Below are 230,686 nucleotides of genomic sequence, written 5' to 3'. Positions count from 1 at the left end.
TGGGTGCAGATGTTATAAAAGTTGAACGCCCATCTGGAGATTCGACTCGATATATAGGCCCTTCGCGAAACAAGGGTATGGGAAGTATGTTCCTAAATTTAAATAGAAATAAAAGAAGCATTACGCTAGATTTGAAAAGCGAAAAGGGGAAGAATGTACTTTTAAAGTTACTAAAAGAAAGTGATGTTTTTGTTCATTCACTTAGACCGCATACCATGAAAAAATTAGGATTGGCATACGATGACATATTAGAGGTTAATTCGAAGATTATTTATTGCGGACTCTACGGATTCAGTAAAGATGGACCGTATCGGGCTAGACCTGCTTATGATGATATTATCCAAGCAGGATCAGGTATAGCAGCCGTACAAGGAGAGATGGCAGGAGAACCACAATATTTAACGTCCTTGATGGCGGATAAAACAACTGGATTAATTGGATCCAACGCCATTATTGCTGCACTACTGCATAGAGAACGATCAGGAGAAGGACAGGAAATAGAAGTGCCAATGTTTGAGTCAATGGTCTCATTTTCTATGATTGAGCATATGTACGGGGAAACTTTTTCTCCTCCTATAGGTAACTCGATTTACCCGAGAGCGGCTTCACCGTACAGAAAACCATACCGAACATCTGATGGTTATATAAGTGCGATGATGTACAATGATAAACAATGGCTTTCTTTTTTTGAAGTGTCGGGGAAAGAACACCTAAAAGATGATGCTAGATTTAAGGATATTCATGCGAGAACCCAGCATATAGATTTTGTGTACAAAACAGTGGAAGATATCATGGAGACCAGAACAACAGAGGAATGGCTTACTTTGTTGGAACAGGGTGATATTCCCTGTGTAAGGGTGAATAGACCTGAAGATTTATTTCATGACCCTCACCTAGATGCAATTAATTATTTTGAAGAAGTGGAACATCCGACAGAAGGGAAGATAAAAAATATTAGATTCCCTGCAAGTTTTTCCGCTACTGCTACTGATACAAGGCGATTAGCTCCTCGTTTGGGTGAACACAGTGAAGCGATACTGAGGGAAATGGGATATGACGAGAAAGAAATTGAGGGAATTTTAGAGCAGGGACCACAATATATATAGGTGCGTTAAATGAAAAATATAATTTGATACTTCTACCATTATATGAATAAATTAGAATCTGCCTTTAACTCTTTTGAAAGGCAGATTCCTTTTTTTAAATTGTATTCTCTTTGTAACAAAAGCATTATACGATTTTAATTATTGAGATTTTATTCCTTCTCTTTCAATATAAACCCTATCAAATCCAGTATTAGTCTTGCAGCGAGTTGGCTGGCTTGGCAGGTGTTGATTTGGGTGACCTGGAGAAAAAGGCTATTCCTAGCCAAATAGTAGGTTATGAGGAAGATAATAATCGATATGGTGCGGATCATGAATTTGTCCATCTTCGGTCAACTCATCTCGAGCTCCTAATCCATTTTCTGCAAGGAACAATGATAATTGATAGCGATACATATAATCTGTTTAATGAAATTTGCAGACCAATTGGGTCAATAGGCGAGTCCCATTTATTCAAATGAAAGAAGCAATCAAGGATGGCGTTGAACTAATGGGGTACACCTCATGGGTATTGATTTAATTAGCTGCGGTACATCACAAGTGTCAAAACGCTACGGATTTATTTATGTCAATCAAGATGACAAAGGAAATGGAAGCCTGGAACGATACAAAAAAGATTCGTTCTACTGGTATAAAGATGTTATTGCGTCCAATGGCGAAAATTTAGGTGAATAAGCTGTAAGGATAAACCACCCGGGAAGAAACATGTTCTCGGGTGGTTTGTATTTGGAGAGGATTGATAATTCAGGGAAAGGTCATTTTCAAAGACATTGAGAAGCGTGGGGATGGTTCTTGTGTTTACTGATCTTATTGTAAAATTTTTGGAATACACAAGAACCGTCGCCATCCTTTTATATATTTGCAATACAATATCTATCCTTCCATAAAATCCAATCCCCATAGAAAGGAGTAACACCATCAAATTAAGCTAAGCATTTACCTGTGAAGAAGGAGTCCTTTGTATAGTATCTGAATCATCGTTGAATCGCTTTTGTATAGCCCAAATGACTCCCATTAGAGTGATTCCGATTAAACTGCTAATAATATTTGGCGTAATCATCATTAGACCTGCCACAAACATGATCAAACGTTGCCACATTGTTGATTTTTTAACAAAATAGCCGATCATGGCACTGCTGAGACCTACCATTCCAATTATCGCTGTGGTGATAGCTAATACAAATTTTAATGGCGTAACATCTTCTAATACCAGAATAGGATTGTAGATGATGATGTAGGGTATAATAAAAGCCGCAATCGCCAATTTGACAGCCGTTACCCCTGATTTAAAAGGATTTGCTCTTGCAATCCCTGCACCCGCGTATGCTGCTAAGCAAACTGGAGGTGTAATATCAGCAACAATTCCAAAATAAAACACAAACATGTGCACTGCGATTGGGACTAATCCGAATTCATTAATTAATGCCGGTGCAGCTACGGTTGCCGTAACTACATAGTTTGCAGTTGTTGGCAGCCCCATCCCAAGAATGATACAGGCAATCATGGTGAATATTAAGGCTAAGATTAAGTATCCGTTCGATAGTGCCAAAATTCCCGCAGCAAATTTTGAACCCAGCCCTGTAATACTTATAACACCAGCAATAATACCTGCGGTGGCAACTGCTGCAATAACCGGTAATGCTACTCTTGCGCCCTCTTCAAGCACAGTGACTATCTTTCGTAAGGACATGCGTGTTTCTTTACGTGCAAAACTTACGAGGAATGCTGAAACAATACCTAATAAAGCAGCACGTTGTGGGCTAAACCCTACTAAAATGGTTCCAATAATCATAAAAAGCGGGATTAGCAAATATCCGTATCGTAGGATCAGTTTACGAAAAACTGGTAATTCCGATTTTGGTAATCCCAGAATGTTTAATTTCTTTGCTTCAAAGTGGGTTCCAATAAAAACTCCGGTAAAATATAATAATGCCGGAACTGCTGCTGCCAGCATAATGGTGGAATATGGGACACCAAGGTATTCCATCATAATAAAAGCTGCCGCTCCCATTAATGGTGGCATAATTTGGCCACCCGTAGATGCTGATGCTTCAGTTGCAGCTGCAAATTCAGGTTTAAATCCAGCTTTTTTCATCATGGGAATAGTGAAGGATCCGGACGCAACGGTGTTTCCAACCGAGCTCCCGGAAACCATTCCCTGCATGGCACTGGCAGCAACCGCTGCTTTTGCAGTTCCTCCCGTAAGTCGTCCAGTTAAAGCAAAGGCCATATCATTAAAAATTTTACCTATATTGGTGTGTATAAGCAGTACTCCAAAGAATAGGAATAAATAGATATATTTAGCTGAAATTTGAATTGGTGTTCCAAATACGCCACTTTCTTGAAACCATAAATCTGTACTTACCCGGCTAATAGAAAATCCGGGGTGGGATAATATTTGCGTAGGGATATAATTTCCGAAGACCGCATATAGAAGCATAGCGGTTCCGACAATGACAATCGGTAGCCCTACTGTTCTTCGTGTTGCTTCTAACACTAAAACCATACCTAAGATGGCAATGATAATGTCAATGGTACTATAACCAGATATTCGGCTTTGTAAAATAGGACCAAAGAAAATTACTTTATGATAAGTTACATACATAGCAGTAAAAGCCAAAATAACATCATACCAGGGGACGGTAGCTTGTTTCTTTTGTAATCCTTTTTTGGCCGGAAACAAAAGAAATATTATCCCCAATGCAGTGCCGAGGTGTATGGCACCCTGCTTTTGGGAAGGCAGAGTACCAAAGTACCCGGTATATAAGTGAAAAAGTGTTAACGATACACCAAGCAAAGTAACTACCCACGCCCATTTACCAATCTTTACGCGAAAGTGACTTTCCTTATCATATTTCTCCAATATTTCCTCAGCATTTACTGTGTTTATTTTTTCACTCATCGATTCACCTCTATTCATTAATGGGAGATAATCACTAGTTAATGACTATACTCCCAATGGTGTTTACTCAGGTTTCAAATCATCGAAGCTCTCAATACCTGTACTTTCCAACGTGACGATTTGAACGATTTCAGGGTAAATATGACCGATGAAAGCCGCATTATCCACGTTATTATCTTTAAAGTCTCCTGTTCCATTTATCGCTTCCAACGTTGGAACGTGAACAGCCATTCCCAGATCCATATTGCCATCTCGAATACTTGCCAAATTCTCTACAGAAGCGCCTGTTTCGGTGTTGGTAATACTTACATTTTCCAGATGTTTATTCCATACATTGGCCATTTCACCACCCAATGGGTAGTAAGTTCCCCCTTGACTACCGGTTCCTAGGATAAGTTCGCCTTTTGTCTCTTCAACGTTCAATTCGGCCACCGGATTATTTACGGTCAATCCTTGCTCCTCATAATATTTCTTGGCACCTGGGTGGATTGGTATCCCCTCAGATCCTTTTAAAGCATTTTTAATAATCATGTGTTTGGATTGTGCATGTGTATTTTCATCAGCATTTTCAATCATGATTTTTGCCAGATTGTAGCCTAATTCTTCACTGATTGTATTTGTATTTCCAACCAGGATCGCATAAGCAGCCACTGTGTTCACATCCGATTCCAAAAACTCATATGTATCTTTCGGAATGGTGTATTTACTATAACCGCTGTTTTCCTCAATATGTTTGATGGCTTTATCAGAAAGTCCCAGCATCTTCACTTCTCCAGTTGTTGCTTCCAAGTTTTGAATGCTGGCAGCAGGAGAACCAAGAATTCCAATTGAGACATCGATATTACCATCCTGCACACCGTCAGCCGCATCACCAAAACCTTCCTGATATGGATTGTAGTCGCCTTCACCAATGCCATATGCTTCAAGTATTAACGAGGATGCTGAATTTGTCTCACTTGCAGGGGGACCAATCGCAATGTTCTTTGCTCCTCCACCGCATGCACTAAGGAACAATACCAGACCGGCTAAAACTGAAAAAGTGCTAATAATCCGTTTCTTTTTCATTCTAATTCCATCTCCCTTGTATTTGTTTGATAACGCTTACAAATGTATCGGAGAAGTAAACTCAGAGAGGTATGGCAAACCAGCGCTACCTTAAAATTAAATATGTGCTAAAAGTTGTGAAAAGTCAAACAAAAGAATATTAACTTATCTTATTTCAAAAAAGATAAAATTATAAGCTGTTTAGTACGTTTTTAAAAGCTGCAATTGTTTTCTCTATTTCCTTATCTCTGTGGCTTATGGACATGGAATATCGATTCATCGGTTTAGAGTATATTCCTTCATCTAATAAATGCTTATCGATTTTTCTTCGGGTATCAAAGTCCGATTCCTGGTAGTCCCGGTAGTTTGAAATTTCATTTTCAGATAAAACCATGTTAAATACGGATCCCAATCCCACAGTTTGCATAGGAATACCTTTCGTATAAAATAAGGCCTCTAATTGTGTCTTCAATTTTTCAGTTCGGTTTAGTACTGTTTCAAGCTCTTCTTCCAATATTTCAATTGTTTTTAACCCGACAGCTAATATCATGGGATGGCCATTATAAGTGCCACTGTGAAACAATACATCTTTTGAGTTTAATGGTTCAGACGTTATATTATCAATAGGTGAACTTTCCATCAGGATTTCCTTTTTACCGCCAACAACCCCCATTGGAAATCCACCGCCAATGACTTTGCCCAGTGCAGTTAAATCAGGTTCTACATTATAGTAGGACTGTGCGCCGCCTAAGGTTATCCGATACCCAGTCTTTACTTCATCAAAGATCAATACAATATTTAATTCTTCCGTTATTTTTCGAAGCTTAGTCATGAATCCATGTTCTGCAGGTATGAACCCACCTTGTATGGGCTCTATCAATACAGCGCCAATTTCATTTGCATGTTCTTTTAAGATATCAAAGGCTGCTTCATCATTGAACGGCAGTATAATAGTTTGCTCAGTCTGTGAAGGGGAGATCCCTTTAGATGACGGGACCGCGTTCGGTTTCTCTTTTTGTCCGGCATCAGACGTCTCAGGGTCGACACTTAACAGAACTTCATTATAGCCACCGTGATAGTGCCCTTCGAATTTTGCTATTTTGTGTTTACCGGTGTATGTAGCTGCAAACCGTAATGCTAATAAAGTAGCCTCTGTCCCTGAATTCGTATATCGAAGCAGTTCGATACTAGGGAAATGCTCTTTGATTTTCTCGGCAAAGGTTATTTCTAATTCATGGGGGGTGCCGTACAACCAGGTCCCATGGTTGTTAATGTGAGACTGCATGGTGTCGGCAATTTCAGGATGACCATGACCAAGCATGAGGGATCCATAAGACAACAAGTAATCGATATATTCATTTCCATCCACATCTGTTAGATATGCCCCGGCGCCATTAGACATAAAAAGTGGATATGGTGGAAAATACTTAATATTTGCTGTCACTCCACCTGGCATAACTCGTTTTGCGCTTTCATATAAATGTGCAGATTTTTCAGTTGTTAATTTAACGTGAGACACTATAACCGATACCTCCTCATGTCTGTAATAATCAAAATATTTATTGTACTCAAAATGATACTACCTCTTTATTGACAAATCCAATTCGGTTCTTTTATAGTGTCATTAAAATTCTTTATAGAATGGAAGCGATTACATGAATCTGGGCCAACTTGAGGCTTTTGTTTATATTTCCTTAACCGGTAGCTTCAGTAAAGCTGGTGAATTGATGTATGCATCACAACCATCGATTAGTTCCAAGGTTAAAGCACTGGAAAGAGAATTGGATGTTTCGTTATTTGAAAGAGTGAATAATAATGTGTTTTTAACCGAAGAAGGAAAAGTGTTCCTTCCTTATGCCCAAGACATTATAAAAAATATGCAGGACGGAAGAATGGCTATTAAAAAATGCAATACTGAAGTACTGGAAGGGGAAGTGCATATCTCAGTCGTGTTTTCAGGCACTGAATATTTCCTCCCAAAACTTGTCCATGATTTCAACAAAAAACACCCGAATATAAAACTAGTGATTCATAGTGGCCATTCAGATCAAGTCATGAATATGGTGTTAGAAAATGAGGTTTCTCTTGGAATTGTTCGGTCCATTTCACATCCGAAAATTGAATCAATACAACTGGAGGAAGACGAAATTATTTTAGTTTATCATCCTGATTCACTGAAAGGTTACGAAAAAATAGAGATGACTGAACTCGTAAAACATCCACTGATTTTATTTAAAAGGGAAACAATAGATTGGATTCTTATCAACAATGCCGTTAAAAAAACAAACCTGGAACCGAATATCATCATGGAAATAGATAGCATCGAAGGCGTAAAACAAATGGTGAAAAAGAACGTTGGCTTTTCTTTCCTGCCCCGCTTTTCTGTTGAACGGGAATTAAACACCGGAGAATTAAAAACAATGGATGTTAAGGGTATTCCAAGCATTCACCGGAATTTTGAGCTTATTTACAAGAAAGGTTTTGAGTTGGACAAGATAACTGCAGTTTTTAAGGATTTTTTGTTGGGGAGTTTGGAGGAAAGGTGATGTGGTAAGGCATGTGGATGGTTCTGTTACTTTCTGGGCAGTTAGTTTTATCTATAATTAAATGATTATAAAAAAATAAGCCTAAGCGATTATGGCTAAAGGTTAATTTAGTAATCGTCCTGATTCTTGGACATGGAGCAGGATCAGGTTGCGGCCACAGTTGGGGATATCTCAACTTGGATTATAGCTTCCAAATGTAGTAGAGAGCATACAATTAGCTTCAGGAAAGCAACCCAAAAAGGAGCATTCCTCGGAGAAAACGCTCTGTTAAAAATTGTTATAATTACGCAAAAGAACTTGAACAAGGTGGGATCGGTCATATCCAAAACTGGTCCATTGTTATGAATGAACCAACTCCTTCTCCAAGAAAATCTAAAAGAAAGGGCTTTTTAATGAACTTCCACACTTTATTTAACAAGCCCTCTATTTCCCACTTATATATCCTATAACCAACCTTTTATCTCTATCCACCTGATTAATTATATAATTAAAAATTATGTTAAAATTATCTGAATTGGTATTCTCTCAGTGAATTGCTTTATATCCTATTTTCCGCCTCTTCCGCTTAATTAAATGAAACACTTTTACTCATAATTTTAATCAGAAAATCTAGCTTATATTTCTAGTAATTAAAGAGAGAGGATTTATATATCGGCAGTAGCTGAAGATGCAGAGTTATTGGTAGGTTATTTGCTAATCCTGAATATTTTAAAGGAGGGTCTACTTATGGAGAAAATATTTAAGACAGTTACAGACACACTTAAAGAAGGTGTGATGATTGTTGACTCTAATTTAGAATTCATTTATGCAAACAAGGCTGTTAATTCAATTGGTTTGAACAATGATAAAGTCATAGGAAAATCAGTTTTCGAAGTGTTTCCAGATCTAAAAAGAGAAAACAGTACTTTTATAAATGTCTTTCAATCAAAAAGACCCGTGCTTGACGAACAACGAACTTTTATTACCTACAGAGGAGAGAAGAAGACAACCATTACTTCTACCTATCCTATAATAGACGAAGGGACGTTTGTTGGTGCTTTTGAAACATTTCGAGATGTGTCTACCATGCAAAACTTGGCGGATGATTTAAAAAACTTACATATACAATATAGGCAGGATATTAACCCAAAACCCACAGGAGTGACACCAGTTATAGATACTAATGATTTTATTGGAGAAAGTCCTGAAATATTGAAAATAAAATCAGAATTAGATATCTATGCAAAAAGTCCTTCGCCTATTCTTATTTATGGAGAAACGGGGACTGGAAAAGAAGTACTTGTAAAAGCTATCCATGAGTCATTCATGAACGGAACAAAATTACCATTAATAACACAAAACTGTGCTGCCATTCCAGAAAACTTACTGGAATCCTATTTATTCGGTACCACAAAAGGGGGGTTCACAGACGCAACTGATAGAGAGGGGTTATTTGAATTAGCAAATGGTGGCATTCTATTTCTGGATGAAATCAATTCTTTTCCTATGAACTTACAGGCCAAACTTTTACGGGTCATACAAGACCAAAAGATTAAAAGAGTAGGAGACACAAAAGAAATCCCTATAAACGTTAAATTAATTGCTGCTACAAATGTTGCCCCTGAAGAATTACTAATCAACAATGAACTTCGTGAAGACCTTTATTATCGATTAAGTGTGTTGAATATAGAACTGCCTCCTTTACGTAACAGAAGAAAGGACATCCCTATTTTAATAAATCACTTTATAGAAAAGTTTAATGAACAGTTTGGAAAGAGTGTAACTGGACTGACAGATGAAGCAATTGATAAATTAATCGGTTATACTTGGCCAGGTAATGTAAGAGAACTTAGAAATGTTATCGAACGTCTTATGAATAAAAAAGATACAGGGGTAATAGGTGGACAGGATATCCAATTTAATAATATTTCTAGAGGATCCTATGTGATTGAGAAGAAATATGCTTTCACTCCTTCAGTAGAATTAGATACCACTCAAACGTTTAAGGAAAAGATACAGGATGTTGAAAAAATTATTATAAAAAATGAATTGCAGAATACTTGGGGAAATATCTCAAAAGCTGCAAGAAATTTAGATATGCCTCAACAAACTTTAAGTAATAAAATAAAAAAATATGGTTTAGAGAATTATATATTAAAAATTAAGTTACTCAAAAATGAGTGACTACTAAATTTAACTATATTACTTTAGGTAAATTTATTTCTCTATAGTGTTAAAACCCTGATAATTCAGGGTTTTAAATTTTGGCATGTTTTTTGCAACATAGTTATTAAATAACAAAAAAGGAGGAAGTTGAAAATGAAACGATACGAATATACAATTTTACCGGAATATTCACCTTTATATCCTAGCTTGCCTTACAGGTACAAGGATTATCAAAAAGTAAGTGTTTATTGTCGAGGTGATCGAAAGGGATTACAACAATTTTTACCAAAAGAATTTGAGTTAACGTCAGATATTTTTGAGGTGTTTGTATTACAAAATAATGAAATAGAGGGGTTGGATTTGTATAGTGAAGGCGGAGTTGTGATTCCTTGCTCCTATAAAGGAATAAATGGTGCTTGCGTTGCTTTCGAATATGTTGACCAAGATGATGCCTTGTGTGCAGGTAGGGAAATATGGGGATATCCCAAAAAATTAGCAGAAGTCACCTTTGATGTAAACGAAGGGAATATTACAGGTAGTATTACCAGAAGAGGAAAGAAAATTATCGATATTAATTTTGAAAAGGATTCAAAGGAAGTAAAACAACCTGTTCTAAGTCCGCGACTTCAAGTTAAAAGAATGCCGCATCCTGAATTTAAAGGAACGGATTTAAATACCATCATTAAAAATGAGTTACAAGATACAGAAATTAAGAGAAAAGTATTCGGTAATGCTACCTTAAATATTGAGGAGTCGGCAGAAGACCCATTAAGTGAACTAGGTGTTAAGGAAGTTATAGGTGCTGTTTATATTGAAGGAGCTTTTACACTTACTTATGGTGAAATTGTTGAAAATCTTAAGTAGTAAAGTATGTGTAGGAGATTATAAGCTATATTTTGAAAGCGATTTCTGATTGGGGCAAAAATATAAAAGAATCATGGATATCTAGTTTTTCTAAAGTTCATAAAATGGAGGGATATATAGTATGGATAACTTTTTTTTGATCTGGTTCCTATATATTATTGTGCCGATTTTAGGTTTTCTAGCAACGTTCATTTTGGCTAGGAGAACAAATAAGAGGAGGGAAGAATAGTGTTAACAGTATTTGTTATATATTTAGTCATTGTCTTCTTAATTGGTGTCCTGGCAGAAAAATTTATATCAAAAAGTGAAGAAGGCTTTTATTTAGGGGATAGAAACTTTGGCCCTTGGGCGACAGCTATAAGTGCAGGCGCTACCGATACTAGTGGGTGGATATTTATTGGAGCTGCTGGCGCATCCTATATTTCCGGAATAAGTACGATGTGGATGTTGCCAGGCTTTATTATCGGTTATCTTTTAAATTGGTTTGTTGTAGGGCCAAGGTTAAGAAAAGAGGGAAAAGAGTTAGGTGCCTTGAGTATACCTGATTACTTTAGTCTAAAATTAGATGACGGCAAAAATATTTTAAAAATAGTTTCAAGCTTAGTAATTATTATTTTCTTTGTGGCTTCGATGGCTTCCCAACTAACAGCAGCGGGAAAGACTCTTGATGCGACAATATCTTTTGACTACAATATAGGTTTAATTCTTTCAGCAGCGTTTGTTATTGGTTATGCAATTTTTGGCGGTTATAGAGCTGTTGTCCTAACAGACCTTACGCAGGGTTTAATCATGTTAACAGTCCTGCTTATATTTCCTTTATATATGATTTTCTTTGAGCTTGGAGGGCCTGCAAACTTTTTTAATACACTTCAGTCAATTGATCCATTACTAGTATCTTCAATTGGAGGAGCAACAGGAGCAGCAGGTTTTGGTATATTCATCGGGCTGTTTGCTTTTGGATTAGGAGAACCAGGTCAGCCACATATAATGCAAAGGTTTCTATCAGCAAGAGATGATAAAACAATTTCTCAAGGATCTTTTATAGCTATGTTCTGGGTAATTGTAGTTATGACTGGATCGAATTTATTAGGTCTGATTGGGAGAGTTCTAATCCCAGCCATAGATGATCCAGAATATATCTTTCCGAGATTGACTATTGAGACAATGAATCCATTGCTTGCAGGTGTTGTATTAGCTGCTATATTTGCAGCAATCCAGTCTACATTTTCTTCTCAAATTATGGTCTCAACCCAATCTTTTGCAAGTGATTTTCTTAAAGGAATATCAAAAAAGACATATACTAATAAACAATTAATGTTCATCTCAAGAATAACAATGGTTACACTTGGTATCATTGCAACTTTCATAGCACTTTTGAATATCCAATCTGTTTTCGCACTGGTTCTTTATGCTTGGGCAGGCTTAGCAGCAAGTTTTGGGCCATTGCTAATTTTCCTTTTGTATACAAATGTTGTTACAAAGGCAGGGGCTCTTTCCTCTATTTTTACAGGTACTTTTGTGACAATAATTTGGATTAACACTCCATGGGTAGCATATCTATATGAATTAATCCCTGCAACCATTGCATCAATAACTGTATTACTTTTAGTTAGTAAATTAACAAAAAGGACAGATTCCATAAATGATGAATTGAAATCCACCAAGGAGGCTAAATATTATGAACAGTAACACCGGTTATAATGTTCCAGTCCATGCTCCCCTATTTCCAGACCCATTCGTGCCTTACACATGCAAAAATTATGTATCCCTTTTCGTTATTGCAGAAGTTCGCAAAGATGAGTTAAAGCGAATCCTCTCTTTTACACCATTTGAATACGTTGATAATCAAATGGTTATTTCCGTTTCAGACTTTAGTAATACCGATAAGGTTTCCTATATGGATTGCGCAATGGTGATTCCAGTAAAATATAAAGATAAGTATGGTGGTTACTATATTTATGAGTATGAGAACAAGGATGCGGCAATAGCTGCAGGAAGGGATTTATGGGGATACCCAAAGAAATATGCTGAGATAACTCTGAATCAGAGTAATGGGGAGTACCGTGGGATTGCAAGAAAGGATGGAAAGGTAATAGTAGATATAAAAACGAATATAAGAGATAAAACGGATAGTATTAATGAGCCTGTAACTACTCCGCATTTAAATATACGTACTACTCCTAGGCCTAGCGGTGGAATACAGATGCAAGAAGTTATCGAACGTGACACATCACCGGATTTTGTATTACATGATAAATTTTACACACATAACGCGGAGCTTCAAATTAATGCATCCAGTACAGATCCATTAAATCTATTAAAGCCTTTAAATATTATAGGGGGCGGAGTCGTAAAAGGAGACTTTTACGCAACTGAAGAAAATGGTTGGGGAAGATTGTTAGAAACCATTGAACCTGACGGATAAATCTATATTTATTACCATTTATAAAGTCAATATAACAGTATAAAGCGATATTTCACTGAGGCGTGATGCCCAATAAATATCGAGGAATATACAGCGTTATACCTCCGCTGCTGCTGGACAGTTGATTACTCATTTCCTAAAAGAAATTGATTCTGCTTCAACGAATCTTCATTTTTAAAGCTAGGTTCTAAACATGATAGATAAGGGTCTTATAAAAAACATTGGCGAGAAAACTTATTATTATACAATAAAAAAATATCCTCTGACAGAGGGGCGGAGGTATAGATTAAATGATGCTTCGGGGAACCGGCTAGAAGCGCTGTGTCAAATTTATAGGAATGCTAAAGAACTTTCCGTAAATAAGAGGCGAGATGTATAGCGGATGAAGTGTGTTCAAGTCCTTTCCTATTAGGGGGAAGGGCTTTTTATTTTCTCAAGAAGGTATTTTCGTCAAAGATAAATTGAATAGCATTTTATTTTATAAGCAGTCCCAGTATGCGAAGAAGAACAGGAACCGTCCCCGTGCTTAAAAAAGGGTAGCCACATAAGTGACTACCCCGGTTTGTTCATTTTAAAAAGATGAATCTACTTGCTTGTTTTCATGCTTTTCGTATTCCTTCATATAGTTAATTCTGCGTTGTGCGGAGGTTTGACTGACCTGCCCATCTGCGTGATAGGAAGATCTGACAAGCGGACCGGATTCACAATGTTTGAAGCCTTTTTTTAAGGCAATTTCTTTTAGCTCGGCAAACTCATCGGGATGGTAATATCTTTCCACCTTTAAGTGCTTTTTTGTTGGCTGCAGATATTGTCCAATAGTCATTATGTCTACATTATGTGCCAGGAGGTCATCCATAGCCTCAATAATTTCCTCTTTTGTTTCACCAAGTCCAACCATAATGCTCGATTTAGTTGGTGTGTTTGGTGCAATTTCTTTGACACGTTTCAGTAATTGCAGCGAGCGGTCATACATGGCACGGGCGCGAACTTTTTTGGTCAACCGGCGTACTGTTTCAATATTATGGTTGAAAATATCCGGTTCACTATCCATCAAGGTGTGCAGGCTCTCGTAATCGCCCTTCATATCAGATGGTAAAATTTCAATTGTGCCACCAGGATTTTCGCGACGGATAGCACGTACTGTTTCCGCGAAAACTGCCGCACCGCCGTCGTTTAAATCATCTCGGGCTACCGCAGTTACTACTGCATGCTTTAAGCCCATTATACCTACTGACTCCGCAACACGTTGAGGCTCGCCCCAGTCAAGTTCATTTGGAAGTCCTGTTTTTACTGCGCAGAACCGGCAGCCTCTTGTACATGTGTCGCCTAAAATCATAAACGTTGCAGTTTTTCTTTCGCTCCAGCATTCATGGATATTTGGACAACGTGCTTCCTCACAAACGGTGTTTAATTTCTTTTCGCGCATTAGTTTTTTTAAACCATTATACGATTTGTTGGTATTAATTTTTGTCTTAAGCCATTCTGGTTTACGTATGTATTCTTCTTGTTTAGCCACCGTCAAACACTCCTTTGATGATATAAATTCCATTCTTCCTGGGTATATTTTGATTTTGCTAATTCATAAACCTCACTCCACTGACTGTCTGAAAGCTTAAGCGGAGTGAATTCCAGATTTAGCTCTTCCTTGAACCCTTTTTGAAATGCATCTTTTAAATCATCGTATGTATGCTGCTTCCTGGTGATCTCATTTATGGTAATTGCTTTTTCAGAAAAAGTGTTACGCTTCTTTTCTCTTATTTTTTCATTTGGAAACTTAAACAAATCAAATAACATAGTTGTATTCATACTCATAGGAATCGATCCATGCTGCAGGAGCACGCCTTGTTTTCGCGTCTGGGCGTTTCCAGAAACTTTTTTGCCATTTACGAGCATTTCATAGAATGCAGGCTTTTCAAAACAGACATCCGTTCTTTCCGCTTTTTTCTCCGGGGTAGCATAATCTGCTTCAATACCTAACTGCTTATAACCTTCCAGAACACCTTTTGATAAGACATAATAGGCAGCCTGGATGGATGTTGGAATATAGTCCTTATCCTCTGAAACGACGATACTATAAGTCAGCTCATCATCATGCAATACGGCACTGCCACCGGTTAACCGTCTTACGAATTCACATTCATGCTTTTGCATGTTGGAGAAATCAATCGCCCGTTCAGCATTCTGAAAATGTCCTACAGAAAGACTGGGTTTCGACCAACCATAAAACCGTAAAGTTGGAGGTATTTTCCCCTCTCCGTGCCAGTCAAGCAATTTCTCATCGAGCGCCATATTAACTGACGCACTATTAAAGCCTGTATCAATAAATCCCCATGTCTCCTTCAAATTGTGTTCACCTCCATATTCTGGTGGTACAAAAAAACTGCATTCCTGTAGTGGAGTGCAGTAAATTTGCGTGATGTTTAATGAAAATACACAAATTCGACGGCACTTCCCCACGCTAGCATTACCATAGTTCGGGTATGAGGGTCAGAACAGGTAAGTTCTTCTCAGCTATATGATAGCTCCCCTAGTGCTATATCAACATGCAATTTCTATGACTATTTTAACGAGGTAAAGCAGGAATGTAAAGCGAGAACGGTTCTCCCGTTTCCTTTCGATTAGATCTGTTTTATCAGGTGATTCATTTTGTGGCTACTCACTATCCCTACGTTTGATAATGGTTGATGTCAATGTTATTTTATTTGGCTGAATTCTCCAAATAAATAGTGTCTAAAAAACTCTCACAAATACTTGACTCAATCCTTTAAGTTAGGAGAGTTTCTTTAAATTGGATTTTAAATCAAAATAAATATATTCAGGTCATTCAAATCTGGATGGCGGATTTTCTCGAAGGGTTGGATGGGACAATTTATAGCCATGATAATTTCCCGTGTAAGTTTTTTAAAAGATGCGATTGACAGGGATGGTAAATTAGAACCCCATAAAAACTTTTATAAAATCGAATAGATTTTGTTAGAGAAACTTTTAATGCCTTCTATCAAATCTGCAAGACCAGGAATTTTCTCAGACGACAATTTCGTTTTTATTTTGGATTGGAAAGGAGATCAACATGAGAAATAGAGCAGATATGTTTCGCAAACGAAGAAGCAAAAAAAATATCATCCTTAACTCGCTTATAATTTTAGTTTTTGCACTCATATTAATTGTCGGAGCAAACCTTATATTTGGGGGTAATGATACTGCCAAAGACGGCGAGACCAACGATGCGTCTGACAGTGATCCTAATAAGGAAGAAATGAAAATCACGGAAGATGAAAATAACGAGCAGCAATCCGAAGCAAAAGGTTCTAAACAAGAAGAGAGCAGCAATCAAGATGAAGATGAATCCTCCGAGCAAAACGAGGATGCGATTGACCAATTGGAAGTTGAAGAAGGCGACGATACCGAACGTGATGAAAATAGCAGTACCGCACAGGAAAACCAGGATGACAATCAATCCCAGCAGGATGATAGCGGTCCGAACGAATCCCAGATTGGAAAACCCATCGGCACTTCCCAGACCGGTGAGCATACGTCCAGCTACGAAAGAGGAACAGTCGATTGGAATGAAAAAGTAAAAGCGATAAAAATGGCAACCGGTTTGGACGACAGCATGACGCTTTGGCGACTGGAAAACGGCGGCGGACCACACAAATCAGTCGGCAAAGTCAGCCCTGACGGTGTCCAGGATTGGATGTACGTTGTTAACCTCCAGTGGGTTGATCAGAAGGGGTGGAAAGTAACGAGTGTTGAACGAAAGAGCCGGTAAATAGGGTTAAGCTTTCATGTATTTGAAATGAAAACCGTAAGAAAAGTGAATTACCTAATACCTGGCCCACTGAGTAGTTTCTCATTTTACTTGGTGGGTCTTTTACTGTGAAGGTATATACTTCTATCAAACAAGTGGAACATTTCGGGTAATGTTCCAGTAGGTTCACCGTTTCGGGAGGAATGTTTGTATAAAGGATTCCATAGATGTGTTTTCTTTTGCCGAACTGGCCTGCCCTCCGTTCGCATACATTCTGTTGTGGCATCCTTTTCTGTTTTTTATATTTTTCTTTAGGCAGAAGGCCCAGTTTCGGCTCACTAAACAGAATGTCTGCTAGAAAAAACAGGGGTTTTTTGTAGTTGAGCGTTTATGTGACTGTAGAAATCCTAACATTGGCTCAGCAATGGCCTATACCTGTATAGTTGTATATACAAGAAAGGATGATTAGATTGCAACAGCAAATCAAACTCGTAAATAGACCAGTTGGCACGCCGGTTAAAGAAGACTTTGAATTTACGCAGGCGCCCATCGGTGAGCCGGCTGAAGGTGAAGTACTTATTCGGACCAACTATATTTCTGTTGATCCATATTTAAGAGGCAGAATGAATGATGTGAAGTCTTATGTCCCTCCATTCGAGTTAAATACGGTTATTTCAAGTGGTGTGGTTGGACAGGTAGTTGAATCAAAATTACCGAACTATGAAAAAGGTGATATCGTAACAGGTATGCTAGGATGGCAGCAATATTCGGTTGCTAAGGAATCTGAGATTCGAAAAATTGATACGAAACTTGCTCCAGCGTCTGCTTATTTAAGTGTTTTAGGGATGACAGGTTTGACGGCTTATTTTGGATTGCTGGATATTGGTCAGCCTAAAGAAGGTGAAACGGTTGTTGTATCGGGAGCGGCTGGTGCCGTCGGTTCTATGGTCGGTCAAATTGCTAAGATTAAAGGCACACGTGTTGTGGGAATTGCTGGTTCTGCTGAGAAAACAGATTACCTTATAAATGAATTAGGATTTGATGCAGCAATCAATTATAAAACAGAGGACGTACCAGCTGCGTTAGGCAAAGCATGTCCGAATGGAATTGATGTTTACTACGAAAATGTTGGCGGTGAAATCGGTGATGCCGTACTTCCTCTGTTGAATAAATTTGCGCGTATCCCCGTATGTGGGGCAATTTCCGCCTATAATAACAAAGAAGCTGATGTTGGCTTACGTGTTCAAAGCTATTTGATTAAATCGAGCGCTTTAATGAAAGGTTTCACAGTTGGCGATTATTCTGAGCGTTTCAAAGAAGGTTTAGAAGCGTTAGCTGGATGGCTGCAGGAAGGAAAAATACAGTACGAGGAAACTATTACAGAGGGGTTTGAGAATACGATTGATGCTTTTCTTGACCTGTTCAAAGGTGCAAACTTAGGGAAAGCGATCGTGAAAGTATCTGAGATAGAATAAACGAAAGATGCGTTTCCTTAATGGAACGCACCTTTGTTTTTCAATGAGTCAAGGGACCTGTCCCCATGATTCAAAGCCCCAACAGGTTAAAATCTATCCGTGATTTGCTATAATAGGAGTTGTATATTCAAAATTTTGATTTATGCTATCAATGAATTTATTCTATTATACAATCAGGAGGTTACTATGAGTCGTATTATTAAACCTGAGTCTCTCCACTTGCAAGCCTATAATTTAATTAAACAGGGAATTTTAGAAGGGGAGTATAAACCTTCGGAGCGTATAGTTGAGGCGAAAATGGCTGAAAAACTGGGGATTAGCCGTGGTCCTATAAGAGAGGCCATCCGCATGTTAAGTCGGGATGGGTTACTGACATATAATGATGGGTTAGTCCGCGTATATTTGCCGTCTGTCCAGGATGTTGTGGACATATTCCAGTGTCGCAGAAGTTTAGAGATCCTAGCAATAAGCCTTTCTATCAAAAATATTTCTAAGGACGAAAAAGAACAATTATCAAGAAATTTAAAAGAGACCGCAAAAGCCTCCGAACGAGATATCGGAATTGAGTTAGGGAAATTGGATCAGGAGTTCCACGATATAATTATAAATTCATCTAAAAACCATCAGCTTATTGAATTGTTGGGAGTAATTCGTACGAAAATCCACTATATGCGAAACAGTATGGTGAATGGAGATTTTTATCCTTCGTTTGTCGAGGAACATGAACGTATTTACAAAATCTTGCTTGATGGTAATGAGGAAGAAGCGGAAGAAGTTATGAGGCGTCATATAAATAAAGGTCTGGAAGGTGTTCTGGAACACATCAAAAGTGAATAGGAAAGCACGTATGAAAAATCTTAATCCAACTCATTGATTAAGGTTTTTTATTTTTTTTCAACTTAGTTAACTGTTAACTGTTGACTAAAATTATTTATTATTGTAATATTTCAAACAGATTATACTATTGCGATAGTTAAAAAATTGCAAACACTAGAAAAGCCATTTAAGTTTTTTTAAAACCTGAAATGAAAGCGTATACATAAGGAGGGGGGATTCGGTGAAAAAAGGTTTACATATAGGCAGTACTGCGTCAATAAATGTGGAAGTTACGCGTGATATGTTTGCACAGTTTGATGAAGAGGTGGTCCACCCAACCTACTCTACGGTTTCTATGGTATATCACATGGAACTGGTTTCCCGAAAGCTTTTATTACCCTATTTGGAAACTGATGAAGAAGGTATGGGAGCATCTGTCACGGTAAAACATATTGCGCCTTCTGGGTTAGGTTCAACAATTGATGTTACAGCCACTGTTTTAAAAGTGGATGAGCGTGCAGTTGTAACCGAAGTTCTTTTGAAAAATGAGCATGGAATAATCGGTAAGGGAGAAGTAAAACAGGCCGTTATTCCAAAAAAGGTAATTAACGAGAGAATTGGAAGCTGACATAAAATTGATTGGAGGAACTCGTTTATGAAACAACTTGAATACAAGAAAGTCTTGGAGCAGGATATGTTTCAAAAAATATCCGGCCATGAACAAGTAGTGTTTTGCAATGACCCCTCTACAGGACTGCGGGCTATCATTGCCATACACAATACAACCCTTGGGCCTGCTTTAGGTGGAACCCGCATGTATCCATATAGCAGTATCGACGAGGCACTTGAGGATGTTCTTAAGCTATCAGAAGGTATGACTGCCAAATGTGCTGCCAGTGATGTCGATTTTGGTGGCGGAAAAGCGGTGATAATAGGCGACCCTGAAAAAGATAAATCCCCTGCCATGTTTCGTGCTTTTGGTCAATTTGTAGATTCATTGAATGGAAGGTTTTATACCGGAACAGATATGGGAACCACAATGGATGATTTCGTCCACGCTTTGAAAGAAACCAATTTTATTAACGGAATACCCGAAGCATTTGGAGGAAGTGGCGATTCATCCATTCCAACTGCCCAGGGCGTTATATATGGGATAAAAGCGACGAATCAATATCTATACGGTAGTGATAATTTAGCCGGGAAAACATATTCCATTCAGGGACTAGGAAAAGTGGGGTTCAAGGTTGCAGAGCAGCTACTGGAAGAGGGAGGGGAATTATATGTCACAGACGTTAATCATCAAGCGATTGATGCCATAAAAACCAGGGCTGTTGAACTGGGAGCGAGTGTGAAGGTTGTAGGAATTAACGAGATATATGGTGTGGATTCGAATATATTTGTACCTTGTGCAATGGGACGGATTATCAATGATCAAACTATTCCACAGTTGAAGGTAGATGCCATTGTTGGATCGGCAAACAACCAGTTACAACATGAAAGACATGTACAAATATTACATGATAGAGGTATTTTGTATGCACCCGACTATATTGTTAATGCAGGTGGACTTATCCAGGTCGCAGACGAACTTTATGAGCCAAATAGAAAGCGTGTCCTATTAAAATTAAAAGCAATTTTTGATTCATTGCTGGAAATCTATGAACAATCAAGTCTTGATTGTATCACAACCATGGAATCTGCAAATCAAAAGTGTCAACAGCGGTTAGAAGAGCAACGTGCACGAAACAACTTCTTTGCCCGAAGCAAGAGACCTAAATGGAACGTTAGAGTATAGAGCTGAATCTATATTAAGAAGGTGGAGATTACATGAAGGAACGATATCCTCTTTTTCAAATTATTGATAAGGACGGAAGAGTTACAACTGAAGACTATGAATCAGAATTGACAGAAGAGAAGGTAAGGTCATTATATTATCACATGACACGTATTCGTACCTATGATCAAAAAGGTGTAGCATTACAGCGGCAAGGTCGGATTGGAACCTATGTATCATTTTCCGGGCAGGAGGCAGCCCAAGTTGGAAGTGCTTCTGCTTTAGGGGAAGAGGATTGGATGTTTCCAACCTACCGTGATCATGGGGCATCTTTAACGTTTGGAGCTGATTTGGATATGATGCTGCTTCATTGGAACGGGCGTATTGAGGGATGTCTGCCATCAAGAAGGAAAAAGATTCTTCCAGCATCAATCCCTATTGCAACACATCTTCCACACGCTGCCGGTACTGCAATGGCGGAAACCTATAAGGGAACAAACAATACTGCAATTGCCTACTTTGGGGACGGAGCAACCTCTGAAGGTGACTTCCACGAGGGTCTCAATATTGCTAGTGTTTTTAAGGCACCGGTTGTGTTTTTTAACCAAAACAACGGTTTTGCAATTTCGCTTCCTGTAGAGAAACAGATGAATTCGGAAACTATTGCACAGAAGGCAGAAGCTTACGGAATTCCTGGTATAAGAGTTGATGGAATGGACGTTTTCGCCGTAAATATAGCAGTTAAAGAAGCCATCGACCGAGCCAAAAGAGGTGAGGGCCCTACATTGATTGAAGCAGTAACGATTCGATTTGGTGCTCACACTACTGCAGATGATCCATCTAAATACCGTGATCAAGAAAAAATAAATGACACACGTGACGAATTAGACCCGATTTTTAGGTTAGAAAGGTTTATGAAAAACAATGCTATGTGGGATGAAGAGTGGGTTTCGGAAATCAGACAAGAAATAACACAAGAACTGGAAGCAGCAATCGAGAAAATGGAATCTTATAGAAAACCTGCAATTGAGGATATGTTCGATTACGTTTTTGAGAAACCGACGTGGACAATAGATAAACAGAAAAATTACTTAATGGCGGGAGGTAAACAATAGCTATGGCAATATCCAAAGAGCTTGAAAAACAGAAACCAAAAACCAGGAGAGATTCACTGACACTCATACAAGCAATTAACGACGGGCTACGCGTAATGTTGGCTGAAGATGCGAACACCCTTCTCCTTGGGGAGGATGTTGGTAAAAATGGTGGTGTCTTTCGTGCCACTGATGGTCTGCAGGAAGAATTCGGCAGTAACAGGGTGATCGATACCCCGCTTAGTGAGGCTGGATTTGTCGGTGCGGCTGTGGGCATGGGATTAAATGGTTTACGGCCTATCGTGGAAATTCAATTCCTTGGGTTTATATATCCAGCTTATGAACAAATTGCAACGCATGTAACACGGACACGTACACGAACAATGGGGCATTATAATTTGCCGATGGTTATTCGCGCTCCATATGGTGCTGGAGTGAGGTCACCGGAAATTCATTCGGATAGTGTGGAGGCGCTTTTCACCCACCTTCCTGGAATTAAAGTAGTATGTCCGTCCAACGCGTATGATGCAAAGGGGCTATTGATCGCCGCTATCGAAGACCCGGACCCTGTATTATTTTTGGAGCCTATGCGTCTGTATCGTGGTGAACGAGTTGACGTACCAGATGAAAAATACAGTCTGGAGCTTGGGAAGGGAAATTTATTGGAAGAGGGCAGTGATGTGACTGTACTTGCTTGGGGAGCGATGATGCCTGTAGTCACTACGGCTGTGGAACAAATGAAGGAGAAAGATATATCCTGCGATGTAATTGATCTTCGGACATTGTATCCGCTGGATAAAGATATTATTTCCGAGTCGGTACAAAAAACAGGAAGAGTAGTGATTGTACATGAAGCTCATGAAACGGGAGGCGTTGGCGGTGAGATTATATCGATCATCAATGACACCTCTTTCCTCTACTTAAAGGCGCCTATCGAAAGGGTGACCGGATTTGACGTTCCAATCCCTTTATTCTCATTGGAAAATGACTACTTACCTACTGATGAACGTGTGAAAGCTGCGATACAAAAAGTAATAGACTTTTAGGAGGTGAAATAATTGGTAGAGGTTAAATTCAGTGATATCGGTGAAGGGATGAATGAAGGAGAGATCATTCATTACTTTGTTAAGGTTGGTGATGAAGTAAACGTCGACCAACCACTAGTAGAGTTGCAGACTGATAAGATGGTTGCAGAAATCCCCGCACCAGCAGCAGGTAAAATAAAAAACATTCATTATGATGCGGGAGATGTTGTCACAGTAGGAACCGTTTTGATGGAAATTGAAAATAATCGGGAGAAAGCTTCCTCATCTGATGAAATGGAGGAGCAGCATGCAACGGCAACCAAGGAATACAGCAGATTTAAAATGAACAAACCTAAACATAAGAAATTTGACCGTGTCCTGGCCGCGCCATATACAAGGAAAATCGCTCGTGACAATGATGTCGATATTGAGACTATTCAAGGGACTGGACCAAGCGGACGCGTAACAGAAGAAGATGTTTTACTAGTAGCCAATCAAACATCATCCTCGTCGGAAGAAGGATTTTCCCAAACCCAGGTGGATGTGGTCGACAATGAGCAGGAAACGCTTGGAGATACAATTCCGTATAAGGGTATTCGAAAGCAGACCGGTATCAAGTTGAGTCATTCATTGAATACGATTCCACATGTTACGCACTTTGACGAAGCCGATGTCACGAATTTACTGGAATTTCGTAACGAGCTTAAGGAATCAGGAGAAAATATATCAGTTGCATCTTTTTTCGTAAAAGCTATTGTTATTGCCTTAAAAGAGTTCAGAATCTTTAATGCCCAACTTGATGAAGAGAATGAAGTGATTCATCTTTTGAAGGATTATAATATCGGAATCGCCACGAATACAAAGGAAGGCCTGCTTGTCCCGGTAATTAACGATGTCGACCAAAAGTCAATCCGAACAATCAGCACAGAAATGAAAGCGTTAACAGTTAAGGCGCAGGAAGGAAAAATAACTTCCGATGATATGAAACAGGGGACATTTACAGTCAATAATGTCGGACCACTTGGCGGGATAGCTGCAACGCCGATTATCAATCATCCGCAAACAGGGATTATGACTTTTCATAAAACGAAAAAAAGGCCGGTTATAACAGATGATGACGAAATCGTAATTCGTTCCATTATGACACTATCATTTTCATTTGATCATCGTGTCGCTGATGGTGCCGAATCAATTGCCTTTGTCAATCGTTTTATAGACTTGATTGAAAGCCCGAAAAAGCTGCTATTGGAGTTGATTTGATTGGTTGTTGGAGAGTTTGCTGAGCAACGTGAATTAATTATTGTTGGGGGTGGTCCCGGTGGTTATAATGCTGCTATACGGGCAGCACAATTAGGAATACAAGTAACGCTCATAGAGAAGGAGGAGGTTGGTGGTGTTTGTTTAAATAAAGGATGCATTCCGTCCAAGGTATTTACACATACTGCCAAACAACTTGCATCAATACCGAACCTCAGTAATCTTGGCATATCGGTGGGAAGCCCGTCCGTCAATTTTACCCAACTAATAGCTTACAAAGATCAGAAAGTTGAACAACTAAGAAAGGGTGTGGAGGCTCTATGCAGTGCAAATCAAATTGAGATAATCCGTGGTACTGCAAATTTCACCTCCAACAATCGAATCGGCGTTGAAATAGGGCATCGTTTCGAACAATATGAGTTTAAACATGCGATTATAGCTACTGGAGGTTCTTACAGGCTTCCAGAAAACCTGAGACAACACGAAGATCGCCTTAAGCTGCCGGACACTATCTACAATATCAGCGAAATGCCCGAAGAAATCATTGTTTACGGCAGTGATTATATTGCACTGGAGGCTGCATTTAGTTTTCATCACTTGGGTGCTACAGTGACGATGGTGCTGGATGAAGAGGGTGGATTTGCCTTTGATGAATCCATTAACCGGGAACTCAAACGTATATTGAAAAAAGAAAAGATTAAAGTTTATCAGGGTTATACCTTGGAAGCGATTAAGTCCTCAGCGGAAAGCATTGAGGTAAAACTTTCAACGGATGAAAATACATTTTCCATCTCTGGTGACTATTTATATCTTGGAACTGACCATAGACCCAATATAGATGAATTGGGTATTGAAAGACTTGGAATAACATTGACGGATGATGGTTTTATAAATGTAGACAATCAGATGAGAACTACACTGGATTCCATTTTTGCTATTGGTGACACAACAGTAGGAACGGCGTCTGCTGTAAAAGCTATTAAACAAGGAAAGGTGGTGGCAGAAACAATTGCAGGGTTAAAGAGTGAGTTGGATCTCACATTTATCCCAGATGTCGTTCATAGTATACCGCCAATTGCTGCGGTTGGATTGACCGAAGCAGAAGCAAAAGAACAAGGGTATAATGCGAAAGTAAGCCAATTTCCATATGGCAGTAATAGTTACGGAACCATCACGGATGAAAAAAATGGTGTGACAAAAGTAATCAAGGATGCCGAAACAGACTTACTGTTGGGATACCATTCTATAGGAGCTGGGGCTATTGAGTTAATAAGCTCGGCAGTTACAGCACTTGAAATGGCTGGACATGACGAGGATTTGAAATTTCCTCTATATCCGCATCCAAGCTATAATGAGACCCTTTTGGAAGCAGTGGAAGGGTTGACTGAAAGTGCTATCCATAAAAAACCAAAGAAGCAAAAGGCCAAGTTGTGATTTATGTTAACCACCAAGCTGAACAGCAGCACGAAATTTTGTCTAATACTATTCATTTACCCACACATCAGTCAGAAATAGTTTCTTATTGATCTTTTAAATTTTAAAAAAGGGGATTTTTAAATGTATCGTATTAAAGCTGTTCAAACGCCTTCTCTGATGGAGGCACTGTTACTAACGATTACAATCATTGTTGTTATCAGTTCCAGTATTATTTTCTTTGGTGCTGCACCACATGTTCCACTGGTTATATCATTGTTACTTTTATGTATATACGGGCTTGTGAAAAAGGTTCCTTACAAGACGCTTGAAGAGGGAATTATCGAAGGTGCCAAAAGTGGGATGGGCGCTGTATTCATTTTCTTCTTTATTGGCATTCTTATTGCTTCATGGATGCTCGGTGGAACAATCCCAACACTGATTTATGCCGGATTTGAATTGGTCACCCCGAGTTTCTACTTTGCGATTATATTTGTATGTACAGCACTTGTCGGCATGGTGGTCGGGAGCTCGCTTACAACAGTTGCAACAGTTGGTGTGGCGTTTATTGGGATTTCCGGTGCGGTTGATGTTTCATTGGCTATTACTGCTGGTGCAATTGTGTCTGGTGCCTTTTTCGGGGATAAAATGTCACCAATTTCCGATACGACCAATATGGCATCGGCAATTTTAAAGGTAGATTTGTTTGAGCACATTAGGAATATGATGTGGACTACTATTCCTGCCTTTGTCATAACGTTTATCATTTTTGCGGTTATTTCTCCAACATTAACCGATTCGAACTTTGGGAACATGGAGGTTTTTAAGGAAGGATTATTAGCGACTGATCTGGTTCATTGGTATAACGGTGCCATTCCACTTGCTGTCTTGTTGGTGTTATCCATCTTGAAAGTTCCTGCTATCCTAACAATAGCAGCGGGGTCTGTTAGTGCGATTGCCCTCTCATTTATAAATGGTATACAATCGCTTAAGCAACTATTTGGCGTCTTAATGGGTGGCTTTGTTTCAGAAACCGGAGTGGAAAAAATTGATTCCCTTTTAACGCGTGGTGGAATTGATAGTATGCTATTTACAATCGGACTCGTATTGCTTGCGTTAAGTATGGGTGGATTATTATTTACACTGGGCATTATCCCTAGGTTGCTTGCGTCAATTGAGCATTTACTGAAAAAAATATCTTCCGTTATCACAGCCTCAGCACTAACAGCAATCGGCATTAATGTGTTGATTGGTGAACAATATTTATCCATTCTTTTAACAGGGGAAACATATCGATCCCAGTACTCTAAAGTAGGTTTGGCGAACAAAAACTTATCAAGAGTTGCAGAGGATGCAGGTACAGTTATTAACCCACTGGTCCCATGGAGTGTATGTGGGGTATTTATTGCTTCTGTACTGGGAGTCCCTACTTTAGAATACCTGCCGTTTGCGTTTTTCTGTTTATTATCGCCACTTCTGACGGTTTTCTTCGGATATACCGGGTGGACTTTAACTCATGTACCATCAGATCAGACTGTAACAAATAAATCACAGCATACAGAAGTACAAACGACAGGAACGGAATGAATTTGAATTATTAACTTCCACATGTGCTGAAGGAGGAGAGGTTGGGACATCACTTTAATCTGTCTTTAAATTCCCGCGAAAAATGCACGGAGACTACAAAGGGAGTTAACTGGACTAGGCAGCAGACCGGAAAAGAACTTATGGAAGTGATTAAGTTGAATCCAAGCAAGTACAGCATTTGTACTTTAAGAGATTTTGGAACTTAACGATTTATTGTTATTTATCTTTGAAAGTAAAGGTTAGCTAATCAGGAAAAGTTCCTCCTGATTAGCTGACATTTAACTAGGAGTTGGTGATATTTCTGCATTTTTTGCCTCCTTGAATAATTCAATGAAACGACTTGCACTTTTAGATAGGTAGCGGTCCTTTAGCCAGATAATTGATGATTCAGAAACGACATTTGCATCTTTTATGGCTAATATTTTTGTGTTTCGGTGATCCAGTTTTGTTACAGCTGAGACAGGTACAATTGTTGCGCCTATTTCTTCGTTAACAAGATCTAAAATCATATCAACATCAGGACATTCGCAAATAATATTCGGTTTCAGTTTCTTTTCTCTAAAAGTATTCATAATAACCTCGAACTGTCCAACACCATTAATTCGATGTAAAAGCAATAACGGTATTTTTGCTAACTCCTTCAGTGAAATTACATGGTCATCATTACCTACCCATTGTTCTGGAATAATTACTACGTATTCCTCCGTTGGCAAGGAATAACTTGAAAACGGTTTCATTTCAAGCGGCAATCGGACGATTGCCAGGTCGATATCACGATTATGTAGCTGCTCTTTCAGTCGGTAAGTATCGCCTTCTCTTAACTCGATCTTAACGTTAGGGTATTGTTCCCGGAACTTACGTAGACGGTTGGGGACGTTGGAAAAACAAGACTTTACACAACCGATGGAAAGTTTTCCTTTCATACCCTTTCCTGTCTCGATCACTTCCATTTTAGCTTCATCTAAATAGTTGAAAAGTCTTTCCGCTTTCTTGTATAGTACCGTACCTGCTTCGGTAAGCTCCATTTTTCTGCCATTTCTTTCGAATAACATGACTCCCAATTCATCTTCCAGGGCCTTTAAAGACTGACTTAATGGGGGTTGTGCCATATGAAGTTGTTTCGCTGCGCGGGTTATCTGTCCGACCTTGGCGATTGTATGAAAATAACGTAGCTGCCTCATATCCATACTTTTTTCCTCCATATATTTATTTTATATACTTAAGCGAACAAATGGATATTTCACATATAGTATAACACTATGCTAAACTTTCTAACAATGAAAATAGTGAAAACTCTAACTGTCGCTACTTTTCAGATAACTACAAGCTAATTAACTTCAATTTTGGAGGTGTAACCAGGTAAAATGAAAGCGGTTTTTTAGAACGTTGTTATGATGATCAATCTGTATAATCAACAAAAAATTAGCTAAGGAGGAGTTTGTTTATGTTAGGAATGGAAGATGACATTATCGCTTTAGCCTGGATTTTGACTGTTCTATCGGGAGTTGGTTGTGCTCTATTTGGTCTGATTTTCTGGAATCGTCAAGGGGATGAGTCTGAATGAATTTAGTGATATTTATTCCTTTACTCGTTGTTTATTTAATAATTATGTCGGGTCTGGCTTATTATGGATACCGAAAAACGAATACAGAAGCGGACTATTTGATTGCAGGAGGGAATATTAATCCGGTTGTTATGGCTCTTTCATACGGTGCAACCTTTATCAGTACCTCTTCATTAATAGGTTTTGGCGGAGTTTCAGCAACATTTGGTTTCGGGTTATTGTGGTTGGCATTTCTGAATATCGTTTTAGGAGTTTTTGTGGCCTTTGCGGTTTTTGGTACCAGAATCAGAAGGCTTTCAAAGGAATTGAATGTTTTTACCTTTCCATCGTTACTGGGTGAAAAGTACAATTCGAGATTCATTACGGTTTTCTCTGGCCTCATGATCTTTGTATTCATGCCGGCTTATACGAGTATCGTTCTCATTGGTGGTGGCCGGTTTATAGAGAAAACGTTAGGTATAAATTTTAATGTTGGTCTACTGGTTATTGCCTTAATTGTAGGCATCTACGTTGTAAGTGGTGGAATAAAAGCTGTCATGTATACGGATGCCTTTGCAGCTTTGATGATGCTTTTTATGATGGCAATGTTTTTATTTATGATTTATCAGTCAGTTGGCGGGGTCTCTGTTGGTCACAGTGCATTGACAGCGATGCAAGATCTTGTTCCGGAAGCACTGCTCGAGCAGGGTCATAATGGTTGGACAGCAATGCCTGATTTTGGATCACCATTATGGTGGACCCTCGTCAGCACGTTAATTATGGGTGTTGGTATTGGTGTGTTGGCACAACCACAATTGGCCATGCGTGCTATGACTGTTAAAGATGATCGGTCATTGTACCGTTCTGTGCTTGTAGGTGGAATATTCATCTTTTTTATGACAGGTGCCATTTATATGATCGGCCCTTTGAGTAATGTTTACTTTTACAATACACAGGGCGAATTAGCATTGGCAGTCGCAGGTGGGAACCCAGATACTGTAGTACCAATATTAATTGCCAACATGATGCCAGACTGGTTCGTTTACTTATTTACACTGACAGCACTATCTGCAGTTCTCTCCACTGTCAGTTCTCTGATACACGTACAAGCATCCTCATTCAGTGAAGACATTCTCAAAAAAATGGGTGTCACATCATTTTTTGGTAATAAAACAGAATTGACAAGAATTGGTGTAATCATCGGAATTATTGCAGCTATTGTGCTTGCGTACGTTTTACCTGGGGGAGTTATTGCAAGAGCAACAGCTTTTTGGTTTGGTATTTGTGCGGCTGGATTCTTACCGGTTTTAATAGGTGCACTATTTTGGGATAAAGGAACAGCAAAAGCTGCTAATGCAAGTGTTGTCGTAGGCTTCACTGTCAGTATTGTCGGCTTTATATTTCTCCATGAAAAAGAAGCTGCTGCTTTTGGAATATCTAAAGTACTGTTCGGGAAATCGACTTTACTTGGTTATCCAATGACACATGTTGATCCGTTATTCTATGCACTGCCACTTTCAGCTATCGTTTTTATCGTAGTTAGTTTGGTCACCGGGAGGGACAAGCAAGTTGAACAACATGATGATGTGGGGTTGGATCACGATATTGCTTCCAAATAATTTTTTAATAAGGCAATTCTGAAAAGTATATTTATTTTATATACAATCGTAATGAAATAGATATTTTTAATATATTCACTACCGTGATAGTGTTAATGTATAACAATTCTAAATGTTCAAAGGAGAGATGCTTATATGTCAAATGTTGATGAGATTAAGCAACGATTACGTGGCGTATCAATAGCGCCGGTCATTACACCATTTAAAGAAGATGGATCTGTTGATTACAACACGCTTGAAAGCTTAATTGACTGGCAAATCAAAAGTGGGAGTCATGCCATTTCTGTTACCGGTACGAGTGGAGAGCCTAGTTCTTTGACACCAGAAGAACGCGTGAAGGTAATGGAAACTGCAATGAAAGCTGTTGATGGAAGGGTTCCATTTCTCCCAGGAACGGGTTCGACAAATCATGAAGAGACAAAGTATCTAACGAAGAAAGCTGCCGAAATAGGAGCTGACGCTGCTCTTGTAATTGTTCCATATTACAATAAGCCGAATCAGGATGCACTTTACAAACATTACAAAACAATTGCTACATCTGTGGATCTCCCAATTATTGTTTATAACATTCCTGGGCGTACAGCAGTAAACCTTGAGGTAGATACATTAGCTAAAATCAGTAAAGAGTGCCCGAATGTTATTGGGGTTAAGGAATCAAACAAAGATTTTGAGCATGTAAATCGTGTATTGCTTAAATGCGGAAGAGATTTTCTTTTATTCTCCGGGATTGAGTTACTGTGTTTCCCAATGCTCGCAATCGGTGGGGCCGGTTCTGTCAGTGCAACAGCTAACGTAGTACCGGAAAAAGTGGCTGAAATGCATGATGCATGGAATAATGGGGACCTGAAACGTGCACAGGAACTGCATTACGAATTAATGCCTCTTAACGATGTGTTATTTAAAGATACAAATCCCGCGCCGGCAAAAGTAGCTTTGGGACTTATGGGGAAAATCCATCCTGCATTGCGCCTGCCAATGGATCTACCTTCAAAAGAACTTCAAGAGGAAATTAAAAGTGTTTTAGAAAATTATGTTGAATTAAATGAAGGCGCTTCCATAACTCGATAAGAGAGATTCATTAATAAAGGAGTGAGATTTCATATGACACAAACGCAATTTGATAAGCAGCAATTTTTGAAGGATTTAGAGGTAAAAGATATTCAGTTATATGTAAATGGAGAGTTTATCGATGCGGAATCAACCAAAACATTCGATAATTTAAATCCTTTTACAAATGAAGTTATTAACCATGTAGCTGAAGGCGATAAAGCCGATATCGATAAAGCGGTTGAATCTGCCAAAGCTGCCTTTAAAGGTACATGGGGCAAGTTGAAAGTTGCTGAACGATTAGAATATGTAAACAAAATTGCGGAAGTCATTGATGAACACGTTGAGGAAGTTGCGCTGCTTGAATCATATGATACGGGGCTTCCTATAAGTCAAACAAGAAAGATGGTCGCCAGGGCAGCAAAAAACTTTCGATTCTATGCTGAAATGGTTTCAAGCAGAATGGTCGGCGAGGCATATCAGGTGGATGATGAATTTATCAATTACACAATCCACAAACCACGCGGTGTAGCAGGATTAATTACTCCATGGAATGCGCCATTTATGCTTGAAACGTGGAAAATCGCACCTGCACTTGCAACAGGGAATACGGTTGTTTTAAAGCCAGCGGAATGGTCTCCCTTAACAGCAAATAAACTTGCAGAGATTATTGATGAAGTAGGACTTCCGGATGGTGTTTTCAATGTCGTGCATGGATTTGGTGAAACGGCAGGGGCTTCACTTGTTTCAAACCCGGACGTTAAACTGATTTCATTTACAGGAGAGACCAAGACTGGATCGGAAATCACCAAAAACGGTGCGGATTCATTGAAGGAAGTCTCCATGGAACTAGGTGGGAAGTCTCCAATTATAGTTTTTGATGATGCCGATTTCGATCGAGCACTTGATGCTTGTACATGGGGTATTTTCTCATTCAATGGAGAACGTTGTACCGCAAATTCACGACTTTTTTTACATGAAAATATTTACGATGAATTTGTTGAGGAGTTAAAAGAAAGAGTGGGCAACATTGTTGTCGGTGACCCGATGGATGATAAAACACAAGTTGGTCCACTAATCCATTCAACTCATTTTAATAATGTAACACGCTATTTGAAGATTGCGGAAGAGGAAGGCGGGCAGCTTGTTAGCGGAAAAATCCCAGAAGAGTTCAAGCAAGGCAATTTCGTGGCCCCGACCTTAGTTTTAAATGCCACCAATGACAAATCTGTTGCACAGGAAGAAGTATTTGGTCCTGTACTTACAGTTATGAAATTTAAAGATGAAGAAGAAGTTATCGACCTGGCAAATGATATTGAATACGGTCTTGCCGGATATGTATGGACAAAAGATATTCAGCGTGGGCATAGGGTTGCGCAAGCAGTGGACTCTGGAATGTTGTGGATCAATTCGCAAAATGTCCGCGACTTACGAGTTCCATTTGGTGGTTCCAAGTCTAGTGGCATAGGCAGAGAAGGAGGCCATTATGCATTTGACTTCTACACAGAAAAACAAGTAATCCATGTGGCACTAACAGACCATCATATTCCCCAGTTCGGAAAGAAAAAAGATTAATAGAAGGAGGAAACACGATGCCAGCTAAAACAGGTAAAGAGTATATTGAAAGATTAAAGGCAGCAAACAATAACGTGTATATCCACGGGGAGAGGGTGGATGATGTCACCGAACATCCAGCCTTTAAAAATGTAGTTAATTCGATGGCAAGATTATACGATATTCAGCATGAACAACCGGAAAAAATGCTTTATACAAGTCCGACTTCCGGCGAGAAAGTCGGCAAGACATTTATGGTTCCCAAAACGATAGATGACTTGATTCAGCGGCGCGAGGCCATCATGGAATGGCAGCATTTTACAAATGGTTTGATGGGACGTTCACCTGATTATCTGAATGCTGATGTCATGGCGATGGGAGAAGCGAGTGAGTTTTTTGCAGAAGGAGATCCGATGTTTGCAGAAAACGCCAGAAGATATGCAGAATTTGCACGTGAAAATGATATAAGTTTAACGCATACGCTGATTCACCCGCAGGTTAACCGGGCTAAAATTCAAGCTGAACAAAAAGACGCAAATGTTGCACTTCATCTCGTGAAGAAAACGGATGAGGGGATAATTGTTGACGGGATAAGGCTCCTGGCAACACAGGGTGGTATTACAGACGAGATTCTTGTATTTCCATCCACGGTTAAAAAGTCCGGTGAGCTAGACGACCCATATTCACTGGCATTTGCGCTTCCAAACAATACACCAGGATTAAAATTCTTGTCCCGTGAATCATTTGACCAAGGTAAAAACACATATGATCATCCACTAAGTTCCAATTTTGAAGAAGGAGATACAATTGTAGCTTTTGACAATGTACTTGTACCTTGGGATAGAGTATTCGTTTGTGAAAATTCTTCTATTTGCAATCGTGCATTTGGTGAAACAAATGCTGTGGCACATATGTCGCACCAGGTTATTTCAAAAGGTGTCGCTAAAACGGAATTTCTGCTGGGTGTCGTGTTGACATTAATGGACTCTATCGGGATCGATAGTTTCCAGCATGTCAAGGATAAGGGCACCGAAATCATGTTAACTCTGGAAACAATGAAATCACACCTGTATAGAGCGGAACATAATGCAAGTATTGATAAATGGGGAATGATGACGCCAGACTTTGAAGCATTGGATGCCGCACGAAACTGGTATCCTCGGGTATATCCACGCATGGCGGAAATCGTACGTATTCTTGGGGCATCAGGACTAATGGGTATTCCAACGTATGACGACTTTAATAACGATGAAATCGGGCCAATTCTCCATAGGGCCATGCAAGGCAAAAATGTGGAGGGGTATGATCGCGTTCAGATTTTCCGGCTGGCTTGGGATTTGACAATGAGTTCATTCGGAAATCGCCAAACACACTATGAATACTACTTCTTTGGTGATCCAATAAAAATGGGGATGGCATACTTTGATAAATATGACAAAGAGCCATATAAGGAACATGTACGCAGTTTTCTTAATAACTTAGATGTTCCTAAACCGGAATTTGCCAAATCATGAGGAGGGTATACCATTGAGCGGAAATTTTAATATAACGCGTGCGGCCCGGGCGATTGTCAGGGTAACTGATTTAAATGCCGCAAGAGACTTTTATGTTAATGGCTTAGGGTTCATTGAAACGGAATCTGACGATACGTTTATCTACTTAAGGGGTTTGGAAGAACGTGGGCATCACAGTTATGTTTTAAAAAAAGCAGACCAGCCAGGAGTAGAAGTGATAAGTTACAAGGTGACAACAGAAGAAGACCTGGATAATCTAGCTGACAAACTTATGGAAAAGGGAATGCAGCCGAAGTGGTTTGAGAAAGGGAGCCAGCGGGCGCTTGATCGATCATTCCGGGTACAGGATGTTTCGGGTATTCCAGTAGAATTCTTCTGCACTATGGATACGGTAGAGCGAATGCTTCAGCGCTACGATCAATATAAAGGTTCTAAAATGCAACGTATTGATCATTTTAACTGCATGGTTCCAGATGTAGAAAAAGCATATGACTTTTATATAAAAGAACTTGGTTATGCCTGCTCTGAATATACTGCCACAAAAGATGAGGATATTTGGGCGGCATGGCTTCACAGAAAGCCGACTGTTCATGATGTTGCGTTCATGAATGGAAAAGGGCCACGTCTACACCATGTAGGGTTTTGGTTAAATGATCCGATGAGTATTATTGATACATGTGATGTACTTGCATCATTAGGCTACGGGGACAATATTGAAAGAGGTCCTGGCCGTCACGGATTGTCAAATGCTTTCTTCCTTTATTTACGTGATCCAGATGGGAATCGTGTTGAATTGTATACCGGCGATTATTTTACAGGAGATTCAGATTTTGAACCGATCCGCTGGGATTTGGATGACCCGCAACGTGCGACATTCTGGGGACATAAAGCGCCAGACAGCTGGTTCAATGAGGCGATGGAGTTTGTTGATTCAAACACAGGTGAACGTATAACTGTTGAAGATGCAAAGTTGGATCAAAGGAAGCCGAATTTTATCGTGTAGCGTGAAGATATTTAATAGTAAGGTGGAAGGAGAAGTGGGATGGAAGTAATTTATGTAACACACCCAATGAAAAGAATAAATACTGACGAACATGTGATGGCAATTGGATTCTTCGATGGTATTCATTTGGGGCATCAGGAACTGTTAAACCGCGCTAGGCAGCTCGCTAGGAATAATGATGTATTATTTACAGCGATGACCTTCAGTCCACATCCGGATGAGGTTATAAAGGGAGATAAGGAGCGGAAATACCTGACCCCTTTAGAACAGAAGGTTGAAAAAATGGCTGAGTTCGGTGTCGATAAATTATTTGTTGTTACATTTAATAAAACGTTTGCATCCCTTTCTCCAACAGATTTTATCAATGAATATATTATTGGAACCAATACCAAGCATGTTGTCGTAGGGTATGATTTCACATTTGGTTTTAAAGCCAAAGGAAATACTGAATTCTTATACACGGAGTCGAACAAACATGGATTTGGCTTAAGTGTTGTTCCAAAAAAGACATTTATGGGGAAAAAGATAAGTTCAAGCTTGCTAAGGGAATTGCTACAAGATGGTGATGTTGACGCAATACCCTATCATTTAGGCGAGCCCTATAGTGTAAAAGTCAGAGTGGTACAGCAAATATGGCCTGGAATAGTAAAAGTGCAAGTGGCAGATAACTTTTTATTGCCCAAAAAGGGGAGTTATCACGTGGAAATTGTTAATGGAAACAGAATAATCATTGGACAATTTGACCGTGATTCCTATACTGATGAATTAATTATAACTGGATTAAACGATTGTATTGTGAAAGAAGTCTCTATAGCATTTTTAAGTATGGTAGCTTCCGCCAGAACCGTCTCATCATAAAATCATTAATAGAAAGGAGAATTATTATGGATAGTAGAGTGTTCAGAAATGCAATGGGTAAGTTTGCAACGGGTGTTACTATCATTACGACGAAAGCTGGCAATGAAACTCGTGGGATGACAGCTAATGCTTTCATGTCGGTCTCCATGGATCCAAAATTGATCACCATTTCTATTGATAACAATGCGCACATGTTAAAAAAAATTAAGACATCTGGTAAGTTCGCTGTTAATATTCTTTCTGATAAGCAACAAAACATTTCAATGCATTTTGCAGGGCAAAAAGAAGAAAAAAATGGAATTGATTTTGACTTCATTGACGACGTACCAATCATCGAAGACTCACTGGCTTCCGTTGTTTGTGATGTTGATCGCTATTATGAAGTGGGTGATCACACTTTATTTATCGGAAAAGTGATGGATCTTTATTTGCAAGATGGCAACCCATTAACTTTTTACTGTGGTAAGTATGGATGTTATCAAGAAGTGGAATATGCTAATTAAGCATCTTTGTTTAATAGCTTCTACAAATGGGCCAGTAATATCTACTGGTCTGTTTTTCTGATACGGGTAAATGTAGAAATATAAGGAGTGAGTTTATGAGTAAAGCGAAAATAAAGTTCCGGGAAAGGGAGCAATTCAAAGAGGGAACAGTTGATTTCAAGGATGAAAAACTGGAAGTAGAAGGTAAGCAATACAGTGTTGAAAGCCTTTCTTTAGATTCTCCTTTAACTGGTACGGTTTACGGAACGCTATTAAACTACCAAGGAGCTTATGACGCTCTGGAACCGTCCATGCACCAGGAACCTTACAAGCAACCCCCCAAGGCACCAGTTTTATATATTAAACCAAGAAATACATTGATTGGGACTGAAGCCAAGATTCCAATGCCACCTAATGTTTCCGAATTGGAAATGGGAGCGGCTTTAGGGGTTGTAATAGGCGAAAAAGCAACCAACGTGAAGGAAGAGGAAGCTTTGGATTATGTTTCCGGGTACACAATCGTTAATGACGTTAGCATCCCTCACACGAGTGTATATCGTCCCGCTGTGAAAGAAAAAGCACGTGATGGGTTCTGCCCTGCTGGTCCATGGATTGTCACTCGTGATTTTATTAATAATCCTGATGAGTTAGGGATCCGGGTATTTATAAATGGCGAATTAAAACAAGAAAACAATACCAGAAATTTAATACGGTCAGCTGGCAAGTTAATAGCCGATGTGACTTCATTCATGACGCTTTTTCCTGGTGATACCTTATTAGTTGGTGTACCTGAAAACGCTCCGTTAGCAAACGTGAATGATAGTATTGATATACAGATTGACGGTATTGGGACGTTAAGAAATACGATTGTGAAAGATGATTAGTAACGGAAAGGGGTTTACGAATGAAATATGCTCGAATCGTTTATAATGGATCAGTTCATCATGCTATCGAAGAAAATGGTACGTTGAAACTGAATGATGGAAGAGTTGTAAATGAAAAAGAAGTTCAGTGGTTACCGCCGATAGAGCCTGGAACTGTATTTACTTTAGGGCTTAATTACGAAGACCATGCCAAGGAGTTATCTTTTAGTGCTCCAAAGGAACCATTAGTGTTCTTGAAAGGACCAAATACATTTACAGGCCATCGCAGCCAAACTTATCGTCCGAGTGATGTCACTTTTATGCATTATGAGTGTGAATTGGCAGTGATCATTGGAGATGCTGCCAAGAATGTAAAGAAGGAAGAAGCTTATAATTATGTAGCAGGTTACACGGTAGCAAATGATTATGTAATACGTGATTATATAGAAAATTATTACCGTCCTAATCTCCGGGCAAAGAACCGTGATGCATGTACACCGCTTGGTCCGTGGTTTGTCGAAGCTAAAGATATAGAAGATCCGATGAACTTAACCTTACGCACTTATGTGAATGGTGAGGTAACACAAGAGGGTACTACCGCCGATATGTTATTAGGTGTTCCTGAACTAATAGAATATTTAAGTGGATTTATGACGTTGAATAAAGGGGATGTTATTCTGACCGGTACTCCAAGGGGATCTGTCGATACAAAAGTTGGCGATGAAGTTGTGACTGAAATCGAGGGTATCGGCAGACTCGTTAATACGATTGTCGGTGAAGAGGTCTCTGCCAAATAGATGTACTAATGTCGAACAGTCAAAATGAGGGTCGTAGCTAAACTCGCCAAATCAGTGTTATGGAGGTGTTTTTAATGCCACATTTTTATATAGAATATACGGACAATATTAAAACTCAAGCGGATATTAGAACCTTGCTCCAAAGAGTAAACGATGTGTTTCTTTCCCATGATCATATTATTCCTGTTGGTGGCTTACGAATCAGGGCGATAGAATTGAAAGATTATATTATTGCAGATGGATCAGAGGATGATGCGTTTGTCCATGCTACGCTTAAGCTAGGGAAAGGTCGTTCAGAAGAAGATAAGAAAGTTCTTTGTGATGATCTATTCAACGAGATAGAAGGTCATTTCAGCGAATTATTTAATAATAGTTATTTAGCATTGTCCATGGAGTTATATGAATTTAGTAACCCTACTTATAAGAAAAATAATATCCATCAGCGTTTTAAATAATGATGTTTTATCAAATTCATAGATGAGGGGTGTGTACATGCCAACAAACCATAATATGTATATAGATGGTGAATGGGTTGGAAATGAACTGGAACAAATTGATGTTGTAAACCCTGCTACGGATAAAGTGATTGCAAAAGTACCAAAAGGTGGGGAAAAAGAAGCAAAGCAAGCAGTTGATGCAGCCCATGGAGTGCTTCTAGAATGGTCACATAAAACAGCAGAAGAGCGTTCCGGTCTTTTAATGAAATGGCATCATCTTATAAATGAAGAAAAAGAATTAATCGGCAAAATAATGACAGAGGAACAAGGTAAACCGCTTAAAGAATCTATTGGTGAGGTAGCTTACGCAAACGGGTTCATTTCATGGTATGCCGAAGAAGGAAAAAGAGTTTATGGTGAAACGATACCTGCCTCCCATCCCAACAAAAGAATCTTTGTAAAAAAGGAACCAGTTGGTGTTATCGCCGCAATTACACCATGGAATTTCCCTGCAGCAATGATTACACGTAAGGTCGGTCCAGCCCTTGCAGCTGGTTGTACGGTTGTCATAAAACCTGCAACCCAGACTCCATTAACGGCATTCAAAATGGTTGAGTTAGCTGAGAAAGCTGGTTTTCCAAAAGGGGTTATCAATATTGTAACCGGCAGTTCCAGTCAAATCGGGAAAGCATGGTCAGATGATGACCGTGTAAGAAAACTGACCTTTACTGGCTCAACTGAAGTTGGGAAATTGCTAATGCGTGACGCAGCAGAAACAGTTAAGAAAATCTCACTTGAGCTTGGTGGACATGCACCATTTATTGTTATGGAAGATGCAGACTTGGACAAAGCCGTGGACGGTGTAATCGCTTCTAAGTTTCGGAACGCAGGGCAAACGTGTATCTGCACAAACCGTGTTTATGTGCACAAGTCTGTTGAAAAGGAATTTGTGGAAAAATTATCTGCCGGCGTTGCCAAACTTAAAATCGGGAATGGATTGGAGGAAGGTATTGACATTGGGCCGTTAATTAATAAACCTGCACTTGATAAAGTAGCGGCACATGTAAGTGATGCAATTGATAAAGGTGCACAGTTAGAACAGGGCGGTAGTGTTTATGAATCCGATAATGGAAATTATTTCGAGCCAACAGTTATCACGAACGCTAACGATGAAATGCTTTGCATGAATGAAGAAACGTTTGGTCCCCTGCTCCCAATCACTTCTTTTGAAACGGAGAATGAAGTGATTCGAAGAGCGAACAATACTCCGTTTGGTTTAGCAGCATATGTATTTACAGAAAATATAGGAAACGCAATCAGGATCAGTGAAGCCTTAGAATACGGGATTGTAGGGCTAAACGATGGAGCCCCTTCAACCCCTCAGGCACCTTTTGGAGGCTTTAAAGAAAGTGGCTTGGGCAGAGAAGGCGGGCACCAAGGAATTGATGAATTTTTAGAAACAAAATATGTTTCCCTTGCATTTTAAAGCGCGGGGACGGTTCTTTTGCTTCATTTGACTTTTTCATGAAGAATCCACTGATTAAAAAGGGATTTAGATCTATCCAATTTAGGAGGCAGAACAGGAACCGTCCCCATGCTTTTTAGTCTTCACGGAGCCATTTTCTGGCTGCTTCCAGTTCTTCCAGCGAATACTGGTTTATCTCCACACCCGGTATGAATTTTTCCACTTTTTCATTAAGGCCTATGAATGATTCATCTGCTACGATTGCGCTTTTCTTGATGCTTTTCAGTTTGGTAACGATTTTCCAAGCTTCCACCGTCGCCTTTGTAGTGTTGCCATTAATGTTCTTGAAAATAAACAAAATGTTGATTGGTTCCTCCTGAAGCTTCTTTTCGTTCAGAGCTTCCTTGAACATTTTTAGATCCTCTTGTGTAGCCGTACCAGTTGTAGTTACTTCCAGAATCTCGCCTTGTTTCTCCCCATTAATCTCCAACATAAGATCCACCCTTTCATTTATTCTTTGGTTATACGATTCCACTCTTATTATGGGGTGAAACGTGGAAAAGATGCTCCCGTGGAAGCAAGGGAACCGTCCTCATGCTCCCCCCCTCAATTCCAACAAAATATTCAGTGTTGTCCTCTTACTGAAAATTATCGAAAAATTGCATGTAGTATATTGCATTTTACCTAAGAAGATAGTATGATAGATTCCATCGATATATTGCATATCAATAATTGAATATACATCATAGGAGGAACCTATCATGAAAGGAAAACTGTCTTTTTCGTCTTACGCAGCAATTGGTCTTATGTTATTTGCACTATTCTTTGGAGCTGGAAACCTGATATTTCCGGCGCAGCTTGGTCAGACTGCCGGTACAAATTTATGGCCGGCAATTATAGGATTTTTAATTACAGGAGTGGGACTGCCGCTGCTAGGAATTATCGCTATGAGTTTTTCAGGCAGCAGTAATTTACAGGAACTTGCAAGCCGTGTCCACCCTGTTTATGCCGTGTTTTTTACATCGTTACTTTATTTGACGATCGGACCATTTTTCGCATCCCCCCGTACAGGAACGGTTGCGTATGAAATTGGTATATCGCCTTTTGTAAGTGATTCTTCGCAACAATTAGGATTATTTATTTTTACATTACTATTTTTCGCTGTGGTATTGTGGTTTTCATTGAAACCTACTAAGCTTGTCGATAATGTCGGGAAGTTTTTAGCACCTGGGTTGGTTATCCTACTTGCGGTTCTTCTTATTACGGCAATTGTTAATCCGATGGGAGCAATGGAAGCACCCCAGGGAGCGTATGAAAGTGGAGCCTTTATAACAGGTTTCCTGAATGGTTATAATACAATGGATGCACTTGCATCGTTGGTATTTGGAATTATTATTATTAATACAATACGGGCATTGGGCGTAACATCCAACACCGAAATTCTCAAAACAACCGTAAAAGCAGGCAGTATTGCGATATTGTTTCTTGGATTAATTTATGTTGGGATTGCATATATGGGGGCAACGAGCACTCAAGTATTCGGAATCTTTGAAACTGGCGGACCGGTTTTAAGTAGTGCTGCTTCCTATTATTACGGAACATTTGGTTCTGTGCTGCTTGCGATTACCATTATATTGGCATGTTTGACTACCGCGATCGGACTGACAATAGCTAATGCGGAATATTTTCATACACTTTTTCCGAAGATTAGTTATAAAACACTGGTTATATTCTTTGCAACGTTGACCTTTGTGATCGCGAACTTCGGATTGGCGAATATTATCACTTATTCTGTGCCGGTCTTAATGTTCATCTATCCATTGGCGATTGTGCTGATGCTCTTAACGTTCTTGTCTCCATTGTTTAATCATGCACGATTGGTTTACGGTTCAACTATCGCAGTAACATTTTTGATCAGTATTTTTGATGGTCTTAAGGCGCTCTGTGATTCACTGGGAATCGCTTATTTCAACTGGATGCAGCCTATTATAGCTTTCTATGAACAATCGTTACCTCTATACAGTCAGGGGCTTGGATGGCTATTTCCGGCTATTGTGGTTATTGCAGTTACTGGCATTATCAGCCGTTTTCAAAAGACAGCTGCAGCCCATGCATCATAATCACATAAAAAGCCGGTATCCTCTTTGAGAGGGACCGGCTTTTTTAAAAAATGTTAAAAAGTATAAATGCATTCTAGCTTATTATCCAAATTTCTGTAGTGTACGTAGCCAGTTTTCTTTCATAACGGCTACAACTTTTTCTTTGTTTCCGTGCTTCATGGCAGTGATTATAGCCTTGTGATCATCAATTGATTCTTTGGTTAAGATTATGGAGTTATGGAAATAATGCCTGCGAACATGTGCCTGTAATGGCTCTACGACGCCCTTGATGTAAGGGTTTCTCGTAATGTCAACAATAACCTGATGAAATTCCTCATCGACTTTTAATGCGGCATAGCCGTTATTGGAATGGATTGCGTCTGCAAAGCGATCGTTGATGTTTTCGAGTTCCGTGAGCTGATCCTCGGTCAAATGGTCAATTGCCAGTTCGGCGGAAAGAGATTGTAATGCTGCCAATGGTGGGAGAAGATCTTTAATGGCATCCCGTTCAATTTCAGTTACTTGAGTCGCTTTACCGGGGTACATCTTCACAAATCCCCGTGCTTCCAGAAGCTGCAACGACTCACGGATCGGCGTTCTGCTGGTCCCCAACGCATTAGCCAGCTCGGTATCATTTAATTTTTCGCCAGGAAGTAACGTACCATCAATAATCCACTGCTGAAGATGGTTGAACGCATTTTCCTTTGCAGATAATCGAACAGGTTTTGAATGGTTTGAAGGTATTGGCATGGGAAATCCGCCTTTCTATATATTCACTTCCTATGAACTTTAGTATACAGTAAATTATCCCGGATTGAAATATGCAATATATTGTGTAGGGTCATGGGGAATGGTAGCTTTGTTTTCTTGCCAAACTGGAATTCTGTAAAACAGCTTGTCAAGAATGAACCAATGAAACTATGTGGCGATTGTTATAACGAAATGATGTTCAGGGAACTTGATGTCATGCTTGCACAACCAAAGTCACAATTCCCTATACCTGGGACACGAAATCCTGTGCAATAGTTTCAATTAATATATTTAGTGAATAAAAATCAAATTAAATGCATATTTATAAGAAAATTCCTTTCTATTCGACAAAATATGTGTTACATTAATAACATTATTTTCACTACCAATTGAATATTAGGAAAATACTATTTATATATTTTTTATAGTATTTCACATATTCACGCCACTAGTGGATTCAAGAATAATAGAAGAAATATACAACAAGAATGAGGGGGAATATTATGCTTAGCAATCCACTTATAGCAACAGTTATCATCTTTTCGTTAATTGCACTGGGGGAATGGTTATCCATAGTATCCAGGGCAAGGATTCCAATGCTTTTGACCGCAATGGTCGGATTTCTAGTTTGTAATTGGATGGGGATTTTTCCGGAAGACATAATGGAAAAGTCGACATTTGCAGCTTTGGGAGCGATATTAATTGGCCCGGCGATTCTGCATATGGGAACGCTCATATCTTTCTCAACGTTAAAGCGGCAATATAAGGCCGTGCTCGTTGCATTAGGAGGCGTTTTAGTTTCTGGTGTCTTAATTTTAACTATTGTCCCGCTGATTTATGATTATCCAACTGCGGTTGCTGGAGTTGGCCCTGTTAGTGGAGGGGTTATTGCTTTAATTGTTACATCGGAAAAACTGACTGAGATAGGGCTTTCAAGTCTTGTGATTATCCCTGCTTTAATTATTGCATTTCAAGGTATTGTGGGAATGCCATTGGCCATGAATTTTATGCGGAGATACGCAGCTAAAATGAAGAAAGACATAAATGATGGTACGTTTGTTGCCGCAGGTAATCTGAACGAATCAACGGCAGACACAAGCGGTAAAAAAGCTAGTCCGTTTAAATCGAGTGCGACGCTAAAGTTATTCCTTATCTTTGTCGGTGCAGCGGTTGGTATTTTAATCGGTGAAATAACCGGGATTCATTACAGTTTATGGTGTTTGGCTATTGGTGTTATAGGTTTAAGGCTAGGATTATTTGAAGAAAGGTCTTTGGAAAAGGCAAATTCATTTACGATTACAATGCTCGGAATTATTTTCGTTGTTATCGGTACGATGGCAGATGTAAGTCCACAAGAGGTATTGGAAAATCTGCCAAGTATACTGTTAATCCTCTTTCTTGGAACACTTGGACTTTGTATAGGTGGATATTTTGTATCCAAGTTAGTTAAATGGCACCCATATAAAGGTATGCCTGTAGCATTGACTGCCCTGTTTGGTTTTCCGGGTGATTATATATTGTGTGAGGAAGTAAGCCGAAGTATCGCAGACAATGAAGAAGAGGAAAAGCAAATATTTAATGAGTTGTTATCCCCAATGTTGATTGGCGGCTTTACCACAGTCACCATTGTATCTGTAATTATCGCGGGGATTATCGTTCAAACTTTATAAATGGGAGTGTAAATGATGGCTAAAACAGTTATTAAAAATGGATTATTAATTGATGGTAACGGAGGAGAGCCACAGGAACATGCATTAGTAGCAATAGAAGACAAAAAAATTGTATATGCAGGTTCCGAAGAAGGTTACACTCTTTCCGGTGATGAAAACGTCGTGGATGCGAAAGGTGGCACAATCCTACCCGGCTTTATTGATTCGCATGTACACATGATGATGGAATTTTCACCAATTGCCAAGCGGTTGGAAACACCATTTTCATTTATGTATTATCAAGCAGCAGAGTATCTGAAAAATACCTTGCATGCTGGTGTTACCTCCGTACGTGATGCATTAGGGACTGATCTTGGAGTGAAAAAAGCTGTGGAAGATGGATTGATTTCAGGTCCGAGGTTACAGTTGAGTATTAATGCGCTTACTATTACTGGCGGGCATGGAGACGGTTATACTGTTTCAGGCAGTGTGCAGGATCTTTTGCCTTCCAACTATCCCGGTATGCCGCATGGAAAATGTGACGGGGTAGAGGAAGTGCGTAAGAAGACCCGTGAAATGTTGCGTGCAGGGGCAGAAGTTATTAAAGTCCATGCAACAGGTGGTGTACTGAGTGCAACCGACCATCCAGAGTTTACTCAGTTCTCTTTGGAAGAGCTGCAAACAATCGTGCAGGAGGGTGCATTCCGTAAGGGCGTTAAGGTTATGGCTCATGCACAAGGTGCTGAAGGGATTAAAAATGCAGTGAAGGCAGGAATTCATTCAATCGAACATGGCATCTTTATTGATGACGAAGCGATTGAAATGATGCTGGAAAAAGGAACATTTTTGGTGCCAACCTTGCTTGCACCGGTTGCAGTATTGGAAACAGCGAAAGACACAGGAATGCCAGATACAGCGGTGGAAAAATCGAAAGAAGTCATTGAACATCATAAAGCAAGTATCGCGAAGGCCCATAAAGCTGGTGTCAAAATTGCAATGGGCACCGATGCCGGTGTAATGAAACATGGTACGAATTTACGTGAACTTGGGTTAATGGCAGATATCGGCATGTCACCGATGGAAACGATTGTTGCTTCCACGAAGACTGCTGCAGAATGCCTGGGCTGGGAAGACAAAGTTGGAACACTGGAGGAAGGAAAACTTGCCGATGTTATCGTGGTTCAGGGTAACCCGTTAGATGATATTTATGCTTTGGCAGATAATGATACGATTCAAGTGGTAGTGAAAGATGGTAAAGTAGAGAAGAATACTTTAATTTAAAAATTGTGAGGAAATATGCTGTTTGAACAGTATATTTCCTTTTTTATATCAAGATTTATAAGGTTTTGTATCATCAATCAGCCGAAGAATGTTAGCAGCATACTGCAGTTAGTGTGTATTAAGCTCATTGTTCTCGTCTAAATTTGTCCCCACATAGCTAGAATATCTTATAAAGCATTAGCTGATGAAGCTTTGTTCTATACCCCCTATCTAATAAAGCTTGGCACCTCTAATAACACATTACAATAAAACCGCAGCAAGTTTTCAATACCAATTGAATTATTTTTCCTATTAAGCAGGACATACAATCATCAATGTAGAAATATAATTTAAAGAAAATTATTTATCTTGTGACATCTATTTTTCACTTCAACTTTTGGACATTTTTCTTTTTCATCATAAAAAAACACCTTGAAAACAAGTGAAATGCTGGGTGTCATAATAATAAAAAAGAGAGGAGTTAACCGTTATGGATTTTGGAATACTTTCTTTATTGCCCCCGGTTCTAGCGATTGTTTTGGCTATTGTAACCCGTAATGTTATTCCTGCTTTATTTGCCGGTGTATGGCTTGGGGCGACAATGGTACATGATTGGAATCCGTTGATGGGTCTTTATGCCAGCTTTAGTGAATTTATTTTGCCTAACGTTGGGGATCCTTGGAGTGCTACGGTGTTAGTTTACTGTGGTATTTTTGGTGTGCTAATTACCGTTTTACAAAGTACTGGTGGTGCGCATGCTATTGCGTACGCGATTTCCAAAAAGGTAAAAACAGACAGAGGTGCTCAAGGTTCAACGATGCTATTCGGAATCATAATTTTCTTTGAGGACTATTTTAACGCATTAACTGTTGGAAGTGTGATGCGTTCTGTTACGGACAAAATGCGTGTATCACGGGAGAAACTGGCGTATGTTGTTGATTCTACTTCTGCTCCAATGTGTTTGTTAGGACCTGTTTCCACCTGGGTTGTATTTGTAATGGGATTGATTGGAGTGGAATTTGCCAAGTTGGGTATCGATAAATCGGAGTATGTTACGTATTTATCATCCATTCCTTTTAATTTTTACGCCATTTTAGCGATACTACTTGTTGGGATTATGGCATTTAGAGGTTGGGATTTCGGTCCGATGGCGCAAGCGGAATATCGCGCGAGAACAAGTGGAAAAGTCCTTCGTGATGGTGCGCAGCCACCGTCAGAGGATTCAATGACCGATGTTAAGTTTGATGAAGGTTATAAACCAAAAATGCGCAATATGATTGTTCCGTTGGTCGTACTGGTTGGTTTAATTCCACCACTCTTTTTGTGGACAGGTGGATTCCCTAAGAATGATTTACTTACAGCTATTGGAGAGTCCGATGGTGGAATGTCCATTTTAATTGCTGCATTTTCTGCCGCTGTTGTTGGGATTGCGATGGGAATGCACCAAAAACTGTTTTCGTTTAAAGAATCCATGGAAATGGTTGTAAAGGGTATTAAAAGTATGACGATTGTCTATATTATTTTGGCGCTGGCATGGTCTATCGGCAGTGTAACGTCAGAGCTTGGAACAGCAGCATTTGTTGTGGAGGCGGCAGAAGCAAATGCAACTCCAGCGCTCATTCCAGTGCTGTTGTTTATCATTGGTGCAATCATAGCTTTTACGACTGGTACTTCCTATGGAACGTTCGCAATAATGATCCCAATTGCGATTCCAGTAGCTGCTTCGATGGATATATCGATGGGATTAGCGATAGCTGCAGTGTTTAGTGGTGGAATATTTGGCGATCATTGTTCACCAATTTCAGATACGACAATTCTTTCATCTGCAGGTTCATCAAGTGACCATATCGACCATGTGAATACGCAGATTCCTTATGCGGTATTGGCTGGGACCAGTGGTTTAATCTCATTTCTTGTTGCCGGCTTCACAGGGTCGGGAATAATAGCCCTTCTCGTTGGTGCTGTCGTACTGGTTGTTTCTGCATACTTCTTAAACAAGGTATGGGGGAAACCGATACCAGAAGAATATAGAGCATCTGCTTAATAAGGTCAGCAATTAAAGAGGCTATTTCTGAAGGTTAAATATACCTTTGGAAATAGTCTTTTTGTATATGAAACTTTTTTTAATGAAGAAGGGGTATAAAGGGGAAAGTAACTTTTTATAAAATAAATCAATTCGTTTACATATCGCGTGCAATGCCTTATAATCAGTACGGAACTAATCCGATAAGATTACTGGGGGTAAATATACATGAAAAAATTATTCTATTTGTTGGTACTAGCAAGCTTAATGGTTGTTCTAGCTGCTTGTGGATCTGGCGAGGAGCAAGATAACAACAGTGAGGGTGCCAAGTCTGGTGAAGCTACAAGTCTATATGATCAAGTTATGGAGGAAGGCGTGCTTACTGTAGGAACGGAAGGTACCTATGCTCCATTCACATTCCACAATTCAAATGATAAACTTACAGGCTATGATGTGGAAGTCATCCGGGAAGTTGCTGATCGGATGGGTGTTGAAGTTGAATTTATGGAAACAAAATGGGACTCGATGTTTGCAGGCTTGAATTCGAAGCGATTTGATCTGATTGCTAACCAGGTAGGGATTAATGAGGAACGTAAGGCGAACTATGACTTTTCCATTCCTTATACCTATACGTCTGCAGTGGTCGTAGCTCCAAAAGGGAATGAGGATATCGACTCATTTGATGATATTAAAGGGAAAAAGTCCGCTCAGTCCCTGACAAGTAACTTTGAAAAAATCGCAACAGAAAATGGGGCTGAAATCGTTAATGTGGAAGGTTTAGCTCAATCCATTGAATTGCTGAAACAGGGCAGAGTAGATGTAACGGTGAATGACAGATTGGCGGTTCTTGATTACATCCAGAAACAAGGTGAAGAGGAAATTAAAATTGCTGCCAAGCAAGATGATGCATCGAAAACGGCATTTGCGTTTAATAAGGGGAATGAAGAATTAGTTCAGGCCGTCAATGAGCAACTGAAAGCCATGAAAGAAGATGGCACACTAGCAAAAATTGGAAAAGAATGGTTTGGTGAAGATGTTTCTTCCAAATAATATGTTACTAACCATAGATGCAACAATGGGGGGCTGGGAGTTATTCAAAAACTCTCTGCTTCCGATGATTTTAGGCGGGATTCAATATACAATCCCGCTTACTTTAATTGCGTTTACAATAGGATTGGTTTTAGCATTATTGCTTGCTGTCATGCGTCTTTCCAAGTCAGCTCTTTTACGTGCGCCGTCCATTGCCGTTGTATCGGCGGTGAGAGGGACGCCATTACTCGTTCAATTATTTATTGTATTTTATGGACTGCCTAGTCTTGGTCTGACAATTGATCCGTTTCCAAGTGCAATTATTGCATTTTCCATTAATGTAGCGGCTTATGCATCAGAAATTATCCGTGCTTCTATTTTGTCGATTCCGAAAGGCCAATGGGAGGCTGCGTATACCATTGGGATGACACAAAATTCGGCGCTTAGGCGAATCATTCTTCCTCAAGCTGCCAGGGTGTCCGTACCACCATTATCCAATACATTTATCAGTCTAGTGAAGGATACGTCGCTTGCTTCCTTAATCCTTGTCACGGAATTGTTTCGAAAGGCACAGGAGATTGCGGCTGTAACATATGATTTCATGCTGATATATATTGAAGCGGCAATGTTATATTGGGTTGTTTGTTTTCTGCTGTCAATTGTTCAGCAGGCTCTCGAAACCCGGTTGGAGCGTCATATTTCTTCCTAGGATGGTGAATTATCTGTGTATTTAACTGTAAATGGGTTATCGAAGTCCTTTGGCGATAATGAAGTTTTGAAAGACATTAATTTAACGATCGAAAAGGGAAAAGTTGTATCCATTATCGGTCCTTCAGGTTCAGGGAAAACAACCCTCCTCCGCTGCTTGAATGCGTTGGAAGAGCCGAACAAGGGAACTTTTTCGTTTCAGGATTCTTTTAATCTCGACTTTTCAAATAAAATAAGTAAACGTGAAATCCTGAAGTTACGAAGAAAGTCCGGGATGGTATTCCAATCCTACAATCTTTTTCCACATAAAACTGCAATAGAGAATGTGACAGAAGGTCCGATTGTTGTACAAAAGGGCAAAAAGAAAGAGGAGCAGGACAGGGCTATGGAGTTGTTGACAAAAGTCGGGTTGAAGGATAAGGCAGATCTTTACCCAAACCAGTTATCCGGCGGTCAGCAGCAACGGGTTGGCATAGCACGGGCACTCGCAATTAGGCCTGAACTGATGCTGTTTGATGAACCGACTTCTGCACTGGATCCTGAATTAATTGGAGAAGTTTTATCGGTTATCAAAGACCTGGTAAAAGAAAACTGGACGATGGTTGTTGTGACACACGAATTACAATTCGCCGAACAAGTATCTGATGAGGTTATTTTTATGGACGGAGGTTACATCGTCGAACAAGGCCCCCCAAGTCAAGTACTGAAAGCCCCCAAAGAAGAACGGACAAAACAATTCCTGAAAAGGATATTGAACCCGTCTTAAGGGACAGGGAAAGGGACAGGGGGTCAGTGTTAGTGTCCCAGGTATACATGAATTTCATAATCGGAAGGTAAAGGCTGAAGTCCCTTTTGATTGGGATTTCGGCTTTTTTCTATAGGACAAATGTAAATTTTCTCCCTAGAAGAGACATGGAAAGAATCTATCTGCTGCCATAGCTTCATTGCTTTTCCCAAGGGTACTGAGGCAAGGAAGTGAACTAATGAAATTAAGTAGGAAAGAAATTCAGCGAACACGGATGTGGGGATACTTTCTGGACGCGGCAACAGAAGTTATTGAAAAAGAGGGAATCGATCATGTAACAATTTTAATTGATATACGAAAGGCTATTAATATACAAGACTCTAACTAAACTTAGGTAATATCTTACTCTCCATCAGATTTAAAAACGATTTTATGACTGGGTTTCTATCATTTTTGTTCCAGGCAAGGGAACTCATTTTGTAAAATGGCTTTGTGAACTCCTTGTATGTAATATTGTTTAACCTTATATAGGTTGTTGATTGAGGAACGATAACAATCCCAATATTGGCTGAAACTAGTGAAACCATGGTGTGTTGTTCTTTTGCCGTTTGAACCACATTTGGTGTAAAGTCTCCATCATTAAATACTTGACTGATAGCTCTAAAATAACCCTCTCCCTCACCTCTTGGTGGAAGAATAAACTTTTCCTCTTTTAATTCCCTCGGGTCGATGTATTCCTTAATTGCAAGTTTATGGTCAATAGGCAAGCAAAGTCTCAAAGATTCCTTTCTTAACATTTTAGTATTAATCGTTTGGTTTTCTATTGGAGTAACCAGGATGCCTACATCTATTTTTTTCTCTTCTAATGCTCTGATTTGTTCGTTAGTTGTTAATTGTTTGAGGTCGATTCTTATTCCTGGTAGGGATTGGCTACAGGTCTTAATAATCTCAGGCAAAATATCAAATGCAATAGATCCCCCAAAACCAACAGTAAGATTTCCGATTTCGCCTTTATGAATCCCTAGCACTTCTTTTTTAGAATGCTCGATGAAATGTAGAATCAACCTTGCATTTTCATATAGTGACTCTCCCGCTGGTGTCAGTTCAACATTACGCTTATTCCTATTGAAAAGCGTGGCCTGTAAGTCATGCTCTAAAAGCTTAATTTGCTGACTAAGCGGGGGTTGGGATACATTCAGTTTTCGTGCCGCACGCCCAAAATGAAGTTCTTCTGCGACAGCTATAAAGTATTTTAATTGATGAATTTTCACAGTTTAACTCCTCCACTAATACTTTTTTTATATTAATCATGGACAATAATGTATTAGAAACATCTTAGATAAAATGATAACATAGAATTAGAATTTTCAAAAGATTTTTTAAGGAGGCACTTATGCAATTATTCATTCCTGATAGTGAGTTTATAAAAAGACAAGAGAAATTGAAAGCAAAGCTTCGAGAAAAAGATGTTAATGGCATGGTTATTTTTAATGTAACGGACATTATCTACCTTACAAACTTTAATTTTCGTCCTTCTGAGAGACCGGTAGCATTTCTGCTGGACCCAGATGGTAAAACCCACTTATTTGTCCCGAAACTTGAGAAGGAACATGCTGAAGAGTATGCAATTGTGGAATATGTCCATGAATATCCCGAATATCCAGGTGCTAATCACCCGATGACGTATTTTAAAGAGGTATTAATTAAATCAGGCTATGAACATAGAGTAATTGGTGTAGATTCATTGAGTTATAGTTCACCAAAAGGTTATCGAGGGAAAGCGTTGGATCAACTAATCGAAGCCAGTTCATTCGTTTCTATCCAGGGCGTAGTGGAAGAAATGAGGATGATCAAGTCCGAAAAAGAAATAGAATTGATCAAGGAATCTTGTAAGTGGGGAAACTTGGCGCACCAACTATTGGTTAAATATAGTGAACCCGGCGCTAATGAAAATGAAATTTCCAGTAGGGCAACTTCAGAAGCTTCTAAAATAATGATTGATACTATTGGAGAGATTGCTTCATTTCATGGTCCGCCGATAAGTGTATTTTATAGAGGGCAGATTGGGAAGCATTCATATTTCCCGCATTCGCAATCACAAAATTTTAGATTAAAGGAGGGGGACCAAGTTGTTTCACAATCTGAAGCCAGCGTAGGGGGGTATCGAAGTGAACTCGAAAGGACAATGTTTATTAAAGATATCAGTAAAGAACAGGAAAAATATATGAGATTGGTCAAGAAGGCGCAAGAGATTGCTTTTGAGTCTATCATACCTGGCAAGCCATTTTCATTTGTAGAAGAGAAAGTCAGAGCGTTTTATAGAGAGAACAATGTAGAAGATTTAATCAGACATCACACAGGACATAATATTGGATTAATCAACCATGAGATGCCATTTTTCGATTTAGGTGAAGAAACGATTATGCAGCCAGGAATGGTTGCTACCATCGAACCGGCACTATATGTGAAAGAATTGGGAGGTTTTAGACATTCAGATACGATTTTAATTACTGATAACGGCGCTGAAAGATTAACCTATTATCCGCTAGATTTAGATAAATTGGTAATTAATTAAATTTATAGGAAAGGGTGCTTACTCTTATGAAGAAAATTACTTTTTTAGTAGTCACAGCTTTTTTGCTATTGAGCGCATGTAGTTCAGGAGGGGCAGAAGGTGGATCTTCCGAAGGTGCAGGCGGAAAATTGACAATTGGTACTTGGGGAGGCGACTATGAACAGTATTTAAAAGATCTAGTTGAGCCTGAATTAAAAAATGATTATGATTTAGTTTATGTTCCTGAAAGCACCTCGGCTCGTATGACGAAGGTACGTATTGAAGCAGAGGGTGAAGGAACGTATGATGTTATAAACTTGCAAGATACCACCATGCAACAATTGGTTAATGGAGATTTATTAATGAAGCTTGATTACAGTAAAATTCCAAACGCAGAAAATATTCGTGAAGAATTGAAGAATCCATATTTCATACCACATATTTATAGCGCAGCGACAATTGTTTACAATAAAAAACTAGTTGAAGAAGCACCAGATTCTTGGGAGGCTTTATGGGATCCAAAATATAAGGGTAAAGTGGGTGTGCACACGGCTATTTTCCCACGTTATTTATTCGCCGCGGCTGCGGTAGAAGGGGTTGCAGAGTCGGAAGAATGGGATAAAGCATGGGATAAGTTATTGTCAATGTCTGACAACAATCCGAAGTTCTATACGTCTCAAGAACAATTAGCAACAGCATTGCAAACAGGTGAAATCGCAATGACAGTTACTTGGCGGGCTCGGGCAGTACAATGGAATGATGCCGGTGGAGACCCGATTGGAAGTGTGATTCCTAAAGAAGGTACGTTCCCAACTGTATTCGGAACGGGAATTCCTAAAAATGCGCAAAATGTGGAAGGGGCTTATGATTTCTTAAATGCAATGCTGGACCCTGAAGCACAAGCAAAATTTGCTGAGAATATGGGTTATGTTCCAACTGTAACCGATGCGGAATTAGAAAAAGAGGTTAAAAATAGTATTGCATTTTCGGATGAGGAGCTTGAAAGAATCATGCCAATCAGCTTGGAATATATTACTGAAAATTATGCGGAATGGAAAAAGAAATTTGACCGAGACTTTGCTGCTCAATAAAAGGCTAGGAGGATAATAGTGAAAAACAGTTTAAAACATAAATTGGAGATTTCTTCACTTATCGGCCCAGCAACTATTTTAGTAACACTTTTATTTATCTTCCCATTAATAAACTTCTTGCGGACAAGCTTTAGTCGCAATATACCGAGCGGGTCATATGATCCCGCTTGGACTTTTGAAAATTTCGTTGAATTTTTCAGTGATCCGTACTTTTTAGGTATTTTGTGGAACACCATCTATATTTCAATCATTGCTACATTTTTAACTTTAATATTAGCCTTTCCAATTGCTTATTTATTAGCACGAGCGAATGTTAAATATAAAGGGATTTTAGTAGGTCTTGTAGTGTTTCCTTTATTAGTTGGAAATATTGTACGTGATGTCGGTTGGATTGCTCTGTTCAGTGAACAGGGTTTAGTTAATAACTTTCTACTGGCGATAGGCTTCATTAATGAGCCGGCGACATTTTTAGGAACTCCCGGAGCCGTTATTATTGCTATTTCAAACGTGGTGTTACCTTACATGATAATTTCAATTCAGTCTGTTATTGAAAGAATAAACCCCTCCCTTGAAGAAGGGGCAATTGATTTGGGAGCATCCAGATGGATGATGATGCGGACTGTCATTTTTCCATTAGCGATGCCAGGAATCATGGCTGGTACGTTATTTGTATTTATTTTATCGATGAATGCTTATACAACTCCATTAATTATTGGAGGTACAAAGGTACAAATGATGGCCCCAGCTCTATACTCTGAGATAACGGAAGTCTCAAACTGGCCAATGGGTGCAGCAATGGCTGTTATATTAATCGTCTTGACATTAATCGCTTCGGTATTTTACTTAAGCATTCTAGAGAAAACAACTTCCGGTAATCTTAATTCAAGTACGGAGGTGAAGGGATGAATAGTAGTTTCATAGGTTTTGTGAAAAAAATTCCGATCATACTCATTTTTGGTTTTATCACTCTACCATTATTTATGGTTGTATGGATTTCTTTCTTTTCTCAGGAAATAATTATTTTTCCACCTGAGAGTTATTCATTGGAGTGGTATAAAGAATTACTGAATCATCGGCAATTTCTAAGTTCATTTATGTTAAGTTTAAAAGTTTCAGTAACAGCGATGATTTTTTCATTGATTTTGGGATTATTAGGCTCGATTGTCCTAGTAAGATATAATTTCAAAGGAAAAAAAGTATTTGAACTGCTTTTCTTATCACCTTTAGTGGTTCCATCTATTATTACAGGGATTGCTGTATATATTTACTTATTTAATGTTGAGCGGATCCTAAGAATGGATCTGGTACCAAGTTATTGGTCACTCGTGGTAGCACATATTATTATTGCTTTACCATGGACGGTAAGATTAATTTCAGCAGGGTTGCAAAATATTAGTCCTTCTTTGGAAGAAGCTTCTATTGATTTAGGGTCTTCTAGATTTCAGGCTTTCTTGCGGATTGTTTTACCTAACTTAAGGCCTTCCATTATAGCCGCGGCAATCTTATCCTTTATTTATTCATTTAATAATCTTGAGATAAGTTTAATGTTGGTGAGTCCTGGTGAAACGACTTTACCGATTGAGATATTGAACTATGTGTTTTGGAAAGTCGATCCATTAATTGCAGCTGTATCAACTGCACAAATTATATTAATCGCTATCTTAATGTGGATTGCCACTCGATTTATTAAAGTTACGAACATGGTTTAAACTACTTTGATGAGGAGTATTTTCTATGAGTAAGTTAACACTAGACGGTTTAACCAAGAAATTTGACGACAATGTAGTTGTTGACAACCTTAACCTATCAATAGAAGAAGGTGAATTTGTTTCCTTGCTTGGACCGAGCGGCTGTGGTAAAAGTACTACTTTAAGAATGATATCTGGGTTTATTCAACCTAATCAAGGTGAGATTAGTATTGATGGGCAAAACATAACTAAATTACCGCCGAATAAGCGTGATACATCGTTAGTATTTCAAAACTACGCCTTATTCCCGCATATGACAATTGCAGATAATGTAGGTTATGGGTTGAAAATGCGCAAAGTCAATAAGCAGGAAATTGAACAACGTGTTAATGATATGCTGAAAATGGTCCGCTTAGATCATTTGAAAGATCGATTTCCCGGTCAATTATCAGGTGGTCAGCAACAGAGAGTTGCGTTAGCAAGAGCCTTAGTTGTAAATCCAAGTGTATTGTTATTAGATGAACCACTCAGTAATTTAGACGCAAAATTGCGCGATGAAATGCGTTCAGAGATTTTAAATCTTCAACTAAAATTCAATTTAACGTGTATATTTGTTACCCATGATCAGGAAGAAGCACTTGTCTTGTCCGATAAAGTTGTCGTAATGGACAGTGGCCACATACGACAAATCGGTACACCTAGAGAAATTTTCGATTCACCAAATTCACATTTCACTGCAGATTTTGTCGGTGTGCGTAATATTTTTTCAGGTGAACAAAACGATGCAAATTTTAACACGAATTTTGGTGGGCAATTTTATATTGGGGAATCGAATCATCAAGTCCATAAGATTGGAATCAGACCTAATATGATTGTTGTTAATCCTCCAGAAGAAAAGGAATATGATAACAGATTTAAAGCAACTGTTGAAACGTTGCTATACAGAGGAACCATTATTGAACTAGTAACCACATTAGAAACTGGCGAACAAGTCATTGTAGAACTTCCTTCTGAAAAATATAAAGTAAATACTGTTAGTGTAGGCGATGTAATTACTTTGGCGTGGGAAACTGAGAATGTAATACCTTTGCAGGGATAAAGTAACGCACCACCTTTGACTAATTACCCTGATGGTGAGGACTAGCAATAAAGGATAATATAGATAGAGTTTATGGGAAAGGCGCACTTCTTAGGAAGCATGCGTCTTTATTTTTTGGGATTCTATAAAAAAGAACACTGAAATTCATGAGAAATTCTCATTCTAAAACTGTTGAAAGTGGGAATTCCAACGGAAAAAAAGAACAACATGCCTGAAGTCAGAGAAAATGATTACTAAAACTGTAGCTTTTGTCGAATCAGGGGCGCGAGGTGGCTTTTTTAAGCGGAAGTCGAAGCCAACTCCAATTAATAATTAATAAAATCTGAAACTACAGGACCGGCAATGAAACGCTGCTCTGTTTAGGTGATAAATCTTTTTTTAAAAAATATTTTAAAATTAAGGAAAAATGAAACGATAATGTTATAATGAAATCGATTACAATAAAGAAAATCTCCACAAATTTATTTTTTTATGAATAATAACTCCTTTTAAACTAGTAGACTATTCCAACAAGGGTGATGATAATTTGAAGGATGTAAAAGTAGCAATTATTGGGGTGGGCGCGATTGCTGAAGCAACCCATCTAAAGTATTTAAAACAACACCCGGAGGTAACTATAGAGGCAGTAGTAGATATTTCTATTAATCATGCTGAGAATATCGCTCGTACTCATCAAATCTCTTACTTTTTTACCACGATGGATGAATTGTTGGATTCTATAAAGGTGGATGCTGTCCTGATTTGCACTCCAAATCTGACGCATATTTCTTTGGCAAAAAAGGCTGCAGCAAAAGGGATACATGTTTTCATTGAAAAGCCGATTGGGACTGCCGAGGATGAGATAAATGATTATCTAAACCTTGCAGAAGAAAAAAAGGTTCTTACTATGGTTGGGATGACACATCGTTTTCGTACAGATGCTACTATCTTAAAGAAGTACGTTGAGCAAGAAACTTTTGGAGAAATTTATTATGCCAAAGCTAAATTATTCAGGCGGCGTGGAACACCACAGGGGTGGTTTACTAATAAGGAATTGGCTGGCGGGGGTGCAATGATGGATATCGGGGTTCATGCACTTGATCTCGCCTGGTGGTTAATGGGGACTCCTGATGTTGAAACGATCACCGGAAAAACATTAGCTGCTTTAGGTACTTATCAAACAAAACATGTATCCACCTGGGAATCGAGGAATAAGTATATCAACGCAAATAAGGTGTTTGATGTGGAGGATTTTGGAGCGGCATGGATACGATTTTCGAATGGTTCTGTGCTATCGCTGGAAATAGCCTGGGCTATGAATGGCAAGCAGGACGAAGGTATTCAGATTGAACTTTTAGGTGACAAAGGAGGAGCAAGTCTGGTACCCCTTACAGTTTACAAAGAAGAAATTGACGGTAACTTTGTAACATCTAGCCCGCATTTTGTAGAAAATGACCCATTTAAAGATGAAATTGAACACTTTATTGAATGTATTCAAACACGTACGACGCCTCTTATTTCTGGGGAGGATGGGAGAGAAGTAGTGAAAATGCTACAGGGAATATATGAATCATCGGATAAGAAAAGGGAGATTCAATTTTAAGGTTAATATTGCAGACGTGAGAGGAGAGTTTTTATGTTGAAGGTTGGAATAATTGGTGTAGGTACTATCTCAGAGTTACATATCAATCCATATCTAAACAATGACAAAGTGAACTTAGTTGCCTTTTGTGATGTAAATGAACAAAGGCTAAAAGAAAAAGGCGCTCTGTATGGTGTTAAACATTTATTTGCCGATTATAACGAACTATTAAACGCTGACACTGTTGATGCGGTAAGTATTTGTACCTGGAATAATTCACATGCGGAAATTGCGATTGCTGCACTGGAAGCTGGAAAACATGTTTTAGTTGAAAAACCACTGAGTATGACGATTGAGGAGGCTAGGGCTGTTGAAGCGGCCGTTGAAAAGTCGGGAAAGGTTTTACAGGTTGGCTTTGTTCGTAGGCATGGTAACAATGCAAAGCTGTTAAAAACATTCCTTGACCACGACGAGTTTGGAGAAATTTATTACGCCAAAGCATCTTGTATCCGTAGATTAGGTAACCCGGGTGGATGGTTTAGCGATCGTACTAAGTCTGGAGGTGGCCCACTGATAGACCTGGGTGTGCATATGATTGATATTTGTTGGTACTTCATGGGGAAACCAACCCCCGTCTCCGTCAGTGGGAATACGTATAAGCGGCTGGGTAACCGGAGCCATATTCAAAATTTATCCTTTTATAAAGCTGCAGATTATGATCCAACGCAAAATGATGTGGAGGATTTAACCAACGCAATGATCCGATTTGATAATGGGGCTTCCATCTTAGTTGATGTCAGTTTCACCTTGCATGCCAAAAAAGATGAAATATATGTAAAGCTCTTTGGTGATAAAGGTGGGGCAGAAATTGAGCCGGAGTTAGCCATTGTCACGGAGAAACACAATACCATTTTAAATGTAATGCCGCAAATTGATTCGATAAGTTTTGATTTTAACCAAGCATTTTCAAATGAAATTAATCATTTTGTGGACTGCTGTTTGGAGGGTAAAGAAAATATTGCACCGGTGTCAGATGGTGTTCAGGTAATGCGTATGCTGAATGCAATCTATGAATCTGCTGAAACCGGAAAGGAGATTTATTTGTAGATGATATGGAGGTGAGGGATGAATGGGCAGGAAGGTTGCTGACTTTCCAATGAATGAACTACGAGATTATAACCCGGAGCTAATAAATAAGCCGGATAATTTTGATCAGTTTTGGTATAGGGAAAAAACCAGATTAGAAAATGTGATGCCTCATTTTAGCGTGGACTGGCGGGATTATCCTGTTCCTACTGCTGAAGTAGCTGATATTGTGCTGGAAAGCTTTGATACCACACCATTAAAGGGCCTATTCATTAAACCAAAGGAACTAACAGAATGCCCGGTTATAGTTTCCTTTCATGGATACACTGGCAGTCGAGGGTTAGCGGCTGACTACTTAAAATGGTTGAATTTAGGGGTTGCTGTTATTTCTTTTGATGTTCGTGGTCAAGGTTCCTCGCCGGATTATGCCCGTTATGCGAATGGAAGCAGGATTCCGGGATGGATGCTGAAAGGAATAGATGCACATTCTGACTATTACTATACGAATGTCTACCGTGACATAATGCTGCAATTAAACTGGATTCGTTCAAAGAATTTTCCTGTAAAAGCTACAAAAGTTGGTGCTATGGGGGCATCGCAGGGTGGTGCGCTTGCACTTGTTGCTGCAGGGTTAGATGGACATATGGACTTCGTAGTCTCAGACTGGCCATTTATCGCCCACTTTGAACGTGCGTTGGAGGTAGCTCTGACTGGTCCATATATGGAAATCATCAATTATTTCAAATGGAATGATCCCTTATACAAGAAAGAAAATGAAGTAATGAGAACACTCGGATACATAGACAGTGTACACTTTTGTTCAGCCATTACATGTTCGGTTTTGATGGCGGTGGGCCTGGAAGATTCAACAACTCCACCCTCAACAGTATTTGCCGCTTATAATCATATTTCATCAAGTGATAAGCATATTGAAGTATACCCACAGTTTACCCATGAGGGAAATCCTTTCCATGAGGAGAAAAAGATTGAGTTTGTGGCAACACAATTACAGGTATAAAGGAATTTTAAAGATGGGATGGAGGACATATGAAAATAAGTGTAAGTATGTATAGTGTTAATCGAACAGTGAGACAGGAAAATTGGTCGGCGGTGGATTTCATTGAATTAGCGAATACTATTAATCTGGATGGGGTAGAATTACTGGATATTTATTGGCAGGACAAAGAGAAGGAAATCGAAGAAGTGCAAAATGTATTACAAAAATATAATTTAGTTGTCTCTGCTTACGATGTAACCAATAATTTTGTAAAGGGCTCCGCTGAGGAACGGGCAGATGAAGTGGAAAAAGTAATTGATGGTATCAAAGTAGCCAAACAGTTGGGCACTAATATTGTACGGGTATTTTGCGGTGACATACATGGAGAATTAACCTACCAGGATGGACAGGACTGGATTGTTGAAGGGCTTAAAAAGTCGGCCGAAGTTGCAGAGAGCGAACAGGTTTATCTTGCAATAGAAAATCACGGGCTTCTGGCAGGGAAGAGTGAACAAGTTGCAGAGATAATTGAAAAAGTAAATAGCCCATATGTAAAGTCAACATTTGATACAGGAAACTTCCTGTTAGTTCATCAGGATCCAAAAGAAGCATTTGATCGGCTGAAGAAAGAAATTGTGCATGTTCATTTTAAGGACTTTCGTAAAAAAGATCCAAATGAGGACGTAAACGGATTTCGTTCCACACAAGGTGTCGAACTTATAGGTGCTGTTCCCGGGGATGGACAAGTAGACCTAGACTATATTGTCAATGGTCTAAAAGAAATAAAGTATGATGGCTGGTTATCCATTGAGTATGAAGGATTAGAGGATCCAAAAATCGCCAATAAGGAAGCGGTAAACCGGTTAAGAGAGCTACTTAAGTAGGAGGAGCTATAATGAGAAAAGTTATCGTCGCAGATGTAGATCGAATTGATTTTCAAAACTCACTTGAGGATGTTCATCTGGTAGATTCGGAGTCTGAAAGAGATAGTGACGGAACTTTATTGATAGATCGAAACAATTATGGAAATGTACTGGATTTAAAAAATGCTTTCATTCCATCTTCTATGTTTCGTCCAAATGACAGTCCTAATGGGTTGCATGTATATTTTGAGCTAGAGTTATATCCTTTTTTTCAAAAAGTGAGGGATGTAATAACGAGCGACCCAAGTCCTAAAGGTGTTTTTCGATTAAGAAGGATTATGAAAAATAAAAACGAATTAATTATAGCAGATGATTTATACGTGTTGGATACAGTATTTGGAAAGCCTGAATGCATTTATGTTAAACAAACTAATCGAAATGTGTCACCGCATCATGTCATAGTTACAGTGAATTTTGGTGGTGGTACGATGGCACATTTGGATTACACCTTTTCTAATGAAGATTTGATTGAGTTGGAGTGGAGCGGAAATAAAAAAATAATCGAGTTTAGTAGTACTGAAATGCACCCTGTGGAACCAGCGGGTAACAGTTCGCTTCCATTGTCGTATAATGTGGACTCCATTTTGGCGCTATCGCATAAAGTTGATGGCGAAATAATGAAGCGTCATAAATATTTAACGGACCTGGTTCAGGGAGGTGACCAGCAATGAAGGTAGGTATAATGAGTTTTGCACATATGCATGCCCATAGCTATGCCGATTGCTTAAAGCGACTAACAAATGTGGAATTAGTTGGAGTATTTGATGATGACGGTTTACGGGGAAAGGAAGCCGCCACAAAATATAATACGTTATACTTTTCCGAGCAAGATCAATTTCTGGAACTGGAAATGGATGCAGTTATTATTTGTAGTGAAAATGTCCATCACAAGGAAATGGTCCTGCAGGCTGCACGAGCGAAGAAGCATATTTTATGTGAGAAGCCAATTGCTACTACCGTGGAAGATGCAGAGGAAATGATAAGAGCATGTAATGAAAATAATGTGATTCTGCAAATTGCCTTCCCGGTTCGGTTTAGCACTCCTATTCAACGATTAAAGCAGTTAATTGATGAGGGTGAAATAGGAGATATTTTAGCATTTCGTACGACCAATCGTGGTCAGAATCCCGGTGGATGGTTTATTGATGAAAAAATGTCTGGAGGCGGAGCAGTTCTGGATCATACTGTACATATGGTTGACATCATGCGTTGGTATTCAGGCATGGAGGTTACCGAAGTATATTCATTAGTCGATTCTTATTTTCACAATATCCCAATCGACGATGCTGGTATTCTTACTCTTGAGTTTGAGAATGGAATAATAGCTTCCCATGATGCAAGCTGGTCGAGATTTGCAGAGTATCCGACTTGGGGAGACGTAACAATTGAAGTGATTGGAACAAAGCAAACTGTTAAGGTGGATGCTTTAAAAGAACACTTTAGATTATATACAAGTGGTGAGGACAAAGCTTTATCGAATGTCTTCTTTGGCAATGATATGGATCTTGGATTGATTAAAGACTTTATAGATTGTGTTAAACAAGGAAGAGAACCCTCCATTAGTGGATATGATGGTTTAAAAGCGATGGAAGTTGCACTTGCAGCCTATGAATCAAGTAATAGAAAAACAAAGATAAAACTATGATTTAAGTTGACGCATCAAATAGAGACAAGTGGGACTGGTATCCCTTAGGAGGAGGAGAACATGACCAAGATTTTCGCACACAGGGGTAGTGCTGGTACACATCCAGAAAATACGATGGCATCTTATCGGGAGGCTAAACGTGTTGGTGCAGATGGGATTGAGTTGGATGTCCATTTAACAAGCGATGGGAAGCTTGCCGTGATTCACGATGAGACAGTGGACCGAACGACGAATGGAACAGGGCATATTAAAGACTTTACGTTGGCGGAGTTAAAAGAGCTGGACGCAGGCTCCTGGTTTACCAGCGAATTTTCGGGGGAAACCATTCCAGAATTAGGCGAGGTACTGGCTTGGGTCAAACAGGAGAAGCTCTTAGTTAATATTGAACTGAAAAACGTTTTTTACTTAGACTATCCAGGGATAGAGGAGAACGTGCTACAAGAGGTGAATCGGTACGGATTAAAAGAGCAAACGGTTATTTCTTCTTTTAATCATATTGGGTTGAATACGGTCCGCCGACTAGATTCCGAGATTGATTGTGCAATTTTATACTCGGAAAAGCTCTATCAGCCATGGAATTATGCTAAAACCTTGGGATCAACTAGCCTGCATCCACACCTGTATGGAATGAATGATGAAATGATCCAGTATGCAGAGCAAATCGGTTGCCCAGTGCGACCGTTTACTATTAATGAAGAGCAGCAGATAGAGAAATTTATCCGATTGGGTTGTTCGGCTATTATAACGGATTTTCCTGAACGGGCGGTCATACTAAGGGAAGCAATCTCTCGCTGATATTCTGTCATGTCTTATTGCCCGCTAAAAGTGTCTGCTATCCAATGTGAAATATCCGGTAAACATGATACGAGGAGGAGTCATATGAACAGGACGACCCATTATTTTTATAGTAACCTCTTAGATAAAACAATTGAATACCAGTATGTCTTGCCTGATTCAGTAATAGATGAAGCCTATCTCCTATATGTTCAAGATGGAAATGACTATCTGGAACTGGGTGGAGTAGAAGATACTTATAAGCTATTAAAAAAACATTTTCCTGAACTTATGAATAAATTGCTACTCGTATTGATTCATCCTGGAACTTCGGAAGAAAGATGGCATTCCTATCATAGGAAAGGAAAGTATTTTCAACAGTATATGGATTTTATGTATCAAGAATTTATCCCAGAAGTTGAATCTGACCTCAAGCAACGATTTAAAAATCTTACGATAGTGAAAAGGGGCCTAATCGGGGATTCGCTTGCAGGGAATATTAGTCTAAACATCGCTGCTCTTAATCCCGAATTGTGGACCCACCTTTTACTTCAATCTGCTGCCATAACAGAAGGGGATATAGATGCTGTTGTAAAGAGAGAAAAGCTTGATTTGAAAGTGTATCAAACCGTTGGAGTTTATGAGGATGAATTTATTTCTACGATTACCGACGAAAGACTGTATATCTATTCGAGGAATAAGGTGCTTTATGAACGCTTAAAAAATAAAGTTCCAATTATTCTATTTAAAGAAAAAGAGGAAAGCCATTTATGGGAGTTCTGGAAACGAAATTTACCCGAGGCATTGGAGTTTTTCTTGCGTAATTAGATTCAGTGTTGAATTGGCTGTAAATTTAGAATATACTATACTCAAAAGTGGAGAATATCTCCTTAAAAATGTATAATAAAGGAAAACATTTTCAGATAAGATAGGGGGGAACGTATGGAGGAACGGAGTATCGGGATTGATATTGGGGGAACTAAAATAGCTGCAGGTTTGGTTAACCAAGACGGAGAAGTGGTTTGTAAAAAGATTTATCCAACACCTAAGGAATCCAGTCAGATGGTATTAGAGTGCATCAAAGAAATTGTGACCCGAAGCACCCTGTATGCTGAAAAGGAAGGTATAAAACTTGTAGGTGTCGGCATTGGCTCAGCTGGTCAAGTAGATTACAAGGCGGGGAAAATTCTTTCTGGTACGGATAATATTAAGGACTGGAATGATATACATATTTATAATTTTCTAAAGCGATATACCGATTTGCCAATATGGCTGGATAACGATGCCAACACATTCGCCATTGCGGAGTACGCCTTAGGTAATGCCAAAGGTACAGAGGATTTAATTTGCCTTACACTTGGTACTGGGGTCGGCGGCGGAGTCATTTCGAACGGTAGAATGGTCCGAGGGAAGTGGGGCGGAGCAGCTGAATTAGGTCATATCACAGTAGATATGAATGGACCAGCTTGTAATTGTGGCTCCAACGGGTGTCTGGAAGTTTATGCATCTGGAACTGGGATTGCTAATCGCATGCGAGAAAAACTATCTCGAACAGACGTAAGCTCGTACACGGAGAACCCGAATCTACTCACCAGCAAGGAAGTTTTCCAGTTGTACGACCAAGGCTTACCACTCGCAAAAGAAACGATAGATCAGGCAATTCAGGCACTTAGCTATGGAATTGTTAGCTTGATACATACGTTCAATCCATCGGTAGTTGTTTTGGGTGGAGGATTGGTCAAAGAGCGGGACTGGATTGCAAAAGCGATCAAGAATTCGATTCAAGACAAGGGCATGACATCCTTGATTCGATCCGTTGATATTGTTATTTCAAACTTGGGATATGATGCTGGACTTATCGGTGCTGCTTATCAAGCGTGGTTTCATAAAAAGGTAGATTAATAGAATAAAAGGAGGGTTTTTCAGGTGAGTTTTACATTCAATGAAAACGCTAACATATTGTGGGTGGATTTTTTAGCAAATGGAAAGCGACTTTCGGATGAGGCAGAGCAAGTAAAGTTACTGGACAATGCAATTAAATCGGGAATTACGCATCTCATTATTGATGCAAAAGTTCCATTTGGTCAGACAACCTATCCGAGTAAATACGGCTATCATGTAAGCACGTGGTCAGATGGAAGGTTTGATATGTGGAAGGAACGTGATTTCCTAAAAGAATTTTTAAGTACAGCTAAGGATTATGATGTAAAGGTCTTGGCAAATGTCGATGTATTTTCAGAAGGAACAACTGCTTCCAGGGACGGGATTGCTTATGATAAAGATGAGTGGAAGGTTACGTTCTACAATGATGCGGTTGCCTCGGAATCGAATGCTGCGGAATATAAAGATGCGGATACTATTTTCGTAAATCCGATTCATCCGGAAGTGGTGGAGCATGAGATCAATATTATCAAAGAGGTTTGCACGTATGATTTAGACGGGGTGGTACTAGATCGTTGCCGTTATCCCAATGTGTATGGTGATTTTAGTGAACTGAGTCGTAAGGGATTTGAGGCTTATATTGGTGAACCCCTCAAGAACTGGCCAGAAGATATTTTCACCATCGCAGAGGATAAGTCTGTCGTATTTGGAGAATATTTTCCGAAATGGGCCGAGTGGCGTGCGGGTAATATTAAGGCATTTTTCCAAAAAGCACGAACTGTTGTTAAAGAAAAATTACCATTGTTTGCGGACTACGTAGGATCCTGGTACCCACTTTATTATAGTGAAGGTGTGAACTGGGGAAGTGAGACCTACCACCCGAATCTGGAATGGACCTCTGATACATATCATGTGTCCGGTCTTGCTGAACAACTTGATTTTCTTATGACTGGTTGCTACTACTATGATGTGACACGACAAGAGGCGGAGGAGAAGGCACTTCCTGATTATTGGTATAGTGTAGAAGGCGCAGCGGACATAAGCTTGGATGCAGTGAATGACAGCATTCCTTTTGTTGCTAGTTTGTTTTTGAAAAACTACAAAGGTGACCCTGAGCAGTTTAGACGCGCAATTAAGATGTGTAAAGAAAAATCTGCTGGTGTGATGCTTTTTGATACCGTTTATTTGGAAGAGTACAACTGGTGGGATGTCCTAAGGGATGAATTGGTCAAATCTAATTCCGGGAAATAATCCAAGAGCAAGTGGGGGAAAACATGAACAAACAAATTGCAATAATTCCTGTTGATGCAAGACCGGTCACGTATGATTTACCGAGGGACTTGGCGAAGCTTGGAGGCTGGGAAGCGGTTTTGCCGCCTAAAGATATACTGGGATTTTTAAAAGAACCAGCGGAACTGGATAAATTAGATCAGTGGATTGATAAGGTTGCCCCAAGTGTGGATGGAATGATTGTTTCCATGGACATGGTTTTATATGGTGGCCTGGTACCTTCCAGGGTCAATACGGAGGAACGGGATTTTCTGTTAAAACGGCTTGAAGGCTTTCTAAACCTGAAGCGAAAGTACCCCAAGTTAAAATTAATGGCATTTAGTTCCACGATGCGTTTGTCCAATAGCTATGTTAACCAGGAGGAAAAGGACTACTGGGATATCTATGGAAAGGAAATCTGGAAATATTCCTTTCACTCCCATCGTTCTCAAAAGTTAAGAGTCGAGGAAGACGAGCAGATTGTACAAGAAATAAAGGAGAAAATTCCAAGGTGGGTCTTGGAAGACTATGAAACAACTCGTGAGCGGAATTTCCAAATTAACTTATCCCTGATTGACTATATTGAAAAAGGTATGATGGATCTTCTCATTTTCCCGCAGGATGATACTAGCGAATTTGGCTTCAATATTCAGGAACAGGAAAGGCTGTCTCAGGAGAGCAGGAAAAGGAAGTTATTCAATCAAATTTATATTTATCCCGGTGCGGATGAAGTGGCCAGTGTCCTAACAGCCCGAATGATTTATGAACTGGAAGGGGAAAGATATCCAACCTTTTATCCAATCTACAGTGGAACAAAAGGGTCTTTATCAACTGCCATGTATGAGGACCGAGCAATTCAGGAATCAGTAAAAGGTCAGGTGTATGCTTTTGGTAGTCATACGGTGGAATCTCCCGGTGAAGCGGATATCATTATTGGTGTAAATGTCCCTGGTGGGAGACAGGGTGACCTAGCATTGCAGATGAACCTTGGAGAAGTAGATACGAATGACCGCAATATTGGCGAATGGGGCAGAAAACTAAGGTATTACTTAGAAAGAAGTAAGCCAGTCGCAGTGGCGGATGTTGCCTATGCGAATGGTGCGGATACTGTCTTGATAGATCAACTGCTACATACTATAAATTTGAATAAGCTATCAGGCTTTGCTGCATGGAATACGGCGGGAAATACACTTGGAACAACGATTGCACAATCAGCTTTGGTTTTTTTGGCTAATCAAAACCAAATAGATGTCAAGGTGGAAAAAGGACGACAGCTGTTACTTAGGTATTTGGATGACTACCTCTACCAATCTATTACTAGACAAAAAGTCAGAGCCGAACTGGAAGATGAGGAATCTCTTCCTGTTGATGAACTAACAGAAAAGGTAAAAACAGTTTATAAGCAGGAAATGGAGCAAGTCAACAGTTTGACGGAAAACTACACCATTGAGGATATCTATCTACCATGGAACAGAACGTTTGAAATCGGAATACAGTTAACATCCAGTAACTTATCAGAATGAAATGGGGTGTTTGTTTGCAAAGAGATATAGCGATTATCGGCGGAGGGATTGGTGGTTGTCTGGCGGCATTGACCGCAGCTAAGTTGGGCAATAAGGTTGTGCTTACAGAGGAAACGGATTGGATTGGCGGACAGTTAACGAGCCAGGCCGTCCCACCGGATGAACATCCTTGGATTGAACATTTTGGCTGTTCTAAAACATATAGGCAGTACCGGAATCGTGTTCGCGATTATTATAAAAAGAATTATCCGTTAAAGGAAGCAGGATTACGGAATGAGCGGTTGAATCCTGGAAATGCATGGGTCAGTCGGCTTGCCCATGAGCCAAAGATCGCGTTAACTATTTTATATGAAATGCTGCAGCCTTATCTATCCAATGGCCGAATTGAACTGTTACTGAATCATAAGCCTGTACGGGTAGAAGTAGATGGGGACGAGGTCAAGAAGGTCGTGGTTCAGGATTTCTATACAAAACAGGAAAAGGTAATTGAAACAGCTTATTTTCTGGACGCCACCGAGCTTGGAGATGTTTTACCGCTTGCTGGGATAGAGTATGTCGTTGGCGCGGAATCAAGAGAGGATACCGGGGAACCGAATGCTTTACCTGAGACAATTCCACAGGATATTCAATCTATTACGCATGTGTTTGCACTCGAATATGTTGAGGGTGGCGACTTTACGATTGCAAAGCCAGACATGTATGACTTCTGGAGGGATTATCAAGCACCATTCTTAAGTCATATGCAGCTGAGTGAATTTATTCCACAGGCCCATAATGGAGAATCAAAAAAAATGCCCTTCTTCACAGAGCGCGATTCGCTTGGCATGTGGGAGTATAGAAGAATTATCGATAAAACCCAATTTGAAGATGGCTTTTTTGACGGAGATTTATCGTTGATCAACTGGCCTCAGAATGATTACTGGCTTGGTTCCATTATTGATGTAAGTGATGCGAATAAACAGAAGCATTTGGAAGAAGCGCGTCAATTGAGCCTATCAACCTTGTATTGGCTGCAAACAGAAGCACCACGGCCATATGGTGTAAAAGGATATCCAGGATTTAAATTGCGTCCGGATGTAGTTGGAACAAAGGATGGACTAGCGATGCATCCGTATATCAGAGAATCTAGAAGGATAAAAGCAGCGCACACTGTTACGGAAAAGGATATTAACGCCGATCTTAGAGGCCAAGAAGGAGTAAGAAAGTTAGAAGATTCGGTTGGGGTGGGAGCATACCGAATAGACTTGCACCCGACTACCGAGAAAAATAGATTATTTTATGCGAAAAGTTATCCGTTTGAAATCCCACTAGGAAGTTTGGTGCCTGTAAGGGTGAAAAACCTGATTCCAGCATGCAAGAATATTGGTACAACCCAACTGACTAACGGTTGTTTTAGGGTGCATCCGGTGGAATGGAATATCGGGGAAGCGGCTGGGGCGCTTGCTGCCTTTTCTCTGAAACACCATGTTAAGCCACAAGATGTACATAAGAGCAAAGAAATGACCAAAGAGCTTCAAGATATCTTGATTGATTTAGGGGTAGAAATCCATTGGCCAGAAGTACATGCATTTTAGGAGAACGGGGCCGCGTGGAGCGTGGTCCTCATGAACATTACTCGAGTTTTGTCGATTGTTTGGAGTTTTAAAAATATTATTTTATTTTTGAAAATGCAATTGACAATCAATATGGACTAAGCCTATAATTATGGTGGAGATATTCTTCTGTTTATTTAATAAAAAAGAAGTATTGCTCCAAATAAGTTTAAATATGGAGGGGAATTAGGTTGGAAAAGTTCAAAAAAAGTTTCTTGTTATTAGGCCTCTTAGGAATTATGTTAATACTTTTTGCAGCGTGCTCTGGCGATGAGACCTCTGGCAACTCGAATAATGACGCGAATGCTGGGGATACAGAAGGTAAAGATGGAGAATTATCTGGTGAAGTCGAATTTATGACGATTTCATTGTTTCCAACATTTGAAGAGTACTTGAATGGTCTGAAAGAAGACTTTGAAAAGTTGCATCCAGATGTAACCGTTACCATTAACGACGTCCCATACGATCAGGTTGAACAGTATGTACTTACTGCAGCATCTAGCGGTGATCTGCCAGATGTTATGAACTTAAACACAGAGTTTGTCAAAAAGATTGGTGCCATGGGTGGGCTAGTTAATATGGATGAAGCAGCAGCCGATGTAAAGGACACCTTCTTTGAAGGACTTTGGAAAACAGGTGGGGTAAACGGTACTGTTTATGCACTACCTTGGTACACGACAACAAGTGGTTTAATCTATAACCCTGAAATTTTAAAAGAAGCGGGATTTGATTCGCCTCCTACTACATTTGATGAGGCGTGGGAAATGTCAAAAGAAATCTATGAGAAAACAGGTGCCCGTGGAGAATACGTTCAAGGTGAAATGCATCTATTATTCCCGAAAAATGGCATTCCAATCTTGAATGAAGATAACACGGCGGCAGCGTTTAATACACCGGAAGCAGTAGAATTATGGACGAAACTCAAAGAGTATCATGAACAAGGATTATTTGAATTAGATGTCATGTTAGACCAAGTTTCTATGGCTGAGTTATATGCCTCTGAAAAAGTTGCATGGTGGGCTACAGGTCCCCAGCTATTCCGCCAAGTAAAAGACTTATCTCCTGAGGTATATGAAAAATCAATGGGTGCTGCAGCGCTTCAAGGAACAGCTGGAAAACAGCATGCTAACCCAATGAATATCGCAGTAGCTGCTAACAGTGAGTCTAAAGATGCAGCTGTCGCATTTGCTAAATTCGTTACAAATGCAGAAAATCAATTAGAGTTTGGTAAATTAGCTTCGGTACTTCCACCAGTTAAAGAGGCAGTAAATAATGAGTTCTTTGATCAAGGTAAAGATTCTGAAGATGCAACAACTCGCGGACGTTACTTTGCAGCTCAATCATTAGCTGATGCTGAAAATATGAGTCCTCAAGTTGAAAATGTTTCGCAGGTAATAGAAGCAATTCAGGAGGCATTCCAGCAAGTCATCTTAAATGATGTTGATCCAGCAGATGCGCTAGCAAAAGCCGAACAAAAAGTAAACAGTGTATTAGAGTAGGTTCCAGGGTCAATCCCCCTTTAGGTGGTATGCATCATCTCCAGATCATGGAAGTTAGAGGGGGATGACCCTATTTCTTTAATATAAAGCGGTTTCTCAAGGAGGTAAGAGTATGTATAAGGCTAGGCATGCATGGGGGTTTCTTGCCATCCCACTTATATTACTAACCGTATTTACATTCATACCTAGTATTGCAGCATTGGTATTGAGTTTTACAAATTATAATGTATTCCAGCCTATTGAATTTCTTGGATTAGAGAATTACATAAGAGCTTTTCAGGATGAAGATTTTCGTAAGGCTATGTTCACAACAATCTATTATTGGGTATTAGTTACGCCTGCACTGGTTGTTCTTCCTATCTTGGTAGCTATTTTAGTAAATCAAAAGTTAAAAGGGATTAAAATCTTTCGTTTGATTTATTATTTCCCAGTCCTGGTATCCGTTGTAATAACAGCGATATTGTGGAAGTGGATGTTCGCTACAGATGGAATTATAAATTATTTTCTAAGTTTGTTTGGTGTTGATCCAATTAGCTGGCTACTCGAAACTTCTACCGTCATGCCTGCACTTGCATTTGTAACAGTCTGGCAAGGATTCGGTTACTATATGCTATTTTACTTAGCGGCATTACAGGGTGTCCCGAAAGATCTGTATGAAGCCAGTGAACTCGATGGTGCAAGCTTTTGGCAAAAACATCTGTACGTCACAGTGCCGATGATTAAACCAATGATTTTCTTTGTCGCCGTTATTTCCACAATGGGGGCATTCAAAGAATTCACCTTAATGCTGACGATGACCTCTGGTGGCCCATTAGATGCATCCACCACGGTCGTATTGCTTGTGTTTGAGGAAGCATTTACGAACTTAGATATGGGTTATGCGAGTGCAATTTCCTTTATATTGTTCGTCATCATTCTAATTATCACGTTGATTAACCAGAAATTGCTTGATAACCCCAATAAATAGAGGAGGGGAATAATATGTCTCAATCTATTGCGTCGGATTCTTCAAAGGAAGGATTTAATCGTAGAAAAATAATTAACAAAGTGATATCCTATTCCATTTTAATCCTATTAACCTGTATTACCATTATTCCATTCCTTTGGACATTGTCTGTTTCACTTAAGGGGCAAAACGAGGTTATATTTTCGATACCACCCCAGTTTTTACCTGAGACCCTGACCCTCGAGAACTTTATTACTGTATGGAAAACCTTGCCTATTCCAAGATATTTACTTAACACAGTAATCCTAACCTTCTTTGGGGTTATTTTACCGTTAATATTTTGCTCATTTGCAGCTTATCCATTGGCAAGGATGAAATTCAGGGGAATGAATGTCATCTTCATTTTGATTATTGCCACTATGATGATTCCAAATGAAGTAACAATGATCCCAGTATATCTAGTCATTGACATGCTAGGTTTAATGGGAACCTACACTGGTATTATCATTACTGGTGCCATTACACCTCTAGGTATTTTCCTAATGCGGCAAGGATTTCAAGAAATACCAAGAGAAATTGAGGAATCGGCTGTCATTGATGGAGCAAATGTATGGCAAATCTTTTGGAGTTTAATGTTTCCAATGGTAAAACCAATGCTAGGTGTGCTAGCGATATTATGTTTTATATCCTCATGGAATAACTTCCTATGGCCATTGCTTATTTTGGATGACCAAAATATGTATCCGATTACGTTAGGGCTTTATAAATTACAAGGAGCATTCTCTGCAAATACTAGATTAATTGCTGCTGGTGCGCTAATCGCGCTGACTCCAGTCATTGTAGTATTTGTAGCGTTCCAGCGTTACTTTATTGAAGCCGCATACTCAAGCTCGGTAAAAGGATAAACAAAAAGGTTGTGAAACGAATGAATTCAGCAATAACTACTATATTTGAAGCCTTTGAATGGTTCATGCGATTAGTAAGGCTTAACCTGGTATTTTTATTAGCATGTGTCAGTGGACTAGTCCTCTTTAGCTTTTTCCCGGCTATCACAGCTTCCTTTGCAGTGGCGGATAAATGGATAAAAGGAAATACGGATTTATCTGTTTGGAAGGAATTCTGGAAAAATTTCAAAGAAAGCTATATCCGATCCCAGGTTGTAGGATTCCTAATGGGGATTGCGATACTAATTATTGTTGTAGATTTAAACTTTTTTAGTCAGATAGACGTACTACTGATGAAAGTGCCAGTTATGATACTGCTGGGTTTACTGCTAATAGTTATTACGATTACCGGCCTATATATCTTTCCGATTCTATTAAAATCTGAGGTTAAAGTAAAAGAATTGTTCATAACAGCTTTCTTTACCAGCTTATCTTATATTCACTGGACCGTGATTAACTTAACGGGCATCGCCGGATTATTGTATGTGTCATACAGGTTTCCAGGTACCTTATTCTTCCTGACTGGAAGTTGTATTATTCTTTGGATTGCCTGTATGAATCAAATCGTCAGAAACAAAATCAATCGAAGGTATGAAAAATTAAAAAGTGTTGCGGAGTAGAAAAGTTTCAATGTTAGAAAAACAACAGACTGTGGTGAAGCGAATGGAAAAAACTCAACTGTTAAACCGAATAAAAGGGAAATTGATTGTTTCCTGCCAAGCGCTTGAGGGAGAGCCTCTCTACGGCTCTCATATCATGGCTAGGATGGCTTTGGCAGCTGATGAAGGCGGGGCAGTGGCCATTAGGGCGAATGGTATGGAAGATATTTCAGCCATTAAACAAGCTACCAACCTTCCAATCATTGGACTGGTAAAGCGGGATTATGAGAATAGCAACGTTTACATTACTCCAACTAAAAGAGAAGTAGATGAACTTTTGAAGGTCGGAGTAGATGTTATCGCCATTGATGCAACAAAACGCGAACGACCAAATGGGGAATCAATTGAAGAATTAATTTCTTATATAAAAGAACATAATAAATTCATTCTTGCAGACATTTCAACGGTGGATGAGGGCTTATACGCCTTGAAGCTTGGAGTTGATTTTGTCTCAACGACTTTATCGGGATACACCGAATATACCAAACGGGAAGAACCCGGTCCCGACATGGAGCTAGTAGAAAGGCTAGTAAATGTGACAAATGCCCCTATCTTTGCCGAAGGGCGAATTGGGAATCCAAAGGAAGCGAAAGAAATGATCCAAAAAGGCGCACATACAGTTATTGTTGGTTCAGCTATAACCAGACCGCAATATATCACCAAAATATTTGTGGATGGGCTTCTAGATTAACTTATGAATTACTCGAATCTGCCTACGAGAGGGGGGCTTCAACAATCAAAATTTGGGTGGAGTAAATATAAATTATCTTATTAGATTAAGGGAGTGGTGAATGAATGAGAAAAAAGTCGATGATTAAATTTTTTTCAGCAATGATTGTCACCATGGTAGTCCTTTTCACCTCAATACCAACGTATGCAGATAATGGATCAACTGAAGACACGGTTAAAGACTTAGTACAAAACAAGAATATGAAATCAAGAATACTATGGTATGACCTAAGTGCTAACCTGGAAAACTTGGACACTCCTGAAGAGGTAGCAGATATCGTTGCAAAAACGGCAGATGCTAACATTAATGGTATTGTTCTGGATGTTAAAAATCGTAGTGGTTTTGTGCCGTATCAAAGTGAATATGCGCCGCATTTGAGTGAATCAAAAAATCCTAAATATAACTGGTATCCAGAAGATTATGACTTGATTGAAACAGTTCTGAACGAAGCTAAAAAATATGACATTGAGGTTCATCTAAATATCAATACATTCTCAGCGGGGGATACCATTTATAATGAAGGGCCTGCAATCGACAACCCGGATTGGCAGACGATTGTGTATGATGTCAACCGAGTGGTTACGGAAGCGGAAGGTAATACACACGCAATTGACGGATTTGACCAAACGAGGCGTTCAGGTACACTAATTGTTTATACACCGGAAAATAATGATTTAACGCCAACAAATCGGTGGGGAATAGAGGTTGTTGTGGAAAATGGTGTCGTTACAGACATTGTTGACCGGGTTGTTATTGGTGGGGAGGGTCCTCCCGTTCCGGAAAATGGATATGTTTTGTCTGGACATGGCGAAGCAAGACAATGGCTTCTTGAAAATGTAGAGGTTGGCGAACAAATTGACATTTCGAGTGTCGAGACGGATTTAAAACCAGTGTCCGAAACAGCTGGACCCGCAGCTTTTATGAATCCGATCAATCCGGAAGTTCAACAGTATACATGGAATGTAATTGAGGAATTAGTTACCAATTACGATATTGATGGTTTAACCTTGGACCGGGCAAGATACAATAATATATACACTGACTTCAGTGACTTAAGCCGTGAGAAATTTGAAGAAGCTATCGGTCAGGAAGTTACAAATTGGCCAGAGGATATTTATACTGTAACCTTTAAGGGTAATGAAAAAGTAATCAATCCAGGGCCGTTCTATAAACAATGGATCAAGTGGCGGGCCCAGAATATTCATGACTATTTTGGGGCTACCAAAGAATTCATCCGTGACTTGGATTCAGATGTATTGTTCAATACCTATGTCGGATCCTGGTATCCATTGTATTATAGTGAGGGTGTGAACTGGGGAAGTAAGGACTATTTCCCAGAGTATGATTGGACTGCAGACAACTATAATGAAACTGGCTATGCTAATCACCTAGACTTCTTGATGACCGGTCTCTATTATGGGGATGTCACGGTTGAAGAATTAGAAGGCAAGTTACCATCCTGGTATAGTGTTGAGGGTGCTGCTGATCTTAGCATGGAAGCGACACAATATGATACATTTGTCTATGGAAGTCTGTTTTTACTTCAATATCAAGATAGACCAGAAGCCTTTAAGCGGGCGATTAGAATGACAGAGGAAAAGATGCATGGGATTATGTTGTTCGACCTGGTTTACATTGAAATGTATGATTGGTGGCCACTACTAGAAGAGGTGTTTGACAACAAAACGAAATCACCTCACCAAAACCCAGGATTATTAAAACAGATTAGGTCAAATTAATTTAAAAAAGGTGAAAAGAAGGCGAGCTATTCGCCTTCTTGTGACCTTTTGGGCCAGCCCCTTTCTTTCTGAAATAGCCAAGCGATTTCGTATTAGTTATCTCAGATTAAAAAATGAAGGGAGGAACAAGAATGAAGGTGTTACCCCATATGAAAAAGCCAATTACAGAAATTATTAATAGTTATTATCCATCTTTAACTAATTCCGAACAAAAAGTAGCTATTTTTGTGTTAGAGAATTTAGAAAAAGTGATATTTTATTCAGTAACAGATCTTGCGGATGAAGCCGGCGTCGGTGAAACCACTGTGTTACGATTTTGCCGCAAAATAGGCCTAAAAGGATACCAGGAATTCAAGTTAACTATTGCACAAAATATTTCTGAGGACAAAAAGGAAAAAAACGAATCTGACTCTGAGAATTTAATACAGTCCATCGCTCAAAACACGGTTTTTGCGATTAATAACACTGCTTCTATGATTAGCGAGGAGGATTTAAGTGCAACACTTGAAATACTTAGGCAGGCCAAATCGATACATATTTTTGGAGTTGGAAGTTCAGGAATCACAGCAGTAGATGCCAAAAGCAGGTTCCTTCGCATCGGTATTCATACAGATGCCATAACCGATTCTCATTTACAAGCCATGTCTGCAGCCACTTTAACCGAGGATGATGTGGTCATTGCACTCAGTATCTCAGGTTCTACTAGGGATACGATTGAATCCGTTAAACTAGCAAGAGACAATGGCGCCAAGGTAATTGCTATCACATATTACTCCCGCTCACCAATCACCCAATTTGCTGACATTGTACTAGTTGGAGGCGCTAAAGAATCCCCTCTAGAAGGCGGATCCTTAATAGCAAAGATATCCCAGTTGTTTGTCGTGGATTTATTATGTACAGGAATTGCGCTATTGGAAAAAGATGAAGCTGTAGAGATGCAAAGTAAGACAGCTTCGGCGGTAGTTAGTAAAATTTATTAAGGCGGATTTATGAATGTCTATAAGTGGCAGGTGATATAAATTTGATAACTAATAAAAAAAGAGACGGAGAAGTCAGGTAGCCTACTTCCCCGTCTCTTTATTATTCTCCCTAAAAACTTCCCCAGCCATGCCCATGGCCTGAACAGCCTTCGGATACCCAACATATCCTGCGCAATGGATAATAACTTCGATGATCTCTTCTTACAGGTTTTTCATCAAGATAGCCAATAGACTCGCAAAAGGGATTCAGTCTATTTTTCCCTTCAGCCAGTTCTGTCTTCATTAAACAGCTTTTAATCTGGTTTGCTGTAATCTTGATGTTTGTCATTCACAATTCCTCCCTGTCTCAATATATGAAACGGGAGTTTTGTCCTAACACAGAATTATTGCTTTAAATTTAATTCACTTTAAAAAGGAAGTTGATATTGTGAGTAATGAAAGATATATCCCACTGCCTTTAAAACGAAAGGTTAGGAAAGCAGCTTATTTTAGATGTATTATTTGCGGGAATCCCATTATAGAGTATCATCATATAGTTCCCTTTCACCGTGTTAAAGAGCATTCCTCAGACAACCTAGTTGCGTTATGTCCTGAACATCATCATCGAGCGGATTGTGGTGAAATCCCATTAGGTAGTATTAATAAATTCAGAGAAAATCCATTTAACAGGGATAAAAACCATATATCAAAAGACTTTTTCCTGTCCAATTATTCTGCCCTTAGAACAAGGGTAGGTTCTAATGTTTATATTAGAACTCCAAAGATTTTAATTGTGGACAATCAATCGCTTATAACAATAACTCCTGATAATGATGATAACGCCTTATTAAATGCAAAGTTTTATGATTCAAAGGATATGTTAGTGGCAGAAATAAAGGATAACGAGTGGTTTGCCTATCAAACTCCTAAACTATGGGATATAAGTTATTCTCCAGGTCATTTAAAGATTAATCGGAGTAAAGGAGATATTTTAATGGAGTTCAAACTAAGCGATGGAAATATCGACTTAAGGGCAGAAATGTATTATCACGGTTACGGAATATCACTACTGCCCGATAGAACAGTATTAGGCCAATCTAGTATAATATCTAACTCAGTCATGCAGGATTGTGGTGCAGGTATATGTATTTCTACTGGAAAGTAATTGATAAGAGACGCACTTTTTAGGAAGCTGCGCCTTTTTTAATGGATACCTGCTTGAAAAATTTTCCTTCTATTGCGGATTTAATTTACATAATGTGGTATTTTAGTATTAAAGATAAATAGTTAGAGGTGGATGCTACCTTGTCTGACACCTCAATAGGAGAAGATTAGTATGGAATTAGGCCTTTTAGAAGGATTTAAAATGAGTATAGATATATTTTGGTCTCTGTTAACTGCCGAGCCATCACTTGCGATAGGCATCTGCGTGATGATTGGTTGTTATTTTTTATTTTTATTAACAATAAATAGTATAAGAGAGCAAAAACTTAGGAAGTCAGGTATTTCAGAAGTTGATAAAATGAGAGGAAGAAAATTCGAAGAGTATCTTCAGACCTTGTTCAAGGCTAAAGGTTATGTTGTGAAATTGACCCCAGCAAGCGGAGATTATGGGGCAGACCTTATTTTATCAACAAAAGAAAATAAGATTATTGTTCAAGCCAAAAGATATAAGAAAAATGTTGGTGTGAAAGCTGTTCAGGAAATAGCATCAGCAAGAAGCCACTATAAAGCAGACGAGTGCTGGGTGGTTACTAATAGCTATTTTACTGAACAAGCGAAAAGTTTAGCAAGGTCAAATCAAGTTAGATTAATTGATCGTAAACAGTTAATGGAGTGGATGTTAGAGGAGAAGAAAAGCGATAGAGTGGTAAGTTAGGATAATTTTATCGTGACAGACTTAGTGACTTTTCAATTAGAAATGGAACAACCAGGTGACATAGATCACAAAGAAGGTTCTAAAGAGAAGCGTGAAAAAGTCTAAACATAGTCTCCGGCGTATTCCCGTAACTTTTTAAAGGATATAATTATACCCTCAGTTAAATCAATATCATTAAAGACATCCAGCCGTTTATTTAAAGAGCGGCTGGATTTTAATGTGAATTGAACTGCTCATTTTTTTGAAGAAAAAGAGGTGGGACATGGGGGTCAGACCCCTTTGTCCCAGAAATGGGAAATAGACACGGTATTACAAGAATGATATGTTTAGGTGAAAGAACCGAAAGCGAAGGAGTGAGCATAAATGTCTTTTAAACGATTATTTGTGCTTGTCGCTATTTTATTTATGGTGTCCATTCAAACACCGGAGACAGTACAAAAAACGTGGAACGCAGAGCAACCAGAAACAGCGACTGTTGAAAGATGGACGTTAGATATAAAGAAATGGATCGCTGATAAGGGTATAAATATAGAGGGAATTAAAAAGAACTTTGTCCAGCTGTTCACGGAGATGGAAGTTCCTAAAGGGAAGGAAACTGATCCGATAAAACCCGATTCGAATGGGTCAGAACAAGGTTCTACATCGGAATTAGTGGTAACAGAACCTTCAAAATATGAGAAAGAGGTAGTTGAGCTTGTCAATGAAGAACGGGCAAAAGAGAACTTACCTCCACTAAAAATAGATGACCGTTTAAGCAGTCTTGCCCGAAAGAAGTCTCAGGATATGGCGACTAATAACTACTTCAGTCATACATCGCCAACATACGGTTCACCATTTGAGATGATGAATCAATTTGACTTCAGCTATCGCATGGCCGGTGAGAATATCGCAGCGGGGCAACGCAGCCCTGAACAGGTAGTAGAAGGCTGGATGAACAGTGAGGGTCACCGAAAAAATATTATGAAGGATGGCTTCACCCATATAGGTGTTGGCTATGTAGAAGGTGCCGGTCCGCCGTATGGAACCTACTGGACACAGTTGTTTATGACACCGAGGTAGTTGGGGAGAATATATTTTAAAAAAAGCGTCTATTTTGAGATACATAATAGGCGCTTTTTTAAATAGAAATAAATTATCATGTTTTGTCCTGACTTTTGAGCATTTTCGAGGATAAAAGAAATTGACACATATATAACTGAATGAGTATACTGTAATAACCAAGTTTGTTGATAGGAATTATTATGTAAGGGGGGAAGTTCATTGTTTCTTGAAGTGAATCATGTTGGAAAAACCTTTACAGATCAGGAAAAGCAATCATCCTTTGAAGTCTTTTCTGATATTGACATAGAAGTATCTGAAAATGAATTTGTTTCGATTTTAGGGCCATCGGGTTGTGGGAAATCCACTTTGCTTTCCATGGTAGCTGGTCTTGAACGTGCGACAAACGGAAGTATTTTGCTTGAGGGAAAGGAAATTACCCAGGCTGGCCGGGAGCGTGGAATGGTTTTTCAGCAACCTTCATTATTTCCATGGCTCAATGTGCAGGATAACGTTACATTTCCATTAAAAGGCGTTGCGAATAAAAATGAAGCAAACGAACGGGCGGAACACTTTCTGAAAATGGTTCATCTTAGCCGGTTCAAAAACAGCTATATTTATGAATTATCAGGGGGAATGCAGCAGCGTGTCGCAATTGCAAGGGCGCTTGCGATGAACCCCAAAGTACTATTGATGGATGAGCCGTTCGGAGCGCTGGATGAACAGACTCGCCATATTTTACAGGATGAGTTAATGAAAATCTGGCAAGAGACACAGAAAACGATTCTTTTTGTGACGCACAGCATTCAAGAAGCTATTAAACTATCAGACCGGGTGGTTGTAATGGGGACACGTCCTGGTCGGGTAATCGCCGATTTTCCTATCGATATTCCTAGACCGAGAAGGCGTGACGATCAGGCGGTCATTGACATTGAAACTAAAGTGATGAATTTGCTTGAAGATGAAATAAAAAAAGTCTTAGAGGAAGAGTTATCAAATGAAATTCAATATAGTCGTTAAACGGATATTGTTTTTAGTTGCAGTAATTGGCTTATGGCAGCTTATATTTTCCCTGAATGTTTTCCCGGATATTATCTTTCCGTCACCAGGCAAGGTTTGGGCAGCATTGTCCGGGGGATTTGCAGATGGTGACTTCGTTAATGCATTAGTAGCAAGTTTTAAACATTTACTGTTTGGATTATCAATGGCCATACTGTTTGGAACGGCTTTAGGTGTGATTCTTGGTAAATCGAGGCAGGCGGATGAAACGGCGGGCATGTATTTGATAGCCCTCCAAAGTATCCCGAGTATTGTATGGGTACCTCTTTCCCTAATGCTGTTTGGATTCACTGAATTCGCTATTGTATTCGTTGTTGTACTTGGTGGTACCTTTGTTATGGCGTTGAATGTACGGTCGGCAATTCAAAACGTCCCACCACATTTTGTAAGAGCAGCAAGAACCATGGGCGCAAGAGGCTTGGGATTATTTTACCGGGTTGAGGTCCCTGCAAGTATTCCCTATTTCATGTCGGGAGTCAGGCTTGCCTGGGCGTTTAGCTGGCGTGCGTTAATGGCTGGTGAATTACTCAGTAATGGACCAGGTCTTGGCTATTCCTTGAGGTATGCACAGGATTATGCCCGGATGGATCAGGTAATCGCAATCATTATTATGATTGGACTAATCGGAGCAATCGTTGATCAGCTTGTATTTTCCAAGTTAGAAAAGAATGTAATGAGGCGTTGGGGCTTAGTTAAATAATAGAAAGGTGGAAATATAATGAAGAAGTTTTTATCTATAATCGCCATTGCGGTGTTAGGTCTGGTGCTTGCAGCGTGTGGAGGCGGTAATGAAGCATCCGGTAGTGGAGATAAAGGGAAAGAAATTACAATCGGGTATTTCCCGAATATTAACCATGTAGCCGGGATGGTAGCTGAAGAGAAAAAATTACATTCCGAGACATTGCCAGATGGAACGACAGTTAATTATCAATATTTCCCGGATGGTTCGGCGTTTATGACCGCGCTTGAGACCGGCGATATTCAGGGAGGACTAGTTGGACCCGGACCAGCGATGAACCACTTTACAAGTGGTGCGGAGATTCATGTTGTTGCGGCGGGTTCAACCGGTGGAACGGTCATTATGGCTAGAAAGGGAGCAGGCATTGAAACTCCTGAAGATTTAAAAGGAAAGACGTTTATTTCACCACGGGTAGGTTGCACACATGACGTTCAATTTGAAACCATGATGAAAGAAGAATATGGAATTACTTCAAGCCGCATCGGTGGAGAAATGAAGCATGTTACCGGCAAACCAGCAACCTATCATAGTATGTTTGTTACAGGGAATGTTGATGTAGCAACGGTTCCTGAGCCATGGGCATCTGTGATTGAAGCGGAGGGAAGCGGGGAAGTGCTTGTAGATACCCCAGACGTGGCATATGGCGAAACATTGCCGGCAGCCGTTTTTGTTACATCGCAGGACCTTGTTAAAAACGACCCGGAGCTGGTTCAAAGTATCGTTGATGGACATAAGAAAGCAACCGAGTTCATTCAAAACAACCCGGATGAAGCAAAGAAAATTGCCATTAAGAAAATTAAAGAAATCACTGATCAGAAACTTTCTGCAGACGTCATTGATAACGCGTGGGAGCGAATTAACTTCACTTATGAAGTAAACGGAGATGTATTGCAGGACTTCGCAAATTCATCACATGATTTGAAGTTCTTGAAGGAAAAGCCAGATTTAGAAGGCTTAGTTGACACTAGTTTTATAAAGTAATATGAAGTGGGACACGGGGTCAGACCCCGATGTCCCACTTTTTTGTGGGAAAGGGGGGTCAGAGCCATCTGTCCCATTTTTAAAAACATATTGACAATTCGATAATGTATTATGTATGATGTATACATAACACATGGTGGTGAGAATTTTATGAAAAAAGCTATAATGAAACCGATTGCAAAGAAACGGACAACTAAGGAAATTGTTTATGATGAGCTGAAAAAGGCTATTCTTGATCGTTCTATTGATAATCAGGAAATTCTTACGGAAACATTGCTTGCCGAAAGCCTTAACACTTCACGTACTCCGATACGGGAAGCGGTGGCTGAACTTGTCCGAGAAGGACTACTGGTGCAGATTCCGCGAAAAGGTTTTCATGTGCGGGTAGTATCCGAGGGTGAGCAGGAGCAGATTATGTTTTTACGGCGGACCATCGAATCAGAGGGGCTTAAGAAGCTTGCGAGAATCATTACAGAAGAACAGATTAATAGATTGAATGAAATTGTGTCTGAACAGGAAAAGGCAATGCTTAAGGAAGATCGGGTACGATATATAGAGCTTGATCAGATTTTCCACCGTAAAATACTTGAGTTCGCTAATCAGAATATCCTTGGAAACATTCTGCAAGATATGTACAATCTAGCCCGTCTGATTGGTCACAATGCGCTCGCAAAGGAAGGAAGGATGAAAGAAGTTATACAGGAGCATAAGGATATCATTATTGCCTTATCCAGGAAGAATGGAGAAGAGGCGGCCAAACTGGTGAGGCATCATCTGGATGTCACGGTTGCCAGAATAAAAGGACTAAATTAATTTTAATAGAAAGCGCTATCAGAGAGGGGTTAACCATGGAAAAATCAGCACAGAAACATAACACGTTTGAAATTGAACTTGAGGGCGGTAAACGCGAACTTACAATTAACAAGGCGTATTGTATCGGCTATACAGGGAGAAACAAGGAAAAGACATTCGAACACATAAAAGAGCTTGCTGAGATTGGAGTTCCAGAGCCTGCTGAGGTGCCGGCTTTGTATCCGGTAAGCGTGAGTACCCTTAACCAGGCTGGCGAAATAGAAGTGATTGGCGACAAAACTAGCGGTGAAGCAGAAATTGTACTTATTTTCGGTGATACAACGGAGGAAGTCTTTCTAAGTGTCGGAAGCGATCACACTGATCGAGGACTTGAAACTGTTGATATCAATAAATCAAAGCAGGTCTGTGACAAACCATTTGCAGGGAAGGCATGGGATATCAAAAATGTAATTGAGCACTGGGATGAACTCGAATTGGCCTCGGAAATAAAAATTGATGGAATATGGATTGACTACCAGAAAAACCCGATATCCTCGATTATTACGCTAGATGAGATAAAGGGGTATCTCGAGAAAAAAGATATTCCATTGAAAAACAGCATTGTATTTTCCGGGACCGTTCCACTGCTTGATGGGTTTAAATACGGGGAGGAATTCAGAATGACCCTGACCGACCCAGTTAAGGGCAATTCTATTACGTCCACTTATAACATTACCAGAATAGCAGGATAGGAGGACAATCAAATGAAGTACTCTATCTATCAGATGGATATTATCGCGGGGAACCCTGAAAAGAACCGTGCGAAAGTACGAGAATGGGCTTTAAGAGAAACAGAGGAAAATCATCCGGACATACTTGTTTTGCCGGAAATGTGGACAACCGCATATACGTTGGATTCACTTGATCAATTTGCGGATAAAAACGGTGAGCCAACTAAGAGTTTTTTGAGCGAGTTATCAACGGAACTGAATGTGAACATTATTGGAGGTTCAGTAGCAAACAAGGTTGACGGTGAATTTTATAATTCGTCATTTGTATATGACCGATCCGGAAACCTGGTATATGAATATGACAAAGTGCATTTGGTGCCGATGCTGGGTGAGCACAATTTCTTAGCCGGTGGACAGCATGTGCCTGAGGTATTTGAACTCGAGGGGGTGAAGATGGGATTAATCATCTGTTATGACCTACGTTTTCCAGAGATTATCCGTACCTTAGCGCTTGAAGGAGCACAAGTATTGCATATAGTTGCGGAGTGGCCCGACGCACGAACAGGCCATTGGACAAACCTCCAGATAGCGAGGGCAATAGAAAACCAAATGTATGTTGTTTCTTCTAATAGAGTTGGGGCTTATGATGGAGTGCGATTCTGCGGCAATTCAATGGTAATTAACCCATGGGGAGAGGTTCTGAAAAATGGGTCAGAGGATCTGGAAGAGTCGCTGTCCATTGAGTTGGACTTGGAGAAAGTAAATCAGGTAAGAAATGATGTTCCTATTTTTACAAGTAGGGTTCCACATTTATATAAACAAGGACTATAGAGAGGGGATAATTTATATGAAAATTAAAAAGACATTTCTATATGGATTAATGACTGCATTGATTTTGGTTTTAGCTGCCTGTGGGGGAAATGCTAATGGAGAAGACGGATCTACAACGTTGAAGCTTGCCCACTCAGGTTCTGAAACGCACCAGTACCACATTGCTGCCAAGAAGTTTAAGGAACTTGTTGAAGAAAAGACAGATGGTAAAGTCGCGATTGAAATTCACCCAAACGCAACCCTTGGAAGTGAAGGTGAAGTAATTGAGCAAGTTATGGGTGGTTCCGTTGATATGACCATGGTAGCCGCTGACAGTGCGCTTGCAAACACAATTCCTGAAATGAATGTATTCGGTATTCCGTACCTGTTCAAGGATAGAGAGCATGTTTACGGTGTTCTTGATGGTGAAATCGGAAGCGACCTACTAGAACTTGCTGCTGACAAAAATATGAAGGGGCTTGGGTACTGGGAAGTTGGTTTCCGTCACCTGACCAATAATAAAAGAGAGATTCATACTCCCGAAGATGTAAAAGGATTGAGAGTTCGTGTACAGCCAGCACCAGTTTGGAAAGCACATATGAAAGCACTTGGTGCAAGCCCTACGCCGGTAGCATTTAATGAATTGTACTCAGCACTTGATCAAGGTGTGGTTGATGGACAGGAGAATCCGCTTCCTACTATCAGTTCCATGAAATTTTATGAAGTGCAGAAGTATGTTGCTCTTACAGCACACACTTATACTCCAGCAGTGGCACTTATGAACGATGGTATTTGGAAAGATTTGAGTGAAGAGGACCAGAAATTAATCCAGGAAGCTGTAGCTGAAACAGCTGAATACCAGCGTCAGTATCTTGCAGATAAAGAACAGGAAATTATCGATATGCTTAAAGAAGAAGGAGTAACCATCACCGAGCCTGACCGCGAAGCTTTCCGTGAAGCCACAAAAGATGTTAAGGACGCTGTAAGTGAGCAGGTACCTGCTGAGCTTATCAACCGAATTAACGAAGCACAGTAAGTAGTGGTTGTCCCACTAGGGTGGCAAGCCCTGTGGGACAATTTTATTCAAAAGGGGTGAACCAGAATGGCATTAAATAAGATAGATTCATTTCTTGGAAAACTATTAGAGATTATAACTACTATTTGCTTAAGCGTGACAGTGGTTGTAACTTTTTTACAGGTTATCTTTCGGTATGTACTTCAGCAACCGCTCAGCTGGTCGCAAGAAGTATTAATGATAAGTTTTGTATACAGTATTTTATTCGGTGCGGCGCTAGCCATAAAGAATAGAGAGCATTTAACTGTGGATTTATATGACAATGTTTCTAAAGTATTTTCTTCTATATTAAAAACCCTCGAATTTATCGTGGTTGGAGTCGTGATTGGAGTATTACTCTATTACGGTTCGATTCTGGTTATTGATAACTTCCAATCAGGTCAGATTATCGGAATACTGCCGATTAAGAAAGCCTATGTTTATCTGGCTGTACCAGTAAGTGCGCTATTCATGCTCTATTTCCACATAAAGAAGGTGTTCTCATGATCTGGTTGGTAGTATTTTTGTTTCTATTAATTATCCTGCGGGTGCCAATTGCGTTTGCTCTGGGATTTGTGTCAATCATAGGGATTATCCTTTCCGACCCGGGGTTGCTTCCCAATGTACCGAGAAATGTATTTGGAGGGATTGATAACTTCACCTTAGTGGCTGTTCCACTGTTTATTTTAGCGGGTGAAATTATGTCAAAAGGCGGGATATCTAAACGTCTAATTGATTTTTCTAAAACAATTGTCGGCCCCCTCCCCGGCGGTCTTGCTATGGTTGTAGTACTAGCAAGTGTATTTTTTGCCGCTTTAACTGGAACTGCGATTGCGGCTGCGGCGGCTATTGGCGGAATGATGATACCAGCGATGACAAGGGAAGGTTATGATGTCAGATTCTCTTCCAGTCTTGTTGCGACTGCTGCTACAATCGGTCCGATTATTCCTCCTAGTATTGTGTTAATTTTATTCGGAGTAATCGCCAGTGTATCAATTGGTGACTTGTTTATTGCTGGTGTAATTCCCGGGTTATTAATGGGGATTGGATTAATGGGTTACAGTTATTACGTTGGAAAGAAGGAAGGTTATCGCTCAAGTGACCGCAGAGCGACATTCAAAGAAATAGTAGTTGGGCTGAAAGATGCAATTCTTGCCTTGTTCATGCCTGTCATTATTATTGGCGGAATTGTCTCAGGGATTTTCACTGCAACAGAGTCAGGTGTTATTGCAGTTGTCTATGCATTACTAATTGGTCTGTTTGTTTATAGGGAGATATCGTTGAAGGATTTGTGGCCGATTATGCTGAACACGGCCAGAACAACTGCTGGGATTGTTTTCCTAATTGGTACTGCGTCTCTGTTTATATGGTTCCTATCATATAATCAGATACCTAACCAGCTAATCGACATGATGGGTGGCGTTTCAGAAAATCCGATACTATTGTTACTAATCATTAATATTGTGTTACTGATTGCTGGAACGTTCATTGATACCATAAGTGCTGTATCAATATTTACACCTTTATTTTTGCCACTAGTCCTGGCAGCAGGAATTGACCCGGTCCATTTTGGAATCGTAATGGCAGTTAACCTGACGGTCGGAATGGTAACGCCACCACTTGGTGTGTGCTTATTTGTAACTTCATCCATCGCGAAAATAAAAGTTCCAAAAATGTTTAAGTATCTGTTCCCGCAAATCGCAATATTGCTACTAGTGCTTGCGGTGATAACTTATTTCCCAAGTGTTGTAATGTTTCCGGTAGAATTATTTCAGCAATAAAGGGGTTTAATAAATGGAACCTAAAGAGCAGCGTTTTCGGTTTAGACGTAAAGAAGAAAGCGGGACAACTTCGGGCCTGTGTGACAATTACCTGCAGGCTAATATGATTACCCTTCCCAAAGAATATGCTTTTGACTTTCTACTATTTTGTATAAGAAACCCGAGGTCCTGCCCATTGATTGATGTCATTGAAAATGGACATGTACGCCCTCAGGTGGCCGATGCGGATGTAAGAACTGATTTGCCCAAATACCGGATATACAAGAAAGGGAAGCTCGATGGAGAGGTCCTTGATATTGTCAAAGAGTGGAGCGACGATTTAGTTACTTTTCTGATCGGATGTAGCTTTACTTTTGAAAAAGCGTTGGTTCATGCGGGTATACGGTTACTTCATCAAGAGCAAAACAGGGTTGTACCGATGTTTAAAACAACTATTCCGTGTAAAAAGGTTGGCATATTTGATGGGAATATGGTTGTGAGTATGCGTGCGCTGACAGAAAGTGAGATTGACAAAGCGATCAAGATTACTTCAAGGTTTGAGACATCACATGGCGCCCCAATTCATATTGGCGATCCTGCGGAAATTGGAATTGCGGATATTTTTAAGCCAGATTATGGAGAGAGTATCAACTTTGATATAAAAGAACGGATACCGGTTTTTTGGGCATGCGGGGTAACACCGCAAAATGTGTGTCTGAACGCCAAACCTGAACTTATGATTTCCCACGCACCAGGCCATATGCTAATCACAGACAAACTAGAAGAAATAAACTAGACAAAAAGCGATTCACTAACTAATCAACGGTGAATCGTTTTTTTGTGGGACGAGGGGACAGGCACCGTGTCCCAGAGCGGGAAGTGGGACAGAGGGGTCAGACCCCTTTGTCCCAAATCCTCCTATTGATTGGTAACATCTCCGTCCAGAGACAGAGTACAAGTTCTGTAATAAGTGATAACATATTAGAAAATCAACAATTTAGGAGCTGTGATGTGATGAGTTTATTTAGTCTAAGTTCTAAAATGAAATCTGTTTACCAAAGGGAAGTGATTAATGGAACTGACGTTGATTCCGTAAGGGTGAGTACGGTAGCGGATGTACAGCTAGCCTGCAGCGGTGCCGATGAAGTGGAGGTTCTGCTGGAAGGAGAAATTAGTGAGCGAATTGCTGATGATATGGAATTTACAGTAGAACAAAAAGGAAGCTTTCTGGAAATAAATGTTGAACTGAAAAAGATTTTTTTTATAAGTGTTACGATTACTGATTTGAAGCTCCATATTAGCTTGCCGGAGAAAGTTTATAATGACGTGACTATTAAATCATCATCAGGCGACAGCATTATTAATAACATCGCATCTAAAACTTTTACCGGCATTTCCTCGTCGGGAAGGCAAATTTTAACTGGACTGACTGTTTCCGACCAGTTGATTGTCAAAGGCTCCAGTGGAGATATTATATTGAATAATAATAATGCTGGATTGTTGATGGCCTGGGTTAGCAGTGGAAGCATCAATAGTAAAGAGCTTTCTTGCATGAATAATAATTTGGATGCCACTTCTGGAGAAATCCATTTGTATAATGAAGTTTTGGAAGGAAACACGGAATGTAAAGTATCAAGCGGGAATATACGGGTTCAGAGTGAATCTTTCGAGGGTAACCTCGATATCAGGGCAACGAGCGGCAATGTTGATATTTTTAGCAAAAAGTTTGCTGATGATTTACAAGTTGACTGTCATAAGACGTCCGGCCGTTGCAGTGTTAACGTCGAGGGGCTGACTATTAAGGAGAATAGTAAAAATAGGTTTGCCGGGTTAAGAGGAAAAGCAGGAGGAAGTAGAATTAAGGCTGATACTACTTCAGGAAATGTGACGATAGCCGAGTAGTTGACTCACACATTGTTCCAGATATAAAAACTTATACATGCCTGCTACTCGCGACGGTTGTGAACTGTGCGGGGGTATTTACAATGCTTATTCTTCATTAGTTGCCCCCTTTTTTAGAAAGTTATTAAAGGTTGCTAGATAGCTGAATTAGAAAGTGATAAACTTATTAACAAAGAATAATTAGTATGTGGGTATTGGATAATAAAGCCTCTAAATATTTATGGAAGTTCTTCTTTTAGGTGATGACATGACTAAAAAAAAGACAGACGTTTCAATACAAACAAAAATCATGGGTCTTGTGATAGCGTTGATATTATTTATTATTATCAGCTTACTCGGTATTTTTGTTTATTTCGATGTTAAGCATGAGTATAAAAATGCGGGTAATGTTAGCTTGCAAACAGCAAAAATGATTTCGTTTATGCCTAAAGTGAGAGAGGATATGGAAAAACCTCTTCCGTCCCAAGAACTGCAGCATATTGTCGAGCGCATAAGAGACCAAGTAGAGGCTAAATTCATAGTGATTACAGACAGAGAGGGAAAAGTGCTTACTCATCCCAATCGTGGGCGAATAGGCAAGAAAATTCCAATGCAAGGAAGCAACTATAAAGCGGTGGTGTTCGGAGGCTACTATATTTTAAAGTCAAATGAAATAATTGGTCCATCATTAACTGGAAAGGCGCCCATCTTTAATGAAAGAGGTCACATTTTAGGCGTAGTAACAGTTGGATATTTAATTGAGGATATTAAACAAAACATATTATCCAGAGTAAGGAATATACTTCTCTTCGCAGCAATTATTATAGTAATAGGAGTTTTTGCGAGTGTTTCTTTAGCAAGGAATATTAGGAAAGATACACTAGGCTTGGAGCCAAAAGAAATTTCATCCCTATATAGAGATAGAAGTACAATTTTATCTTCGATTGATGAGGGAATAATCGCCATTGATCCGGACTGTAGAATAACATTACTTAACGATGCCGCAGCAAGTATTTTTAATCTAAATCATGAAGAGGCTTGTAACGGAAAACCTATTGAAACCCTGTTACCCAATATAGAATGTAGATCTATTTTAGCCAAAAGAGAAAAAGTAGTAAATATAGAAACGACTTTAGTAGATAAGACTGTGATTATAAATGTTATGCCAGTACTAGATAATGGTAGAGTATTCGGAGGTGTCATTGCGCTTAGAGATAAGACGGAAATACAGGAAACGGTAAACACGCTTTCTGAAGTTAGAAGATATTCTGAAGATCTAAGAGCCCAAACACATGAGTTCACAAATAAGCTATATCTTCTATCAGGGCTAATGCAATTAGGTTACTACGAGGATGCAACTAAGTTAATCCAAAGTGAGATTGAAACGAATGACATGAATAACCGAACAGTTTTTGAACAGATTAAGGATCCAAAAGTACAAGCTATTCTTCTTGGTAAAATTGGGAAGGCCTCTGAGAAAAAGGTGAATTTTAGAATCGATCAAAACAGTTCACTTGAGATATTACCAACACATATAAAGACCGATCAACTAACAACGATTATAGGTAATTTGATAGATAATGCTTTTGAAGAGGTATTCAAGAAGGCAGAGAAACATGTGAGCTTTTTTACATTGGATTTAGGCGACGATATCATCTTTGAAATAACCGATAATGGTGAGGGGATAAATGAGGAAAGGGTTTCATCTATTTTTGAGAAAGGTTTCTCGACAAAAGGAAGTAGTAACCGAGGATATGGACTAGCAAACGTAAAGAAAAATGTAAATGAACTGAATGGTGATATACAGGTCAGCCGTACGGAGGAAGAGACACTATTTACAGTTTATTTACCTAAGAAAATACATTAGGGGGCTAGAACATGCTCAACGTTTTTATTGCGGAGGATGATTTTCGAATAGCAGATATTCATGAACAATTTATATCTAAGATTAATGGTGTAAGAGTAGTAGGGAAGGCTTTAAATGGGGAAGATACGATTAATGCTTTAACAGAACAACCAGTCGATCTGTTGTTGTTGGATATATATATGCCTGACAAATTAGGGGTGGAAGTAATTACTGAACTCCGAACAAAAGGGCTGAAAGATATTGATATAATTGTCATAACAGCTGCAAATGAAAGAAACTTTCTTGAGGAAAGCCTGCGAAGTGGTGTTTTTAGCTACTTAATTAAACCAGTTTTATTAGATAAATTTGTAGAAGAGATTGAAAGATACAAAGAATATAAAAAGCTCCTTAATTCCCAGGATTATGTGGATCAGGAATTTGTCGACAGCCTATTAATTACCAATTCCAACGAACCCCAAATAAATGAACAGCAACACCCTAAAGGTATAGATCCTTTAACATTAAAAAAGGTAACCGAAATAATGGACCACCTAAAAGATGGTATAACTGCGGAAGAGATAAGAATGAAAATGGGCGCCTCTAGGACCACGGCTAGAAGATATTTGGAGTATCTCGTATCTACAGGGGAAATTAATGCAGAGTTGGAATATGGTGTAGTTGGTCGTCCAGAAAGGAAGTATTATCGTAGGGAGAATTAGTCATCAAGCTTTATTAGCTGTTGATGACTTTTTTTGTTTACCTGTGAACAAAATGAACAAAAATAATCTAATACTCTTAATACTATTAAATTTGTAAACGGTTACAAATTTTATTTTTACATTTATCATTATATTAACTTAATTTGAAAGGGTGGGGGAATTGAAAAAAATACTTAGCTTTATAGCAATTGTAGCTTTATTATTTATGGTTGCTTGTTCGGATTCAACAGGGGGTTCTGAAAGCTCAAATGGAGACTCCTTTCCAACAGACGATTTTGAATTTGTAGCACCTGCTTCCCCAGGTGGAGGATGGGATGCTACTGCTAGAGCCATGCAAAAAATTTTACAGGATGAAGGTATTGTAGATAGTGACATTCAAGTAGTAAATAAGCCTGGTGGGAGTGGAGAAGTTGGTTGGCAGTATCTAAAAGAAAAGGACGCTCACACTATTGCAATCAATTCCAGCTTAGTAATTACTAATAATTTGCTAGGCAGAAGTCAGTTAACGTATAAGGACTTTACACCACTTGCTATTTTAACTACAGAGTGGAGTGCAATCGCAGTTCCACCAGACTCAAAGTTAACGTCTGCAGAACAAGTAATGAAGCAACTTAAAGAAGATCCTAAATCTCTTAAAATTGGTGTAGCACCGGGGCTTGGAAACGATGATCATCTTTCATTGGTTCAAGCAGCTAAAACATATGGAGTAGATGTCACAAAACTAGACTTCTTAGTATATGAAAGTGGTGGAGATGTTATTTCTGCACTGCTAGGCGGGCACGTTGACGTTGCAACTATGTCTGTATCAGAAGCAAGAGAGCAGCATGAGGCAGGTAAAGCTGAAATTCTTGCTGTTACATCTGATAAGAGAATAGAAGGTTTAGACGTCCCAACTTGGAAAGAAGTTGGCGTGGACATGGTGTTTCCTCACTGGAGGGGAATTATGGGACCACCTGACATGACAGAAGAAGAAATTGCGTATTGGAATAAGAAAATCCAAGCTATGATCGAAACAGATGCTTGGAAAGAAATACTCAAAAATAACCAATGGGAATCCTTCTACAAGGACAGCGCAGAGTCTGCTGAATTCTTAGAAGAACAAACAAAAATGTATGATGAACTATTATCTGACTCTGGTTTAAAGTAATAGAAAATAAGGGATGGATCCTTTCATGGGGTCCATCTTGATTATTCCAACAGCAAGTTAGGAGGGGAAGTATGATGAATGTTCGAATGACGATGCCTGTTGTCTTCTTTGCACTTGGTGTTTCATTTCTAATTGCTGCTTTCAATCTACCAAAAGCAAGATTAGGAGATCCAAACGGGCCCTTATATTTTCCGGTCATCATATGTTCATTATTAGTCATTTTAAGTGTCGTGTACTTTTTTCAAGAATGGAAAGTACGGAATAAAGAAATTGCTGAAGTAAAGCTTATTTTTTCAGGAAGAGCACCACGATTAATTGGTGGTTCCTTAGTGCTGATTTTCATATATACATTTTTATTTGAACGAATAGGTTTTTTATTCTCAACAATTGTCTTTTTAGGGGCACTGTTGTTTTTAGTGAATGGTAAAGAACGGTGGAAAACAAATATTATTGTTGCTATTGTATTTTCCTTCGTCTCATGGTATTCCTTTGCCGAATTACTACAAGTGAGCTTACCTTAAGGAGGAGGGGACAAAACAATGGGTGTTGATATGACGAATGTAATCGAGGGATTAATGGTTGCATTACAACCTGAAAATATTTTATTTGTGATACTCGGAGGTTTTTTAGGAACAATCGTTGGAATGTTACCTGGATTAGGACCTGCAACAGCGGTTGCTATACTAATACCAATAACATTTGGTATGGATCCAACTAGTGCTTTAGTACTGATGGCTGCCATTTATTATGGGGCGATGTATGGTGGTTCTAGAAGTTCCATTTTGCTAAATACGCCTGGTGATGGTTCTGCGATTGCCGCAACTTTTGATGGTTATCCAATGGCTAAAAAAGGGCAGGCTGGTGAAGCTCTGGCAATTTCTGCCGTAGCATCTCTAATTGGTGGACTGATTGCTATCGTTGGATTTGTTTTACTTGCAAAGCCGCTAGCAAGCTTTGCTGTGCAATTTGGTCCAACTGAATACTTTTGGTTAATGGTGTTTACCTTATCTGCAATTGTATCCCTATCAAAAGGCGCAATGGTAAAAGGGTTCATTTCAATGTGCGTTGGTTTACTATTAAGTACGGTTGGGGTTGATTTACAGACAGGTGTACATAGATTCACTTTTGGCATTCCGCAGTTAACCGAGGGAATTGACTTTCTGGTTATAATTATTGGTGTATATGCAGTAGCAGAGGTGCTGTATAACTATCTAACGATCGATGAGCCTTTTGGCAAGGATAAGAAGAAAGTAGGCAGAATTTGGTTTACAAAGGAGCAATGGAAAAAATCCAAATGGCCTATTCTCCGCAGTGGACCACTAGGTTTCCTGATCGGTGTTCTTCCAGGGGCAGGCGGGTCAATTGCATCCATGTTAACGTATTCCACAGAAAAGCAATTATCCAAGAACCCAGATGAATTTGGAAAAGGAGCAGCCGAAGGGCTCGCAGCACCAGAATCAGCGAATAACGCTGCATCTGTCGGTGCTTTTATCCCACTACTTACAATGGGAATACCTGGTTCTGGGACAACAGCAGTTATCCTAGGGGCGGTAATTATGTTAGGAATGCAGCCTGGCCCGCTTCTATTTCAAAACAGTCCTGACATGGTATGGACGTTAGTAAACAGTATGTTTATCGGGAATATTTTCCTGGTAATAATAAATATTTTACTAGTTGGTTTACTCGTGAAAATCTTGGACACACCGCCAAAAGTATTGTACCCGATAATTTTAGTATTGGCCTTTATTGGAACCTATACACTAAGCTATAGCATTATAGACTTCTATATATTGGTGATCTTTGGTCTGCTGGGTCTATTAATGAAAGTATTAAAGTTTCCAATTGCTCCATTAATCTTAGCGGTTATTGTTGGGTCTGACATGGAACAGAATTTCAGAATGAGTGTTGTAGCTAACGATTCAATAGGATCATTATTTTTATCATCTAATATAACGATAGTACTAATAGTCTTAACAGTACTCTCCTTATTTTATCCATTAATAGTAAGCTTTTTTAAGAAGAGAAAAGAGAACCCTGCAAAATAATAGAATTTCTTTTTATCACGAGGTGTAACAATGGACAAAAAAAAGACGATAATATTTACCATCACCATCGTATTGTATATGTTCTTTCTTACACCCCTTTTTCAATGGGATATTAAAATAATGGCTATTGCGACGCTCTTGATTATTCAAATTCTATGGGTCGGTCGGGTCTTTCCACTAGCTTATAGTTCAATTCTACTGATTCTAATTCTTTCCTTTAACTTTTTTTCTTATGATGAGGTAATGAGTTATGTTGGAACGGGTATAGTGTGGCTATTGTTTTCTACATTTATTATCGCAAATGCTTTTATTAAAACCGGGTTGGCTAGTAGAATATCGTTAAAAATTTTGAGGTTATCAAAGGGGTCAGGAAGTTTACTGATTTTCATCTCCTTTATTTTGATGTTTGTATTAACTATCTTTATTCCTTCAAATATCGGAAAAAGTAGTCTAGTTGCTTCTGTTTTGGATGGTATATCAAATAGCCTCCAAAAAGTGAGCGATGTTTCTAATTTATCAAAAGCTTTATTTATTGGTATTTCTTACGTTGGAGCTATCTCCTGTGCGTTTGTTGCCACAGGGGCCAGCTCAACTATTTATGTCTACGGAATGCTCCAAAGTATATCGACAGAAGTAACTTATCTTTCTTGGATGTTTTTATTTGGGCCTCCTATTTTCATCTATATTATTCTTTTATGGCTGATTTTAACGGTTTATTTCCCACCGGGTAAAATTGATAGAAGTAGTATTATTCAATTAATTGACGAAAGATTAGTTGAATTGGGAAAGGTTCAGGTTGGCGAAAAAAAGATGATTGCTATCATTAGCTTGACATTATTACTTTGGATTACCCAAAGCTGGCATGGCTTCTCCATCCCTCTTGTCGGGATGCTTGGTGCGGCGTTGACTATCTCGCCTTTAATAGGAGTGTGGGACTGGAAAGAAGCAAGTGAAAAAGTTAATTGGAATATCATGATTTTCTTTGCGGCTACTTTGATGATTTCTGACTTATTAATTAAGACAGGAACAGTCGGTTGGTTGGTAGATGGCTTATCAACTAGAATGGAGAATTTATCATCCTATCTTGTTCTATTACTTTTAGTAATCAGCATCGCGCTTATACGTGTAGTGTTTGTAAACGTTCTAGGATTTTTAACGATTATTATACCAGTGGCAATCGCTATTGGAGAAAATATACCCGAGATTAATACTTTAGTTGTTGTAATGGCAGTCTTTTTGGCCGGTGTTCCTGGATTTTTCCTAGTTACGCAATCACCAGTTCATCTAATTAGCTATTCGTTTAACCATTTCACAGATCGAGAACTACTACGGATAGGCTTCCCATCTGCTATAGCATGGTTAGTCGTCGTGTTTTTAAGTGTCTTTTATTGGCAGTTAGTTATCTAAGTGATTATAGAAAACTGAATAATAAAGGAGCCGAAGAATTATGCCTAATGGCGATAGAGTAAAAGAAACTGTTCGTCAGCAATTTTCTGAGAATGCCCGAGAGTACTTAACGAGCGTGTCCCATGCTAAAGGAACGGATTTACAACTGTTATTAGATTGGTTAAAGCCACATAAAGATTGGATTGTTTTAGATATTGCTACAGGAGGAGGACACGTAGCTAAAACAGTTGCCCCGTATGTAAATAGAATTTACGCAACCGACATAACAGAAATAATGCTGGAAAACACAGCAATGGATTTAGCACCACAATTTGGTAATATGGATTTTATTATCGCGGATGCGGAATCTCTTCCATTCTTAAAAGAGCAATTTGACCTTGTTCTCTGTAGGATTGCTCCACATCATTTCCCAAACCCGGACAAATTTGTTCAAGAAGTTGCTAGGGTGCTTAAGGAACAAGGGAAATTTATTTTAATCGATAACGTTGCTCCAGAAGATAATGAACTTGCAGAATACGTGAATACTTTTGAAAAGTTAAGAGACGAAAGTCATGTTCGCTGCCTATCCATTCTTGAATGGAAAGAATTGTTTAAACAATCAGGACTCATTGAAGTAAAAGCGGTTAATAGAAAAAAGAAACATGAATATGAGACCTGGGTGGAACGGATGGCTAGGGACAAGGAACAGATTCAAGCAGTAACTGACTATATTTTAAATGGTAACAAAAAACTACACGAATATTTTAATGTTATAGAGACTAATGGTTCTATTCAATCTGTAGAAATAGATGAGTGGATGGTACTTTGCGAGAAGGGACCTAATGCGGAGTATGAGAGGAATTAAGTAATTATTCTAAATAAAGGTGATGAGTTCAGATGGTATTAGAGAATAAAATGGCGAAGGTTGACCCAATTTTGGAAGAAATCGCGAATTATGTGTTAAAGGAAGATGTAGTAACAAAGGAGGCAATGGATACAGCAAAATATGTTTTACTTGATTCATTAGGCTGTGGTCTCTTAGCACTTAGGTTTCCAGAATGTACAAAGCTGCTAGGCTCTATCGTTCCTGGGACAGTTGTACCTCATGGCACCCGTGTGCCTGGAACATCTTTAGTATTAGATCCTGTTCAAGGTGCTTTTAATATTGGAACGACCATTCGCTGGTTGGATTACAGTGACACATGGCTAGCAGCTGAATGGGGACATCCTTCTGATAATCTTGGTGGAATACTAGCAACAGCTGATTATCTAAGTAGAAAAAACATCTCTGAAGGTAAGCCTCCCCTTTTAATGGAGGATGTTCTAATAGCATCAGTTAAAGCGCATGAAATTCAGGGAGTATTGGCGCTGGAAAATAGTCTGAACAGGCAGGGTCTAGATCATGTATTATTTGTGAAGATTGCCACAACCGCGGTAGTAACTGCCATGCTCGGTGGGACAAAAGAGGAAGTTATGAATGCTGTATCAAATGCATGGGTAGATAACGGAAGTCTCCGAACTTATCGGCATTTCCCAAATGCAGGTTCACGTAAATCCTGGGCAGCAGGTGATGCGACTAGCCGGGGCGTACGGCTTGCAATGATGGCAGTAAATGGTGAGATGGGATATCCGACAGCACTTTCTGCACCTGATTGGGGCTTTCAAGATGTTCAATTTGGCGGTAAGGAACTGAGATTGGCTCGTCCATTAGGTTCATATGTTATGGAGAATATTCTTTTCAAAATCTCATTTCCAGCCGAGTTTCATGCACAAACAGCAGCAGAATGTGCCATCAAGCTTCATCCACAGATACTGGATCTATTAGATGAAATTAGTAAGGTAACGATATACACACACGAATCTGCGGTTCGAATCATCGACAAAAAGGGGCCGCTCCATAACCCTGCAGACCGAGATCACTGCCTGCAATATATCACAGCAATAGGATTAATATTTGGCACTATTACGGCGGAGCATTACGAAGACGAAATTGCTGCCGATCCTAGAATAGATAACCTTCGTGATAAGATGGAAGTAGTAGAGGATGAGCAGTATAGTACTGATTATTTAGACCCTAGCAAGCGTTCGATTGCAAACGCAATACAGATTCATTTTGAGAATGGAACTGCCACTGAAAAAATAGCTCAAGAATTTCCATTGGGACATAAATTCCGTCGAGAGGAAGGGATTCCTAAACTGTTAGAGAAGTTTAGAAATAATGTAGAAACACGTTTTCCCAAACGACATGCAGAAAAGATATATGGTGTCTTTGATAATCTAGAAATACTTAAGAAGATTGCAGTAAATGAATTTATGGATGAATTTACAATATAAAACTTGAGGGGTGAAAAAATGACCTGGATTATAAAAGAACAATCAACACAAAAAGAGCTTGCGAACAAATTTAAGCAACTTGTCTTGAACGAGGAAATACTCAAATTGCCGGGCGCTCATGATGGAATGGCCGGACTAGTCGCAAAGCAGGCAGGGTTCAAAGGGTTATATCTATCTGGTGCTGCGTATACCGCCAGTAAGGGACTCCCCGACCTTGGAATGGTAACATCCGAGGAGATAGCTGACCGGGCGAGGGAATTGATACGGGCTACCGATTTACCTGTATTGGTCGATATTGATACTGGTTATGGTGGGGTATTAAATGTGGCGCGGACTGCAAGGGAGATGTACGAATCCCGGGTAGCCGCTGTCCAAATTGAGGATCAGGATCTACCCAAGAAATGTGGGCATTTAAATGGGAAGAAGCTAGTTAAGACCGAGGAAATGGTGCAGAAAATCAAGACCCTAAAAGAAGTGGCGCCTTCTTTAGTGGTTGTAGCACGGACGGATGCAAATGCTGTTGAGGGGTTGGAGGCAGCGATTCAACGCGCGAATGCTTACGTGGAAGCGGGAGCGGATGTTATTTTTCCTGAAGCTTTGACCGATAACGAGGAGTTTGAGCAATTCAAGCAAGAAGTAGACGCACCGTTGCTCGCCAACATGACGGAATTCGGAAAGACACCATACTATACAGCCGAGCAGTTTTCCGGATATGGATACAGCATGGTAATTTACCCGGTGACATCATTGCGGGTGGCTGCAAAGGCGTATGAGCGGGTGTTTCAGGAGATTATGGAGAAAGGCACCCAGGAAGGCATGCTGGATGACATGCAAACACGGAAGGAACTCTATGAGACAATTGGGTATTATGATTATGAAGCGTTAGATAGTAAGATAGCGAAGACGGTTTTATGATGGGACAAGGGGGTCAGACCCCGTTGTCCCTCATAGGGGGGAAAGAGAATACTGGTGGTTATATAGCGAAGAGGTCCCGCCTCTTTCCATACCGTACAGTAGTTAAGCTCCTCAGCGTCGATGGTAGAAGGGTAACCTTAGAGAGTAGGGCGATGCCAGCATTTTTTTAAAGGTTTTACTTGTCCCTGAGTTAAGGTATTATTATATATGCATCGAAAATAAACAAACTATATTATCAACCGAATGCCTCCCACTAGCCATGGGAGGCATTCGGCTTTTTTATTGGAACTGCTTTTGTGACGGTTTCATTGTAAAATTGCAACATTTATTAGTGAACCGTAAAAACACAACGCTTCGAATGAATACACAACTATTTTACCAAACCATAGACAATTTATTTGTCTGACAATCAAAATATTTTACAAAAAGATATTGACCTAGTTTCAGATTTGTATTATAATTCAAATTGTCAGACAAATAATATTATTCAAGCAGAAGGGAGGCGAATATATTGAGTGGTGGAATGGACTCTTTAAAAATGAAAACGGTAAAAAGGAATACACTTGCGAATCAGGTTATCGAGCAGCTTATTGAACTGCTGATGAGTGGGCAATTAAAAGCTGGTGATAAACTTCCTTCCGAAATGGAACTTATGAATATGCTTAGCGTAAGCAGGCCGGTACTAAGAGAAGCGCTAAGTTCTCTTGAGGCTCTAGGTGTGATTAACCGAAAGACAAGGGAGGGAACCTTTTTTTCAGATAAGGTCGGAAGTGACCCATTCAGAATCATGCTGGCACTCTCAGTCGGAGATATTGATAAGATTATCGAAACACGGCTGACTCAGGAACTAGGATTAATAGGTATTGCTGCTGAAAAAATCTCTGAATTGGAATTGAAGAAGTTACGAGAGAACATTGAACTGATGATTAATACCGAGGGAGATTATCTGGAAGTGGACCGTGAGTTTCATCGGATTATAGCATTCAGTGCTAGTAATTCTATTACTGAAGGAATGATCGATGCAATTCTCAACATGTACGATAAAACGATGGAGAACATCCCTCTGCAAGATCGGAATAAGGCCATAACTGTTCAGCAACATAAGGAAATCTACAATGCGCTCGAAAAAAGGGATGCAGTGCAAGCATATATAAAAATGTATGAACACCTTAACCATGCAAGAAACCGGATTATTCGTCCTTCTAATGATAAATAACCAAAAAGTGAAAGGAGCGGGTCAAGTGCCAAATAGAAAGGCACCTTCAGGAATCTCAGGGTTTCCTGTTACGCCATTAAATGAAAACGGTACCATAGACGAAAATGCATTGGCTAGAAATATTGAATTTTTGCTTGAGGAAGGCTTAGAGTCAATCTTTGTAGCTTGTGGGGCAGGCGAGTTTCATAACCTAAGTAAAGATGAATTTGAGTCAGTAGTCGAAATAGGTGCTTCTGTGGTAAATGGAAGAGTTCCATTTTATACCGGTGTTGGAGGAAATTTATCGGAAGCAATTGAAAAGGCAAAGGTTTCTGAAAAACACGGTGCTGATGGGTACCTTATTTTACCTCCATATTTAATTGATGGAGAGCAAGAAGGAATCTATGAGTATTACAAAGCAATTATTAAAAGTACCGATTTAAATGCAATCTTGTATCAACGAGGTAACGCAGTTGTATCTAAGGAAACATTGGAGAAACTAGTGGAATTTCCACAAGTGGTAGCGTTGAAGGATGGCTATGGAAATATGGAATTAAATATCGAATTCACTCAGACATTTGGTGATCGTCTCGGTTGGCTCAATGGAATGCCGATGGCGGAGGTAACAATGCCAGCGTATCTTCCGTTAGGGTTTAATTGCTATTCATCCGCCATATCCAATTATATCCCGCATATATCTAGGAAGTTTTATGACGCACTATTAGCAGATGATAAACAGACAGTTAATGAAATCTATGAGGATGTCATTCTACCAATCAACCGTATCAGGAAAAAGAGGAAAGGATACGCTGTTGCTCTTATAAAGGCAGGAATGGAAATCGTTGGCCTTCCGGTAAAAACGACAGTAAGGCCACCAGTAGTCCCCGTTGAAAAAGAGCATTATGAAGAACTGAAAGAGATCCTGGAGAATGCACTTGAGAAGTATCAGCCAAATAAAAAACTAATCACCTAATAATATTCAAATCTTAATTTCGGAGGGATTTCAGCATGGCAGTTCAAACTGAAAAAACCAACAGCTTCCTGAACTACATAAACGGTGAATGGGTAGCATCACATTCAAATGAAGTGATCACGAATAGAAACCCGGCAAATACCGATGATGTGGTAGGACAGGTACAAAAATCATCAAAGGAGGATCTGAATCAGGCAGTAGTGTCTGCAAAGGCAGCTAAAAAGGATTGGAAAAATCTATCAGGGGCTGAAAGAGGGCAATATCTATATAAAGCAGCCGATATACTTGAAAGTCGCGTTGAAGAAGTCGCTGAATGCATGACCAGAGAAATGGGTAAGACTTTTCCTGAGGCAAAAGGAGAGACTTCGCGTGGTGTAGCGATTCTCCGCTATTATGCAGGGGAAGGCATGAGAAAGGTAGGAGATGTTATACCTTCTACAGACAGCAGCGCGCTGATGTATACAACGAGAACTCCCTTGGGGGTAGTGGGTGTAATCACGCCTTGGAATTTCCCTGTTGCGATTCCGATATGGAAAACAGCACCAGCGCTGATTTACGGGAATACGGTTGTTCTTAAGCCAGCTTCAGAGGCTGCTGTAACGTGTGGGAAGGTTGTTGAATGTTTCCAAGAAGCAGGGTTTCCTGCAGGTGTTATCAATATGATTACTGGACAAGGGTCGGTAATTGGTCAGGGTATTGCTGAACACCCTGATGTGAATGGTATCACTTTTACCGGTTCAAACACTGTTGGTAAAAATATCGGACAAATAGCGCTTGCACGAGGTGCTAAATATCAGTTAGAGATGGGCGGAAAGAATCCTGTGATTGTAGCATCAGACGCCGATCTGGATCTTGCTGTAGAAGCAACTATCAGTGGTGGACTTCGATCGACTGGTCAAAAATGCACTGCTACCAGTCGGGTGATAGTTGAAAGTGATGTATATGAAACGTTCAAAGAGAAGCTTGTAGCTAAAGTAAAGGAAATAGCTGTAGGGGATGGGTTGCAAGATGGCGTTTGGATGGGTCCTAGTGTCAGTAAGTCCCAGTTAGATACAGTACTTTCGTATATCGAAAAAGGGAAAGAGGAAGGCAAGCTACTCTGTGGTGGTGAAAAATTGTCAGGAGAAGCTTATGATAAAGGTTATTTTGTTGCACCTACTGTATTTGAAAATATTACAACTGAGGCAACCATTGCCCAGGAAGAAATTTTTGGTCCGGTGCTTGCTCTCATGAAAGTGAATAGCCTGGAGGAAGCGATTGAACTTGCAAATGATGTGGAGTATGGATTGAGTGCATCTATCTTTACAACCAACATACAAAAGATGCTTTCCTTTATCGGTGATATGGATGCCGGCCTTGTTAGGATAAACGCTGAAAGTGCCGGTGTGGAACTACAGGCTCCGTTTGGCGGAATGAAACAATCCAGTTCTCATTCAAGGGAACAAGGTGAAGCAGCTAAAGAATTTTTCACTTCTATTAAAACTGTATTTGTGAAGTAGAAGGGGGAGGCCCCTCTTTTACTTCCAAGTTTTAAAAAGTATAAATACTTCTTACTGCATAAGCGCAGCTAAGATTTTCGCCATAAAGATTGGCAATAAGACAAGTTTTCCTAAAAATTTTTAAGCTTGTTTGAAAGCGGTTTCCCTCAATTTTTGAGGAATTGCTGCGCAGTTAGAATTTTCAATATTTTTTATATTAAAATAAAGGGGCGATTTTGTGAAAAAGTTGTTGATGTTTTTATTGTTGGCTCTTGTAACTGTAACTTTAGCTGCATGTGGATCAGAGGCTGATAATGCCAAAGCCGACGAAGGTGTGGATGTGGACAGAATACGGGTAGTAATCGGTTCTTCCTCAACAGGTGGGGATACCTATCAGAATGCAGAGGCAGTCAGCAGGTATGTTGAAAAAGAGCTAGATACTAATATGAAGGTAGACGCTGTAGGAGCCTTACGGGCATTTGACGAATTAAGTAAAGCAAAGAATGACGGAAGCACCATCATGTTTTTCCATGATATGGCGTATCTGGGAGTAGAGTATGGTTCGTTTGAGAGTAAACATGAGTTGGAAAATTGGACTATTGGTCCTGTTATAGCAACGAATCCGGGTAATGCATTTTTAACTAAGGCAGATGCTCCTTATGACACGATGGCAGAATCGGCTGAATGGCTGAAAGAAAACCCGAATGAAACGGTTACCGTAGCGATTGAATCTGGTGGCGTATCTGAAATTGTCTTTGATGGTTACTACCTGTGGGTGAAAGAGGAATATGGAGAAGAAGTTTCAGATCGTATTCATGCTTATGTTACCGGTTCGCAAGAGGATAAGAACCAGGCATTATGGGATGGTAATGCCGATATTATCCACGGTTCAATTGGTTCAAATAAACAGTACACTCAAGATGGCGTTGAAGACAAAATTAAGATGAAGTTCCTCGGCATTACAGCTGGTAAGCGAGTAGAAGGCTACGACATACCTACATTTGCTGAGCAGGGAATAACAGTTAATGGCGAGGAGTTCGTATTTGATAAAGAATTCTTCTTCCTACTTCCGAAAGACGTGGACAAAAACTTTGCAGAGGCATTGAATAAAGCGGTTGCGGACGTGGCGAAAAACTCTGATTATGCAGAGGATCTAAAGAAGAATACTTATGTTGTCAATTACAAACCGGCTGATGAGGCTAAAGAATATTTGATTAATAAGCGAGAAAAGTTCCGGTATATCATTAAAAACGCACCAAGCCTTGATGAGATCACAAAGTAATAAAAACAGGAAGCTGTCGATTGACAGCTTCCTCATTCAAAAAGGAAGGTGAGAATAATGAAAGATTTTTTCACACTTGAGATGACCTATAGCACTTATCATCTCATTTTTCCAAGAATCATTATAAGCATTCTCATTACATTAGGGATAATTCTATTGATAACAAACCTTTATAAACGCTTGAAAGCTGGAAAGCTAAGTGATTGGCAGTTTAAGTTCTTCAGCAAGAACTACGATAAATTGAAATTCTATGGATCTATCGCTTTACTGATTGTGTATACATTGGCACTTCAATGGATTGGTTTCATATTGGCAAGTATTGTATTCATGATTCTAATAACACTTTTATATATAGGCAACGTAAAGAAAAAATCAATAATTGTTTCCATTACAAATTCACTTACAACCACTATTGTTGTCTGGTATATATTTGGGCGATTATTTGACATCACTTTACCTTAAAGGAGGGAGACCATGCCATTATTTGAAGTATTAACACCCTTGTCTATAGGGCTTTGTTTTTTCGGAGTGTTTATCGGAATAATCATGGGTGCTATTCCTGGAATGACTGCTACGATGGCGATAGCGATATTTTTACCCATTACATATGCAATGGATATGATCGATTCTATTGGTCTTTTAATAGGCCTGTATGTTGGAGGGATAAGCGGCGGGTTAGTGCCTGCAGTTCTATTAAATATCCCGGGCACTCCTTCCTCACTTTGTACAACGTTTGATGGCTATCCGATGACTAAAAAAGGAGAAGGGGAGAAAGCCTTAAAAGTAGGTATCACAGCGTCCATCATTGGAGGATTCTTCAGTTTAACCATTTTATACTTTTTTGCACCTATTCTTTCCTCTGTCGCAATTGATTTTTCCTCGGTTGAGAAGTTTTTGATAATTGTTTTTGCTTTGACAGTTATTGCAGCAATTTCAAAAGGGAGTATGCTTGCAGGAATCTTCAGTGGTCTCCTGGGAATCTTCGTAAGCTTGATTGGTACTTTTATGGATAATAATACAATGAGGCTTGTGCCTCCTGGTTTTGAGGATGAACTCGTATACGGCTTTTCCTTGTTACCCGTATTGATTGGATTGTTCGCGATAGGGCAATTGTTGCAAGAAGCAGAAGAAGGGATGAAAGCTGCCTCCCATCAGAAGGTTGATTTTCAAAAAGGAAGAGGACAGAACAGGTTCAAGTTTTCCTTCTTTTTAAAGCAAAAAATCAATGTGGTTCGGTCTGCTATTCTCGGTACATTTATAGGGATACTACCAGGTGTAGGTGGTAGCGCCGCCTCAATTACAGCATATTCACAAGCTAAAAACTTCTCTAAGCACCCTGAAAGGTTTGGTGATGGAGAGCCAGAAGGATTAGTTGCTAGTGAAGCAGCTAATAATGGTTTGATTGGTGGTGCATTGATTCCCTTACTTTCCTTAGGGATTCCCGGGGACAGTACAACAGCCATTCTGATCGGGGCGTTTATTTTACAAGGTATTGAAGTTGGGCCATTATTCATAACCTCGAACCCGGACCTGTGGAGTGGAATTATATTTGCATTAGTCATAGCAAATATAGTCATGTTTTTAATGATGTTTTTCGCAATTAAATATTTCGCAAAGATTGTTCTGATACCAAAGTATATTATTTTCCCAATCATAGTGGTGGCATGTGTTGTTGGTTCTTACGCTATCAACAATGGGATTATGTTTGATGTATGGACGCTTCTGTTATTCGGGCTATTAGGGTATATTTTCCCGAAAATCGGCATCCAGATTCCATCATTTTTGATTGGATTTATTCTGGGGATGCAGGCTGAAAAATACTTTATCGACAGTCTAAAAGGTAGTGGGGGTGACTTAACCGTCTTTTTCACAAATGGACCTGCAGCAATCGTCATATGGGTCTTGATTTTTGGTTCGGTAGGTTATGCCATTTTTGATAACCAGAAGTCCAAAAATAAAAGTGAACAAAAGGCAGCTTAAGTATTGTATTTATTAAAATACCAGCAGGAGAGATTAGGAGAGATAATAATGCAAGTAGAAATAGAAAATAAGACACCAAAGTTAGTTGACCTTTTAGTATATACCGTGGCTGGAAGTGATAGTATGCTTCTTAATTTAAGCGGTGCCCATGGTCCTTTTTTTACCCGTAATATAGTCATTCTTAAAGATAACAGTGGGAACATAGGTGTAGGGGAAGTACCCGGAGGAGAAAAAATCTATCAAACGATAATAGATTCTAAACCCCTCCTGATGGATGCATCAATCGGTGAATATAAGAATATCTTGAGAAAAGTCAGAGAAACCTTTGCGGATCGTGATGCATCCGGTCGTGGTCTGCAAACGTTTGATTTGCGGACCACAATCCATGCGGTGACAGCACTAGAAGCAGCCTTGTTGGATTTACTTGGGAAGCACTTAAATGTTCCTGTGGCAGCCCTGTTGGGTGATGGACAACAAAGGTCCGAGGTAGAGGCATTAGGGTATTTATTTTATATTGGAGATCGAAATAAAACAGATTTGCCATATAAGAGTAATCCTGATGCGACCGACGACTGGTTGCGTCTCCGACATGAAGAGGCTTTAACGCCGGAAGCAGTTGTACGTTTAGCTGAAGCCGCACATGAGCGATATGGTTTTCGTGATTTTAAGCTAAAAGGGGGAGTTTTGTCCGGGGAACAAGAAATGGAAGCAGTTACTGCACTGTCCGAACGATTTCCTGAAGCGCGAATAACTTTAGATCCGAACGGTGCATGGTCATTGGATGAGGCAATCAGACTATGTAAAGACCAGCATAATGTATTGACATATGCAGAAGATCCTTGTGGAGCAGAGAATGGATTTTCAGCTCGTGAGGTTATGAGTGAATTCAAAAAGGCAACCGGACTTCCTACAGCTACCAACATGATTGCAACCGATTGGAGACAGATGGCGCATACGATCCAATTACAGGCCGTAGATATACCTCTTGCCGATCCGCACTTCTGGACAATGGAGGGTTCGGTAAGGGTAGCACAGATGTGTAATGATTTTGGATTGACATGGGGTTCACATTCAAATAACCACTTTGATATTTCGTTGGCAATGTTTACCCATGTGGCAGCGGCTGCTCCTGGTAAAATTGCTGCCATTGACACCCATTGGATTTGGCAGGACGGTCAGCGGTTAACGAGAGAGCCTTTTGAGATAAAAGACGGTAAAATTAAAGTTCCGGAAAAACCAGGACTGGGAATAGAAATTGATATGGAACAAATTGAAGCAGCCAATAATGTCTATAAAAACATGAACCTTGGAGCAAGGGACGATTCAATCGCGATGAGGTATCTTATTCCTGACTGGAAATTTGATAATAAACGCCCTTCACTTATACGGTAAACCAAAGAGGGACAAGGGGGTGAGGGACAAGGGGTCAGACCCCTATGTCCCAGGCCATTCTCCATTTGAGGAGGGTGGTTGTTTTTTGACGGGGACACTAAGCCTCTTCCCTTATCCATTTCTGTCCAAAATGTGGAGACAGTTAGATATGGTTCTATATATGGTTGGTTTTCCAAGAAGCATTGAGAAATACAAAGTGTTGTTAATTCGTCACAAAAACAAATGATATAAAAAAGTCAGTAATGGGAAGAGTACACCTGTATAGGAATACTTTCCAAAGGAGGAATCAGAATTGGAACTTAAAGATAAAGTAGCAATCGTAACCGGTGGTGCATCAGGTATTGGGCTTGCAACCGTTAAGGCGTTTTCTGAAAAAGGTGCAAAAGTGGTTATCGCAGATTTTGACGAAGAGGGCGGCAAGTCAGCCGAAAAGGAATTGGCAGGTAATAGCTCAGATGTGTTGTTTATTAAGACGGATGTTTCCAGCGAGGAACAGGTAAAGAACCTTGTAGAGAAAACAGTGGATCAGTTCGGGAAAGTAGATATTATGTTCAATAATGCCGGTATTGGTGTGCAGGGCGAAACACATGAACTTACAGATGAAGATTATAAAAAAGTGATTTCTATTAACCAGGACGGTGTATTCTACGGTTCCAAATATGCGGTACAGAACATGTTGAAACACGATGGTGGTGTCATCGTTAACACATCTTCCATTTTGGGTACGGTAGGTGAACCAAGTGCTTTTGCATATAACGCCTCAAAAGGTGCTGTCAATCTGATGACGAAATCACTCGGTCTGCAATATGCTGATAAGAATATTCGCGTGAATGCTGTTGCACCAGGCTATATTGAATCCGGAATGGTTAATAAAGAGAGTCTGGGCGAATTCTATGACCAACTGGTAGATAAGCATCCAATTGGTCGTCTTGGAAAACCTGAGGAAATCGCACATGCAGTGGTATTCCTCTGTGAAAACGATTTTGTTACAGGTACCACAATCCATGTGGATGGCGGATATACAGCGCAATAAACAAAGAGAGGTCCCCAGGCTAAGGCCCGGGGGCTTGCTTATGGAATTGGGACGAGGGATCAGACCCCTATGTCCCAGGCAGCCATTCTCCGTATGAGGAGGATGGCTGCTTTATTATTGGAGCGCCGGAACACCGTTTGTATGGATGGCACTGTAATGTGTGATATAAGTATATTTATGAAGCGGAAAAAGTAATTCAATGTCAGTGACTGGGACAGTGGACCTGTCCCCTTGTCCCAGACCCATTTCTTGTCCTGTTTTTTCCCAATTGGTACACTTAAGGCGAATATGCCTGTTGTCAGGGCGGAATGGGGGAGTTTATATGATCTCGTTGTTGTCCGGTTATGCATGGTATGAAATTGTCGGCCCCTTCAGTCTGGTGGCTGCATTACTTGCAAGTTATTGGTATATAAAAACTTTCATTAAATCTCCGCATTATAAAGCTGCCAGAGTGGAAAAAGGTTATTTCCTCACGGCAGTGCTGCTCTTTTATCTGGTAGAGGGTGGTCCAATTGGCCTGATTGCGGACCACTATCTGCTTAGTATCCTGACGCTTCAGCTGTCCGTGATAGCGTTTGTGGTCGTCCCGTTGATTATTCTCAGTTTACCGAAGCAATATATCAAGGCCTTGTTCTGGAACCACAAAAGATCACAAATAGCAAAGTTATTATTTTCCCATCCTTGGCCATTGGCTGTGGTGTTCAATGGGCTTGTTACGCTGTTTTTTGTCCCATCGGTTTTTAACAACATTCATGGAAATCTATTCCTGCAGTTCCTGGCCGAGATGCTTATTTACACTTTCGCCTTCTTTATATGGTGGATTATTATTCAGCCCTCTTCGGATACGCCGGGTCACAGTTATTTGATGCGGATCGGCTATGTTTTTTTCACGGCATTATTTTTGATGCCAATAGGTATTTATCTGCTTGTTTTGACAGGGGCGGAATACCCGGCATATGCAACGGTAGCAGGAGAACATTTCCCAGCGCTTGGTGCGGTAAGTGATCAACAACTTGCGGGTGGAATTATAAAGGCCGTCCAGCTTACCAGCTTCTCATTTGCCCTTTATTATCTGTTCAGAAACTGGGGTATTCAGGAAGATGAGAGAGAAGGTATGGTTGACGAAGACACTCGCGTTGTTCAGGGAATTGCCATTAAGGTGAATAATCGTAATAAGAACCGGAGAGGGAGAAAGCGGTAGTAACGGATGTTGAAATACAATTCGCAACAAATGATATAGGTTAAAACAGAAAATGAAAATCGTGTACAAATAAGGGGTGCAAATCGAAAATCGGTTGGTACTCCTTTTTTGTAGAAATAATTACGGCTCTTATCTATGGAAAAGGCTTTATTTTAAAAAAACCAAGAGATTTAAGGTGGATGCGGACATCAGGTTCCTTATTCGACAATGGAGCCTATATTCTTTCGAGATTTGGGCTGAATAAGGTTTCCTATGTCCGCAAACTCGCTTAGATTTCCTTCTTTTCATAAATAAAGGAACGTATGTCCATACAGTAAGTAATGGATAAAAAAGTTTGATTTAAAATGTAAAACTGTGTCGAACGCCTTCATCAAATATCGTCTCGCATCGACAATAATTTCATAAAATATCCCTTCTTTTGTCGGAGGCCCACTCTTTTTGTGAATCTATTGACTTCCTACTAAAGACAGCCAGGCGGTAGAATATGGTGCTGTTTTGAAGGAAACTGTTGAGAAGTTTTTATGAACGGCACCGTTATTTTGACAAACTTATCAATTATTGGCCTGTACAATATTAATAGATTCCCGGTGAATTTTGGGGAAAATATTATTAGGAGGCATGTTTATGAAGAAATTAGTCAAATTAGCTGTTCCCGTAACACTTGCATCCGCGATGCTGTTTTCGTCCAGTATTGCTGCAGATCCGCAGACCACTCCTAATGGTCCATACATCGAGAATGAGCAGAATATCTCACTTTCCAACTACATGAGCAACGAGGAGTTGTATGAGAAGCTCAAACATTTTGAGGAAAAATCAAACGGGAAGATGAAGCTGGAGATTGCTGGCTATTCTAATTTGGCGCCCGATGGGTATTCTACTGATGATGAGAAGGGTGAACCGTTATATGTCGTGAAGTTTGGCGATAACGACCCTGATAAGAAAAAAATCATGATAACCACACAGATTCACGGTAATGAACAAATTGGTACCGAGGCCGCGGTTGATATTATTCAAAAGCTGTCCTCCAATGGTAAAGAAGTAAATGAGATTTTGGAAAATGTCTCTATCTGGATTATGCCGCGGATTAATCCTGAGGGCGCTGATAACCAGTACGAGGATAGCTGGTACCCTACGAGATATACGCATCAAACCTGGAATCCAGAAGAACTAGGGCTGCCTGCTGATACTCCGTCACCTTGGTACTATAATGAAGATGGCAGTGAACGAGCTCAGAACAATAACGGTCGGATTGTTTACGGTATCCCTGGGTATGACCAAAACCGGGACTATAACCCGAATTTTGACTTAGCTATTGAGGACCTTCAAAAATCTGAGGTGGCAGATTTCCTCAATAGTGATACGTTGAACGATAGTGACTACGGTGGTCTATATGTGACGGCAGAATCAAGGACCGTGACATCTGTGTTTGAAGAGTTCCAGCCGGATGTTTATGTTGATGTTCATCACCGCGGCTTTAATAAACTGTCCGATGAAGATAATCGCTCGGTCCCTGTTCAACTTGCAGCGGTAGTAGCAACTCAGGAATACGAGGATCCATTTACAGGCAAAACTTACGATGTTGACGATGATGTTCTAAAGCTGGGTAAACAGGTGAACGCCCTGTCATATCTTGCGTTACAAAAAGGGAACTCGCACTACGGTGCAATTCAGAAATATCCTGATGTTAACCTGCCGGGAACTGCGCTTGGAGCTTTTGCTCTGAATGATGCTGCGATTATGTTGATTGAAATCAAGGGGCAGAGCCAGACATTGGGCCAAAAGCAGAATGGAATGCTGACACAAACCGTAACCCAGCCGCTCTTTGAAGTGTTTGAAGGTTTGGCTGATGGTTCGATTCACAACGTGGACCCACAAATTTATGATGATATTCCGAAGTCTGCAAACAGAATCAGCGATCCGACAACCAGAGAAGATAAAGCATTTTAATTAGAAAAATAAAAGCGTTAGCTCCTTGGGTGGGGCTAACGCTATTTTTGGACTCGCAACAATTTCTTATGTTTTTGTAAGACTTATACATATTCTTGTATAGCCTTCCAGTTAGTATATAAGTATGTTAAGTATTTAATCTGAGGAGGCAATATTATGAAGAAGCCGTTTTACAAGAGGGTTTGGTTTTGGGTGATTGCTATAATTATTGTGATTGCGATTAATTCACCTGAATCGACTGAGGTTGAGAAGGATATAGCAAATGGGGAAGCTAAGGCTAGTGAAACCTCTACTAGTGATAGCTCGAATAACCCTGATGACACAGTAGAATCCGAACCAACTGAAGATATAGAAGAAAAAGAAGAGAAAACTGAGCCGGAAGCAGAAGAAGTTGTTGAGGAGACACCTCAGCAGAGGATGGTTGGGCAAATTGTCACGTTAATGGATGAAGGATTGGCATTTGACACGGGGTCCTATGTCAAAGGGGATATTCCAAAAGGGGAATATGCTTTTATTCCCTTTGATGGAAGCGGGAAATATTACAGTGAAACGGACGGTGCAGGGAACATAGTCGATAATGAAATCTTTGATAGTTTTGGTTATGTGTATGTACACGGGACAGCTAATCTGGAAACGCAAGGCGTACTAGTAAATACCACAGCCTTTGAGCAGTTAGGAGTTAGCGGAGCAAAAGAATTATATGAAGTAGTGAATAGCAGCGAAAATTATCAAGGATCCGGGATGTATAAGGTCGGCTATGATATTAAACCAAACACTTACACTATTGAGAGTATGGGAGAAGGTTATGTTGCCATTTTATCCGGACCTGTAGGAAATAATGAAATCGTCGATAATAACATATTTAACGGTAAGTATAATGTAAATGTAGCAGAAGGACAGTATTTGACTGTTTCTAAGGGTACATTTGCACAATAAAAGGAAGGAGGACTGGTTGAGCCCAGTCATCCTTTATAATACTCTTTCTATTAGTGTGAGCAGGCTGCATGGAACCTGTCCTACTTAATAAAAACGTTTGTATCCGTCGAAGTGTTTACTCCAGTATGAGCTGTTCAGGTTAGAAATGGTTACCCCATTTGAACTTGCATGAATGAAGCGGTCGCCACCAAGATAGATTCCGAGGTGGGAGATTCCCTTCTTGTATGTATTTTCAAAGAATACAAGGTCGCCTGGCTTCGGTTTGTTTACATAATAAGAACGATTATAATAGCCATTGCTGGAATGTCGTTTTACGTCTTTGTCTGCTTGCTGATAGGTGTAATAGATAAATCCGCTGCAATCAAATCCGGCAGGTGTGGAGCCGCCCCATGCATAGCCGACATTCTGCATGCTTTTCGCTGCACTTAGCAGCTCATCTACATTGTAATCGATATCGGACGGCGGAGCGGTATTTTTGTCGTTTGAGTTAGTTTTATCCGCTTCATTGGATTTCCCGCCAGCTTCTGAGTTAATTGCCAGTTTTTGACCAATCAGAATCAAATCAGAGTTTAACCCGTTCCATCTCTTCAGATCCGTAACAGAGACTCCATAATTCGCCGCAATTCCAGATAGCGTGTCTCCGGATTTCACGGTGTACACCTTGGATGAAGCCACCTGCTGATTGTTAGTATCCACAGTTACCGATTCATCAGATTTATTGCTTGAATCTGTATTTCCAGAGTTTCCTGTTGAAGCAGCTTTAGAGACTACAAATTTATTCCCAGGAAAAATTAAAGTTGAGTCCAAGTTGTTCCATTTCATTAAATCAGATAGTGCAATATTATGTTTAGAAGCAATTCCGCTAAGTGTATCACCTGATTTGACTATGTATGTAGCAGCAGAGTTACTTTTTGACGTATTATTTGATGTGTTTTTTGTAGAATTTGAATTAGATTTAGACTCTGATTGGTTAGTGGTTTTCGAGATTTCAAGTACCTGATTCGGGAAAATAATGTTACTCGACAGATTGTTCCATGTTTTAAGTTGACTGACATTTACATTATATTTCTGGGAAATCTCCCATAATGAATCTCCGCTTTGTACCTTATACGAAGCTGCCTCCGCATCGTCTGCACCGACCAATGTTGCCGCAATTGCCGCTGTTGCAGTCACGGACATAAAAATCTTCTTATTCGCCAAAATACACCACCATCCGTTTCATTTAGAATGACTATATTATAACACGATTCTACAAATACTTGATAGATTTTTCTAAAAAATGGGACATGAGGGTCTGACCCCGTGTCCCAAATGAAAAATAAGGGACAGAGGGGTCTGACCCCTTGTCCCTCTTATACTGGTCCCCAGCCGATCATGACGCCGACGCTTAGCATGATTACTGCGATGAGTGCCCATATGAGTAGTAGTGGGAGCATCCATCGTGCCCATTTGATCCATGCTACTCCGGCTACGGCGAGGCTGGCCATTAATGGTCCGGATGTTGGGAAGATACTGTTTGTAAAGCCATCACCAAACTGATAGGCCTGAACGGCTACCTGTCGGGTGATTCCAATCATGTCCGCCAGTGGTGAGAGAATAGGCATTGCAATCATAGCCTGTCCACTTCCGGAAGGTACCAGAAAATTCAACAAGCCATTTGCGACAAACATTCCCAGTGCGGCAAAAACCGGTGTTAATTCGGTAAGCGGTATGGACAGGGCGTGTACAACGGTATCCAAAATCTGTGCATCTTCCATAACAATAAGGATAGCCCGTGCTACACCAATAATCAGGGCGCCGTAGACAAGTTTCTGGCATCCCTCCAGAAAAGTGACGGCTGTTTTATTATAATTCATCCCGGCTATGATTCCGGAGGCAAGACCGATTATGATAAAAAATGCAGCCATATGGTTAATGGACCATTTGAACTGGATGGTGGCAAAGACGAAAAATGCCAGCGATAATCCAACAAAACCGAGAATTACTTTATGCCTTGTAGTGAATGGCGCCTTCAACTGATCCTCTTTGGATTCAGGTTCTTCCAACACGCCTACAAGGCTCTTGGAAGGATCTTTCATTATTTTTTTTGCATAATTCCATGTGTACAGGATGGTTACTCCCACAATCACCGTAAATGCAATTATCCGGTACAACATTCCCGAGAAGAGCGGTATATCGGCAATAGTTTGCGCGATCCCCACGGTATATGGGTTCAGAAAACCAACGTTAAACCCGGCAAAAGTGGCTCCGAAAGTGATTGATACAGCTACTATCGCATCAAGCTTCAGGGCGCGCGCGATGATGATTCCGATCGCCACAAACGGAATAACAGAATTGGCCACTGCCCCGATGGCGCCACCAAGCGCGAATAGTGTGGAAACAATGGCAATCAGCCAGAATTCTTTTCCCTGTGTTACATTGACAGCTCGAATGATTCCACCTCTGATTGCCCCGGAGCGTTCAACAACTTCGAAGGCCCCACCTGCGAACAAGACAAGAAAGATCAGGCTGCCGGATTGGACCATTCCTTCCTGAAGTGCCAGAAAGATATCCATAAATCCAATTGTATCGCCTTCGACCTGGCTGTACGTTCCAGGAACCACACGTTCTACCTCATCAATTGTCTCCCGGTCAAACGAGCCTGATGGAACAATATATGTAGCAGCGACTGCCAACAGCAGGACCAGGAACAAAATCACATATGTGTCAGGCATCTCGAACTTTTTCTTTAATTTTTTACTTTGAACAGGTTCTACGTCTTTTGCTGAACTCATGAAACGTCGCATCCCTCCGTAATTAGTTGAAATTAAAAAATATGTTGTATAGTATAATAGCTATCGTTTCAGTTATCAAATAATTTAGATTTATGGGGGAGAGCTTGAATGATTAAAAAACTATTTAAAGAGCTTGAAAATATACAGCCTGAAGCAGTTGAATTACGAAGAGATTTACATATGAACCCTGAGTTATCTAATGAGGAAAAAAGAACTCCCAAGATAGTGGAGAGTTATTTAAGGGAATTGGGGCTGGAAGTGAAAACAAATGTTGGTGGAAATGGCGTTGTTGGTTATTTGAGAGGCGGGAAGCCGGGGAAAACCATCGCATTGCGGGCCGATTTCGATGCGTTGCCGATTCAGGACGAGAAAGACGTTCCGTACAAATCAAAAATTGATGGAGTTTCTCATGCTTGTGGTCATGATGTCCATACTGCAGCACTTTTGGCACTTGCCAAGACCCTGAGTCAAGTGAGAGAGGACCTGCATGGCACCGTTGTGTTTATTCATCAGTTTGCTGAAGAGGTTGCCCCGGGTGGTGCCGAACGTATGATTAAGGACGGGTGTCTGGATGGAGTGGATGCTGTTTATGGGGCCCATGTCTGGGCAGAGAATCAGGTAGGCGAAATTCTTTTTAATGAAGGGTATACAATGGCTGCGGCCGATACGTTCGAAATTGAAATCAGAGGGAAAGGTGGCCATGGTGCCCTCCCGCATCTAACCATTGATCCTGTTGTGGCGGCCAGTCAGCTTGTAGTGAATATCCAGCAAATCACAAGCCGGAATGTTCCCCCGCTTGATTCGGCCGTGGTAACGGTCGGTTCATTCCATAGTGGTGAGGCGCTGAACGTGATTCCTGATACAGCCTCAGTAAAAGGCACAGTACGGACATACAATGAGAATGTTCGGAAACTCGTCGAACAAAAATTGCGGGATAGTGTTGAAGCGATAGAAAAGCAAACAGGTGCAAATGTGGATATTACCTATCAATACGGTCATACCTCTTTATATAACCATCCTGAGGAAACAAGAAGATTGAAAGAAATCTCACAGCAATATTTGACTGATTTGGAAATTCTCCGAATGGAACCATTCATGGGGGCTGAGGATTTTGCGTATTATCTCAAGGAAGTGCCAGGAACATTTTTCTTTGTAGGTGGGCGAAACGAGAAGATTAATGCAGTATACCCGCACCATCATCCAATGTTTGATGTAGATGAGAGGGCCATGGAAACAATAGGGAGAGTGTTTTTGCTTGCTCTAATGGACCATGGTGTAATTAGTAATTAAAAGGTTGAATGGAAAATAGACTCTGCGTTTATTTGTAAATTTATGTTAAAGTAGTTGTTAAGTAAATTATTTATAACAGGAAGGATGGGGAGGGAAAAATGAAGAATTCTTTTTTAGAGAAGAGTATACTTTTTTCTTTAAGTTTAATTATGTTCACCTTATTCCTTTCTGGATGCAATACTGCTGAAGATGACTCTACTGATGATATGTCTACCAAACAAGAGGAACAAATGGAGTCATCTGGTGAGTCAACAGTTATTCCGCCTGATGAGCCTAAACCAGAAGCCACGGAAGAATATTTACCTAATGAAAACGACGTCGTGTTAAAAAATAACGAATTAAAGAATGTGGATCTACTTGAAAATTTTATGGAAGTTGCCGGAAAAAATAATGAAAGTAAAATTAGAGTAGTAAAGTATGTTAGGTTTCAAGGTGTAATTATTTATGAGCTGCAATCAAGGTATGATGAAAATGCCAACGAAGGTTGGATCAGTGTAGAGCCGGATTTGAGCTACTACAAACCATCCGACAATGAAGTTCAGGACGTTTTTAATAATGCCGGTCAACAGTGTGGATACATAACGAAAGACACGGTGGAGGGATTTTACAAGTTAAATGAATGCAGAACACATTGGGAGTATCGGTTTTTGCCAATTCCCCAGTGATCGCAACGGTTAAACGCCTGGGCTTTTTCATCCAGGCGTTTTTCTTTGACCTTTATCAGCTGTAACTAGGCGTATTTCTTTAGATTCTTGGATTCATAGTTTTTGTAATTGATCTTGTCGTTCCACATTTTCTCAAACTTCGCCGACCATTCCCCGGCGATTTCTTTATTATCCAGGATAATTACAACTTCCTCGTTATTAAACTCCGCGTTATAAGTGAAATTATAGGAGCCGGTAGTGGCTATTTTTTTATCGACAATCATATTTTTTAAGTGCATATTTCCCTTGTATGTATTAACTTTGATGGGAATTCCGCAGTCTACCAGGGTATCAAGAGCCCTGTCATTATCTTTGTCGGTGATAATCCGCACTTCGACTCCTCGTTTAGTTGCATTGCAAAGATGGGCGATAATCTTTTTTTCGGTAATATAAAAAACTGCCGCATCAATGGTGTTTTGGGCATTATCAATTAGGTTGGTGAGTTCTTCCCGTGGGGAGGCATCGGATTTGGAAAAATAATACCGTAACTTACTTGGACGACTCACATCATTATTTTTAAAGTAATAGTAAACCGAGGATACGGCAGCTCCTGTCGCCACCGCGGTTCCAATTGTAATAAAAGTGTTAATTAGACTTTCCCCCTTATGTTTGTTTTCTTAACTTTACGTTGGAGTGGGATTGTCTTATTACAGGTGTAGGGCTTGATGAGCATTCTGTCTCTAACGTTTGTCGGGCAACCTTACCGGGAAGAGCCGTAATATAGGCAATTCTTTTAAAGGAGTGAACGGAATGAGTAAAGTTGCAGTAATTACTGGAGGAGCCCAGGGAATAGGAAAAGGTATTGCGGAACGATTGGGAACGGATGGTTTTAAGATAGTAATAAATGATATGAATTTAGATTTGGCAAATGAGACAGTTGATGAATTTAAGAAAAAGGATATTGATGCAATTGCTGTTAAGGGGGATGTCTCCAAACAGGATGATCAATTCAAGACAGTGTCTGACGCGGTAGAAAAGTTTGGTTCGGTGGATGTTTTTGTTAATAACGCAGGAATAGACCAAGTTGAACCACTTGAAGAAGTGACACCGGAGAATTTGGAAAAGATTTTTAATGTCAACGTGTTTGGTACATTATACGGTATTCAAGCGGCGGCGAAGCAAATGAAAGAACAGGAAGATGGCGGAAAAATCATTAACGCCTGCAGTATTGCCGGAAAAACTGCGTTTGAATTGTTAGGTGCGTATTCTTCCACTAAATTTGCTGTGAACGGACTCACACAGGCCGCGGCAAAAGAATTAGCGCAGCATAAAATTAAAGTCAATGCTTATTGCCCGGGAATTGTCGGAACTAGTATGTGGGACCGTATTGACGCTAAAATGGTTGAATACAAAAACATGGAACCGGGACAAGCATGGGAGGAACAGGTTAAACAGATTCCGCTTGAACGGTCCCAAACTCCGGAAGATGTTGCAAACCTTGTCTCTTACCTAGCGTCATCCGATTCAGATTATATGACAGGACAGGCTATCAACATTGATGGCGGACTCGAGGTCCACTAATTCTTTTCGCAAAATAAACTCACCCCTCTATAGAGAGAGGCTATAGAGGGGATTATAGTCTCCAATTGTTTAACAATGAAGTGATGGTGGTACAAGAATAGTATAGAAAACACTAGCAAATATCTTTTCATAAAGAAAAAGAAGGAGATGATCCTTGATGCAAGCAACTCAGGAGAAACAAGAAAAGAGTCTATTTCTTAAAGGTGTAACAATAGGTGCTGTCGTGGGCGGAACTGCCACATTACTGAATAAGGATACACGCCAAAAAGTGAAGCAAAATCTCAGTAGTGTAAAAGGAACCGTGTCAAAAACTACAAGCAATGTAAAAGAAAATCCACGGGAGACCAAGGATGACTTAATGACAAAAGCTAAGAATGCAGCTGGCGTTTTAAAAGAAGCTGTAGACAGCGTGCAAAAGATTTATGATAAGGCAAATGATGAAATTGTGGACGATGTAAAAGAGGTCAAGAAGGACTCTGAAATGGCAGTCCAATCAGTGAAGGAAATCAAACAGGACTCCAAAGACGCGTTGAATACGGTTAATGAGACCAAGCAGGATTTAAAGTCTGCTGGAAGCAAGGCTAAACAGGCTAAAGATGAATTGGCAAAATAACTATGAGGAAAGCGTTAGTTCAGGAATGAATCCGAACTAACGCTTTTTTTTGCAGTCGTAGTCCAACTTATGGCAGCAACTGCTCCAATTTCCGTACATCTACATTACCGCCTGAGATAACGCACGCTACTCGTTTCTCGCGCACTCCAAGTTTATCAAACATAGCTGCGGCGATTCCTACAGCGCTAGAGGGCTCTATTAACTGTTTCATGCGTTCGAGTACAAAAAAGAGTGCCTGCTGGATTTCGGCTTCACTCACAAGTACAAGGTCATCCAAGTATTTTTGCACAATAGGAAATGTCATATCACCAGGCTGGCTCGATCGTAATCCATCGGCAATTGTTTGTGTTGCCGGTATAGAAGTGATTTTTCCTTTTTTAAGCGAAAGATAAGTATCCTGCGCTGTTTCCGGTTCTGCTCCAATTATTTTTATCGATGGCTTCGTTTCTTTGATGGCTGTCAGAATTCCGGAAATAAGTCCACCACCGCCAACGGGTGCAACGACTACATCAACCTCTTCAAGTTGCTCCATTATTTCCAAGCCGACGGTACCTTGGCCGGCAATGATATAGGGATCGTCATATGGCGGGATGAACACACCATTCTTTTCCTCGGCCAATTCCTTCGCGCGCGGTATTCTCTCTGCAGAAGTTGTCCCACACTCCTCAATTTCACCATTATATCCCCGTATCGCGTTCAACTTACTGATGGTGGCATCTTCAGGTACTACGATAGTTGCGGGAACGTTAAGTTTATTGGCGATATAGGCAACCGCCTGGCCATGGTTCCCGGATGAAGCTGCTGTAATAAACGTTGCGCCGTCCTTCACCGCATGCTTAACCTTATTCGTCGCGCCCCTGATTTTGAACGATCCTGTTTTCTGGAGGTGTTCACTTTTTAAAAATAGTTGGTTTCCACATAGAGAAGAAAGTTCTTTAGAGGTCAGGATGGGTGTTTCATGGATAATATCAGCTATCTGTTCTCTTGCCTGATTGACATCATTTACTGTTACCAAAGGCATGGCTCCTCCCATATTATTACTGTTCTTTTTATTATAGTTAATGAGTCTATCTTTTAGAAGAAGAAAGGCGTAAGAGGGGGATTTAGGGTTCTTTTCTGGTAGAATGGTTTTAAAATTGGCACAGTAACGAAGGGGAGGATTACATGATTTCATCGCACGTTAAAGATACATATGAAAAATTACAGGGGAATCCAACAGTAAAAAGGGCGCTGGATTTTATTGAGGCGGATCACGACAGGACGGTTAAGGAGCAGATTGAAATTACGGAAATTCCGGCGCCTCCTTTTAAAGAGGAGACACGAGCAAAAAGTTACCTACAGAGACTTCAGGAGTTAGGGCTTGAAGATGTCCGAATGGATAATGAGGGAAATGTTTTTGGCTTACGACGTGGTAGCGGGAAGGGGCCTAAAGTATTTGTTTCCGCGCATCTGGATACAGTATTTCCAGAAGGTACTGATACGACTGTTAAGGAGAAGGATGGCATCCTGTATGCACCCGGAATCAGTGATGACACACGAGGGCTGGCAGAGTTGCTTTCGATTGTGCGAACTTTTCAGGAATTGGATCTGCCGAATACAGGCGATATTATTTTTGGCGGAACAGTTGGCGAAGAAGGCGCCGGCGACTTACGAGGTGTAAAAGCATTTTTTAACGAGCATGATGATATAGACGGGTTTTTGTCTATTGATGGGCCATCTGATGCGGGAGTTGTTTATCTGGGAACTGGAAGCTACCGGTATAAAGTGACGTATAAAGGACCAGGCGGACATAGCTTTGCAGCGTTTGGATTGCCAAGTGCCACGCATGCTCTTGGACGAGCAGTTGCCGGTATCTCGGATTTGGAAACGATAGATGACCCGAAGACAACCTTTACTGTTGGCGAGATAAGCGGCGGTACTTCCGTAAACGCAATAGCAGCGGAAGCGAGTATGTCTGTTGATTTGAGGTCGAATGATCAGGAAGAACTGGATAAGTTGGAGCAACAGGTTTTGGCGATTGTTGAGAAGGCTGCGAAAGATGAGAATGATAGGTGGGGGAGCGACAAGATAGAAGTGGTGATTGATCGATTTGGAAATCGTCCGCCGGCATTGCAGGGTGATGATGATGTTATTGTACAGGCTGCGTGGGCAGCTATCGAGGCGGTAGGGAGAGAACCGCGTTTGTCAGGTCCTGTAAGTACGGATGCTAACATTCCGATGAGTCAGGGAATACCATCGCTTGCCATTGGAATAGGCGGTGAAGCCGGGGAGTGGCATACCCTGAACGAATGGTATAACCCGAACGACGCTTATGTTGGCGTACAAAAGAACCTGCTCACACTCTTAGGATTAGTTGGAGTAGAAGGCGTGACTGAGCCGTTGTTATAGGGACATGGGGTCAGACCCCGCTGTCCCAGTTAAGGAGGTTTTTGTAGTGTATAAACTTATTTTAGCTTCATCGTCTCCAAGACGACAGGAATTGCTGAATCAAATTAATATACCTTTTACGGTTCGAAAGCAAGACGCAGATGAATCGCTGATCAAGACATCTGACCCGCGGGAAAAAGTGGAACAACTTGCTCTGCTGAAAGGTCGTCATGTAGATATTTTAAGTGAGAATGAAATTATCTTGTCAGCTGATACAGTTGTTTCTTTTCAGAATAGGATATTTGAAAAGCCAGCGAGTGATGAAGAGGCGTTTGAGATGCTCTCTTCCATGAGCGGGCGGGTGCACGAAGTTTATACGGGTGTTATGCTTCGGACGCAGAATAAAGAGCGGGTGTTTGTAGAGAAAACATCCGTGGAATTCTGGCCGCTCACAGACCAAGAAATCAACCAATATATAGCAACCCGGGACCCTTTCGATAAAGCAGGCGCATATGGCATTCAGAGTGAAGGCGCTGTTTTGGTGAAAGGTATATCAGGTGATTATTACAATGTGGTCGGATTACCTGTATCCCGGGTGGTGAGGGAGTTAAGAGATATTGGTGATTTTTTTAGTTAGATAAATACCAGGCATGTAATCATGCTTGGTTTTTTTAATGCTTCGCCAACTAGTTACGATTTGTTAATCTCTTAAATTTCCGAAAAATCCTTGAATTGAAAACGCTGTTATTCTATAATAAACTGAACTGGACCACCCACTTTGCCACTTAGTGGAGTGAAGGGGGGATGGCATTAAAATGGATTTTTTGCCTGTTAAAAAGAAACGGATATATCAGGAAATAATTGAGCAGTTAAAACAAAAGATTGAAGAGGGGGAGATTTGCTACGGTGAGAAATTACCCTCGGAGCGCATGTTAGCGGACAAACTTTCCGTATCGCGTACTTCTGTGAAAGAGGCTTTTAGTGTACTGGAGTCAGCAGGCGTGGTTGAGATCAGACAGGGCAGCGGTGTATATCTACGGAAGAACAGCCATGAGGATATGATTTCAAGGATCAATGCAATCATTCATGGGGTGGCAGTCGACATAGTTGAACTGATGGAATTCAGGCTGGCACTGGAACGCGATGCTGCCTATTATGCAGCAGAACGTGGGTCTGCAGAAGAAATGGAGAGCATATATGCAGCATTCCGAAATTTGGAGAGTGCCGTGGAGAAAAACAATATAGCGGCGGAAGAAGACTTGGCATTCCACATGACAATTGCCCGAGCAGCCGGTAATTCGGTTACAGAGCGTGTTATGTTAATGCTGTCAGACCAAATCAGGGAAGGGCTGATTGAAAGTAGGGCAAGAACCCTGAAAATACCGGATCAAAGCCGTATTGTATTAGAAGAGCACCGTGCAATTTACGAGGCAATCAAAAATGGAAACGCTATCGAAGCACGACGCGCAATGGACAGACACTTAGAGGCAGTTAAACAAAGATATCTATAAAAGAACAGGGACGAGGGGTCAGACCCTTATGTCCCAAATGGGAGGTAAGTGAAATGAATGCAGAGACTATTGATCAAAACGTAGAACCGAACACTACTGGTTCACCTAACCCCCCATCGACTTTCAAGGGGAAACTTAAAATGGTTGGTCCGGGGTTTGTAACTGCGGCAACCGGTGTTGGTACTGGTGACCTGATTGCAGCTTTAGTTGCTGGTGCAGGATTTGGGACGACTTTAATATGGGCTATAATTGTAGGTTCCATTTTTAAATTCTTTTTCACTGAGGGAATGGGTCGCTGGCAATTGGCAACAGGTAACACAATTCTTGAAGGATTTCATTCGCTCGGAAAATGGGCAACAGGATACTTCGGTATATATTCCGTATTGTGGGGATTAAGTTATGGCGCGGCGGCGATGTCGACCAGTGCGATTATGATGGTAACGATGTTCCCGATAATGCCGTTATGGGCATGGGCTATTCTTCACGGGCTCGCCGGCATGGCGCTTGTTTTGACTGGTAAGTATAAATTATTTGAGCGCGTTATGACCGTAATGATTGGTGTCATGTTTATTACGGTTGTCGGTTCAGCCGTTATTCTTGTACCAGATATCGGGAATATCATAAGCGGGCTGGTACCTCGGACTGGCGATGGATCGCTATTGCTTGTTATGGGTCTTCTTGGTGGTGTCGGTGGTACGATCACCATGGCATCCTATGGTTACTGGATTCGTGAAAACAAATGGGAAGGTAAAAAGTGGGTTCCTATGATGAAATTGGACTCCGCTGTCGGTTATGTTATTACAGCAATTTTTACTGTTTCCTTACTCGTTGTTGGTGCGGAATTCTTGTTTGGAACTGGGATTGAAATTAATGGGGAAGAAGGGCTCGTAACCCTTTCCAACCTGTTCAGCGAGGAATTCGGTGAACTTGCACGCTGGATGTTCCTGATTGGGGCATGGTGTGCGGCGTTCTCATCCTTGCTTGGTGTATGGAATGGTGTACCATACCTGTTCGCAGACTTTGTGCGGATTGTACGCAATAAAGGTAAGCGGTCTGATAAACCGGTATCTGAAAAAGATCCAGCATACCGTGCATACCTTCTGTGGCTGACATTCCCGCCGATGCTGCTGTTATTCTTCGGTAAACCAGTATTCCTTGTTATTCTGTATGGTGCACTCGGAGCACTATTCATGCCATTCTTGGCGCTTACACTAATGTGGTTATTAAACTCAAACCGTGTAGACGCTGGGTTTAAGAACGGCTGGATTGCAAACACCGTGCTAACCTGCTGTGTACTCTTATTCGGATACCTAGGAATCATCGAACTAATCGATATGTTTGGATAAGCAGAACGGGACAGGGGACAGGCACTCTGTCCCTCTTTTTAGGTATGAAGGCTGGGACAAGGTGCCTGTCCCCCTGTCCCAAATCATCAAGGAGAGTGGATTGGATGTTTGATTATGCGATTATTGGTGGGGGAATTATTGGGCTTTCTGTTGGGATGGAACTCAGTAAAAAGCACCCTAATGCCTCGATTATAATTCTAGAGAAAGAGGATGGGCTTTCACAGCATCAAACTGGTAGAAATAGTGGTGTGATTCATTCAGGAATTTATTATAAACCAGGAAGTCTGAAGGCAGAATTGGCCCGCAAAGGTAACCAGCAGATGGTCGAGTTCTGTAATTAGCATGGGATTAATTATGAACAATGCGGGAAAGTGATTGTTGCAACTAAAGAAGAGGAAATACCGCTGCTGGAAAACCTTTATCAGCGGGGGCTGGAAAATCAGCTTGATGTTGAAAAGATATCAGTGGGGGAACTTCATGAAATCGAACCCCATGTGAATGGGATTGCAGCAATACGAGTACCCAGTACTGGGATTGTTGATTACAGTGCGGTTTCAGCAGCATTTGGGGCGCAGATCATGCAGAATGGTGGTGAGATTTCACTCAGTACTGAGGTGAAAGATATCCATGTTTCAGGGGATTATGTAGAGATTGAAACCAACAAAGGTATCATCGAAAGCCGCTACCTCGTTAACTGTGCGGGATTATTCTCCGACCGGGTCGCCAAGATGGCCAACATTAAGACTGACCTAAAAATTATTCCGTTCCGCGGGGAGTATTTTGAACTAAAACCGGAGAAGCGCCATTTGGTTAAACATCTTATTTACCCGGTACCTAATCCTGACTTCCCATTTCTCGGCGTCCATTTTACCAGGATGACTGATAGTAGAATTCTGATTGGCCCCAATGCTGTCTATAGTTTTAAGCGTGAAGGGTACCGGAAATCGGATTTTCATTGGAAGGATTTTTTAGAAGGTACAACATACCCGGGGTTTCTGAAGCTTGCCCGGCGGAATATGACAGAAGGGCTGAAAGAGATGGTTCGGTCGTACAGCATGAAAGCTTTCATAAAGGATGTGCAGCGTTTCATTCCAGAGATTACCGAGGAGGATATTATGCCGGCCAAAGCCGGAGTACGTGCTCAAGCGCTTGATAGTGACGGCAATCTGCTAGATGACTTTGCGATCATTCAAGACAGGCGGGCAGTACATGTCTGTAACGCACCGTCTCCAGCAGCTACCGCGTCAATCGAGATTGGAAAAGAAATAGTGAATAGAATGGAGCGAGTACCCTTTTAGGCGAGGAGTGGGGGACAAGGGGACAGACCCCCATGTCCCATTTCCTTCTGGGACAAGGAGCCTGTCCCCATGTCCCATTCCGAACCCCGTGATTTGTTGCATCGACTCATCCTTTCTAGCTTTATTTTTGCTATCATACTAGCATCATTAACGAAAAATGTCATTCTTCAACCTGTTTTGTATTTTCTGAATATCATTTGACAGTTAATAAAGTTTTTGGTAAATTGTTAACAATAAAAAAAGTAACTGTGAAATCTAATTGACTCTGCTGGAGAAGTAGAGCAATCGCCTAGATTAAAGCCAGTTATATAGATGGGGGCAATAACCTTTATTTGCTCCTGTCCATATTTCTGGCTTTTTGTCTTACTGTGGCGAGGAAATAAATCGGAGGAGGAGTCAGTGTGGAGCATTTGGAGCATTTAATAGAACTGGATAAAAAGCATTTTATCCATCCTACATCGTCTATTCAGCAACAGCAATCAGATGGGGCGAAAGTTGTTATGGAAAGCGGGGATGGCATTTACTTGACCGACAAAAATGGCAACGTTTTCATTGATGCCATGTCGTCTCTTTGGAATGTGAATGTGGGGCATGGAAGGGAAGAACTGGCTGAGGCAGCGGCAGAACAACTCAAAAAACTAGCATTCAGTTCTTCCTTTTCTACATTCAGTAATGAACCAGCAATACGTCTGGCTGAAAAAATTGCCAGTCTTGCACCTGCTGGGTTGAATGCTGTTTTTTTCACATCAGGAGGGTCGGAGTCAAATGACTCGGCGATTAAACTGGTTCGCCATTACTGGAAAATTCAAGGCAAGCAGGAACGCAGAAAAATAATTGCTCTAAAACGTGGTTATCATGGCGTAGCTGCGGCGTCGACCAGTGTGACAGGCATTCCGGAATTCTGGGGAATGGCCGGACATATGCTGACCGACTTCACCCACGCGGACACTCACTATGAGAATGGGACAGACAAGGCAATTGCGTCGCTGCAGGAGACCATTGAAAGGGAAGGGCCTGAAACGATTGCTGCTTTTCTGGCTGAACCAATCCAGGGCGCTGGCGGGGTTCTTTTCCCACCTGAAGGTTATCTGAAAAAAGTTCGCGAGTTATGTGATGAATACGGCATTCTGTTTATTGCCGATGAAGTTATCACGGGTTTCGGTCGGACCGGTAAGATGTTCGGCATGGAACACTATGGTGTAACCCCAGATTTGATGACGTTTGCTAAAGGAGTTACCAGTGGTTATATACCGCTTGGCGGGGTGATTGTCTCTGATCAGGTTCATGACGTTCTGAAGGAGAAATCAATGGGAACGCTGTTTCATGGATTTACATACAGCGGCCATCCAACCGCAGCGGCAGTTGGGTTGAAAAATATTGAGATCATCGAGCGGGAAGGTCTGGTGGAAAATTCCCGGCGTATGGGCGAAGAGCTGTTGAACGGCTTCCGGAAGATTAAAAAAGAATTAAATATTGTCGGGGACGTCCGGACAATCGGCTTGCTTGGTGCAGTCGAGCTTGTGGAGGACCCGGATACCAATAAACGGTTCGCAGCTGATATGAAGGTCGCACCGAAAGTGATTGAGGCGTTACACGAGCGTGGTGTAATTTGCCGGGCGGTGACGTATGAAAGCACTGATATCATCTGTTTTTCCCCGCCGCTTGTCATTAATAACAAGGAAGTAGCTGACATGACCGACAAGCTGCATGACGCGATATTATCCGTGCAAAACGAACTGGGGATAGTCAGGAGTTAAAAGAATATAGTAAGGGAGATGTGGATGGTGGAAGTGGCCGATTTAATATTTATTAATGGAAATGTAATTACGATGGATGAGACGGTACCGAGAGCCGAGGCAATTGCCGTGCGCGATGGCAGGGTTATTTTCACAGGGGACTCAGAAGGGGCGCTTGCCCTAAAGGGTGATGCGACTGAGGTAGTTGATTTAGAGGGGAAAACAACGATGCCCGGGTTTATCGAAAGTCATATTCATCCTACTTTATACGGGTTGAATCTGTTGGAGCTTGATTGCCGTCCTGCCAATATGGAATCCATTACCGATATCCTGGAGGCTGTCAGTGAAGCCTCTGAGAAGGCGGAAGAGGGCGAATGGATTCAAGGCTGGGGCTGGGATGATAGTAAGTTGCTCGAAAGGCGAAATCTGACACGGTGGGACTTGGACAAGGCAGCTCCGGACCATCCGGTAATTTTGAAACGAACCTGCGGGCATATGGCGGTCGTCAATTCAAAAGCTTTGGAAGTTAGCGGGATAACCGAGTCCACAGAATCACCAAAAGGTGGGCATCTTGAACGGGATAAAGAAACCGGCAAGTTGACGGGTCTATTACAGGAAAAGGCACAGGGGATGGCAGCTGTTCCGGAGTACGGTTTTGACGATATGGTCGAGGGGATGAAGCTTGCCCAGAAGGATTTTGCCAAGTGGGGTATCACTACGGTACATGACATGTCCAATCAGAAGCATGATCTTCAGGTGTATCAATATATGCTTGAAAATAATGAATTGAACGTTCGTGTGCGACCGTGGATGTGGGCGATTGATCAGAATGGCTGGACGGGGTCATTGGATGAGGTGCTGAAGGTTGGTCTGCGTAGCGGTTTCGGCAATGACATGATCCGGATTCAGGGGACTAAGTTTATGCTTGATGGGAGTGTCGGCGGCAGGACAGCTGCTGTGGCTGAACCTTATGAAGGAGGTGACAAAGACAGTACAGGTATTTTATATAACACGGTGGAGGAAATTGCCCCATTGATGAAAAAATCACTTGAGGACGGACTACGAGTGGCGATTCACGGGATTGGTGAGCGAGCAATTGAGGTTGCGGTGAAATCATTTGAGCTAGCGAATGAGACGCTGGATATTACGAAGATGCGTAACCGGATTGAGCATGTTGGTCTTCCGACAGACGATCATCTGGAACGTATGAAAAAACTCGAGCTGATTGCGGCTTCGTCAATAGGATTTCTTTATCATATTGGGGACAGTTATTTGAAAAACCTCGGACCGGAGCGGATTAAACGTGCTTATCCGCATAAGTCTTTCAAGGAATATGGAATTAAGGCACCAGGCAATTCGGATCTGCCGGTTACCAACGGCAATCCATGGACAGGCATCTATACTGCGGTAACTCGCAAAACAATTAGTGGACAGGTGCTAGATGAAGTGCAGAACATTTCTGTCGAGGATGCTTTAAAGGCTTATACGAATGATGCAGCGTACAGTTCGTTTGAGGAAGATTCGATTGGTGTTTTGAAGCCGGATGCCAAGGCAGATATTATCGTGGTTTCCGGGGATCCATTTGAAGTGGATGTTGAAGAGTTAAAAGATATTAAAGTTGAACAAACGTTTATAAATGGAAAACAGGTCTTTAGCAAATCCAAAATCCCAGAAATGACGAAAGGTTGATAGGATGTTCAGTGGTCAGGAAAAATTATTACTTGGTGTAATCATTATCGCATACTTCTTTTTCCTGTTTGGTTTTTCAGTGTTTATCAGTAGAAGAATCAAAACGTATGATGATTATAATGTTGCTGGAAGAACCGTTTCGATTTTCCCGATTATTTTAACGTTTGTAGGTACTGCGATTGGTGGGGCTACACTGCTTGGATTCATGGAAAATGGATTCTTGTTCGGTATGGGACAGCAATGGCTCAATATCGGGTTGTTATTCACCGGAGTTCTGATGGCGTCCTTTGTAGCCAAGAAAATCAGACAGCTTGGTGAAAAGCATGATATGGTGACGATTGGTGATTTTACCGCACTTCGTTATGGAGAAAAGGCGCGGATTCCAACGGTGATAAGTATTCTGGTTGCCTATTGTGCGATTACCGGGATGCAATTTGTGGCCATTGCTACGATTCTAAATCTGACGATTGGACTGAGTTTGACAACGGGCATCGTGCTTAGCTGGCTGATGCTGACTGTAAAAACATACTTTGGCGGCATGATGTCGGTGATATGGCAGGATGCGGTACATGGGACAATCCAGACAGTCGGCGTTTTTGTACTGTTTGTTGTTGTACTGATGATGGCTGGTGACTGGTCTGCCATGGCGGAAAATGCGCGGTCCCTCGGTGAATCCGGTAATTTGAGTCTTTTTGGAATTGCCCCTTCTGAGGTGCTGATTTATGTGCTTACAATCGGGGGTTACCAGTTTGTCAGGCAGGACCTCTGGCAGCGGTATTGGGCAGCCAACAGTATGAAGACAGCAATGACCGGGTATTGGACATCCATCTTCGTAGGTTTTCTGGTCGGTGCGGTTGTAATGGCGATAGGTGTGATGGCGAAATACGGGCTGGGTATTCAGAATATCGACTCGGCGCTGATATTTTATGAAACAGTTGCACATGTCTTCACGTTCCCAATGGTTGTTGTAATGATTATTGCGCTTCTGGCAACAGTAATTTCCTGTGCCGATTCATTCTTTATGGCTAGTTCATCGTCGATTATTAACGATTTGATCAGGCCACGGATGAAAGGCAATGAAGGAAATAAAGTATTGCTGAGGTACAGCCGGATGTCGGTGGTGCTGGTATCGGTGTTAGCGCTGGGGCTCGCATTGTATATTCCGCAGCTTGTCCAGTTGTGGGTGACAGGGACAGCGATGCTGGTATCCGGGTTGCTTGCGCCGGTATTATTCGGACTCTATTGGAAGGGTGCCACCCGGACCGGTGGAATAACATCCATGTGGGTGGGTCTTGTGATAGCTGTTGGATGGCAGTTTGCTGGACATCCATTCGGACTTCACCCGGTGTTCATCGGATTACCAGTATCCATCGTAACCCTGCTGGGCGTATCATTTGCCACACAAGCAAGCGAAACAGAAGATATCGAAGACGACACCGTTACGAAATTAGTTTGATTGGGACGGGGGAACAGGCTCTCTGTCCTAGAGGCTGTGGTGGGACGAGGGGTCAGACCCCTTTGTCCCATTTTTTTTGAATAAAAAGCAGGAAAACAGCTAAAAAAGTAGAATAATATATTCTGAACGACTTTATCCTTTTACACTTCTTCCTAAAGATTTATCTCCTTCCTTTGAAAGTCATTTCTCACCGTTTTCCAATTTAAATATTAATAGAATAGGGGGTGCGTCATTGCCAAGAAACCCAAGAAAAAGGGCGCACAGTGGTGTGTATCATGTCATGCTGCGCGGGATTAACAAACAAATCATTTTTGAGGATAATCAGGACCGATTTAGACTGTTGGATACAATTCAAGAGTGCAAAGATCGGTACGGGTTTAATTTGTATGGATACTGTTTGATGGATAATCATGTTCATCTGCTGATTCGCGAGAGGGAAGAAAGTATATCGAGAGTAATACAATGGCTAAGCGCAAGTTACGTTTACTGGTATAATAAAAAATATGAACGAAGTGGCCATCTTTATCAGGACCGGTTTAAAAGTGAAACCGTTGAAACGGCTTCCTCCTTCCTCAGAGTTCTGCGCTATATCCATCAAAACCCTTTGAAAGCTGGGCTAGCAAGGGATGTTTTCAACTGTAATTGGACCAGCCTTAATGAATACATGGGTCGTGGTCATCTGGTTGATGTGGATTTTGGCCTCCAATTATTTTCCTCTGAACGAAAAGCCGCAGTTCGCTTGTTCTCCGAGTATATGAGTGAAACAAACGATGATGAGTTTCTGGATAACCATTCATTAGTCAGGGTGGCTGATGCTGATTTAGCCACATATATGCTGGAACTGGGTATTCCTAGTGGGAATGTCCTTCAGCAGATGGATAAGGTTGAGAGAAATGTTGTGATTCGGAAGATGAAACAGATAGACGGGGTGTCTCTCCGGCAGTTGGCCCGTGTAACGGGGATATCCAAAAGTGTGCTATCTCGACTGAGATAGGACGGAATGGAGTCGGGGTGCTGGTTGGGACTAGGAGAACCGGGACAAGGAGCCTGTCCCCTTGTCCCACCATCATTAATGTTGTAGAGTAGTAGAATCAGTGATAGAAATCAGGTGAAAACTCGGATGGTTAAAATCTATATTCTGTTGACTCTTGTCATGTTAATGTGGGGACTGAATGTTTCTGCTTTGAAGGTGTTGGTTGAAGCGGTGGACCCGATGCTGTTAACCTCGTTCCGGATTATGGTGGCAGGGATTGCTGTTCTAATAATCTGCTCGGTTATGGGGATATTCAGGCTGCCGCACAAACACGAATGGCTTATCATTTTCTACATATCTGTTTTTAACGTAATTCTTCACCATACAACGGTGGCGATCGGTATCGACATGACTACCGGGATAAATGCCGCTTTAATTCTGGGCATGATGCCGCTTGTTACGGTAATGATGACGGTAGTGTTCCTGCGTGAGCGAGTGGTTTGGCTGCGAATTCTCGGCTTCCTGTTTGGTTTCACCGGTGTAGCCGTAACTACGCTTGCTGGTAAGGGCGGACTTGCGGCAATTTCAATCGGGGACCTGATAGTATTTATTGGGGTGGTCGTACAGGGATTTAGCTTTGTTCTAATCAGTAAGTTGAAACCTACATTTGATCCTAGATTGGCAACTGGATATATGCTGCTTATGGGTTCAATTTTTATTTTAATAGCCAGTTTAATTTCTGGTTCACCGGTAAAAGAAATCGGTTATTTATTCGACTGGAAACTTGGATTGATATTTCTGTTCAGTGCTGTGTTGGCGTCAGCATTTGGACATATGACGTACAATTACGCGATCAAAAAAGTCGGACCTGCAGAGGCGGCTATTTTCATCAATATGAATACACTCTTTGCGATTACTGGAGCGGCCATTTTTCTTAACGAGCAGATCACTATGAATCACGTTGTAGGCTTTGTTCTAATTTTATGTGGTGTATTCCTGGGGACAGGGGCCGTGGAAAATATAATCAATAAGAGAAGGCGAAGGGACATAGGGGTCTGACCCCGTGTCCCATTTTAGTGCAGGTACGGAGCGAGTTCCTGGAGTTTTTCCTCGGGCAGGGCCTGTTCTATCATTGGGAAAATAACTCGTTCTTCTTTCCGAATGTGAGTCTCCAGCAATTCGCCCAGCTGATGCATTTCGTCTTCGTTAATATGTTCCGGACTTAGCAATTCCTTCATTTTCGAACGTATTCTTACATGCTCGAGTAGCATCTCCGTAATTTCGGGCCGGTCCACTTCGGCATATTGAGCATACGCAGGTAAAAGAATTTCCTCTTCTTCCCGGAAGTGTTGCTGTCCATCAGGGTTCCAGAATTCTTCCGCATCCTTTAATATCTCTTCTACTGTTAAACGACTTTCTTCCGTACCAGCGCGCTTCAGTTTCAACGCCAGGTGCAAGCCGACCATATGGTGCCGCGAGAGGGGCTTTAATGATTCATGCCGTTTGATGCCCTTGTGTTTTGCCATTCAGGATTCCTCCTTTATGGGTGTTTTTGTCGAATGTTTAGGTAATGGGGATTGATGATGGATGGAGGGGTAGGAGATGACGCAGTATTTAAATTCTGAAACAGCTGCGAAATTGCTGGAATTAAATAAATTGCTTACTAAGTCACTGAAACTTGAAGAAGTTTTGCAGAATGTGGTCAATGCGGCAGGTGAACTCGTCGCAGTTGCGGATACCATTATAATTTATCTTTTGGATCAGTCAGATGGGAAGCTCCGGCTTGCTGAGGGAAAGGGGATTAATAATGATGCACTTAAGCAGGTTGCTTTTTCCCCTGGAGAGTCAATTGCCGGCAAGGTTTATTGTGAAAAGGCGCCGAAGTTATTTAGTTCTGAGCAGGAGATAGACTCGTTTATGTGTGATATGTCAGAGAAGAATTATCAATTTTACTTCACTGGCATCCATGAACGGAAAATTAAAAGCGCTTTTTGTGTCCCAATCCTTAATAAAGATCGCTGTCTTGGGGTGCTGGTGGTCGATAATTTTAAGCAGGACGGAGTATTTACCGGTGCAGATCTGCAGGTAATCCAGATTCTCGCCGAACAAAGCGCAATTGCTATTGATAATTCGTATGTTTATCGCAGTCTTAAGGAAAAGAACGATCTTCTCGCTCAAGCCGCCGATATGCATAATATGTACTATCGGATGATAATTGAAGGTGGGGGCGTTGACCAGATCGTCTCTTTGCTGGAGGCATTTACTGAAACTCATGTAACGTATCATGCCACGGAGCCTTACGCCGAAGATCATACGCTTTTTCCTATTGTTCGTGGAAAAGAAGTTCTTGGAACCTTAAAACTGGAAAGGCCTTTTCATACCTTCACACAAATTGAACAGGCGGCAATTGAACAGGCAAGCTTGGCGATAGCTATTGAACTGATGAAGGATCACGCCCTGCTGGCAAAAGAACTTCAGTTTCGTGAAGAAGTTTTTAATCAGCTAATGGAAGGGATCCCGGAGTATGATCTCGACCGTATTCTTCGTTATTTTGACTGGAAAAAAGAAGCGGCGATACAGTGTATGGTTATCGAGGGCAGGGAACGGCAATTATGGAAGCAGGACAAACTAAAGGATAAGGAATGGTTTATCCGGTCGATTGAGGAAATATTGACATCTATTTGTGGTAAAAGTCTTGTGTTAAGCCGAGCTTTCCAATTGATAATGATTTTTCCTGTAAGTGATAAGAAGACAACGGAACGGGTGATCAACCGGGTTGACGCAAGTTTTGGAACTGGAGAAATACTTTTTGGTGTCGGCCGTGAAGCATCTGTTTATCAAATAGGTACTTCGTATAAAGAGGCAGTCCGTTCGCTTAATTATGCAAAAGCACGGCCGGGTAAGCAGGTTGTGGAGTATGCGAAACTTGGGATGGAGCGTCTTCTCTATGAAATTGATGGTTCGACAGCTGATATGTATGTGGAAGATAAACTTGGCGGGTTGCTCGGGTCTGAAAAGGTTTATTTGGAAACACTCCAGACTTTTGTGGAGCTAAACAAAAATCATAAAGATACGGCTTCAGCTCTGCATATCCATCCTAATACCCTTTATTACCGGCTGAAGCGGGTTGAAAAATTACTTAACATTGACCTGAATAATGAAAAAGAATGGCTCGATTTAGTAATCGCACTTCACTTATATGTGGCAGGCAACAAAAGTTAGTGAAAAACTTTGTTGCCTGCCATATTTATTTCCACTGTTCTAAGTTTTATAATAATTCAAAGCACCTACAAGGAGGGAAAACAATGGTTAACACCTTTGGAAATTACATAAATGGGAGTTGGGTTGAGTCATCAACTGGCAACACGTACAAAAGCATCAACCCAGCTGATACCGAAGAAGTGTTGGGTTATTTTCAATCATCAGATAAGGAAGATGTTGAGTCGGCAATCACAGCAGGTGAGAACGCATTCTCTGATTGGTCTTTAGTACCTGTGCCTAAACGAGGGGATGTATTATTTAATCTGATTCGACTTCTCGAAGACGACAGGGAGGAAATTGCTGAGCTTATTACCAGGGAGGTTGGCAAGACACACCATGACGCACAGGGTGAAGTCCGGAAAACAATTGAGGCGATGAAACAGTTCAGCGGGGAGGCGACACGGTTAACTGGTGAAACGGTTCCATCGTACGACAGTGATATATTCGCCTATACCGTTCGTGAGCCGCTCGGAGTAGTTGGTGTAATTGCGCCGTATAATTTTCCGCTGGGAATTGGGATTTGGAAAATAGCTCCGGCAATTGTGGCAGGAAATACGGTTGTTTTTAAACCGGCAAGCAATACATCGCTGATCAGCGTGAAGATAATCGAGCTGTTTGAACAGGCTGGTGTCCCGGCAGGAGTAATTAACATGGTTACCGGGTCTGGGAGCGTTATTGGTAAGGCAATCGGCAAACATCCGAAAATTAAGGCGGTGTCCTTTACCGGGTCGACAGAGGTTGGCATGGCGCTTGGAAAGTCGGTTACCAATCGCGGAGGCCGAATGCAGGCGGAAATGGGTGGGAAAAACCCATCAATTATTCTGGAAGATGCGGATATCGATGAAACTATTGAGAATCTTGTTATAAGCGGTTTCTTGGACAATGGGCAGCGTTGTACTGGAACCAGTCGTCTGATTGTTACGAAGCCGATTGCCGACGAGGTCATTGAAAAGCTTGTTAAGCGAGCTGAATCCCTTGTAATCGGAAACGGATTTGATGACGGAGTAGATAACGGACCTGTAATTGATGAAGCACAAATGAACCGCTATCTTCACTATGTTGGTCTCTCAGCCGAAGAGGGAGCCACCATTGAGTGTGGCGGCAAGCGGCTGACCGACCAGGGCAGGGACAAGGGATATTATGTGGCACCAACTGTAATCAGTAACGTAACCAGCAAAAACACCATTTTCCACGAAGAAATTTTTGCACCGGTGATCGCGATAACCGTTGTAGACACATATGAGGAAGCGATGGAAGTAGCAAATGACAGTGATTTCGGACTGTCATCCACCATCTACACAAAGGATTTGAAAAAAGCAATGCATTTCGTTCGTAACATTCAATCCGGCGTAACCCATGTAAACATCCCGTCCAATTATTTTGAAAACCAGTACCCGTTTGGCGGTAAAAAGGCTTCTAGTCTTGGCCCGCGTGAACAAGGTTCAACGGCGCTGGATTTCTGGACCGACTACAAAACTGTATATATGAAAGCATAGAAAGAAGGCATGACAATGGAAAAGATAGGCGTAATTGGGTGTGGGCTAATGGGAAGCGGCATTGCGGCGAATCTCTTAAAGAATGACTTTACCGTATATGTGTTTGACATAAACAAGGAAGCAGTGGAAAAGCTGGCAAAAGAGGGTGCGATCGCTGTTGAACAGCCTAAGTATATGGCCGGTGAGGTAGACGCAGTCATTCTTTCCCTGCCAACACCGGAGCTTGTGAAAAAAACAGTAGCGGATGATGATGCGGGGATCATCCACTTTATGCGGCAAGGCACCACCATACTGGATATGAGTACCAACGATGTGGAGGTAACAAGAAATTTATATCAGCTTGGTGAGGAAAAAGAAATCGAATTCTTCGACTGCCCGCTCAGTGGGGGCCCAACTGGTGCAGCAAATGGAACATTGACTGTAATGATCGGGGGAAAGGAAGAGGCATTTCCTGCCATCCTTCCAATTCTCCAGGCTATCGGCGAGCATATAGAATATGTTGGAGAAAGTGGTGCCGGGCAGACAGCCAAGCTTTGTCATAACATGGTTGTCGGCGGGGTGATCACGCTGCTGAGTGAAGCCTTTGTGACTGGGGAAAAAGCAGGCGTATCAAAAGAGACGTTGGCATCCATTTTACAAAAGGGATCAGCCCAAACCAGGGCGATGGATATTTTTGGCGTCAACATTCTGAAGGAGAACTTTTCCGAGTTGAAATTTTCCCTTGCGAATATGACGAAGGATATTCTTTTATATCGCAACCTGTCAGAAACCAGCAAAGTACCAGCATTGGCCAGCCAATCAGCGATTCAGCTATTCCAAATGGCCAATTACCAAGGCAAAGGAAACCACGATGCCGCAGCCGTATACGAGCTCTTCGCCGGGACAGAGGGTCAGACCCCCTGTCCCAGCAAGGGAGTAAAAAATTCGACAAAGTAAAATTTTCCATGGCTTTATCTGAATCTTTATATTAATATAAAGGGATAATTACTTAGAAGAGGTGGGCTATTATGGATAAGTTATATAAGGAATTGGACGGGGTTTATGAAGAAATCATTAAAATCAGACGATATCTGCATCAGCATCCGGAATTATCTTTTGAGGAAAAAGAAACTGCAGCGTACATCGCAGACTTTCATATGAAGCTTGGTCATAAAGTGCGTACCAATGTAGGCGGAAATGGTGTGCTTGCTTACCTGAAGGGTGATAAGCCTGGTCCAACGATTGCATTACGGGCGGATTTCGACGCACTCCCGATTCAGGAGCAGACAGATGTTCCTTTCAAATCCGTTAATGACGGGGTAATGCATGCATGTGGTCATGATGGACATACAGCAACATTACTTGGCCTTGCAAAGGTACTAAACTCCTTGAAGTCTGAGATTGAAGGAACGATTGTTTTTCTTCACCAGCATGCTGAGGAGCTGCCACCGGGTGGCGCGGTTTCGATGATTGAGGACGGCTGTCTGGATGGTGTTGATGCCATATTCGGTACGCATTTGCAGGCTCAGATGCCACTCGGAGAAATCGGTTATCGTACTGGTGCCCTTCAGGCTGCTCCCGACCGATTTGATATTAAGATTCAGGGGCAAGGAGGACATGGGGCGATGCCGCATGACACCAAGGATAGTATCGTAATTGGCGGGCAGCTGATCAATAACCTGCAGCAGATCGTCAGCCGAAGAGTCGATCCGCTCGATTCCGCAGTTGTTTCGGTTTGTAACTTTGTGGCTGAGGGACCGTACAATGTGATTGCCGATACAGCTGAACTGACTGGAACCGTACGCACATTTAAAGAAGAAACGCGTAGTTTCATCGAGCAGGAAATTGAAAATGTGGTGAATGGGACATGCGAGGTATCAGGAGCAAGCTATGAATATACGTACACTCGAGGTTATCCAACCCTGATAAATCACAAAGAAGAAACAGAATTTGTCGCAAAAGTTGCCACGGAAGTGCCAGGTGTGGCTAGCGTGGATGAAACACCGCCAATAATGGGCGGGGAGGACTATGCGTACTACCTCCAGCATGTAAAAGGAACGTTTTTCTTTACGGGGGCAAAGAGTCCGGACTGGGATAAAGCATATCCGCATCACCATCCGAAATTTGATATTGATGAGGAGGCGTTGCTGATTGCCGCCAAGGTCCTTGGTAAATCTGCGCTGGAATATATGAAAGAACATGCCAAACATTCATTGAACGAGGTTAGATAAAGAGTATCCATATTTTCACTATAAAAAGGGGGCAGAAAAAATGACTGAACAGACAATTAACATGTGGAAAGACTGGCGCTTACACGTTCTGGTTTTTGCAATTGTGATACTGACAGAATTTATTGGTATCCACGAGATCCCGGTAGGCGCAGGGGTGATTCTTTTACTGCCGATGCTGTACGCGGTGGTAATTGGGATTGGTCTATTTTTTACACCATTGGTAAAAGAAAAGCAGTCAATTAATGCCGAGCCGCTGGTATTTATATCGGTATCCATTCTGATTGCCAAATTTGGGGTACAGGCTGGTCCTGCCTTGCCGCAACTGATTGAAGCAGGTCCAGCGCTTATTCTACAGGAATTGGGAAACTTGGGGACCATCTTTCTGGCATTGCCGCTTGCTATTTTATTAGGACTAAAACGTGAAAGCATCGGGATGACTCACTCAGTAGGAAGAGAGCCAAACCTGGCGCTAATCACCGACAAGTATGGTCTATCGTCACCAGAGGGCCGCGGTGTTATGGCGATTTATATTTTCGGAACTGTATTTGGCTCCATTTTTATGGGACTAGCATCAGGGTTACTTGCAACCGTTACACCGCTCCACCCATATTCTTTTGCCATGGCAACTGGAATTGGCAGTGGTAGTATGGCAGCTGCTTCACTTGGACCACTTGTTGCTGCATTCCCGGATATGTCTGATACGATCACCGCATTTTCAGGGGCAAGTAATCTCCTTACTTCGGTTACAGGTCTATACGCCAGTATCTTCATTGGATTGCCGCTGACGGAGAAACTCTATAAGATTTTTACCGGAAGAAGAGACCGTAAACTGAATAAAAATTCAAAGGTGGTGTAAGGCGTTGAAAAATGTACAGGAATGGGTAATGCTATTTATTATTATTGGATTTATTGTACTTATCGGAAACTGGATTGGTTATGAGGTAATGCCGCTTGCTGCACTACCAGGAATTATTGTTCTTTCCCTGATCAGCCTGGTCGGGTTAATTATTCATAAACTGGTAAACTATCAGAAAATCCCCAGCATTGCCTATATTGGTATCCTTGCGTTTGTACTGACCATCCCGGGAGTACCCGGGTCCGAGCAGATAGTCGCCTGGACATCTGAGGTTAATTTGCTGGCGATCGCCACCCCAATCCTGGCGTATGCGGGTATATCGATTGGACGCTCATGGGCAGATTTTGCCAAACTTGGCTGGAAAACTATCGTAATCGGAATGTGTGTAATGATTGGGACGTACATGGGCTCAGCCATTGTGGCAGAAATCGTGTTACGCATACAGGGAATTATATAAAAAATAAAGGTGGACAGGTCCTGACGACTGTCCACTTTCCGCGTTTACTAGGGACAAGGGGACGGGCACCGCGTCCCGCTTTGCGGGACGGCGTGCCTGTCCCCCTGTCCCAAAGGAGGGATCTATATTTGAGAGTATCTTTATTTATTACGTGTCTTGGGGATTTGTTTTATGTGAATGCTGGGAAAGCCACGGTGGGACTACTTGAGCGGTTCGGGTGTGAGGTGGACTTTCCGGAAACTCAGACATGCTGCGGACAGCCTGCCTATAACAGTGGTTATCAGAAAAACACTAAGGATGCAGCCAAGAATATGATCCGGACTTTTGCGGATTCGGATTATGTGGTGAGCCCATCCGGTTCGTGTGTCTATATGCTTCATGAATATGAATCGTTGTTTAAGGATGAACCGGAGTGGAGAGAGAAGGCAAAGAGTCTGGCTGAAAAAGCCTACGAGCTGACTCAATTTTTAACCGAAGTCCTTGAAATCGAGGATACCGGGTCGAAATATAACGGAAAAGCTACATACCATACATCCTGCCATATGACACGTTTGCTCGGGGTGAAAGATGCGCCGTTTAAACTATTAAAAAATGTTCAAGGGTTGGAATTGATAGATTTGCCCAACCGGCAGGATTGCTGCGGATTTGGCGGGACATTTTCAGTTAAAATGCCTGCAATATCCGAGCAGATGGTCGATGAAAAAATAGAACATGTCAATGAAACTGAAGCAGAAGTCCTGATCGGGGCGGATGCTGGTTGCCTGATGCAGATCGGTGGCCGGTTAAGCCGAAAAGATAAGCCTATAAAGGTGATGCATATCGCCGAAATACTGAATAGCAGAGGTGATGATTAAATGCCGATGCATGTTGGCGAGAAGGAATTTTCTAATAGGGTCAGCAAAGGTCTTGAAGACGGCTTTATGCGGGGCGCGGTCCGGTCGGCCCAGGGGCGGCTTCAGCAGAACAAGGAGCGTGCAGCTGAGGAACTGGGAGATTGGGAAGAATGGCGAAACCTGGGCCAGGAAATCCGTCAGCATACCATTGAAAACCTTGATTATTATCTTGAACAGCTCAGTGAAAAAGTAGCCGAGCTAGGTGGTCATGTTTATTTTGCCGAAACAGCTGAAGATGCGAATTGTTATGTGAGTCAGGTAATTGCGAAAAAGGATGCCAAGAAAGTAGCAAAGTCCAAATCAATGGTGACCGAGGAAATTGCCTTAAACGACATTCTGGAGGAGAACGGCTGTGAGGTGGTGGAAACTGACCTTGGCGAGTATATTTTACAGATTGATGACCATGACCCGCCATCCCACATAGTGGCGCCGGCTCTCCACAAAAACAAGGAACAGATACGCGATGTTTTTCAAGAGAAACTGGGCTACGCGAGAACCGAGAAACCGGAAGAACTTACTCTATTTGCGAGGGAACAGCTCCGAAAGGAATTCCTTTCTGCCGATGTTGGAATCACGGGATGTAACTTTGCTGTCGCAGAGTCAGGGTCGTTTGCGCTTGTTACCAATGAAGGGAACGCCAGGATGGTAACCACATTACCCAAAACTCAAATTACTGTGATGGGCATGGAGCGGATTGTTCCCACCTGGGAAGAGCTTGACGTCCTGGTTAGTCTTCTCACAAGAGCGGCTGTTGGACAAAAGCTTTCAACCTATGTGACCGGATTGACCGGCCCGCGTGCTCCAGGGGAGGCAGATGGACCGGACGAATTCCACCTGGTGATTGTTGATAATGGCAGGTCGAAAATTTTGGGAACAGAATTTCAGGAAGCACTTCACTGTATTCGCTGTGCGGCCTGCATAAATGTATGTCCTGTATACCGGCATATTGGCGGGCATGCGTACGGATCAATTTACCCCGGCCCAATTGGAGCTGTATTGACTCCACTGCTGGGAGGCTATGATGATTACAAGGAACTGCCCTATGCTTCATCACTCTGCGGAGCATGCACGGAAGTCTGCCCGGTCAAAATTCCATTACATGAACAGCTGATTACCCACCGGCAAAAAATTGTGGAAGAGAAAAAGAAGGGCGAATTGGCAGAACGGCTTGCAATGCAGGCGTTTGAAAAAATAACCAGTTCAGCCGGGTTATTCCGGATTGCAACGAAAATGGCACCACTTTTGGCAACCCCTTTTGTCAGAAATGGAAAAGTTACGAATGGGCCTGGACCGTTAAAGGCGTGGACGGAAATTCGCGATTTTCCTGCCCCTGCCAATGAACGATTCAGGGATTGGTTCAAGAAACGAGAAAAAGGTGGGAGCAATCATGCCTAAAGGAGAGATCGTGAACAGGGAAACGTTTTTGGATAATATAGCTTCAAACCTGGGCCGAGCACGAAGGACAAATGAGGTGGTTCGCCCAGATTGGAATAACCAGATGCAATGGAAAGTTCTATCGGATCATACAGTAGATGAGTTGGTGGATGTCCTTGAAAAACAGTGTAAATCCATACACACTGACTTATACCGGACCACTCAGGCAGAGCTTGGAAGCGTATTGGCTAAAGTAGTGGAGGCGTATGGCGGGAAAACTGTCGTGACTAGCATGGATACCCGTTTCGATGAATATCAGCTGACAGAGGAATTTACATCGTGGGATGGGATTGCAATTGAACAATGGGATTCTACGAGGCCGGAAGCGAGTATCCGTCTTGCGGAAAGAGCTGATGTTGGAATAACTTTCAGCGATATTACACTAGCTGAGTCAGGAACAGTAATTTTATTCAGTGATGAAGGAAAGGGACGTTCGGTAAGTCTGCTTCCGTCAACTTACATTGCGGTTATCCCAAAAAGCACCATTGTGCCAAGGCTTACACAAGCCACTAGGCGAATCCATCAGCGAGTTGAAGCGGGAGAAGGAGTTCCAACGTGTATTAATTTCATCAGCGGACCCAGCAACAGTGCCGACATCGAGATGAATCTGGTGGTCGGCGTGCACGGTCCGATAAAAACCACATATATAGTCGTCGATGACCAGTAAAGAGCGGGACAGCGGGGACAGGCACCAAGTGGGACACGGTGCCTGTCCCCGTTGTCCCTTTTTATAAAAAATATTTGGTTTGGTATTGAATTATGGTGAATTTTGTCGATAAATAAGGAAAGGTTAATTTTTTCCTGGATTTATTTCAGTTTTTATAAGTGTGAGCATTATGACAAGGGTTTACAACAGTGTGTGTGCTACTTACTATAGTGTTTTTTTAATCAGGTAATAGTTATATTTATCTATTAATTTACATAGAAAAGGTAAAACGTTAAAACTACTAGGTATTATAACCTACGATAATAGCAAACTCATTGAAAAATGAGGACGCAAAGCCACGGGTCTAAGGTCTATGACTATGACAGCCGGGTTTCCGAAAAGGTTGGTAACAACTTAAAAATGCAGAACAGAAAATATTCTGCCGATTTAAGCCCACCATTCTTTGGTGGGCTTTTTTTACTATCAGAATAGATACGTTTGTGGAAGATACTATTAGAAAAATTCGACGAACCTAATGTCGAGTTTTTCTAATAGCCTAAAGAATTTTGGAGGATGAGAAAATGGTTGGAAAGACGCTGGAAAAGGGAATTTTAGAGGAGTATGTTCGCGGGATACTGGAAGTCATAGGAGAAGACCCGTGTCGAGAGGGATTGCTTGAGACACCTAAGCGTGTTGCCAAAATGTACAGGGAAGTATTTGCCGGGATAGGGGTTGCTCCTGAAACAGCATTGACAACAACTTTTGACGCGGAGGGTTATGAAGGGATGATCGTGGTGAAGGATATCGATTATTACACTTTCTGTGAACATCACTTAATTCCGTTCTTTGGCAAAGTCCATATCGGATACATTCCGGATAAACAAATCGTAGGACTTAGTAAATTTGCCAGACTTGTTGAATTGACCGCACAACGACCACAGGTGCAGGAACGTATGACTGATCAGATTGCAAAAGCAATTTCAAATGTCCTTCAGCCTAAAGGAGTCATGGTGAAACTTGCGGGTCAGCACTTATGCATGTGTGCGCGGGGTGTGAAAAAGCCTGGTTCATCAACGGTGACTTCCGTTAAAAAGGGAGCTTTTTTGGAAAGCGAGTCTTTGGTGCGTGAATTCGAAAGTAATATAGCTAACAGCTGATAAGGGAGGAAACAGGAATGCTTTATTTATCGCGCAGAGTCGATTTCTCTGCTATGCATAGTTACCGTATTGATGATTGGAGTGAGGACCAGAACTTTAAAGTTTTCGGTCCATTCAGCAACCAGCATGGACACGGTCATGATTATCAGCTGGAAGTGATGGTTAAGGGAGATCTTGTGGAAAAGGCAGGAATAGTTGTAAACACGGTAGACATCAAACGGATTGTAGGCGGCTTCGTTGAAGAGGAGCTTGATGGTAAGTACTTAAATATGGAACATGATTATTTCAAAAAGAACATTCCGACAACAGAAAACATAGTTACGTACTTATGGGATATGCTGGGACCTAAACTGGAAAATTGTACGTTACATCGATTGAAATTACATGAGAATTCTCACTTGTATGCAGAGAAAGGGGAAGAAGACTTGGTTACGTTAACGAGAAAGTATCACTTCAGCGCGGCGCACAGACTTCACAGTGAACAATTGACAGAGGAAGAGAACACAAGGTTGTTCGGTAAGTGCAATAATCCGTTTGGCCATGGTCACAACTATTATCTGGAAGTGTCCGTACAGGGGGAGCCCGATCCGGTTACTGGAATGATCACCGATCTGGATGACCTGGATAACACGGTGGAGTCGGTTGTTCTAAGTGAATTCGACCACAAGCACTTGAATCTGGACACCAAGTGGTTCGCTGGTCTAAACCCAACGTCTGAAGTGGTGGCAAAAGTGATCTATAACATGTTGAAACCGCTGTTGCCGAATCTTCACAAAATCGGTTTATGGGAGACTGAGAAAAATTACTTCGAGTACGCAGGTTAAGGGGTCGATTTTATGGATTTATCACATTTGAAAAATAAGGTTATTGTCATTACCGGAGCAAGCCGTGGGATCGGAAGAGCAATGGCAGAACTTCTTGCAAACTGGGAAGTAAAGCTTGTACTTGGGGCAAGAGATACCGAGCAATTGGCAAAAGATTTTAGCGGGCAGGATAATGTTCTATCCATCCAGTTGGATGTTCGAGACGAAACCTCCGTAAAACAGTTTGTTACCGGGGCGATTACGCAATTTGGCAGTGTCGACGTATTGATCAATGCAGCAGGAGTCGGGAAGTTTTCCAGTATTCTCGATTCGGCTACCGAAGACTTCGACGATATGGTGGCAGTTAATCTTCGGGGCACCTATTTAACGTGCAAGTACTTTGGAAGAGTCATGAAGGAACACAGGGGCGGTCAAATCCTGAATCTGGTTTCAATCGCAGGGACCACTGCTTTGCCTGGTAATGCCGGATATTCCTCCTCGAAATTTGGTGTTTATGGTTTTACCAAAGTACTGCAGGCAGAGCTCCGCAGGGAAGGAATCAGAGTAACTTCGGTTATCCCCGGAGCTATAGCCAGCTCGTTTTGGGATGGAATTGATTCGAAGCCGCCTGTTTCGCAAATGATTCCATTGCAGTCCATCACAGAACATTTAGCATTTCTAATGAGTCAACCGGAGAACTCGGTGGTGGATGAAATAACCATCATGCCTCCTGGTGGTATTTTGTAAGAGGGGAGGGTGAACGGATGAAGACTTTTCTTTCAAAAATTCTCCCCGGTTCGTCTGAGAAGGTTGAAGAAAAGGTAGTAGAATACCATCCGAAACTTACTCATATTTCCTCTTATCAAATGGTGGAGGATAGGGCGCTGACTGGCTGGGTTGCTTCCCGTCTGGCTCATGCAATGGGGTTCGACGAGAAAGATAGAGAAGCACTGTTCTTTCTGGCGTTCACAGCCAGGTCGCTTGATGACATGGAAAATGAATCGATAAAAGAACTGATGATAATAGCACAGTCGGCGGTAAAGTGGATACGGACAAATTCAGTAATAGAAGAAGAGTTGAATCAGGTATCTTCCACAGTTACTTCGAAAGAAATTTTATCCAGAGTACTGAACGATATTCAGTCAGATGTCAATCATTTAAATGTCTCATCGAACGAAACAGATAAGAAATGGGAAGTTTACCGTGATGTTATTTATGCTGCCACCCATGGACAATTCCTGCTGATTAAAAAATGCGAGATAGCCCGCTATACGAAAGGTAAAGTGTTATGTGAAGCAGATATTGCTGAACGTAATGATATAGCAAAAGCTAGGAATATGGCAAAGGAATGCCTGACAGCACATGGGCTTAAATCTACTAAAATAACAAGTTATAATTTGATCATTTCTGAAGCGGTAACGAATTTGTTGAAACATGCTACCGGCGGCAAAATGACTGTTTACAAAGAGGACAACCTGGTATGCGTCCTGGTTGAGGATAAAGGGCCGGGGTTTCCGCTGAAGATTTTGCCTAAGACAACGTTGATGGCCGGATTTTCTACCAAGGAATCCCTTGGTCAGGGGTTTACCCTCATGATGAAAATGGCTAATCAGGTAGTATTGGAAACGTCCTCGTCCGGTTCCACTTTAATATTGGTACTTAACGCAGGTGAGGAGGGAATATAAGATGATTGAGCAGACAAATGCCTTGCTGACAATCCAGAAATCACTATTGGCTGCACGACTATTTGATGGGTTCTGGGATCGGTGGATTGCACACGGAATATTATTTTCTGAAACAGCAGGAGTTCGAAATTGTTTAAAAAACGTAACGAAATGGGAGGATTCTTTCCGGAATACAGCCGATCAGCACTACGAACAGGCGACGCTATACCAGCGAACAGGGGCTGTCCGGACTGCTGAAGAGTTATATAGATTATCGAGTCTTTATTATAACCTCATTCATTGGATTTACCCCGATCGCACAATAGAAAAAATAGATTGGTTGAAGAAGGCAACCGAAGCTACCGAACGAGCTGACCTCCTTTCAGCGATTCCAAGGGTTAGAGAATCTGTCACTGTGGATGGATTCAAATGTCCGGGGAGAATCAGAGTCCCGGCAAGCCCTAAAGGTTGTATTTTCATTATTAACCCAATTGATTCCACAAAAGAAGAACTGTATACCTATGAAATACAGTTTGTTGAAGCAGATTACATCACAGTCAGTTTTGATGGGCCTGGCCAGGGGGAAGCTTTTACGCTCAATGGGTTAACGGCCACAACAAAAAGGTGGGAGCAGTTCCTTGGTAAGGTCATTGATCTAACGCACGATATGTTCCCTGATTTGCCAATCCACTTATTCGGCACGAGCTCAGGGGCTTCGTGGGCTATCCATGGAAGTCTTAATCCAAAAGTGTATAGTTCGGTGGCAGTAAGTCCGCCGCTCGCAAGTAACGGTCCTATGCCACATTATTTTGGCGAGCGAATCAATTTCATTTCGAGCGAAGGAGCAATAGTATCGCCAATTACCAAACGATCAGATTATCCTTCCGTCCTTTTATTTCACGGAGCGAAGGATGTAATGGTGAACACCGCTGATATTCATGATTTCTATCAACGTCTTCCTGAGCCAAAGCAATTGGTGGAGTACAGTGATGAGGGACACTGCTGCAACTTCAAGCTCGAAGAAGTACGTCGGTTGGCTGTTGAGTGGTTTAGTTCTAAAGGGGAGAGAAAGCGGGATGCAATTTGAACAATTCGTTGATGTGATTTCGGACATTACACACCTGCCAGCAGAAAATATAACAGCCGAATCCAGTTTTCGGAATGACCTGGGGATTGATTCGCTAAATCTGGTCAATTTATTTATTCAGTTGTCGGAAGAGACAGGGATCGGTTTTGAACAATTGGTACGTGCAGATGACGTGGAAACAGTAGGAAGCGTTTATAAAATTTTGGAGAAGAGATGATTAAATGAAAACAGTAATAGATACACTTTTTGATCGTGACAGTGGCAAGGCAGTTCTTGCAACCTTCAACGGAAATTATACGGCTGAAGCTATGAAAGAGAAGGTGCATTATTATGAGGAAATACTTAAGGATCAGGAACTCAGTCAGAAGAAAGTAGGCTTGCTTGTTCCAATGATAGATTCCTATCTGGCGCTGTTTTTGGCAGTAAATAAGCTTGGTGGAACAGTAATTCCGTTAAGCTGGCAATTCAGACAAGAAGATTTAACAAACGTTCTGGATTATCTGGATCCCCATATTGTATTCACGGTGGAGGTACATAATGGATTTGCATTTGGTGATGCAGTTCAGACATGGGCAGAATCCACTAATAGAGAAACGGTGGTATATACTGCTGCTTCCAGTAATGAATGGGCTCGGCAGACGTATAAAGGTGAGACCAAGCCATTGGAACAGAACGATATTCCAATCATCGTCTGTTCTTCCGGAAGTACAGGGACGCCTAAAGGGCTAATCTGCCAGCCTGACTTTGTGGATGCTCTTTACCGGGTATTACCGGAACTTACCGATTTTCAGCCGGAAGACAGCGTGCTTTTAATTGCGCCTCCAACAAGTTCAGCAGGTCTGGCGTTTTTCCTGTACGGGATCTACAGTGGGGCAACAGTTGCTTTTGCGGAAAGCTTTGACTTCAAAAAAATGACGAATCTGGTCAGGGACAATAAGTGTAATAAGATAATCGGCACACCTTCCATTTTTAAGGCGATTTTTCAGATTGCCAAGGAACTTGATCCCGAAATATTGAAAAACATGAAGCTTGTTGGTCTTGCTGGAGAGAAGATAACTACAGACTATAAGGATCAATTTGAATTTATGGATGATTGTACATTTACCAGCATGTATGGAAATACCGAAGCGGGTGTTATTGGACAGAGTGTTCTAGAAGATAAAGTTGAATTTACGCTTCTAAAAGAAACTCGTCATAAAATTAAAGATGGTGAATTGCTGATTAAATCTCCAACCTCGTTTGGCGGTTATTATAAGAACCCTGAACTGACAAAGGAATTATTTGATGAGAATGGTTGGATTTTCACAGGGGATATGGTCCGCGAGACTGAGCCAGGTAAATTCGAAATGATCGGTCGTAAAAGAGATATTATTAAAAAAGGTGGCCAGCAGGTCGTTCCTGCCGAAGTGGAAAAAATTCTTGTTCAATACTCTAAGGTGAAGCAGGCAGTAGTATTAGGCGCCCCGCATGATGTATTTGGTGAACAGATCGTTGGATTTATAGTACCCAGCGGTGAATTGGATCTGAAAGACCTTTCCTACTTTTGCGCACAAAGAATTGCCGGTTATAAAGTTCCTGATCACCTCAAGGTTCTTTCTGAAATTCCGGTCTCACAGGGAAAGGTTGATAAAGTCACCCTCCGCAAGATGTTCATGGAAAACAGAACGGAGGAACCTGTAAGTGGGTAAAAAACAATCGTTACGGCGTCAATTTATTTTAAGAATGTTTATTATTTTATTGAGCATTACCGTGATTACCGGAATCATTCAGGTTTATTATCTTAATAAGCAAGTTTCTGAGAATGTTGAACGGGAAGCTTCAATGATTGGAAATAGCATCGAGCAGGGGATTGTGGAAACAGATATGGCTGCACGAGCGATCGAGCGTCAGATTGATTACAAACTTGAAGTTATAACCAATCAGATCAGTGAACAGTTGCCGGATAGCGTGGATGCTATTACGACAGAGCAGTTAATTCAATTAAGAGACCAGACGAATATAGCTGGAATTGATATTTTTTCATATGATGAGGAGAATATCGTATCTGTTACAAAGTCAACGGAACCCGATGAAATTGGTTTCACGCTAAAAGGTGTTAATGATGCCTATTATGCCACGTTTGTCGAGATTCTGGAGGGAAATATACCCGATTTACAGGATCAGGTGAGCTATCAGAACGGCAATACACTGGTGTTCTATACCGCGCAGTCGGGTTCGCGAGAAGAGCCGAAGTTCTTTAAATATGGTTACCAGAAAGAACCTGGAACAGATTATTTTATCAGTACTTTTATCGAAGCAAATGAAGTAAATCAATTCACCCAGGAAGTTGGTCCAGAATCCTGGATTGATAAAGTATCCAGTGAACATGAGTACGCGAAAGAAATTGCTGTACTGGATCCAAAGGTGTTCGCTGATCCAAGTCTTGCGGAAAAAATGTACCCGCCTTTACAGAAGGTGATTTACGGTCAATACAGTTTGAAGACCGATGAGGAAATACTGATAGGAATGGTTGAGAACCCCGAAAAAGTAACCAGAATAGATAGTCATGATGGCGAGAAAATCTATAAGATGTTCATGCCACTGGAAGATGGACGAGTAATCTATGTAGCGATGGATTATGAAAAAATGATCGCTCCATTTAAAAAATACTCGCTCATCCTTATTGCATTCGGGATAGCTTCATTGGTTGTTTTGTTTATTGCGGCGGCACGATTCTTTAACAAGATATATAATAATATCGCACAAATTATCGCACAAATTATTTCGCATGAAAAAGGTGACTTTACAGTGCGCAGTGATGTGCATGACAAAGGAGAACTTGGTCAGTTGTCGACCACTGCAAATAAAATGGCCGATACATTAAACCATGTATTAAGCGAGACGCGTGAACAGGCTGTAAAAACGGAACGCCATGCCTACTTGCTAGAGTCAGAAGCAAATAATTCGGTGGAAAAGGTTTATTCCATGTCCATGGAGGCGACCGCAGATTCTAGAGATTCGATGGATGAGATTAATCATATTATCAATCAGATTGAGGAGCTTTTGCAGAACGATAATGCAAAGGACCAGGATATCAGGGCAAAAATAGCTGACATCCATGCGCTAATTCAGAAAAACTCCAATACAACAACCGAAATGACAATTACGTTATCAGATGTACTGAAATCCTTACAGGGACAGTCGACTTCCCTGTCTGATATTTCAAAGAAGCTGTTGAAGAATTTGGAACAATTCGAGTTGGATGAAAAACAGGAATCTAAGAAGGTGCTGTGACATGGAAGAAATGATTAAGGTGGAAAAGGTTAGAAATGGATCCGAGTGTGTTCTTTTTGTGAATGGTGTATTGGATTACGCTACAATGGATCCTTTTGTCGAACATATCCGTGCAGTTGAGGATGGAACAACGAAAGTAACGATAAATTTCAAGGAACTTGAGTTTATAGATTCTACAGGTATCGGGGCAATAATCAACCTGGCCCACGAAGCGAATACCAGACATTTTAGCGTTGAGCTTGAGGGTGTGGATGAAGAGACCCATGAGCTGTTTGAAACAATTGGTGTTTATCAGATTCTCAGCGCATTGGAAGAGGAAGGGGAATAGTTATGTACCGCAGGGAGTTGTCCCATTTAACGGCAGAGGATAAGGGAATCAAATCATTGGAACGGGAAATCAAGCTTGCCCGCAAGATACAGATGAAACTGCTTAATGGGGTACAACCGCAGATTAACAGTGGAGAAGTGTCCGGCACCTCTATTCCAGCCCGGTTGATTGGAGGAGACTATTATGATTTCTATGTGCTTCCAAACGGGAAACTGCGAATCGTAATTGGTGACGTAATGGGGAAGGGCATACCGGCAGCGATGCTGATGATTCTGACCCGGGGGGCATTCCGGAGTGCAGCTGAAAGTAAACAGGGACCGGGGGATACTATAACCGCCATGAATAATGCGATGTACACTGATCTTCGTACTTTGGGGTCTTTTGTCACCCTGTTTTGTGCCGACTGGGACCCGGAAAACCGAGTTTTGTCGTATGCCAATGCAGGACACAATACGCCGCTTGTTGTACGAGCGAATAAAGCGATATCTGATTTACCAAAAGTAAAGGGTGTAATGCTGGGTGGTTTGCCGGACCAAAATTACTCTGAAAGATCGATTAAACTTGATGAAGAGGATGTTGTGTTTTTTTACACGGATGGAATTGTGGAAGCGCAGGACTGTCAAGGGAACATGTATAAGATTGATCGGTTGAAAGATGTGATTTTGGAAAAGTCCACGTATGATGTGGAGGCAATTGAGAACGAAGTAATTAAGTCAGTTGAAGACTTTGTGGGGGATGTACCGCAAAAAGATGATATAACGATGGTGCTGCTTAAAATCAGTCAGGATAAAACCGATATTACAAGTTATAACTCCCCAATAATAAATGCATAGGAGGTGCAATCATGAAAAGTATTGTCTCAAAGGGGAAAAATGTCCAGCAAGCTATTCAGATAGGGCTGGATATACTGGAAGTCAGCAAGAGTGACGTGAACATTGAGATCATACAAAACGAGTCAAGAGGCATCATGGGAATCGGGAGCAAAAAGGCAATTGTAAAACTATCAAAAGATGCTTTCAAAGATAGAAAAGCGGATGGCGGTGCGGACGCACTACCGATAGATTCGATAGATGATGTGGAACGATTGATAGATTCTTATTCCGTTAACGTTGAGTCACCCGAGGATAACCTTCCATCTGGCGTAACAACAAATAACGAAGGGCGTAGCGGTAAAGTATGGGTGGAGCGCGGGAAAATCCATGTAAAGGATGCTCCGTCCAAGTACACCACCATCACCCTTGATAAAGATATTAGGATGTTAAAAAATAATCAGCTAGTTAAAGAGAAGACGCTAATGGTTACTGAATCAGATATTTTGGACGTGGACTTTGTGGAGGAAATACAGGAAACAAAGTGGAAAGTCTCCATCAAGGACCAAGGGATGAAAGCATTGCTCGAGATAATACCAGGTTATTCTGTAATCCGAAAACTTGGGGATGTACCTCCAGGCGAACATATTGAGTTAGTGGTAGAGGAAACTCAAGAAATTGAGAACACACTTGAATATACCAGCATCCAAAAAATACTGGAAGAGAAGCAAATAACGTATGGGATTAATGAGCCAGCAATCATGAAAGCTATTAATGCCACGGAGGCTTCTGAGTTTGAAATCGCAACAGGAAGAAAGACTAAGTCGGGTAAAAACGGATCTTTGGAGATAAAAGTAAATACAGATTCCAAAACGGTTTTACAGGAAGATGAATCCGGAAACATTAATTTTCGTGAAACTCGCATACTTCCCACTGTGGATATGGGCGAAACGCTTGGAATTATTTACCCGCCGATGCCCGGACGCCCTGGTATTTCTGTTCTAGGAAAACACCTTCCTCCCAAGCCGGTTCACCCGGTAAATATAAAAGCCGGAAAAGGTGTAATTGTAGTAGAGGACAAGTTAATAGCGACTGAAAGCGGCCGTCCTTCAATACAACAAAGAGGACATCTTGTTAAGGCATCGATCATGCCTAAACTGATTCATGAGGGTAATGTAAATATTTCTTCCGGGAATATCCGGTTTGACGGGGATGTGGAAATCACTGGGGAAGTGGAAGAAAATATGGTGGTGGAATCCGGTAGTGATATTATCGTTCATCAAACAGTGAATGACGCTGTGGTTACTGCATCCAACTCAGTTGTAACCTATGGCAATGTCGCCAGTTCAGTTATAACAGCTGGGAAAAGCAGCATGCTGATTGCGGAACTGGGACAACTACTGGAAACCATGCACTACCAAACGGAGAAGATTATCAGTGTAATTAAGCAACTTACACAAGCAACTGCTTTTAAGTCCAGTGATTTTTCCCGAAAAGGAATACAACCACTGATACGAATATTAATGGAAAAGAAGTTCAGTAACTATAAGCATTTAGCTAAAGAATATGTGGAGATGGTTACAAGTGGTAAGGAGTTTCTGGATAGTGAATGGGTAGACATCTCCAATCAAATAAGTGAATATTTCCTGAGGTTATCACGCCATGATATTTCAATCGAGCAAATTAAGGAACTTTCTCTGAGTATGCATGAGCTGCATGAAGTAAGTAAAACACCTGAAGAACCAGGGTCTTATATGACAATCTCCAATGCTTTAAACAGTAGATTGTACTGCAGCGGCAATATCCTGATAATTGGACACGGAAGTGTAAACACCAAAATATACTCCGGAGGGCAATTAAAGGTCACCGGAGTCGTCCGGGGAGGGGAAGTATTCGGAAAGACCGGGGCTGAACTTAATGAGATCGGTTCGGCCAGCGGGACAAAAACAGTTGTCGAGGTCCCTGCCGGCCAAGCTATAAAAATTGCTAAGGCACATGAAGGTACCGTACTCTTAATCGGTAATCAGAAATACACCTTTGAGGAATCTAAGAAAAATATTAAAGCAATATTAGATGAAACAGGCAAACTAGTATTTGGATAACGAGGGGGGAATAGAATGATTCAGTATACTACGAAAGAACGCGGCAGTGATAGTTTGGAAGTATTGTTAAAAGGTGACCTGGACATAGATGGAACGGAAGTAATCGAGGAAGAATTAATGCCATTACTACTGGGTCTCCGCAGTGCGAAGATTAATTTTGAGAATGTTCCATTTGTCGATTCTTCAGGTATGGGACTGCTTATGAAACTAGTGAATACTTTGAAAGAGCATGATATTACGGTAACTGTTTCCGAGGTTAGAGAGGATGTATACGAAGTATTTGAGTTGCTCCAAATACCGGAAATAATAGGTAAAGATGTTTTTGTCTAACGCAAGAAGGAATAAATTTTTCTTTTACCGGATTACAGAAGGAGGGACTCAATTATGGACAAAACATCAGTAATTGGTATTTTGGTAGGTATCGCGGCCTTGGGGATTGGGATTTTGCTTAAGGGAGTAAGTCCTGAGGCTCTTATTAATCCGGCTGCATTTATTATAATTTTTGTCGGTACTGCGGCGACGGTTATTATTGGATTTCCTACAGAAGTAATTAAAAATATACCAAAGCTGTTTTCGATTATTTTTAAAGAAGATAAGCATTATGATGTTAAGAAAATCATCCATATGTTTGTTGAATGGGCAGAAGCAGCCCGGAAAGAGGGAATTTTATCACTTGAAAACAGGATAGACGAGCTCGATGATTCCTTTTTAACGTCAGGGATCCAGCTGGCTGTTGATGGACAGTCCCCTGAGTTTATTCGAGATATTATGATGGAAAAAGTGGATGCAATGGAAAACCGACACCAGCAGGGTATTTCTGTATTCACGCAAGCAGGTACGTACGCGCCAACCTTGGGAGTTCTTGGAGCAGTTGTTGGTTTGATTGCTGCACTGGGAAATATGGGGGACATTGAGGCTTTAGGACATGCTATTTCATCTGCCTTTATTGCAACGCTGTTCGGGATTTTTTCGGGATACGTCCTGTGGCATCCTTTTGCAAACAAGTTAAAGGAAAAGTCGAAAAAAGAAGTGTTGGTGAAAGAGATTATGATAGAAGGGATTTTGTCCATAACCAATGGCGAGTCTCCGCAGCTGATTAAGGATAAGTTAGGTTCGTACTTGTCACCTGCAGAGTTGAAGAAAATGGATCAGGAGGACTCCTATGCGCAGGAAGAAAAAGAATAGCGAAGAACATATGAGTGAGTCCTGGCTACTTCCTTATGCAGATTTGCTGACACTTCTTCTGGCTCTGTTCATCGTGCTTTTTGCTATGAGTGAAATTGACACCAAAACATATAAAGAACTTGCAAGAGTCTTTAATGAGGAATTTTCGGGTGGGAAAGGAATACTGGAACATAATGATAGTTCGGTAGATATGCCAGTGCCTAAGGAAGAACCAGAAGAACATAAAGAAGAGGCTGATAAAAACGTACAGGAACTTATGCAGCTGACAGCGCTACAGGAACGAATCAATAAATATATCAGTAATAATAATTTGACCAAAAGCATTGAAACAAGTTTGTCAGGGGAAGGCCTGTATATAACGATTACCAATGATATTTCTTTCGAATCTGGTAGTGCGGAAGTCAAAGGGAAGGGTAAAGATATTGCTAAGGATGTCTCCAACTTCTTGTATACAGATCCCCCGCATGAAATTGTGATCAGTGGACACACTGACGATATTCCAATTCATGATAGTGTCTATAAATCAAATTGGGAGTTAAGCGTTATGCGGGCGGTGAACTTTATGCGTATCGTGCTGCAAAATGATAAGCTGGAACCCAAGCGGTTCAGTGCAAAGGGATTTGGCGAACATAATCCGCTTGTACCAAACACCAGTAAGGAAAACCGCGCTAAAAATAGACGCGTAGAAGTATTAATTCTCCCCAACTATGACATCAAAAGCCTGCAATAAAGGCGGCGGGACAGGGGGGACAGGCACCATGTCCCCACTATGTGGGACACGGTGCCTGTCCCCCCTGTCCCTTTTTATGATAGAATAGTATAAAATGTCTGATTTTAGGGTTAAGGGGAGTGTGCTGTGGAGACGAAGGTTAATTTTTTTCGGGAAGAGGTTGTGAAAAGTTTCTTTGAAAGCGTTTACGATGGCGTTGTGGTTGTTGACTGCGATGGCATCATTCAATACATGAGCAGTACATACTGCAGGTTTCTGGATGTAAAGCCGGAACATGTTGTTGGTACGCATGTGGAAATGGTTATCGAGAATACTAGAATGCATATCGTCGCCAAAACAGGAAAAGAGGAAATAAATGATTTGCAGTTGCTGCAGGGAAATTATGTGATAGCAAACCGGATTCCAATCCGCCGTAAGGGCAAATTAATTGGTGCCATCGGTACGATTATTTTTAATGACCTGGGAAAATGGCAGGAGATGAATGTCCATATAAAGAAGCTCCTCAATGAGCTGGATTTCTACCGGAAAGAATGGAATGAAACCAATGGTGCCAATTATTCACTCCAGGACCTTGTTGGTACATCAGATGAAATAGGGCACCTAAAAGAGCAGGTTGTAAAACTGGCTGGCGGCGATATTGCCGTTTTGATTCGAGGCGAAAGCGGAACAGGCAAGGAACTGATTGCTCACAGTATTCATCAGCTGAGTGAACGAAGCCGGAAGCAATTTGTGAAGGTGAATTGTGGTTCCATCCCTGAACATCTGCTTGAATCTGAGCTCTTTGGATATGTGGAAGGAGCGTTCACCGGAGCCAAAAAAGGCGGGAAAATGGGTAAGTTCAAGTTTGCGGACGGTGGCACGATCTTTCTTGATGAGATCGGTGATATGCCGGAATATATGCAGGTGAAACTGCTTCGTGTTCTCCAGGAAAAAGAAATCGAACCTGTGGGATCCCTGCAGTCTGAAAAGGTTGATGTGCGGGTGATAACTGCCACTAATCGACCAATCGAAAAAATGATTGAGCGCAATAAATTCCGAGAGGATTTGTTTTACCGGATTAATGCGGCCCAGTTATTTTTACCACCTTTACGGGAACGGCGGGAAGACCTTAAAATCCTCGCCCGGCATTTCCTGCAAAAGGTCACTGCCCGGATGAACAAGCGAGTCAACAGGATAGATGAAGATGCGCTGGCATTAATTAAGGACTATCACTGGCCAGGCAACATCCGGGAACTTGAGAATGCAATAGAAGTGGCTGTTCACCTAAGTGAAGAAGGAACAATTGATGTTCATTCACTGCCATCATATCTGAATCGTGGCAGGAAAGACTATACCGAAAAAAGAACACTGAAACAGCAGCTGGAAGATACAGAAAAACAGATTATCGAGCAGGCTTTGAAGAAATACCAATATGACAAGTTGAAGGTCGCTGAATCACTTGGGATGGGAAAATCGAGTCTTTACGATAAACTTAAACGCCATAATATTATGTATTAGTTTGTATATAATTCCGGATTCCTGGAATGCGTTCCGGGATTCTGGAATTTTGATTATGGAGCGGGTCGTGTGTGTATTTTTAAAACTTCCGTGGCCCCCATTCCGAAATATCGGAAAAGTCAGGAACTTAATAGCTACCAGAATATTGATAGGACCCCTTTTATAAAGTTGGCATGATTTTTGCTATAAGAAGAGTGGAGGGCTCAAATGGTTTCATATTGAGTTTGAATAAATGTATGCGCTTACTTTTAAAAGGAGGTATTTCTGGTGGATGTTGGCTATATGACCAGAGGGGTGCTGAAACATGGAAATTCTTCTGCACGGGAAAAAGTTGCCGTTCAAATGGAAAGTGGACAGTCATGGACGTATGAAGAACTCGATCAGATATCCAACCAGTATGCAAATCGTCTGAGGGATATGGGGATAGAAAAAGGTGACCGTGTAGGAATTCTGCTATATAACTGTCTAGAGTATTTTGGACTTTATTTTGCCGCAGCCAAATTGGGCGCGATTGCTGTCCGGCTGAATTTCCGGCTTACAAGTCATGAGTTTGAATATGCGCTTAATGATTCGGGGGTAAAGGTTCTCTGTTTTCATTCTGAACTGTCCGGTCAGCTGGAGGATATTCGAGACACAGTAGGGGTCGAAGAATATATCTGTCTTCCAAACAAAAATCAGCGTGTTCCTAGCTGGGCGCTGGGCTGGGAAACGTTTAGCAATGGTGCGACTGCAGAGGTTAATACAGATCCGGTTAATATGGATGACCCTGTCATGCTGATGTACACGTCTGGAACAACAGGCAGGCCAAAGGGAGCTGTCTGGACCCATGCCAATACATATTGGTTTTCGGCGATACAGGTGATGAAATGGAATTTTACTGGTGAAGAAATCGGTATGACCACAGGACCACTGTACCATGTCGGCGCAATGGAGGACATCGCCCTGCCAGTAATGCTGGCGGGTGGAACGGTTGTCATTACGAAGAGTCGGGGGTTTGATATTAATCGTGTGATGAAGGTGATGGAGAAGGAAAAAGTCACTGATTGCTTCATGTATCCGTTCATGATTTATGAAATGCTGCACGAAGCGAGTGACGAAATAAGACTGCCTGATCTGAAACACATTTATACCGGAGGCGACTCACTTATGCCGTGGGCGGTTGAACAGATGAACAAGCGGTTTCCGCACATCGGAATCAGTCAGGTATACGGGCTGACAGAGGGGACACCGATAGCTGCTTCGCTCGATGCCGAGGATATTTTTACAAAAGGTCACACGGTCGGTAAGCCGCTGCCGTTAACGGATATTAAAATCGTCGACCATGACAAAAACATACTTGGCACAGGGGAGATTGGTGAAATTGCTGTCAAAAGCCCTGTTGTATCAAATGTTTACTGGCAGAAGCCTGAAGCAACAGCTGAGACATTTGTTGACGGTTGGTGCTACACAGGTGATCTAGGAAGCGTTGATAAGGAAGGTTATCTGTCCATTTCCGGGCGAAAAAAAGATATGATCCGTAGTGGCGGAGAGAATATTTACGCTGCTGAAATCGAGGATGTCCTGATGCGACATGACAAAATCAAAGATGCATCAATTATCGGGATACCTGATCCAAAGTTCCTCGAGACCGTTTGTGCCATCATTGTAAAAAAAGATAATACGGAGCTTACGGAGCAGGAAGTGGTTGATCACTGTAAAGAACTACTGGCGAGTTACAAGAAGCCGCGAAGGGTTATCTTTGTCGATGAACTGCCGCGTACACCCTCCGGAAAGGTGCAGAAGTTTATTTTACGAAAACAGTATGGAGAAAAGGGCGAGGCAGAAATAGGGGGTTAATGATTAGCAATAAAATTTTTTGCGAGGAATTACTCAATCAAAGGGGAGGTAGATTTATGTTTGGGTTATCGCCATTAATGACGTTTATGCTGTTTATATTTTGGCCAGCGTCGATTATAGCAGCAGGATTATGGGGGATGCTAGCATTCAGGAATGAGGAGGAGGATAGCTAATGGATGGGAATACGATTATATTGCTGATTGGTGTCGCGTACCTTCTGGGGATAATGGTCATCGGACTATACTCAATGAAACACCAGAAGGACATGGATACGTACTATACCGGGGGCAGACGGTTTGGTCCATGGCTTGTCGCGTTAGCTGTTTCTTCAACAACGATGTCAGGTTACGGCTTTATCGGGCTGACCGGTCTCGTTTATCAGAATGGTTATCCTGTGTTTATGATTGGAATTTTTGCGACCGCTGGGATATTTGTCAGCTTTTTGATATTGGCAAAACCAATGCGGAAAATCGCCGAGAAATTCGGGGCGATGACTATTCCGGATATTTTGGAGGCCAGATATAACAGTAAGGCTGTCCGGGCCATAACGGCGCTTGCCATTCTTGGAGGAGCTATCGGTTACCAGATGGCCCAGTATAAGGCACTCGGGAATATGCTGCAGACAGTTCTTGGGGTGGATTATCAGATAGCACTGTTTATTGGAGTGACCATTCTAACAATCTACGTGGTAGCTGGTGGAATGATCAGTGCGCTCTGGACAGACTTCATCCAAATGATTGTGATGGTAGTCGGGGCGTTAATTGTTTTCATCGGTGGTATGAATCTTGTTGGTGGAATGTCACAGTTGAATAGTGAGATTTCCTCCATCAATCCGGATATGGTTAATGCCTATCATACCGCTGGACCTATAGGAATATTCGCGTTTATCTCTTATTTTTTCATTTACGTGATTGGTCATCAGGGGCAGCCACACGTGGTTTCAAAATTTTATATGATCCGAAAAGTTTCGATGCTGAAATGGGCATGTGTAATTGCCGCATCAACGTACGCAATTACTGCGCTGTTATGGTTTGTCGGTCTTTACACGAAAGTGATGGTCAATCGTGGGGAAATGGCTGCACCGCCATCACCCGACTTAGTAGCACCATTGTTTATCGAAAACTTTTTCCACCCGGCAATCGCGGGGATTATCTTTGCAGCGGTAATGGCGGCAATCATGTCAACAAGTGAGGCATTCTTGTTGATTGCAAGTTCATCGATTGTACGGGATATTTATCAGCAGATTTATAAAAAAGGGGAAAAACTTCCACAGAAGAAAGAGCTTGCGCTTTCCAGGTGGATCACATTATCAGTTATCGTACTAACATTCTTGTTGTCGCTAAATCCGCCAGATTTAGTCGGCTGGCTTGGTAATGCATCATGGGGAATTTTTGTTGCCTCACTTGTACCAGTATTAAGTATAGGTCTTTACTGGAAGCGGGCAACCAAAGCGGCTGCAATCTGGTCGTCTTCTCTCGGACTTGTGTTTAGTATTGGGCTTTATATTTTGAAGGTAAAGGGAATTTATGTTCCGGCACTAGATACGGGTGCAATCGCATTTATGATCTCAACGGTAGCCTTCATTGGAATCTCGCTCATCACCAAACAAGAATCCAGCGAAGTATTCAAAGAAATATCAAACAAGAAAGCTGACAGTGCATAAGCGAGGCTGGGACACAACTATAAGTTACATTCTAAATACGAACGAATGCACCGGATTTTATAATGTGTACTCTTATAGTTGGATCTCATTTCACAGTTGATAAAAAACGCGAAGAGTGAATTTAGGAAATGATAGGCAGCTGCTTCAGCAATACACTTCGCTTTCCGTGGACTCACCACGAGCCTCCTCGTTCGCATAGACCCGCTCACTGTGGGGTCTCTTAGGCTCGTTGTTCCACAGGAGTCTTCGTGTATTGCTTACGCTTGATGTCCATAAATTATTAGGATTTGAGTATGTTTCTAACGGTTTTACACTGGATTTTATAAGACCCTCTTTCGCTAACTTGGCGTTGATTGAAGCGTAGGGTAGTCGACTCCTGCGGGAAAAGCAACAGCTGAAAATCCCGCAGGAAGTGGTTTTCTTCCGAGGAAGTTGAAGCGTTGCCCGCGGAAAGCGACTGCCTGAAGCGGAAATCAACCACGCTGTACTTCGTAGTTTATATATACGAAGGTATCCCTACAGAAAAATCCGAACTACCATACGTTAAAATATTGAAAATAGTAACTTATACACTTTCGTCCTGTCCTCATCCTTTCTCTATATAGATTACAAGTTGGTGTATACTATTAATAAAACTTTCGACGCACTGCACGGTGGTCAATAGGAGAGAGGTAGATGGATAAAGTAGCTGATAACAGCAGGGCTGAACGGTTTGAAGTTGCATTTAACCGAATTCACCAGGAATTGAGGAAACTGGTCAAAGATGAAAATCAAAGCTTCAGCAATCTGGTCTACAAGGGTTCTAAAAGTTATACAATCGTCAGGCAGTACCAGTCTGAATTACAACAGTTCAGCAGACTCAGAAATGCGATTGTGCACGAGCGGTATGAACTCGGTGAGTATATCGCTGAACCAAATGAAAAAACGGTTAGTCGGATTGAAAAGATAGCTAAAGTATTGTCACAACCTAATCATGCGTTAACCATCGCTACAAAAGAAGTGATTATCTTTGATTATGCCGACAGTCTTGAAAAACTGGTCACGGGAATAAATAATCATTCCTATTCGCAGTATCCAGTTTATCGGGAGGATAGCTGTGTTGGTGTTATTACCGCCAAATTGGTTGTAAAATGGATGGCGGCAAACCTGGTCAATAGTAAGGTGGACCTGTCGAAATTCACCGTCGGGGATGTTTTTAACGCGGACGACAGTCATCCGATTGCATTTGTTTCGAAGTCGAAAAATATCTTCGAACTTGAAGAAATATTTGAAGAGGCCCATCTGGCGAAGCAGGACCTGGAAGGTGTCATTATAACGGAGAATGGACGCCAAGACGAAAAACCCCTGGGGATTGTTACCCCATGGGACTTAATCGAAATTGATTATAAACTGGATTAAGAGGCGTAAGTTGAGCCTCTTTTTTTGCGTGCGTATTAATAATTGAAATAAAAGAGGATCATTCCCCGCTTACAGCTTATATCCTGTCCTGCTCTTAAATCGTTTCAGTAAGATAGAGCTTTCGACCCGTGTAATACCTTCCACGGCATAAAGCTCGTTATTGATGAAAACTTCCAGCATTTGAAAGTCCTCAACAAGTACGTGCATATGCAGTGTACTAGGTCCAGTCATCTGATAAACGCTGGCAACGCTGGGGTTATCTGCGAGATTCTGTGCAACTTCCTGCAATTGTTTTGGTTCCACATCCACCTCAAAAAAAGCTGAGACTTTTTTCCCGAATTTCTCTGAGTTCACTACGACTGTAAAATTTTCGATTACCTCATCGTCACGCAGTTGCTGGATACGGTCTTTCACTGCTACACGGGAAAGGCCAACTTTTTCGGCAAGTTCCACATAGGACAAACGCCCATCCCTGATTAGCTCCTCAATGATTTTTTTATCGACCTCATCGTATTTCATTGTCCATTTCTCCTAGAGATTGCTATTATTTTAATCCTTTAGACCATCATATCAGAAATCTCAAAATGTTACAAAACCGTTACGGTATAATCATTCAATTTAAATCAAACAAAATGAAACTAATTTACTGATTTAACCACATAAGTGTAAGTGGTTTTTAATAATTTTCGCATTTTTGTCAAAAAACATGTTGACTTGCTCTGTATATATATGTATTATTGTTAATAATTTATTAAGTATTTGAAAACTTTAAATTTAAAGAATGGAGGGATAATAATATGGTTGGTCTGATTGTTCGAAGGTTAGCCCAGCTTGTGTTACTGCTCCTGGGGATTTCATTCCTTGTGTTCATGAGCATGCATATCGCTCCAGGTGATCCCGCGACTATTATAGGGGGACCGACAGCGAGTGCTTCAGATCTTGAAGCAATAAGAGCAGACATGGGTTTGGATAGACCGGTCCTTGTTCAGTATTTTGATTATTTAGGCGGAATTCTGCAGGGTGACTTTGGTTACTCGTATCAAACAGGACAAGCAGTTACAGATGCAATCCTGACTAGATTTCCGAACTCTATCAAGCTTGCGGTTGCAAGTATGGTGGTTGCCGTGATTATTGGCATTGTTGCAGGGATGATCGCTGCTATTAAACAGAATTCATGGATTGATATTACAAGTACTACATTTTCGTTGGCAGGGGTATCGATTCCAAACTTCTGGCTGGGAGCGATGCTGATTCTTATTTTTTCAGTAAACCTTCAGTGGCTGCCTGTCGGTGGGTTAAATTCTTCTATATTCACCATTCAGGGGATAAAAGAACTGATATTGCCGGCAGTGACCTTAGGGACAGCTTCCGCAGCATTGATTGCCAGGATGAGTCGTTCTTCCATGCTGGAAGTTGTGAGGTCGGATTATATCCGGACTGCCAAAGCCAAAGGTGTTAGACAGCGTTCACTGATCTGGGTACACGCCCTTCGAAACGCAATGATTCCGGTAATTACCGTAATCGGAATTAACTTTGGTGGTTTACTCGGAGGCACTATTATTACCGAGCAGGTATTTGCAATTAATGGAGTCGGGCGTCTAATGATTGATGCTATCGCAGCTAGAGACTTTCCGGTTGTACAGGGAACAGTTTTACTAGTAGCTGGAATTTTCGTAGTTGTCAATTTGATTGTCGATCTGGTCTACGCCTTCATCGACCCACGAATTACATACAACTGATAGAAAGGAGGCAGTACAGTGCCGGCTAATGCGGTTTTGAAAGAGGACGAAGTAATTCCTAAAAAGAAAGAACGTCAATTTGTTAAAACAACAAAGCGTTTACTGAAAAATAAACTCGCCGTGTTCGGTCTTTTCATTATTGGACTATTAATTATCACAGCAGCGTTCGCTCCTTATCTTGTGAGTTACGGTCCTTATGAACAGAATCTCTCACAGACTGAACTTGGAATAGGCGAAGAGGGACATATTCTTGGAACTGATAATTATGGCAGAGACATGTGGTCCAGACTTGCCTACGGGGCACGTATTTCCCTGGTAGTTGGTCTGACCTCGGTCGTTCTTGGTCTTACAGGCGGAGTTACGCTAGGGCTTTTATCAGGATATTACCGGAAACTTGATGGTGTGATTATGCGTTTCGTCGATCTGCTGTTTGCTTTCCCGGGAATCCTGCTGGCAATGCTGATTATCGCAATGCTTGGTACAAGTCTTGTTAATGTGGTAATCGCCATAAGTATCTGGTCGATTCCGGGTTGTGCAAGAATTGTACGGGGGAGCGTATTATCGGTAAAAAAACAGGAATATATCATGGCGATGAAGTCCCTCGGGGCAAGCGATGCACGGATTATTTTATTGCATGTGCTGCCAAACTGTACCGCTCCGATTATCGTTTTTGCAACGATGCGGATGGGTACAGCGATTTTATCAACATCAGCGCTTAGCTTTCTGGGGCTTGGTGCACAGCCGCCAACACCTGAATGGGGCGCAATGATTTCCGCCGGGCAGGATTTCATGTGGAGTGCCCCGCACATGGCAATTATCCCCGGAGTAGCAATTATGCTTACTATTTTTGCTTTTAACGTGGTTGGGGACGGACTGCGTGACGCACTTGATCCAAACATGGAATTAGACACATAAAAAAAGAGGAGGAAACATATTGAGTAAAAAAGCGTTTCAGTTTATAGCAGTTCTTTTGATAGCAATATTTGTACTTGCAGGTTGTGGCGGGGAAAGCAGCAGTAATGGTGGAAATAGTGGTGGAGATGCGCCGGCAGAGATTACATACGCGTCTACTTCTGATGCTGCCGGACTTTCACCGATTGATACCAATGATTCCGTATCGTCGAATGTGACTTATCAAATTTACGAGACTCTTTTCACACAAGATCCGCAAACGCTTGAATCCAAACCATTGCTGGCTAAGTCTTATGAAACGCCAGATGAGAATACTTGGGTAATTAAGTTAAGAGAAGGAATTAAGTTTCATGATGGTACTCCTTTTAATGCTGAAGCAGTAAAGTACACGTTTGACCAAATCAGAGATCCGGAGCGTGCTGCACCACGTGCTTCATTGCTTGCTCCAATTGAATCTGTCGAAGTGAAAGATGAATATACTGTTGTTATTAAAACAAAAGAACCATACGGCCCAATGCTTGCAGCACTGAGTCATACGAATGCAGCAATTGTCAGTCCGAAAGCTGATAAAGAAGGCGACATTAACAAAAACCCAGTTGGAACAGGACCATTCAAGTTTGTGGAATGGGTGGAAGGTGACCATATCACACTCGAGCGTAATGAAGATTACTGGAAAGACCCAGCTGCACTTGAGAAAGTAACGTTTAAGGTAGTTCCTGAAGTTTCAACAGCGATTTCTATGCTGGAAACTGGTGAAGTTCAGTTTATCGATGCATTGCCATCAGACCAATTGCCGCGTATTGAAAATATCAATGGCGTGAAGGTACAAAAGTCACCGGGTACTCGCGTTTCTTATCTTGGATTCAATATGGAAAAAGCTCCATTTAATGAACTCGAATTCAGAAAAGCTGTTGCTTACGGTGTTGACCAGGAAGCATATGTTAATCAGCTGAATGGCCTGGGTACTTTCAGTGAAAGCATAATCGGTCCAAAAGTATTTGGCTATAATGAAAAAGCTGAAGAAGCAGGGTATGCGTTTGATAAAGAAAAAGCGAAACAAATTGTCGAGGAAAACGGTTATGGTGACGAGGAAATCAACCTTCTAGTGGCAAACCGGGCAAGTTATATGAAAATGGCTGAAATCGTTCAGGCACAACTTACTGAAATCGGGTTAAATGTCCAAATCGAAACAATGGAATGGGCTACTTTCCTTGAGACAGGACGTAAAGGTGATTATGAAATGACATTCCTTGGCTGGTCCAACAGTACTGCTGATGGAAGTGAACTGCTTTATCCGAACCTGCACTCTGACAATATTGGTTCTTCCAACTTCAGCCGCTACAGCAATCCTGAATTTGACAAACTGGTTGAAGAGTCCCGTCAGACAGTAGATCAGGAAGTACGTAAAGAGAAGCTTCACGAAGCAAATGTAATGGCAATTAAAGATGCTGTTTGGGTTATCATGGAGCACGGAACAGTTACAGCTGCCTATGACGAATCGGTAGAAAATCTGGTTGTCGATCCAACTGGTCAATGGTCACTATATAATGTAAGCAGAAAGTAGGGTATAACGATGGAACATTTATTGGAAGTGAAAAATCTGGTTACCCAATATCGGACAGCAGGCGGTAAAGTGCCCGCTGTCCGGGATATTTCTTTTACCGTGGATAAGGGTGAAACACTTTGTATAGTAGGAGAATCCGGAAGTGGTAAAAGTGCTACCTCGCTTTCGATAATGGGGCTTTTACCTTCCAATGGGGAAGTTTCCGGGTCAATCCTGCTGAACGGCAAGGAAATTGTAGGTAAATCGGAAGAACAGCTGCAGAAAATCAGAGGCAACGACATTTCAATGATTTTCCAGGAACCAATGACAGCACTGAATCCAGTGTTTACTATAGGCTTTCAGCTTCGTGAACCCTTAATGATTCACCGTAAACTGTCCAAAAAAGAAGCTACAAAGAAAGCTATTGAACTTCTGGGTAAAGTCGGTATACCAAATCCATCAGAGAAAATGAGAAACTATCCGCATGAACTTAGTGGTGGAATGCGGCAGCGGGTTATGATTGCCATGGCGCTTGCCTGTGAGCCTCTATTACTTATGGCCGATGAACCGACCACTGCACTGGACGTAACAATTCAGGCACAAATTCTTGACCTGATAGATGATCTGAAGGCCCAAATGGATATGGGGGTTGTTTTTGTAACCCACGACATGGGTGTAGTTGCAGAAATCGCTGATAAAGTTATGGTTATGTACCATGGTGAAGTGGTTGAAACAGGCGACGTGTACAAGATTTTTAATAATCCACAGCACGATTATACCCGATCATTACTTGCGGCTGTACCGAATGTGGATGATGACAGTAAAAAATGGCTTCAGGAGGGGATTTCCTATGACAGTACAGCAACCACTTCTTGAAGTGAAGGACCTTAAAAAATACTTCCCTGTTAAGACGGGGATTCTGCAGCGGACGACTTCACACGTTAAAGCTGTACAGAATGTAAGTGTTGAGGTCAAAGAAGGAGAAACTCTCGGAATTGTTGGGGAGTCAGGATGTGGTAAGTCCACTTTCGGCCGTACCATTCTTGGGCTCGAGGATTTGACCGACGGGACAATCAAATTCCGCGGTGAAAATATTGCAGGTCTCTCCAAACGGAAGTTAAAACCGTACAAAAAGGATATGCAGATGATTTTTCAGGATCCATTCGCATCCCTCAACCCGCGCCAGCGAATCGGTAATGCGCTGGAAGAGGTTTTTGTGATTCACAGTAAGATGTCCAAAAAGGAACGTGAGCAGCGTGTGCGTGAACTTTTGGTTGAAGTGGGACTTGAAGAAGAACATTATGACCGGTATCCGCATGAATTCAGTGGTGGCCAGCGTCAGCGAATCGGGATTGCCCGGGCAATTGCGCTGAACCCTTCATTAATAGTTTGTGATGAAGCCGTCTCGGCGCTTGATGTGTCTGTCCAGGCGCAGATTATCCGCCTGCTGATGAATCTTCAGAAAAAATACCAGCTTACATACATGTTTATTTCCCACGACCTTGGAGTCGTACGACACATGTGTGACCGTGTGCTGGTTATGTACCTGGGCACCATGGTTGAACTTGGGACATCCGATCAAATTTATAAAAATCCGCAGCATCCATATACAAAAGCACTGCTGTCAGCGATACCACGCCCGGTGCCGGGACGGAAAAAAGAACGTATCCGACTTGAGGGCGATCTGCCAAGTGCATCCAATTATCCGACAGGCTGCCCGTTCCACACCCGTTGTCCGATAGCGCAGGAACACTGCAAAACAACGGTTCCGGAGTGGCGTGAAGTTGAAACAGGGCATTTTGTTGCTTGTCACGAGGTTTGATATAATTCTTTTATACTAGTAATGGAAGTTCGTTTTTCCAAACAGGCCAGAGAGGATTATACTTTCTGGTCTATATCATGTAATAATCTATCAATCATAACAGGGGGATTAATATGTCATTTTTTAATAATCATTCCCATCCATATCCAACAACACGAAACACAGCATATGCCCGCAATGGCATGGTTGCAACATCACAGCCACTTGCTTCACAAGCTGGACTGGATATTCTTAAGATGGGCGGAAATGCTATTGACGCAGCGATTGCTACAGCGGCATGTCTAACTGTGGTGGAACCGACATCCAACGGGATTGGCGGGGATGCATTCGCACTAGTTTGGACGAAAGGGGAACTTCACGGTCTTAACTCAAGCGGACGTTCGCCTAAAAATATCTCTATTGATGCGGTAAAAGAAGCTGGGCATGAGGAGATTCCGAAGCATGGCTTTATTCCTGTAACCGTTCCGGGAGTACCAGCAGCTTGGGCAGAACTTTCTGAGCGTTTCGGGAAACTTCCGCTTAGGGAAGTACTTGAACCGGCAATCAATTATGCCGCTGAAGGGTACCCATTATCACCGACACTAAGCAAGTTCTGGAATAATGCATATAAAAATTTCAAAGCTAACCTGACAGACGATGTTTTCAAGCATTGGTTTGAGACGTTTGCACCTGACGGGCGTGCGCCTGAAACCGGAGAAATTTGGTCATCAAAAGGGCATGCGGAAACATTGCGGTCAATCGCTGAAACAGGTGCAGAATCTTTTTACCGGGGACATATTGCTGAAAAAATCGCAGCATTTTCTAAGGAAAACGGTGGATTTTTGACAGCTGAAGACCTTGCAGAACACAAGGCCGAATGGGTTAAGCCAATCAATGTAAACTACCGGGGCTATGATGTGTGGGAAATCCCTCCAAACGGACAGGGGATAGTTGCACTGCAGGCCTTAAATATATTAAAAGGATTCAATTTCGCTGAAAAAGATTCTGCTGATACATATCATAAGCAGATTGAAGCTATTAAACTGGCATTCGCTGACGGGCAAACCCATGTAACCGAGGAAGACCGTATGAAAGTAACATCGGAAGAGATGCTTAGCGATGCATATGCCAAACAGCGCAGACATCTGATTGGTGAAGAAGCCATCCAGCCGGAAGCCGGCGATCCGTCATCAAGCGGCACCGTTTATCTGGCAACCGCTGACAGTGAAGGGAACATGGTTTCTTTTATCCAGAGTAACTATATGGGATTCGGTTCAGGAGTGGTTGTACCGGGTACTGGAATTGCGTTGCAGAACCGTGGCCACAACTTCTCGATGGAGTCAAGTCATGTAAACGCGCTTGAGGGTGGCAAAAAAACTTATCACACTATCATTCCTGGATTTTTGACAAAAGATAACCAGCCGGTAGGACCGTTCGGTGTTATGGGAGGATTCATGCAACCACAGGGGCATGTACAGGTCATGATGAATACTATCGACTTCGGTCTAAGTCCGCAGGCAGCACTTGATGCACCGCGCTGGCAGTGGATGAAGGATAAGACAGTTGAAGTGGAAAACAGGTTCCCGCATCATCTTGCACAGTTACTGGCTGCTCGCGGACATGATATCAAAATTGCGCTTGAACCGAATTCATTCGGGCGTGGACAAATCATTTGGCGCGATCCTGAAACAGGCGTGCTTGCAGGAGGTACCGAATCACGAACAGACGGGGCAGTCTCTGCGTGGTAATGTCACACTTTAATAAGAAGGAATTCATCTTATGAGAACACAATGGAATTTATTTATCGCGTTTTTTAGGGTAGGGATGCTCGGTTATGGGGGAGGCCCGGGCTCCATTCCGCTGATTCATAAAGAAGTAGTGGAAAAATACAAATGGATGAGTGACGAGGATTTTGGTGATATTCTGGCGCTCGGAAACACACTTCCGGGTCCGATCGCAACAAAACTTGCAGGATATATTGGTCATAATGTCTCCGGTATTGTAGGAATGATCAATGCGGTATTCGCTACCATTCTCCCGACTATTATTTTAATGGTTGTCTTATTGTCTTCCTTATCGTCAGTCGCCGACCTGCCGTGGGTGCAAGGGATGACCGCTGCAGTCGTACCTGTTGTCGGCGTCATGCTGGCAGTACTGACATGGCAGTTCTTTCATAAGGCAGTGAAAGGGATGGGTTGGCTTCAGACAGTGCTGATGTCTATAGGAGTGTTTCTTTTGCTATATGCGGCCGGTCTTCACCCTGGGATCGTCATTGGTTTGTTACTTGTGGCTGCACTTGTTCAGCGTGATAACAAGAAGACAGAACCGGCTGACCAGCAAAGTAAGGAAAGTAGGAGGGGAACATCATGATCACTAAATACTGGCATATATTTATGGCGTTCTTCATTCCTGGAATCCTCGGCTATGGCGGCGGACCGGCATCGATACCGCTTGTTCAGAATGAAGTAGTCAATCGGTATGAGTGGATGAGTGTCCAAGAGTTCAGTGAAATGCTTGCGCTTGCTAACTCACTGCCTGGCCCGATTGCCACTAAAATGGCCGGGTATATCGGTTATGCAGAAGGTGGTATTTTGGGCTCGGTGATTGGGGTCTTTGCCACTGTAGCGCCTTCCTTGATTATAATGATATTACTAGTGGGGGTTTTGTATCGATATAAAGATTCAGCCAAGGTTCAGCGGTTAACCCAGTATGTTCGACCGGTCATAGCTATTCTGCTTGGTGTTATGGCGTGGCAGTTTTTTTCGGAGTCGTATGTGGGGATCGGCCTTTGGCAAACATTGCTAATCACTGTTAGCAGTTATTTGTTGATTGAACGGATGAAAGTCCATCCTGCTTTTGTTATTGGAGCGGCATTGATATATGGCGGATTGGTTCTTGGATAACGTGTGGAGCGGATGCCCGGTTGGGTGTCCGCTTTTGTGTTGGGAGAGAAAGTGGTAAACATTGAGGAGAGGAAGCATTGAAGTGAGTAGAGAAGACGTTGAACAAGGAGAGGGGGACTTTACGCTCGAGAATTAGTTAGCCTCGCTCGGGGTTGAGGGCTTTTGGCTCGAGAATGAGTTAACCTCGCTCGGGGTTGAGGGCTTCTGGCTCGAGAATGAGTTAACCTCGCTCGAGTTTAAGGGTTTCTGGCTCGAGAATGAGTTAATTTCGCTCGAGTTTAATGCTTACATGCTCGGGAATCAGTTATCTCCGCCCTACTTTTCATCATAAAGTGAATAGCCCTCTCTCACTAATTCTTTCTAATTCCCTCTCTGGCAAGCCGGTCCGCGTGGCCGTTATTTTTTTCTGGAATCCATTTAATGAAGAAATATGGGAAATTACTGGCCTCTGTTAGAATTTTTTCAAGTAGGGGCTGGAAGGTCTGGTTTTTGGTGGATTCTTTTTCAATTACATCCACAGCAACCTTGGAGTCAGAGCGGAAAGAAAGAATTTCTCCCGGAAACTGTTTTTTGCACACTTCTAATGCTTTTAAAATAGCATGGAACTCCGCTTCGTGGTTGGACATTTCCCCCAATGGAAAAGAATACTCATATTTTTCGCTAGCAGATTTTATATAGATTCCAGCACCGCTTGGGCCAGGATTGCCACTGGACGCGCCGTCTGTATATATTTCAATCATTATGCGGTCTCCTTTTCGGTTCGGTTTATGATAGATTATATCAATTACGGGGCGGGTGTGCATTCAGCGAATTCGATAAAGAAAAAACTTGAAGGAAATTAATCCTCCAAGTTTATAGATTATAACCGTTTCAAGCCGATGAGAGGCGTTACGAAAGATTATCCACCTCGTTCGACCTTTCATGCCCTCGCTACTATTAATGTTATTTTATCTGACTTGCCCGTTTCCTTGCATAAGATATTTTACAGTAGTTAATGCGGGTAGCCCCATTGGTCCCCGTGCATGCAATTTTTGGGTTGAGATTCCAATTTCTGAGCCGAATCCAAGGGCGCTTCCATCTGTGAAACGCGTGGAGGCATTATGATAGAGTGCTGCCGCGTCAACCAGTTTCATGAATGTTTCAGCAGTTTTCTCATTCTCTGTGACGATTGATTCAGAATGCTTCGTACCATAATCTTCAATGTGCTGAATGGCTTCCGCGACATCAGCGACCGTTTTAATGGCGATATCTTTACTTAGATATTCATCTGCCCAGTCCGTTTCTTCAGCTGGTACGGAGTTAGGAATAAGCTCAACAACCGTACTGTCCCCGTGAACGCTGATGTCATTTTCTTTCAGAGTCTCTGTTAATTCAGCTTTATTTTCCGCGAGCCAGTCTTGATGGATTATTACGGTTTCGATTGCATTACATACAGCCGGACGGTCGGTCTTGGCATTAACCAGTATAGCCAGTGCTTTTTGTACATCTGCTTCTGCATCAACATAAAGGTGGCAGTTTCCGACGCCTGTTTCAAGTACCGGAACTGTTGCATTATTTACTACGGCTTTAATAAGTGAGCCGCCTCCGCGTGGGATTAGGACATCGATGTGTTCTTTCATGGTAAATAATTGCTGGGTCGCTTCACGGTGGGTACTTGCAATAAATTGAACAGCGTCTTTTGGAATCTTCGTCTGCTCCAATCCACGATGAATCACCTCAACTATAGCCTGGTTGGATGTTATTGCTGAAGAACCGCCTTTTAGGACAATAGCATTTCCGGACTTTAGTGCCAGGCCGGTTGCGTCTACTGTCACATTCGGCCGTGCTTCATAAATCATTCCAATTACTCCGAGTGGAACAGTCACCTGCTGCACGTTAAGTCCATTTTCGAGTGTCCAGTCAGAGTTAACGATTCCTGTTGGGTCATCCAGTTTTGCAACGTCACGAAGACCCTGGGCAAATTCCTCAACTCTTTCCTTGGTCAATGTCAGGCGATCAATAAATGCTGCGTCAAATCCCTGCTGGCGGCCATTTTTTAAATCCTCTTCATTAGCGGCCAAAATAGATTCGTATTCTTCGTCCAGTACATCAGCAAGTTTCAAAAGAGCTTCATTCTTTTCCTCTGTTGTCAATACCGCCAAAGTTTTGGCTGCTTTCTTTGCGAGTTTTGCCTGTTCTTCCACGTTCACATTTTCTGTTAATACAGTCATCCAATTCCTCCTATTTATGTGGTAATTAATTGATTCACGGGTACTTCAGTGTCCAAATGACAAACGAGGTGTTTATTTTCAATCGCTGGCAGTTGATTATCTTCTAATGCCCATTCAGGCTTGTTGATTATTTTTGAAAGTGCCTCAGACGAATAATTCACGACACCCAGACCGATTACTTCTCCATCTACATCGATAATGGTTACTACTGCATCTTTTTCAAAGCGTCCTTCAATATGTTGAAGATCGGTTGGCGCCAGGTTGATTTTATCGGATATGATTGCTTCTCTGATGGTATGGTTTACGGTTACCTTTCCTTCAGGCCCTGAGTTGAACGCAATCCATTGTTTCTTCTGATTTAAATTTTGTATATCACTTTTCGGTTCAAAATAGGATCCTTTAGCCTCTTTGTGGGCTGCATCAAAAATGATGTTAGGGGTGGTCGCGTTTCCGAGAAAGGAGGGTATCCCAGACGCCATCGAAATTTTAATCGCATCGATTTTTGATTTCATCCCACCGGTACCGTTAGCACTGCCGGGATCACCTGCTGCAGCCTCAATAGCAGGAGTGATTTCATTTACTTCTCGGATCAGTGTAGCATTTTCGTCTTTTCGGGGATCCGCATCATAGAGTCCCTCAATATCAGAGAGAATGATTAATTGATCGGCCTGCACAAGGCCAGCAACTTTTGCAGACAATGTATCGTTATCCCCGAATTTCAGGAAATCCATAGAGATGGTGTCATTTTCATTTACGATTGGCACGATACCTCGCTCGAGTAAAACATTGATGGTATTCCGTGCGTTGTTGTAGCGGAGTTCATCAGAAAAGTCACTACGCGTGATTAGTATTTGAGAAGCCACATATCCATGTGACATGAAGATATCTGAGTAGGTTTCGATAAGTAGTCCCTGGCCAACAGACGCGGATGCCTGTTTTTCAGGTAATGAGTCCGGACGAGTGAGAAAACCGAGTCTGCGGTATCCCGCCGCCACAGCTCCAGAGGAAACGAGTAATACTTCATGTCCGTTATCTTTTAAACGAACAACTTCTTCAACAATCTTTTCAAGTTTTCTGCGGCTCACTTCTCCATTCATGCTGGTTAGTGAACTGCTCCCAATTTTAATTACGATGCGTTTTTGGTCAATATCAGGTGTCAAGTCAACACTCCTTTTAAATTGAATTCCTGGTTGTCACTAAATAGGTCGAAATATGCATGTTCAACTAGTCTGATTGGTTAAGTTGGTTTTTGTATGAAAAATATAATTTCAATTTTTACTTGACTTATAATAACATTTTGCCAATATACTTCAAGGGCTTTTAGATAAGTTGGGTGCATTTTGGCGAGATAGTTATGGGAGGCGCTTACATTTGAAGTTATATCTACTCCACCGCTTCAGAGTAGCAATAATCAGCTAATTTACAGCTAAATGGAAAGATAAGTTGGACTCTTTTGAACGATAGTTGTTTCTGACCCTGATAAACTGAAGAGAGGTGTGATTAGACAGTGTGATTAGACATCCTTCCGAGTATATGTAATAATAAAAAAAAAGTGTTGAAAAATGCAACAAGCGAGGGATGGAAATGGTAAAAACACTTCTGATTGCCCCTTATCAGGGACTTGCAGAGACAGTAAAAAAGATTGGTATTCCGGAAGACTTCCAGTTGGATGTTACTGTAGCAAACCTGGAAGAAGGGGTGAAGGCAGCAAAATCTGCTGAAAAACAAGGATATGAATTAATTATCAGCCGTGGTGGTACGGCAACCATGATCCAGGACAATGTATCCATCCCTGTGGTTCATATAGATATCACCGGATACGATATGCTCCGGGTATTTACTCTTCTGCGCGGCATAAAAAATGGGGTTGCACTCGTAGGGTATGCCAATATTTCCCGGGGAGCAGCTACTATTTGCAACATCCTGGAATATGACGTGAAAATGGTTACGATTAATTCAAGGAGAGAAGTTCGTGGACATCTCATCAATTTAAAAGAACAGGGCTACTCGGTTGTTATAGGGGATGTAATCACTGTTCAGGTGGCAGAACAAGTTGGTTTGCGTGGGGTTTTGATTACCTCGGGAAGAGAGGCTGTTATGGAGGCGCTCGAAGAAGGGAGACGAGTCTATAACTTCTTTAAACGAGTTAACAACCAACTCTACTATTATCAGGAAACCTTTAATTCCATTCCGGTCCCTGTGATTTTGCTGAATAAGGACGGAGAATTAATTGAAAAAAATCTTACTTTTGAGCAGGAATCAGGGAATCTTCATATAATTGATTCTCCCTATATTCCTCGCCTTGTCAGAAAGGTCCTTCAGAATCAAACAAATCAGTGGGAAGAAATAGAAGATGAAAATTACTTCTATGAGATTCTCGGCTTCCCGGTAAGTGAGACAAGAGTAGGGATTATGGTACAAGGTAAGCGGCCCAGAACAGAAGCTAAAAGCGTACATGTAATAGGCAGTCCTGGCCATCTGCCTATTATAGGGGAGAGTGACCAGGCAGGAAACATCAGAGAAAATATCGGCAGGTATGCCCAGAGTAGCGCCCCATTATGTATTGTTGGTGAGACCGGTACGGGAAAATATACGATTGCCCAGAGGGTTCACTTTGAGAGGTTTGGTCAGCAATCACCCATAGTAATGGTGGAAGGGTTCCGGTTGAAGGAGCAGAATGGGGAACTGGATCAGCTTGCAAACAAAATGATGAGCATAAAAGAGGGTACGGTAATTCTGAAGGGCATGGAGTCTATTAACTCTCAGTTGTACAAAAAACTGCAAGTGGTTATAAACGCATTTCCGGAAAGTATAAAGGTAATCGTCCTCGCACGGCCGGAAGCTGAAAGGATTGAAAATGATTTTTATAAAAAAATTTCCGCGGACTCGCTGCATTTAATACCTTTACGCGAACGCAAAGAAGATATCAGCAGTTTTGTTGAATATTTTTTGGCTGAATTTCATGCAGAAGATGGCAATGAAACAATCGGAATGAAAACAGAAGCCATGGAGTATCTGAAGGACTATGATTGGCCTGGGAATATAACTGAACTGAAAAAGATAGTCAGGGAATTAAGCATGACTACTTCGGCTCATTATATTGAACTTTCCCATGTAAAGGAACTGATGGAAACGTACCGGGTGGAAGAAAGCACGCGCCCTGGAAATGCTCTATCGCTAGAAGGAACTTTAAATGATATAGAGCAGCGGGTCATTAAGCAGGTCTTGGAAGACGAAAACCATAATCAGTCCAGAGCAGCTAAGCGGCTTGGGATAAACCGGTCAACGTTATGGCGAAAACTAAAAGAATAAGAGATAGATGAGGAGGAGACTTGTTAAGTGGGTCTCCTTTTTTGTTTTATTTTGCAACACAAATCCATGTCATGCATTCTTATTAAAATAAAATCAATTATTATGTTGCATTTTATATCACGATGTTATACTATAAATACATGAAAACGCTTTATATTAATTTTATTGTTTTATTTTAAAACAACTACTATAATCGAGGGGGATAAAAATGAGGATTAAAGCAACTCTAGAAAGAATTCCAGGAGGCATGATGGTTGTACCGCTGTTGCTTGCTGCAACATTGAATACCTTTGCACCTGAACTATTAAGAATTGGTAACTTTACACAGGCATTATTTGTCGATGGAGCAAGTACGCTTATTGCACTATTTCTATTATGTACCGGAGCACAAATTAACTTCCGTAATGTTGGTGTCAGCCTTGGTAAAGGTGCCACATTACTTGCAACAAAATGGCTAGTAGGTGCCGGATTCGGTTTAATCGCATATATGATGGCTGGTGACAATGGTCTTTGGTTAGGTTTGGCGCCGATTGCAATCATTGCAGCGATGACCAACAGTAACGGCGGACTTTACGTAGCCCTTGTAGGTCAGTACGGAGATAAAACAGACCGTGCAGCATACTCTTTGCTGGCGCTGAATGACGGACCTTTCTTTACAATGGTAGCATTGTCTATTTTTGGGGCGATGGGATTCGTTGATGGTCTCTTCTCATTCGTATCTTTCGTAGCCGTGTTGTTGCCAATTGTCGTTGGTATGGTACTTGGTAACTTGGACGACGAAATGAGAAAGTTTTTCGATCAGGGAAGTTCTATGCTGATTCCGTTCTTCGCATTTGCACTAGGTATGGGAATTGATTTCGGAGCAATCATTAATGGTGGGCTTTCAGGGATTATTCTTGGACTTGCAACAGTATTCCTGACAGGTACTGCCGGATACTTTGTATTTAGAGCATTCAAATGGAACCCAATTGCTGGTGCAGCAGAAGGTTCTACAGCGGGTAATGCGGTGGCTACACCTGCAGCGATTGCAGCTGCGAGTGCAAGTTTCGCTGCTCACGTTGACTTGGCAACAGTACAGGTTGCAGCGTCTACCGTAACCACAGCTATTTTGCTTCCGCTTTATATAGGATTCCTGGTTAAACGTTTGGAGAAAAAAGGCGTTTCCATACCGGATGATTATGTAACAGAATAAATAAATTCGGATTATAAATGGGGAATATATATGAAACAACGTATAGGAATTATTGCAGATGATCTAACAGGAGCCAACGACAGTGGCGTACAGCTTACAGAGAAAGGGATAAATACGTCTGTGTTATTCGATATTCCAGAAAATCATGAGAACCTTGACAGTGGTATCGTGATTGATACGAATTCCCGTGCGCTTTCCAGAGAAAAGGCGGCTTTAATAACGGAGAAGGCAGGCCGCTTTTTAAAGGAAGCAGGATTTCAGCACATCTATAAAAAAATGGATTCAACTTTAAGAGGGCATATTGGGACTGAATTACACTCCCTTTATGATGTATTTCAACCGGAGTTTGTTTTTATAGCTCCGGCCTTCCCTTCTATGGGCCGGACGACACGAGATGGTATCCATTACGTTAATGGAGTGGAAATTGCCGAAACTGAAATTTCCAGAGACCCTAAACATCCGGTTAAAGAATCATTTATACCTTCTATTCTGGAAAAAGAGATTGGTCAGCCGGTTGGCTTGCTTACAAAAGACGATATTGAATCGGATATCTCTGTATTCTGGAGTAAAATCAATGAATTTAAGGGAAATAATATTAATTATATTGTGTGTGATGCTGAGATCCAGGAGGATTTACAGCAAGCAGCAATGAAAATGGCCTCAATTTCAAGCAAGGTAATTTGGGCGGGGTCTGCCGGGCTTGCACAGGAAATTCCAGAAGTTCTCGGTATTGTGAAAAAGAATGAAGAATTGCAATTGCCCGTATCGAATAAGGTAATGACTGTTTGTGGAAGTTTATCGGCAATTACTCAAAAACAGGTGTCATTCGCTGTAAAGCAGTCTGGTGTTACGGCGATAGAATTGGATACCAAGGAAATTTTTGATGACAATTGGGATAAAACCCGGAAGGATATTGTTTTCCAAGTACTTGATGGATTCAGAAAAGTAGACGATGTTGTTCTCTACGTTCCTTCAAACCAGGAAATACGTGACAGTGTTAAACGAATTGGGGAACAACTGAACCTGTCAGGTTACCAGATTGGCGAAAGGATATCCAATGGGATTGGAGAGATTGTTGCCGAGGTAGCTGCGCAGAATAAAGAGCTTACAGGACTAGTGCTAACAGGTGGAGACACTGCAAAAGACACTTCACGACATCTTGGTGGAATTGGTTTCCGCTTGATGAAGCAAGTAGAAGCAGGAATTCCATTAGGTACATTAATCGGTTCTGATAGGGAATTCACAGTAGTAACCAAAGCCGGTGCATTTGGAAAAGAGAATTCTATATATAAAGGAATGCAGGAATTGAAAGGAGTTCAGGAATAATGAGCAAAAAACCAATTATTGGGATCACAATGGGTGATGCATCAGGAGTAGGTCCGGAAATAATTATTAAAAGTCTTCAGAGCAAGCATGTTTATAATCAATCAAATCCGATCGTAATTGGAGATGCGAAAATGCTTCAGCGAGCGGCGGAACTGCTGAATACTGATATATCGATAAAGACCATAGATGCTGATGCAGACTTTAACGCAACATTTGGAGAAATAGCCTGTTATGATCTGAACCTGTTGCCTGAGGACCTACCTTTCGGGGAAGTATCCTCGCAGGCTGGACATGCTGCGTTTGAGTATTTAAAAACTGCAATCGAACTGGCAAATGATAAGCGGATTGATGCTATTTGTACAGCTCCTTTAAACAAAGAAGCGTTGCATAAAGGTGGCCATGTTTATCCTGGCCATACCGAAATCCTTGCTGAATTAACTGGCACAAAAGATTTTTCTATGATGCTGTCTTCTCCAAAACTAAAAGTAATTCATGTTACAACACATGTAGGAATTATTGATGCAATCAATATGATTAGTCCTGACCGCGTTCACAAAGTTATTCAACTTGCACACGAAACGTTGAGTAATTCAGGCATTAAACAGCCAAAAATTGGTGTGTGTGGAATTAATCCACATGCTGGCGAAAATGGCTTGTTCGGTTACGGTGAAGAAGAGGAAAAAATCATCCCAGCTGTTGAACGTGCGACTGAGGAAGGGATCCATGTGGAAGGTCCACTTCCGGCTGACACATTGTTCTTCCGGGCTCAGCGTGGTGACTTTGATATTGTAGTGGCTATGTATCACGATCAGGGACATGGACCAATTAAAGTACTTGGACTGGAAGCTGGTGTGAATATTACAGTTGGCTTGCCAATTATTAGAACTAGCGTGGATCACGGAACTGCATTCGATATTGCAGGAAAAGGTATCGTTGATGAACGGAGTATGCTGGAGGCACTCCGTCAGGCAATTGAATTGGCACCTGAAAAAAAATAATGGGACAGGGGGTCAGACCCTCTGTCCCGTTTGCTGTATAATGGGAGAAAATAGTTGGGGAGGCAGTTAAATGGGGACAGATAAACCACTTATAGGCTTTATCGGCACGGGTGTTATGGGGAAGAGTATGGCGCAGAACTTAATGGACTCCGGATATTCCATTGCCGTTTTCACACGTACAAAGGATAAGGCACAGGAATTGCTGGACAAGGGCGCGGTATGGAAGGAGTCTGTTGCGGAACTGGCAAATTCAGCCGACATCATCATTACGATAGTTGGTTATCCAACTGACGTGGAAAGTGTTTATTTTAACGAAGGCGGGATTATTGAGAACGCTCGTCAGGGTACATACGTAATTGATATGACAACATCGAAGCCAAAACTTGCCGTTGAGATTTTTGAAAAAGCAAAAGCTCGTGGAATCAGTGCGTTAGATGCGCCGGTTTCAGGTGGAGATATCGGAGCGAAAAGTGGCAAACTTGCAATTATGGTTGGTGGCGAGCAACAGGCGTTCCATGAAGTTAAACCTATTTTTAACGTTCTCGGTGAAAATATCATTTTGCAGGGTGATGCGGGAGCTGGACAGCATACTAAGCTTGCCAACCAGATTACCATTGCGACTAATATGATTGGCGTTTGTGAAGCGATTGCCTACGCAAGAAAAACGGGGTTAAACCCGTCACGCGTACTGGACAGTATCACCACCGGAGCGGCTGGAAGCTTCTCGCTTTCCAAGCTGGCACCAAGGATGCTTGAAGGCGACTTTGCGCCCGGGTTTTATGTAAAGCATTTTATTAAGGATATGACGATTGCACTAGAGTCTGCAGAGGAAATGGGACTCTCCACACCTGGTCTGTCGCTTTCGCTAGAGTTGTATCAGGAGCTGGCGGAAAAAGGTGAGGAAGATAGCGGGACGCAGGCGCTGATTAAGCTGTTTGACTAATGGATGAGGAACCTCTTTTTATCGAGAGGTTCTTTTTTTCGGGCATTTTCCGTGGTTGCAGTGTGTGCGAATTATAGAATATCTGTCACCTCTGACTGGCAGTTTATAGCCTATTACTAAGTTGCTTATGTTTATTTTTGCAAAAACCATTTATTACAATTTATAGTCTTTGCAACCCCTTACATTTCGTTTCCGGAAGGTTTATAATAGAATTGTAGTTAGATAGCAACAACCATAGTGTTTATTTTTGCAAATATATTTTTGCAATATATTTGTGTAAAGGAGGACCTCCAGTGATTATGGATAAAAGGCGTGCACACCTGTTATCCGTTATTTTACATTCTTCAGAGCCTGTTCATTCGAGTAATCTGGCTGAAAAGCTAGGCGTCTCGCAACGCACGATTTATTACGATGTGGGTCAAATAAATGATTGGCTGGAATCTCAGCGTCTTGAATCCATAAGAAATATTCATGGAGAAGGTTTCTGGTTTAATAGATCCATGGTGGAAAAAGTAGATTTGCGGGAATATGACTTAACCGAAGAATATGTTTACCAGTATTCTGAGAATGAGCGTAAACTTATCATTCTTTTAACACTGTTAACAGGTAATGAAAAGACCACGATGCGAACCTTTATTGACCTAACCTTCATGAGCCGGGGCACTATCAATAAAGATTTAGGAAATATAAAAAATCAGCTTGCCGATTATGAACTGGAACTCCAATATTCCAGAGCAAACGGTTACAAACTATGCGGTTCGGAAGAAAATAAGAGAAAATTACTTCTTAGTGAATTCTCAAACATCATGCTTAATCGAGAATGGCGGAATATTAGGTCCCAAATTTACAATATGCTGGCAATGGAGACGAACAACAAAAAGGATGCCGATTCCCATGAAAAAATCAATGCACTGATTTATAAGGCGGAAGAAGAACTATCCCTTCGTTTAACTGATGAGATGTTCGAAATGTTATCTATCAACTTGCTGATAACGGTTCATCGCGCGAAACTGGGACAATTTGTGGAGGTTGATTCCGAAGAAGCAAGAGTTCTTCAGAATACAGAACATTATAAAGCCAGCATGAAATTGACGGCTGGGTTGATGGATCTATTTGCCATCGAATTTCCAGATGATGAGATTAGTTTTTTAACCATGAACCTTCTTGGCTTAAAGATTCACCGGGAAAAATTCAATAGTTTTTCCAGCAGTGAAATAGCCGGATTGCGAATAGTGGTTCGGCAAATGATAGCAGATTTCCAAACGTATGCTTGCGTTATTTTTGATGATAGGGATGGTTTGGAAAATAATCTGCTTACTCATATTAAACCAACGTACTACAGGCTGAAATATGGTGTCCAGACTTCCAATCATCTGGCAGCGAATATAAAAGAAAATTATCCGGAGTTATTTCATTTCACCAAACGTGTAATGGTCCATCTGGAGCAGTATGTAAGAAAAAAAGTTCCTGATGAAGAGGCAGCCTATATCACCCTTCATTTTGGTGGATGGCTGAAACGAGAGAATAAAAAAGTTGACTCCAGTTTAAACGCAGTCATTGTTTGTGAAAATGGAGTCGGCACTTCCAATATGCTTAAAACTCAGTTGGAGAGTCTTATTGCCGGGCTACAGGTAGTTGCCATTCAATCTGTCAGGGAGTACAATTCCCAGCATATTGAGGCTGATGTGATTTTTTCTACCAACCTTCTGAAGGATAAAGGGATACCAACCATCCATGTGCCAGCAATATTGTCCAATTCGGATAAGGTGGAAATTCTTAATAAGGTTAATAAATTATTCGACCAGGATTACAATGAAGCCTATAACACGGAGCAACTGCTGCAAGTTATCGAGAGATTCGCGACCATTCATAACCGTGCAGGCTTAAAAGCTGCTATATCAGGAATCAGTACCGAGCAAAGACATCAGAAAAAGGAGTTTAGAGAACCAATGCTCAACGAATTACTAACCGAAGATACAGTCATACTGGAGGATCGTGTCACAAACTGGGAAGAGGCTATACGAACAGCCGCAACCCCATTGTTGAATGGAAAGGCGATTAAAGAAGAATATATTGATGCGATGATCGACAATGTGAAGGAACTTGGTCCTTACATTGTGATAGCACCGAACATTGCTTTGCCCCATGCTCGCCCGGAAGCGGGTGTCGAGCGAGTAGGCATGAGCTTATTGAGGTTAAGAGAGCCGGTATATTTTTCCGAGCAGGAAAAACACCGTGCACAGTTAATCGTGGTTTTAGCAGCAATCGATAATCAGACACATCTGAAAGCTTTGTCAGAGCTGACAGAAATGCTGTCTGATGATGAAAAGGTAGAGAAACTCATCAATTCCGCAAGTTCGGAAGATGTGCTTCAGTTAATTAATCAATAATTATCGAAAATAAAAAAAACAGGAGGTTTACTAAATGAAAAAAGTATTAGTGGTATGCGGGAATGGACTAGGAAGCAGTATGATCGTTGAAATGAACGTAAAATCGATTCTTAAGGATATGGGTAAGGAAGCAGATGTATCACACACAGACCTTTCTTCTGCTAAATCTGAACCGGCAGATCTGTACCTGGGTTCAGAAGATATTGTAGGGAATATTGATGACGGCAGCAAAAATGTTGTTAAACTAAAAAACCTAATGGACAAGCAAGAATTACGTGAAGCACTTGAAAAAAATATCTAATTTAGCATAACGAATGGAGGAAAAGTGCAATGGTAGACTTAATCATGAAAGATATTCTGGGCACCCCTGCAATTTTGGTTGGATTATTTGCGCTGGTCGGTTTGCTTGTCCAACGTAAAAATGCAGCTGACGTTGTATCGGGAACCCTGAAAACAATAATGGGCTTTGTTATTTTAAATGCTGGAGCGAATGTAATTGTATTGGCACTTGGTCAATTCAGCAGTATGTTTAATGAGGCCTTCGAAGTAGATGGCGTTATTCCAAACAATGAGGCAATCGTTGCACTGGCACAGCAATCATTTGGTACAGAAACAGCAATGATTATGTTGTTTGGTATGGCTGTAAATATCGTTTTGGCAAGAATGACACCGTTTAAATATATCTTTTTAACCGGACATCACACGATGTTTATGGCATGCATGATTGCGGTGATTTTAAATACAGGCGGTATTTCAGGCGTATCATTGGTAATTATAGGATCTATTATACTTGGCGCTCTTATGGTACTATCACCAGCAATGATACAACCATTCACCAGAAAAGTTACTGGTTCTGACGATTTCGCAGTAGGTCACTTTGGCTCCTTGGGGTATTTGGTATCCGCGGCGGTTGGAAAAGTTGTTGGCAAAAACTCCAAGTCAACTGAAGAACTTAAAGTACCTAAGTCGTTAGGATTCTTACGGGATACTTCAGTAGCTGTTTCCCTTACAATGGTAATACTTTTCTTTGTTGTAGCCGGATTTGCCGGACCTTCCTTTATCGAGTCTGAATTAAGTGGCGGGCAAAACTTCTTGGTCTTCGCCTTTATGCAAGGGTTGACTTTCGCAGCAGGGGTTTATATTATTCTTGCCGGTGTCCGGATGTTGCTGGGCGAAATTGTCCCTGCATTTAAAGGTATAGCTGACAAAATTGTTCCGAATGCAAAACCTGCGTTGGATTGTCCTGCCATATTCCCATTCGCAGGCAACGCGGTAATTATTGGTTTTCTATTTAGCTTTATTGCTGGGCTAATCAGTATGTTTTTCCTGCCACTGCTTGGACTTAAGGTTATTGTGCCGGGCTTAGTGCCACACTTCTTTACTGGTGCAGCAGCAGGGGTATTTGGAAATGCTACTGGCGGACGCAAAGGTGCAATATTTGGTTCGATGGCAAATGGTGTATTAATTAGCTTTTTGCCGGCACTGTTATTACCGGTACTCGGTTCATTAGGATTTGAAGGTACTACATTCGGTGACGCGGACTTCGGGGCAGTTGGAATTGTACTAGGAAATCTTATCCGCTTATTTGAATCAAATATGGTCTTCACAGTTATAACGTTTATACTTTTAGCGGTAGCATTCTTTTTTGGATGGAAACCAAGCTCAGCAGCAAATAAAAAATCCAATGCTGCATAATCTAAAGTAATCCTGCTATCTTAACAGATAGCAGGTTTTTTTTGTATGAGGTTGAGCCTGCGTAATTAAATTATGTTTATTGTTTAAATATCTCATAAAATGGAGGTGCTTTATGTGAACAAAAATAATAACGGAAAATTAACTGACGAGGAAATTCTCGAACAAAGCAGGCGGTCAGGTCTGACTTATAATGAAGCAAAAGAATTTATTGCAAGAACGTCCGTTGGTCGCGGTACAAATATTTATAGTGATACGAACGCACAAGAAGTTAAGCAGAAGAACGAGCAATCAATGAGAAATAAGAGTAATTAAGCGACTCCAATAATAAGCAGAGCAGTATCTATGGCTCTGCTTATTTATATACTTTTTCAAATTAAAATAACAAATGCAATAATAGTAGAAAGAACATCGATATTCCCAACCATAAATGGGTCATCCGTTTCTTTATTGAAGGGCGGTATCTCCGCATCCAACCAGTTGTTACAACGGCTGTCAACACGGTAGCTGTCAGCAAACCGCTCACAATTTTAGGATTTTGCCACTGGAAACCAAATAGGTCAATCACCAAAGTGGCATGGGTTAGTATGAGGATTAACGCGGTTGTGCCAATCCAGCGGTGAAAAGGCAGAATTCTTTTCGACAGATTCGCATATTTAATTTTTTTGGCCCGATCGGATGAATCTCGGATTGTGGAAAATACTGCATGGCGAGTCCAGTTGAAAAGAATGAAAATAAGTCCCATAAAGCCGAAAAATATGTGTGTGGGAATCCCTTCACCCGCCTTATTAATGACGTTCCAGGTACCAAGGGCGAGCAATGCTATATTGAAAAAGAACCATTTATTCATAAGTCCTCCGATTGTTTGCTTTGTCGTACAGTATTCATCATACCATAGTGGATTATAGTTATAGGAATTGATAAATTGTAAATAGGCATATATCCCTATATAAAGCTGGTGCCATTTGAACGATAATACAACTATCAACATAAATCGTACGAAATGGCAAAATCACTGAAAAGTGATGACGCAAAACTACAGGGGCTAAAGTCTCACGACAATGCCAGCCAGATGTCGAATACGTCCTCCTACGATTTATGGGATTTATGGAGGGATATGTTTGAAGAAGTTTTTGGAGCGGATAGAGAGCATAAACTTTCTTTCCTGCATACGTAAAACTAAGGCTTTTGCCGTATTGGCGATAGCCAAGTTTTCTAATCGTGGTAAATATTTTTGGCACCAGGTCAGACTGAAGGAGTTATCAGCGATAGCCTCCGGATGTGTTGACGAGAGATTCAAGCATAAGTTAAAAAAGAAAATAAGTTATCATGAGAAAGCATCACTGAGCTACATAACAGAAAAATAAAAAGCACCGATAGGGTGCTTTTTATTTTTGTACAGGTATACTTCTCTAAATCGGATTCCTTCTATATAATTAGATTGTCAGCCATCATATTCACAAGCCATTATTTCCCAACACGCTTCGATTTCCGAAATAAATTGATTTATAAATATGCATGTTATATAATATTTATCAATTCTTTTTTTCGACAATAAAATCTATTTTAAATTTATATAGAGGGGGAGTAGAATGCAGGAAGTAATTCAAACCTATATGAATGAGATAAAAGACGATCTTATTAAAATGCGGCGACATCTTCATCAGAACCCGGAATTAAGTACCCAGGAATGGGAGACGTCAAAATTCGTTCAGTCGAAGTTAGAGGAATTTGGCATCCCATTTGAAAACGGATTCGCTAAGACTGGGGCCCTTGGAATTATAAAAGGTGGACATCAGGGTAAGACGGTTGCGCTCCGTGCCGACATGGATGCATTGCCGATTCAGGAGCTTAACAGCCATGATTTTGTTTCAAAAAATGAAAACGTAATGCATGCGTGTGGACATGATGCCCATACATCAATGCTTCTTTCAACAGGATATATCTTGAACAAAATGCGCGAACACATCCACGGGACAGTTTTGCTGGTGTTTCAGCCGGCAGAGGAGAACTCCCCGGTTGGCGGCTCTCAGCGGATGCTGGATGATGGAGTCTTTGATACCTATCCGCCGGATGTAATATATGGACAGCATGTGTGGCCAAATTTGCCTGCTGGCCAAATGGGCATACGAGATAAAGAAATGATGGGTGCGAGCGACCGATTCAAGATTATCGTAAAAGGTAAAGGCGGCCATGCAAGCATGCCCCATCTAACAAATGATGCAGTCGTAATGACTGGCCATCTGATTACCAGTTTGCAGTCAATAGTCAGCCGAAACCTTGATCCGCTTGAAGCGTCCGTGGTAACGATTGGTAAAATAAACGGAGGATATGGGCATAACGTAATTGCGGATAAGGTGGAGCTTGAAGGAACAATCCGCACCTATAATCCTGAGATCAGGGAGCGGTTGAAAGAACGGTTCCATACCATTACAAATCAGGTTGTTCAAGCGTTTGATGGAGAAGTCGAAATTGAATATCTGGAAGGTTATCCAGCAACCATTAACACACCTGAATGGGCGGAAGTAGCCCGTGAATCGGCAACGAAAATGCTTGGTGATGATGCCGTGCCACAAGTCAATCCATCACTTGCCGGGGAGGATTTCAGCAGATTCCTGCATAAATATCCCGGAGCGTTTATCTGGCTCGGTACACAGATTGAGGATAAAGAGAACCAGGCTCCTCTCCATGACCCGAATTTCAAACTGAATGAAAAAGCCTTGCCACATGGAAGCGCCTTTCTTGCCCAGGTGGCAATCGATACACTGAACAAATTAAGGAGCGATTATGATGAGCAGTAATTTTGTAAAAGAATTAGCACCACAGCTCGTCGAATGGCGGCGTACGCTTCACAAACTACCAGAGCTTGGTTTTCTGGAATATATAACTACGTATCGATTGGGAAAAGAACTCATATCGATGGGCTTTACCCTTCATGTTGGTAAGGATGCCCTGGATTCGGATGCACGTATGGGGCTGCCTGCCACCGAAGACATTAATGCTCATGAAGAGAAGGCAGCCAAGTGGGGAGTTGATGCTGAGTGGCTTGAAAAAATGCGCGGCGGGAATACTGGGCTTGTTGCTATATGGGATACCGGGAAGCAGGGCGACCATGTAGGTTTTCGTTTTGATATTGATGCGTTACCGATTAATGAATCAACGGATGAGTCACACCTTCCAACTAAAAATAACTTCATTTCCGATGAAAAGAACGTTATGCATGCGTGCGGCCATGATGGCCATGCAACAATCGGGCTTGGCGTGGCAAAGTTCATTTCGGAAAATACCGATAGCCTTAAAGGTCGTTTCACACTACTTTTTCAGCCGGCTGAAGAAGGTGGGCGTGGAGCCAGGGCAATGACTGCCAAGGGTTGGCTTGACGATGCTCACCGTTTTTACAGCGGACATATTGGCGTGAAATCCATGCCGGTAGGAACAATTGCAGCAACAACAAAAGGGTTCCTTGCTTCCACCAAGTTTAATATATCCTTTAAAGGAGTTTCCTCACATGCAGGCATGCATCCTGAACTTGGAAAGAATGCATTGCTTGCAGCAACAACCGCGGCTAACAATCTGTACGGTATCCCGCGCCATAATGACGGGGTGACCCGAGTGAATGTCGGAAAACTTACTGCTGGAAGTGGACGCAACATTATTCCCGAAGACAGTTATATGGAAATCGAGGTTCGTGGGGAAACACAGGAAGTGGCGGACTATATGGCCGAAAAAGCTACCCGCATTATTCGGGCTGCGGCTGATATGCATGATGTGGAATGTATCATTGATCCGGTGGGTATTACGGAGGTCGTTGTTTGTGACGAAACGCTGATTCCACAGATTCAGGAGTGGTGCAAAAACAGTGAACTTATTACAGAAGTACTGCCTGAAATCCAGGTTTCCGGTTCAGAGGATGCCAGCTTCATGATTAATAAGGTGCAGGAACATGGTGGAAAGGCAACGTATATGCTGTTTGGTACTAAACTTGATTATCCGCACCATCATCCGCAGTTTGACTACGAGGAGGATGTGCTGGGAGTCGCCGTTGATACCTTCGTCAGTATTTTAAGAGGCGGATCATCAGATGTCTGAGATGTTTGACTGGCTTGAAGAGAAACTTAAGGCCCTTAATCTGACCGACACAATGGATAGACCAGAGGGTTTTACTCGCCTTAGTTTCTCCCCGGAAGAGAAAGCTTCCCATGCGCAATTCCGTAAAATAGCCGAGGAGTTGGGCCTTGCCGTTTCCGAGGATGAGGCAGGAAACCAATGGGCAGTTTGGGAAGTTGATAAGGAAGCCCCAACTATAGCTCTCGGTTCACATGTTGATACCGTTGTGAACGGTGGAGGTTATGATGGAGTGGCCGGAGTTCTGAGCGCTCTGGCTGCGGTCAAAGCGTTGAAAGATAAGGGTTATCAGCCTGCAAAAAATATCGCCATTATTTGTTTTATCTCTGAAGAGTCAGCCAGGTTCGGAGTTTCCACGATTGGTAGTAAAGCACTTACCGGGCAGCTTGAAAAGGATGAAATTGGTGAAGTTACCGATAGTGATGGAATAACTGTCAGAGAGGCAGTAAGCGAATATGGTCTTAACTGGAGTAAAATTGAAGAAGCAGAGCTTTCGGCCGAAAAGCTGGAAAGTTTCATGGAACTTCATATTGAACAGGGAACACAGATAGTGGAAAATCGTGCGGAAATAGGTATTGTAAATGGTGTCGCCTGTCCCGTTCGCCTTAAAGTAAGGGCTAAGGGAATGGCAAATCACACAGGATCTACGCCAATGCATAACCGAAAAGATGCATTCGTTGCGATAGCCCCATTAGTGAACTTTGTGAGTGATGAAGCAGCTCGTTTGAACAGGATACACAAGAGTCCTCTAGTAGCCACAGTCAGCACGATTGAGCTTAAGCCGAATGTGATGAATGTTATTCCCGGTGAAATTGAATTGGGAATAGATATCCGTAGTGTTGATGATCAGCTTAAACGAGATTTCGCCTCCAAAATAAAGGTTTACTGTGATCGCATTGAACAGGAAATCCAGGTAATGATTGATATTACGACGCTGGTCGATAACGATTCGGTACTGCTTGACTCCGTAATACAACAAAAACTTTCCTCAGTCTGTGATGAGCTTGGTTATGATACGTTTCATATGGATAGTGGAGCGGGGCATGATGTAATGAATATGGCAGCAAGGTGGCCATCAGGATTACTATTTATCCCTTGCAAAGAAGGCATAAGCCACCATCCTAAGGAATTTGCCTCCATGCGTGACATTTCCAAAGGTATCCAGGTTATCCAAAGATTTTTTGAAATAGAAACGGAACTGTAATTGACTTTAACGCATTAACTGGGTAAAATAAGCGTTATAATTTGTCGAATAGTCTGTAACTTGATTTGCATTCTTTTTTTCGGCAAAAATATTCAAAAGGAGGGATTCCATGACAACTAACTTTGCAAAAGAGTATCTAGCAGCAAACAAAGAACAATTTGAGCGTGTTAGCGAATATATCTATAATCATCCAGAAACCAGATTTGAAGAATATTCCTCCGCTGAATTTCTCGCTTTAGAATGTGAGAAAGCAGGATTTAAGGTTGAACGGAATGTCGGTGACATCGAGACAGCATTTGTAGCCACATATGGCAGCGGGTCTCCGGTAATCGGATTCCTTGGAGAATTTGACGCCCTGTCCGGTCTGGGACAGAAGCCTAACATGACATCTTATGAGCCTACTGAAAATAATGTTGGGCATGGTTGCGGGCATAACTTATTGGGAACCGGCGCATTTGCAGCTGCATGTGCTGCTAAAAAGCATCTGGAAGAGAACAATCTTCCAGGAACAGTGAAGTTTTTCGGATGCCCAGGGGAAGAAGGCGGATCTGGTAAAACTTTTATGGTGCGAGAAGGCGTTTTCGAAGGAGTAGATGCAGCACTAACCTGGCATCCATCACCAGCAAACAGCATTATTAGTCTATCATCTCTAGCAAATTACCAGGTCTATTTCCGTTTTAAAGGAGTATCATCGCATGCCGCAAATTCCCCGCACCTTGGCCGAAGTGCTTTGGACGCGGTTGAGCTGATGAACGTTGGGGTTAATTATCTTCGGGAACACGTCCCGTCAGATGCAAGGATGCATTATGCTGTGACAAATACTGGGGGCATATCACCAAATGTTGTCCAGGCAGATGCAGAAGTTCTTTATCTGATTCGTTCGCCAAAAGTTAAACAGGTAGATGATATTTATAAGCGTGTCTGTAAGATTGCTGAAGGAGCTGCTCTTATGACGGAGACAGAGCTGACAATCGAATTTGATAAGGCATGCTCCAATTATATTCCTAACCGCACCTTAGAGAACATTCTTCATGAGAACCTTCAAAAAGCTGGCATTGATAAACCTGTTGATGAAGAGGTTACCTTTGCAAAACAATTATGGTCGACTCTTTCAGAAGGAGAAAAAGAAGGCTATCTAGACATTCTTAAAGGGTTTGGCTACAGAGGGGACGGCAGTGAATTTGAAGGAAAATATCTTGCCGAAACCATCTCACCATATGAACCAACAAATGATATTCTTCCAGGATCAACAGATGTTGCCGATGTAAGTTGGGTTGTTCCGACTGCGCAAGTGACAACATCCACCTCAGCGCTGGGTACACCACTCCATACTTGGCAAATGACTACACAAGGCATCAGCAGCTATGCGCACAAAGGGATGCTGCGTGCCGCAGAAGCTATGGCGCTTACCGGGATCACACTACTGACAAATAAAGAAGATTTGGAGTTGGTCCAAGAGGAATTTAATGAGTTCAGGAGTAAAAATCCATACAAATGTCCGATTCCTGACAATGTTAAGCCTTCCAAGTTAGATAAGTAAATATAAAAAAATAAAAAGTTTAAAAAGTGAGGGGAAACTATGGAAAATACGGGAAAGAAAAAAAGTATTGCACAGCGATTTCTAAACGGGATTGAAGTATTCGGAAATAAACTGCCGGATCCGTTTATCCTGTTTGCCATATTGGCTGTTCTAGTTATTATATTATCGGCTATTTTCAATATGGCGGGTGCAACGGTTATACACCCGGGTACCGGGGAAGAATTGGCGGTTAAGAGTCTCGCGTCCGGCGAAGGTCTACAATATATCTTAACATCCATGCTTGATAACTTTACCGGATTTGCACCACTCGGTCTTGTACTGGCAATGATGCTTGGTATTGGACTTGCCGAAAAGGTAGGTATGCTGGATTACGCAATTAAGAAAACAATTCTTAAATCACCACCAGCGTTAATAACGTATACTGTTATTTTTGTTGGTATCATGGGTAATATTGCATCCGATGCGGCAATGGTACTTGTTCCACCGTTAGCTGCGATGGTATTCTACAAAGTTGGCCGTAACCCGATTGTTGGTATAGCCGCCGGTTATGCAGCAGCAGGTGCCGGTTTTACAGCCAACCTTCTAATCGCTGGAACGGATGCACTCCTTGCAGGTATCACAACGGAAGCAGCACAGATTATAAACGAAAATATTGTTGTAACACCGGTTGATAACTGGTATTTCAACATTGCGTCCGTATTTGTTCTGACTTTGGTCGGCGGTCTTGTCACTAATAAATTTGTCGAACCCCGGCTTGGTAAATATAAAGGTGAGGAAGTGGAAGAGGCAGTTGCTGAAGACCCACCAAAAGCAGGCAAGGCACTACGCAACGCTGTGATTGCCGGTGCGTTATACTGGGGAGTCATTCTGCTTATTATTTTCTGGCCGGACAGTCCTTTACGGAATGAAGAGGGTGGTATTGTTCCGTCACCATTCCTTGATGGTATTGTTCCAATTATTCTTTTCTTCTTTATCACTATCGGTACTACTTATGGTATTACTGTTGGAAACATCAAAAACAGTCGGGACATCGGTAAATATATGGGAGAATCCATGAAAGATATGTCCAGCTATATCGTACTTATTTTTGCGATTGCCCAATTTATTGCATACTTTAGCTGGTCCAACATCGCAACATGGATCGCTGTTAATGGCGCCGAATTCCTGAAAGACATCGAATTTACTGGTATCGGATTGATTATTGGATATATTATATTTACAGCCTTAATGAACTTCCTGATTACTTCAGGATCCGCTAAATGGGCACTTGAAGCACCTGTCTTCGTTCCTATGTTCATGCAGCTTGGTTACCATCCGGCATTCACACAGGTGGCATACCGGGTTGCCGATTCATCAACAAATATCGTGACACCGCTCATGCCATATATGGTTATTGCGCTGTCGTTTATGCAGAAGTATGATAAGAAAGCGGGTATTGGAACATTCATATCACTTATGCTTCCTTATTCGGTTTGTTTCTTACTGACATGGATTGTTTTGATATTGATCTTCTTCTTCCTGGGAATTCCTTTTGGACCAGGAATCGATCCATATCTTTAAGATAAACTTAATATCCATTAAGGGGATCTCTATCACAGGGGTCCTCTTTTTTTAATGGATACGGTTTTTAAATGGTTGCTTTAGGTAATAGTAAAAACAAACCCTTATAAGAGAGGATGACCGTAACCATGCCAATAATTGATGCGTATTTCCGCACCGAGAATGATGCTGAGAGTGCGAAGGCGAGCTTGGAGACGCTAAAGGTTGAGAATTCATCGGTGGAACCTGTTACTGAGGAACTTCGTAATAAATTGATTGAGATTCTAAGGGATATGTTTACAACGCCTGATGAAGACCCGCATCATCCATATTTGCTGCATGCGGAAGTGAAACAGGAGGATTTTCAGGAAGCAGTTGATGTAGTGAAAAAAGGCAAAGGTTTTATAACTATAGATACAGAGTAATATGGCTTCCCTCTGGGATGGTGATTCTAGCTCATAACAAGGGTCGACAAGGGGTATTCTACTTAGAGAGTCAATAAAGGTAGTATGCCGACATATTTCCCGGGAAATATGACAGTATATCCATGTTTTTGAAAATACGATTATGTTTCAAATTCTGGAAGGAAAATATTCTTTCCACTGTAACTTACAACAGACAAAGTTGTATAAGTAAAGTTTAGTAAATTATTCTTGTGGCATACAGACAAATTGCATGATATACTAATAGGGCGATGAGCTGATTCGTGTAAGTCGCAAAACAAGGCAGTACATGTGAATGTGAACACATGGTTTTGCGCCACGAATAACGAGAGAAACGTCTGCATAATGCAGGCGTTTTTTTATTAGGGAAATTAAAGAAGGATTATTTGTTATTTGCTCTCATGTTCGATTGATCGAAGTGATAAAATCTCTAGAATACGCTCTTGACGCTTTCTGCTTTCAGAGAGTTCAGTCGTATAATTTTTATTTTCCATGATTAAACTGCTATTCATAAGCTTTCCTCTAAAGCAACTGTTTGAAATTTTTTTATCATAGTTGAAGGGAATTCCGCATATAGTGATAAACGTTTAAAGGATTCGCTGGAAATTTAAAGGGGGTTGTCAATTGCCATCCGGGAAGCATCAGCTGGACATTGATATTCCGATTGAACGAATGTGGGACTTTGTCAGTGATATGGATAATTGGGCACCATTAGTTCCGGGTTATATTGACCATGAGAAAATGAATGGCCGCCAATCGAAATGGAAGTTTAAGGGTGATACGGGTATTATCCGGAAAACGGTAAGTCTGCGAATCGACATAACAGAGTGGAAGGAACCCACGACTGTCGCATTTAATCTGACTGGCCTAACCGAAAATTTTGTGGGGAGCGGTTATTTTCAGGCGGAGAAAAAGAAACACAGCACCAGCATGACAGGTTGCCTGCAGATAACCGCAAAAGGGCTGGCTGGACCAATGGTGAATTCGGTATTAAAGTCGTATGTTCCCAAAACAACAAAGGAATTTACGAAAGCAGTTGCTGAAAAAATGACAGAAGGCCGGCGGGTCACTAATTAAATAGGCATGATTACAACACACGTTTAGTGTGTTTTTTTATGGTGCAAATGTTAAATACATGGATTTATATATTTTCTTTCATGCGGCTTTTTTGCTTAAATTAATATCAAAGAGATGTGTGGGATTATATTGAGGAGGATTAAGATGGATCGTACAACTGATTGGAATGACATACTTACAGATGAGTTTGATAGACCCTATTTTCAGAAGCTGCAGTCCTTCCTGGATGATGCTTATAAAAACAAGAATGTATACCCAGAGAGGAAGAACCTTTTCCGGGCATTGGAACTGACACCATTTTATCGGACAAAGGTTGTTATTCTCGGTCAGGATCCATATCATGGGGAAGACCAGGCGCATGGATTAAGCTTCTCAGTTAAAAAAGGAATGAAAAAGCCGCCTTCCCTGAAAAATATATTCAAAGAGCTGGAAAGCGACCTTGGTATAGAAGAGCCTGAACATGGGTGTCTGGAAGGCTGGGCTGAACAAGGGGTGCTTCTCCTTAATACAGTCTTAACGGTGGAAGAAGGAAGAGCGGGAAGCCATCAAAACATAGGATGGGAGGAGTTTACCAATACAGTTATTCGAACGCTGAATGAGAAACGGGATCCAGTCGTGTTTATTTTGTGGGGTAAAAAGGCTCAGGCTAAGAAGGATTTAATTGAGGAGAAACATTATATTATCAAATCACCGCATCCAAGTCCTTTTTCCGCCAGGCGTGGCTTCTTTGGGAGCTTACCTTTTTCAAAAGTTAACACGATTCTTGAAAAACATAATCTATCTCCAATAGATTGGCGCCTATAAAAAAGGGAGGTAATTCTTATGATCACTCTATTAAAAAACGGCGAAGTATACAGTCCGGAGTACGAAGGAAAGAAGGATATCTTGCTGATTAATCAGGAAATCATGAAGATTGGTGAGGTGGACGAGTCCAGTCTGCTAGGGCTTGGCCTTGAAGTGAATGTTGTGAATGCGGAAGGGAAGGTAGTTACCCCTGGGTTTATTGACCCGCATGTACATCTGACTGGTGGGGGAGGGGAAGGCGGATTTGCCACTAGAACGCCGGAACTTCACCTCAGCGATATAATTAAAGCAGGTATTACCACGGTTGTCGGTTGCCTGGGAACCGATGGGACAACCCGGCATATGACGTCATTGCTCGCAAAAGCTAGGGGGCTTGAGGAAGAAGGAGTTACAACTTTTATTTATACAGGAAACTATCAGGTACCTACTCCGACAATTACTGGGAATGTAAAAGATGATGTAATTTTAATAGATAAGGTGATTGGTGCGGGGGAGATTGCTATTTCCGATTCGAGATCAGCGCAGCCGTCAGTTCACGAGATTGCGAAGCTGGTTGCAGAGGCTAGGGTTGGTGGACTTCTTAGCAACAAAGCAGGAGTTACCCATTTCCATGTTGGCCCCGGAAAAGAAAGGCTGGCAATTCTGCATCAGATTCTCGAAGATTACGAGATTCCCCCGTCCAAGATTTACGCTACTCATATTAATAGAAGTAAAGATTTGATAGATGACGCAATTACGCTTGCCGAAAAAGGTGCGTATGTTGATCTGACTGCAGGGGACGATACTTGTGAAATGATCAAATACTTCAAGGAGAATGGTGGGGACATGGTACGTCTGACCGTTTCGTCGGATGGAAATGGAAGCCTGCCGAAGTTTGATGAGCACGGGAAATTCATCGGAATGGGAGTAGCCAGCCAGCAGACGTTGTTCGACCAGATTACAACGGCGGTAAAAGAATATAAACTGCCACTTAGCGACGTGCTTTCGCTGGTGACCCGGAACACGGCTGATGCGCTACACTTTGATTCCAAAGGCAAAATCATAGAAGGCATGGATGCTGATGTCCTTATCCTGGATAAAGAGACGCTTGCACTTGAACATGTATTTGCCAAAGGCCAGCATATGGTAAAAGATAAAGAAATAATAGTAAAGGGGACTTTCGAATAGGATTAACTGTGAAGTCTACTTTATTGAATATTTTGCTGATTTCTATCATACTGTATGTAGATTAAAATTTTGGGGAGGCATTTATACATGCAGCGCATGATGTGCAAGGGGAAGATACACCGGGCAAAAGTGACGGAAGCAGAACTGGATTATGTAGGCAGTATTACTATTGACTATAAATTAATGAAAGAAGCGAACATCAAGCCGTATGAAATGGTACAGATTGCTAACCTGCGGAATGCAGCACGGTGGAAAACATATGCTATTCCGGCACCGGAAGGATCGAAGCGGATTTGTTTGAATGGACCGCCTGCTAATATTTTTTCACCTGGTGACCTGGTGATTATTTTAAGTCAAGGGCTAATGACCGATGAGGAAATTGAAGACCTGAAGCCAAGAGTTGTATTCGTTGATGAAAATAACGAGATAACCAGTGTGGAAGAACACGACCTGCATTGGCCTGAGGGAGTAGAAATATAAGTGAAACGAAAAATCCAACTGATGTGAGGTCAGTTGGATTTTTTCAAGAGATAAGAATGTATAAAATTTAGGCTCTAAGAAATTTACTGTCAGCAGAAGTCATGTCCAGCTCCAGCGCCTACCCCCTCGAGGTCTTAAGCCAAAGGCTCTATGTGGCAAAAACCACCACATTGAGCCTTTGCTTAAGCTAGTCGGGGGTGAACAAGGCGCTTGCGCTTTTCTCATAGCGATTGAATTAACTTGGAAAGCAGTGCTGCCCGGTATGGAATTCGATCTTTTAAAATATGTTCGTTTCGGGCGTGAATACCAAATCCTTCTGCACCCAGGCCGTCGAGTGTGGGAATTCCCATGCTGGCAGTGAAGTTTCCGTCGCTGCCACCCCCAGCTGAAGCTTCCTTTAGTTCAAGCCCCAGTTCAGCTGCAGCCCGCTTTGCTTGTTTGAACAATGCTTCTGTATCTTCATTTTTATGCATAGGAGGACGGGAGATTCCGCCATGGACCTCAAGTTCGGCTCCTTCTGTGTACGGTTGAAGCTCTTCGATTATATGATCGATCCGTTCCTGTTCTTCCTCGGATTCTGTTCGGACATCCACTCCAATGGTGGCATGATCGGATACCACGTTAACTGGCCCACCGCCTTCAATCGCGCCGACATTTATCGTGGTCCCTTTCTCGTAGTCTGTGAGAGATTCGAGGTAAATAATCTGTTCAGCCGCTTCTTTGATGGCGCTTATACCATCCTTATGATGATTGCCTGAGTGGGCAGCCTTTCCTTTTATATCAATATAGTAGCGCGATGAGCCCTTTCGCTCGGTTTTTAAAGCACCGGTCTTTGCAACGGGAGGTTCGGTAACGAAGACATACGAACTGTTGGCTGCTTCTTTTTCAATAAGTTTCCGACCCGTAGGACTGCCTATCTCTTCGTCACTGGTAAACAAGAAAACTATTTTTTTGCTGAATGACGAATCAAGCTCCAAACAGGCTTTAACCGCCCAAATCGCCTGGACAAGACCACCTTTCATATCGAGAATCCCCGGACCGTAAAGCTTATTGCCGTCCTCTTTATATGGCAGTTCACCTTCGTCCCAAACCGTATCGAAATGGGACAGGATAAGAATTTGTTTTTCTCCTTCACCAACTTGGAATCTTAAATGATTGCCGTATTCTTTCTCCTTGAATTCTTCAGCAAAGCGACCAAAATATAGCTTGAGCAGTTTCTGAATTCTTTTCCCACACAGATCGGTAAGATTCTTATCGTTTGTTGGGGAGTCCTGTTTAACGAGGAATTTTATATCACTGACAATCTCGTTAAGATTTCTTTCCATATATAGTTTTGTCCGGTCCATGAGTTTTGTTTTCACCTTTCAATTCAGTTTACTTTATTTATCTGTCTTAAGTACTTTCCTGCAATTATAAAAGTTTTCTATACCATTATAATAGAGTATACTTAAAAAGACCTCATGAAAGTACTCATATCCCTATCCTTCTAGTCTGCGAATCTCTTGTCCGCTGGAAAAATTTCACCTCTACTCTTTAGTAAATTCACAGTCTTTAAATGGTGTTAAACTAATTACCCAAAAAACATGAAAGGAAAGTGAGTAATGTTAAGATTTGATCAAAAGTATGAAGAATGGATTCATGAACAAATCAGCAAAGAGAAGAATCATAGAAGGCGTGAGCTTCTGGAAAAAGGTCTAGGTCATGGTACGGTTCAATTTCTTCGTTCAATTTGGTTCCCTACTGTAGGAAACTTTGAACACTTATATCCTGAATGGGAGGTTCGGGATTTTAACAATGGTTACCGTTATCTTGATTTAGCTTACAGACCTGGACATGGTGCAAAAGGCTGCATTGAAATTCAAGGATATGGCGCACATGCGAGAGACCTTGATTTTAGGCGTTTTAAGGATTTATGTTGGCGGCATTCATTATTAGCCCTCGACGGATGGAAATTACCAATTGCATATCTATCTATAAAAGATGAACCAAAACTTTGTCAGCAACTTATTCTTGCTTTTATCGGCAAGTTCACCTCAACAGAAGTATCCTCTGAATTATCTTGGCTCGAAGCAGAAGTTATTCGTTATTCTCGTCGGATGTTAGGCCGATTACCCCAATTGAACTTGCTCACCATCTTCACATCAGCGATCGCTATGCACGTGAAATCTTACACAGACTAGTAGAAAAGCAAATGCTGGTTGTCGCTAGTGGCAAAGAGCGTGCGCGAACCTATAGAATTAGATGATTATCTAGGTAGAAGAGGTCTCAGTGGCTTGGTGCTGCTTTGGTGATGTTGTGGAGGAACCTCATTCCGCTATTCGCCTCAAATCACGGTTTTAAGCTCCATTTCGGATTCTGGTTCCGTTATTCGCCCTTTTTACTATCTTTTTACCCTAATTATGGGCAATTAACGGAACCAGGTTCCACATACTTTCCTTTTAGACCGCATTTCTTCCGTTTAGTGGAATGAGGATCCGATTAGAACACTACAACGGTCTTTGGGGATCCTCATTTCGCTAATTGCGTATTAAAAAAGCAATCCATTTCTGATCTCGCCAGAAATGGATTGCCTTTTAAATATGGAGCATAGCGGGCTCGAACCGCTGACCTCTTCGCTGCCAGCGAAGCGCTCTCCCAGCTGAGCTAATGCCCCCTAAGTAAGTCCGATATTTATTATATGATTTCTTTACTATTTTTTCAACCCTTTTTTTATCTATTAAAATTTTATGTTTACCGTTGTTTAATATGTGGAATGTGATTTAGAGGGAATTTTTTAAAGTAATAGATATGAGGAGGTTTTTGCATTGGTAGTACCTTATAAACATGAACCATTTACAGACTTTACCAAGGAAGAGAACCGTAAGGCGTATAAAGATGCGCTGAAAAAAGTTGGCAATGAACTTGGTAAAGAATATCCACTGGTAATTGGCGGGGAGCGTGTCTATACAGATGAAAAACTGACATCGGTGAACCCGTCCAAGCATGAGCAGGTTATTGGGCATGTCTCCAGTGCGACAAAGGAACATGTAGACAAAGCGATGGATGCAGCCCTGAAGGCTTACAAGGAATGGAGAAAATTCACCGCTGAAGAGCGTGCAGAAGTAATGTTCAAGGCAGCGGCTATAACGCGCCGCAGAAAGCATGAACTTTCAGCGCTGATGTCCTATGAGGCCGGCAAGCCATGGGGACAGTCTGATGCTGATACAGCTGAAGGAATCGACTTTATGGAATATTATGGACGTCAGATGATTGAGCTCGGAAAGGGTAAAAAAATTGAGGAGCGTCCATTTGAGAAAAATATATATTTCTATCAGCCAATGGGACCTGGCGTAACTATTCCACCTTGGAACTTTGCGTTTGCAATTGTTGCTGGTACAACAGTGGCACCACTTGTCGCAGGGAACCCAGTGCTGTTAAAACCATCGGAAAATACACCGGTTATTGCATATAAACTGGTAGAGATTTTAGAAGAGGCAGGGTTGCCTAAAGGTGTTCTCAATTTTATTCCTGGAGATCCTGCTGAAATTGGGGATTATCTGGTAGATCATCCGCAGACACACTTTGTTAACTTCACAGGTTCCGTGAATACAGGTACACGGATTAATAAACGTGCAGCTGAGGTTCATGAAGGCCAGAAGCACATCAAACGTGTAGTAGCTGAAATGGGCGGAAAAGATACCGTAGTAGTAGATGATGATGCGGATACTGATATGGCTGCAGCCGCAATCGTGAAGTCAGCGTTCGGTTTCCAGGGACAGAAATGTTCTGCGGGATCCAGAGCAGTAATCCATGAAGATATGTATGATGAAGTCCTTGAAAAAGCGATTAAGCTTACAAAGGAAATTAACGTTGGCAACCCTGCAGAAGAAGATGTCTACATGGGTGCGGTGATAAACCAGAAACAATTTAATCGGATTAAAGGTTATATTGAAACTGGAAAAAATGAAGGTAAGCTGGTACAAGGCGGCGAGACGGATGATTCCAAAGGTTATTTCATCCATCCAACAATCTTTTCTGAAGTAGATCCTGAGGCTACCATCATGCAGGAAGAGATTTTTGGCCCAGTTGTAGGATTTGCCAAGGCAAAAGACTTTGACGAGATGCTGGACATCGCCAATAATACGGATTACGGCTTGACCGGAGCGGTGATCACCAACAAACGCGAGCACTTAAACCGTGCAAAATATGAGTTCCATGTCGGAAATCTGTATTTCAACCGTGACTGTACAGGTGCTATTGTCGGATACCATCCGTTCGGTGGATTCAAAATGTCCGGTACTGACGCTAAAGCAGGTGGGCCGGATTATTTGCTAAACTTCCTTGAACCTAAAATGGTTTCTGAAACGTTATAAAAATAGATTGATATAGAGAAGTCTGGAGAAAAAATATCCAGGCTTCTTTTTCTTTATTACATAGTAGTTTAGAACAGTGCATTTTTATTGTACTAAAGAATGTTACATGCTAGTATATTCTCTAACATACAAATTCCAACAAAATTCCAACAATTTGAATAAAACCTAGATATTTGGCATGGGGTAATATTGATTGCCACCAAGCACATGCAGTTTTCTCCTTTGTGTAATAAGAAAGCATATACAGCTTAAGCCATTGATGATGAGCCTCGTACTCCAAAGCATATGGCAATCCCTAAAAGTAGGGCAAGTTTCCTATTAAGCGTGCAGTTGTTCCTGTCGGAGACTAACCGCCGAGTCCTTATTGTGTGTCCATTAATACATAAAGGCAGTGGTGGTTATCTATAAAAATTAGCTTTAGAGGAGGAATAAGATGGAAAAAGTAAAGAACCGCTGGCTGATAGCCGCATCTGCAGTTGGGGTCCACATTTCCATAGGTTCTGCCTATGCGTGGAGTGTTTTCACCAAGCCGATGAATCAGACGTACGGCTGGGAGACGACAGAGATCTCAATGGCTTTCAGTATTGCGATTTTCATGCTTGGAATGGCCGCTGCCTTCATGGGTAGGTTTGTGGAGAAACAGGGTCCGAGGAAATCAGCAATGCTGGCAGCAACCTTTTTTGGGGTAGGGGTAGCAGGTTCTGGGCTTGCGACTGCGCTCGAATCGCTGACATTGTTATATCTGTTTTATGGTATTATTGGAGGTATAGGACTGGGAATAGGATATATTGCGCCTGTATCTACGCTTGTTAAGTGGTTCCCGGACCGCCGCGGGCTGGCAACAGGTTTGGCAATTATGGGGTTTGGTTTTGCTGCATTAATCAGCGGACCTGCAGCGGCCGCATTGATTGATTCTGTGGGTATTTCAACGACGTTTTATATACTTGGAGCTGCTTACTTCATTGTAATGACCCTTGCAGCGCAGTATCTGTCACCACCTCCCGAGGGATGGGCGCCAAAGGGATTCGAACCTGACGCAGAAAAAAGTAAAGGCAAAATTAAAATCAGACCGGATCTTTCGCAGCTTACAGCAAATGAGGCAGTAAAAACACGTCGCTTCTGGATGCTGTGGACGATGCTCTTTTTGAATGTTACTTGCGGAATTGCAGTTATTTCAGTGGCATCCCCTATGGCGCAGGAGATTGCTGGTATGACACCTATCGCAGCTGCAACCATGGTAGGTCTGATGGGACTGTTCAATGGTTGCGGAAGAATTGGATGGGCAACACTGTCTGACTATATTGGAAGGCCGAATGTTTATACGACTTTCTTTGTGATTCAGATTGTGGCATTCTTTACCTTACCTATTGCCGTAAGCGCTTTCTTATTCCAAATTCTCGTGTTTGCAATTCTGACCTGCTATGGTGGAGGGTTCGCGACTGTGCCGGCCTACATTGGAGATCTGTTTGGTACAAAGCAGCTTGGAGCGATTCACGGGTATATTCTCACCGCTTGGGCAGTAGCTGGAGTTGTTGGACCACTATTGCTATCACTTATTTATGATACAACGCAAAACTACAATTTGACGATGATTATTTTCGGTGTCCTGTTTATCATCGCATTTGGTCTGTCTCTCTGGATTAGAGCAGATATTAAGCGTATACGAAACGAACAGGCAGCACCAAATTCTAAGTTTGCTGGAGTAACAAATTAAGAGTTTTTTCTTAGTCCGGAGTTAATATACGCTTTGTCTACTCCAGGTGCAGGGTCTTACATGTAAAAAATACTGCAGTCGGGGGCTCTGTGTCTCCCGGTTGCTGGTTTTTTAATCCTGCCAATAAAAAAAGAGGACTGACTTGCGGATGGGAAAATATGAAGCAGAATTTAGTAATTTGGTAAGAGCATACCGGAAAAAACATATGGGGAAAGGTCCCGCCATGGTAGAAATCACTTTTTGCAAGAACTGGGCGATTTGCGAAATGGAGGGAAACCTCTCGCCCGTCGAAAAGTTCATCGTCACGGATTATGACGGAAAAGAAATGATCCGCTCGGCGAGAACAAAAATGTTCAAAAAAACCTATCAGGAATATCCACCACTTGAGATGGAAGAATTGCTCGATGCCAGATATTTAAATTTGTTCGTCGACATTGACATTGAACAAGACTTAGGAATGTCAGTATACGTATTTGATGAAGATATAGAGGAAAAGTTCTGCAGTAAGAAGTGTTAGTCCGGCTAATGTTTTAAAAAAAACAACTGCATTATCTGCTGGAGATTAACTGCCATATCGGCATCTTGGTTTGTTGTCGTTTTTATCTGTAGTTAACAACACGTGAATAATGAAACTGGAGGGGTTAAATTGGGGAATACGAAGCATACTGGTCCGGTTAAATTGTCTAAAAAACCGGATCCGCAGCACTGGGTTAGTAAAGTGCCATTCGGGTTAGGGAAAATTAAACCACACCATATCCGGGACACGATGAAAGTGGTCTGGGAAAATAAAGATAACTTGCCATATGCGACACGGATTCTGACGAAGGGGGTCTGTGACGGTTGCGCCCTTGGTGTTAAAGGGCTGCAGGATCAGACACTAACCGGACCGCATGTTTGTACAACCAGGCTGAATGTATTACGGCTTAATACCATGTCTGCTATTGATGAGGATATTCTCCATGCAGACATCGACGAACTGCGGAAAATGAGCAGTACCGAACTAAGAAAACTCGGCAGAATACCATATCCGTTAATTCGGAGACCAGGTGAAAGGAAATTCAGCAGGGTATCATGGGATGAGGCGCTTGATACAATTGCTGAAAAAATGAAAGCGCTTGACCCTAAACAGTATGCATTTTATCTGACTTCACGCGGAATTACGAATGAGGCGTATTATACTGCAGGGAAAACTGCAAGGTTTCTTGGGACAAATAACGTGGATAACGCCTCACGGATTTGTCATTCTCCGTCTAAAACAGCGATGACACGGTCGCTTGGAATTGGTGCATCCAGCTGTAATTATAAAGATTGGATCGGTACCGATGTACTGGTATTCTGGGGTTCAGTTGCCGCTAACAACCAGCCAGTCTCTACGAAGTACATGTATGCGGCCAAACGCAAAGGCACGAAAATAATAATCATTAACCCGTACTATGAACCATCAATGGATGAATATTGGATTCCGTCAATCCCTGACTCAGCGTTATTCGGTACTAAAATAGCTGATGATGTCTATCAGGTAAATATTGGCGGGGACATCGCATTCATGCATGGTATTATGAAGCACTGGTTTGATATGGAAGAAAGGCAGCCAGGATCCGCTATCAATCATGAATTTGTTCAGGAGCATGCGAATGGAATTGAGGAACTGAAAGAAAAAGTGACTTCCTATGAGTGGGAGCAGCTTGAACAGTCATCGGGCATTACAAAAGAACGTATGATTGAACTTGCGGAACTGCTTGCGAATTCAGACTCTGCCGTATTTGTCTGGTCCATGGGTCTCACCCAGCACCGCTTTGGCACAGATAATGTGTCACAGGTTGCCAACCTTGCCTTATTAAGAGGATTTATCGGCAGGGAAAACTGCGGAGTAATGCCGATTCGAGGTCATTCTGGGGTGCAGGGCTCAGGCGAAATGGGAGCTGATCCGTTTGTATTGCCTGGTGGTGGTATGACTGAAGAAAATATACGTCGTGTTGAGGAGCAATGGGGTTTTGACATTCCACGCTGGCAGGGTGACATTGTTGGCGTTTCCCTTGAAAATGCCCTTCTTCCGGAAGACCATGAACGAAAACTTAAACTCTATTACATGTCAGGCGGTAATTTCCTTGAAACGATGCCGAACCCTGATTATGTGAAGGATTGTTTGGAGAACGTGGATATCCGGGTTCACCAGGACATTATCTTTAACACTTCTACTTTGGTGGATGCAAAAGAAGCTGTGATTGTGCTCCCAGCAATGACGAGATACGAGCAGCCTGGCGGTGGGACTTCCACATCAACTGAGCGGATGGTTTATTTTTCACCGGAAATTAAAGGACCTAGAATAGAAGAGGCTCGTTCTGAGTGGGAAATCTATGTTGATCTCGCCAAGCGGGTTAAGCCAGATCAGAAATATTTGATAGACTTTAAGAATGCCCAAGAAATACGTGACGAAATTTCCGTTACGGCGCCGAACTATGATGGGATTCAGCATCTAAATGAAGAGAATTCCGTCTTCCAGTGGGGTGGTGCCTGGTTATGTGAAGATGGAGTATGTCCGACACCTGACGGGAAAGGTAACCTGATCAGTGTCGAACTGCCTGAGCTGCGCAAGCCTGAGGGTCATTTTTATGTAACCACCCGGCGCGGTAAACAGTTTAATTCGATGGTGTACAGCGAATCGGACCCATTTAATGATGCGGACCGTTTTGATGTGCTGATGAATGAAGAGGACGGCAAAAAGCATGATATTTCTGAAGGTGACTCGATTGTTGTCTATAATCAGCACGGTGTTTTTAATGGACGCGCCAAGTTTGTATCGTTAAAATCAGGAAATATAGAGGTTCACTGGCCGGAGGGCAATGCTCTGATTCCAAAGGGGGTCTATGAACAATATGCCGGGATACCGGAATATAATACAGCAGTAATTGTTGAAAAAGCGGAAACGTACTATGCGCATAAAGACACTAAATATGTTGAGAAGCGTATCGTTGAGTTGGAAGTCGATGCTTAGCAGGAAAACGTGTAGTTAAAGGGAATATGAGATAAGGGTGAGCTATTATGTCCCAGACACCAACAAATAAGTGGAAGGTCATCAAGTTTGATGAGGATTCCTTAAACGAAATAGAGGAGGAAGTGGCTGCTGAATTCCCGCTCACTGTAATGGTGAACGGGGAGGAGTTTGCCACGATGGTCTGTACCCCGGAAAATCTGCATGAATTGGTGGTAGGCTTTCTCGCGTCTGAAGGGTTGATTCGCAGTTACAGTGAAATCAAATCGGTTCATATAGACGACAGTCTTGGATTTGCCCATGTCATGCTATATAGGGAACTGGATGAGGATCGATACGATCATTCCAAGCGATTCATTGGTTCCTGTTGCGGGAAAAGCCGGCAGTTTTATTTTAAAAGCGATGTGCAGACCGCGAAAACGGTGATGAGTAAAATGAGCCTTTCGATTGAACAAGGGATCTCTCTGATGAAATTGCTTGAAGAGCAGTCAAATCACTTCCAGCGGACCGGTGGTGTTCATAACGCTGCTTTATGTACTTCGGACGGAATCGAGGCAATCAGAACGGATATCGGCAGGCATAATGCGCTTGATAAAATTTATGGGTATGCTTTGCAGAATAGAGTGCGGCTTGCCGATAAGCTAATTGTGTTTAGTGGTCGGATTTCTTCGGAGGTTCTTTTGAAAATATCAAAGATTGGTGTTGGCATTCTGCTGTCAAAATCAGCACCGACAGATCTTGCACTAAAGCTTGCTGACGACCTTGGTATAACAGCGATTGGCTTTGCGAGGAAAAGGAAAATGAATGTCTACACCCATCCTGAACGGATAGCTGAGGCAAAAAAATACCTGACATAATTCGGGGTTTTTTGTCTCTTTTTGCAGGAATTTTCTTTCGTTTATCGAAACTTAATAAGGATAGACAGAAAGGAGATTCCATAATGGCAAGTTATGTACAAGTTGTATTTGAAAATGATGCAAAAATAAAATCCAATGAGACAGTGAGTCAGTTTGTCGAGCAAAGCTCCGGTTCTTTTACAACCCTGGTGGTAGATGGGGAGCTGACTGTTGCTGTTAAATCTGTAAAAGAAAATAAGCAGTCATATGATAAAGTTCGCATGATTGCTGGATCAGTCTCCCGGGAGCTTGGTAATTGCAAAGTTGAGAAAGCATTGGTTGATGGTGCCAGACTAACGGAAGCGTTCAGCAAGCTGGAAGCAGATACAGTTATCACTGCGTTCAGTGAAGGATGGCAGCTTGGTTCATATCAATTTGAAACCTATAAATCTGAAAAGAAATCCTTCAAAACAGCGCTTGAAATTGAAGGAGACGATTTCAATTCGGCCTTTGAGGCTGGTAAAGTTCGTGCAGACGCAGTAGCTTTTTCAAGAGATTTAATGAATGAACCTCCTAATGGTCTAAACCCGGCTACATACCCGGTTATTCTTCAAAAAGAATTTCAGGATTCTACAGTAGAGGTAACCGTTTTTGATAAGGACGAAATAGAGAAAAGACAGATGAACGGCGTTTTAACTGTTTGCCGAGGCAGTAAACATGACCCAGCGTTTGTTGAATTGACTTACCGAGGTGATCAGTCAAAACCTCTTGTTGCGCTCGTTGGAAAAGGAGTGACCTTCGATACAGGCGGTATTACTCTGAAACGCGGCAAGGATTTAAGCAATATGCGATTTGATATGGGTGGTTCTGCAGCAGTAGCAGGTGCAATGAAGCTACTTGCTGATTCAGAAGCAAAAGTAAATATAACCGCGCTGATTCCAATTGTCGAGAATGTTCCTGACAGTAATGCTGTTATCCCAGGTGAAGTAATTAACTATAAAAATGGTCTTAATGTGCAAGTCGGCAACACTGATGCTGAAGGACGGCTGATTCTTGCTGATGGACTAATTCGGGCACAGGAACTGAAGGCCGATTATATAGTAGATATAGCCACACTGACCGGTGCGATTATTGGTGCACTTGGGTCTAAGCTGGCAGGTGTTTTCGGTGATGAAGAACTTTCTACTGTTATGCGGGAAGTTGGTCAGGAAAACGGTGATTTTAACTGGCCGATGCCACTGATTGATGCCTATGAAAGCTATATCAAGAGTGACTATGCCGATTTTAACAACACTAGTGGAAAACCTGAGGCAGGCTCGATTGTCGCTGCGCTATTCTTACGCAAATTTGTAACTGATCCGGGTAAATGGCTGCATGTTGATATGGCTGGTGTCATGAGCAGTGAGGAAAATGGATATTATTCGAAGGCTGGTACCGGTTATGGCGCACGCCTTCTTGCCGACTTTACCGAACGGATTTCACAGTAATAAAACGAGTATGTTTATTTATATTCGTTTCTAAAACAGAAAAGGTGGCATACTGGAGCAGATATTTTTTCGGTGCCACTTTTTTGATATTTCGATGTCCAGCTCCAGCGCCTATCCCCTCGAGGTCTTAAGCATAGTCTCTATGTGGCAAAAACCGCCACTTCGAGCCTCTGCTTAATCTAGTCGGGGGTGAACAAGGCGCTTGCGCTTTTCTTATAGTAGATACAATAATTATAATAAGAAGATACACCACCAGAGGAGGGACAGGATGCGCGAGTTTGAGCAATCCGATATGCTAAAACGCCTGCCGGAGCAGTTTTTTGCCAAGTTAAGCAAGAAAGTTCAACTGCTTAAGGAACAGGGGTATGACATAATAAACTTAGGACAGGGGAATCCTGACCAGCCGACACCTGAACACATTGTAAAGGAACTTCAGATAGCTGCTGAGGACCCTAAATACCATAGATATTCACCTTTTGAGGGCTTCAGCATAGTTAAGGAAGCAGTGGCTGAGTTTTATAAGCGAGAATATGACGTAGAAATTGACCCTGAGGAAGAGGTATCTATGTTCTTTGGTGCGAAGCAAGGGCTTGTGGATTTGGCACAGGGCCTGCTCAATCCAGGGGATATCGCTCTATTGCCCGATCCTGGATATCCGGATTATTTGTCGGGAACGGCTATGGCCGGTGCAGAGTCTGTTTATATGCCACTGGTAAAAGAGAATGATTTCTTGCCGGATTATTCCGAAATTCCAAAGGACAAGTTGGAGAAAGCCAGGTTAATGGTTCTTAACTATCCCAATAATCCTACCGCCGGCACAGCAACGAAAGCATTTTTTGACGAGACAGTAAAGCTTGCTAAGGATCATAATTTCTGTGTGGCCCACGACTTCGCTTATGGCTCGCTTGGTTTTGATGGTCAAAAACCGATAAGCTTTCTGCAGTCTGAAGGAGCAAAGGACATTGGTGTGGAAATATACACCATGTCAAAGACATACAATATGGCGGGATGGCGAATCGCGTTTGCGGTCGGAAACAAGTCCGTTATACGCAGCCTGAATTTAATTCAGGACCATATTCATGTAAGCCTGTTCGGGGCAATTCAGCAGGCAGCGGCAAAAGCATTAACGGGTGATCAGACTGTTGTTCAGGAGCTACTTGAGATGTATGAACGACGCAGGAATACATTTGTAAAGGCACTGCATGAAAACGGCTGGAAAGTGGATTCCCCAAAAGGAACATTCTTCTCATGGTTAAAAGTGCCTGATGGGTATACTTCGGAAGGCTTTACCGAACTTCTGCTAAAAGAGGCACAGGTAGTTGTAGCACCAGGTAATGGCTTCGGTACCCATGGTGAAGGCTATGTCAGGGCCGGGATAAATGCATCTGAAGAAGAACTTGAGGAAGCCGCCCGCCGGATTGGGAAGTTGGAGTTATTTTAATAAAATATCTGCATTGTTCATAAAAATTGAAACGCCCTGAAAGCTTCATGCTCCTTCAGGGCGTGTATCTTTATAAAAGTTGCAGTTTCTTGGGGAAAGAAGTCAATACTTCTACTTCACCATTTTCGTTAATATATACTTCATCCTCAATACGAACGCCGCCAAAATCAGGTATGTAAATTCCGGGTTCTATTGTGAAAAATAGTCCACTTTCGGCGACCTGGTCATTATTTTTATGGATGGAAGGCTCCTCATGTACCTCAATTCCCAAACCATGTCCGACACGATTGTTAAAGTATTCGCCATAACCACTTTCATCAATCACTTTTCTAGCGGCAATATCAAATGACTTCAGTGGCTCTCCAGCCTTGACAGCGTTTATTCCCGCAAGATTTGAATCAAGCACGATATTATAAATTTCTTTTTGTCTAGCTGTTGCATCTCCGATGATAAAGGTTCGGGTAATATCCGAACAATAGCCGTTTTTCGTGATTACGCCAAAATCTATCAGTAAAAAATCCCCGTTTTGGAAAATGCGGTCTCCGGGTACACCATGTGGTAATGCTGCTTTTTCTCCGGAAAGTACAATGGTTGAAAAGGAAGGCCCCGCTGCACCAAACTTTTTCATTAAAAATTCAAGCTCCGCAGTCAGCTCCGCTTCTGTCATGCCGACTATTACCTTTTTAATCCCTTCTGCAAGAACTTTCTCTATAATATCAACAGCTTCCTGTAAATACTCAATTTCATTTCGGGACTTTCGTAACCGCTGATGGTTGATAGCTGGCTGAATATCACTGTATGAGACATCCGGGAAAACAGCTTCTAACTTCTGCTGACGGAACATGCTTACTTCTTTCATTTCCAGCCCAATCTGTCGAACATTTAGACCCAGCTCATTTTTAAGTTTGGTAAATGGATCCTCTTCATCCGAAATCGGGATAATGTTTTCCACAAATGATTCACTTGCAGCAATTTCTTTATCCAGTGCCGGAACGTATAACATTAATCTATCGTTTCGCAGGTCCATAACGAATGCCATAAATCGTTCATGTGGATCTGAATTAAAACCGGTATAGTAGAACACATTTGCGGGAGATGTAATCATGACTACATCAATATTTTGTTCACTAATTCGGTCCCATAGTGTGTTTAATCTTTTTTGGTAGTCTATTTTCATGGTAAACGCCTCCTTTTTATTTTTGCATTATTATATCATGCAATAATTGTACCAGAACGATCCAGCAGAAAGAATGGTGCAAGAATAGTAAATGGTGAATCCCCTTGAATATATTCTATATTAAAAAGTTAAAATTGAAGCCTTTTTTGGTTGCAATTTGATACATTTTTTGACTGTGTAAAATAGAATTTACAGATGAATAACAAATTTTTGACACAAAGTGAGAGTGGAGAGTTTTATTACCTTTGAATTAAAAAGTATAAACATTTGGCATATAACTTGCATATCTATTAAATAGTTTCCCAACTTAGAGTATACTGCGTGTATTAAAGAAGTTTCCTTATATTAATATAAATGATTTTATTCAGGTTGAATTGTAAATTTTGTCTGAAAGTGGTATTAGAAAGGCTTCTTTTAAATGAAACGGTTGACAAGATTCTTCCTCTAAGTTGGGATATTCTATAAAACTCAGAAGGAGGAATTCGAATTGAGTATTGAGTCCGATTTATCGTTGTTGTGGTATGTAATAGCATATGGAATAATCATGGTTATTTTAGGGGTGTATTACTCTAAAAAGGTTTCTAAAAGTGAAGACTATATTTTGGCTGGTAAAAGTTTGGGTACGCTTGTACTAACTGGAACATTAATTGCTACGTGGGTAGGTAGCGGAAGTGTGACAGGAGGACAAACTTCTATGGCGTATAGCTTCGGTTTAATACCAGCTTTTCTGTTAACCATTCCTTCAGTTATTGGGATAATTGCACTGTATTTCCTTTCCTCCAGAATACGTAACCTTGGAAAGTATACGGTTTCTTCGATATTGGAGGAAAAATACGGTACATCCGCCAGACTAATGGCCAGTATTATAATAGTTCTCGCATATATAGGGATTGTTTCCTATCAAATTAAGGGTGTAGGATACATTTTAAACCTTACAACGGGAATATCCATAACATGGGGAACCATAGTTGGGGCCGTATTAATTATCTTTTTGGCGACTATTGGTGGATTGAGGTCGGTTGCACCAACTGATGCAATTAGTTCTGGAATTATGGTTATCGGGCTTCTGATTGCACTCCCTTTTATGTTTGTAATCGCTGGCGGCTGGGATGAGATAACGGCTAATGTGCCTCAAAGTCATCTTACAGTGACCGGCACACTGTCAACCGTTCAGTTACTTGGCTTTTTATTGCCGCCACTTTTCTTAATTTTAAGTGACCAAAATATGTATCAGCGTTTAGCAGCTTCTAAAGGGGATAAAAATACCAAGAGAGCTAATATTGGGTGGATTATCGGTCTGCTAATCATTTCGCCGGTAATAGGCTTGATCGCCTTTGCTGCAAGTTCGATGTTTAAGGATATTGATCCGGGGATGGCCTTGATGGCATCCACATTAGTCTTGCCAAATATAGTCGGTGGTCTTTTATTAGCTGCTGCAACCGCATTTATTATTACGACAGGAAACTCGTTCCTTTTATCCGGGGCAACCAATGTTACTTATGACATTGTAAATAAATATATTAAAAAGGATGCAACGGACAAACAATTATTGGGTACAACCAAAGTATTTGTCGTTTTACTCGGTATTCTATCATATTTAATAATTCAATTCTTCCCTACTATATTGTCAGTACAAATGTATGCGTATACCGTGTACGGTGCTGGTCTTACACCAGCAGTGTTAGGAGTTCTGCTTTGGAAAAGGGTGAACAAGGCTGGTGGGTTATCCTCCATGATTACCGGTGTAGCAGCTACCATGATTTGGGAAGTGGTTCTAAGTAAGCCATATGATATAAACAGTTCGGTTATAGCGGTTCCAATATCAATAATAGTTTTGATTGTTGTTACACTAGCAACATCAAACGGCCAATCGAAATCATCTAAAATTGCATAAAAAGGGAATTAATTCAATGCCCTAAACTGCAAAAAACCCATGGAGACTCTTACGTCCCATGGGTTCTTGTTTTATACCTATGCATGTTGACTAAATTGTTAAATTTACTAGATCACGCGGGTAGTCCGTTATCAATTGGAAGCCGTCAGCGGTTACAATCACTGTATCAGAATGCCGGAAACCTCCTACATAAGGAATATAAATGCCTGGTTCAATGCAAAAAGCCATTCCTTCCTCCAATCTTAATGAATTATCAAAACGGAGATAAGGATGTTCGTGTGGGGATATACCAATAGCATGTCCTACCCGGTGTATAGCATATTTTTCAAAGCCGTATTCCTTAAGTACTTTTCTTGCTGCTAAATCAATTTCTTTGGCAGTAATACCAGGCTTTACCATATTTAAGGCCGTTTCTTGTGCCTTAACTACCGCCTCAAAGGCTTTCTTTTGTATCTCACTGCACTTTCCGACGATAAATGTTCTCTCCAGTTCTGCACGGTACCCATTAAGTCCAACTTGCCGGGTATGAATAACGACATCACCCTCTTGCAACCTTCTTGTATTTGAAAAAACATGGGGCATTACGCTTCGTGTCGGCCCGGAAGGCGTCATAACGGTCAAATCTATTGTAGCGTCAGGGAATTGGTTGGCCGCTGTTGTAAATAAAGCTGTATTTCCTTTTGCGTCAATCTCAAGTTCGGTAACTCCTGGTGCTGCACTAGCCATTGACTCGCTAACAGCTACCCCAACCAGATTTCCTGCTTCCTTCATTATGTGAATTTCCTGAGCATCTTTAATATAGCGCATTTCCATAATTGATTCGCTGACATCTGCTAAACTATAGCCGATATCCTTTACAGCTTCTACCAACCTTGAGGGTGCATATGCCAATTCTAACGCAATTTTTGCACCCTGGTTGTGTCTTTTTGCTAAGTGATGGTTTAGTAGTTCAGTTGGTGTTTTATTTTCATTATCTGCATCTGGGTGTTCATAGTAGACATAAAGGTTATCAACCTCAGCATTTGTACGAGCATGTCTTTCTTCCAACTTTGGAATGATAAATGATGTTTCATTACAATCAATAATTAATAAAATTGGCCTGGAATAGATTAATGCCTTAAAACCGCTTAAATAGAATTGGTTTGCAGGGTCAGTTACAACAATCGAATCCACATCATTTTCTTTCATCCATTTTCTGAGTTTAAAAATTCGCTTATTTGTTTCCATGTTTACACGCTCCAATCTAAATAATAATTAATCCGAATTGGTAAGAATTTTTATCTTACATTTATAATGCAAGTTTTGTACCAAGGAGTGTTAATAGATTCAACTCGGCATGAGAATTGCAATAGAATCGTATATAAAAGTATAGGAGGGAGTATCAATGAATTTTAACCGCTTAATATCAACAGTTGATTTGCACGTGGCAGGGGAGCCACTTAGAATTATAATAGGAGGTCTGCCGGAAATTAAGGGAGATACACAGCCCGAGAGAAGAGCTTATTGTATCAAACACTTGGATCATATTCGTCAAATCTTAATGTACGAACCGAGAGGACACCATGGGATGTATGGATGTATTATAACACCACCAGTATCTGAAAATGCCGACTTTGGCGTGCTTTTTATGCACAATGAAGGATGGAGTACGATGTGCGGCCATGGCATTATCGCCGTTATCACTATGGTTGTTGAAACCGGCAAATATGAAGTTGAAGCTCAGCGGAGATTTGTTATTGATAGCTCTGCCGGGGAAGTGATTGCTTATGCCAAATGTGAAGGTCAAAAGGTTCAAGAAGTTTGGTTTGAAAATGTGCCGTCGTTTGTGTATAAAAAAGACTTCCCAGTAGAAATCGATGGTAAAGTATTTACAGTTGACATTGCTTATGGAGGAGCATTTTATGCAATTCTTGACAGTGTCAAATTAAATTTACAGGTGAAGAAAAAACATTTACCAGAGTTGCAGGATTGGGGAATGAAAGTTAAGTATTATATTGAAGAAAATTTGGAAGTGAAACATCCAATACAAAATGATTTGAAAGATATATATGGGACTATTTTTTCGGATGAACCATCGAATGAGAATGCGGATTTGAAAAATGTAACGATATTTGCTGACAGACAAATAGATCGTTCGCCATGTGGAACCGGGACAAGCGCAAGGATAGCGACTTTATTTGAGCGGGGAAAATTAAATAAAGGAGAGACTTTCTATCATGAAAGTATAACGAATGGAGTCTTCGCAAGCGAGGTGCTCACAACAGTAAAAGTTGACAAATATAATGCTGTAGTTCCGAAAATTGCCGGGACAGCGCGGATTACAGGGTTTCATCAGTTTGTTGTGGATTCCAGGGAAGATATGCCGGAAGGGTTTTTACTAGTGTGAAAAAAAGCCACCTAAAAGAAAATAAGCCCATTAAGACATAACTAATCTTAATGGGCTATTAAACAATTCCAAGGTCACTAGGATAATCTGTTATCAATGATCAAAACAACCGAGTCCACTCATTCTTCTATATCAGCTTCTGATCTTAGTAATTGTTTTACTCGTTCCCAAGTTTACACCCACCATATAAAATAGTCTTGTTTATCCTGAATCCAATGTTGAATTTAAATAGCTGGTGACTTGCTATTTTTTGCTTCGTATTCCTTCCATTTTTCCCGCATAATCTGTTTTCCTTTCTTTATGTCAGGGTCAAACTGGAAGGGCGCTTTGTCCCTTGTTTGTTCGATGGCTTGAATTGCCTGCTCAAGTTTTGACTCTAGGTCACTTACACCGTGACTACTGGCGATAGTTAAACCGGCAGCAGTGCCCTGGGCAATAGCGATTTTGGCTCCTTCAATGCCGGTAATATTGCCGGCGACGTACAGACCATCCAAGGTTGTTTCCATTCTGTCGTTGTGCAGCGGTACATAGCCACCGAGCTCTTCAATCAGGTAAAAAGGACAACCCGCAACTGCAGCAAGCTCTGTTAAGGGGTATAATCCACCTGCAATACAAACAAAATCACAGGCAAGGTTTTCTTCTGTACCGGGAATAATTTCTCCGTCTGATCGAATGGATGCCAGTTTTACACCTTCTACTTCTTTCTCCCCGTATATCTCCACGACTGCTTTTCTAAGCTGTACCGGAATTCCCCACATTTTAAATCCACTCTTCGGGTAGAAAGTGATGGCGAGTTGTTTCATCATGTCACTTTTTATCCATTTACTTCCATTACGAAGCAGGGCGGATGGAGCCATATGGGCAACGTGAAGTAAGTTTTCCATCACATTTTTTGGCAATGCAGCTTCTTCCGTAAGCTTGTTTAATTTTGGTAGAGCAAGTGTTGCTACTTCGACTCCTGCCAACTGTAATTCAGAGGCAATAACTGCTGAAAGAGCATTAACTCCTATAATTACACCTTTATTGCCCGGCTTTACTCGATGAACATTAGTCATTACCTGGGCAGCTCCGACTGACATGACACCTGGCAATGTCCATCCTGGAACAGGGACAGGCGATTCTGCAGCCCCTGTTGCCAGAAGCAAATGATTAGATTCAAAAGTAGCTGACTCCGTGTAAACGGTCCATATGTGTCCTGTTTGCTCTATATTGTTGACGGGCGTCTGCAGCATTACGTCCACCCCGTATTGCTGGGCTTCTTTATATAGATTTTCAGATTCTTTTATTCCGTTCCACCAATTTCCGTCCGGGTCCTCATAGAGTTGTCCGAGTAAGCGTCCACCTGGCTTCATGTACTCATCAATTACCAGTACTTGCAGTCCTTCCATTGCACAGGTTGCTGCTGCTGATAATCCGGCAGGGCCTGCCCCGATAATAATGACATCATTCATGTGCAGCCCTCCAATCTCTGACCGGAGTTGGAAGTGGTCCGCCACTTTGAATGGTCATCCCTTCCTGTAAAGGAGTAAGGCAGGAACGGACACCTTGCTTATCGTTAACGGTGACTCTACACTCAAAGCAGTGGCCAATGTTGCAATAGATACCTCTTGGTAAACCACTCTCTTCGTGATAACGCAATGTGCGGATATCATTAGCTAACAATGCTGCTGCGATGGACTCATTCTCTTTGCCTTTCAGGGTCCGGCCGTTGAATGTGAAAGATACTTCCGTTTTATCCTCCAAAGATCCAAGCACAGGATGGTTGGTAATTCGTTTATTCATTTGACTCGCCTCCCAAGTTTCCAAAGCTGATTGGACGGATAGGAGGCTGGTATTTCAATGTTATTTGGCTGCGATTGTCTTTCTCCAGGTCACGTGTCACTTTATCAACAAGTGCCCGGCATGTTCTGCCACCACAGTATCCCATACCGGCGCGTGTACGCAGTTTTAGTTCTCTTGCTGAACAGCCATATTCGGAAGCGGTTTCAATCAGTTCCTTATAGGTAACCTCTTCACAACGGCATATCATTAATTCATGTTCGGTCAATTGGATCACCTCTGAAAATAATAAGTTCTATACTACCGATTTTAATGCAAGAATAATGCCAAATTATTATTTGATACCAAGTTTTTTAATTCGGTTGTATAGAGTGGCTCGGGTGATTTGCAGATTTTGGGCACATAACATTTTGTTGCCGTCTGTCTTTTTTAGTTCTTTTATAATAATGTTTCTCTCCACCTCGTTAAGCATATCACTTAATGAACTGTTTTCTTTATTGTCGATTGGCAGGTGTGTGTTTGTTGCGTTAGGTTTGGACGTGTCAAAATCAAATGGCAGGTCCTCAAGCTTGATTTCCCCATTTTCCGAAAAAACAACGAGTCGCTCCACAACATTTTTCAGTTCCCTGATATTTCCCGGCCATTCGTGCTGTAGAAGCGCTTGCATAACAGTCTGCGATATACCATGAATCGGCCGGTTGTATTTAATGGATATTTCATGAAGAAAGTAATGGGTTAACTCAATAATATCTTCTGGTCTCTCCCGCAATGGAGGGATTTCGATACTCACGACGTTTAAACGGTAATACAAATCTTCACGAAATTTATTTTCTTTTACCAGTTCTTCCAGATTACGGTTTGTTGCTGCGATTACACGGAAATCTACTTCAATTTCTTTTGTTCCTCCGATAGTGAAAAACTTCTTTTCCTGCAGTAACCGTAATATTTTAACCTGCATCTCCAATGGCATCTCGCCGATTTCATCCAAAAACAGGGTTCCACCTTTTGCGAGCTGTACCTTTCCTTTTTTGCCCTTTTGATCGGCCCCCGAAAAAGCGCCTTTTTCATAGCCGAATATTTCGCTTTCAAACAAAGCAGAAGGGATGGCACCGCAATTAATTGGAACAAAGGGAGCATCTTTATCCTCACGCAGGTTGTGTACGGCCTTGGCGAATAGTTCTTTACCAACACCACTTTCACCGTGAATTAATATCCCTGTATTGGTGGAAGAAGCTTTTTTAATTTTATTGATTGTTCTATTCAGAGCTGGACTGCTGCCACGAATATATTGGAACGGGTCAGCAGTTGCGGTCAACTTGGTCACTTCTTTTTCCAGGTTGAACAATTTTTCAGTAGCATTGTACAGTTCGTTGTTCAGCCTGATTTGACTGGTAATATCGGTTTCTGAGACAACAGCACCGACAATTTCATCATTAAAATGGACAGGATTCGAATTAATCAGAACTACCTGGTTTTCCCTTGCTCTATGTTGCCTGTGATAGACAGATGATCCACTTTCAAGTGTATCCAGAATTTCCAGGTGCTCTGGGCTGAAAAAATCTGTGATGGGCTTTCCAATGATATCATCCTGCTTGAAAGAAAAAATTTGTTCCGCCCCTTTTGTCCATGCCAGTACCCGTTTATCCCTGTCAATTACGGTGCAGGAGGCATCTATCGTTTCGAGAATAGTTGAAACATAGGCTCTTACTCGCTGATATGCCGTAAACATCTGTTTGCTTAGTTCTCCGGAATGCACATATCCCATAACCTTTTCGTTTCGATCTTTGGCAATCAAGTATTCATGGTCCTCAAGTTTAGAAACAACTTCCGTAATTTCTTCATTTGGGTTAATAACGCCACAATTCAGGTATATGAAAGATTCCATTTGCTTTTCATGCTTAATGAAGTATATTTCTCCGTTATTTGCAAGAAAAACTTTTTTCGGGTATTCAGATTTAATGATTGAAGCTATTTTACTTTCGTCTAATTTCTCTTCTTCCAGTACAAGACAGTTGGGATTTATAAAATGTTCGATTCCCTGAAAGACTGTAACCATTTAATGTGCACCTCCTGTGTTTAAATGATTTTACATATTAAAAATATTTTTACACAGTTAATTCATAAAATCAATATTTTTCAGACTAATATCCGTCCTACAATGTTGGCATGGAAGTTGCATTAATAAATACAAATACTTTCTGGAAGGGAGGATTTTAATTGACCTATAGAATTCATCGGGACGTCGTCGTAATTGGTGGTGGCATAATTGGTGCAGCGATTTCTTATTATTGCTCCAAGGCAGGATTGGATATAACGGTTCTTGAAAAAAAGGAGTTGGCGAGTGGCACCTCTTCAAGATGCGATGGAAATATCCTGGCGATTGATAAGGATCCTGGTTTTGATAGTCAGATGTCATTAAAAAGCCAGCAATTGGTTCATGAGTTGGATAAAGAACTTGAAGTCTCATTTGAATACCGGAATCCTGGCAGTATTCTTGTTTGTGAAAATGACCAGGAGCTTGATGCAGCACAGAAATGGGTGAATCAGCAACAGGAAGCAGGACTTGATTTTAAGATGCTCGATCGGGAAGATTTGCGAAATGAGTCAAGGTACTTCGCGGATGACCTTTATGGCGGACTGGAATGCGCAACAGATTCGACAGTCAACCCGTATATGCTAACGTATTCGATGTTTCACAGTGCTGAAAAGCTGGGAGCAAAAATACATACCCATACAGAAGTGAAAAATCTAAAAAGAGAGTCATCAGGTCAATTCGTTATTGAAACAAATAGGGAAACATTTACGGCAAATAAAGTTGTCAATGCCTGTGGCGTGTGGTCTCGGGCCATTGGAGAGATGCTTGGTGTGGATATTCCAATACACCCAAGAAAAGGTCAGTTGATTGTGGCATCAAGACAACAGCCAGTGGGACTCCGAAAGGTAATGGAATTTGGTTATCTCATCTCCAAGTTTGGCGGCGAGAGGGTAGTTGATCCGATAACGGAGAAATATGGAGTTGCTTTAGTATTTGAACCAACTGAGAGTCAGAACTTTTTAATAGGCAGCAGCCGGGAGTTCAATGGGTTTGATACGAAGGTAAACCATGAAGTTTCAAAATACATCGCAAAGCGAGCCATCAGGTTTTACCCAGGAATGGCTGATATGACGGTGATTCGGACGTATGCGGGGTTAAGGCCGTGGACGGAGGACCACTTGCCTGTCATTTCCCATGTAGACGAAGTTCCAGGGTTTTATATCGCTGCAGGTCATGAAGGGGATGGAATAAGTTTGGCAGCTATAACAGGTAAGGTAATCGAAGAGATGATATCTGGATCAGATACATCCATTCCGGTAGAACCGCTCCGATATGATCGATTTAAAGAGAGGGTGACAAACTAGATGAACTTTCAGCGGTTATTTACCACAATTGATACACATACAGGTGGTAATCCGACAAGAACTGTGCTGAGTGGAATGCCTGAATTAATGGGGAACACCATGTCGGAAAAAATGCTTTACATGAAGGAGCATTATGATTGGATACGAAATTTCCTGATGAACGAACCACGTGGCCATGATGTTATGTCTGGTGCAATCAAGGTCGAACCATGTCATCCAGATGCGGATGTAGGGGTTATTTATGTGGAAACAGGTGGCTATTTGCCGATGTGCGGCCATGACACCATCGGCTATTGCACAGCATTGATTGAGGCAGGCATGGTCGAAGTGATTGAACCGTACACCACCATAAATATAGACACACCTGCAGGATTAGTGAAAACCAAAGTAAAGGTAGAAAACGGGAAAGCGGTTGAAGTTACTTTTGCGAATGTACCTTCATTTTTATTGAAATCGATTGAGATGGAGGTAGAAGGGATTGGACATATCGAGTGTGATATTGCCTACGGAGGAAACTTCTACGGGATAATCGATGCGCGTAAGTTGGGGTTGGATTTAATAACCAACAATGCATCAACCATTATCGATCAGGCTATTACCATCCGTAATGCAATTAATGATAGAGAAGAAATTATCCATCCTGAGTTCCCTTTCATAAAGGGACTTACCCATATTGAGTTTTTTACGGATCCTGTACACCCTGAGGCCGACCTGAAAAACACTGTAGTCGTCCCACCAGGTGGAATTGACCGTTCCCCATGTGGCACTGGAACGTCGGCCAAACTTGCAACACTGTACAGCAGGTCGGAAATTGGTGTGGATGAACTATTTGTCTATGAAAGTATTGTCGGCACCTTGTTCAAAGCCCGAATACTTGAATTAACCAGGATAAAAGATTATCAGGCGGTTATCCCGGAAGTGACCGGATCGGCCTGGATAATGGGCATGCACCGCTTTTTTTACAATGAAAGTGATCCGTTAAAAGAGGGTTTTTTGTTGATACCCCCGATGGAAAGTCATTAAAGAAGGAGGTGTAACTTGATGAATATTGAAAAGATGTTTACAACAATAGATTCACATGTGGCTGGTGAAGCATTCAGGATGATTATCCATTCTCCGCTGCAATATGATTTCAGAGATTTCCAGGTGAAACAATCCGCTTTACATGATCAGTACGAACATGAAAAATTGCTGCTGTTAAACGAGCCACGTGGCCACCGTGGCGTGAATGGATGTATTATCACTCCTTCAAGCACATCTGACTATGGCTTATTGTTCGTGAATCATGGAGAGGAGTACAGATTCAGCTACAGTGGAATAATCGCGACATTAACAACCTTGCTGGAAACCGGTAACCTAGCGCCCAACGTAAATGGGTCATACCAAGTGGAAACCGTTAATGGAATTTACACAGTTTATGCTGATTTCCATAATCATGTGGTAGAAAACGTCAGGATTGAAAGCGGAAAATGCAAGCTGATCAGTTCAAAGAAGACCAGCTATACAGTAGAAGTAGATAATTCCAGAAAGTATATTATTTCTACACTTCCGGATACAATCCCAACATTACAAATGAGACACTTATCCGCCATTGTTAATTGGGGAAAAGAAACTCTTAATGATTTACAGGAAGAGTCTGAAGTGGAAGGGATTATTTTAGTCGAGACAATATCCGATAATGAAACACGTTCTGTAACCTTTGAAAAAGATGGGGCGATACTCCGGTCCCCTGGAATAGACAGTACGTTTGCGATTTATACAGCATGGTTGGACAGATATGGAGAAATTCATGAATTTGTAAATAGAAGTATATTTAATAGTCAATTGATTGCGTCCCACCAGGGGGAATCAAAATTTACACTGAACACACGAGCAATTATCACTGGTGAGCACCAGTTTATTTATGACAAATCAGATCCTTTGGAAAGGGGGTTTTTGTTGAGGTAGCAAGGATTTAAATTATTAATACAGGTTTTATTGAAAGCGTTTGCCAAAAACTATTTAACAAGGAGAGTGAATATGGACGCAAAAAAGAGATTGCCGACGTTACTTGAGGTTTTGTTTGTTTTAGTATCATTTATCGTGATCATGTTTTTATTTGTGGTTCAATTCGGTATTTCTATTCAACTGGCATTGTTGACGAGCTGGTTCATGATAATGCTTGTTGGTCTACGGATTGGATACTCTTATTCTGAGATGCAGGATGGTATTCTGAAAGGTATTTATGATGGATTGGAAGCGGTTCTTATCCTGATTTCAGTGGGTGCCTTGATTGGTACTTGGATTGCAGGTGGAATTGTACCGAGTATCATTTATTATGGATTATCGATTATTGATCCGACAATCTTCCTGTTAGCAGCATTTATAATCTGCGCAGTAACTTCATTAGCAACTGGAACATCGTTTGGTTCTGCTGGTACAGCCGGTATTGCGATGATGGGGATTGGTGCAAGTTTTGGATTCCCGGTTGCTCTGGTTGCTGGTGCTGTTATTTCCGGTTGTTATGTTGGGGATAAACTATCTCCTCTTTCAGACACCACGGTTATGACTGCATCTTTATCTAAGGTGAATCTGATTGAACATATTAAATCTATGCTGTTTGTTAGTACACCAGCATTTGTTATTTCAGGATTGCTTTTCCTGGCGGCAGGGTTTGTTTTTCATCAGGGTGATGGGGATTTAAGTCGTGCTGAAGCGACCATGACATCCCTCAGTGAGTATTTTAACATCGGATGGCATATGCTTATTCCTGCTGCGTTGGTCATTCTTTTATTGGCACTAAAAAAGCCATCCATACCGGTCATTTTGTTTGGCGCATTACTGGGAACAGTCTGGGCTTATTTATTTCAGGATGTTGCCTTACTTGACGCTGTCAATAGTTTATATTCAGGTAACAATATCGAGTCAGGCGTACCATTCATCGATAACCTGTTAAATCGTGGTGGGATAGAGTTCATGCTGAGCGTAATTGTCTTAATTCTGTTCGCCCTTGGGGTAGGGGGTCTGATGGAAAAAATCGGAATTTTGAGAGTGATATGCGAGACAATGCTTTCATGGGCAAATAATGCCGGTAAAATCACACTGTCCACGCTAATGTCCGGTTTCTTCGGTAATTTCTTTGGTGGAGCCGCATATGTGTCTATCATTACGGCAAGCAAAATCACTGAGGAAAACTATGATCGACTGAATATTGACAGGCGTGTTCTTTCAAGAAATACCGAAGCTGGAGGTACCGTCACAACACCAATGGTTCCATGGTCTGATGGTGGTGTGTTCATGGCTGCGACGCTTGGTGTTTCTACACTTACTTATTTACCGTTCCTATGGTTCAACTTTTTAGTAGTAGCCATTTCAATTATCTATGGATTCACCAATAAGTTCATCTGGTATACAAAAGCTGAGAACGATTCTACGGCAAACCAAAAGGAAGCAATTAATTCTTAAAATTTTGAGGAGGAATTTAACATGAAACAATTACAAGGAACATATCCCGTATTGATCACACCAATGCACAAAGATGGTGAGGTCAATTATGACGGATTAAAAGAAAATATCGAGTATTTTGTTAAGCAGGATGTAGCCGGAATTGTGGTTAACGGCAGTACTGGTGAATTTGTCAGCTTAACAAAAGAAGAAAAATATAAAATTACTGAATTGGCGGTTGAACAGGTCAATGGGCGTATTCCGCTGATTGTCGGAACCGCTGCGGAGACAACAAAAGACGCGATTATGTATACAAAGCATGCTGAAAATGCAGGGGCAGATGCGGCATTGCTGATTAATTCGTACTACGCACATCCGAAAGATGACGAGAATTATGAGCATTTCAAAGCAGTAGCTGAATCTGTGAACTTTCCAATCATGATTTATAATAATCCATTTACATCAGGCGTGGATATTGGGACAGAGACAATCTTAAAGGTTGCCAAGGATGTTGACAATATTACCCATATTAAGGAATCAAGCGGTGATATCGCTAAAGTACGCGATATTTCACGACAAGGAAAAGGGTTCATCAATACGTTTTGCGGATCTGATGATTTAGCTCTGGAATCACTACTGGTAGGGGCTACCGGCTGGATATCGGTTGCTGGTAATATTGCACCACGATTGGTAACGGACTTGTTTGATCGTGTCCAGGAGAACAAGCTTGAAGAGGCATGGGAACTGTATGATAAAGTACTTCCGCTTTGTAATTTTATTGAAGGAACAGGCAAGTACGTGCAAATCGTCAAACGTGCAATGGACCTTCAGGGACTTGCGGGTGGGCCGTCAAGAAGGCCAAGGCTACCATTAACAAAGGAAGAGGATGCTACATTGAAGGAAATACTGGATAAAATCTCCAAAGTAACTCAATCAATATAGAGGAGGATTACGATGATTACTTCACAAATTGAATTAAAACCTAAAGTAAAAGAATTTTTGGAAGGAGAGATTGAGCTTTATATCAATGGAGCGTATACTCCCGCTTCAAACGGAAAAAAATTCAAGGTGTTCAATCCTGCAACTGAAGAGGTACTTGCTGAGGTAAGTGAATCACAGGAAGAAGATATTGATAAGGCTGTAATGGCTGCGAGACAGGCTTTTGAACACGGCGAATGGTCAACTATGACAACTGCCGAACGGTCACACCTTATCTATAAGTTTGCTGATTTACTCGAGCAAAACCGGGAAGAGCTTGCACAACTGGAGTCACTTGATAATGGCAAACCGTATAAGGTGGCGCTTGAAGATGATATCGACGGTACAGTCGAGCATTTTCGCTACTATGCTGGCTGGGCAACAAAAGTGCTTGGCCAGACAACACCTATTTCACCTGATTATTTAAACTACACGGAACATGAACCAGTAGGTGTTGTGGGTCAGATTATCCCTTGGAATTTTCCGCTGTCAATGGCCTCATGGAAACTGGGGGCAGCATTGGCAACAGGATGCACTTCTGTCATAAAGCCTGCAGAACAGACGCCTTTATCCTTGATTTATGCGGCGAAACTGCTTGAGGATGCTGGCTTCCCTGATGGAGTGGTCAACGTAGTTCCGGGTTTTGGGGAAACCGCTGGGGAGGCTATTGTCAATCATAAAGATATTGATAAACTCGCATTTACTGGTTCCACAAACGTAGGTAAATCAATCATGCGTAAAGCTGCAGATAATATAAAACATGTAACGTTGGAACTCGGTGGAAAATCACCCAATTTGATTCTAGAAGACGCGGATATTGAAAAGGCAATTGACGGAGCATTTGAAGGTATTATGTATAATCACGGGCAAAATTGCAGTGCAACCTCACGTGTTTATGTTCATCGAAAACATTACGACCGGGTAGTAGAGGAGCTGGCTGAACGGGCCAAAGCGACAAAGCTTGGAAATGGAATGGACATGGATACAGAGATGGGACCACTCGTATCTAAAGAACAATTTGAACGTGTGCTACACTACATTAACATTGGAAAAGAAGAAGGTGCCAAGTTGGTAGCTGGTGGAGAAAAGGCCTTTAAAAAAGGTTACTTTGTGAAGCCAACTGTTTTTGCGGATGTGGAAGACGACATGCGAATTGCAAGGGAAGAAATATTTGGACCAGTGGTTGCAGTCTTTCCGTTTGATACCACGGAAGAGGCAGTACGTCGGGCTAATGATAGTGATTATGGATTGGCGGCAGCTGTCTGGACAGAAAATATCCGGACTGGACACCAGGTTGCCCGTCGTCTGAAGTCAGGAACAGTATGGATAAACGATACGAATCAGGAGAACCCAGCAGCAGCCTTCGGGGGATATAAGCAATCTGGTATTGGTCGAGAAATGGGAAACTATGCATTGGATAACTATACCGAAGTAAAAAGTGTATGGGTAAACTTGACATAAGAAAGAGCCGTCCTTATTGGGCGGCTTTTCTAATTAATGTGATTAACAGATAGATTTCCGTTTTGATGAGGATAATATATTTAGTTCTTCTCTATATTTTGCTATCGTTCGCCGTGAAATCTTTATACCGTTGTGCTTGCTGAAGTAATCGGCCAATTTCTGGTCTGACAGAGGTTTCTTTGGATTTTCTTCATTGATGATTTGTTTTAATAGTAATTTAATCTGTGCAGATGAAGCATTATTAACATTATCTTTCCCTAGCTTAGATGTAAATAACCGTCGTATATAATAAGAACCGTTTGGTGTTTGAATGACTTTGTTTCTCGTTGCCCTGCTGACCGTGGATTCATGCATATCTATTTCCTCCGCGATATCTTTTAACGTCATAGGATGGAGATGTGAAAAGCCATTTTTCATAAAATCATACTGCTTTCGGATAATTGCTTCCGTGATTTTGATAATGGTTGAATTGCGCTGTTCGATACTTCTAAGAAGCCATGTGAATTTCTGATAGTTTTCCTTAATATATTGTGTAGTCGCTGAATCACCTTTATCTCCCAGATTCATATATTGCTTGTTCAATCGAATAGTTGGCAGGGGCTGCTCATTTAATGAAATAAAATACGAACCATTGCGTTCATTAATGATCACATCAGGATACAAATAATCAGGTCTTGATTCGACAGTGTTTGCACACGGCCGTGGATTAAGGGATGCAATACAATCAGCAATATTCTGAACTTCCTTCAGACTGATACCAAGAATGCTTGCAACCTGTGTCCATTTCTTTTCTGCTACAAGATCAAGGTGGTTTTCGATTACCTGATTAACAAAGCGGTTATCCGGATAATATACTTTTGCCTGTATCAAAAGACACTCTTTGATATTTCTGCTGCCAACACCAACAGGTTCCATTTCTTGCAGAAGACCAATGGCGTGATTAATAGTCTGCTCATCTATATCTAGCTCTTTAGCAATTTCAGACGCCTGCATGGTTAAATAACCCTTTTCATTGAGGTTAAGGATTATGTATCGCAAGAGGTTTTGTTCATCTGTACTGACATCAAGATAGGCTGTTTGCTCCAGCAATTCATCATAAAGCCCACACTTATCAGCGGCAGTAAAGTCAATTGGATTAAATGTATTTTCACGGTTGAAAGTTGAAGTGGTTTTGTTTGCTGAGACAGGTTCATAGTTATCTTCAAAACAAACCTCAGTTGAACTTTCCTCCAATTCTATTAAAGGGTTTTCGGTAGCCTGTTCTCTGATAAATCGAGCTAATTCAATTGTGGAGTGCTGAAGTAACGCAATAGCCTGTTTAAGTTCATTGGTCATAACAAGGTTTGTTGTTTGTTTTTGAAACAGTCCAAGTTCCATTGCTGTACACTCCTTACAAGTGAATGCGGTTACAAAAGTGGTTTGTAATTATATGAATAGTTACATATTATTTTACATCAATGGGTACGAATTGTACATAACCGAAAACATGTAGCTAACTCAGATGTGATTTCATTTGTGAAGTAAGCTCGCCACAAAATTAATTCCAAGTATCTTTTAATACCCGAACCCAGTTGCCATGGGTTATTTTCCGCAATTCATGATTGTTGAA

At 41.3% G+C, this 230,686-nt stretch carries 207 protein-coding genes, 1 tRNA gene, 1 rRNA gene, 4 pseudogenes and 3 riboswitches (2 of these 216 running past the window's edge); of the genes and pseudogenes, 183 read left to right on the top strand and 30 right to left on the bottom strand.

Annotated elements, in window-relative coordinates; translation table 11 throughout:
* From ACFO3D_RS06800 to ACFO3D_RS06790, 3 genes and pseudogenes are all read left to right on the top strand, one after another.
* Positions 1-1,106 carry the 3' portion of a CaiB/BaiF CoA transferase family protein gene (locus ACFO3D_RS06800; RefSeq protein ID WP_390294114.1) on the top strand. 85 nt of this gene lie to the left of the window's left edge, so only the last 1,106 of its 1,191 coding nucleotides appear in the window; its start codon lies beyond the left edge, outside the window; it ends in the stop codon at positions 1,104-1,106.
* A 215-nt stretch (positions 1,107-1,321) separates the two neighbouring features.
* Positions 1,322-1,564: a hypothetical protein gene (locus tag ACFO3D_RS06795; protein WP_390294112.1), complete on the top strand. Its 243-nt coding sequence runs from the start codon at positions 1,322-1,324 to the stop codon at positions 1,562-1,564.
* A pseudogene (locus tag ACFO3D_RS06790) lies at positions 1,558-1,778 on the top strand (family 1 glycosylhydrolase); the annotation flags it as partial. The gene ACFO3D_RS06795 and the pseudogene ACFO3D_RS06790, both read left to right, overlap by 7 nt.
* A 253-nt stretch (positions 1,779-2,031) precedes the next feature.
* Here ACFO3D_RS06790 and ACFO3D_RS06785 read toward each other — a convergent pair.
* The 3 genes from ACFO3D_RS06785 to ACFO3D_RS06775 all read right to left on the bottom strand — a co-directional run bounded on the left by ACFO3D_RS06785 (position 2,032) and on the right by ACFO3D_RS06775 (position 6,568).
* Entirely contained in the window at positions 2,032-4,005 is a 1,974-nt protein-coding gene (locus ACFO3D_RS06785) for a TRAP transporter permease (RefSeq protein WP_390294110.1), read from the bottom strand.
* 63 nt (positions 4,006-4,068) lie between these two features.
* Positions 4,069-5,070, bottom strand: a complete 1,002-nt coding sequence (locus ACFO3D_RS06780; protein WP_390294108.1) for a TAXI family TRAP transporter solute-binding subunit — start codon at positions 5,068-5,070, stop codon at positions 4,069-4,071.
* 169 nt (positions 5,071-5,239) lie between these two features.
* Positions 5,240-6,568 carry an aspartate aminotransferase family protein gene (locus ACFO3D_RS06775; protein ID WP_390294106.1) on the bottom strand — a complete coding sequence of 443 codons (1,329 nt, stop codon included), beginning with the start codon at positions 6,566-6,568 and terminating at the stop codon, positions 5,240-5,242.
* A gap of 136 nt (positions 6,569-6,704) precedes the next feature.
* Here ACFO3D_RS06775 and ACFO3D_RS06770 point away from each other — a divergent pair, with 136 nt between their 5' ends.
* From ACFO3D_RS06770 to ACFO3D_RS06750, 6 genes and pseudogenes are all read left to right on the top strand, one after another.
* On the top strand, positions 6,705-7,595 hold the full coding sequence (locus tag ACFO3D_RS06770; protein ID WP_390294104.1) for a LysR substrate-binding domain-containing protein: 891 nt from the start codon (positions 6,705-6,707) through the stop codon (positions 7,593-7,595).
* A gap of 216 nt (positions 7,596-7,811) precedes the next feature.
* A pseudogene (locus tag ACFO3D_RS18910) lies at positions 7,812-8,044 on the top strand (hypothetical protein); the annotation flags it as partial.
* A gap of 277 nt (positions 8,045-8,321) precedes the next feature.
* Positions 8,322-9,758, top strand: coding sequence for a sigma-54 interaction domain-containing protein (locus ACFO3D_RS06765; RefSeq protein WP_390294102.1), 1,437 nt, complete (start codon positions 8,322-8,324; stop codon positions 9,756-9,758).
* Between the two features lie 135 nt (positions 9,759-9,893).
* Positions 9,894-10,604: an acetoacetate decarboxylase family protein gene (locus ACFO3D_RS06760; protein ID WP_390294100.1), complete on the top strand. Its 711-nt coding sequence runs from the start codon at positions 9,894-9,896 to the stop codon at positions 10,602-10,604.
* A gap of 228 nt (positions 10,605-10,832) precedes the next feature.
* A complete protein-coding gene (locus ACFO3D_RS06755; protein ID WP_390294098.1) occupies positions 10,833-12,293 on the top strand; it encodes a sodium/proline symporter in 1,461 nt (486 codons plus the stop codon).
* Positions 12,283-13,029 carry an acetoacetate decarboxylase family protein gene (locus ACFO3D_RS06750; RefSeq protein ID WP_390294096.1) on the top strand — a complete coding sequence of 249 codons (747 nt, stop codon included), beginning with the start codon at positions 12,283-12,285 and terminating at the stop codon, positions 13,027-13,029. The genes ACFO3D_RS06755 and ACFO3D_RS06750 overlap by 11 nt, the downstream gene beginning before the upstream one ends.
* A gap of 571 nt (positions 13,030-13,600) precedes the next feature.
* Here ACFO3D_RS06750 and lipA read toward each other — a convergent pair.
* Positions 13,601-14,545: a lipoyl synthase gene (gene lipA, locus ACFO3D_RS06745; protein WP_390294094.1), complete on the bottom strand. Its 945-nt coding sequence runs from the start codon at positions 14,543-14,545 to the stop codon at positions 13,601-13,603.
* Between the two features lie 2 nt (positions 14,546-14,547).
* Positions 14,548-15,372 carry a lipoate--protein ligase family protein gene (locus ACFO3D_RS06740; protein ID WP_390294092.1) on the bottom strand — a complete coding sequence of 275 codons (825 nt, stop codon included), beginning with the start codon at positions 15,370-15,372 and terminating at the stop codon, positions 14,548-14,550.
* A 90-nt stretch (positions 15,373-15,462) separates the two neighbouring features.
* Positions 15,463-15,568, bottom strand: a riboswitch (TPP riboswitch).
* 531 nt (positions 15,569-16,099) lie between these two features.
* Between ACFO3D_RS06740 and ACFO3D_RS06735 the strand changes: the two genes are divergently transcribed.
* The 10 genes from ACFO3D_RS06735 to nhaC (ACFO3D_RS06690) all read left to right on the top strand — a co-directional run bounded on the left by ACFO3D_RS06735 (position 16,100) and on the right by nhaC (ACFO3D_RS06690) (position 27,218).
* Positions 16,100-16,798, top strand: coding sequence for a YrrS family protein (locus ACFO3D_RS06735; protein WP_390294090.1), 699 nt, complete (start codon positions 16,100-16,102; stop codon positions 16,796-16,798).
* Positions 16,799-17,238: 440 nt separating this feature from the next.
* Positions 17,239-18,252, top strand: coding sequence for an NADP-dependent oxidoreductase (locus tag ACFO3D_RS06730; RefSeq protein ID WP_390294088.1), 1,014 nt, complete (start codon positions 17,239-17,241; stop codon positions 18,250-18,252).
* Positions 18,253-18,438: 186 nt separating this feature from the next.
* Positions 18,439-19,089, top strand: coding sequence for a GntR family transcriptional regulator (locus ACFO3D_RS06725; protein WP_390294086.1), 651 nt, complete (start codon positions 18,439-18,441; stop codon positions 19,087-19,089).
* A gap of 220 nt (positions 19,090-19,309) precedes the next feature.
* Positions 19,310-19,696 (top strand): thioesterase family protein, encoded by a 387-nt coding sequence (locus ACFO3D_RS06720; RefSeq protein ID WP_390294084.1) that lies wholly within the window; start codon positions 19,310-19,312, stop codon positions 19,694-19,696.
* A gap of 27 nt (positions 19,697-19,723) precedes the next feature.
* Entirely contained in the window at positions 19,724-20,863 is a 1,140-nt protein-coding gene (locus ACFO3D_RS06715; RefSeq protein ID WP_390294082.1) for a Leu/Phe/Val dehydrogenase, read from the top strand.
* 32 nt (positions 20,864-20,895) lie between these two features.
* On the top strand, positions 20,896-21,957 hold the full coding sequence (gene pdhA / locus ACFO3D_RS06710) for a pyruvate dehydrogenase (acetyl-transferring) E1 component subunit alpha (protein WP_390294080.1): 1,062 nt from the start codon (positions 20,896-20,898) through the stop codon (positions 21,955-21,957).
* Between the two features lie 2 nt (positions 21,958-21,959).
* Positions 21,960-22,982, top strand: coding sequence for an alpha-ketoacid dehydrogenase subunit beta (locus tag ACFO3D_RS06705; protein ID WP_390294078.1), 1,023 nt, complete (start codon positions 21,960-21,962; stop codon positions 22,980-22,982).
* A gap of 12 nt (positions 22,983-22,994) precedes the next feature.
* Positions 22,995-24,221: a dihydrolipoamide acetyltransferase family protein gene (locus tag ACFO3D_RS06700; protein ID WP_390294076.1), complete on the top strand. Its 1,227-nt coding sequence runs from the start codon at positions 22,995-22,997 to the stop codon at positions 24,219-24,221.
* Positions 24,222-25,652, top strand: coding sequence for a dihydrolipoyl dehydrogenase family protein (locus ACFO3D_RS06695; protein ID WP_390294074.1), 1,431 nt, complete (start codon positions 24,222-24,224; stop codon positions 25,650-25,652).
* A 123-nt stretch (positions 25,653-25,775) separates the two neighbouring features.
* On the top strand, positions 25,776-27,218 hold the full coding sequence (gene nhaC / locus ACFO3D_RS06690; protein ID WP_390294072.1) for a Na+/H+ antiporter NhaC: 1,443 nt from the start codon (positions 25,776-25,778) through the stop codon (positions 27,216-27,218).
* Positions 27,219-27,496: 278 nt separating this feature from the next.
* On the opposite strand, the gene ACFO3D_RS06685 is transcribed toward nhaC (ACFO3D_RS06690), so the two are convergent.
* Complete coding sequence (locus ACFO3D_RS06685) at positions 27,497-28,405, bottom strand: LysR family transcriptional regulator (protein ID WP_390294070.1); 909 nt, start codon at positions 28,403-28,405, stop codon at positions 27,497-27,499.
* Positions 28,406-28,662: 257 nt separating this feature from the next.
* On the opposite strand from ACFO3D_RS06685, the gene ACFO3D_RS06680 reads away from it, so the two are divergent.
* The 12 genes from ACFO3D_RS06680 to ACFO3D_RS06625 all read left to right on the top strand — a co-directional run bounded on the left by ACFO3D_RS06680 (position 28,663) and on the right by ACFO3D_RS06625 (position 40,421).
* Positions 28,663-28,782: a symporter small accessory protein gene (locus ACFO3D_RS06680; protein ID WP_390294068.1), complete on the top strand. Its 120-nt coding sequence runs from the start codon at positions 28,663-28,665 to the stop codon at positions 28,780-28,782.
* On the top strand, positions 28,779-30,380 hold the full coding sequence (locus ACFO3D_RS06675) for a sodium:solute symporter family protein (protein ID WP_390294066.1): 1,602 nt from the start codon (positions 28,779-28,781) through the stop codon (positions 30,378-30,380). The genes ACFO3D_RS06680 and ACFO3D_RS06675 overlap by 4 nt, the downstream gene beginning before the upstream one ends.
* A 135-nt stretch (positions 30,381-30,515) precedes the next feature.
* Positions 30,516-31,448 carry a 2,4-dihydroxyhept-2-ene-1,7-dioic acid aldolase gene (gene hpaI / locus ACFO3D_RS06670; RefSeq protein ID WP_390294064.1) on the top strand — a complete coding sequence of 311 codons (933 nt, stop codon included), beginning with the start codon at positions 30,516-30,518 and terminating at the stop codon, positions 31,446-31,448.
* 33 nt (positions 31,449-31,481) lie between these two features.
* Positions 31,482-33,002 (top strand): 5-carboxymethyl-2-hydroxymuconate semialdehyde dehydrogenase, encoded by a 1,521-nt coding sequence (gene hpaE / locus ACFO3D_RS06665; RefSeq protein WP_390294062.1) that lies wholly within the window; start codon positions 31,482-31,484, stop codon positions 33,000-33,002.
* A gap of 17 nt (positions 33,003-33,019) precedes the next feature.
* A complete protein-coding gene (gene hpaB, locus ACFO3D_RS06660; protein ID WP_390294060.1) occupies positions 33,020-34,495 on the top strand; it encodes a 4-hydroxyphenylacetate 3-monooxygenase, oxygenase component in 1,476 nt (491 codons plus the stop codon).
* Between the two features lie 13 nt (positions 34,496-34,508).
* Complete coding sequence (gene hpaD, locus ACFO3D_RS06655) at positions 34,509-35,498, top strand: 3,4-dihydroxyphenylacetate 2,3-dioxygenase (RefSeq protein ID WP_390294058.1); 990 nt, start codon at positions 34,509-34,511, stop codon at positions 35,496-35,498.
* 39 nt (positions 35,499-35,537) lie between these two features.
* Positions 35,538-36,356, top strand: coding sequence for an FAD synthetase family protein (locus tag ACFO3D_RS06650; protein ID WP_390294056.1), 819 nt, complete (start codon positions 35,538-35,540; stop codon positions 36,354-36,356).
* A 26-nt stretch (positions 36,357-36,382) separates the two neighbouring features.
* Positions 36,383-36,859, top strand: a complete 477-nt coding sequence (locus ACFO3D_RS06645; protein WP_390294054.1) for a flavin reductase family protein — start codon at positions 36,383-36,385, stop codon at positions 36,857-36,859.
* A 95-nt stretch (positions 36,860-36,954) separates the two neighbouring features.
* Positions 36,955-37,722: a fumarylacetoacetate hydrolase family protein gene (locus ACFO3D_RS06640; RefSeq protein ID WP_390294052.1), complete on the top strand. Its 768-nt coding sequence runs from the start codon at positions 36,955-36,957 to the stop codon at positions 37,720-37,722.
* Between the two features lie 20 nt (positions 37,723-37,742).
* The gene (locus ACFO3D_RS06635; RefSeq protein WP_390294050.1) at positions 37,743-38,498 is read left to right on the top strand and encodes a fumarylacetoacetate hydrolase family protein; all 756 of its coding nucleotides are present in this window, start codon (positions 37,743-37,745) and stop codon (positions 38,496-38,498) included.
* A 74-nt stretch (positions 38,499-38,572) separates the two neighbouring features.
* Positions 38,573-38,953, top strand: coding sequence for a 5-carboxymethyl-2-hydroxymuconate Delta-isomerase (locus ACFO3D_RS06630; protein ID WP_390294048.1), 381 nt, complete (start codon positions 38,573-38,575; stop codon positions 38,951-38,953).
* Between the two features lie 37 nt (positions 38,954-38,990).
* Complete coding sequence (locus tag ACFO3D_RS06625) at positions 38,991-40,421, top strand: NAD-dependent succinate-semialdehyde dehydrogenase (protein WP_390294046.1); 1,431 nt, start codon at positions 38,991-38,993, stop codon at positions 40,419-40,421.
* Between the two features lie 115 nt (positions 40,422-40,536).
* Here ACFO3D_RS06625 and ACFO3D_RS06620 read toward each other — a convergent pair whose 3' ends face one another.
* Positions 40,537-40,893: a SpoIIAA family protein gene (locus ACFO3D_RS06620; RefSeq protein WP_390294044.1), complete on the bottom strand. Its 357-nt coding sequence runs from the start codon at positions 40,891-40,893 to the stop codon at positions 40,537-40,539.
* 268 nt (positions 40,894-41,161) lie between these two features.
* On the opposite strand from ACFO3D_RS06620, the gene brnQ reads away from it, so the two are divergent.
* Positions 41,162-42,520 carry a branched-chain amino acid transport system II carrier protein gene (brnQ, locus tag ACFO3D_RS06615; RefSeq protein ID WP_390294042.1) on the top strand — a complete coding sequence of 453 codons (1,359 nt, stop codon included), beginning with the start codon at positions 41,162-41,164 and terminating at the stop codon, positions 42,518-42,520.
* Between the two features lie 81 nt (positions 42,521-42,601).
* Here the strand turns inward: brnQ and ACFO3D_RS06610 are convergent, their stop codons facing one another.
* A complete protein-coding gene (locus ACFO3D_RS06610; RefSeq protein ID WP_390294040.1) occupies positions 42,602-43,249 on the bottom strand; it encodes a GntR family transcriptional regulator in 648 nt (215 codons plus the stop codon).
* Positions 43,250-43,752: 503 nt separating this feature from the next.
* Here ACFO3D_RS06610 and ACFO3D_RS06605 point away from each other — a divergent pair.
* The 7 genes from ACFO3D_RS06605 to ACFO3D_RS06575 all read left to right on the top strand — a co-directional run bounded on the left by ACFO3D_RS06605 (position 43,753) and on the right by ACFO3D_RS06575 (position 51,051).
* A complete protein-coding gene (locus ACFO3D_RS06605) occupies positions 43,753-44,919 on the top strand; it encodes a hypothetical protein (protein ID WP_390294038.1) in 1,167 nt (388 codons plus the stop codon).
* A gap of 15 nt (positions 44,920-44,934) precedes the next feature.
* Positions 44,935-46,179, top strand: a complete 1,245-nt coding sequence (locus tag ACFO3D_RS06600) for a metal-dependent hydrolase family protein (protein WP_390294036.1) — start codon at positions 44,935-44,937, stop codon at positions 46,177-46,179.
* Positions 46,180-46,648: 469 nt separating this feature from the next.
* Positions 46,649-48,202: a Na+/H+ antiporter NhaC family protein gene (locus ACFO3D_RS06595; protein ID WP_390294034.1), complete on the top strand. Its 1,554-nt coding sequence runs from the start codon at positions 46,649-46,651 to the stop codon at positions 48,200-48,202.
* 207 nt (positions 48,203-48,409) lie between these two features.
* Positions 48,410-49,231 carry an amino acid ABC transporter substrate-binding protein gene (locus tag ACFO3D_RS06590; protein WP_390294032.1) on the top strand — a complete coding sequence of 274 codons (822 nt, stop codon included), beginning with the start codon at positions 48,410-48,412 and terminating at the stop codon, positions 49,229-49,231.
* Positions 49,215-49,919 carry an amino acid ABC transporter permease gene (locus ACFO3D_RS06585; RefSeq protein ID WP_390295476.1) on the top strand — a complete coding sequence of 235 codons (705 nt, stop codon included), beginning with the start codon at positions 49,215-49,217 and terminating at the stop codon, positions 49,917-49,919. The genes ACFO3D_RS06590 and ACFO3D_RS06585 overlap by 17 nt, the downstream gene beginning before the upstream one ends.
* A gap of 15 nt (positions 49,920-49,934) precedes the next feature.
* Positions 49,935-50,684 carry an amino acid ABC transporter ATP-binding protein gene (locus ACFO3D_RS06580; RefSeq protein WP_390294030.1) on the top strand — a complete coding sequence of 250 codons (750 nt, stop codon included), beginning with the start codon at positions 49,935-49,937 and terminating at the stop codon, positions 50,682-50,684.
* 217 nt (positions 50,685-50,901) lie between these two features.
* Positions 50,902-51,051: a hypothetical protein gene (locus ACFO3D_RS06575; RefSeq protein ID WP_390294028.1), complete on the top strand. Its 150-nt coding sequence runs from the start codon at positions 50,902-50,904 to the stop codon at positions 51,049-51,051.
* On the opposite strand, the gene ACFO3D_RS06570 is transcribed toward ACFO3D_RS06575, so the two are convergent.
* Positions 51,044-51,934, bottom strand: a complete 891-nt coding sequence (locus ACFO3D_RS06570; protein ID WP_390294026.1) for a LysR family transcriptional regulator — start codon at positions 51,932-51,934, stop codon at positions 51,044-51,046. The genes ACFO3D_RS06575 and ACFO3D_RS06570 overlap by 8 nt on opposite strands.
* Positions 51,935-52,056: 122 nt before the next feature.
* Between ACFO3D_RS06570 and ACFO3D_RS06565 the strand changes: the two genes are divergently transcribed.
* From ACFO3D_RS06565 to ACFO3D_RS06450, 24 genes are all read left to right on the top strand, one after another.
* Positions 52,057-53,238, top strand: a complete 1,182-nt coding sequence (locus ACFO3D_RS06565; protein WP_390294024.1) for a M24 family metallopeptidase — start codon at positions 52,057-52,059, stop codon at positions 53,236-53,238.
* Between the two features lie 26 nt (positions 53,239-53,264).
* The gene (locus ACFO3D_RS06560; RefSeq protein ID WP_390294022.1) at positions 53,265-54,308 is read left to right on the top strand and encodes an ABC transporter substrate-binding protein; all 1,044 of its coding nucleotides are present in this window, start codon (positions 53,265-53,267) and stop codon (positions 54,306-54,308) included.
* Positions 54,309-54,326: 18 nt separating this feature from the next.
* Entirely contained in the window at positions 54,327-55,214 is an 888-nt protein-coding gene (locus ACFO3D_RS06555; protein ID WP_390294020.1) for an ABC transporter permease, read from the top strand.
* Positions 55,211-56,017, top strand: coding sequence for an ABC transporter permease (locus ACFO3D_RS06550; RefSeq protein ID WP_390294018.1), 807 nt, complete (start codon positions 55,211-55,213; stop codon positions 56,015-56,017). Before ACFO3D_RS06555 ends, ACFO3D_RS06550 begins: the two co-directional genes overlap by 4 nt.
* Positions 56,018-56,042: 25 nt before the next feature.
* Positions 56,043-57,095, top strand: a complete 1,053-nt coding sequence (locus tag ACFO3D_RS06545) for an ABC transporter ATP-binding protein (RefSeq protein WP_390294016.1) — start codon at positions 56,043-56,045, stop codon at positions 57,093-57,095.
* Between the two features lie 526 nt (positions 57,096-57,621).
* Positions 57,622-58,677: a Gfo/Idh/MocA family protein gene (locus tag ACFO3D_RS06540; protein WP_390294014.1), complete on the top strand. Its 1,056-nt coding sequence runs from the start codon at positions 57,622-57,624 to the stop codon at positions 58,675-58,677.
* 33 nt (positions 58,678-58,710) lie between these two features.
* Positions 58,711-59,763 carry a Gfo/Idh/MocA family protein gene (locus ACFO3D_RS06535; protein WP_390294012.1) on the top strand — a complete coding sequence of 351 codons (1,053 nt, stop codon included), beginning with the start codon at positions 58,711-58,713 and terminating at the stop codon, positions 59,761-59,763.
* Between the two features lie 22 nt (positions 59,764-59,785).
* Positions 59,786-60,760, top strand: coding sequence for an acetylxylan esterase (locus ACFO3D_RS06530; protein ID WP_390294010.1), 975 nt, complete (start codon positions 59,786-59,788; stop codon positions 60,758-60,760).
* Positions 60,761-60,789: 29 nt separating this feature from the next.
* Positions 60,790-61,623 carry a sugar phosphate isomerase/epimerase family protein gene (locus tag ACFO3D_RS06525; protein WP_390294008.1) on the top strand — a complete coding sequence of 278 codons (834 nt, stop codon included), beginning with the start codon at positions 60,790-60,792 and terminating at the stop codon, positions 61,621-61,623.
* An 11-nt stretch (positions 61,624-61,634) separates the two neighbouring features.
* Entirely contained in the window at positions 61,635-62,333 is a 699-nt protein-coding gene (locus tag ACFO3D_RS06520) for a hypothetical protein (protein ID WP_390294006.1), read from the top strand.
* Positions 62,330-63,307: a Gfo/Idh/MocA family protein gene (locus tag ACFO3D_RS06515; protein WP_390294004.1), complete on the top strand. Its 978-nt coding sequence runs from the start codon at positions 62,330-62,332 to the stop codon at positions 63,305-63,307. The genes ACFO3D_RS06520 and ACFO3D_RS06515 overlap by 4 nt, the downstream gene beginning before the upstream one ends.
* A gap of 60 nt (positions 63,308-63,367) precedes the next feature.
* Positions 63,368-64,102, top strand: coding sequence for a glycerophosphodiester phosphodiesterase (locus ACFO3D_RS06510; RefSeq protein ID WP_390294002.1), 735 nt, complete (start codon positions 63,368-63,370; stop codon positions 64,100-64,102).
* Between the two features lie 84 nt (positions 64,103-64,186).
* Positions 64,187-64,909: an alpha/beta hydrolase gene (locus ACFO3D_RS06505; RefSeq protein WP_390294000.1), complete on the top strand. Its 723-nt coding sequence runs from the start codon at positions 64,187-64,189 to the stop codon at positions 64,907-64,909.
* A 114-nt stretch (positions 64,910-65,023) separates the two neighbouring features.
* A complete protein-coding gene (locus ACFO3D_RS06500; protein ID WP_390293998.1) occupies positions 65,024-65,983 on the top strand; it encodes an ROK family protein in 960 nt (319 codons plus the stop codon).
* A gap of 24 nt (positions 65,984-66,007) precedes the next feature.
* Positions 66,008-67,213, top strand: a complete 1,206-nt coding sequence (locus tag ACFO3D_RS06495; protein WP_390293996.1) for an alpha amylase family protein — start codon at positions 66,008-66,010, stop codon at positions 67,211-67,213.
* Positions 67,214-67,236: 23 nt separating this feature from the next.
* The gene (locus ACFO3D_RS06490) at positions 67,237-68,754 is read left to right on the top strand and encodes a DUF4127 family protein (RefSeq protein WP_390293994.1); all 1,518 of its coding nucleotides are present in this window, start codon (positions 67,237-67,239) and stop codon (positions 68,752-68,754) included.
* Between the two features lie 14 nt (positions 68,755-68,768).
* Positions 68,769-70,328: an FAD-dependent oxidoreductase gene (locus ACFO3D_RS06485; protein WP_390293992.1), complete on the top strand. Its 1,560-nt coding sequence runs from the start codon at positions 68,769-68,771 to the stop codon at positions 70,326-70,328.
* A gap of 209 nt (positions 70,329-70,537) precedes the next feature.
* The gene (locus ACFO3D_RS06480) at positions 70,538-71,845 is read left to right on the top strand and encodes an ABC transporter substrate-binding protein (RefSeq protein WP_390293990.1); all 1,308 of its coding nucleotides are present in this window, start codon (positions 70,538-70,540) and stop codon (positions 71,843-71,845) included.
* Positions 71,846-71,957: 112 nt separating this feature from the next.
* A complete protein-coding gene (locus tag ACFO3D_RS06475; protein ID WP_390293988.1) occupies positions 71,958-72,812 on the top strand; it encodes a carbohydrate ABC transporter permease in 855 nt (284 codons plus the stop codon).
* A gap of 14 nt (positions 72,813-72,826) precedes the next feature.
* Complete coding sequence (locus tag ACFO3D_RS06470; protein ID WP_390293986.1) at positions 72,827-73,696, top strand: carbohydrate ABC transporter permease; 870 nt, start codon at positions 72,827-72,829, stop codon at positions 73,694-73,696.
* A 20-nt stretch (positions 73,697-73,716) separates the two neighbouring features.
* Entirely contained in the window at positions 73,717-74,355 is a 639-nt protein-coding gene (locus ACFO3D_RS06465) for a YesL family protein (RefSeq protein ID WP_390293984.1), read from the top strand.
* A gap of 10 nt (positions 74,356-74,365) precedes the next feature.
* Complete coding sequence (locus ACFO3D_RS06460) at positions 74,366-75,085, top strand: N-acetylmannosamine-6-phosphate 2-epimerase (RefSeq protein ID WP_390293982.1); 720 nt, start codon at positions 74,366-74,368, stop codon at positions 75,083-75,085.
* Positions 75,086-75,189: 104 nt separating this feature from the next.
* On the top strand, positions 75,190-76,863 hold the full coding sequence (locus ACFO3D_RS06455; RefSeq protein ID WP_390293980.1) for an alpha amylase family protein: 1,674 nt from the start codon (positions 75,190-75,192) through the stop codon (positions 76,861-76,863).
* 149 nt (positions 76,864-77,012) lie between these two features.
* A complete protein-coding gene (locus ACFO3D_RS06450; RefSeq protein ID WP_390293978.1) occupies positions 77,013-77,843 on the top strand; it encodes a MurR/RpiR family transcriptional regulator in 831 nt (276 codons plus the stop codon).
* Positions 77,844-77,952: 109 nt separating this feature from the next.
* On the opposite strand, the gene ACFO3D_RS06445 is transcribed toward ACFO3D_RS06450, so the two are convergent.
* Positions 77,953-78,171 (bottom strand): hypothetical protein, encoded by a 219-nt coding sequence (locus ACFO3D_RS06445; protein WP_390293976.1) that lies wholly within the window; start codon positions 78,169-78,171, stop codon positions 77,953-77,955.
* A 99-nt stretch (positions 78,172-78,270) separates the two neighbouring features.
* Here ACFO3D_RS06445 and ACFO3D_RS06440 point away from each other — a divergent pair, with 99 nt between their 5' ends.
* The 35 genes from ACFO3D_RS06440 to ACFO3D_RS06275 all read left to right on the top strand — a co-directional run bounded on the left by ACFO3D_RS06440 (position 78,271) and on the right by ACFO3D_RS06275 (position 114,355).
* Positions 78,271-78,987 (top strand): HNH endonuclease, encoded by a 717-nt coding sequence (locus ACFO3D_RS06440; protein ID WP_390293974.1) that lies wholly within the window; start codon positions 78,271-78,273, stop codon positions 78,985-78,987.
* Positions 78,988-79,158: 171 nt separating this feature from the next.
* A complete protein-coding gene (locus ACFO3D_RS06435; RefSeq protein WP_390293972.1) occupies positions 79,159-79,701 on the top strand; it encodes a restriction endonuclease in 543 nt (180 codons plus the stop codon).
* A 363-nt stretch (positions 79,702-80,064) separates the two neighbouring features.
* The gene (locus tag ACFO3D_RS06430) at positions 80,065-80,760 is read left to right on the top strand and encodes a CAP domain-containing protein (protein WP_390293970.1); all 696 of its coding nucleotides are present in this window, start codon (positions 80,065-80,067) and stop codon (positions 80,758-80,760) included.
* Positions 80,761-80,961: 201 nt separating this feature from the next.
* Positions 80,962-81,759, top strand: coding sequence for an ABC transporter ATP-binding protein (locus ACFO3D_RS06425; RefSeq protein WP_390293968.1), 798 nt, complete (start codon positions 80,962-80,964; stop codon positions 81,757-81,759).
* Positions 81,737-82,498, top strand: a complete 762-nt coding sequence (locus tag ACFO3D_RS06420) for an ABC transporter permease (protein ID WP_390293966.1) — start codon at positions 81,737-81,739, stop codon at positions 82,496-82,498. Before ACFO3D_RS06425 ends, ACFO3D_RS06420 begins: the two co-directional genes overlap by 23 nt.
* 18 nt (positions 82,499-82,516) lie before the next feature.
* Positions 82,517-83,518, top strand: a complete 1,002-nt coding sequence (locus ACFO3D_RS06415; RefSeq protein ID WP_390293964.1) for an aliphatic sulfonate ABC transporter substrate-binding protein — start codon at positions 82,517-82,519, stop codon at positions 83,516-83,518.
* 150 nt (positions 83,519-83,668) lie between these two features.
* Positions 83,669-84,331: a GntR family transcriptional regulator gene (locus tag ACFO3D_RS06410; protein WP_390293962.1), complete on the top strand. Its 663-nt coding sequence runs from the start codon at positions 83,669-83,671 to the stop codon at positions 84,329-84,331.
* A gap of 35 nt (positions 84,332-84,366) precedes the next feature.
* Positions 84,367-85,062, top strand: coding sequence for a DUF2848 family protein (locus ACFO3D_RS06405; RefSeq protein WP_390293960.1), 696 nt, complete (start codon positions 84,367-84,369; stop codon positions 85,060-85,062).
* A 12-nt stretch (positions 85,063-85,074) separates the two neighbouring features.
* Positions 85,075-85,872, top strand: a complete 798-nt coding sequence (locus ACFO3D_RS06400) for a carbon-nitrogen family hydrolase (RefSeq protein WP_390293958.1) — start codon at positions 85,075-85,077, stop codon at positions 85,870-85,872.
* Between the two features lie 16 nt (positions 85,873-85,888).
* Positions 85,889-86,887: a TRAP transporter substrate-binding protein gene (locus tag ACFO3D_RS06395; RefSeq protein ID WP_390293956.1), complete on the top strand. Its 999-nt coding sequence runs from the start codon at positions 85,889-85,891 to the stop codon at positions 86,885-86,887.
* A gap of 66 nt (positions 86,888-86,953) precedes the next feature.
* Complete coding sequence (locus ACFO3D_RS06390) at positions 86,954-87,412, top strand: TRAP transporter small permease (RefSeq protein ID WP_390293954.1); 459 nt, start codon at positions 86,954-86,956, stop codon at positions 87,410-87,412.
* Complete coding sequence (locus ACFO3D_RS06385; protein WP_390293952.1) at positions 87,409-88,686, top strand: TRAP transporter large permease; 1,278 nt, start codon at positions 87,409-87,411, stop codon at positions 88,684-88,686. The genes ACFO3D_RS06390 and ACFO3D_RS06385 overlap by 4 nt, the downstream gene beginning before the upstream one ends.
* 13 nt (positions 88,687-88,699) lie before the next feature.
* Positions 88,700-89,461, top strand: a complete 762-nt coding sequence (locus tag ACFO3D_RS06380) for a putative hydro-lyase (protein WP_390293950.1) — start codon at positions 88,700-88,702, stop codon at positions 89,459-89,461.
* A gap of 218 nt (positions 89,462-89,679) precedes the next feature.
* Complete coding sequence (locus tag ACFO3D_RS06375) at positions 89,680-90,567, top strand: DUF4097 family beta strand repeat-containing protein (RefSeq protein ID WP_390293948.1); 888 nt, start codon at positions 89,680-89,682, stop codon at positions 90,565-90,567.
* Between the two features lie 247 nt (positions 90,568-90,814).
* Positions 90,815-92,413, top strand: coding sequence for an ATP-binding protein (locus ACFO3D_RS06370; RefSeq protein WP_390293946.1), 1,599 nt, complete (start codon positions 90,815-90,817; stop codon positions 92,411-92,413).
* A gap of 11 nt (positions 92,414-92,424) precedes the next feature.
* Complete coding sequence (locus tag ACFO3D_RS06365; RefSeq protein WP_390293944.1) at positions 92,425-93,111, top strand: response regulator; 687 nt, start codon at positions 92,425-92,427, stop codon at positions 93,109-93,111.
* A gap of 160 nt (positions 93,112-93,271) precedes the next feature.
* The gene (locus ACFO3D_RS06360) at positions 93,272-94,258 is read left to right on the top strand and encodes a tripartite tricarboxylate transporter substrate binding protein (RefSeq protein WP_390293942.1); all 987 of its coding nucleotides are present in this window, start codon (positions 93,272-93,274) and stop codon (positions 94,256-94,258) included.
* 71 nt (positions 94,259-94,329) lie between these two features.
* Positions 94,330-94,779 (top strand): tripartite tricarboxylate transporter TctB family protein, encoded by a 450-nt coding sequence (locus tag ACFO3D_RS06355; RefSeq protein WP_390293940.1) that lies wholly within the window; start codon positions 94,330-94,332, stop codon positions 94,777-94,779.
* Between the two features lie 18 nt (positions 94,780-94,797).
* Positions 94,798-96,303: a tripartite tricarboxylate transporter permease gene (locus ACFO3D_RS06350; RefSeq protein WP_390293938.1), complete on the top strand. Its 1,506-nt coding sequence runs from the start codon at positions 94,798-94,800 to the stop codon at positions 96,301-96,303.
* 30 nt (positions 96,304-96,333) lie between these two features.
* Positions 96,334-97,710, top strand: coding sequence for an SLC13 family permease (locus tag ACFO3D_RS06345; protein ID WP_390293936.1), 1,377 nt, complete (start codon positions 96,334-96,336; stop codon positions 97,708-97,710).
* 40 nt (positions 97,711-97,750) lie between these two features.
* Positions 97,751-98,554, top strand: a complete 804-nt coding sequence (locus ACFO3D_RS06340; RefSeq protein ID WP_390293934.1) for a class I SAM-dependent methyltransferase — start codon at positions 97,751-97,753, stop codon at positions 98,552-98,554.
* Between the two features lie 32 nt (positions 98,555-98,586).
* A complete protein-coding gene (locus ACFO3D_RS06335) occupies positions 98,587-100,023 on the top strand; it encodes a bifunctional 2-methylcitrate dehydratase/aconitate hydratase (RefSeq protein WP_390293932.1) in 1,437 nt (478 codons plus the stop codon).
* An 18-nt stretch (positions 100,024-100,041) separates the two neighbouring features.
* Positions 100,042-100,938 carry a methylisocitrate lyase gene (gene prpB / locus ACFO3D_RS06330; RefSeq protein ID WP_390293930.1) on the top strand — a complete coding sequence of 299 codons (897 nt, stop codon included), beginning with the start codon at positions 100,042-100,044 and terminating at the stop codon, positions 100,936-100,938.
* Between the two features lie 50 nt (positions 100,939-100,988).
* Positions 100,989-101,099, top strand: a 5S ribosomal RNA gene (rrf, locus tag ACFO3D_RS18915).
* Between the two features lie 350 nt (positions 101,100-101,449).
* Positions 101,450-102,154: a FadR/GntR family transcriptional regulator gene (locus tag ACFO3D_RS06325; protein WP_390293928.1), complete on the top strand. Its 705-nt coding sequence runs from the start codon at positions 101,450-101,452 to the stop codon at positions 102,152-102,154.
* Positions 102,144-103,106 (top strand): 5-dehydro-4-deoxyglucarate dehydratase, encoded by a 963-nt coding sequence (gene kdgD / locus ACFO3D_RS06320; RefSeq protein WP_390295474.1) that lies wholly within the window; start codon positions 102,144-102,146, stop codon positions 103,104-103,106. Before ACFO3D_RS06325 ends, kdgD begins: the two co-directional genes overlap by 11 nt.
* 35 nt (positions 103,107-103,141) lie before the next feature.
* On the top strand, positions 103,142-104,605 hold the full coding sequence (gucD, locus tag ACFO3D_RS06315) for an alpha-ketoglutaric semialdehyde dehydrogenase GucD (RefSeq protein WP_390293926.1): 1,464 nt from the start codon (positions 103,142-103,144) through the stop codon (positions 104,603-104,605).
* Between the two features lie 217 nt (positions 104,606-104,822).
* Positions 104,823-105,866 (top strand): tripartite tricarboxylate transporter substrate-binding protein, encoded by a 1,044-nt coding sequence (locus ACFO3D_RS06310; protein ID WP_390293924.1) that lies wholly within the window; start codon positions 104,823-104,825, stop codon positions 105,864-105,866.
* Between the two features lie 57 nt (positions 105,867-105,923).
* Positions 105,924-106,328 (top strand): tripartite tricarboxylate transporter TctB family protein, encoded by a 405-nt coding sequence (locus ACFO3D_RS06305; RefSeq protein ID WP_390293922.1) that lies wholly within the window; start codon positions 105,924-105,926, stop codon positions 106,326-106,328.
* A gap of 12 nt (positions 106,329-106,340) precedes the next feature.
* The gene (locus tag ACFO3D_RS06300; RefSeq protein WP_390293920.1) at positions 106,341-107,846 is read left to right on the top strand and encodes a tripartite tricarboxylate transporter permease; all 1,506 of its coding nucleotides are present in this window, start codon (positions 106,341-106,343) and stop codon (positions 107,844-107,846) included.
* Between the two features lie 48 nt (positions 107,847-107,894).
* A complete protein-coding gene (gene gudD / locus ACFO3D_RS06295; protein ID WP_390293918.1) occupies positions 107,895-109,238 on the top strand; it encodes a glucarate dehydratase in 1,344 nt (447 codons plus the stop codon).
* A gap of 292 nt (positions 109,239-109,530) precedes the next feature.
* A complete protein-coding gene (locus tag ACFO3D_RS06290) occupies positions 109,531-110,271 on the top strand; it encodes an SDR family NAD(P)-dependent oxidoreductase (protein WP_390293916.1) in 741 nt (246 codons plus the stop codon).
* Between the two features lie 322 nt (positions 110,272-110,593).
* The gene (locus ACFO3D_RS06285) at positions 110,594-111,472 is read left to right on the top strand and encodes a cytochrome c oxidase assembly protein (protein ID WP_390293914.1); all 879 of its coding nucleotides are present in this window, start codon (positions 110,594-110,596) and stop codon (positions 111,470-111,472) included.
* 624 nt (positions 111,473-112,096) lie between these two features.
* Entirely contained in the window at positions 112,097-113,419 is a 1,323-nt protein-coding gene (locus tag ACFO3D_RS06280; protein WP_390293912.1) for a M14 family zinc carboxypeptidase, read from the top strand.
* Between the two features lie 156 nt (positions 113,420-113,575).
* A complete protein-coding gene (locus ACFO3D_RS06275) occupies positions 113,576-114,355 on the top strand; it encodes a hypothetical protein (protein ID WP_390293910.1) in 780 nt (259 codons plus the stop codon).
* Positions 114,356-114,439: 84 nt separating this feature from the next.
* Here ACFO3D_RS06275 and ACFO3D_RS06270 read toward each other — a convergent pair whose 3' ends face one another.
* The gene (locus ACFO3D_RS06270; RefSeq protein ID WP_390293908.1) at positions 114,440-115,555 is read right to left on the bottom strand and encodes a C40 family peptidase; all 1,116 of its coding nucleotides are present in this window, start codon (positions 115,553-115,555) and stop codon (positions 114,440-114,442) included.
* A 152-nt stretch (positions 115,556-115,707) separates the two neighbouring features.
* Positions 115,708-117,129 (bottom strand): YfcC family protein, encoded by a 1,422-nt coding sequence (locus ACFO3D_RS06265; RefSeq protein ID WP_390293906.1) that lies wholly within the window; start codon positions 117,127-117,129, stop codon positions 115,708-115,710.
* 108 nt (positions 117,130-117,237) lie between these two features.
* On the opposite strand from ACFO3D_RS06265, the gene ACFO3D_RS06260 reads away from it, so the two are divergent.
* A complete protein-coding gene (locus ACFO3D_RS06260; RefSeq protein WP_390293904.1) occupies positions 117,238-118,419 on the top strand; it encodes a M20 metallopeptidase family protein in 1,182 nt (393 codons plus the stop codon).
* 98 nt (positions 118,420-118,517) lie between these two features.
* Positions 118,518-119,084, top strand: coding sequence for a DUF4362 domain-containing protein (locus ACFO3D_RS06255; protein ID WP_390293902.1), 567 nt, complete (start codon positions 118,518-118,520; stop codon positions 119,082-119,084).
* Between the two features lie 65 nt (positions 119,085-119,149).
* Here ACFO3D_RS06255 and ACFO3D_RS06250 read toward each other — a convergent pair whose 3' ends face one another.
* Positions 119,150-119,683 carry a phospholipase D-like domain-containing protein gene (locus tag ACFO3D_RS06250; protein ID WP_390293900.1) on the bottom strand — a complete coding sequence of 178 codons (534 nt, stop codon included), beginning with the start codon at positions 119,681-119,683 and terminating at the stop codon, positions 119,150-119,152.
* A gap of 190 nt (positions 119,684-119,873) precedes the next feature.
* Between ACFO3D_RS06250 and ACFO3D_RS06245 the strand changes: the two genes are divergently transcribed.
* Entirely contained in the window at positions 119,874-120,644 is a 771-nt protein-coding gene (locus ACFO3D_RS06245; RefSeq protein ID WP_390293898.1) for an acetoin reductase, read from the top strand.
* Between the two features lie 157 nt (positions 120,645-120,801).
* Complete coding sequence (locus ACFO3D_RS06240) at positions 120,802-121,257, top strand: hypothetical protein (RefSeq protein ID WP_390293896.1); 456 nt, start codon at positions 120,802-120,804, stop codon at positions 121,255-121,257.
* 67 nt (positions 121,258-121,324) lie between these two features.
* Here the strand turns inward: ACFO3D_RS06240 and ACFO3D_RS06235 are convergent, their stop codons facing one another.
* Entirely contained in the window at positions 121,325-122,272 is a 948-nt protein-coding gene (locus tag ACFO3D_RS06235; protein ID WP_390293894.1) for a threonine ammonia-lyase, read from the bottom strand.
* Between the two features lie 149 nt (positions 122,273-122,421).
* On the opposite strand from ACFO3D_RS06235, the gene ACFO3D_RS06230 reads away from it, so the two are divergent.
* The 10 genes and pseudogenes from ACFO3D_RS06230 to ACFO3D_RS06185 all read left to right on the top strand — a co-directional run bounded on the left by ACFO3D_RS06230 (position 122,422) and on the right by ACFO3D_RS06185 (position 134,692).
* Positions 122,422-123,645: a M20/M25/M40 family metallo-hydrolase gene (locus ACFO3D_RS06230; protein ID WP_390293892.1), complete on the top strand. Its 1,224-nt coding sequence runs from the start codon at positions 122,422-122,424 to the stop codon at positions 123,643-123,645.
* 46 nt (positions 123,646-123,691) lie between these two features.
* Positions 123,692-124,261 (top strand): Maf family protein, encoded by a 570-nt coding sequence (locus tag ACFO3D_RS06225; protein ID WP_390293890.1) that lies wholly within the window; start codon positions 123,692-123,694, stop codon positions 124,259-124,261.
* Positions 124,262-124,439: 178 nt separating this feature from the next.
* Complete coding sequence (locus tag ACFO3D_RS06220) at positions 124,440-125,135, top strand: FadR/GntR family transcriptional regulator (RefSeq protein WP_390293888.1); 696 nt, start codon at positions 124,440-124,442, stop codon at positions 125,133-125,135.
* Positions 125,136-125,188: 53 nt separating this feature from the next.
* A complete protein-coding gene (locus ACFO3D_RS06215; protein WP_390293886.1) occupies positions 125,189-126,481 on the top strand; it encodes an Nramp family divalent metal transporter in 1,293 nt (430 codons plus the stop codon).
* 104 nt (positions 126,482-126,585) lie between these two features.
* Positions 126,586-127,779, top strand: a pseudogene (gene lhgO, locus ACFO3D_RS06210) (L-2-hydroxyglutarate oxidase).
* Between the two features lie 410 nt (positions 127,780-128,189).
* Positions 128,190-129,536 (top strand): aminotransferase family protein, encoded by a 1,347-nt coding sequence (locus tag ACFO3D_RS06205; protein ID WP_390295472.1) that lies wholly within the window; start codon positions 128,190-128,192, stop codon positions 129,534-129,536.
* Between the two features lie 24 nt (positions 129,537-129,560).
* Positions 129,561-131,204, top strand: coding sequence for an amidohydrolase (locus tag ACFO3D_RS06200; protein WP_390293884.1), 1,644 nt, complete (start codon positions 129,561-129,563; stop codon positions 131,202-131,204).
* A gap of 4 nt (positions 131,205-131,208) precedes the next feature.
* Positions 131,209-132,660 carry a sodium:solute symporter family protein gene (locus ACFO3D_RS06195; protein WP_390293882.1) on the top strand — a complete coding sequence of 484 codons (1,452 nt, stop codon included), beginning with the start codon at positions 131,209-131,211 and terminating at the stop codon, positions 132,658-132,660.
* Positions 132,661-132,892: 232 nt separating this feature from the next.
* Positions 132,893-133,654 (top strand): transposase, encoded by a 762-nt coding sequence (locus ACFO3D_RS06190; RefSeq protein ID WP_390293880.1) that lies wholly within the window; start codon positions 132,893-132,895, stop codon positions 133,652-133,654.
* A 126-nt stretch (positions 133,655-133,780) separates the two neighbouring features.
* Positions 133,781-134,692, top strand: a complete 912-nt coding sequence (locus ACFO3D_RS06185; RefSeq protein WP_390293878.1) for a DMT family transporter — start codon at positions 133,781-133,783, stop codon at positions 134,690-134,692.
* 14 nt (positions 134,693-134,706) lie between these two features.
* On the opposite strand, the gene ACFO3D_RS06180 is transcribed toward ACFO3D_RS06185, so the two are convergent.
* Positions 134,707-135,159, bottom strand: a complete 453-nt coding sequence (locus ACFO3D_RS06180; RefSeq protein ID WP_390293876.1) for a hemerythrin domain-containing protein — start codon at positions 135,157-135,159, stop codon at positions 134,707-134,709.
* A 76-nt stretch (positions 135,160-135,235) separates the two neighbouring features.
* Here ACFO3D_RS06180 and ACFO3D_RS06175 point away from each other — a divergent pair, with 76 nt between their 5' ends.
* The 27 genes from ACFO3D_RS06175 to ACFO3D_RS06045 all read left to right on the top strand — a co-directional run bounded on the left by ACFO3D_RS06175 (position 135,236) and on the right by ACFO3D_RS06045 (position 164,418).
* Positions 135,236-136,855: a helix-turn-helix domain-containing protein gene (locus ACFO3D_RS06175; RefSeq protein ID WP_390293874.1), complete on the top strand. Its 1,620-nt coding sequence runs from the start codon at positions 135,236-135,238 to the stop codon at positions 136,853-136,855.
* 83 nt (positions 136,856-136,938) lie between these two features.
* The gene (locus ACFO3D_RS06170; RefSeq protein WP_390293872.1) at positions 136,939-138,390 is read left to right on the top strand and encodes an aldehyde dehydrogenase family protein; all 1,452 of its coding nucleotides are present in this window, start codon (positions 136,939-136,941) and stop codon (positions 138,388-138,390) included.
* 15 nt (positions 138,391-138,405) lie between these two features.
* A complete protein-coding gene (locus tag ACFO3D_RS06165) occupies positions 138,406-139,326 on the top strand; it encodes an NAD(P)-dependent oxidoreductase (RefSeq protein WP_390293870.1) in 921 nt (306 codons plus the stop codon).
* Between the two features lie 71 nt (positions 139,327-139,397).
* The gene (locus tag ACFO3D_RS06160) at positions 139,398-140,600 is read left to right on the top strand and encodes a M20 family metallopeptidase (RefSeq protein ID WP_390293868.1); all 1,203 of its coding nucleotides are present in this window, start codon (positions 139,398-139,400) and stop codon (positions 140,598-140,600) included.
* A 40-nt stretch (positions 140,601-140,640) separates the two neighbouring features.
* Positions 140,641-141,456: a DUF3100 domain-containing protein gene (locus ACFO3D_RS06155; protein WP_390293866.1), complete on the top strand. Its 816-nt coding sequence runs from the start codon at positions 140,641-140,643 to the stop codon at positions 141,454-141,456.
* Between the two features lie 28 nt (positions 141,457-141,484).
* Positions 141,485-141,913, top strand: a complete 429-nt coding sequence (locus ACFO3D_RS06150; RefSeq protein WP_390295470.1) for a hypothetical protein — start codon at positions 141,485-141,487, stop codon at positions 141,911-141,913.
* A 128-nt stretch (positions 141,914-142,041) separates the two neighbouring features.
* The gene (locus tag ACFO3D_RS06145) at positions 142,042-142,767 is read left to right on the top strand and encodes a (Fe-S)-binding protein (protein WP_390293864.1); all 726 of its coding nucleotides are present in this window, start codon (positions 142,042-142,044) and stop codon (positions 142,765-142,767) included.
* On the top strand, positions 142,768-144,201 hold the full coding sequence (locus ACFO3D_RS06140; RefSeq protein WP_390293862.1) for a LutB/LldF family L-lactate oxidation iron-sulfur protein: 1,434 nt from the start codon (positions 142,768-142,770) through the stop codon (positions 144,199-144,201).
* Positions 144,194-144,907, top strand: coding sequence for a LutC/YkgG family protein (locus ACFO3D_RS06135; RefSeq protein WP_390293860.1), 714 nt, complete (start codon positions 144,194-144,196; stop codon positions 144,905-144,907). The genes ACFO3D_RS06140 and ACFO3D_RS06135 overlap by 8 nt, the downstream gene beginning before the upstream one ends.
* Positions 144,908-145,201: 294 nt before the next feature.
* Positions 145,202-145,285, top strand: a riboswitch (cyclic di-GMP riboswitch).
* Positions 145,286-145,467: 182 nt separating this feature from the next.
* On the top strand, positions 145,468-146,043 hold the full coding sequence (folE, locus tag ACFO3D_RS06130) for a GTP cyclohydrolase I FolE (RefSeq protein WP_390293858.1): 576 nt from the start codon (positions 145,468-145,470) through the stop codon (positions 146,041-146,043).
* A gap of 17 nt (positions 146,044-146,060) precedes the next feature.
* Positions 146,061-146,867: a 6-carboxytetrahydropterin synthase gene (locus tag ACFO3D_RS06125; RefSeq protein ID WP_390293856.1), complete on the top strand. Its 807-nt coding sequence runs from the start codon at positions 146,061-146,063 to the stop codon at positions 146,865-146,867.
* 12 nt (positions 146,868-146,879) lie between these two features.
* Complete coding sequence (locus ACFO3D_RS06120; RefSeq protein ID WP_390293854.1) at positions 146,880-147,593, top strand: SDR family oxidoreductase; 714 nt, start codon at positions 146,880-146,882, stop codon at positions 147,591-147,593.
* A 17-nt stretch (positions 147,594-147,610) separates the two neighbouring features.
* Positions 147,611-148,531 (top strand): ATP-binding protein, encoded by a 921-nt coding sequence (locus tag ACFO3D_RS06115; RefSeq protein WP_390293852.1) that lies wholly within the window; start codon positions 147,611-147,613, stop codon positions 148,529-148,531.
* Between the two features lies 1 nt (position 148,532).
* Positions 148,533-149,597, top strand: a complete 1,065-nt coding sequence (locus ACFO3D_RS06110; protein WP_390293850.1) for an alpha/beta hydrolase — start codon at positions 148,533-148,535, stop codon at positions 149,595-149,597.
* On the top strand, positions 149,587-149,814 hold the full coding sequence (locus ACFO3D_RS06105; RefSeq protein ID WP_390293848.1) for an acyl carrier protein: 228 nt from the start codon (positions 149,587-149,589) through the stop codon (positions 149,812-149,814). The genes ACFO3D_RS06110 and ACFO3D_RS06105 overlap by 11 nt, the downstream gene beginning before the upstream one ends.
* Positions 149,815-149,818: 4 nt before the next feature.
* Positions 149,819-151,285, top strand: a complete 1,467-nt coding sequence (locus tag ACFO3D_RS06100; RefSeq protein ID WP_390293846.1) for a class I adenylate-forming enzyme family protein — start codon at positions 149,819-149,821, stop codon at positions 151,283-151,285.
* Complete coding sequence (locus ACFO3D_RS06095; protein WP_390293843.1) at positions 151,278-152,870, top strand: methyl-accepting chemotaxis protein; 1,593 nt, start codon at positions 151,278-151,280, stop codon at positions 152,868-152,870. The genes ACFO3D_RS06100 and ACFO3D_RS06095 overlap by 8 nt, the downstream gene beginning before the upstream one ends.
* A gap of 1 nt (position 152,871) precedes the next feature.
* Positions 152,872-153,198 carry an STAS domain-containing protein gene (locus tag ACFO3D_RS06090; RefSeq protein WP_390293841.1) on the top strand — a complete coding sequence of 109 codons (327 nt, stop codon included), beginning with the start codon at positions 152,872-152,874 and terminating at the stop codon, positions 153,196-153,198.
* Between the two features lie 2 nt (positions 153,199-153,200).
* Positions 153,201-154,031 (top strand): PP2C family protein-serine/threonine phosphatase, encoded by an 831-nt coding sequence (locus ACFO3D_RS06085; RefSeq protein WP_390293839.1) that lies wholly within the window; start codon positions 153,201-153,203, stop codon positions 154,029-154,031.
* Positions 154,032-154,042: 11 nt separating this feature from the next.
* On the top strand, positions 154,043-156,109 hold the full coding sequence (locus ACFO3D_RS06080) for a flagellar assembly protein A (protein ID WP_390293837.1): 2,067 nt from the start codon (positions 154,043-154,045) through the stop codon (positions 156,107-156,109).
* Between the two features lie 15 nt (positions 156,110-156,124).
* Positions 156,125-156,439, top strand: coding sequence for an STAS domain-containing protein (locus ACFO3D_RS06075; RefSeq protein WP_390293834.1), 315 nt, complete (start codon positions 156,125-156,127; stop codon positions 156,437-156,439).
* A gap of 54 nt (positions 156,440-156,493) precedes the next feature.
* Positions 156,494-157,294 (top strand): flagellar motor stator protein MotA, encoded by an 801-nt coding sequence (motA, locus tag ACFO3D_RS06070; RefSeq protein WP_390293832.1) that lies wholly within the window; start codon positions 156,494-156,496, stop codon positions 157,292-157,294.
* Positions 157,272-158,024: a flagellar motor protein MotB gene (gene motB, locus ACFO3D_RS06065; protein WP_390293829.1), complete on the top strand. Its 753-nt coding sequence runs from the start codon at positions 157,272-157,274 to the stop codon at positions 158,022-158,024. The genes motA and motB overlap by 23 nt, the downstream gene beginning before the upstream one ends.
* A gap of 126 nt (positions 158,025-158,150) precedes the next feature.
* On the top strand, positions 158,151-159,521 hold the full coding sequence (locus ACFO3D_RS06060; RefSeq protein WP_390293826.1) for a sigma-54 interaction domain-containing protein: 1,371 nt from the start codon (positions 158,151-158,153) through the stop codon (positions 159,519-159,521).
* A 267-nt stretch (positions 159,522-159,788) separates the two neighbouring features.
* Entirely contained in the window at positions 159,789-161,357 is a 1,569-nt protein-coding gene (locus ACFO3D_RS06055) for a class I adenylate-forming enzyme family protein (protein ID WP_390293824.1), read from the top strand.
* A gap of 172 nt (positions 161,358-161,529) precedes the next feature.
* On the top strand, positions 161,530-163,020 hold the full coding sequence (locus tag ACFO3D_RS06050) for a sodium/proline symporter (RefSeq protein ID WP_390293820.1): 1,491 nt from the start codon (positions 161,530-161,532) through the stop codon (positions 163,018-163,020).
* A gap of 675 nt (positions 163,021-163,695) precedes the next feature.
* A complete protein-coding gene (locus ACFO3D_RS06045) occupies positions 163,696-164,418 on the top strand; it encodes a CBS domain-containing protein (RefSeq protein ID WP_390293817.1) in 723 nt (240 codons plus the stop codon).
* 69 nt (positions 164,419-164,487) lie between these two features.
* Here the strand turns inward: ACFO3D_RS06045 and ACFO3D_RS06040 are convergent, their stop codons facing one another.
* Entirely contained in the window at positions 164,488-164,937 is a 450-nt protein-coding gene (locus ACFO3D_RS06040) for an Lrp/AsnC family transcriptional regulator (protein ID WP_390293814.1), read from the bottom strand.
* Between the two features lie 278 nt (positions 164,938-165,215).
* Here ACFO3D_RS06040 and ACFO3D_RS06035 point away from each other — a divergent pair, with 278 nt between their 5' ends.
* From ACFO3D_RS06035 to ACFO3D_RS06000, 8 genes are all read left to right on the top strand, one after another.
* Entirely contained in the window at positions 165,216-166,157 is a 942-nt protein-coding gene (locus ACFO3D_RS06035) for an ABC transporter permease (protein ID WP_390293812.1), read from the top strand.
* An 18-nt stretch (positions 166,158-166,175) separates the two neighbouring features.
* Positions 166,176-167,072 (top strand): ABC transporter permease, encoded by an 897-nt coding sequence (locus tag ACFO3D_RS06030; protein WP_390293810.1) that lies wholly within the window; start codon positions 166,176-166,178, stop codon positions 167,070-167,072.
* A gap of 19 nt (positions 167,073-167,091) precedes the next feature.
* Complete coding sequence (locus ACFO3D_RS06025) at positions 167,092-168,633, top strand: glutathione ABC transporter substrate-binding protein (RefSeq protein WP_390293808.1); 1,542 nt, start codon at positions 167,092-167,094, stop codon at positions 168,631-168,633.
* A gap of 9 nt (positions 168,634-168,642) precedes the next feature.
* On the top strand, positions 168,643-169,488 hold the full coding sequence (locus ACFO3D_RS06020; protein WP_390293806.1) for an ABC transporter ATP-binding protein: 846 nt from the start codon (positions 168,643-168,645) through the stop codon (positions 169,486-169,488).
* Positions 169,463-170,434, top strand: coding sequence for an ABC transporter ATP-binding protein (locus ACFO3D_RS06015; protein WP_390293803.1), 972 nt, complete (start codon positions 169,463-169,465; stop codon positions 170,432-170,434). The genes ACFO3D_RS06020 and ACFO3D_RS06015 overlap by 26 nt, the downstream gene beginning before the upstream one ends.
* A 113-nt stretch (positions 170,435-170,547) precedes the next feature.
* Entirely contained in the window at positions 170,548-172,161 is a 1,614-nt protein-coding gene (gene ggt / locus ACFO3D_RS06010; RefSeq protein ID WP_390293801.1) for a gamma-glutamyltransferase, read from the top strand.
* A 31-nt stretch (positions 172,162-172,192) separates the two neighbouring features.
* Positions 172,193-172,783, top strand: coding sequence for a chromate transporter (locus ACFO3D_RS06005; RefSeq protein WP_390293799.1), 591 nt, complete (start codon positions 172,193-172,195; stop codon positions 172,781-172,783).
* The gene (locus ACFO3D_RS06000; RefSeq protein ID WP_390293796.1) at positions 172,780-173,316 is read left to right on the top strand and encodes a chromate transporter; all 537 of its coding nucleotides are present in this window, start codon (positions 172,780-172,782) and stop codon (positions 173,314-173,316) included. The genes ACFO3D_RS06005 and ACFO3D_RS06000 overlap by 4 nt, the downstream gene beginning before the upstream one ends.
* Positions 173,317-173,666: 350 nt before the next feature.
* Here ACFO3D_RS06000 and ACFO3D_RS05995 read toward each other — a convergent pair whose 3' ends face one another.
* From ACFO3D_RS05995 to proB, 3 genes are all read right to left on the bottom strand, one after another.
* The gene (locus ACFO3D_RS05995) at positions 173,667-174,056 is read right to left on the bottom strand and encodes an RNase H family protein (RefSeq protein ID WP_390293794.1); all 390 of its coding nucleotides are present in this window, start codon (positions 174,054-174,056) and stop codon (positions 173,667-173,669) included.
* Between the two features lie 207 nt (positions 174,057-174,263).
* The gene (locus ACFO3D_RS05990) at positions 174,264-175,526 is read right to left on the bottom strand and encodes a glutamate-5-semialdehyde dehydrogenase (protein ID WP_390293792.1); all 1,263 of its coding nucleotides are present in this window, start codon (positions 175,524-175,526) and stop codon (positions 174,264-174,266) included.
* Between the two features lie 14 nt (positions 175,527-175,540).
* A complete protein-coding gene (proB, locus tag ACFO3D_RS05985) occupies positions 175,541-176,686 on the bottom strand; it encodes a glutamate 5-kinase (protein WP_390293790.1) in 1,146 nt (381 codons plus the stop codon).
* Positions 176,687-177,110: 424 nt separating this feature from the next.
* Between proB and ACFO3D_RS05980 the strand changes: the two genes are divergently transcribed.
* The 9 genes from ACFO3D_RS05980 (at position 177,111) to ACFO3D_RS05940 (ending at position 187,694) form a co-directional block, all read left to right on the top strand.
* Positions 177,111-178,838 carry a sigma-54-dependent transcriptional regulator gene (locus tag ACFO3D_RS05980; protein ID WP_390293788.1) on the top strand — a complete coding sequence of 576 codons (1,728 nt, stop codon included), beginning with the start codon at positions 177,111-177,113 and terminating at the stop codon, positions 178,836-178,838.
* 208 nt (positions 178,839-179,046) lie between these two features.
* Positions 179,047-180,030, top strand: coding sequence for a 2-keto-3-deoxygluconate permease (locus ACFO3D_RS05975; RefSeq protein ID WP_390293785.1), 984 nt, complete (start codon positions 179,047-179,049; stop codon positions 180,028-180,030).
* A 30-nt stretch (positions 180,031-180,060) separates the two neighbouring features.
* Positions 180,061-181,356: a four-carbon acid sugar kinase family protein gene (locus ACFO3D_RS05970; protein ID WP_390293783.1), complete on the top strand. Its 1,296-nt coding sequence runs from the start codon at positions 180,061-180,063 to the stop codon at positions 181,354-181,356.
* A complete protein-coding gene (pdxA, locus tag ACFO3D_RS05965; RefSeq protein WP_390293781.1) occupies positions 181,356-182,354 on the top strand; it encodes a 4-hydroxythreonine-4-phosphate dehydrogenase PdxA in 999 nt (332 codons plus the stop codon). The genes ACFO3D_RS05970 and pdxA overlap by 1 nt, the downstream gene beginning before the upstream one ends.
* 70 nt (positions 182,355-182,424) lie before the next feature.
* Positions 182,425-183,297, top strand: a complete 873-nt coding sequence (locus tag ACFO3D_RS05960; protein ID WP_390293779.1) for an NAD(P)-dependent oxidoreductase — start codon at positions 182,425-182,427, stop codon at positions 183,295-183,297.
* 299 nt (positions 183,298-183,596) lie between these two features.
* Positions 183,597-185,687 carry a BglG family transcription antiterminator gene (locus ACFO3D_RS05955; RefSeq protein WP_390295468.1) on the top strand — a complete coding sequence of 697 codons (2,091 nt, stop codon included), beginning with the start codon at positions 183,597-183,599 and terminating at the stop codon, positions 185,685-185,687.
* A gap of 34 nt (positions 185,688-185,721) precedes the next feature.
* Positions 185,722-185,988 (top strand): PTS sugar transporter subunit IIB, encoded by a 267-nt coding sequence (locus ACFO3D_RS05950; protein WP_390293777.1) that lies wholly within the window; start codon positions 185,722-185,724, stop codon positions 185,986-185,988.
* A 29-nt stretch (positions 185,989-186,017) separates the two neighbouring features.
* A complete protein-coding gene (locus tag ACFO3D_RS05945) occupies positions 186,018-187,382 on the top strand; it encodes a PTS ascorbate transporter subunit IIC (RefSeq protein ID WP_390293775.1) in 1,365 nt (454 codons plus the stop codon).
* A 114-nt stretch (positions 187,383-187,496) separates the two neighbouring features.
* A complete protein-coding gene (locus tag ACFO3D_RS05940) occupies positions 187,497-187,694 on the top strand; it encodes a hypothetical protein (RefSeq protein ID WP_390293771.1) in 198 nt (65 codons plus the stop codon).
* Between the two features lie 61 nt (positions 187,695-187,755).
* On the opposite strand, the gene ACFO3D_RS05935 is transcribed toward ACFO3D_RS05940, so the two are convergent.
* Positions 187,756-188,229, bottom strand: coding sequence for a hypothetical protein (locus tag ACFO3D_RS05935; protein ID WP_390293769.1), 474 nt, complete (start codon positions 188,227-188,229; stop codon positions 187,756-187,758).
* A 145-nt stretch (positions 188,230-188,374) separates the two neighbouring features.
* Positions 188,375-188,459, top strand: a riboswitch (cyclic di-GMP riboswitch).
* A 41-nt stretch (positions 188,460-188,500) separates the two neighbouring features.
* Here ACFO3D_RS05935 and ACFO3D_RS05930 point away from each other — a divergent pair.
* The 11 genes from ACFO3D_RS05930 (at position 188,501) to panD (ending at position 199,758) form a co-directional block, all read left to right on the top strand.
* A complete protein-coding gene (locus ACFO3D_RS05930; protein WP_390293767.1) occupies positions 188,501-188,746 on the top strand; it encodes a hypothetical protein in 246 nt (81 codons plus the stop codon).
* A gap of 225 nt (positions 188,747-188,971) precedes the next feature.
* Positions 188,972-190,180: a M20 metallopeptidase family protein gene (locus ACFO3D_RS05925; RefSeq protein ID WP_390293765.1), complete on the top strand. Its 1,209-nt coding sequence runs from the start codon at positions 188,972-188,974 to the stop codon at positions 190,178-190,180.
* Complete coding sequence (locus ACFO3D_RS05920) at positions 190,170-191,468, top strand: amidohydrolase (protein ID WP_390293763.1); 1,299 nt, start codon at positions 190,170-190,172, stop codon at positions 191,466-191,468. Before ACFO3D_RS05925 ends, ACFO3D_RS05920 begins: the two co-directional genes overlap by 11 nt.
* Positions 191,461-192,708 (top strand): M20 family metallo-hydrolase, encoded by a 1,248-nt coding sequence (locus ACFO3D_RS05915; RefSeq protein WP_390293761.1) that lies wholly within the window; start codon positions 191,461-191,463, stop codon positions 192,706-192,708. The genes ACFO3D_RS05920 and ACFO3D_RS05915 overlap by 8 nt, the downstream gene beginning before the upstream one ends.
* Before the next feature lie 109 nt (positions 192,709-192,817).
* Entirely contained in the window at positions 192,818-194,248 is a 1,431-nt protein-coding gene (locus tag ACFO3D_RS05910) for a M20 family metallopeptidase (protein ID WP_390293759.1), read from the top strand.
* A gap of 39 nt (positions 194,249-194,287) precedes the next feature.
* On the top strand, positions 194,288-195,808 hold the full coding sequence (locus tag ACFO3D_RS05905) for an AbgT family transporter (protein WP_390293757.1): 1,521 nt from the start codon (positions 194,288-194,290) through the stop codon (positions 195,806-195,808).
* Positions 195,809-195,936: 128 nt separating this feature from the next.
* Positions 195,937-196,212 (top strand): hypothetical protein, encoded by a 276-nt coding sequence (locus tag ACFO3D_RS05900; RefSeq protein ID WP_390293755.1) that lies wholly within the window; start codon positions 195,937-195,939, stop codon positions 196,210-196,212.
* A 642-nt stretch (positions 196,213-196,854) separates the two neighbouring features.
* Positions 196,855-197,307, top strand: a complete 453-nt coding sequence (locus ACFO3D_RS05895) for a CoxG family protein (RefSeq protein ID WP_390293753.1) — start codon at positions 196,855-196,857, stop codon at positions 197,305-197,307.
* A 144-nt stretch (positions 197,308-197,451) separates the two neighbouring features.
* The gene (locus tag ACFO3D_RS05890) at positions 197,452-198,111 is read left to right on the top strand and encodes a uracil-DNA glycosylase (RefSeq protein ID WP_390293751.1); all 660 of its coding nucleotides are present in this window, start codon (positions 197,452-197,454) and stop codon (positions 198,109-198,111) included.
* An 18-nt stretch (positions 198,112-198,129) separates the two neighbouring features.
* Positions 198,130-199,278, top strand: a complete 1,149-nt coding sequence (iadA, locus tag ACFO3D_RS05885; RefSeq protein ID WP_390293749.1) for a beta-aspartyl-peptidase — start codon at positions 198,130-198,132, stop codon at positions 199,276-199,278.
* A gap of 87 nt (positions 199,279-199,365) precedes the next feature.
* Positions 199,366-199,758, top strand: coding sequence for an aspartate 1-decarboxylase (panD, locus tag ACFO3D_RS05880; protein ID WP_390293747.1), 393 nt, complete (start codon positions 199,366-199,368; stop codon positions 199,756-199,758).
* Between the two features lie 221 nt (positions 199,759-199,979).
* Here panD and ACFO3D_RS05875 read toward each other — a convergent pair whose 3' ends face one another.
* The gene (locus ACFO3D_RS05875) at positions 199,980-201,104 is read right to left on the bottom strand and encodes a M20 family metallopeptidase (RefSeq protein WP_390293745.1); all 1,125 of its coding nucleotides are present in this window, start codon (positions 201,102-201,104) and stop codon (positions 199,980-199,982) included.
* Between the two features lie 255 nt (positions 201,105-201,359).
* Here ACFO3D_RS05875 and ACFO3D_RS05870 point away from each other — a divergent pair.
* Positions 201,360-202,003: pseudogene (locus ACFO3D_RS05870) on the top strand (transcriptional regulator).
* A gap of 335 nt (positions 202,004-202,338) precedes the next feature.
* Here the strand turns inward: ACFO3D_RS05870 and ACFO3D_RS05865 are convergent.
* A tRNA-Ala gene (locus tag ACFO3D_RS05865) sits at positions 202,339-202,411 on the bottom strand.
* Between the two features lie 151 nt (positions 202,412-202,562).
* On the opposite strand from ACFO3D_RS05865, the gene pruA reads away from it, so the two are divergent.
* The 7 genes from pruA (at position 202,563) to ACFO3D_RS05830 (ending at position 212,580) form a co-directional block, all read left to right on the top strand.
* The gene (gene pruA / locus ACFO3D_RS05860) at positions 202,563-204,110 is read left to right on the top strand and encodes an L-glutamate gamma-semialdehyde dehydrogenase (RefSeq protein WP_390293743.1); all 1,548 of its coding nucleotides are present in this window, start codon (positions 202,563-202,565) and stop codon (positions 204,108-204,110) included.
* A gap of 433 nt (positions 204,111-204,543) precedes the next feature.
* Positions 204,544-205,824: an L-lactate MFS transporter gene (locus ACFO3D_RS05855; RefSeq protein ID WP_390293741.1), complete on the top strand. Its 1,281-nt coding sequence runs from the start codon at positions 204,544-204,546 to the stop codon at positions 205,822-205,824.
* Positions 205,825-205,972: 148 nt separating this feature from the next.
* Positions 205,973-206,341 (top strand): Na-translocating system protein MpsC family protein, encoded by a 369-nt coding sequence (locus ACFO3D_RS05850; protein WP_390295466.1) that lies wholly within the window; start codon positions 205,973-205,975, stop codon positions 206,339-206,341.
* Between the two features lie 129 nt (positions 206,342-206,470).
* A complete protein-coding gene (locus tag ACFO3D_RS05845; protein WP_390293739.1) occupies positions 206,471-208,819 on the top strand; it encodes an FdhF/YdeP family oxidoreductase in 2,349 nt (782 codons plus the stop codon).
* Between the two features lie 47 nt (positions 208,820-208,866).
* Entirely contained in the window at positions 208,867-209,673 is an 807-nt protein-coding gene (gene fdhD / locus ACFO3D_RS05840; RefSeq protein ID WP_390293736.1) for a formate dehydrogenase accessory sulfurtransferase FdhD, read from the top strand.
* Positions 209,674-209,756: 83 nt separating this feature from the next.
* Positions 209,757-211,139: a M17 family metallopeptidase gene (locus ACFO3D_RS05835; protein WP_390293734.1), complete on the top strand. Its 1,383-nt coding sequence runs from the start codon at positions 209,757-209,759 to the stop codon at positions 211,137-211,139.
* 268 nt (positions 211,140-211,407) lie between these two features.
* A complete protein-coding gene (locus ACFO3D_RS05830; RefSeq protein WP_390293732.1) occupies positions 211,408-212,580 on the top strand; it encodes a pyridoxal phosphate-dependent aminotransferase in 1,173 nt (390 codons plus the stop codon).
* Between the two features lie 70 nt (positions 212,581-212,650).
* Here the strand turns inward: ACFO3D_RS05830 and ACFO3D_RS05825 are convergent, their stop codons facing one another.
* A complete protein-coding gene (locus ACFO3D_RS05825) occupies positions 212,651-213,757 on the bottom strand; it encodes a M24 family metallopeptidase (RefSeq protein WP_390293730.1) in 1,107 nt (368 codons plus the stop codon).
* A 487-nt stretch (positions 213,758-214,244) separates the two neighbouring features.
* Between ACFO3D_RS05825 and ACFO3D_RS05820 the strand changes: the two genes are divergently transcribed.
* Positions 214,245-215,651, top strand: a complete 1,407-nt coding sequence (locus tag ACFO3D_RS05820; RefSeq protein ID WP_390293727.1) for a sodium:solute symporter family protein — start codon at positions 214,245-214,247, stop codon at positions 215,649-215,651.
* Positions 215,652-215,741: 90 nt separating this feature from the next.
* Here the strand turns inward: ACFO3D_RS05820 and ACFO3D_RS05815 are convergent, their stop codons facing one another.
* Positions 215,742-216,878, bottom strand: coding sequence for a M24 family metallopeptidase (locus ACFO3D_RS05815; RefSeq protein WP_390293725.1), 1,137 nt, complete (start codon positions 216,876-216,878; stop codon positions 215,742-215,744).
* 157 nt (positions 216,879-217,035) lie between these two features.
* On the opposite strand from ACFO3D_RS05815, the gene ACFO3D_RS05810 reads away from it, so the two are divergent.
* Positions 217,036-218,037, top strand: coding sequence for a proline racemase family protein (locus tag ACFO3D_RS05810; RefSeq protein WP_390293723.1), 1,002 nt, complete (start codon positions 217,036-217,038; stop codon positions 218,035-218,037).
* Between the two features lie 224 nt (positions 218,038-218,261).
* On the opposite strand, the gene ACFO3D_RS05805 is transcribed toward ACFO3D_RS05810, so the two are convergent.
* From ACFO3D_RS05805 to ACFO3D_RS05790, 4 genes are all read right to left on the bottom strand, one after another.
* A complete protein-coding gene (locus ACFO3D_RS05805) occupies positions 218,262-219,488 on the bottom strand; it encodes an NAD(P)/FAD-dependent oxidoreductase (RefSeq protein ID WP_390293721.1) in 1,227 nt (408 codons plus the stop codon).
* The gene (locus ACFO3D_RS05800) at positions 219,481-219,819 is read right to left on the bottom strand and encodes a (2Fe-2S)-binding protein (protein WP_390293719.1); all 339 of its coding nucleotides are present in this window, start codon (positions 219,817-219,819) and stop codon (positions 219,481-219,483) included. The genes ACFO3D_RS05805 and ACFO3D_RS05800 overlap by 8 nt, the downstream gene beginning before the upstream one ends.
* Positions 219,812-220,084: a (2Fe-2S)-binding protein gene (locus tag ACFO3D_RS05795; RefSeq protein ID WP_417891829.1), complete on the bottom strand. Its 273-nt coding sequence runs from the start codon at positions 220,082-220,084 to the stop codon at positions 219,812-219,814. Before ACFO3D_RS05795 ends, ACFO3D_RS05800 begins: the two co-directional genes overlap by 8 nt.
* A gap of 66 nt (positions 220,085-220,150) precedes the next feature.
* A complete protein-coding gene (locus ACFO3D_RS05790) occupies positions 220,151-221,872 on the bottom strand; it encodes a sigma-54 interaction domain-containing protein (RefSeq protein WP_390293716.1) in 1,722 nt (573 codons plus the stop codon).
* A gap of 161 nt (positions 221,873-222,033) precedes the next feature.
* Between ACFO3D_RS05790 and ACFO3D_RS05785 the strand changes: the two genes are divergently transcribed.
* From ACFO3D_RS05785 to ACFO3D_RS05760, 6 genes are all read left to right on the top strand, one after another.
* The gene (locus ACFO3D_RS05785; protein ID WP_390293714.1) at positions 222,034-223,215 is read left to right on the top strand and encodes an NAD(P)/FAD-dependent oxidoreductase; all 1,182 of its coding nucleotides are present in this window, start codon (positions 222,034-222,036) and stop codon (positions 223,213-223,215) included.
* Positions 223,216-224,238 carry a proline racemase family protein gene (locus tag ACFO3D_RS05780; RefSeq protein ID WP_390293712.1) on the top strand — a complete coding sequence of 341 codons (1,023 nt, stop codon included), beginning with the start codon at positions 223,216-223,218 and terminating at the stop codon, positions 224,236-224,238.
* An 18-nt stretch (positions 224,239-224,256) separates the two neighbouring features.
* Positions 224,257-225,162 (top strand): proline racemase family protein, encoded by a 906-nt coding sequence (locus tag ACFO3D_RS05775; RefSeq protein ID WP_390293710.1) that lies wholly within the window; start codon positions 224,257-224,259, stop codon positions 225,160-225,162.
* Between the two features lie 72 nt (positions 225,163-225,234).
* Positions 225,235-226,659, top strand: a complete 1,425-nt coding sequence (gene nhaC / locus ACFO3D_RS05770; protein WP_390293708.1) for a Na+/H+ antiporter NhaC — start codon at positions 225,235-225,237, stop codon at positions 226,657-226,659.
* A gap of 21 nt (positions 226,660-226,680) precedes the next feature.
* Positions 226,681-227,580, top strand: coding sequence for a 4-hydroxy-tetrahydrodipicolinate synthase (gene dapA / locus ACFO3D_RS05765; protein WP_390293706.1), 900 nt, complete (start codon positions 226,681-226,683; stop codon positions 227,578-227,580).
* A 12-nt stretch (positions 227,581-227,592) separates the two neighbouring features.
* On the top strand, positions 227,593-229,077 hold the full coding sequence (locus tag ACFO3D_RS05760) for an aldehyde dehydrogenase family protein (RefSeq protein WP_390293704.1): 1,485 nt from the start codon (positions 227,593-227,595) through the stop codon (positions 229,075-229,077).
* Between the two features lie 42 nt (positions 229,078-229,119).
* Here the strand turns inward: ACFO3D_RS05760 and rpoN are convergent, their stop codons facing one another.
* Positions 229,120-230,454 carry an RNA polymerase factor sigma-54 gene (rpoN, locus tag ACFO3D_RS05755; protein ID WP_390293702.1) on the bottom strand — a complete coding sequence of 445 codons (1,335 nt, stop codon included), beginning with the start codon at positions 230,452-230,454 and terminating at the stop codon, positions 229,120-229,122.
* A gap of 160 nt (positions 230,455-230,614) precedes the next feature.
* Positions 230,615-230,686: the 3' end of a dipeptidase gene (locus tag ACFO3D_RS05750; RefSeq protein ID WP_390293700.1), read on the bottom strand. The gene runs 984 nt beyond the window's last position; 72 of the gene's 1,056 nt are visible here — the last part of the coding sequence; its start codon lies beyond the right edge, outside the window; it ends in the stop codon at positions 230,615-230,617.

The sequence above is a fragment of the Virgibacillus kekensis genome, assembly GCF_042654125.1.
Lineage (GTDB): Bacteria > Bacillota > Bacilli > Bacillales > Amphibacillaceae > Lentibacillus > Lentibacillus kekensis.
This window is presented reverse-complemented; position numbering and strand designations above follow the sequence as displayed.

Excerpts from the sequence above, each read along its gene's own strand:
- ACFO3D_RS06245 (WP_390293898.1), top strand. The coding sequence starts at position 119,874 with ATGAGTAAAGTTGCAGTAATTACTGGAGGAGCCCAGGGAATAGGAAAA.
- ACFO3D_RS06285 (WP_390293914.1), top strand. The coding sequence starts at position 110,594 with ATGATCTCGTTGTTGTCCGGTTATGCATGGTATGAAATTGTCGGCCCC.
- ACFO3D_RS06410 (WP_390293962.1), top strand. The coding sequence starts at position 83,669 with ATGAAAAAAGCTATAATGAAACCGATTGCAAAGAAACGGACAACTAAG.
- ACFO3D_RS06080 (WP_390293837.1), top strand. The coding sequence starts at position 154,043 with ATGAAAAGTATTGTCTCAAAGGGGAAAAATGTCCAGCAAGCTATTCAG.
- ACFO3D_RS06345 (WP_390293936.1), top strand. The coding sequence starts at position 96,334 with ATGGACAAAAAAAAGACGATAATATTTACCATCACCATCGTATTGTAT.
- ACFO3D_RS06040 (WP_390293814.1), bottom strand. The coding sequence starts at position 164,937 with ATGAAATACGATGAGGTCGATAAAAAAATCATTGAGGAGCTAATCAGG.
- ACFO3D_RS05815 (WP_390293725.1), bottom strand. The coding sequence starts at position 216,878 with ATGGAAACAAATAAGCGAATTTTTAAACTCAGAAAATGGATGAAAGAA.
- ACFO3D_RS05935 (WP_390293769.1), bottom strand. The coding sequence starts at position 188,229 with ATGAATAAATGGTTCTTTTTCAATATAGCATTGCTCGCCCTTGGTACC.
- ACFO3D_RS06120 (WP_390293854.1), top strand. The coding sequence starts at position 146,880 with ATGGATTTATCACATTTGAAAAATAAGGTTATTGTCATTACCGGAGCA.
- hpaB (WP_390294060.1), top strand. The coding sequence starts at position 33,020 with ATGCCAGCTAAAACAGGTAAAGAGTATATTGAAAGATTAAAGGCAGCA.
- ACFO3D_RS06525 (WP_390294008.1), top strand. The coding sequence starts at position 60,790 with ATGAAAATAAGTGTAAGTATGTATAGTGTTAATCGAACAGTGAGACAG.
- ACFO3D_RS06260 (WP_390293904.1), top strand. The coding sequence starts at position 117,238 with ATGATTAAAAAACTATTTAAAGAGCTTGAAAATATACAGCCTGAAGCA.
- ACFO3D_RS06255 (WP_390293902.1), top strand. The coding sequence starts at position 118,518 with ATGAAGAATTCTTTTTTAGAGAAGAGTATACTTTTTTCTTTAAGTTTA.
- ACFO3D_RS05995 (WP_390293794.1), bottom strand. The coding sequence starts at position 174,056 with ATGATTGAAATATATACAGACGGCGCGTCCAGTGGCAATCCTGGCCCA.
- ACFO3D_RS06075 (WP_390293834.1), top strand. The coding sequence starts at position 156,125 with ATGATTCAGTATACTACGAAAGAACGCGGCAGTGATAGTTTGGAAGTA.
- rpoN (WP_390293702.1), bottom strand. The coding sequence starts at position 230,454 with ATGGAACTTGGACTGTTTCAAAAACAAACAACAAACCTTGTTATGACC.
- ACFO3D_RS05950 (WP_390293777.1), top strand. The coding sequence starts at position 185,722 with ATGAAAAAAGTATTAGTGGTATGCGGGAATGGACTAGGAAGCAGTATG.
- ACFO3D_RS05945 (WP_390293775.1), top strand. The coding sequence starts at position 186,018 with ATGGTAGACTTAATCATGAAAGATATTCTGGGCACCCCTGCAATTTTG.
- ACFO3D_RS05835 (WP_390293734.1), top strand. The coding sequence starts at position 209,757 with ATGGCAAGTTATGTACAAGTTGTATTTGAAAATGATGCAAAAATAAAA.
- gucD (WP_390293926.1), top strand. The coding sequence starts at position 103,142 with ATGGCAGTTCAAACTGAAAAAACCAACAGCTTCCTGAACTACATAAAC.
- ACFO3D_RS06405 (WP_390293960.1), top strand. The coding sequence starts at position 84,367 with ATGGAAAAATCAGCACAGAAACATAACACGTTTGAAATTGAACTTGAG.
- ACFO3D_RS05805 (WP_390293721.1), bottom strand. The coding sequence starts at position 219,488 with ATGAATGATGTCATTATTATCGGGGCAGGCCCTGCCGGATTATCAGCA.
- ACFO3D_RS06675 (WP_390294066.1), top strand. The coding sequence starts at position 28,779 with ATGAATTTAGTGATATTTATTCCTTTACTCGTTGTTTATTTAATAATT.
- ACFO3D_RS06430 (WP_390293970.1), top strand. The coding sequence starts at position 80,065 with ATGTCTTTTAAACGATTATTTGTGCTTGTCGCTATTTTATTTATGGTG.
- ACFO3D_RS06545 (WP_390294016.1), top strand. The coding sequence starts at position 56,043 with ATGAGTAAGTTAACACTAGACGGTTTAACCAAGAAATTTGACGACAAT.
- ACFO3D_RS06350 (WP_390293938.1), top strand. The coding sequence starts at position 94,798 with ATGGGTGTTGATATGACGAATGTAATCGAGGGATTAATGGTTGCATTA.
- hpaE (WP_390294062.1), top strand. The coding sequence starts at position 31,482 with ATGACACAAACGCAATTTGATAAGCAGCAATTTTTGAAGGATTTAGAG.
- ACFO3D_RS05960 (WP_390293779.1), top strand. The coding sequence starts at position 182,425 with ATGGGGACAGATAAACCACTTATAGGCTTTATCGGCACGGGTGTTATG.
- ACFO3D_RS05875 (WP_390293745.1), bottom strand. The coding sequence starts at position 201,104 with ATGGACCGGACAAAACTATATATGGAAAGAAATCTTAACGAGATTGTC.
- ACFO3D_RS06050 (WP_390293820.1), top strand. The coding sequence starts at position 161,530 with ATGGATGGGAATACGATTATATTGCTGATTGGTGTCGCGTACCTTCTG.
- ACFO3D_RS06640 (WP_390294052.1), top strand. The coding sequence starts at position 36,955 with ATGAGTAAAGCGAAAATAAAGTTCCGGGAAAGGGAGCAATTCAAAGAG.
- ACFO3D_RS06110 (WP_390293850.1), top strand. The coding sequence starts at position 148,533 with ATGATTGAGCAGACAAATGCCTTGCTGACAATCCAGAAATCACTATTG.
- ACFO3D_RS05800 (WP_390293719.1), bottom strand. The coding sequence starts at position 219,819 with ATGAATAAACGAATTACCAACCATCCTGTGCTTGGATCTTTGGAGGAT.
- ACFO3D_RS06105 (WP_390293848.1), top strand. The coding sequence starts at position 149,587 with ATGCAATTTGAACAATTCGTTGATGTGATTTCGGACATTACACACCTG.
- ACFO3D_RS06340 (WP_390293934.1), top strand. The coding sequence starts at position 97,751 with ATGCCTAATGGCGATAGAGTAAAAGAAACTGTTCGTCAGCAATTTTCT.
- ACFO3D_RS06155 (WP_390293866.1), top strand. The coding sequence starts at position 140,641 with ATGACTGAACAGACAATTAACATGTGGAAAGACTGGCGCTTACACGTT.
- ACFO3D_RS06465 (WP_390293984.1), top strand. The coding sequence starts at position 73,717 with ATGAATTCAGCAATAACTACTATATTTGAAGCCTTTGAATGGTTCATG.
- ACFO3D_RS06240 (WP_390293896.1), top strand. The coding sequence starts at position 120,802 with ATGCAAGCAACTCAGGAGAAACAAGAAAAGAGTCTATTTCTTAAAGGT.
- ACFO3D_RS06000 (WP_390293796.1), top strand. The coding sequence starts at position 172,780 with ATGATCACTAAATACTGGCATATATTTATGGCGTTCTTCATTCCTGGA.
- ACFO3D_RS06705 (WP_390294078.1), top strand. The coding sequence starts at position 21,960 with ATGGCAATATCCAAAGAGCTTGAAAAACAGAAACCAAAAACCAGGAGA.
- motA (WP_390293832.1), top strand. The coding sequence starts at position 156,494 with ATGGACAAAACATCAGTAATTGGTATTTTGGTAGGTATCGCGGCCTTG.
- pdhA (WP_390294080.1), top strand. The coding sequence starts at position 20,896 with ATGAAGGAACGATATCCTCTTTTTCAAATTATTGATAAGGACGGAAGA.
- ACFO3D_RS06715 (WP_390294082.1), top strand. The coding sequence starts at position 19,724 with ATGAAACAACTTGAATACAAGAAAGTCTTGGAGCAGGATATGTTTCAA.
- ACFO3D_RS06435 (WP_390293972.1), top strand. The coding sequence starts at position 79,159 with ATGGAATTAGGCCTTTTAGAAGGATTTAAAATGAGTATAGATATATTT.
- ACFO3D_RS06645 (WP_390294054.1), top strand. The coding sequence starts at position 36,383 with ATGGATAGTAGAGTGTTCAGAAATGCAATGGGTAAGTTTGCAACGGGT.
- ACFO3D_RS06195 (WP_390293882.1), top strand. The coding sequence starts at position 131,209 with ATGTTCAGTGGTCAGGAAAAATTATTACTTGGTGTAATCATTATCGCA.
- ACFO3D_RS06380 (WP_390293950.1), top strand. The coding sequence starts at position 88,700 with ATGGAACCTAAAGAGCAGCGTTTTCGGTTTAGACGTAAAGAAGAAAGC.
- ACFO3D_RS05775 (WP_390293710.1), top strand. The coding sequence starts at position 224,257 with ATGAATATTGAAAAGATGTTTACAACAATAGATTCACATGTGGCTGGT.
- ACFO3D_RS06180 (WP_390293876.1), bottom strand. The coding sequence starts at position 135,159 with ATGGCAAAACACAAGGGCATCAAACGGCATGAATCATTAAAGCCCCTC.
- ACFO3D_RS06780 (WP_390294108.1), bottom strand. The coding sequence starts at position 5,070 with ATGAAAAAGAAACGGATTATTAGCACTTTTTCAGTTTTAGCCGGTCTG.
- ACFO3D_RS05830 (WP_390293732.1), top strand. The coding sequence starts at position 211,408 with ATGCGCGAGTTTGAGCAATCCGATATGCTAAAACGCCTGCCGGAGCAG.
- ACFO3D_RS06400 (WP_390293958.1), top strand. The coding sequence starts at position 85,075 with ATGAAGTACTCTATCTATCAGATGGATATTATCGCGGGGAACCCTGAA.
- ACFO3D_RS06230 (WP_390293892.1), top strand. The coding sequence starts at position 122,422 with ATGATTTCATCGCACGTTAAAGATACATATGAAAAATTACAGGGGAAT.
- ACFO3D_RS06600 (WP_390294036.1), top strand. The coding sequence starts at position 44,935 with ATGGCTAAAACAGTTATTAAAAATGGATTATTAATTGATGGTAACGGA.
- ACFO3D_RS06375 (WP_390293948.1), top strand. The coding sequence starts at position 89,680 with ATGAGTTTATTTAGTCTAAGTTCTAAAATGAAATCTGTTTACCAAAGG.
- ACFO3D_RS06530 (WP_390294010.1), top strand. The coding sequence starts at position 59,786 with ATGGGCAGGAAGGTTGCTGACTTTCCAATGAATGAACTACGAGATTAT.
- ACFO3D_RS06470 (WP_390293986.1), top strand. The coding sequence starts at position 72,827 with ATGTCTCAATCTATTGCGTCGGATTCTTCAAAGGAAGGATTTAATCGT.
- ACFO3D_RS06125 (WP_390293856.1), top strand. The coding sequence starts at position 146,061 with ATGCTTTATTTATCGCGCAGAGTCGATTTCTCTGCTATGCATAGTTAC.
- ACFO3D_RS06725 (WP_390294086.1), top strand. The coding sequence starts at position 18,439 with ATGAGTCGTATTATTAAACCTGAGTCTCTCCACTTGCAAGCCTATAAT.
- panD (WP_390293747.1), top strand. The coding sequence starts at position 199,366 with ATGCAGCGCATGATGTGCAAGGGGAAGATACACCGGGCAAAAGTGACG.
- ACFO3D_RS05925 (WP_390293765.1), top strand. The coding sequence starts at position 188,972 with ATGCAGGAAGTAATTCAAACCTATATGAATGAGATAAAAGACGATCTT.
- ACFO3D_RS06150 (WP_390295470.1), top strand. The coding sequence starts at position 141,485 with ATGCTATTTATTATTATTGGATTTATTGTACTTATCGGAAACTGGATT.
- ACFO3D_RS05955 (WP_390295468.1), top strand. The coding sequence starts at position 183,597 with ATGGATAAAAGGCGTGCACACCTGTTATCCGTTATTTTACATTCTTCA.
- ACFO3D_RS06395 (WP_390293956.1), top strand. The coding sequence starts at position 85,889 with ATGAAAATTAAAAAGACATTTCTATATGGATTAATGACTGCATTGATT.
- ACFO3D_RS06370 (WP_390293946.1), top strand. The coding sequence starts at position 90,815 with ATGACTAAAAAAAAGACAGACGTTTCAATACAAACAAAAATCATGGGT.
- ACFO3D_RS06020 (WP_390293806.1), top strand. The coding sequence starts at position 168,643 with ATGGAACATTTATTGGAAGTGAAAAATCTGGTTACCCAATATCGGACA.
- ACFO3D_RS05980 (WP_390293788.1), top strand. The coding sequence starts at position 177,111 with ATGGTAAAAACACTTCTGATTGCCCCTTATCAGGGACTTGCAGAGACA.
- ACFO3D_RS06500 (WP_390293998.1), top strand. The coding sequence starts at position 65,024 with ATGGAGGAACGGAGTATCGGGATTGATATTGGGGGAACTAAAATAGCT.
- ACFO3D_RS06035 (WP_390293812.1), top strand. The coding sequence starts at position 165,216 with ATGGTTGGTCTGATTGTTCGAAGGTTAGCCCAGCTTGTGTTACTGCTC.
- ACFO3D_RS06115 (WP_390293852.1), top strand. The coding sequence starts at position 147,611 with ATGAAGACTTTTCTTTCAAAAATTCTCCCCGGTTCGTCTGAGAAGGTT.
- kdgD (WP_390295474.1), top strand. The coding sequence starts at position 102,144 with ATGATAAATAACCAAAAAGTGAAAGGAGCGGGTCAAGTGCCAAATAGA.
- ACFO3D_RS06280 (WP_390293912.1), top strand. The coding sequence starts at position 112,097 with ATGAAGAAATTAGTCAAATTAGCTGTTCCCGTAACACTTGCATCCGCG.
- ACFO3D_RS06165 (WP_390293870.1), top strand. The coding sequence starts at position 138,406 with ATGGAAAAGATAGGCGTAATTGGGTGTGGGCTAATGGGAAGCGGCATT.
- ACFO3D_RS06505 (WP_390294000.1), top strand. The coding sequence starts at position 64,187 with ATGAACAGGACGACCCATTATTTTTATAGTAACCTCTTAGATAAAACA.
- ACFO3D_RS06385 (WP_390293952.1), top strand. The coding sequence starts at position 87,409 with ATGATCTGGTTGGTAGTATTTTTGTTTCTATTAATTATCCTGCGGGTG.
- ACFO3D_RS06680 (WP_390294068.1), top strand. The coding sequence starts at position 28,663 with ATGTTAGGAATGGAAGATGACATTATCGCTTTAGCCTGGATTTTGACT.
- ACFO3D_RS06100 (WP_390293846.1), top strand. The coding sequence starts at position 149,819 with ATGAAAACAGTAATAGATACACTTTTTGATCGTGACAGTGGCAAGGCA.
- ACFO3D_RS06730 (WP_390294088.1), top strand. The coding sequence starts at position 17,239 with ATGATTAGATTGCAACAGCAAATCAAACTCGTAAATAGACCAGTTGGC.
- motB (WP_390293829.1), top strand. The coding sequence starts at position 157,272 with ATGCGCAGGAAGAAAAAGAATAGCGAAGAACATATGAGTGAGTCCTGG.
- brnQ (WP_390294042.1), top strand. The coding sequence starts at position 41,162 with ATGAAAGGAAAACTGTCTTTTTCGTCTTACGCAGCAATTGGTCTTATG.
- ACFO3D_RS05855 (WP_390293741.1), top strand. The coding sequence starts at position 204,544 with ATGGAAAAAGTAAAGAACCGCTGGCTGATAGCCGCATCTGCAGTTGGG.
- gudD (WP_390293918.1), top strand. The coding sequence starts at position 107,895 with ATGCAAGTAGAAATAGAAAATAAGACACCAAAGTTAGTTGACCTTTTA.
- ACFO3D_RS06635 (WP_390294050.1), top strand. The coding sequence starts at position 37,743 with ATGAAATATGCTCGAATCGTTTATAATGGATCAGTTCATCATGCTATC.
- ACFO3D_RS06520 (WP_390294006.1), top strand. The coding sequence starts at position 61,635 with ATGAGAAAAGTTATCGTCGCAGATGTAGATCGAATTGATTTTCAAAAC.
- ACFO3D_RS06630 (WP_390294048.1), top strand. The coding sequence starts at position 38,573 with ATGCCACATTTTTATATAGAATATACGGACAATATTAAAACTCAAGCG.
- ACFO3D_RS06355 (WP_390293940.1), top strand. The coding sequence starts at position 94,330 with ATGATGAATGTTCGAATGACGATGCCTGTTGTCTTCTTTGCACTTGGT.
- ACFO3D_RS06135 (WP_390293860.1), top strand. The coding sequence starts at position 144,194 with ATGCCTAAAGGAGAGATCGTGAACAGGGAAACGTTTTTGGATAATATA.
- ACFO3D_RS06620 (WP_390294044.1), bottom strand. The coding sequence starts at position 40,893 with ATGTTGGAGATTAATGGGGAGAAACAAGGCGAGATTCTGGAAGTAACT.
- ACFO3D_RS06750 (WP_390294096.1), top strand. The coding sequence starts at position 12,283 with ATGAACAGTAACACCGGTTATAATGTTCCAGTCCATGCTCCCCTATTT.
- ACFO3D_RS06185 (WP_390293878.1), top strand. The coding sequence starts at position 133,781 with ATGGTTAAAATCTATATTCTGTTGACTCTTGTCATGTTAATGTGGGGA.
- ACFO3D_RS06575 (WP_390294028.1), top strand. The coding sequence starts at position 50,902 with ATGAAATTAAGTAGGAAAGAAATTCAGCGAACACGGATGTGGGGATAC.
- pdxA (WP_390293781.1), top strand. The coding sequence starts at position 181,356 with ATGAGCAAAAAACCAATTATTGGGATCACAATGGGTGATGCATCAGGA.
- ACFO3D_RS05850 (WP_390295466.1), top strand. The coding sequence starts at position 205,973 with ATGGGAAAATATGAAGCAGAATTTAGTAATTTGGTAAGAGCATACCGG.
- ACFO3D_RS05825 (WP_390293730.1), bottom strand. The coding sequence starts at position 213,757 with ATGAAAATAGACTACCAAAAAAGATTAAACACACTATGGGACCGAATT.
- ACFO3D_RS05790 (WP_390293716.1), bottom strand. The coding sequence starts at position 221,872 with ATGGTTACAGTCTTTCAGGGAATCGAACATTTTATAAATCCCAACTGT.
- ACFO3D_RS06390 (WP_390293954.1), top strand. The coding sequence starts at position 86,954 with ATGGCATTAAATAAGATAGATTCATTTCTTGGAAAACTATTAGAGATT.
- nhaC (WP_390293708.1), top strand. The coding sequence starts at position 225,235 with ATGGACGCAAAAAAGAGATTGCCGACGTTACTTGAGGTTTTGTTTGTT.
- ACFO3D_RS05900 (WP_390293755.1), top strand. The coding sequence starts at position 195,937 with ATGCCAATAATTGATGCGTATTTCCGCACCGAGAATGATGCTGAGAGT.
- ACFO3D_RS06335 (WP_390293932.1), top strand. The coding sequence starts at position 98,587 with ATGGTATTAGAGAATAAAATGGCGAAGGTTGACCCAATTTTGGAAGAA.
- ACFO3D_RS06475 (WP_390293988.1), top strand. The coding sequence starts at position 71,958 with ATGTATAAGGCTAGGCATGCATGGGGGTTTCTTGCCATCCCACTTATA.
- ACFO3D_RS05910 (WP_390293759.1), top strand. The coding sequence starts at position 192,818 with ATGACAACTAACTTTGCAAAAGAGTATCTAGCAGCAAACAAAGAACAA.
- ACFO3D_RS06510 (WP_390294002.1), top strand. The coding sequence starts at position 63,368 with ATGACCAAGATTTTCGCACACAGGGGTAGTGCTGGTACACATCCAGAA.
- folE (WP_390293858.1), top strand. The coding sequence starts at position 145,468 with ATGGTTGGAAAGACGCTGGAAAAGGGAATTTTAGAGGAGTATGTTCGC.
- ACFO3D_RS06610 (WP_390294040.1), bottom strand. The coding sequence starts at position 43,249 with ATGCCAATACCTTCAAACCATTCAAAACCTGTTCGATTATCTGCAAAG.
- ACFO3D_RS06535 (WP_390294012.1), top strand. The coding sequence starts at position 58,711 with ATGTTGAAGGTTGGAATAATTGGTGTAGGTACTATCTCAGAGTTACAT.
- ACFO3D_RS06415 (WP_390293964.1), top strand. The coding sequence starts at position 82,517 with ATGAAGAAGTTTTTATCTATAATCGCCATTGCGGTGTTAGGTCTGGTG.
- ACFO3D_RS06215 (WP_390293886.1), top strand. The coding sequence starts at position 125,189 with ATGAATGCAGAGACTATTGATCAAAACGTAGAACCGAACACTACTGGT.
- ACFO3D_RS06445 (WP_390293976.1), bottom strand. The coding sequence starts at position 78,171 with ATGACAAACATCAAGATTACAGCAAACCAGATTAAAAGCTGTTTAATG.
- ACFO3D_RS05890 (WP_390293751.1), top strand. The coding sequence starts at position 197,452 with ATGGATCGTACAACTGATTGGAATGACATACTTACAGATGAGTTTGAT.
- prpB (WP_390293930.1), top strand. The coding sequence starts at position 100,042 with ATGACCTGGATTATAAAAGAACAATCAACACAAAAAGAGCTTGCGAAC.
- ACFO3D_RS06590 (WP_390294032.1), top strand. The coding sequence starts at position 48,410 with ATGAAAAAATTATTCTATTTGTTGGTACTAGCAAGCTTAATGGTTGTT.
- ACFO3D_RS06585 (WP_390295476.1), top strand. The coding sequence starts at position 49,215 with ATGTTTCTTCCAAATAATATGTTACTAACCATAGATGCAACAATGGGG.
- ACFO3D_RS06455 (WP_390293980.1), top strand. The coding sequence starts at position 75,190 with ATGAGAAAAAAGTCGATGATTAAATTTTTTTCAGCAATGATTGTCACC.
- ACFO3D_RS06685 (WP_390294070.1), bottom strand. The coding sequence starts at position 28,405 with ATGGATATGAGGCAGCTACGTTATTTTCATACAATCGCCAAGGTCGGA.
- dapA (WP_390293706.1), top strand. The coding sequence starts at position 226,681 with ATGAAACAATTACAAGGAACATATCCCGTATTGATCACACCAATGCAC.
- nhaC (WP_390294072.1), top strand. The coding sequence starts at position 25,776 with ATGTATCGTATTAAAGCTGTTCAAACGCCTTCTCTGATGGAGGCACTG.
- ACFO3D_RS06490 (WP_390293994.1), top strand. The coding sequence starts at position 67,237 with ATGAACAAACAAATTGCAATAATTCCTGTTGATGCAAGACCGGTCACG.
- ACFO3D_RS06760 (WP_390294100.1), top strand. The coding sequence starts at position 9,894 with ATGAAACGATACGAATATACAATTTTACCGGAATATTCACCTTTATAT.
- ACFO3D_RS06365 (WP_390293944.1), top strand. The coding sequence starts at position 92,425 with ATGCTCAACGTTTTTATTGCGGAGGATGATTTTCGAATAGCAGATATT.
- ACFO3D_RS06160 (WP_390293868.1), top strand. The coding sequence starts at position 139,398 with ATGGATAAGTTATATAAGGAATTGGACGGGGTTTATGAAGAAATCATT.
- hpaI (WP_390294064.1), top strand. The coding sequence starts at position 30,516 with ATGTCAAATGTTGATGAGATTAAGCAACGATTACGTGGCGTATCAATA.
- ACFO3D_RS06770 (WP_390294104.1), top strand. The coding sequence starts at position 6,705 with ATGAATCTGGGCCAACTTGAGGCTTTTGTTTATATTTCCTTAACCGGT.
- ACFO3D_RS06625 (WP_390294046.1), top strand. The coding sequence starts at position 38,991 with ATGCCAACAAACCATAATATGTATATAGATGGTGAATGGGTTGGAAAT.
- ACFO3D_RS06515 (WP_390294004.1), top strand. The coding sequence starts at position 62,330 with ATGAAGGTAGGTATAATGAGTTTTGCACATATGCATGCCCATAGCTAT.
- ACFO3D_RS06605 (WP_390294038.1), top strand. The coding sequence starts at position 43,753 with ATGCTTAGCAATCCACTTATAGCAACAGTTATCATCTTTTCGTTAATT.
- ACFO3D_RS06565 (WP_390294024.1), top strand. The coding sequence starts at position 52,057 with ATGCAATTATTCATTCCTGATAGTGAGTTTATAAAAAGACAAGAGAAA.
- ACFO3D_RS06045 (WP_390293817.1), top strand. The coding sequence starts at position 163,696 with ATGGATAAAGTAGCTGATAACAGCAGGGCTGAACGGTTTGAAGTTGCA.
- ACFO3D_RS06300 (WP_390293920.1), top strand. The coding sequence starts at position 106,341 with ATGCCATTATTTGAAGTATTAACACCCTTGTCTATAGGGCTTTGTTTT.
- ACFO3D_RS06175 (WP_390293874.1), top strand. The coding sequence starts at position 135,236 with ATGACGCAGTATTTAAATTCTGAAACAGCTGCGAAATTGCTGGAATTA.
- ACFO3D_RS05905 (WP_390293757.1), top strand. The coding sequence starts at position 194,288 with ATGGAAAATACGGGAAAGAAAAAAAGTATTGCACAGCGATTTCTAAAC.
- ACFO3D_RS06785 (WP_390294110.1), bottom strand. The coding sequence starts at position 4,005 with ATGAGTGAAAAAATAAACACAGTAAATGCTGAGGAAATATTGGAGAAA.
- ACFO3D_RS06220 (WP_390293888.1), top strand. The coding sequence starts at position 124,440 with ATGGATTTTTTGCCTGTTAAAAAGAAACGGATATATCAGGAAATAATT.
- ACFO3D_RS06275 (WP_390293910.1), top strand. The coding sequence starts at position 113,576 with ATGAAGAAGCCGTTTTACAAGAGGGTTTGGTTTTGGGTGATTGCTATA.
- fdhD (WP_390293736.1), top strand. The coding sequence starts at position 208,867 with ATGTCCCAGACACCAACAAATAAGTGGAAGGTCATCAAGTTTGATGAG.
- ACFO3D_RS06200 (WP_390293884.1), top strand. The coding sequence starts at position 129,561 with ATGGTGGAAGTGGCCGATTTAATATTTATTAATGGAAATGTAATTACG.
- ACFO3D_RS05760 (WP_390293704.1), top strand. The coding sequence starts at position 227,593 with ATGATTACTTCACAAATTGAATTAAAACCTAAAGTAAAAGAATTTTTG.
- ACFO3D_RS06005 (WP_390293799.1), top strand. The coding sequence starts at position 172,193 with ATGAGAACACAATGGAATTTATTTATCGCGTTTTTTAGGGTAGGGATG.
- ACFO3D_RS06170 (WP_390293872.1), top strand. The coding sequence starts at position 136,939 with ATGGTTAACACCTTTGGAAATTACATAAATGGGAGTTGGGTTGAGTCA.
- ACFO3D_RS06265 (WP_390293906.1), bottom strand. The coding sequence starts at position 117,129 with ATGAGTTCAGCAAAAGACGTAGAACCTGTTCAAAGTAAAAAATTAAAG.
- ACFO3D_RS06420 (WP_390293966.1), top strand. The coding sequence starts at position 81,737 with ATGAAATTCAATATAGTCGTTAAACGGATATTGTTTTTAGTTGCAGTA.
- ACFO3D_RS06305 (WP_390293922.1), top strand. The coding sequence starts at position 105,924 with ATGAAAGATTTTTTCACACTTGAGATGACCTATAGCACTTATCATCTC.
- ACFO3D_RS06015 (WP_390293803.1), top strand. The coding sequence starts at position 169,463 with ATGACAGTACAGCAACCACTTCTTGAAGTGAAGGACCTTAAAAAATAC.
- ACFO3D_RS06595 (WP_390294034.1), top strand. The coding sequence starts at position 46,649 with ATGGATTTTGGAATACTTTCTTTATTGCCCCCGGTTCTAGCGATTGTT.
- ACFO3D_RS06450 (WP_390293978.1), top strand. The coding sequence starts at position 77,013 with ATGAAAAAGCCAATTACAGAAATTATTAATAGTTATTATCCATCTTTA.
- ACFO3D_RS06560 (WP_390294022.1), top strand. The coding sequence starts at position 53,265 with ATGAAGAAAATTACTTTTTTAGTAGTCACAGCTTTTTTGCTATTGAGC.
- ACFO3D_RS06460 (WP_390293982.1), top strand. The coding sequence starts at position 74,366 with ATGTTAGAAAAACAACAGACTGTGGTGAAGCGAATGGAAAAAACTCAA.
- ACFO3D_RS05915 (WP_390293761.1), top strand. The coding sequence starts at position 191,461 with ATGTCTGAGATGTTTGACTGGCTTGAAGAGAAACTTAAGGCCCTTAAT.
- ACFO3D_RS06550 (WP_390294018.1), top strand. The coding sequence starts at position 55,211 with ATGAATAGTAGTTTCATAGGTTTTGTGAAAAAAATTCCGATCATACTC.
- ACFO3D_RS05920 (WP_390293763.1), top strand. The coding sequence starts at position 190,170 with ATGAGCAGTAATTTTGTAAAAGAATTAGCACCACAGCTCGTCGAATGG.
- ACFO3D_RS06140 (WP_390293862.1), top strand. The coding sequence starts at position 142,768 with ATGCCGATGCATGTTGGCGAGAAGGAATTTTCTAATAGGGTCAGCAAA.
- ACFO3D_RS05970 (WP_390293783.1), top strand. The coding sequence starts at position 180,061 with ATGAAACAACGTATAGGAATTATTGCAGATGATCTAACAGGAGCCAAC.
- ACFO3D_RS06735 (WP_390294090.1), top strand. The coding sequence starts at position 16,100 with ATGAGAAATAGAGCAGATATGTTTCGCAAACGAAGAAGCAAAAAAAAT.
- ACFO3D_RS05975 (WP_390293785.1), top strand. The coding sequence starts at position 179,047 with ATGAGGATTAAAGCAACTCTAGAAAGAATTCCAGGAGGCATGATGGTT.
- ACFO3D_RS05810 (WP_390293723.1), top strand. The coding sequence starts at position 217,036 with ATGAATTTTAACCGCTTAATATCAACAGTTGATTTGCACGTGGCAGGG.
- ACFO3D_RS06085 (WP_390293839.1), top strand. The coding sequence starts at position 153,201 with ATGTACCGCAGGGAGTTGTCCCATTTAACGGCAGAGGATAAGGGAATC.
- ACFO3D_RS05990 (WP_390293792.1), bottom strand. The coding sequence starts at position 175,526 with ATGACTGTATTAACAGAAAATGTGAACGTGGAAGAACAGGCAAAACTC.
- ACFO3D_RS06765 (WP_390294102.1), top strand. The coding sequence starts at position 8,322 with ATGGAGAAAATATTTAAGACAGTTACAGACACACTTAAAGAAGGTGTG.
- ACFO3D_RS05780 (WP_390293712.1), top strand. The coding sequence starts at position 223,216 with ATGAACTTTCAGCGGTTATTTACCACAATTGATACACATACAGGTGGT.
- ACFO3D_RS06090 (WP_390293841.1), top strand. The coding sequence starts at position 152,872 with ATGGAAGAAATGATTAAGGTGGAAAAGGTTAGAAATGGATCCGAGTGT.
- ggt (WP_390293801.1), top strand. The coding sequence starts at position 170,548 with ATGTCATTTTTTAATAATCATTCCCATCCATATCCAACAACACGAAAC.
- ACFO3D_RS06650 (WP_390294056.1), top strand. The coding sequence starts at position 35,538 with ATGGAAGTAATTTATGTAACACACCCAATGAAAAGAATAAATACTGAC.
- iadA (WP_390293749.1), top strand. The coding sequence starts at position 198,130 with ATGATCACTCTATTAAAAAACGGCGAAGTATACAGTCCGGAGTACGAA.